The following is a 199,781-nucleotide window of genomic DNA, read 5'->3' on the forward strand; positions in this document are numbered from 1 at the left end:
CAGCGCGGCGCCGAGCAGGGCGACCTGGCAGCGAAGCGCGTCGAGGCACTGCAGGAAGAAATAAGAAAACGATGGAAGGAAATGCACGGCATGTACACGCTGGTAATTGAAACGGAGGGCGTGCAATGAAAATGCCGGTTTCCTTCAACAATCTGCGTCCGACGCGGCTCGCCGTTTTGCTCGGCGCTCTCGGGCTCGTCACGCTAGGCGTGCAGGCGCAAGAGAACGCGCAGCAGGACAAGAGCAAGGCGAACGAGAGCAACCTGCGCGGCAAGATGGTCGACCGCAGCAATCTCATTAACCTGCCGACGCCATCGAGCAGCGAGCAGGATTCGACCGTGGCGACACCATCTGCGGTGCAGGTCGTCAAGGATCGAGGCGCGGCCGCAGGCAATGCCTGCGCGCCTACGGTGTCGCGCGGTGGGCAGCCGTTTTCCATCAGCGTTGACGGGCAGCCGCTCGACATGGATAGCGCACTGCAGGAAGCCGACCGCCAGCGCTGCGTCGATGTGGCGCTGGAAAAGGCTGCCGTGCAGATCAAATATGATCCGCTCAAGGTGGCGCCGGCATTGAATGTGTGGACGGCCCCGGCCGTCGCCTTGCGCGGCAAGCCTGTCGAATTCGGCACCTATACCAACTATGCCTGGTGGCTGCGCAAGGGCGAGATACGAGTGTTTCTTAAGGGCCGCAGCACGCAGGAAACGCCGCTGGCGGTGTTGCCAATTGCGCCCGGTGCGAGCCTGCAATGGCAAGTGCCCGAAGGCGCACCGGAAGAGTTGATTTATGTCTTGCGAGTCTATGATGATCAGGACCGGTTCGACGAGACTGTGCCCAAGACCCTGCGCATACTCGACCGCGCCGAAGTCGCCACGATCAATGAACGCGCTTCGCAAGAAAAGCTTGTCGGCTGGGGCGGGAATGCGCTACACCTGAAAAACATTCCCACCTCCGGCGGCAGCGTCACTGTCAGCGGCGATAATATCAAGGCAGGGCAGGTCGTGACCGCGCTCGGCATGCCGGTGCCGGTGGATGCCAGGGGCAAATTCGCGTTGAGGCAAATTCTGCCGGCCGGCCCGCATATGGTGGAAGTGTCGGTCAAGGATGCGCAAGGCGTCGGCACGACATTCCGCCGCAGCCTGTCGATTGCGGATAGCGACTGGTTCTATGTCGCCGTCGCCGACCTGACTGCAGGACGCGACCGTACCGCCGGCCCGGCACGGCTCGTGACCGGCGACACCAATCACTATGACAACCGCACCTGGATCGATGGTCGCGGCGCGTTCTATTTGAAAGGCAAGATCAAGGGCGAATACCTGCTGACTGCCAGCGCCGACACGCGCGAGCAGCCGTTCCGCGATCTGTTCACCAACTTCCAGTCGAAAGATCCGAACTATCTCCTGCGCCGCATCGATCCCGACCAATACTATCCGGTCTATGGCGACGACAGTACCATCGCCGACGATGCGCCAACCCAGGGCAAGTTTTACGTGCGCCTGGAAAAAGGCGATTCGCACGTAATGTGGGGTAATTTCCTGACGGCCTGGACCGGCACCGAGCTGACGCAATACAGCCGTGGCCTGTACGGCGCCAATCTGCTGTGGAATTCCGATGGCAGCACGGCGCAAGGCGAAAAACGCAGCACGCTCAATCTGTTCGCGGCCGAGCCGGGCACCTTGCAGTCGCGCGCGGAATTTCGCGGCACTGGCGGTTCGCTCTACTACCTGCGCCAGCAAGACATCACGCAGGGATCGGAACGCGTCTGGGTGGAAGTGCGCGACAAGGATTCGGGCATGGTCCTGCAGCGCAATCTGCTGGGGCCGGCGCAGGATTACGACATCAATTACCTGCAAGGCCGCATCACGCTGCGCGCGCCCTTGCCGTCGACAGCCGACGGCAGCACCCTGGTGCAGACGTCCAGCCTCAACGGCAACCCGGTCTACCTGGTCGTGACTTATGAATACGTGCCGGGCCTGACGGCGATTGATGGCAACACGCTCGGTTTGCGTGCCAGCCATTGGCTCAACGACAGCGTGCGCGTCGGCGTGACTTCGTACCGCCAGGGAGAAAACGGCGCTGACCAGAATCTGCGCGGGCTCGACACGACCTTGCGCTACAAGCCCGGCACCTGGCTCAAGGCCGAAGTCGCGCGCTCCTCCGGCATCGGCAGCACGACCCTGATATCGTCCTCGGGCGGTTTCGACTACACCCAGCCCACCACGCCGACGGGCGCGGCCGCCGATGCGCGTCGCGTCGAAGCGGCGGTCGATCTGGCTGACCTGCACGAAGGCTTGAAGGGGCGCCTGTCTGCCTACTGGCAGGATCGCGAAGCCGGTTACTCGGGGCCGGGCCAGGTCACGGCGACTGGCGAAGCGGTAACGCAAACGGGCCTCGCTGCCGCCGTGCCGGTCAGCGACAATACCGAAGTCGCGGTCAAGGCCGATAAGGTCGATGCCACCAGCCAGCGAACCAACGCCGCTGAAGCGGCCGTGCGTGTCAAGGTGAATCCGGAATGGGGCGTGTCGGCAGGCGTGCGTCATGACAAGCGCAAGCAGTCGGCAGCGACAGCCGGGACAATCGTCACCGCCAGCCCGATCCTGAATCAGCTCGGCAGCCGCAGCGACGTGATCGTGCGCGTGGATTTCCGTCCGCTTGCCGAAGGCGAGAAAGCCAAGGCAGCAGCGCAGGCTGGCGCGCTGGTGCCTTCGCAGGCAGCCCAGGCAGTCAGCACCGCGACCGCCGCGACCGGGCCGGTATCGACTATGGCCGCCAGGCCTGCGACTTCCACGCCGGGCAGCGCGCCCGCCATGAACGATCCGACTGTAGCTGCCGGCATCGCCGCCGCGCGCGTGCCCGGCCTGCGCTACGAGCCCTGGGACCTTTACGGGTTCACCCAGCACACCCTGGAACGCAGCGGCACGCGCGCCAACAACGATCGCGCCGGTGTCGGCGGCAGTTGGCAGGTCACTGACAAATTGCGCCTCGGCGCCGAAGCATCCGGCGGCAGCGGTGGCGCGGGCGGACGCTTGTCGGGAGACTATCGCGTCAACGAGCGCAGCGACGTCTATCTTTCGTACACGATGGAGACTGAGAATCCTGACGTGAATTATGTCGGGAGACAAGGCACGCTTGCACTGGGCAGCCACTATCGCCTCACAGAGCGGGTCGGCCTGTTCGGTGAAACGCGCTGGTCCGATGGCGCCGGACCGCAAAGTCTGACGCACGCGTTTGGCGTCGATTTCGCCGCCAGCGAATTCTGGACCTCCGGGGTCAAGTTCGAAACCGGCACCTTGTCCGACCCCTTGACGGGCGACCTCAAGCGCAACGCCGTCGGCTTATCGGCGGCCTATAAATCCGAGCGCACGAAGTTTTCGACCGCGCTGGAATACCGTGTCGACCGCGGCACCAGTCTCGGCACGGTGACCGGCACTTGCAGCGTGCCGGCAACCGTCACGCCTTGCGTCGATTCGGCATCGAATGGCGAGCGCCGCAGCTGGCTGACCAAGAATGCGCTCGGCTATCAGTACGATCCGGCTTGGCGCCTGCTCGGCAAGCTCAACATCGCGCGCAGCGTTTCCAGCCAGGGCGCATTCTTCGATGGCGATTACACCGAATTCGTGTTGGGCACGGCCTACCGGCCGACCGACAACGACCGCTGGAATGCCTTGTTCAAGTACACCTACTTTTACAATCTGCCGTCCGTGGCGCAGATCGATGGCGCCACCGGCGCCATGCCCGACTATTCGCAAAAAAGCCATGTGTTCAATATCGACGTGATCCACGACCTGCGTCCGTGGGTGTCGGTCGGCGCCAAGTACGGCATTCGCGTCGGCAAACTCAGCCCGACCCGGACCAGAGGGGACTGGTTCTCAAGCCGTGCGGACCTCGTGGTATTGCGGGCGGATTTCCACTGGATCAGGGAATGGGATGCGGTGGTCGAGGCAAGGAGCTTGCGCGCGCGCGAGGCGGGTGACCGGCGTTCCGGTTTCCTGACGGGCTTGTATCGCCACGCAGGCGAGCATGCGAAGATCGGGGTCGGTTATAACTTCACGGATTTTTCCGATGATTTGACAGACCTGTCTTACCGCAGCCGCGGCTGGTTCATCAATGTGCTTGGGAAGTTCTAATTCAAAGGCAGGGTAATGTTGGTCCTGCAGGGCGGCGGGAATCTCCCGGTCTTTGCGCTTGCAAGCGCAAATCCGCTCCGGCAGCGGCGAGCAGTGCTCGCCGAAACCCTGCCTGCGCCCCGCGTCCCGCGGGTTCGCTTCTAGCAGGGATACCTACAAATTAAAAAAGCCACCCAACAAGCCGGGTGGCTTTTTTAATTTGGTGGAGACGGCGGGAATCGAACCCGCGTCCAGAAGCCCTCTACAGACAGTTCTACATACTTAGCGCTGTCATTTGATTTAACCCGGACGACGCGGACGCGCACGCTGCGGCCAGGCGAGTTACCTTAAATTTAACTTTCAGCCAAGTAACCCGACTCAAAGCGATTCCCTGTAAATGACCTCACTGCTGTTGCCAGCCCACCCCAGGGACGAGATGGTGTGAGGCTAACCGCAATTAAGCGGCTAATGCGTACGAGTTATCGTTAGCAGTTATTACTTTTCCGGTTGGATTTACGAGGTGACCAGTCCTCGGTATGCCCTGCGCTGCTTTGTAACCCCTGTCGAAACCAGGTCGTCCCCAATGCAGAAACTCTATTGTAGCGCAGAAGATGGGGACGTGCCGGACGGTTTCAAGTCGCAAAAAAACGCCGTTCAATTTTCATTGAACGGCGCTTCACATACTCGTTCGTTAGGCTTATTTGCGTTTTGCTTTGTGACTGCGCATAGCGCCAGCCATCAAACCCAGGCCTGCGAGAAACAGCAGATAGGTTTCCGGCTCGGGAACGCTGTTTCCGGGAGTGCTGGAAAGCGCTACGACGCGATTACCACCAGTCAAGCCGAAAGGATCGAGCACTTGTGAACCGACCGACCCGCATTCGTAGGAACAACCATTGGGGTCGTTCCAGTACGCGAAGCTAGAAAATATGTAGCTTACGGAGAAGATGTCGCCGTCAGCAAAAGTGCCTAGGTCGATGGTTCCCGTGTACGGGGCTAACTCATAAAAACATCTGGGGATATCGTTCTCGTCGCAGCTGGTTATTCCTGTTCCGATGTCAAACCCTGATTTTGTCAGATGGACTCCAGTGCCATTTTGCGAGAATATCTGGCTGGTATTCCATACCGAATTGCCGTTGACCAGAACGCTGGCGGAAAATCCAGCTTGATAGTCACGCGTGCTCAGATCTGCAGTCCAGCCTCCGAGTGTTAAATTGATTTCGGCGATGGCAATGTTGAAGCCATAGTTTTGGGAATCGCCAGTCGAATTGGAGAAGGTGTCGCTCCAAGTTGAAACGGCATCCACACGCCCGCCAGCCCGCAAACTGGTATTTGCTCCGATGACACCAGATATATCTGAGTCGGCGGTGGCTCTCATGTACGTTGTGTGGTGCAGATCATTGCCGTAATACGGGATCGGGGGTAGGTCCGAGGCGGTCAACGAAACAGAGTTGCTGTTGCTTGCCGTTACACTGGCCGGAACGAGCCAGCTGGTATTGGCTAGCCCGAGTGTGTCATAGGAGATTGACGCAGTGACGGTAGCGGCACTGGCAGGTAAGCCTGCAAGCGCAAGAGCTGTAAGGAAAACAGCCGATTTCAAACGTTGAGTTATCATGAATATGGCTTCAATTTTGTTGTCAAATTAAAAACTTTTATTGAACAGCAATCTTTATGCCATATTGAGTTATGTATATGATTTATATAAGAATATTATTATTGGAAGGGCGATTTGTTGCATGCATTGTAAATAAATTCGACATGTTTATTTCGAAATATTTCGAATAGGTACTTACGAAGATGAACTCGTGATGGTAAGGCCTAGGCTACAGGAAGAGGGGCGTGTGAAGCATTAGGAACTTGCGGCCTTAATGAAATTACGGATAGGAAAATAGCATGAGGTTTGCATTCTCAAGCATTCCAATGGTTTACGTATCCAGTGCTGGCAAAATATAAAAGCCACCTGGTAACCAGATGGCTTTCTCATTATCGATCCGGGAATAGAAGAATTGTCCATGACATGGACTGATCGAACAAAAGCAAGGATCTAATGAAAGCGCTTATTGCGGAAGGGCCAATTCCAGCAACTGACCCGGCTGAGCGATCAACACGTCCGCTTCCCAGCTTACCGGGTCGGTATTGCCGCAATACCCCCAGCCGGCGCCAATCGTCGCCATGCCGGCGGCGCGTCCAGCCTGGATATCGCGCAGATCGTCACCGACATACCAGCATGATTCGCATGCCACTCCTATCCGCAAAGCCGCTTCCAGCAAAGGTTGGGGATGCGGCTTGGCATGCGGCGTAGTGTCGCCGGAAATGACGCAGGCGGCATCTCCCAAACCGATCAATGGCACAAGGGCATCGGTGAACCGTGCCGGCTTGTTGGTGACGATTCCCCATTGCAGGCCAGCCTGCACAAGACCATTCAGCGTCTCGCGGATGCCATCGAACAGGCGGGTATGGATCGCGATCGCGGCCGCGTAATTGTCGAGGAACTCGGTCCGCATCGCCGCAAATTCCGGAGCCTCAGGACCGGTGCCGAAAGCCGCGCCGATCAGTCCGCGCGCACCGGCCGAAGCGACCGGACGCAACTGCTCATACGGCACTGGCGGCAAACCGCGAGCGCTGCGCATGAGGTTGACGGCGGCGGCCAGGTCTGGCGCGGTATCGGCGAGTGTGCCGTCGAGGTCGAACAAGACGGCGCGGGGAAGGCGCAAGCGCATGCGTACGGCTTTCTAAACTTTGTCAGGCGGGACGGGTGCAGGCCACCAGATAATTGACGCTGGTATCCTGATTCAGCGAATACGTTTGGGTGATCGGGTTGTATCCCATACCCTTGAGACTATCCAGATCCAGGCCAGCCTCGCGAATGAAGCGACCGAGTTCGGCGGGAGTCAGAAACTTGGCGTAATCATGCGTCCCTCGCGGCAGCAGTTTCAAAATATACTCCGCGCCAATCACTGCATACAGATAAGACTTGGGATTGCGGTTGATCGTCGAGAAAAACACGTGCCCGCCCGGTTTTACCAGCGTGGCGCAAGCCGTGACGATGGAGGCAGGATCGGGAACATGTTCCAGCATTTCCATGCACGTCACCACGTCGTACTGGCCTGGCTCCCGCGCAGCCAGCGCTTCGGCGGCAATCAATTCATAGCGTACCTGGACGCCCGATTCGAGACTGTGCAGATCGGCTACCTTGAGCGGCTTTTCCGACAAATCGATGCCGGTGACATTGGCGCCTTTCTTTGCCATCGATTCAGCCAGGATGCCGCCGCCGCAGCCGACATCGACAACCTTCTTGCCAGCCAAGGGCGCGCGCGCATTTATCCATTCCAGGCGCAGCGGATTGATTTCGTGAAGAGGACGGAATTCGGAGGTCGGATCCCACCAGCGGTGAGCGAGTTCGCCGAATTTTTGTAGTTCCAAGGGATCAGCATTCATATGCAAATGATAGCGGCAAAGGCGGATCGTCGCCATAACAAAAAACCCCGCCGAAGCGGGGTTTTTCAGACGGTGAACCGATATTACTTGGTGCGGGTACCGACAACTTCCAGTTCCACGCGACGGTTCGGCTGCTGGCAGCTGATCTGTGCGGAACGGTTGCCCTTGCAGTCGGTAACGACCGGAGCGGACTCGCCTTTGCCTTCGGTGTAGACGCGGTTTTCTTCCACGCCTTTTTCAACCAGATACTTCTTGACAGCTTCGGCACGCTTGACCGACAGCTTCTGGTTGTAGGCGTCGGAACCGATGGTGTCGGTGTGGCCGGTAGCAACGATCACTTCCAGTTGCATGCCGAACAATTTCAGGAACAGGTCGTCCAGTTTTTCTTTGCCTTCCGGACGCAGAGTAGCCTTGTTGAAGTCGAACAGGGTGTCAGCCGAGAAGGTGACTTTTTCCGAGGTCGGAGTCGGAGCAACCGGAGTAACCGGAGCAGCAGCTGGCTTGGCGGGCTCAGGTGCTTTGGCCAGAGGACCGTCGCAACCCGGCACGGAATCAGCCGGAGTCCAGTAAGCGGTACGCCAGCACAAGCCGGTCGAGTTACGGGCAACTACGCCGCGCGCATCTTGCACATATGCGCTCTTCGGGGTGTTAGCTTTGACGTCCGTGACTTGCGCAGTCGCAGAGAAAGCCATGACTGCCGAAGAAGCAGCGAAGACGATTTTTACAAACTTATTCATATTTCCCCTCTCGGATGAGATTTCTGCACAGTATCTGCGCAACAATTGACGAAATTAATGACTAACAAACCAATAATATCATGATGTCTACGTCCCTACCTGAAAAACGTTGGTACTACGGTAAGGACCTAACTGATGCTATTTTGCCACAGGCTTGACATTCAGACTAAATTGCCAAATCGTCCAGCGGCTTCTTTTCATCCATTGTTGCATTTATGCGACGTATTCCTTTAACAAAATTGTTGAATTGAAATGCCATTTTGGTAAAGGGATAGTTTCTTAAATCAACAACACATGCTAATCGAAGGCGCTAATTGTTGCTTTGGCCACATTAGAACGTCGAGATCAGTGTACCGATGGGGTAAAAATCGTTTTTTGTGTTTTTATAAGTTTTGTTGAGCTTGATGCAGTGCCTTTGGCTTTTCAGGATTTTTTATCATCCATCCTCCCTAACTGGCTCTTTTGTCGGATTCAGGCCGTGCCGAAGTCAAATGAAGTCTGGCAAGAGGTGTGCCATGTTAAAATCTAGTGTTTTTAACGGCCGCGCTATGTGTAAATGCGCATAGTCCAGCCTGATTCCGTTTTCAGCCTGTTTTCAGTCTTTACCCACTCGGTCAGCCAATGGATCAATTCGCAAAAGAAACTATTCCTATTTCCCTTGAAGAGGAGATGCGCAAGAGCTATCTCGATTATGCGATGAGCGTAATCGTGGGGCGCGCGCTGCCCGACGTGCGGGATGGCCTAAAGCCGGTGCATCGTCGCGTGCTGTATGCAATGCACGAGACGAACAATGTCTGGAACCGTCCGCACGTGAAATGCGCGCGCGTGGTCGGTGAAGTGATGGGTAAGTATCACCCGCACGGCGACCAGGCAATCTACGACACGCTGGTGCGCATGGCACAGCCGTTCTCGCTGCGCTACATGCTGGTCGATGGTCAGGGTAACTTCGGTTCGGTGGATGGCGACGGCGCCGCGGCTATGCGTTACACCGAGTGCCGTCTGGGCAAGATCGCCGGTGAGCTGCTGGCCGATATCGAGAAGGAAACCGTCGATTTCGTGCCGAACTACGACGGCAAAGAGAAGGAACCTTCCGTCCTGCCGACGCGCGTGCCCAATCTGCTGATCAACGGCTCGTCCGGTATCGCGGTGGGTATGGCGACTAATATTCCGCCGCATAACATCAGCGAAGTGATCAACGGCGCGCTGCACGTGCTGAAGAATCCGGATTGCACGGTCGATGAGCTGATTGAGATCATTCCGGCGCCGGACTTCCCGACTGCCGGTATTATCTATGGCGTTGCCGGCGTGCGCGATGGTTATCGTACCGGCCGCGGCCGCGTGGTGATGCGCGCCAAGACTCACTTTGAAGAGTATGGCAAGGATGGCCGCACCGCGATCATCGTTGACGAGATCCCGTATCAGGTCAACAAGAAGTCGCTGCTGGAGCGCATTGCCGAACTGGTGCGCGAGAAGAAGATCGAGGGCATTTCCGATATCCGCGACGAGTCCGACAAGTCGGGCATGCGCGTGGTGATCGAACTGAAGCGCGGCGAAGTGCCTGAAGTGGTGCTGAACAATCTGTACAAGTTGACCCAGTTGCAGGATACCTTCGGCATGAACATGGTGGCGCTGGTCGACGGCCAGCCCAAGCTGCTGAACCTGAAGCAGATGCTGGAATGCTTCCTGTCGCACCGCCGCGAAGTCGTCACGCGCCGCACCGTGTTCGAACTGCGCAAGGCGCGCGAACGCGGCCACGTGCTGGAAGGCCTGGCAGTGGCGCTGGCGAACATCGACGATTTCATCGCCATCATCAAGGCTGCACCGACGCCGCCGATCGCGAAAGCCGAACTGATGGCGCGCGCCTGGGATTCGTCGCTGGTGCGCGAGATGCTGTCTCGTACCGGCGAAGAGAACATCGGCGGCATCGATGCCTTCCGTCCTGAAAACCTGCCGAAGCATTACGGCATGCAGGCCGACGGCCTGTACAAGCTATCGGACGATCAGGCTCAGGAAATCCTCCAGATGCGTCTGCAGCGCCTGACCGGCCTGGAGCAGGACAAGATCGTCAACGAATACAAGGAAGTCATGGCGCAGATCGCCGATCTGCTGGACATCCTGGCCAAGCCGGCGCGCGTGGCCGCCATCATCGTTGACGAGTTGAACGCTGCCAAGAATGAATACGGAGATCCCAACAAGAATGGTCGCCGTTCGCAGATCGAGCTGAATACCTCCGACCTGGAAACCGAAGACCTGATCGCCCCCCAGGATATGGTGGTGACGCTGTCGCACGCCGGTTACATGAAATCGCAGCCGCTGTCCGAATACCGCGCGCAAAAGCGCGGTGGCCGTGGCAAGCAAGCGATGGCGACCAAGGAAGAAGATTGGGTCGAGCAGCTCTTCATCGGCAACACGCACGATTACATCCTGTGCTTCTCCAACCGTGGCCGCCTGTACTGGCTGAAGGTATGGGAAGTGCCGCAGGGCTCGCGCAATTCCCGCGGCAAGCCGATCGTCAACATGTTCCCGCTGCAGGACGGCGAGAAGATCACCGTGATCCTGCCGCTGTCGGGCGAGAATCGCAGCTTCCCGGAAGACCGTTATGTGTTCATGGGGACTTCCTTCGGCACGGTCAAGAAGACGCCGCTGAACGACTTCTCCAACCCGCGCAAGGCCGGCATCATCGCGGTCGACCTCGATGAGGGCGACTTCCTGGTCGGTGCGGCATTGACTGACGGTACCCATGACGTGATGCTGTTCTCCGACGCCGGCAAGGCCGTGCGCTTCGACGAGAACGATGTGCGTCCAATGGGCCGTACGGCGCGCGGCGTGCGCGGCATGAACCTGGAAGACGGCCAGCTGGTGATTGCGATGCTGGTTGCCGGCGGCGAGAACCAGTCGGTGCTGACCGCTACCGAAAACGGCTTCGGCAAGCGTACGCCGATCGGCGAATACACTCGCCATGGCCGCGGCACCAAGGGCATGATTGCCATCCAGACCTCCGAGCGTAACGGCCGGGTGGTCGCTGCGACGCTGGTAGAGGAAAAGGATGAAATCATGCTGATCACGACTGGCGGCGTGTTGATCCGTACCCGCGTGGCCGAAATCCGCGAAATGGGCCGTGCTACCCAGGGCGTGACGCTGATCGCAGTCGAGGATGGCACCAAGCTGTCGGGCCTGCAGCGTATCGCCGAGGCGGACGTCGAAGACGAAAACGGCGGCGAGAGTGGCAATGAAAATGGCGGCGGGAATGCGGGTGAAAGTGGCGCTGCGGAGGAAGCATGACCGTTTTTAACTTCTCCGCCGGGCCGGCGGTTTTGCCCAGGGAAGTGTTGGAACAAGCCGCCGCCGAAATGCTCGACTGGCACGGCAGCGGCATGTCCGTGATGGAGATGAGCCATCGCGGCAAGGAATTCATTTCCATCTACGAGCAAGCCGAACGCGACCTGCGCGAGTTGCTGGCGGTGCCGGCTAATTACAAGATCCTGTTCATGCAGGGCGGGGCGCTGGCGGAAAATGCCATCGTGCCGATGAATCTGGTCGGTCACAAGGCGCAGCCGGCAACAGTCGATTTCATCGATACCGGTTCCTGGTCGGCCAAGTCGATCAAGGAAGCGAAAAAGTACGCCAATGTGAATGTCGCCGCATCGGCGGCGCATACGAAGTACAACGCCATCCCCGAGCGCCACACCTGGCAGCTGTCGAAGGACGCTGCCTACGTGCACATCTGCAGCAACGAAACCATCGACGGCGTCGAATACCATTATGTGCCTGACGTGGCAGCCGATACCAATGGCGCGCCGCTGGTGGCAGACATGTCGTCGAACATCCTCTCGCGTGTCATTGATGTGTCGAAATACGGCGTCATCTACGCCGGCGCGCAAAAGAATATCGGCCCGGCCGGCGTCACCATTGTCATCGTGCGTGACGACCTGATTGGTCAGGCTTTGCCGGTTTGCCCTTCGGCTTTCGACTGGAAGCTGGTGGCGGACAATAATTCGATGTACAACACGCCGCCGACTTACGGCATCTATATCGCTGGTCTCGTGTTTCAGTGGTTGAAGCGTCAGGGTGGGGTGGCGGCGATCGAATTGCGCAATATCGCCAAGGCTGACCTGCTGTACGATTACCTCGATTCCAGCAGCCTGTATGTCAGCCGCATCGCCAGGGAATGCCGCTCGCGCATGAATGTGCCATTTTTCCTGCGTGACGAATCGCTCAATGATGCCTTTCTGGCCGGCGCCAAGGATCGTGGCCTGCTGCAACTGAAAGGCCACAAGTCGGTCGGCGGCATGCGCGCTTCCATCTATAACGCTATGCCGATCGAAGGCGTGCGCGCGCTGGTGGATTACCTCAAAGAATTCGAGAAACAGCACGCTTAATGGATAGCAAGCTCAAACCCCTGCGCGAACAGATCGATGCGATCGATGCGCAAATCCTCGACCTGCTGAGCAAGCGTGCGCGTCTTGCCCAGGAAGTCGGCCACGTTAAAGCGGAAACCAATGCGCCGGTATTTCGGCCCGAACGCGAAGCGCAGGTATTGCGTGGCGTCGCTGACCGCAATCCTGGCCCGCTGGCTGGTACTGATCTGCAGACGATCTTCCGCGAAATCATGTCGGCTTGCCGCGCGCTGGAAAAGCGCGTCAGCGTCGCTTATCTGGGGCCTGAAGGCACCTTCAGCGAGCAGGCCGTCTTCAAGCAGTTTGGCCACGCTGTCGAGGGCGAGCCCTGCGTCTCGATCGATGAAGTGTTCCGCGCCACCGAGGCCGGCACCGCAGATTTCGGCGTGGTGCCGATCGAAAACTCCTCCGAAGGCACGATCAACCGCACCCTTGACCTGCTGTTGCAGACTTCGCTGACCATCAGCGGGGAAATTTCGATTCCCGTGCATCACAGCCTGATGACCAAGAGCGGCAGCATGGAAGGCATTACCCGCATCTGCGCGCATTCGCAGGCGCTGGCGCAGTGCCAGGCCTGGCTGAATCAGCATTTCCCGAATATCGAACGGCAGCCGGTGGCCTCCAATGGCGAAGCGGCGCGCATGGCCAGTGAAGATGCATCGGTCGCCGCCATCGCCGGCGAGATCGCCGGTGAAAAATATGGCTTGCAGGTAGTGCATGCGAACATTCAGGACGATCCGCATAACCGCACGCGTTTTGCCGTAATCGGCAGACTGCAAACTTCCCCCTCGGGGCGCGACCAGACTTCGCTGGTGCTGTCGGTGCCGAATCAGCCGGGCGCGGTGTACCGCATGCTGGCGCCGTTGGCCGAGCATGGCGTATCGATGACACGCTTCGAATCGCGGCCGGCCCGCACCGGTGCTTGGGAATATTATTTCTTTGTCGATGTCGAGGGTCATGCGCACGATGAAAAGGTCGTCAGGGCGCTCGATGAATTGAAGCGTACCGCTGCCTTCTTCAAGGTGCTTGGTTCGTATCCGTTGGCGCTGTAGCCTTTTCCCTTACCGACCGTGTTGAAAAAAATTGCAATCTTTGGCGTGGGCCTGATCGGCGGTTCTTTCGCGCTCGCCCTGAAACGCGCCGGCGCCGTGGGCCAGGTGGTCGGTGTAAGCCGGACTGCCGCAACGCTGGAACGTGCGAAAGAGCTTGGCATCATCGATGTGGCGTCCACCTCGGTCGCCGAAGCGCTGGAAGGCGCCGATCTGGTGCTGGTGGCCGCGCCGGTGGCGCAGACGGGGAAAATCCTTGCTTCCATCGCGCCGCATCTGCGTCCCGGCACGGTCGTGACCGATGCCGGCAGCACCAAGTGCGACGTGGTCGCGGCGGCCCGCGAAGCATTGGGCGAGAAAATCAGCCAGTTCGTGCCCGGCCATCCGATTGCCGGCGCCGAGTTGAGCGGGCCGGATGCCGCGCTGGCGGATCTTTACGTCGGTAAGAAAGTGGTGCTGACCGCCTTGCCGGAAAATACCGAAGCAGATATCGAGTGCGTGGCCGGCGCCTGGCGTCAGTGCGGCGCGCTGATCCATCGCCTGAGCGCCGAACAGCACGATAGCGTGTTCGCCGCAGTCAGTCATTTGCCGCACTTGCTTGCCTTCGGTTTGGTGGATGACATCGCGCGCAAACCGCATGCCGACCTGCTGTTCCAGTACGCCGCCAGCGGCTTTCGCGATTTCACGCGCATTGCCGGCTCGTCGCCGGAAATGTGGCGCGATATCAGCCTGGCCAACCAGACGGCGCTGCTGCGCGAACTGGATGACTACATGGCGCAGCTGGAGCGCATGCGCGCGATGCTGGCTGCCGGAGATGGCGCCGCGCTGGAAACGGTGTATGCCAATGCACAACGTGCGCGTCATGCCTGGAGCAAGACTATTGAAACGGCGGAAAAGCCGGCACCACGCGGTGGAAACTGATTGTCATGAAACATTACCCTAATCATCTCGACCTCAATCCGGCCATGCATGCCAGCGGCAGCGTACGTCTGCCGGGCTCTAAAAGCATTTCCAATCGCACCTTGCTGCTGGCGGCGCTGTGCCAAGGCAGCACACGCATCTGCGACCTGCTGGCATCCGATGATACCCACGTGATGCTCATGGCCTTGCAAAAGCTGGGCGTGAAATGGGAGCAGGAGGGCGAAAGCCGCAATTATCTGGTGCACGGCGCCAGCGGCGCGTTTCCAAATCATGAGGCCGATCTCTTCATGGGCAATGCCGGCACGGCGATCCGTCCACTGACGGCAGCGCTGGCAGTCATGGGCGGCGACTACACGCTGCATGGCGTGCCGCGCATGCATGAGCGGCCAATCGGCGACCTTGTCGAAGCGCTGAATGCTGCCGGGACCCGGATCGAGTACACCGGCGAAGATGGCTATCCGCCGCTGCGCATCCGTCGCGGGCATATCCATGCCGACCGCATGCGTGTGCGCGGCAATGTGTCGAGCCAGTTCCTGACGGCCTTGCTGATGGCTGCGCCGTTGATGGCACGAACTCACGCGGTGACGATTGAAGTGGTCGGCGAACTGATCTCCAAGCCGTATATCGAAATTACCCTGAACCTGATGCGTCGTTTCGGCGTCGAGGTGCATCGCCAGGACTGGCAATCTTTTACGATTAAGCCGGGGCAGCATTACACCAGTCCTGGAACGATTCATGTCGAAGGGGATGCGTCTTCCGCCTCTTACTTTCTGGCTGCCGGCGCGATTGCCGGCGGGCCGGTGCGGGTGGAAGGTGTCGGCCGCGACAGTATTCAAGGCGATGTTCGCTTTGTCGAGGCGCTGGAACAGATGGGCGCATCGATTACCTTGGGTGACAACTGGATCGAGGCGCAAGGCGGCGCGACATTGCGTGCCATTGATGCCGATTTCAACCATATCCCGGACGCTGCCATGACGATCGCGGTGGCGGCACTGTTTGCCGACGGCACCAGCACCCTGCGCAACATCGGCAGCTGGCGCGTCAAGGAAACCGACCGCATTGCGGCCATGGCAACCGAATTGCGCAAACTTGGCGCAACCGTGGAAGAGGGCGCGGATTACCTGCGCATCACGCCGCCGGCCCAGCTTCAGCCTGCCGCCATTGATACCTACGACGACCACCGCATGGCGATGTGCTTCTCATTGGCATCGCTGGATGGGGCAGCACGGCGCGGTGTGAAAGTCCGCATCAACGACCCGAAATGCGTCGCCAAGACTTTCCCTGAATATTTTGATGCCTTTGGCCGGATTGCCCAGCATCGCCCGCTTTAACCCTTGCTTGTTGCGCCATGACGACTTCTCATATTCCTGTTATCACCATCGATGGCCCGACCGCATCCGGCAAGGGAACGGTATCCCATCTCGTTGCCGAGAAACTGGGCTTTCATTATCTCGACTCCGGCGCGTTGTACCGCTTGACGGCCTTGTCGGCGCTGCGCAAAGGCACGGATTTGCATGATGAGCATGCCCTTGCCAAACTGGCGCGCGACTTGCCGGTATCTTTCAAAGGCGAGCACATATTCCTGGGCGCGGATGATGTTTCGGCCGCCATCCGTGCCGAAGAAGTTGGCAATAGCGCATCGAAAATCGCTGCTTTGCCGGCTGTGCGACAAGCCTTGTATGGCTTGCAACTCGATTTCCGCAAGGCGCCTGGCCTGGTGGCGGATGGACGCGATATGGGGACGGTAATTTTCCCCAATGCTCCGCTAAAGGTGTTCCTAACAGCAAGTGTTGAGGCGCGTGCGGATCGGCGGTATAAGCAATTGATTGGCAAGGGTTTTTCTGCTAATATGGACGACCTTCTGAAGGATTTGAGAGAGCGCGATGAGCGCGACGCGAATCGCAAGATCGCGCCCTTGAAACCCGCTGAAGGGGCATATGTTCTGGATACCTCGAATATGACCGTTGATGAGGCGGTAGCACAGGTGCTTGGATGGTATGCAGCGTTGAAGAAACAGCACGTGGTCTGAAGAGAGCGCTGCTGTAGTAGTGGTGCCCGTGCAGGCGCAAGGCTTGTTCGGGAGTTGATTAACTTTTCCCGGTGTTCGTTGCATGTGTGACGGAATCGGCTAACCCTTAATTTTTATGTCTACTGTTGCTACCTCCCCAGAAACTTTCGGCGCTGACAGCTTTGCGGCCCTGTTTGAAGAGTCGTTGTCGCGCCAGGATATGCGTTCCGGCGAAGTCATCTCCGCCGAAGTCGTGCGTATCGACCACAATTTCGTGATCGTCAACGCCGGCCTGAAGTCCGAAGCTTTCATCCCGCTCGAAGAATTCAAGAACGACGCTGGCGAACTCGAAGTCAACGTCGGTGATTATGTTTCCGTCGCCATCGAATCCTTGGAAAATGGTTTCGGCGACACCATCCTCTCGCGCGATAAGGCCAAGCGCCTGGCATCGTGGCTCTCGCTGGAAAAAGCGATGGAGTCCGGCGAGATCGTTACCGGTACCGTCAACGGCAAGGTCAAGGGCGGCCTGACCGTTCTGACCAACGGCATCCGCGCCTTCCTGCCGGGTTCGCTGGTCGACACCCGTCCGGTCAAGGACACCACCCCGTACGAAGGCAAGACCCTGGAATTCAAGGTCATCAAGCTGGACCGCAAGCGCAACAACGTCGTGCTGTCGCGCCGTGCCGTGATCGAAGCCTCGATGGGCGAAGAGCGCGCCAAGCTGCTGGAAACCCTGAAAGAGGGCACCATCGTCAACGGTATCGTCAAGAACATCACCGACTACGGTGCGTTCGTTGACCTGGGCGGCATCGACGGCCTGCTGCACATCACCGACCTGGCATGGCGCCGCGTGCGTCATCCGTCGGAAGTGCTGACGGTTGGCCAGGAAATCACCGCCAAGGTTCTGAAGTTCGATCAAGAGAAGAACCGCGTTTCCCTGGGCGTCAAGCAACTGGGCGACGATCCTTGGACCGGTCTGTCGCGTCGCTATCCGCAAGGCACCCGCCTGTTCGGCAAGGTCACCAACCTGACCGACTACGGTGCGTTCGTGGAAGTCGAGCAAGGCATCGAAGGCCTGGTGCACGTCTCCGAAATGGACTGGACCAACAAGAACGTGGCGCCGAACAAGGTTGTCCAACTGGGCGACGAAGTCGAAGTCATGGTCCTGGAAATCGACGAAGAGCGTCGCCGTATCTCCCTGGGCATGAAGCAGTGCAAGCCGAATCCTTGGGACGATTTCGCCATGAACCACAAGAAGGGCGACAAGGTGAAGGGCGCGATCAAGTCGATCACCGACTTCGGCGTGTTCATCGGCCTGGCTGGCAACATCGACGGCCTGGTGCACCTGTCCGACCTGTCCTGGACCGAAGCCGGCGAGGAAGCTGTGCGCAAGTTCAAGAAGGGCGACGAGCTGGAAGCCGTCGTTCTGGCAATCGATGTCGAGCGCGAGCGCGTTTCCCTGGGCGTCAAGCAGCTGGAAGGCGACCCGTTCAACAACTATACTGCGTTGAACGACAAGGGCGCGATCGTTTCGGGTACCGTCAAATCGGTTGAGCCGAAAGGCGCCGTGATCGCACTGACCGATGAAGTCGAAGGCTATCTGCGTGCTTCCGAAATCTCCCGCGACCGCGTGGAAGATGCCGGTACGCACCTGAAAGTGGGCGACAAGGTCGAAGCGCTGGTCATCAACATCGACCGCAAGGCTCGCAGCATCCAGCTGTCGATCAAGGCCAAGGACAACGCCGAAACTCAGGAAGCCATGCAAAAGATGGCCGCTGATTCGAACGCAGCCTCCGGCACGACCAGCCTGGGCGCCCTGTTGAAGGCCAAGCTCGACAACAAGCAATAAGCGAGCAGTAAAGGCGACTGAACGATGACCAAGTCAGAGCTGATTGCCCGCCTGGCCGAGCGTTATCCGCAACTGGTAGCAAAGGATGCGGATTTCACGGTCAAGACCATCTTGGATGCGATGACCGACGCGCTTGCGGCTGGCCAGCGCATCGAGATTCGCGGGTTCGGCAGCTTTGCCTTGAACAGCAGGCCGCCGCGCATCGGCCGCAATCCCAAGTCCGGCGACAAGGTGATGGTGCCCGAAAAACGGGTGCCGCACTTCAAGCCGGGCAAGGAATTGCGTGAACGCGTCGATGCGATGGTCGGTCAGCCGATCAAGGATGACTAAAGTCCCAACTCGCAAGCGGAAAACGGCATCTTCGGATGCCGTTTTTTTTGCCTTGTTTCGCGTACAATTTCAGCTGTCTTTGAACGCAGAGCTTCTCGCAAGCGCATGCAGCATGAAAGGATTTCATCATGAAGCTGGTTTCCAAAATAATCTGGGTCATATTGTTTGTCATTGTCTTCGCCGTCGCGCTGAAGAACATGGACAGGGAAGCCAGTCTGGTGCTTTTCTCGGGCTATGAAGTCCATGGGCCATTGCCGCTGCTGCTGATGGGTTTTACCATGGGTGGTTTCGTGCTGGGCGTGCTGGCGATGACTCCGACATTCTTCCGTCAGCGCCGCAATCTGGCCAAGCAGGACAAGACCATCAGGAAAATGCAAAAGGAAAGCGAGATGCAGCATCTGGCAACCTTGCAGCCGCCATCGCCTGATTCCATTGTCGGCGCCTGAGCGCTGCGCCCAAGTCCCGGTCCTTATTACGCCATAACAAAATCAAACATACATGGAATTCCAAATCTGGTGGCTGCTGAGCATGCCGATATTTTTCGGGCTGGGATGGATTGCCGCGCGGGTCGATATCCGCCAATTGGTGTCGGAATCGCGCAGCCTGCCCAAGGCTTATTTCAAAGGCCTGAATTTCCTGCTCAACGATCAGCCCGACAAGGCCATCGATGCCTTCATCGAGATCGTCAAGCTGGATCCGGAAACCGCCGAGCTGCATTTTGCGCTGGGCAACCTGTTCCGCCGCCGCGGCGAAACCGAGCGTGCCATCCGCGTGCATCAAAATCTGTTGTCGCGACCTGATTTGCCGCGAGATCTGCAGGCGCAGGCGCAATACGAGCTCGGCCAGGATTACCTGAAGGCCGGCTTGCTCGACCGGGCCGAGGAAACCTTCAAGAGCCTGACCGATACGCAATATGGCGCCCAGGCGCGCCGCGCGGTGCTGGAGATTTATCAGCGCGAAAAGGAATGGCGCCGCGCCATCGAAGCCGCGCGCGACTTGCAGAATTCCGGCGCAGGCTCGCGCCAGACCGAAATCGCGCAATTCTATTGCGAGCTGGCGCAGGATGAGCTGGTGCATACCCATGCCGATGCGGCCCTGGCCTTGCTCGAACAGGCGCTGGCGACCGATCGCGGCAGCGTGCGTGCCGCCATGCTGACAGGCGATGCATACAAAGCTAAAGGCGATATCGAATCAGCCTTGATGGCCTGGCGCCGCGTCGAGCAGCAGAGCGTGCCCCACGTGGCGCTGGTGGCGCAGCGGCTGATGGATGGCTACCGCCAGGTCGGCCGCCCGCAGGAAGGCTTGAATCTGCTGAAGTCCTATCTGGCCCAGGCGCCGTCGATCGATCTGCTGGAAGTGGCGTTCAAGGCGGTGCTCGAACAGGAAGGCGAGGCCGCCGCCAACCAGTTGATCAGCGATGAATTGCGCCGTACGCCTACCTTGCTCGGGCTGGATAAATTGCTCGAGTCCCGTCTCATTGAGGTGGCGCCGGAAGCGCGCGGCGAGCTTACCCTAGTGAAAAATCTCGTGCATAACTACGCGCAAAAGCTGGCACGTTACCAATGCACGCATTGCGGTTTCAAGGCGCGTCAGTTCTATTGGCAATGTCCGGGATGCAGCCTGTGGGAAACCTATCCTCCGCGGCGCACGGAAGAGTTAAGCGTCATGAACTGAACATGCTGGCAAATGGCTGGCAATATTCCGACTCTTCTTTTTTGTCACAAGCCTCTTTCTTTCGCCTTGGCAATCTATGTTAACCGCGATCAAAACAATGTAAAAAATACAATTTTACTTCAGTGGTTGTTAATAAAATATTAATTGAGGCGGATCGAATTATTCCGTTCTCTGATGCCCATCTTTATTAACTACTGATCTGGAGTAATGTAAATGTTTAAGAAACTCGTGCTGTTGCTTGGTCTAGGGATTGCCAGCCTGTGCTTTGCTTTGACCCCGGTGGATGTCAACAAAGCTGATCAAGCTGCCCTGGATGGCGTCAAGGGAATCGGACCGGCAACCTCCAAGGCTATCCTTGATGAACGCAAGCGTACCGGTCCATTCAAGGACTGGAATGATTTCTCCGCGCGTGTAAAAGGCATCGGCGACAAGCGTGCAGCGAATCTGTCCAAGGCCGGCTTGACTGTGAATGGCCAGGCAAAGGCCAATGCCGGCGTCCCTGCAACGGCAGGCGGCAAGAATGATGCAAAAGTGGCGCAAGCCGAAGCCAAGGCTTCAGACAGCAAGCATGCCCATCCATCGGTTAAAAAGTAAACCACCGACGTTGTTGCGGCCGGAGCGCTTGTCCGGCATGACTGCAAAAATGCCCTTGAACATGAGTGTCTCAAGGGCATTTTTTTATCAGCTTGTCGGCATGGGTTTTGCACCAATACCTGACCCATTCTTGTCCGGTGCGTGCCAATTCAACTTTGCGGAGGACTGCAGCCGCCATGAGAATCGCCCAGGTTTCTCCCGTATTCGAACGCGTGCCTCCCAAGGCATATGGCGGTACCGAGCGGGTTATTTCTTACCTCACTGAAGAGCTGGTCAAGCAAGGCCATGAAGTTACCTTGTTTGCATCCGGCGACTCGATTACCGCAGCCCGCTTGATACCAGGCATTCCGAAAAGTGATCGCCTTGATCCACAAAAGCAGGAATGGATGATTTATCTCACTGTGATGCTCGATCGCTTGCGTGAAATGGCGCGAGAATTTGACATCATCCATTTCCATACGGATTATCTGCATCTTCCTTTGGCACAGGCCATGGCGGTGCCGCATGTTACTACCTTACATGGACGGCTCGATTTGCCGGAACTGGTGGCGCTATATCGCCATTTCAATGATGCGCCGCTGGTCTCGATTTCCAAGAGTCAACGTACGCCATTGCCGTGGGCGAACTGGCGCGGGACTGTCTATCATGGCTTGCCAAACGACCTATATGCATTCCATGCAAAGCCGGGTGAATATTTTGCATTCGTTGGAAGAATTTCTCCGGAAAAAAGAGTCGATCGCGCCATTGATATCGCGATCAAATCCGGCGTGCCCTTAAAAATTGCAGCAAAGATCGATCGCGCCGATCAAGCCTATTTCAAGGAATCCATCGAGAAGTTTTTCAAGCATCCATTGATTGAATATGTCGGTGAAATCGGCGAATCAGAAAAGCGACAGTTGCTGGGTGGTGCGCGCGCCTTGTTGTTTCCTATTGACTGGCCCGAACCATTCGGATTGGTCTTGATCGAATCTTTCGCGTGCGGCACTCCTGTCATTGCATACCGTCATGGATCGGTGCCAGAGATCATGGAAGACGGCGTCACCGGATTCATGGTCAACAATCAGGAGGAGGCCTTGCAGGCGGCACAAAAGATCGAAGATATCGATCGCGTGCGCTGCCGACAACTGTTCGAGGACCGCTTTGCGGTACGTCACATGGCGGAAAACTATCTGCAGGTGTACCGCGAGATTTGTGAAGGCGGCGACAAGATAAAGCTGGAGTAAGTCATGGTCAATAAAATCCAGCTCAATGAGCAATGGTATATCCTGGCTACCTCATCGCCAGCCGACGAGCGCAGGCGGGTGCTCAAGCATAACGATACCTTCGGTTTGTTCGATCGCTTCGGCGATATCCAGCCCATCGGCCTGGGAGAGGAGGGGATCTATCATGGCGATACCCGCTTCCTCTCTCATCACGAATTGCTGATCGAAGGCGTGCGGCCGATGTTTCTGAATTCATCGGTCAAGGATGACAGCAGCCTGCTGATCGTCGAATTGATGAATCCGGATATCAACCCGGACGGAAAAGGGCCGATCTCCAAGGGCTTGCTCCATATATTCAGAGCAAAACTCTTGTGGAACGGGGCTTGTTACGAGCACGTACGCGTCGTGAATTTCGGCATGGAGCCGGTGAAAGCCACCCTCGGCATGGAATTCGGCGCCGACTTTGCGGATATTTTCCAGGTGCGTGGCTACCAGCGCAGCAGCCACGGAAAGCTGCTGGAGCCGCAAACCGAAGGTAATGAACTATGTCTCGCCTACCTTGGGCTGGATAACATTCGCCGGCAGACGCGCGTCCGTTTCGAACCGCAGCCCGATAAGTTCTCAGGCAACCGGGCCGATTTCAAGTTGCAGTTGCCGCCGAAAGGCGAAGTGCATGTCTACGCCACGATCTATTGCGAGCAGGGCGAGAGCGAGGCGCAGATACAGGAGCAAATGCAGCAGAACGGCAAGGCCTCGGAAGCCGAAGCGTATCTGTGCGCCTATAACTGCGCCAGCGACTCGGTTGAAGTGTTTCGCAGCAGCCGATGCGGGGTGATCACCTCCAATGCCCTGGTCAACCAATGGATCGACCGCTCGGCATCCGACCTGGATATGCTGACTTCATCCATGCCGGAAGGATGCTATCCCTATGCGGGTGTGCCATGGTATTCGACGACCTTCGGCCGCGACGGCATCCTGACGGCGCGGCAATGCCTGTGGGCGGACCCCAAGCTGGCGAAGGGCGTGCTGGCATTTCTGGCCCATACGCAGGCGGACGAAACCGATCCGTCCCGCGATGCCGAGCCCGGCAAGATTTTGCACGAAGCGCGCAACGGCGAACTGGCCGCGCTCGATGAAGTGCCGTTCCGGCGCTATTACGGCACGGTGGATGCCACACCGCTTTTCGTGGGGCTGGCCGGCGCCTATTACGAGCGCACGGGCGACCTGGAATTCATCCGCAGCATCTGGCCTAATGTCTTGCGCGCGCTGGAGTGGATCGACCGTTACGGCGATGCAGACGGCGACGGCTTTGTCGAATATGCGCGCAAAACCGAAAAAGGCTTGCTGCAGCAAGGCTGGAAGGATTCGCACGATTCCATCTTCCACAGCGACGGCTCGTTTGCCCAGGCGCCGATTGCCCTGTGCGAAGTGCAGGGGTATGTCTACGAGGGGAAATTGCGTGCCGCCAAACTGGCGGAAGTCCTCGGTGAAAAGGAACTGGCGCTGGCCTTGCGCGAGGCGGCGCAACGACTCAAGCTGCGCTTCAATGAAGCATTCTGGTGCGAGGAAATCGGCATGTACGCCCTGGCGCTCGATGGCGACAAGCAGCAATGCAAAGTGGCGTCTTCCAATGCCGGCCATGCATTGTGGAGCGGCATCGCGACGCCGGAATATGCCGCCCGCGTGGCCTCTCGCTTGCTGGATGAGGATTTTTTCTGTGGCTGGGGCATTCGTACGATCGCCAGCGGCGAATCTCGCTACAACCCGATGGCCTATCACAACGGCTCGGTATGGCCGCACGATAATACGCTGATCGCCGAAGGCATGGCGCGTTACGGCATGACGGACAAGGCGCTGGAGGTGTTCTACGGTTTGTTCGATACCAGCCTGTTCGTCGATCAGCATCGCCTGCCCGAACTTTTTTGCGGCTTCGAGAAACGCCAAGGCGAAGGGCCTACGCTATATCCGGTTGCCTGTTCGCCGCAGGCATGGGCGGCCGGCAGCGTGTATTACCTGCTGCAGGCTTGCCTCGGGCTGTCGTTCGATCCGGATACGGCGGAAATCCGCTTCCGTCATCCGCGCCTGCCGCATTTCGTGGAGACAGTGGAAATCAATGGTTTGTGGGTCAAGGGCGCGACGCTCGACTTGCGCCTGCAGCGCTATCCCAACAATGTCGGCATCAACGTCGTCCGAAAAGAAGGCAATGCGGAAGTCGTGGTGGTGGCTTAGGCAAGCATTGAAATTTCCGGGAATATCCGGCGGTATGGATGCCGAACCGATCATCGCGGACTGCCATGGGACGGCGGTGGGATTGTGATGATTTCGGCAAACGAACGCGTCTGCCGTTAAAATAGCCGTTTCATCACGCACTTATCGAAGCCATTCATGCCCTACCAAACGATCGAAGACACCGTGGGCAATACCCCGCTGGTGCAACTGAACCGCGGCCTGGCAGAAGCCGCCAAGCGCCGCAACAACGTCATCCTGGCCAAGCTCGAAGGGAATAATCCGGCAGGGTCAGTCAAGGACCGGCCCGCCCTGTCGATGATCAAGCGGGCGGAAGAGCGCGGCCAGATCAAGCCGGGCGACACTCTCATCGAAGCCACCAGCGGCAATACCGGGATTGCCCTGGCAATGGCCGCTGCCATGCGTGGGTACAAGATGGTGCTGCTCATGCCGGAAAACCTCAGCGAAGAGCGGCGACAGAGCATGGCTGCTTATGGCGCCCAGATCATCCTGACGCCGCGCACCGGCGGCATGGAATACGCGCGCGACCTGGCCCAGCAAATGGAAAAGGAAGGCAAGGGGCAGATTCTCGACCAGTTCGCCAATCCGGATAACCCGCTGGCTCATTACGAAGGCACCGGCCCGGAAATCTGGCGCGATACCGCAGGCAAGGTAACGCATTTCGTCAGCGCCATGGGGACCACCGGTACCATCATGGGCGTATCGCGTTATCTGAAGGAACAGAATGCAGCGGTGCAGGTGATCGGCGCGCAGCCGGAAGAAGGTTCGCAGATTCCCGGCATTCGCAAGTGGCCGGAAGCCTATCTGCCGAAGATTTTCGACAAGTCGCTCGTGGATCAGGTGGAAAACGTTAGCCAGGCCGCAGCCGAAAAAATGGCGCGTCGCATGGCGGTGGAAGAAGGGATCTTCTGCGGAATCTCTTCCGGTGGCGCTTGCGAAGTGGCATTGCGCATTTCGGAAACGGTCGAGAACGCCACGATCGTCTTCATTGTGTGCGATCGTGGCGACCGCTACCTGTCGACCGGGGTGTTCCCGGCCTGACAAGCTAGCGATGGTGTGTTCTGCCTGGGATAACAGGCAGAACACAATTAACCAGCGTCGGTCTGGCCTGGTTCTTTCGGTTTGAATTGCTTGTCGCTGATGCGGAACTTGTCGCGGCGGTCGCCCATCAGGTCGCGCAATTCCTTGATGCTCAGATCGCTGACTTCATGCATGCGGATCAGCAGCGAGGCGCCTACCGGCAGTCGGCGATGGCGGATCTTGCTGATGACCGGCGGCGCGACTTCCAATGCGCGCGACAGGGCAGCATCGTTTTTCAGATGCAGCTTTTCAATCAGCGAATCCAGTAAATGGTTGGGATCATACGCCGGCTGGTCTGCCAGGCGGTTGCTGCTTGCGGAAGTGTCCAGTTCGGTAGTCATGGTATGGTCGTATCCAGATTGCGGTTATCGTAAAAAATATTCGAAAAATATTTGGTGCCAGCGTTCGAAACCAAAATTGTTTAAAAAAACATGGTGGCAAGATTCGAATTTGCAATGGTTGTTCGAAATAATTTCGCAACCTGATTCGTCAAGCCAACGTTTCGTAACTGCTCATTCTTTGTGCATTACAGAATTGCTATTGAAGCAGCAGCGCCTGAGTAATTTCGCCTACACAACGCATTATAGAGAGCGAGCCTGTTGATATATTGATAGTACGCAAGCACGCCATCGGCGCGATTTTGCATGGCTCATATAACGATAAGCAATGCAGCTTGCCGTTGTTGTGAATGATCCGTGGCGACTGATTTATTTTTTCTTCAGAAGCGCATGCCAGCCATCGAATCCAAGCTCGCGCACGGTCTCGATATTTTTTTCGAAAATCTCGGCAGCATCGGGAAATGCTGCCACGGCTTTATCGAGGCTCGCTTCGCGAATCAGATGCAGGGTGGGGTAGGGAGAACGATTGGTGTAGTTGTCGATGGCGCCGGGGGCAGCATCGGCAAACTGATAATCCGGATGAAAACTGGCGATCTGCACTTCACCTTCAAGTCCGAGCGTAGCAAGGATGCGGTCGGCGATATCGAGAAAGTCATTGAACTCCAGGAAGTCGTTCAATACGCCGGGATGAATCAGCAGGGTAGTATCGGTTTCTTCCGCCGGTGTGGATTGCAGCAACAGCAGCTCTTTCGCCAGTTCTTCAGCCAGCGCTTCTGTCGTATCGGCCTGGCTGGCGACGTAGCGGATCTGGCCCTTGACCTGAACAGCCTTGGCAAACGGGCAAAGGTTCAGACCGATAACAGCCTTGTCGACCCAGGCGCGCGTGGCGGCGATGACTTCTTCGGCATTGGGCATGGGGGAGGTCGACATGGGAGCGAGTGGTTGCAAGAAATGATTTCGTGGAGCAGCGATGGGCTTTGCTGCATAGGATGCGAGATTGTACCAAGCTTGCAGAATGAAGGATTTGTGTCGCCGGATTGGCGATATATCAATTGAATAGAAAGGATTGGCATGGCGCTCAAAGCCACCATTTTTAAAACCGATTTGCAGGTCGCGGATATGGACCGCGGCTATTACGGCAGTCATGCGCTGACCATCGCTCGCCATCCATCCGAAACGGATGAGCGCATGATGATACGCTTGCTGGCGTTTGCCTGCCATGCCGACCCTGCGCTGAGCTTCGGTAAAGGGCTGAGCAGCGACGATGAGCCTGATCTATGGCAAAAGGATTTAACCGGAGCAATCGACCTATGGATTGAAGTAGGGCAACCGGATGAAAGACGTTTGCTCAAGGCCAGCGCCAGGTCATCGAAAGTGGTGGTATACAGCTATGGTAATGCTGCTACGATATGGTGGAAAAATACCGCTGCAAAGCTCGAGCGTGTGCGTAACATAGTGGTATTCCATGTGCCATCGTCTAGCAGCCAGGCAATGGCGAAACTCGCGCAACGTACGATGCAATTACAGTGCACCATCCAGGATAACCAGATCTGGCTCACTGGCACGGAAGATGCTGTATCCGTTGAGGTTGCGATGTTGCGCGACGTTTCAATCTGATTTGCCTGTTTTGGGGACTTTATCCGGAAAAGAATTCCGGCAGGTGTGAAGCTTCGTTCGCCTGATGTGGCACTGCATTGATAATTTTGCCGAAGCAGGCAGGGTATGTCGGGGAGGAGAGGTTTTGCCACATCGTTTACAGCGTCGGCGTGAGCAAATCTTACGTCTGTTCAATGCCAGATATCTTCTTCCACCGGTAATCCTCATCCTGTGTTTGCTTGCAACTGTCATGCTGGCGCGCGAGGCGCAGCGGGTCGCGGATAATTATCTGCGCGAAGAATTCCAGTTTCGCTCGAGGGACATAGCAGACCGGATCGAAAAGAGGCTGAGTCTTTATCAGCAAGTCTTGAAAGGCACGATCGGATTATTTGCCGTGAACGGCGAAGTGTCCCGCGAAAGCTTTCGCACCTATATCAATGCATTGGGCCTGCTGGAAAATTATCCGGGAATCGAAGGCATCGGGTTTTCAGTCGTCGTGCCGCCATCGCAAAAGGATCGTCACGTTCAGCAAGTGCGTCGCTCGGGGTTTCCCGAGTACGACATCAAGCCGCCCGGCGAACGTGACATCTATACATCCATTCTTTATCTGGAACCGTTCGAGGGGCGTAATTTGCATGCCTTCGGATTCGACATGTATTCCGATGAGCGCCGCCGTGCCGCGATGGCGCAGGCTCGCGACAGCGGGCAGGCCGTCATGTCAAGGAAGGTCACGCTGGTGCAGGAAGTGGAGTCCGAGGTGCAACCCGGCTTTCTGATGTGTCTCCCTGTGTATAGGAAAGGCGCGCCGCATGATACTGTGGCAGAGCGCCGCGAAAACCTGGTTGGCTGGGTGTATGCGCCGTTTCGCATGCGGGACCTTATGCGCGGCATCGAAGGCACGCGCACCAGGGAGCTTGATCTGGAAATCTATGATGGCGACAAGACCGGGCCGGAGAACCTGCTGTATGACTCCAATAGAGGAGCGGAGCCGGTCGGGCACGATCCCCTGTTCAAGCATGTGTCGCGGCTGGAAATCGCCGGGCACCAATGGCTGATCGAAGTGTCGTCCCTGCCGCTGTATGAAACACAGCAAAGAGTCGACCGTGCCGGCCTGATTCTGCGCGGCGGCATCAGCATCAGCCTGCTGCTGGCCCTGCTGGTCTGGTTATTTCTCGATGACAGGGCAAGGACCCTGCAGGCCGCCGACCAGGCGATGCGGCTGGCGCTTTATGATGCGTTGACCGGGCTGCCCAATCGGAAACTTCTCAACGAGAGGCTGACACTGGCGCTGGTCAAGGCGCGGCGCGAGCACGGCATGGTGGCGCTGCTGTTTATCGACCTGGACAAGTTCAAGCCGGTCAATGACGAATACGGCCATGCAATTGGCGACTTGCTGCTCAAGGAAGTGGGCGTGCGCCTGCAGCACTGCATGCGCGCCTCCGACACCATGGCACGGGTCGGCGGCGATGAGTTCATTGCCCTGCTCGAAGATATCGATGGCAGTGAAGGGGCAGGCAAGGTGGCGCACAAGATTCTGCATGCGCTGACGCAGCCTTTCGATGTCTCGGGCCATCGGCTCGAGATCGCGGCAAGCATTGGCGTGGCCATTTACCCGGAAAATGGCGAAGACCAGACTACGCTGACGAAGAGCGCCGACATGGCGATGTACGATGCCAAGAACAGCGGGCGCTCCACGATACGTTTCGCTGCCAAACGAGGGGTGGCCTAAACCAGCGGCATTGCGCAGCGCTCCGCAGATGCGCGGATCTGCGGAGCGCTGCGCAATGCCGCCGGCGTGGCGATGTGGATGGTGTCTCGGCGCTGGAGTCAGGCAGCAGGAACCGCGGCAGTAGAGGTGCTCAGCGCCTCGATGCCGATGATTTTGATGGTTTCAGTCTGGCCGAACGGCAGTCGGACTTCCACCGTGCTGTTGATCTTCCTGCCGATGAGCGCCAAGCCGATGGGGGACAGTATGGAGATCTGCGCCAGCGTCTGATTGGCATCCTCCGGACTGACGATCACGACGGTGAACGTTTCTCCACTGCCGACCTTGCTGCAGGTGACTTCGGAAAAAAGACTGACATGGTCCGGCTTTGTCACCGTGGCCGGCAAGAGAATGGAACTGGAGATGAGATCTACCAGTTCTTCGCCGGCATTGAATTTCAATTCCCTTACGCGCAGCATTTGTTCGGCGAGGCGTCCCAGGATGGCGGCATCGTATTGAGTCAGGTAGCGTTCGAATTTCATGGCAAAGAGTCTCCCTGGCCATGACCTTGTGGAAGGTCGGCCTGCAATGTAACAAGGTAAAGGCGAATGCCGACGTGGCGTTCGCGATGCTAATTTGTCAGGAGGTGGCTCGGTGAGTGGGGCGCAGGGGCAGCTGGAAAGCCGCTCTGTGCACACTCGCCGAGCCTAAGAGAGGCAGGCGAGCGCCTTGGTAGAAATATGAACGCGGCGCGTCGTGATCACAAAACGCGCGCGCAAGCCTTTCCTGTTCGTCGCCGAACATGCGCAAGTCGAAAATGTGAATGGCTTGTTCACGATTGCTGGAAAGGCCGGTTGGAATAATGTTGCCAGTATAGAGAATTGCCGTTTCTGGTCAACCTGTCATCCTTCCGGAAAATGGAAGGAAATGTTCGGGAAGCTCGAAGACGGCAATACTCGACGACAGCAGTCTTACACGACGCCCTGGTCGATCATGGCATCGGCAACCTTGCGGAAGCCGGCGATGTTCGCGCCCAGCACCAGGTTGCCCGGCTGGCCGAATTCCTTGGCGGTTTCGCTGGCGCTCTGGTAGATGTTTTTCATGATGCGGTGCAGCTTGGCATCGACTTCCTCGAAGGTCCATTGCTGCATGCTGGCGTTCTGCGCCATTTCCAGCTGGCTGGTGGCCACGCCGCCAGCGTTGGCTGCCTTGCCCGGACCGTAGCAGATGCCCGCTTCGATGAACTTGTCCACGGCCGCTGCGGTCGAGGGCATGTTGGCGCCTTCGGAAACGACGAAACAGCCGTTCTTCAGCAGTTCGGCGGCGTCGGCTTCGTTGAGTTCGTTCTGCGTCGCGCTCGGGAAGGCGGCATCGCAAGGCACCGACCACACGGCGTTGCGGCCGGCGGGGTAATCCTTCACCGAGATGTACTTGGCATCTGGATGGTGCTTGACGTATTCCGACAGCGAGGCGAATTCGACTTCCTTGAGACGCTTGAGGGTTTCCAGATTGATGCCGGCAGCGTGATGGATCATGCCGCGCGAATCGCTGACCGTCACCGCCTTGGCGCCCACTTCCTGCAGCTTTTCGATGGTGTAGATGGCGACGTTGCCGGCGCCGGACACCGTGCAGACCTTGCCTTCGAGCGTCTCGCCGCGCGCGGCCAGCATGTTTTGCGCAAAATAGACCGAGCCGTAGCCGGTGGCTTCCTTGCGCGCCAGCGAACCGCCCCAGGGGATTTTCTTGCCGGTGAGGACGCCGTCATAGCTGGCGGTCAGGCGTTTGTACTGGCCGTACATGAAGCCGATTTCGCGCGCGCCCACGCCGATGTCGCCGGCCGGCACGTCGATGGTCGGGCCGATGTGGCGGTACAGTTCGTTCATGAACGACTGGCAGAAGCGCATGATTTCATTGTCCGACTTGCCCTTGGGGTCGAAGTCGCTGCCGCCCTTGGCGCCGCCGATGGCCAGGCCAGTCAGGGAATTCTTGAAGATCTGCTCGAAGCCGAGGAACTTGATAATGCCGGCGTAGACGCTGGGGTGAAAGCGGATGCCGCCCTTGTAGGGGCCAAGGGCCGAGTTGAACTGGATGCGGTAACCTTTGTTGACCTGGACCTGGCCCTTGTCGTCGATCCACGCGACGCGGAACATGATCTGGCGCTCGGGTTCGACGATGCGGTCGATGATGTTGTGCTTCTTGTATTTTGGATCCTGGTCGAGCAGGGGGCGCAGGGACATCAGCACTTCCTCGACAGCCTGGTAGTACTCGGTCTGGGCGGGCGAACTGCGTTTCAGTTTGGCGATGGTGTCGGCGACGTAAGGCAAAACTATTCTCCTGAAGTATGGATGAATGATGGCGAGGTCTCGTGGACCTGGCTGGACCAATCTGGGGAATTTGACAAGACAAGTGAGCCCTTATTTGGGGCACATTGAAATGAACAGATTTTGCGGAATTTTACGCCAAAATGACGAATTAATGCACCATCCTGGTGCGCACGATGTCGTGCTTTTATCCGTGTGCGGGTTTCAGCGCCAGGAGTCGGCGCCGCATGAACAGCAAAATCAGGCTGAATCTCGAGCGGACTGCGGAGGTTCGGCGAGCGGCGACTCGCTGGCCAGCATGGTCTTGCGGTAGATCCCCGCCTGCATGAGCAGGATGGTCGATACCGGTGAAGTCGTCACCATCAGGACCGCAATCAGGATTTCCTGCAAGACGATACGCTGGCCGTGCACGCCGGCGGCGATCAGGGATGCGACCAGCACGCAGGCGAGTCCCATGGAATTGCCGAGCGTGGGCGCGTGCATGCGCGAATGGAAGTCAGGCAGCCGTAGCAGGCCGGCGCAGCCGATCAGCGCGAGGATGCTGCCGGCGACCAGCAATACGGCGATCAGCAGCTCGGCCCAGAAGGGAAAGACGACAGTGGTCATGGTTCGATCACCTCGCCGCGCAAGAGGAATTTCGCCAGGGCGGCCGTGCCGACGAAGCCGAACAGTGCGATCAGCAGGGCAATGTCAAAGTACACGCGGGTGCCGTAGCGGATGCCGAGCGTCAGCATGATCAGCATGCCATTGACGTAAAGCGCGTCGAGCGCAAGCACGCGATCCTGCGCCGCCGGTCCCCGCAGCATGCGCAGTCCGGCGCAGCACATGGCCAGCGCGAAACCGAATAGGGCAATCGACGTTGCCCAGTAGAGCAAGGTATTCATTCGAAGATCTCCATCAGGGGGCGCTCGTAATGCAGCTTGATTGTGTCGATCCATTCCTGCTCGTCCTGCAGGTCCAGCACATGCAGCCTCAGCGTCGAGCCGTCCGGCGACAGGCCGGCCCATACGGTGCCCGGCGTGGCAGTGATGATGCAGGCCAGCGCGGCCAGGCCGTGCGGATCGCGCAGATCGAGCGGAATATCCATGAAGCCGGCATAGGAGCGGCGTTCTGTATTGCCCAGAATGACGCTGGCCACGGCGATATTGGAGCGCAGGATGTCTTTGAATACCGTGCGCATCAGCATCAGGATCGCCAGCGGGCGGCGCGCCCGGCCGCGCAGAGGGCGCATCGATGCTGTCAGCAGCGGCAAGCCGATGGCGAGCACGAGTCCCAGCAGGGCATGGCCTGCCGAGAATGAATCGTTCAGCAATAGCCACAGCGCCAACAGGATTGCCGCCAGGCGCGGCTCGGCGGCATGCTTCATGGCGCACCTCCCGTACCCGGCATGCCGGCGGAGGCCGATGGCAGCACGGCATGAATATACGTTTGCGGCGCATACAGCATCTCGCCGGTGGCTTGCAGGTAGCGGACCGCCGGGTCTGCCACCAGTGCCAGCAATACCGACAACAGCAGAAGCAGCGCCACCGGCCCGGCTTCGATGACCCGCAGGCGAGGCTTGCTGCGTTCCTGCGTGCCCCAGAACAGACGGCTTCCCATGCGGGCCAGCGCAATGATTCCAGCCAGTCCCGAGCCCAGCACGGCTACCAGCAGCACCCATGAGAGCACGGGTGGGGCTTTACCCGGCGTCATCTCAAGCGCGGCGGAAAGCATCCAGAACTTGGCGACAAATCCCGACAAAGGCGGCATGCCTGTCACCAGCAGGGCGCAGCAGGCAAAGCCGAATCCGAGGAACGCCATGGCAGCGGGAATGATGACGCCGACCACGTCGTCGGGCCTGTCGGAAAACACGGGGTCTTCCACGCCGAAGGATTCCATCGTGATGGCCAGCACGTTGGCGCCGTAGGATTGGCTGCGCTCGATCATTTCGCACAGCATGAAAAAGGCGCCCGTCGCCAACACCGAGCTGACAAGGTAATACAAGGTCGCCCCGGTCATGGTCGGACCGCCGATGCCGAAACCGGCGAGCAGCGTGCCGGCCGAAACGATGACGCAATACGAGACCAGGCGCTGCGGCTTTTGCTCGTTGAGCATGGCCATCGAGCCGAACAACAGGGTAGCCAGGCCAATCCAGAACAGCCACGGGCCATTGAATGGCGCCGGCCCGCCTGCAGCCGAAAACAGCATGGTCAGGCGCAGCAGCGCATACACGCCGACCTTGGTCATGATCGAAAATACTGCAGCCACGGGTGCGGCGGCGGAGCCATAGGCATTCGTCAGCCAGAAGTTGAGCGGCCAGGCGCCAGCCTTGAGCAGGAAGGCCACGCCGAGAATGGCGCATCCGGCGTTCAGCAGGGTGCGCTCGCCACCCGCCAGCGACGGCAGGCGCGCCGCCAGGTCAGCCATGTTGAGCGTGCCCGCGGAACCATAGATCAAGGCTGCACCGATCAGGAACACCAGTGAACCGGCCAGGTTGATGGCGATGTAATGAAGCCCGGCGCGCACGCGTGACGTGCCCGAACCGTGCAGCACCAGGCCGTAGGAGGCTGCCAGCAGCACTTCGAAGAAGACGAACAGGTTGAACAGGTCGCCGGTCAGGAAGGCGCCGTTCAGGCCCATGAGAAGGAACTGGAACAGCGGATGGAAATGCGCGCCCATGTGGTCCCAGCGCGCCAGCGAGTACACCAGCGAAGCCAGCGCCAGAATGGCGGACAGGCTCAGCATGACCGCAGAGAGCCGGTCGGCAACCAGCACGATGCCGAAGGGCGCCTTCCATGCGCCCAGCTCATAGACGGCAATGCCGTGCGGCCAGTATGCCGGCAAGGCGCCGTTGGCCATCGCCAGGAGCGCCAGGGCGCTCGCTACCTGCAGCAGTAGTGACAGAAGCGGCAGGACGATGCGCGTGCGGCGCCAGCTGTCCCGCACCAGCAGCATTAACGCACCGGTCAGGAGAGGCAGGATGATCGGCAGGATCGGCAATTGCAAGATCAGGGCATTCATTGATCCGGCTCCTCGCCATCGACATGGTCGGTGCCTGTCAGTCCGCGTGAACCCAGCAGCACGACCAGGAACAGTGCGGTCGTGGCAAAGCCGATCACGATGGCGGTCAGCACCAGCGCCTGCGGCACCGGGTCGGCATAACGCGCCGGATCAGCGCCCAATTGCGAATCGATGATCGGCGCCTTGCCGACCGCCAGCCGCCCCATGCCGAAAATGAACAGGTTGACGGCATAGCCAAGCAGGGAGAGGCCCATGATCAGCTGAAAGGTGCGTGGGCGCAGCAGCAGCCACACGCCGGAGCCGGCCAGGATGCCTACCGCCACGGCATAAATGATTTCCATTAGTGGTCCTCCGGGGTGGATTCGGCCGGGAGATTGGCGAAAGGCTGCATCGTCATGCCGGCCATTCGGGCGGCTGCCGGCAGCCGATGGCGACGGCGCAGGGACTGGTGCGCCAGCGCCACCAGGATCAGTGCGGCGGCGCCGATCACCAGCAGATAGACGCCAAGGTCGAACAGCAGTACCGTGGACAGATGCATTTCACCCAGAATCGGCAGCGTTCCATGCCAAGCCAGCGCCGACAGGAAGGGCCGGGTCGCCAGCCATGCCGACATGCCGGCGCCCGCCGAACACAACAATCCGCAGGCAATCCAGTAGTGCGGCCGCAAACGGGTACGTGACTCGGCCCAGATGGTGCCGCCGGCCAGGTATTGCAGGATCATGGCAGTTGCCATGATCAAGCCGCCGACAAAGCCGCCGCCAGGCAGGTTATGTCCGCGCAAAAGGTAGAACAGCGAAATCATCCCGGCAACCGGCAACAGCAGGCGCACCAGCAGTGCCGGCAGCATCATGGTGCCGGCGGGAAGCGGCGCCCGCGGGTCGGCTGCGCTGGCAACGGCGCCAGCCTCGCGCTGCTGGCGCGGCTTCGCCAGGCTTTCCTCCGCCGGGCGGAAGCGCCGCAGCAGCGCATAGACCGTCAATGCCACGATGCCCAGCACGGTGATCTCGCCCATGGTATCGAAGCCGCGGAAATCGACCAGGATGACATTGATGACGTTGTTGCCGCCGCCCAGCGGCAGCGAATTCTCGATGAAATAGGAAGAGATGCCGGCGCCGGGCTCCCTGCGCAGCACGGTAAAGGTCAGTGCGGCAAAACCCAGTCCGGCGCAACTGGCGAGGATCACGTCGCGCAAGCGGCGGCCGCGCGTGCGCAGGCTTGGGGCGATATCGGCGCTTTCCTCGATTTTGCGCCGTGGCAGCCAGCGCAAGCCCAGTAATATCAGCACGACCGTCACTACTTCGACTGCCAGCTGTGTCAGCGCCAGGTCGGGCGCGGAGAACCAGGCGAAGGTCAGCGTAGTGGCAAGTCCGGCGACCCCGGCCATGATCAGTGCCGCCAGGCGATGATATTTGGCTTGAATCGCCGTGCCGATGGCGCAAGCGCCGCCTACCAGCCAGACCAGGGCGAAGGCCGGATCGAGGGTGGTCAATGGCATGTTGGCTTCGGGGAGACCATGCTGTCGCAACGCCCATGCCGCCGAACCGGCGATGGCGGCCAGCAGCAGGGCAAGCTGGGTCTGCAGGCGGGCCGACGACAGCAGCGTGGTCAAACCTCTCGCGATATCGATGGCGCGTTGCACTGTCGATTCGTAGATGTGCTTGCCATCCAGGTGGTATCCGGGCACGACCGCCGCGGCCAGCCGGCGCAAGTGCAGGCGCAAACCGTAATAGATGACGATGCCGCCCGCCAGCGCCAGCACGCTCATGGCAAGTGGAAGATTGAAGCCGTGCCAGACTGCCAGGTCATGAGCCGGTGTATTAGCCCCGAGCACTGCCTTGGCTGCTGTATCCAGGAAAGGGCCGATGGTCTGCTGCGGGAAAATGCCGACCACCAGGCAAGCCAGCACCAGCAGTGCGCTGGGCAGCAGCATCCATGGCGGCGGTTCATGCGGCGCGCGCGGCAAGTCTGTCGCCGGCGGGCCGAAAAATACCTGCAGGATGAAGCGCAGCGAATAGGCGACGCTGAACATGGAGGCGACCACGGCGACGGCCGGCAAACCGATTTGCGTCAACCTGCTGCCGCTTACGAATACGGTTTCCGTAAAAAACATTTCCTTGGAAATGAAGCCGTTCAGCAGCGGCACGCCTGCCATCGCCGCCGCCGCCACCGTGGCGAGTGTGGCGGTAATCGGCATGGCATAGCGCAGCCCGGACAAGCGGCGTAGATCCCGTGTGCCGGTTTCATGATCGACGATGCCGGCCGCCATGAAGAGCGAAGCCTTGAAAGTGGCGTGGTTGGCGATATGGAAGATCGCCGCCAGCAGCCCCAGATTACTGTTCATGCCGAGCAGTAATGTGATCAGGCCGAGATGGCTGATGGTCGAGTAGGCCAGCACGCCTTTCATGTCTTTCTGGAACATCGCCGCATAGGCGCCCAGTACCAGCGAACCCAGGCCGGCGCCGCCGATCAGCCAGAACCAGGCTTCCGTGCCGGCGAGGACGGGCCACAGGCGCACCAGCAGGAACACGCCGGTCTTCACCATGGTGGCCGAATGCAGATAAGCCGACACCGGCGTGGGCGCCGCCATCGCGTGCGGCAGCCAGAAGTGGAATGGCGTCTGCGCGCTCTTGGTCAGCGTGCCCAGGCCCACCAGCAGCAGAATCGCCAGGTACCAGGGGTCGTTGCGCAGCATGTCGCCCGAGGCCAGCACGGCATCGAGGTCATAGCTGCCGACGACGCGGCCGATCAGCAGCACGCCGGCCAGCAGGCATAGTCCGCCCATGGCGGTGACAGTCAACGCCATGCGCGCGCCGCGGCGGGCGTCGACCCGGTGATGCCAGTAGCCGATCAGCAGGAAGGAAGCCAGGCTGGTCAATTCCCAGAACAGGACCATCTGCACGAGATTTCCCGATAGGACGACCCCGAGCATGGCGCCCATGAAGGACAGCAAAAACGAGAAAAAGCGCGGCACCGGGTCTTTGGGCGACATGTAATAGCGCGCATACAGCACCACGAGCGCGCCCATCGCGCTCACCAGCATGGCAAAGAGCCAGGCATAGCCATCCATGCGCAGGCTGAATTCGAGGCCAAGGGCCGGCGCCCATTTGAATGTGGCGCGGATGATCTCGCCGGAGGCGACGCGCGGATACAGGCTGGCGATGAGCACGCAGCAACCGAGCGCGAAGGCTCCTGCCACCCACGATTCGGGGTTGCGCTGACGGCGCGGCATCAGACCTGCTAGCACGCTGCCGACAAACGGCAGGGCGATGATCCAGACAAGCGGCATGAGTGGGGCAATCCTTTCCTTGAGACTACGGGCGTGTTGCCGAACTAATGGGGCATTGGGTATGGCAAGTGAGCGGCATATGCGGACATGCCTGGGGCCAGACTATCTTGCGCTATCCCTAAATGTTAACAGACCTTGAACAAATGCGGGGGAATTGATTGCCGTATGCCATAGCTGGAACGTGGGTGCAGCAGGCTTTTCCAGGATGGTAGTCTTGCTGATGCCGACCGCCGTGGATGCATGTTGTTCTTGCAGGGGGCGAAAGGCCGGTAGCGCCGCGATCCCGGTTGCGCGTAATCTTTTCGAACGTGCTGAGCAGGCTCAAGAGCAAGCAGCCGCGACTGGAGGTACAACATAGGCAGCCGGGCAGCCCTCGGTCTTGATTGTTCATGTTTTGGTTGGAAGTGTCGAAGATGCAGATTGCAGGAGGAATCACATGCACAGTAAAGAAAACAATGCAATGAAGATTCCCGCGTGGCATGCCATGGAAGCGGATGTGGTGGCCGCCCGGCTGGCTACCGATCCACATGCCGGCCTTGATGAAGAAGATGCAAGGCGTCGCCTCGAGCGCTACGGCCTCAACCGCTTGCCGCCATCGCGCCGGCGCCCCTGGTGGCTGCGAGTCTTGCTGCAATTTCATAACGTGCTGATTTACGTGATGCTTGCCGCAGCCTTGATTACCGCATCGCTGGGTCATGGGGTAGACACCGGCGTGCTGATCGCTGCCGTGCTGGTCAATGCCTGCATCGGTTTTGTCGAGGAAGGCAAAGCCGAACAGTCGCTTGATGCGATACGTAACATGTTAAGCCTCAGGGCCGCAGTGGTTCGCGGCGGGAAGCGTCTTGACCTTGCCTCCGAAGAGCTGGTGCCGGGCGACCTGGTCTTTCTGGCTTCCGGTGACAAGGTGCCAGCCGACATGCGTATTGTCGGCGGCAAGAATCCCCGCGTAAACGAAGCGGCGCTGACGGGCGAATCCAATGTCGTGGAAAAAACCGTGGCTCCCGTGGCGGAAAACGCGGTACTGGGCGATCGCACCTGCATGCTGTATTCGGGCACCTTGCTGGCTTCCGGTCAGGCCCTTGCGCTGGTGACGGCGACCGGCAGCCAGGCCGAGATTGGCCGCATCGGCACCATGCTGGGACAGGTGCATGGCATTAGCACGCCATTGTTGCGCCAGATGGGTAAGTTCAGCCGCTGGCTGGCGGCTGCCATCCTGCTCATGTCCGGGCTGACTTATCTGGTCGGGGTGTTTTGGCGCGGCCATGCTCCCTCAGACATGTTCATGATGGTCGTGGCGCTCGCTGCTTCAGCCATTCCGGAAGGCTTGCCTGCCATTATGACGATCACGCTCGCGCTGGGTGTCAGGAGAATGGCAGCGCACAATGCCATCATCCGCCAACTGCCCGCTGTCGAAGCGCTGGGTTCCGTTACCGTGGTTTGCACCGACAAGACCGGCACGCTGACCCGCAATGAGATGACCGTGCAGCGGTTAGTCACCGCGCAAAGAATATTCGAAGTCACCGGAGTGGGTTACGCTCCGGTCGGGGAGATCCGCGCGGTGGATGTGCCGGCAGTGGAGGAGGACAAGCCGCTCGTGCAGGAACTGGCGCGCGCGGCCCTGCTATGCAACGATGCCGAACTGCGGCAGCATGGCGGCGACTGGCTGCTGCAGGGAGATCCGACCGAAGGCGCGCTGCTGACGCTGGCGATGAAGGCCGGCCTGGATCCGGCGCGGGAAACCGGCATGTGGCCGCGCATGGACGTGATTCCCTTCGAGTCCGAGTATCGGCTGATGGCGACTTTGCACCATGGCAGTGCGGGGCATGGCCGCATTTACGTCAAGGGCGCGCCGGAGCGCATATTCGAGATGTGCGACCGGCAGGACGATGGCAGTGTTCTTGATGCCGATTACTGGCGGCGCGCGGCGGCAGATTGTGCCGCGCGCGGATTGCGGCTGCTGGCGCTGGCCGCCAGGGATGTCGACGTCGCGCAGCGCAAGGTGCAGTTTGCCGACCTGGAGGGCGGTTTCACTCTGCTGGCGCTGGTAGGGATCATCGACCCGCCGCGCGAAGAGGCGACGGCGGCAGTGGCTGACTGCGCCGGCGCCGGGATCCGCGTCAAGATGATTACCGGCGACCACGTCGACACGGCGCGGGCGATCGGCGCGCAGATGGGTATCGGGCGCAACCAGCCGGCGCTGACCGGCGCCGAAATCGAGCTCATGGACGATGCGCAATTGCGCAAGGTTGCTCCCCACATCGACGTGTTCGCCCGCGCCAGCCCCGAGCACAAATTGCGCCTGGTGCAGGCCTTGCAGGCCCAGGGCGATGTGGTGGCCATGACGGGCGATGGCGTCAACGATGCGCCGGCGCTCAAACGTGCCGATGTCGGCGTGGCGATGGGCTTGAAGGGCACTGAAGCTGCCAAGGAAGCGGCCGACATGGTGCTGGCGGACGATAATTTCGCCACCATCAGCAACGCCGTGCGCGAAGGGCGCGGCATCTACGACAATATCCAGAAGTTTGTTCTGTTCATGCTGCCAACCAATGGCGGCGAGGGGCTGGTGGTCGTGGCGGCCATCCTGTTCGAGCTGGTATTGCCGCTGACGCCGGTCCAGGTATTGTGGGTCAACATGGTAACGTCCGGTACGCTTGGGCTGGCGCTGGCCTTCGAGCGCCCGGAGGACGACGTCATGCGAAGGCATCCGCGCGATCCTGAAGCGCCCTTGCTGTCCTGGCTTTTTGTCTGGCGGGTAGTGATGGTTTCCATGCTGATGATGGCTGGCGCCCTCGGCCTGTTTTTGTGGGAATTGAATAGAGGCGCCGCGCTGGAAACCGCGCGCACCATGGCAGTGAGCGCCGTGGTTGCCGCGGAAATGTTTTACCTGGTCAGCAGCCGCTACATTTATCGTTCGGTGCTGTCACGGGAAGGGCTGTTCGGCAACCGCTACCTGCTGTATGCGCTGGCCGCATGCGCGCTCTTTCAGGGGGCTTACGTCTATTGGGCGCCGCTGCAGGGCGTATTCGATTCCACGCCGCTCCGTGCAGGCGAGTGGCTGCGCGTGCTGCTTGGCGGTTTTCTTCTTTTTATTTTCGCTGAACTGGAAAAGGCCGGGATCGCTTACTGGCGGCGCACACGGGGCGCGATTTTCACCTCGTATCAAGGTCCGCCTGCCAGCATGGCATGAAAATTTATGGCTGCTCAGCAGCTATGAGAACTTTAGCCAAACCAGGGTTCAAGGCATCCTGACCACGGCAACTGTTATCGCGCTGATGGTTGTTCGAGCAAGATGTTCATTGAACCCTGATTTTACTCACGGCACTCCAAGCATCCGGTTCTGTTTCATGAAATATGCGGCAATGATCGCCAATAAGAAAAATCCGGCGACCAGCATAAAACTTTCCGCATAAGCGCTGAACACGCCGCCGCTCACCCCTTCGTATGCTGCTTCCCGCCACGACACGAATGCCGCGGACACCGCCACGCCCATGACGCCGCCCAGTTGGCGAACGTAGCTGACCACCACCGATGATTGGCCGATCTGCTCCGGCTTGAGCGGCCTGAGCGTCGCGATGCTGAGCGCCGGGAGAATGAATCCCAGTCCGATGCGTCCGAGGATCGCTCCGCCGACAACTTCGGGATACGTGATGTGGGCGGCCACAATCGCAAAAAATGCAAACGATAGAAAGAACATCGTCAGTCCGGCGATCGTCACGAGCAAAGGTGAATGCCGGTCTGCCATGCGGCCAGCCAGCGGAATGGTGACGGCCAATACCAGCCCTGAAGGCAAGAGCGCCAGCCCCGCGGCGGTAGCGGAAAGGTGCATGGCATGCTGCAGGAATACCGGGATCAGGTAGGTGGAGGCATAGAGGCCGAAGCCGTAAGCGAACGTCACCAGGGTGCCCATGGTGAAAATTCGTTCGGCAAAGGGACTCAGGCTGATGATCGGGTGTTCCGTTCGCTTTGCGTGGAAAATGAAGCCGGTCAGCGTCAGTATGGCGACCGCAAACAGGATGAGAGTCCAGCTTGAAGTCAGTCCGCTGTGTTGAAGGCTGGCCACTGCTTCCACGATTGCCAGGGAAACGACTGTCAGCATGGCCAGGCCGATCCAGTCGAAACGACGATGCGTGTTTTCACGCGGCAGCGGCAACAGGTAGAAACCCATGACGGCGGCAGCCACGCAGGCGGGAAGATTCATCAGGAAGATCGCCGGCCAGCCGAAGCGGTCGAGCAGCATGCCGCCGAACGTCGGGGCCATGGCGGGCGCCAGGATGATGCCGAAGCCGAGTATGCCTGTGGCGCGTCCTTGCTCTTCCACCGGAAACAGGCGCATGACGGCAATCGTCGTCAGCGGCTGCAGCACGCCCGCCGTCGCGCCCTGCAGGATACGCAAGGCAACCACGAGCGTGAAATTGGTGGCAAATGCACCAGCCAGGCCGGAGGCCGCCAGCACGGCAATGGCGCCAAGAAACAGCTTGCGGGCGCCGAGATGGTCGAGCAGCCAGGAGGTCGGTAACATGCCGACCGTCATCGCCGCCATGAACCCGGTAATGGTCCACTGGACTTGCGTCTGACCGACGTTGAAGTGTTTCATCAGGGAAGGAACGGCGACGGTGAAGCTGGTCGAGGCAAGCAGGCTGGATACGGCGCCAAGGCCTAGCACCAGCAGCACCAGCCAGCGGTAGCGGTGCGCGCCATATCTCTGCGACAGGGCGTCAAATGACGACGCACGAGGAGAAAAATCCATGAAAAATGTTCTGGTGCCAAAGCTATAATATTAGCTCCTAAATGATTAGGCATCAAATGAAATCCCGAGCAAATGAACAGTTTGCCTTTTTGCTATCGCGCTGCTCCATCTTGTGGAGAACGCGCGTGGATGAGCGCTTGCGGCCCTGGGGCATGACCCATTCATCGTGGCGCATTTTGCGCGTGCTGACTGTTTCCGGCCAGCGTCATCATCAGACCAGCCTGGCAAAGGAAATCGGCGTGGAAACACCCACGCTGGTTGGCATTCTCGATCGAATGGAAAAAATGCAATGGGTCAGGCGGGAACCCGATCTTCATGATCGCCGCGTGAAAAATGTCGAGGTCACGGAGGAAGGCGTGGCGATCTGCCGGCAGCTGGAGGGCGAAGTCGAGGCGGTCCGCAAACAGATGCTTGTCCATCTTTCCAGGGAAGAGGTGCAGACCGGAATCGCGCTGCTCGACAAGATCCTGAGGAGCGGCGATCACGCAGACGGCTCGTAGGACGATCGATTTTTCTGGCCGACATGCTGAAGCCAGCCGAAAATCCTGCAAGAGAGGCGAAGAGAGTTGCTATATCGCCTGAATCAAAAGCTCGCGGCTTGAAATCGCTATCCTCTTTTTATTTCTCCCTGATTTGACTCCCTGGCTTTCTTCAAGGCCGACCGGGTATTTTTATTCACGAAAGGATGGGCTTGCATTTGCGGCTGCAGTCCATGGCGACAATGGCAAGTAACAAAGCGAAACGAAGTCTTTCCTGTCATTTTGCAGTTTTGTTTTTGTTGGGCGCCGACGCCGCACTGGCAATGGAAATGCCGGCTGGGATGGAGCAATGTGCTGCAATTCATGCCGACCAAGAGCGTTTGGCATGTTATGACCGGGTTGTCAGCGGCACCAGAGAGAAGCAGCAGGAACAGGCCAGCAGCGCGCTTCCACCTCAGCAAACGGCGGACGCCGCGCCAATGCAGCATGCGGCTACCAACGCCTCGCTGCTGACGCGCCATTGGGAACTGGATTCCGCGAATAAGCAGGGAATCTTTACATTCCGTCCGCATCGCGAAAATTACCTGATGGGGACGTACAATTCCACGCCCAACAGCGCGCCTTATCGCCCGTTTCGGCCACTTAATCCGGACGCGAAATTGTCCCATGGCGAATTGGCTTTCCAGCTTGGCTTCAAGATGAAAGTGCTGGAAAACCCTTCCAACATTCCGCTGGATGTATGGTTCGGCTACACGCAGCGCAGTTTCTGGCAGGCCGGAAACCGGGAAGCGTCCAGCCCTTTCAGGGAAACCAATTACCAGCCTGAGCTGATGGCAGTCATGCCGACGAATCTCAACCTTCTAGGCTTGCGGATGCGCTTTGTCAATCTCGGCGTCGACCACCAGTCAAACGGCCAGACATCGACGCTTTCACGCAGCTGGAACCGCGTGTACGCCCAGGCCGGATTCGAACGCGGCAACTTCACGCTGCTGGCGCGAGTCTGGAAGCGATTGCATGAAAGCGCCAATGATGACGATAACCCGGACATCATCAGGTACATGGGAAGAGGGGATGTGAAAGCCGCCTATCAATGGAATGGGCATGAATTTTCATTGCTAACCCGATACAACTTCCAGAGCGACAAGGGAGCGGCGCAACTTGGCTGGGCCTTTCCCCTTGTTTCCAACCTGAAGGGATACGTGCAGTATTTTACGGGGTATGGATACAGCCTGATCGACTATGATGCGTATCAGCGCGTGCTCGGGCTGGGCTTGCTGGTCGCTTTCTGATTAACGATGGCAGGTTGCCGGCGGCGTCTTTTCCACAATGACGTCAATGCACATCACCTCAATTGCCGCGTGCAGCCTTCACCGCGCGCCCCAGTTCCACCACCGACATGGCATAGAAGAAGCTGCGGTTATATTTTGTAATCGCGAAAAAATTGGCGGCGCCGAGCCAGTATTCGGTGGCCTCGGTACCGTTTTGCAAATCAACTAGGCCATACGGCAAGTGATTCGGCGCTTCGCCATTGGAGGCAATCCCGGCGGCACGCATGTCTTCCAGTGAGTACTTGGCTTCCAGGCTTTGGCCGATGAATGCTTCCCAGCGATTGTCGGGCACGCCATCGCTGTTACGGGTCGTGACGGTAGCCGGGAAAACAATCGGCTGGCCGCTTTGCCAGCCATGCTGCACCAGGAAGTTGGCAACGCTGCCGATGGCATCGACCGGTGAATTGCGCAAGTCGATCTTGCCGTCGCCATCGAAATCGACGGCGAAATTGCGGATGCTGCCCGGCATAAACTGAGGCAAGCCAATCGCGCCTGCATACGAACCCAGCAGTGTGAAAGGATCGACGCCAAGATCCCGCGCATACAGCAGCGTATGTTCCAGCTGGTCGCGGAAAAACTTCATGCGGGCATCGCGATTGGGCGTATCGGGATAATCAAAGCCCAGCGTGGTCAGCGTATCCAGCACGCGGAAATTGCCGGTATTACGGCCATAGATGGTTTCCACGCCAATGATGCCGACGATGATTTCAGCAGGCACGCCATAGGTCTGTTCGGCGCGTTCGAGCGCTTGCGCATGCTGGTTCCAGAAGTTCGCCCCGGCCTGGATGCGGATCGGCTCGATGAAGCGGCTGCGATAGGCGCGCCAGTTTTTCGGTTTTCCCGGTGGCGCCGGTTTGACCAGCTGAATGGCGCTTTCGACGTGCTTGGTTTCGCGGAAAAGCGTCTCCAGCGCCTTGCGGTCGAAGCCATGGCGCTCGACCATGGTGTCGATGAAAGCAGCCACTTCCTTCCATTGGCCAAAGTTGGCAAATTCGCCTGGCTGCGGTTCCTGCTGCAGGGAGACCTTGCGCAGCTTGGACTTGGCTGCAGACTGCTTGCTGACGACAGCATCGCGTGCCAGCACGGGCATGGTCAGGCTGACGGCGAGCGCAAGGAACAAAGGGCGCACGGCGCGCCGGGACAGCTTGGAAAATTTCATCGGCATTGCTTCAACAATAACTTCAGGCGGGCGAGATATGCAGTGGCAGAGAAGTCGCTAACCGTACCATATTGTGCATCCTCGTAACACATGAGGAAGCGCTCAGCCGCGATTTTTTTATCGTCGGAAAGCCCGGACCGGCTTTGCATGATGCGCTGGCGATACGTTCGTGGTCCTTCATGCAAGTCACGCGGCAAGCCCTTGCGCGCCATGGCTTGGCAAAAGCGCAAATAGATCGCCTGAATGGGATCGATTTTGCGGCGGTCGAGCAGCAGCGGCCATGCCAGCAGGGCCAGGACCGTGGCGCCGCCGCCCAGCAGCATGGCAAGAGTCCGCCAGTCTGGCGTGCTGAAGCCGAGCGATTGCAGCAGGCTCTTTTGCTTGTCGGGCGAATAATTCAACACCCACTGGTTCCAGCCATTGTTGATGGCATCCCAGTTGAAACGCAACGACGCCAGCCACGAGCGGGCAATCGGGTTCAGTTCAATGACGCCGGCCAGGTTCAGGCCACGCTGAGGCAAGGTGCGGGCGAGGTTGCGCTCGATGCGGTCTGGCGCCACAGCGGCAGTCGGATCCACGCGCAGCCAGCCGCGGCCTGCAATCCAGATTTCCGCCCAGGCATGGGCATCGGACTGGCGCACGGTCATGAAGCCGTCGATCGGATTGATTTCGCCGCCCTGGTATCCCGTCACGACACGCGCCGGCACGCCGGCAGCGCGCATGAGAATGACAAAGGCGCTGGAATAATGTTCGCAAAAACCGGCGCGGGTGCCAAAGAGGAACTCGTCCACGGCATGGCGCCCGAGCGGTGGCGGTTCCAGCGTATAGCTGAATTGCTGTTCGCGGAAATAGCGCAGCACGCTATTCGCCAGCTGCAAGTCATCGGCGCTGGTGCGCCGCAAGGCAGCGGCAAATTGCAGCGTCGCCGGGTTATAACCAGGCGGGAGCGCCAGCCATTGGTAAAGGGCGCTGCGCGGGACATCAGGCTGCAGCGCGAAATCGATATGTGAAATGGCGGTGTAGCGGATGCGGTCATGGATGGATTGCTCCGCCACCAGCTCGCCATTGGGCCGTACCACCGCCGGCAGTCCGGGCATAAGCGGCGCGGATTGCGGCAGTTCGAGCGCAAACAGCCAGCGCTTGCCGTGCGGCTCCAGTGTCACCTGATGGCGCAATGCCGGCCCCTGCACGCGCAGCGGGACCGATGTGGAAGCTGTCGGCAATTGTTCGATGCGGGAAGCTTGCCGGGTCCAGTTGCGGCCATCGTAATTGTCCAGCACGATGCCGCGCCAGTAAAGCTTCGACTGCGGCGGCGCCGGGTCCAGGAATTTGACGCGGAAAGCGACATCGCCGGACAAGGCGAGGTTGGCGATATTCCCCGGCGACATCGTATCGGACAAGCCGCTGCGGCCGCTTTGCGCATCGCTCGGCAAACCCCAGAGCGGCCCCTGGATGCGTGGGAACAGAAAGAACATCAATAACGTGAGCGGCGCGGCAAATCCGAGGATCTTCAAGGCCAGGCGCAGGCTTTGCAGCAATGGCGGTGTCGCACCCGTATATTGAAAGGAAAGCTGCGCGAGCAGAAGCGCCAGCGTGGAAAGCAGCGCCACCAGCGCCGCGCCCATGCCTTGCGAATAGAAGAATCCCGCCAGGATCAGGAAAAAGCCGAGAAACAGGACCACCAGCAGATCGCGCCGCGCATGCATTTCCAGCAGCTTGAACGCCAGCAGCAGCACTAGCGTGGCGACACCGGCTTCGCGACCGAGCAATGTCTTGAAGCTGACAAAGACGCCGATCAAGGTCATCAGGGCAAGGGGAAGCAGCACCCAGCGCGGCGGCAGGCGATGTCCCTGGAACGTGATCCAGGCGCGCCACAACAGCAGCGAGCCGGCAGTCAGCGCCGCCCATGGCGGCACCTCTGTCGCATGCGGCGCCAGCACCAGTGCGCAGGCGGCCAGCAGCAACAGGGTATCGCCCTTGTCGCGCGACAGGGGAGGGCGGGCTTGCCGGGCAAACGATGGGAACAAGGAAGAAAACAAGGCAGGTAACTTCATCGGGACTCCGCAATGCCGTACAAGGCCAGTTCCTGCAGACAGGCAGCTTGGTGTGCGGGGCCAAGCGATGCGTCACGGCTGACGGCGCCGATGCGGAAAGCATACGGCAAGCCGCGCGCTTCCGCTTCCAGTACCCAGCAAGTCATGCGGGATAGCCGCGTTTCCACGTCAAGTGATGTGGGCAGCAGCGCGAAATCCAGCGCCAGCTCGCTGGCGCCGCCTCCCTCGAAATGCTTGGCGACCAGCGCGCCGCCATGCTGGCTATCCATGCGCGCGATCTGCCGCCATGCCAGCTGGCGCAGCGAATCGCCGCTTTGATAGGCACGAATGCCGGCGAAATCGTCATGCCCTGCAGCGCCCGAACCATCGGCCTTGCCGCCTCCACCTGTCGGCAGCGGCGGCGCATCGGTTTCCGGACATGGATACACCAGCACCCGCAAGTCCGGTTGCCAATAGCTCCAGGCGCGCAGCAAGCCAAGCGGAAAGCGTGTTTCCAGCCGAACCCGCGGCGCCTGCAGCCAGCCGCGCCTGGCCGTGCCCAGTCCCAACGTTACGGTGCGCGTGATGCCGGCGGGAATATCGATTGCCTGCCGCACATCCGGCATGCCGGTATCGATGAATCCCAGCCAGATGGCATAGCGCTCGCGCTTGCTGCGGTTGCTGACATGGAGCTCGAACTGGGCTTCTTCGCCGGCATGCACTGGCCTGACGCGTCCGGGAGACAGATAGAGGTGCGCCAGGTTGCGGAAGGTGAGATGCATGTCCACCACGGCGCATGCCGCCAGCAGGAAGGTCAGGCCAAACCCGAGGCTCAGGTTGTAATTGATCGACGCGATGAACAGCACCACCAGCATGGCGCCGAATGCCATGCCCGCGCTGGTCGGCAGGATGAAGACGCGGCGCCGGTGCAGGTGGATTTCCCCTGCCTCTGGTGCGCCCAGGCGAAACAGCCAGCGTTCCAGGAGGCGGCGAAAGAATTGCCGCAGCGGGCGGTCTTTGGCGATGAATGAGGGCATCGGTGCCTGAGGCAACGGCTTAGACCGGCACCGATTGCATCAGCCGTGTCACCAGATCGCGGCTGGATAGCGTGGCGCTGCCCGCAGTCTTCAGCGGCCGCAGGCGATGAGCGGCAACCGGCACCAGGACTGCTTGCACATCTTCCGGGATCACGTGGTTGCGGCCTTCCAGGGCTGCCCAGGCGCGCGCAGCCTGCAACAGGGCCAGCGCCGCGCGCGGGCTCAATCCTTCCGCGAACATGCCATTCTGGCGCGAGGCCTGGGCCAGCGCCTGCACGTAATCGATCAATCCCGAAGAGGCATGGATTTTCCGCGCCTCCTGCTGCGCTTCTTCCAGTTCCGCCGGTTGCATCGCCGGCGCCAGCGACTTCAGCATGGCGCGCCGGTCTTCGCCCAGCAGTAATGCACGCTCGGCGGCCGTGTCGGGATAGCCGAGCGACAAACACATCAGGAAACGGTCCAGCTGCGACTCGGGCAACTGGAAGGTGCCGATCTGGTGCGTCGGGTTTTGCGTGGCGATCACGAAGAAGGGCGCCGGCAGGTTGCGCGTGACGCCATCGGCCGTGACCTGCCGCTCTTCCATGGCTTCCAGCAGGGCGGACTGGGTTTTCGGCGTGGCGCGGTTGATTTCATCGGCCAGCAATACCTGCGTGAAAATCGGCCCCGGGTGGAACAGGAAGGCATTCTTTTCTCGGTCGAAGATCGAAATGCCCGCCACATCCGCCGGCAGCAAGTCGCTGGTGAACTGGATGCGGTTGAACTTCAGCCCAAGTGAAATCGCCAGCGCGTGCGCCAGCGTAGTCTTGCCCACTCCCGGCACGTCTTCCAGCAGCAGGTGGCCGCCGGCCAGCAGGCAGACCAGCGCTTGCCGGACCTGCGTCTCTTTGCCGATGACAACCTGATTGACCTGTCTTGCAACCGCGTGAATTTTTTCGAACATGGAGCTTTCAGTTGAGAGAGAATGAGGGAGTCCGCCTCGGAAGGAACTTATTCTAGGGCAGCATTAACCAATAGCAAATATAAAAATGTGCAATGCAACACTAATAAATTAGCAAATAAGCGCATTAATGGGTAGACTTGCAAAAAATGACGCCAAAAAGGCGCGGCAAGAAACGCTGGCAGTGAAGCAGCGGGACAATGCGAGGATGACATATGAGAACCGGTTTTTTTACCCATGCCGATTGCAGCCGGCATGAAATGGGTGGGTGGCACCCGGAATGCCCGGAGCGCCTGCAGGCGATCCAGGATCAATTGATCGCCAGCCGGATCGATCCATTCCTCCAGCATCGCGAAGCCCCGCCCGCCAGCCTGGAAGACATCGGCCGGGTGCATACGCAGTCGGCGATTGCGCGCATACGCGACCATATACCTTCTCCCAGCGAACATTACTACAGCCTGGACGGCGATACCTTTCTCAATCCTTTCAGCTGGGATGCCGCGTTGCATGCCGCTGGCGCCGCAATTGCCGCCACCGATGCGGTAGTCAAGGGCGAGCTTGCCAATGCATTCTGTGCGGTGCGTCCGCCGGGGCACCATGCCACGCCGACGGAGTCGATGGGGTTTTGCCTCTTCAATAACGTCGCCATTGCCGCCCGTCGTGCGCTGGATGTGCATGGGCTGGAGCGCGTCGCCATCGTCGATTTCGATGTCCATCACGGTAACGGCACTGAAGCCGCATTCGTCGGCGAAGACCGTGTGCTGATGGTGAGCTTTTTTCAGCATCCTTTTTATCCGTACAGCGGCACCAGCGATATCGGCGCGCATGCCGTCAACGTGTCGGTGCCGGCCTACAGCGGCGGCGACCAGGTGCGCCAGCTGGTCACGCAAAACTGGCTGCCGGCGCTGCACGCGCACCGGCCGCAGATGATCTTCGTCTCTGCCGGTTTCGACGCGCACCGCGAAGATGACATGGGACAGCTCGGCCTGGTGGAAGCGGATTACGCCTGGCTGACGCAGCAGATCATGACGATCGCCGACCAGTATGCGCAAGGCCGCATCGTCAGCAGCCTGGAAGGCGGCTACAACCTGTCGGCGCTGGGACGAAGCGTGGCAGCCCATCTCAAGGTTTTGGCGGGACTGGATTGAAGGCACGGTACAGCGATTGCCGACATCAATAAATTCAATGCGAGGAGACACCCATGAATAAATTCGACATCGGCCTGGACAAGAATCCGGCCAACTACACGCCGCTCAGCCCGATTACCTTCATCGAGCGGGCAGCAGCCGTCTATCCGCAGCGGCTGGCAACCGTGCACGGCGCCATGCGCCTGACCTGGTCCGAGCAATACCGGCGCGTGCGCCAGTTGGCTTCGATGCTTGCCCGGAATGGAATCGGCAAGGGCGATACCGTGGCGGTCATGCTGCCCAACACGCCGCCGATGGTCGATGCGCATTTCGGCGTGCCGATGACCGGCGCCGTGCTCAATACGCTCAACACGCGTCTCGATGCCGAGAGTATCGCCTTCATGCTCAACCACGGCGAAGCCAAGGCCGTGATCGTCGACCGCGAATTTTCAGGCGTGATGCAGGCGGCGCTGGGGATGATCGGCCGCGACCTGCTGGTCATCGATGTCGACGATCCTGAATACACTGGTCCGGGCCAGCGCATCGGCAAGCTCGAATACAAACCCTTCATTGCCCAGGGCGATGCGGACTATCCCTGGCAGAATCCGGACGATGAATGGAATGCCATCGGCCTGAACTATACGTCGGGCACCACCGGCGACCCCAAGGGCGTGGTGGTGCACCATCGCGGCGCTTATCTCAACGCGGTGTCCAACATCATCACCTGGAGCATGCCGCGCCATCCGGTGTATTTGTGGACGCTGCCGCTGTTTCACTGCAATGGCTGGTGTTTCCCGTGGACGGTGGCGGCACAGGCCGGCGTCAACGTCTGCCTGCGCAAGGTCGAAGCCAAGGCAATCTGGGATGCCATCCGCGAACACAAGGTCACGCATTATTGCGGCGCGCCGATCGTGCATTCGCTGATCATCAATGCGCCGGCCGAGCTGCGCCAGGGCGTCGAACACAAGGTGTCCGCCATGGTGGCAGGCGCCGCACCGCCGGCGGCGATGATTCAGGGCATGGAGGAAATCGGCTTCGACCTGACGCACGTGTATGGCCTCACCGAAGTGTACGGCCCGGCGGCGGTGTGCGAAAAGCAGGAAGACTGGGCCAACAAGGATATCGGCGAACGGGCGCGACTGAACGCGCGCCAGGGCATCCGCTACGTGTTGCAGGATGCCGTCACCGTCCTCAACCCGGAGACCATGGAACAGGTGCCGGCCGATGGCGAAACCATCGGCGAGATCATGTTCCGCGGGAATATCACCATGAAGGGTTACCTGAAGAATGAAAAGACCACCCAGGCGGCGTTCGCCGGCGGCTGGTTCCATACCGGCGACCTCGGCGTGATCCACCCGGACGGCTACATCAAGATCAAGGACCGCAGCAAGGACATCATCATTTCCGGCGGCGAGAATATTTCCAGCGTCGAGGTCGAGGATGTGCTGTACCGTCATCCGGCCGTGCTGGTGGCGGCAGTGGTCGCCATGCCCAACGAGAAATGGGGCGAGACGCCTTGCGCTTTCGTCGAATTGAAGCCCGGCGCCCAGGTCACGGACCAGGAACTGGTTGCCCATTGCAAGGAGCACCTGGCCGGTTTCAAGGTGCCGCGCGCGGTGGTGTTCGATACCTTGCCCAAGACCGCCACTGGCAAGATCCAGAAATTCGAATTGCGCCAGCGTGCCGGGTCGGTGAAGGCGATCGACGTGTAACTTCGATATCTGGACGGGCGGCGGCTGGATGGCGAGGGTGCAGGGCAATGCATCGGCGTTCGCCTTGGCGTTCATGGGCATTCCGCCGCAAGCAGGTAGAATAGCGCCTCAGTTCATTTGCAAAGTTTCACATGTCCATACAATGGTTTCCCGGTCACATGAATTCGGCCCGCCGCCAGGCGGCCGAAACCATGGAAAAGACCGACATGGTGGTCGAGGTGCTCGACGCCCGGCTGCCGCAGGCCAGCTGCAATCCGATGATTGCGCAGTTGCGCGCGCAGCGCCAGCGTCCCTGCCTGAAAATCCTCAACAAGGCCGACCTGGCCGACCCCGCCGCGACGCAAGCCTGGCTGGATTTCTATAACGCGCAAAAGGATGTGCATGCGGTCGCGTTGAGCTGCAAGAAGCCGGCCGACGTGGCCAAGGTGCCCGGCTTATGCATCAAGGTCGCGCCGCATCGCGGCACGGCATTGAAGCCCCTGCGCGTCATGATCATGGGTATTCCCAACGTCGGCAAATCCACGCTGATGAATGCGCTGTTGAAGAAAAAGGTTGCCAAGGTCGGCGACGAGCCTGCCGTCACCAAGACGCAGCAGCGGCTGTACCTGGGTAATAACATCGTGCTGGTCGATACGCCTGGCATGCTGTGGCCGAAGATCGAGCATCCGACCGATGGCTTGATGCTGGCGGCCAGCCATGCGATCGGCAGCAATGCGCTGATCGAAGAGGAAGTCGCCGTCTTCCTGGCGGAAGTGCTGTTGCAGCGTTATCCGCAACTGCTGTCGGCGCGTTACGGTTTCTCGACCGAGGGCATGGATGGCGTTGGCGTTGTCGAAGGCGTGGCGAAGAAGCGCGCGTTTCGCCAAAAGGGCGGCGAACTGGATTTCGAAAAGGCGTCGCATACTTTCCTGCAGGATTACCGCAGCGGGGCGTTAGGCAGGATCAGCCTGGAAACGCCGGCAAGCCGCGCCGAGCTGCTGGCCAGTTATGCGCCGCCGCCTTCGCTGGGCCTGGCGCCTGAGTCGGAAGAAGAGGATGAAGAGTCCTGAGGTGGCGTGCTCTAAAGTCTATAGGCGCACGGCTTCAGACAGACATGCCATGCATTGACTACGGCTCATGAAACAGAAAAGCCTGCAAGGCGCAAACCTTGCAGGCTTTTTTATCGAGCAGGCAAGAGGATTGCGCCTCCTGCCGGGCCGAACAGCAATTACATCATGCCGCCCATGCCGCCCATGCCGCCCATACCGCCCATGCCTTCCATGCCGCCGCCAGCAGCCGGCTTGTCTTCCACCAGCTCGGAAACAGCGCAGTCGGTGGTCAGCATCAGGCCGGCGATCGAGGCCGCGTTCTGCAGAGCAGAGCGAGTCACCTTGGCCGGATCCAGCACGCCCATTTCCACCATGTCGCCGTAGGTGCCGTTGGCAGCGTTGTAACCGAAGTTACCGGTGCCTTCCAGAACCTTGTTGACGACGACGGAAGCTTCTTCACCGGCGTTGGTGACGATCATGCGCAGCGGCTCTTCGATAGCGCGCAGGACGATCTTGATGCCGGCTTCCTGGTCGGCGTTGTCGCCTTTCAGGTTTTGCACGTTGGCGCGGGCACGCAGCAGAGCTACGCCGCCGCCAGGAACGATGCCTTCTTCCACTGCAGCGCGGGTAGCGTGCAGGGCGTCTTCGACACGTGCCTTCTTCTCTTTCATTTCGACTTCGGTGGCAGCGCCAACCTTGATCACGGCAACACCGCCAGCCAGCTTGGCCACGCGCTCTTGCAGTTTTTCACGGTCGTAGTCGGAAGTGGCTTCTTCGATCTGCACGCGGATTTGCTTGACGCGGGCTTCGATCGCAGCAGCTTGACCAGCGCCGTCGATGACGGTGGTGTTTTCCTTGCCCACTTCAACGCGCTTGGCTTGGCCGAGGTCGTTCAGGGTGGCTTTTTCCAGGGTCAGGCCGACTTCTTCAGCGATCACTTGACCGCCGGTCAGGATAGCGATGTCTTCCAGCATGGCCTTGCGACGGTCGCCGAAGCCCGGAGCCTTGACAGCAACGGTCTTCAGGATACCGCGGATGTTGTTGACCACCAGGGTAGCCAGTGCTTCGCCTTCGATATCTTCAGCGATGATCAAGAGCGGACGGCCAGCCTTGGCGACTTGTTCCAGCACCGGCAACAGATCACGGATGTTCGAGATCTTCTTGTCGAACAGCAGGATGAACGGGTTTTCCAGGATCGCGGTCTGCTTTTCCGGATTGTTGATGAAGTACGGCGACAGGTAGCCGCGGTCGAATTGCATGCCTTCGACGATGTCGAGTTCATCGTTCAGCGACTTGCCGTCTTCCACGGTGATGACGCCTTCCTTGCCGACTTTTTCCATCGCTTCAGCGATACGCTCGCCGATCGAGTGATCGGAGTTGGCCGAGATCGAGCCGACCTGAGCGATTTCCTTGGAAGTGGTGCAGGGCTTGGCGATAGTCTTCAGTTGCTCGATGGTGGCGGTAACAGCCTTGTCGATACCGCGCTTCAGGTCCATCGGGTTCATGCCGGCGGCAACGTACTTCATGCCTTCGCGGACGATGGCTTGAGCCAGCACGGTTGCGGTGGTGGTACCGTCACCGGCGTTGTCCGAAGTCTTGGAAGCGACTTCCTTGACCATCTGCGCGCCCATGTTCATGAGCTTGTCTTTCAGTTCGATTTCCTTGGCAACGGAAACACCGTCCTTGGTGACGGTCGGGGCGCCGAAGGAGCGCTCCAGAACAACGTTGCGGCCTTTCGGACCCAGGGTGACTTTGACTGCGTTGGCGAGAATGTTCACGCCTTCGACCATCTTGGCACGGGCGGAATCGCCGAATACGACATCTTTAGCTGCCATGTTTGTTACTCCTTAACTCTAATAGGGGATTTTGTATGGGATCCGATGAAAATTACTTCTGGACGATCGCCATGATGTCTTCTTCGCGCATGACCAGCACTTCCTGGCCTTCGACCTTGACGGTCTGGCCAGAGTATTTGCCGAACAGAACGCGGTCGCCGACTTTCACATCCAGCGGACGGACCTTGCCGTCTTCCAGGATCTTGCCATTGCCGACGGCCAGCACTTCGCCTTGATCAGGCTTTTCTGCGGCGGCTTCAGGCAGGACGATGCCGGACGCAGTCTTGGTTTCCTGGTCCAGACGCTTGACGATGACGCGATCGTGCAAAGGACGAAGGTTCATACAAACTCCTTTAAATTCAGTTGGTTACGATGGTTTTTGCAGGTATGCCACAAGCGGCGAACGTCACGGCCTTACCTGCACAATGAAAAAGTTGGTAGGCCAAGGAAGCGTTGTTAGCACTCTCCCTTAACGAGTGCTAAGTATATGGGCGGGTAATCCTTTTTTCAAGTCAAGAAGTAGCGGTTTATGCATGCCGGGTTGGTAATTGCCTGTCGGATGTCGCTTAAGTCTGAACTTTATTCACTTAAGTCTGCACCCTTGAACGGGGCATCCTGATTTGTACGTAATATGGACGTACGACTGGCAATAGTCTTGCTCGTAAGAATTTACTTATCGCTAGCTAGTTGCTAGTTATATGCGTTGAAGAGCAAAAAAGACATTTTCAGCTCATCTTGCTTATCGCCGCTAATCCGTGGGGCGTTTTAAATCATCTGCAGGCCATAATGTGCCAAGGGCTTCGCCTGTGTCCAACAGGTGAAGCCCTAAGCTTAGGCCTTTGAAGTTAAGTTAATCACCAGGCAAGTTCAAGGATTTCATGAATGTCTGCCTCCGACGTAATCGGACGGGGATTACTCCGTACCATCATGTTCTGCATCGCACCTCTGGCGATGGCATCAAAATGTGAACGATCGACGCCAACGTCGCGCAAACGGGAAGGCTGGCCGAGCGCGGCAACGAGATCGGCGACTGCCTGTGCCGCGTCGCCATCGTCACGCCCCATCGCGCGAGCAACCAGGGCCTGTCGCTGTGCGTTATTCGCGCGGTTCCAGATCAGGACGCTCGGCAGCATCACGCATGAGCAATGTCCGTGCAGCACGTTGGCCACAGCGCCGAGCTGATGTCCAATGCCATGGCTTGCGCCCCATTCCACCCGGCCGAGACCCGTAGAGGCAAGCCACACTCCCAGTTGACTCTCCAGCCTGGCGTCAAGATTGTCGGGCGAAACATGATTGGTTTGCAGGGATTTCGATAGCATCGACAGGCCATGCAGACAGGTGCCGTCAGTGAATGGCTGGGGACTGCGCGAACAAATCGTCTCGACGGCGTGGTCGACGGCACGGATTCCAGTGGATAACCAGAGATCAGCAGGCGTATGCACAGTCACCGCTGCGTCCAGAATCACCACCTGCGCGCCGATGAATCTGCCATGGTAGAGATCCTTGACTTGACGCGTGTGGTCGGTCGCACCACCGAGACTGGAAAATTCCGCTCCTGATAGCGTGGTCGGCACAATGATCTGCCGTAGCGGGGGATCCTTAACTACAGGGACAATCCGCTTGCCATCCTCGCCGACCCTGATACGGACCCGGTCGAAGCCTTCGATACTGCGAATGTCTTCGGCCAACACCAGGAGCATTACCTTGACAGTGTCGATCGGGGTGCCGCCACCTATCGTCACGATCAGGTCCGGCTGCAGACGCCGCACTTCGGCAGCCAGGGCCAGCACCGATTCGCGCGGCACATGCTCGACACATTCGTCGAACAGGCCTACACATCGCTCGCCCAGTGCATCCCTGACTCTGGTTATGACGTCGGTCTTGCGGCTGAGCGTTTTGCTTGCAACGATCATCAGCCGTTTCTTTTCAAGCTTGCCTGCTGTTTCAAGCACGGCTTCATGCGCCGGCCGGCCGAAAATGACGCGATCCTGCGCCAAAAAATCATAAGTCCCGGATATGGTCATGCTTGCTCCTTTTTCTGATGAAGTTGGCGTCGCCCTATGGGTGGCGATCGAAGCCAACTTCATTTGTCTCCATTGTTCCCACAAAAGCAGCATTTTCTGTGGGTCTTTATTTGTGTTGACCTGGCTGATCAAACTTATGGTCCGTCAGATATTAAGGAGCTTAATCACCGGCCGTCAAGCAATTTATCTGAGTGAAAGGAAAATATACTGGCGGGTAAAAATAAATATATTTTCCGCGTTGATTTATGCTGCGACGAAACGTGTAGCTATCCACGTTGATGCACTAATAAAAAGGCGAGGCACATCCGGTTTATCTGTCTTTATGCTGCAATGCATGAATAATCAATAGCTTGCGATTGGTTGAAAAATGTCAAGAAGTCGCTTGACTATTCAAGATTTTCTCAAGTACTCTGCATTGAACAGTGAGTATTTTTATTAACTCATGAGTAGAAAATAGAATTGTGGATCCGCTTGGGAACCAGAATTGACTTGAAGGAGAGCACGGTGGCAGGCGTAATCAGTGAAGAAGAGCAATTGGAAATTTACCGGCGGATGTGTACCATCCGCGCCGTCGAGCTGAGACTCGGGCGGCTGTTCGCTGACGGCGAGGTGCCTGGATTTATCCATCTGAGCGTTGGGCAGGAAGCGGTGGCGACGGCGCTCGGCGTAGTGCTGCGCAAGGATGATACGGTCGCCTCGACCCATCGCGGTCATGGTCATGCGCTGGCCAAGGGCGTGGGCCTGAACGATTTCTTTCTGGAGTTGATGGCCAAGGAAGAGGGGATCTGCAAGGGACGTGGCGGTTCGATGCACGTCGCCGACCTGTCGATTGGCATGCTGGGCGCCAATGCGATTGTGGGCGCGAGCATCCCGATTGCATTGGGCAGCGCGCTGGCCCATCAGGTTCGCAAGACGGACGCCATTGCCGTCGCCTTCTTTGGCGATGGCGCCATGGCCGAAGGCGTGCTGCACGAGAGCATGAACATGGCGTCATTGTGGAAGCTGCCGCTGCTGTTCGTATGCGAAAACAATGGCTGGGCCGAATTCTCGCCGACTAGTAAGCAGTTTGTCGCGCCCCTGGACAAGCTGGCGTCGGCTTTCTCGATCCCGCACGTCAAGGTAGGCGGCAATGACGTCATGGATGTCATTGATGCGGCCCGTGCCGCCGTGGAGCGGATCCGCTCCGGCGCCGGACCGCAGGTCATCGAATGCATCACCCATCGCTGGCGCGGTCACTATGAGGGCGATCCGCAGAAGTACCGTTCCAGCGACGAACTGGCCGGACTTGGCGAGCATGATCCGCTGGTCCGTTACGAAGCCAGCCTGCTCAAGCAGGGCGTGGCCGCCAGCGCCGTCGAGACGATCCGGCAAGAAATCGAGGAACTGGTCGAACAGGCGGTTGCCAATGCGCGCAACGGCCGCAGCCCGGACTGGAACGCTGCAGTCGGCGATGTCTATACCAACATGGAGGCGAACTGAAATGGCCGAACTGAGATTTGCACACGCCATCAACCGTGCCCTGGCCGAATGCATGGAAGAAGATCCCTCTGTATTCGTGTTTGGCGAGGATGTGGCCGAGGCGGGCGGGCCGTTCGGTGTTACGAGGGGCTTGCATGCCCGCTTTGGCGAAGACCGTATTCGCGATACGCCGATTTCCGAGTCATCCATGGCCAATGCCGCCGTCGGCGCGGCGTTAAGCGGATTGAAGCCGGTCCTGGAAATCATGTTCATGGATTTCATGACCTTCGCGATGGATGCCCTGGTCAATCAGGCGGCTAAGGCGCGCTACATGTTTGGCGGGCAGGCTTCGGTGCCGATGGTGGTGCGTACGCCGCATGGCGGCGGCATCAGTGCCGGGCCTCAGCATTCGCAGTGTCTGGAAGCGTGGTTTGCGCATGTGCCAGGCCTGAAAGTGGTATGCCCGAGCAATCCGGCGGATGCGTATGGACTGATGAAGGCAGCCATCCACGATCCAGACCCGGTGGTGTTCGTCGAAAACAAGGCGCTTTATGCCATGAAGGGCGAGCTGGCGGATGACGCCGGCGCAATCCCGATCGGCAAGGCCAGGCTGGTACGGGCCGGCAAGGACGTCACCATCGTTACCTATGGTGCAACGGTCGCCAAGACCGAGCGCGCCGCCGCAACCCTGGCAGAGCAGGGACTCGACGTCGAAGTGCTGGATTTGCGCAGCATTCAGCCCTGGGACGAGGCTGCGGTGCTGGAGTCGCTATCTCGCACCCATCGCCTGCTGATCGTGCACGAAGCGGTCGAGGCGTTCGGGGTTGGCGCAGAAATCGCCGCCCGCATGGCCGACATCGGCTTTGACGAACTGGATGCGCCGATCATGCGCGTTGCCGCCCCCTTTGTCCCCGTGCCGTTTGCACCTAGCCTGGAGCGGCAGTACCAGCCCGGAGAAGAACACATCATCGCAGCAGTGCACAAGCTCTGCGCCTAAATAACAATGGAGACCCAATCATGACCGAACGTAGTCTTGTTCTAACCGAAGTGCGTGACAATATCGGCATTCTCACGATCAACCGGCCCGAAGTACATAACGCGCTGAGCACGCCGCTGCTGCTCGAACTCGAACAGGCCCTGCTGCAATTCGAACGCGATTCGCAAGTGCACGTGATCGTGGTGACCGGCGCCGGCGACAAGGCATTTGTGGCAGGCGGCGATCTGTCGGAGATGACGGCGCGCCAGGGCATTGCCCATTACGAGGAATTTGGTGAAGACATTCACCGGGTCATGCGCCGCTTTGAAGCCTGTGACAAGCCAACCATTGCTGCTGTCAATGGCTGGGCCCTGGGCGGCGGCACCGAGCTGCTGCTGTCGCTCGATATTCGCCTGCTGGCCGAGACGGCCCAGCTGGCCCTGCCGGAAATCGGCCTGGGATTGTTTCCCGGTGCCGGCGGTAGCCAGCGCATCATCCGCCAGATTGCGCCGTGCTTTGCCAAGGAATTGATGTTTGTCGGCGAGCGCATCAGCGCGCAGGAAGCGGTGCGCATGGGCTTGGCCAACCGCGTCGTGGCCAAGGAGCGACTGCTGGATGAGGCGCTGGAACTGGCGGGCAAGATTGCGCGCAAGTCGCCGTTGGTCCTGAAGCTGCTCAAGCGCACCTTGCGCGATGGCGCTGAAATGCCGCTGACCGCGGCGCTGGCACATGAGCAAGCCATGATCGGCCTGGTATTCGATACGGCTGATGCACACGAGGGGATGTCGGCATTCCTCGAAAAGCGCCAAGCCAAATTCAGCGGGCGTTGATGATGAGCGGCATGAATGATCTGCTGATGCCCAAGCTCGGTCTGACCATGACCGAAGGGCTGGTGGCCGAGTGGTGCGTGGCGCCTGGCGCCAGCGTCAAGCAAGGCGATGTCATCTTTGTGGTGGAAACCGAAAAGGTTGCCAACGAAATCACCGCCGACGCCGATGGCGTGATGGGCGAGATCCTGGTTCCCGTTGGGGAGACGGTGCCTGTCGGCGCCGTCGTGGCGCGCTGGACCGGCCCCGGCCAGCGCACGTCGTCGGAAACCGCCGCAGCGGCGCCTGCTGCAGAATCAAAGCCCGTGTCTCTGCCGCCGCAAGCGGTAGCGGCGCCAGCCACCTCTGGCGGACGGATTGTGGCGACGCCGCTGGCGCGCCGTCAGGCCGAGGAACTGGGCGTGGCCCTGCAAACCGTGCAGGGCAGCGGGCCGCATGGCCGTATCAAGGCCGCCGACGTGCGCGCCGCGGTGGCAAACAGAAAGGAAGCTGCGCCTGCGGCCTTGCCGGCGCAGCAAACGGCTATCGCGCCGGCCGCCGAGCGCGCACCTGCCAGCAGCCTGGTGCAGGCTATGGCGCGGCGCATGGTGGAGGCCAAGCAGAACACGCCGCATTTCTATCTGTCCGCCGAAGCGGAAGTGAGCGAATTGCTTGCCCTGCGCGCGCGTCTCAATGCTCAGCAAGGGCAGGTAAAGCTCACGCTCAATCACTTCATCGTTGCCGCAGTGGCGCGCGCCCTGGAAGCTTTGCCGCAACAGAACCGGATCTGGGACGGCGGCGACGTGGTGCAGTTCCGTACGATTGAAGTGGGCGTCGCCGTGTCGACCGAGCGCGGCCTGATGGCGCCGGTATTGCATGACCTGGGCGGCTGCAGCCTCGACGAGATCGCCCGGCGGGCCGACCAGCTGGTGCAGCGCGTGCGTGACGGCAAGGCGTCGCGTGAAGACATGCAGGGGGGCGCAATCACCGTCTCCAACGCCGGCATGTTCAATGTGAATTACATGACGCCGATCATCAACCCGCCGCAGTCGGCCATTCTCGGCGTCGGCAGCATCCGCGACGTGTTTCGTCCGGATGCAAATGGCGCGCCAGTGCTGAAGCGCGAGATGGGCCTGGTGCTGGCAGGCGACCACCGCCTGCACGACGGCACCAGCGGCCTGCAATTCCTCAATCGCGTCATCGGCTTCCTGCAAGACCCCTACCTCCTGCTGCGCAGCGGAACCGCTGTTAAATAAACCATACAGGCGAACACCATGGACTTTTCACTGAACGAAGAACAAAAGATGATGATCGAAACCGCCCGCAAGGTGGGTGAGGAATTCGGTCTCGAATATTGGGCAGAGCAGGATCGTAACAAGGCATTTCCCAAGGAATGCTGGCAAGCGATCTGCGAGGCCGGGCTGGTCGGTGCGGCGCTGCCGGAAGAATTTGGCGGCTCTGGGCTGGGCATGTTCGAGCTGGCATTGATCATCGAAGAACTTGCAGCCGGCGGCGGTGGCGCCACTTTGGGACAACTGTTCATGATCAATCCGATCTTCGGCGGGGTCTCGCTATCGAAGTTCGGCAATGCCGCCATGAAGGCGGAGCTGCTGCCACGCCTGGTGGCAGGTGACTTGAATTTCTGCATGGCGCTGACTGAGCCGGATGCCGGCACTAACAGCCTGGCGCTGAAGACCATGGCCACGGCCGATGGCGATGGCTGGCGCCTGAATGGCCAGAAAATCTGGATTACCGCGGTGGACTCTGCCGAAAAGATGCTGGTGATCGCACGTACCCAGAAGCCGGAGGAAGTGGCGCGGCCCATCCAGGGCATTTCCATGTTCATGATCGACGTCAAGCGGGCCGGATTGTCCTTCACGCCGATTGACAAGATGGGGACGCATACACTGAGCTCCTGCTCCGTGTTTTTCGATAATGTACGCATCGAGCCGCACGAGCTGATCGGGACGCTGCATAACGGCTTCAAGGAATTGCTGGACGTCCTTAACACTGAACGCATCGTGACGACTGCCGGCATGGTGGGTGCCGGCCGCCTTGCCACCCGGCTGGCGGTGGATTACGCCAAGGAGCGCAAGATATTCGGCAAGACGCCGATTGGCGCCTATCAGGGTTTGCAATTCCCGCTGGCGCAGTCGCACGCCGAGCTGGAATGCGCCCGCCTCATGAACCTGAAGGCCGCGACCCAATGCGATCTGGGCCAGCCCTATGGCACCGAAGCCAATATGGCCAAGCTGATCGGTTCCCAGGCCGCCCTCCATGCCATCGAGCGCAGCGCGCAGACCATGGGCGGCATGGGCTATTCAAAGGAATACCACGTCGAGCGCCTGTGGCGCGACGCCCGGCTGTTCAAGGTCGCGCCGATTTCCGAAGAGATGATCCTGAATTACATTGCCATCCATGACTTGGGATTGCCGAAGTCGTACTAAGGCATAGCCTGCAATATAAGAATACCGGGCGGGCCGGCAAGATCAAGGCCACGCTGGTAGAAGGAGACAAAAGATGCTCAACTTGAGCGCACTAATCAGGTACCACGCCATCGTGGCGCCACAGCGGCCGGCAGTTATTTATCAGGACAAGACCATTTCCTATGGCGAGTTCCATGACCGCATCCGCAAAACAGCGGCATTTCTTCAATCCAGGGGAATTGGTCCGGGCGACGTCGTCGGCATGTTCCTGAAAAATAGTCCGGCATTTCTCGATATCGCATTCGCCGCCAGCTATATGGGCGCGGTCTTCCTGCCGATTAATTACCGCCTGGCGCCGGCGGAAGCCGACTTCATCCTGAAAGATGCCAAGGCCAAGCTGCTGTTCGTGGACGAGGAATTCACGGCAATGCAGGCACTGGATATCGACAAGGTCGTGCTCGCTGCGCCGCATCAGGAAAACTTCAGCGGTCAGGCCGCTGCCGGCTTGCCGATCCCGGAGCCGGTGGTGCGTGGCCCCGAGGATCTGGTAAGGCTGATGTACACCTCGGGAACCACCTCGCGGCCCAAGGGGGTGATGCACACCTACGGCAATATCTCCTGGAAATCCATCGATCATATGACCGTTCTCGGGATCGGCCGGGAAGACCGCTTGCTCGTGGTGGGGCCTTTGTACCACGTGGGCGCATTCGATTTGCCCGGAATCGCAGTCCTGTGGGCAGGCGGGGTCCTGTGCGTGCATCGGGAATTCGATCCGGAGGCGGCGCTTGCGGCCATCGAGCGGCACCGGCTGACCTGTGGCTGGATGGCGCCGGTAATGTTGAGCCGCACTCTGGCAGTCGAGCGGCCGGAGCGCTTCGATCTTTCCTCGTTCCGCTGGTGCATCGGCGGCGGCGAGAAGACGCCGGAATCGCGCATCCGCGATTTCACCCGTGTGTTCAGCGCCGGCCGCTACATCGATGGCTTCGGCATGACCGAAACCTGCAGCGGCGATACGCTCATGGAAGCCGGATGGGAGCTGAAGAAAATCGGTTCCACCGGCCGCGCCATGCCGCACGTCGAAATCCGCATCACTGATGACGCGGGCAACAGCCTGCCGCCGAATGTCGACGGCGAGATCTGCATCCGTGGTCCGAAAGTCACCAAAGGCTACTGGAACGCCCCGGAAAAAACCGCCGAGAGCTTTTACGGTGATTGGCTGCGCACCGGTGACATCGGGCATCTGGACGAGGATGGCTTCCTGTTCCTGACCGATCGCGCCAAGGACATGATCCTCTCTGGTGCGGAGAATGTCGCGTCGTGCGAAGTCGAAAACGTGATCTATCAAATGCCCGAAGTCGCCGAGGCTGCCGTGATTGGCGCTCCCGATGAGAAGTGGGGCGAGCGCGTGGTCGCGGTCGTGGTGCTCAAGGACGGCGCGAAACTCACGTATGAAGCGCTTGCCGCCCACTGTCGTCAGCACCTGGCCGGTTTCAAGGTGCCAAAGGAGTTGATCCTGGCTGCTGAGCTGCCGCGCAATCCTTCCGGAAAAGTCCTCAAGCGGCGCTTGCGGGACGAGTACCAAAGCTTGAAAACGTAGTCTTGTAAAAAAATTCGCTGCACACAGCGCCACAGGAGACGATGAAAATGACGACGAACATGACTGGAATATTCGCCCGGTTTGTATCCGGGCTGACGATGGAGACGATCCCGGCGGAAGTAATCGAAAAGACCCGAGCCTGCATCCTCAACGGTTACGGGATCGCACTGGGATCGCATACGACCGCTTTCTTTCCGGTGGCGGCCCGCTCCGTGCTGATGCTCGATGGCGTACGTGAAAAGGGCGCCACGCTGCTGCGTGACGGGCGCAAGACGAGCGCAGCAGGCGCCGCGCTTGCCAACGCCGCGTTATTTCACGGCAGGGCGCAGGAGGATACCTGCGGCGTGGCGCATTTCGGCGCCATCCTGCTTCCTTTGCTGACCGCCCTGATCGAAAACGGCGAAGGTGAGGTTGCCGACTTCATTCCCGCCCTCGTGGCCGGCTACGAAGTGGGCGGCGCACTCGAGTCGGCCTATTCGCCGCAAACCACGGCCGCCGGATTGCGCGCTACTCCCCTTTACGGAACGATTGCCGCTGCCGCTGCGGTCGCCAGACTGTGGAAACTCGATGTTGATCAGACTGGCGCGGCCCTGGCCAATGCCGCTTCGTTTTCCGGCGGCATATTGCAGTCGTTCGGCGACGGCACGGATGAATGGCGCTACCAGGTCGGGATTGCCGGCCGCAATGGCTTGACTGCGGCAGCGCTGGCATTGCAAGGCTCGGTTTCGGCTGCAAATGCTTTCGAAGGCCGCGCCGGATTCGTCCGTGCGTTCGTGCGCACCGACTGCGATGTTGAACACTTCCAGGAAAAGCTCGGCCGCGAATGGTCTGTCATGAAAGTGACCTTCAAGCCCTATCCGGTCTGTGCCTTGAACCAGACGCCGGTGAATGCGGCATTGCGCCTGCGCGAAAGAATCCAGGCACCGCTGCAAAGCGTCAAGTCGGTAAAAATTTATCTCAACCCGACCGTGGTCGGTTATGCCGGGATGAATACACGCGGCCCATTCAAAAGCGTTTCAGGAACGCTCATGAGTATTCAGTATTGCGTCGCCACGACTCTGCTTAATGGTGTCCCGACAGTGGCGCAGATGAGCAAGTTCGATGACTCGGATATCAATGCATTCATGTCGCGGGTGACGCCGGTTGCGGATGCGTCGCTTGGCTTGCTGGCCTGCCGCATCGAGGTGGAAGTTGAGGGGCAAGCCGCGCCGCTCATCGAGGAATTCCAGGCTGACCATGCGACGTACAGCTATGACCGCGCCGGCGTTTCCCGACTCATCCGGCAAATTGGTGAAGAGACCGGCGTCGCTGCGCAGTCGTACGCGTGTCTTGAAAAGTTTGTTGAAGAATTGCCTCGCGCCGATTTGAACGATGTGCTGAATGCATTTCGGCCAATTCAGCGTCCGGTCGATGCTGTCGCAGGTCGCGCCATTGGGGCGCAGTAGTGTTGAATCGATGTAACTATAAACGAAGGAGACAAAATCATGAAATGGCGCATCAACTCTAAAATGGCAGTGCTGATGGCAGCGATGTCCGCTGCCTCGATGGTGGCATCCGTATCGTTTGCCGCCGATACCATCAAGATCGGCATGACTTCGGCGCTGACCGGTCCCTACAATGAATTTGGCGAAGGCAACCGTCGTGCCGTGGAACTCGCGGTCGAACAGTGGAATGCCAAGGGTGGAATCAACGGCAAGAAAATCGAGATTGCCTTGCTGCTCGATGACCAGCTCAATCCGGATCGGGCAGTGCAGAACATGCGCCGCATCCTGGACGACAAGAGCATCGTCGGCATCATCGGGCCGGCCGGCAGCGGCCCGACGCTGGCGGTGATCGACATGGTGCAGGCCGATGGCCGTCCCTACATGAACCCGATCGCCCAGACGCCGGTCATTACCTATCCTGGCGACGTTCCCGGCGCCAAGCCGCGTCCGAACGTGTTTTCTTTTGCCTTGCAAAACGATGTGGAATCGGTCGCGATGGGCGAATACCTGGCGAAGAACTTCAAGCGTATCGGCGTCATTCATGAAAGCACCGCCTATGGCGTGACCGGCATTGAATACCTGAGCAAGGCGATCGAGAAGAACGGCGGCAGCAAGCCGATTGCGGTCGATTCCTATAACCAGGGCGCCCAGGATATGACTGCGCAGGTGGCGCGATTGAGCCGTGCCAATGTCGACGTCATTGCCGCAATCGGTCTGGGCAAGGACCTTGCCGTGCTGCGCAGGACCATGGCCCGCCTGAATGTCAAGGCGCCGCTGGTGGCGGCAAATGGCGCGCTGGGACAACCCTATCAGGAAGGCGCGGGCGACCTCACCGTCGGCACGCTGGGGACCATGATCGGCGCCTATGCCAATCCGATGCGTGAGGCGACTGCGGAATTTGCCAAGACCTATAAAGCCAAGTACGGCACCGACCGCTGGTGGGGTAACGATCCGCAGAATCCCCAGCTGTTCATGGCGATTTCCGTTTCGAACGGCTATGACGCTGCCAATATCCTGTTCGAGGGCATCCGTCGTGCCAACTCGACCAACCCCAAGGATATTATTTCGAGCATCGAATCCATCAAGGGCTACCAGGGCGTCAACGCTGTCTACTCCTTCTCGAAGGATAAGCATCATGGCGTTGAAAGTGACGCCGTGCGCGTGTTCAAGTACGAGAAGGAAGGCAATGCCGTGAAACTGAAGCCGGTTGCCCGCTGAGCATGCGACAAGGCCGGCCGGCAAATGCCGGCCGGCTGACTTGAACATTGTGGAAGGTGCTGTATGGATTTTTTCATTCAAATGGTGGTTTCCGGCCTGAGCGTCGGGGCAGTCTATGCGCTGGTTGCCCTCGGGCTCAATCTGACATTCTGGACCACAAAGGTCCTGAACTTCGGCCAGGGCGCAGTCATGATGGCGGCGGCCATGGTCACTGCAATGCTGGTCTCCAGGGGCGTCAGCATACTGGTCGCCATCGGCGTATCGCTCGCGGTCGCGGCGCTGATCCTGTTTGTCGTCGAGCTCGTCGCAGTCAGCCCGATGCGAAAGCTCACCGGAAGCATGGGTTGGGTGGTGTCCACGCTGGGCGTCGGGATTTTTTTGCAAGGGCTCGCCAGCTGGCTGTTTGGCACCCAAGCAGTGGCCTTCCCGGATGTTCTGTTCAGTAGCGCAGATACGGTCGAGTTATTTGGAGCCTATATCTCCGTGCAGTACATCGCTGTTTTTGTCATCTGCGTGCTTATCGTCGGTTTGATGGAATTGTTTTTGCGCCGTTCGATCTGGGGCTTCGGCGTCATGGCGGTGGCGCATGACCGCGAACTGGCTTCGTTGCTGGGTATTCCGGTTCGCCGCGTCGTGATCGGGTCTTTCCTGGTCAGCGGTTTGCTCGCCGGGATCGCCGGCATTCTGGTCTCGCAAGTCTCGGGCACGGTTGACCCGAATTTCGGCATGCACCTGCTTATCCTGTCTTTCGTCGCTGCTGTCGTCGGCGGCATGGGCAGCGCCGCGGGGGCGCTGGTTGGCGGCCTTGCGCTGGGCATCATGGAAAAACTGGTCGGCGGCTACGTTACACCCGCTGCGGCCGAAATGGTGGCATTTGTTCTGCTGGTCGGCGCATTGACTATTCGTCCGCAGGGCCTGTTTGGTAAACGCGAAACGGTTAAGGTGTGATCTTCATGAAAAAACTGGTAGAACTGATCACGAATACGTGGGTGCTGGGCGCGCTCGCCATGGCATTTGCAATTGGCGCAAGTTTCGCCGATACCGGCACGGTGCAGATGTGGAGCTTCGTCCTGATCAATATCTTGCTGGCGCAAAGCATCAATCTGCTGACTGGTATTACGGGACAAATTTCACTGGGCCACGCAGGTTTCTTTGCCATTGGCGCGTATGTTTGCGCCGCGGTCTTGAAAACCTGGGGCATTCCTTTTCCTATAGTTTTCGTGGTGGCCATCGCGGCAACTGCGGCGGTAGGGTACGTTCTGGCAATCCCCGCCGGCAGGGTGCGTGAATTTTATCTCGCCATGATGTCCCTTGCATTCGGTCTCATTATCTATGAACTTGCGCGCGAATGGCGCGGCGTCACCGGCGGCATCATGGGGATGCGAGGCATTCCCTCGTCGCAGATTGGCACCCTTACCCTGTTCGGCTGGACCGTCGACACCGTGTGGTACTTCCGGATCATCCTGGTGGCGCTGCTGGGCGTGATGCTTGCCTTGCGCAATTTCGTCAAAAGCCATTTCGGCCGCGCCTTTTACGCTGTGCATGTCAGCGAGATCGCCGCGGGAACGCTGGGCATTTCGCAAAGCGCAACGAAACGTGCCGCCTATGCCATCAGTGGCGGCATCGCCGGCCTGGCCGGCGCGTTCTATGCGCCCCTGGTGGGCTACCTTACGCCGGAGAGCTTCGGCATGATGCGTTCCGTCGAGGTGCTCGTGATGTCGATCGTCGGCGGGCTCGGCTCTCTGACCGGGCAAGTCCTTGGCGCCGTCGTGTTCACCTATTTGCCGCAAAAGCTCCAGGCTTTCAATGACTATCAGTACATGGCTTACGGCCTGATCCTGGTGTTTGTCTTTACCTTGCTGCCAAAAGGCCTCGCGGGGCTTCTCAAAACCAGAACCCGCTACTGCAAGTTCGAGCAGTCGGATCTCGGGCAGGGGAGCGAAGTTGCAACACCATTGACTCGCCGCGATGTGCAAGGCAAAGCAGAACCGCTGATTCGGATCCAGGACGTGACCATGGAATTCGACGGCTTGCGCGCACTCAAGGGCGTATCGCTTGAGCTTCGCCGCGGCACGGTTACCGCTCTGGTCGGCCCGAATGGTTCCGGCAAGAGTACTTTGGTGAACGTCATCAGTGGTATCTACAAGCCTACCTCCGGGCATATCTGGTTCAATAACCAGGATATCGGCGGCTGGCCATCGTTCCGAGTGGCGCAGGCCGGCCTCACGCGGACCTTCCAGGACCCGCGCAACGTGCCAAGCTTCACCGTTCGCGAGAATATCCTGATGGGCGCCAATCGGCTGTATCAGCATGGCGCCGTCAGCGCAGCTGTCAACACGGGGGCGGCGCAAGCCGAAGAAATGCAGTTTTTGCGGCGGGTGAACGCCTTGCTGGAGATATCCGGCCTGGCAATGCATGCAGACGACATCATCGGTGACCTGCCGTATGGCATTCAGCGCCTTGCCGAAGTGGCACGCGCACTGGCGAGCGATCCCGAATTGCTCATGCTCGATGAACCGGCTGCAGGGCTTTCTGAACAGGAAGCCGAGCAGCTGATCAAGCTCATCCGCATGGCGCAGGATAACGGCGTGGCAGTCATGGTGATCGATCACCACATGGATTTCCTGGCGGGTCTGGTCAATGAAGTGGTCGTGTTCGAGGCCGGGGAAGAGATTTACCGAGGGGATATGGAAGGGATGCGCTCGAACAGCGCGGTAATCGAAGCCTATCTGGGCGCTGAGGAGGCCTGCCATGCTTGAGGTACGTAATTTGCAAGTTGCCTATGGGGCGATCGAGGCGGTGCGGGGCGTGTCGTTGACGGCGCGTCCCGGCCATATCACCGCGCTGATCGGCGCGAACGGCGCCGGGAAGTCTTCTCTGATGCGCGCCATTTCAGGCGTGACGCGGCCGCGCTCAGGGGAAATTCTGCTGGACGGCCGCGATATCACCCGCATTCCGCCGCACGAGCGTGCCCGCATGGGCATTGCGCATGCGATGGAGGGCCGCCGCATCCTGCATCAGCACACCGTGGACGAGAACCTGACCACAGCCTGGCACTTTCGCAAGCCCCAAGGCAGTTTCAAGGCGGCCCGCGATGCGGTATTCGCGCACTTCCCGATTCTGGCGGAACGCGCGAATGCCAAGGCGGGGACCCTGAGCGGCGGGCAGCAGCAAATGCTGATCCTGTCCATGGCGACCATGCATGCGCCGCGCCTGGTGATACTCGACGAGCCTTCGCTGGGACTGGCCCCGATTATCGTTACCCAGATATTCGAGTTCATCAAGGAGTATTGCAGCGCGGGTGAGCGGGCGATTTTGATCAGCGAGCAGATGGCAAACCTGGCCCTGAAAGTCGCTGACTACGGATATGTGCTCAAGCATGGCCAGCTGGCATTTAAGGGTGACAGTAAAACCTTGCAGGAAGGCGGACTTGCGGGCTTGTCGAGTGCCTATCTTGGCGGCTCCTGAATCAACCGAACCTGCGATAGAAGAAATTATTGAAAGTGATTATTCAATGAACCAGCGTGTGGATCTGAACGTCGACCTGGTCGTGATCGGCGGCGGGCCGGGCGGTTACACTGCCGCGTTTCGCGCCGCCGACCTGGGCATGTCCGTGGCCCTCGTGGAAAAACGCAATGTGCTTGGCGGGGTCTGCTTGAATGCCGGTTGCATACCGTCCAAGGCCTTGCTGCAGGCGGCCAAATTGCTCGATGAAGCGGCGGAATGGCATGAGCGCGGGATCGAGCTCGGTAAGCCGGCGATCAATCTTGATCGCTTAAGAGGCTGGAAGGATTCCGTGGTTTCCAGGCTCGCTGGCGGACTCTCAGGCCTGGCGAACAAGCGCGGCGTCAAGGTGATAAGCGGTGAGGGGGTATTTGCCGGCCCCAATGTACTGGAGGTTAGCGGTCAGGGCAGCGTGCGTTTCAATAAGGCCATCATAGCCGTGGGTTCCCGGCCTGTGCGGCTGCCGTTCTTGCCGGATCATCCTGGCATCATGGATTCGACATCCGCCCTGGCGCTCGAGGAAGTGCCAAAGCGCTTGCTGGTGCTGGGCGGCGGCGTGATCGGGCTGGAAATGGCTTCTATTTATGCCAGTCTGGGTGCGGAAGTCAGTGTGGTCGAATTGACTGAAGGGCTGTTGCCGGGATGTGACCGCGATCTCGTGCGGCCCCTGGAAAAGCGGCTTGGCTCGCGCCTCAAGGCAATCATGACTGGCACGCGAGTCAAGGCGGTAGAAACACTGAAAGAAGGTTTCAAGGTTGTTTTCGAAGGCGCCAAGGCGCCCGCACCGCAGGTCTACGATCGGATCCTGAGCGCCGCCGGACGCCGGCCGAACGGTGATGTCTTGCATGCTGAAAAGGCAGGCATCAATGTGGATGCCCAGGGTTTCATCAAGGTGGATAGTGCCCAGCGTACGAATGTGCCGCACATTTTTGCGATCGGTGACGTCGTCGGCAATCCCATGCTAGCCCATAAGGCTTCATATGAAGCCAAGATTGCTGCCGAGGTGGCATCGGGAATGCATGTCACCAATAGTGCAAAAGCCATTCCGTCCGTGGTTTATACCGATCCGGAGGTGGCATGGGTCGGCTTGAATGAAACGGCCGCCAAGCGCGACGGGATACCTTTTGAAAAAGCTACTTTCCCCTGGATGGCCAGCGGACGTTCGCTGACGATGGGCCGCGATGAGGGTGTCACCAAGATTCTGGTCGACCCGGTGACGCGGGCCCTGCTGGGAGTCGGCATTGTCGGTCCGCATGCAGGCGATCTGATTGCCGAGGCAACCCTGGCCATTGAGACAGGATGCGAACCCGGCGATGTAGGGCTGACGATTCATCCTCATCCATCCCTGTCCGAGACCTTTGCCTTTGCCGCCGAAGCATACGAGGGAACGTTGACAGAGTTGTATATCCCTAAAAAAGGATGATGTACTATTCGCAACTTGCGAATTGGCCGGCTTGGCCTGAGGAACACGATACGCAGCATGTAAGAGTTAAATTAGGAGAGAGGCGTGACTGCCTGGAAAAATTTAGTACCTAACCGGAAAGTATTGCATCAGCTAAAGCGCGAAGCGGTTCTGCGGCAAGCTGTCACTGCTTTCAGCAAGAATGGATTTCATGCCACGTCCCTGGACGACATCGCCAACAGTGTGGGCGTGACCAAGGCTGCGCTGTACCACTACTACCCAAATAAGCATGCTCTGCTATATGAGGCATTCAGTGAAGCGTTGCGTGTCGCTTTTGAGTGTCTTGATAAAGCGAAGCTGGCGGGCCGTAATGGCTTGGAACGTTTGCAGATGGCCCTTGAGGGGTATCTGAAGGTTTCATTGCACGAACTCAGTCGTTGCGTCATTCTGACTGAAGAGCATGCTCTGCTGCCGGAACATAAGGAAATTATTTTCCAGAAGCGGGATATGTACGAAGGTCAGCTGCGCGAGCTGGTGCGCGAAGGCATGCGTGACGGCAGTGTCATTCCATGTGATCCCAAGCTGGCAATCTTCACCATTTATGGCGCCATCAATTGGGTCCCTAAGTGGTTTCGCGAAGAAGGCGCATGGACCAATGAGCAACTGGCCTTTGCAATGGCGCAGTTGGTGTGTCGATCTATCGCTGCAAATCCTCTTCCAGCCTTGCCCACCGATGTATCTCAAATCAAGATGGAAGAATGAATCAGGAAAGCAGAACTGATTTTCTGACTATACATTACATGCTAAGTGAAATTATTAGATCAAGATTGGACAGGCACATGATTGTCTGCAGCTACGGCAAGAGGGACATGGAAGATATGGTCGAAGTCCTGGAGTGCTGCTGAACAAATTTTGATGCTGGAACGGATGTCTCTTATCCCTTCTCCTCTGGGGTGCTTTGCGGACCATCTAGATGGTCCGCCTTTTTATTCGCAATGTTTGCCGGCGTTTTGAATTTTGCCGGCAATAAGCGCTATATGTTCTCTTGCGATAAATGGTATTTGCATTGAGACATGAGCGTAAAAATATGATCTTTCGGAAACTGGCAGCGATGAATCTGACAAAGCAATACGGCCCGCGCGAGGCCATGGAATACGATGTGGTGATTGTCGGTGGCGGCCCGGCCGGCTTGTCCGCGGCGATCCGCCTGAAGCAGCTTGCCGAGCAAAAAGGCCAGGAGGTCTCGGTCTGCGTGCTCGAAAAAGGCAGCGAACTCGGCGCCCACATCCTCTCCGGCGCGGTCATGGACCCGATTGCCATCAACGAGCTCTTCCCCGACTGGAAAGAACGCGGCGCTCCGCTGAATACGCCGGTCTCGGAAGACCGCTTCCTCTTCCTCTCCGAAAAGAAAGCCATCAAAACGCCCAATTGGCTCTTGCCTGCGTGCTTCCAGAACCATGGCAATTATGTGATTTCGCTGGCCAACGTGGTGCGCTGGCTGGGCCAACAAGCCGAAGCCCTTGGTGTGGAAATCTTCCCTGGCTTTCCGGCTGCCGAAATCCTGTACCACGACGATGGCGCGGTCAAGGGTGTCGCCACCGGCAACATGGGCGTGGACCGCGAGGGCAATCCCACCGCCAACTTCCAACTCGGCATGGAATTGCATGCCAAATACACCTTCTTTGCCGAGGGGGCGCGCGGCCACCTGGGCAAGCAGCTCATGGCCAGGTACGACCTCAATGCCGGGCGGGACCCGCAAACCTATGGCATCGGCATCAAGGAATTGTGGGAAATCGATCCTGCCAAACACCAGCCAGGCCTGGTCATCCATACCGCCGGCTGGCCGCTGGACAACGATACCTATGGTGGCTCCTTCCTGTATCACCTGGAAAACAACCAGGTCGCCGTGGGCTATGTCGTCGGCCTGGCATACCAGAATCCCTATCTGTCACCCTTCGAGGAATTCCAGCGCTACAAGACCCACCCGGAAATCCGCACCTTCTTTGAAGGCGGCAAGCGCCTGTCCTATGGCGCCCGTGCTATTACCGCAGGCGGCCTGCAGTCGCTGCCCAAGCTGGTGTTCCCGGGTGGGGCGCTGATCGGTTGCGATGCGGGTTTCCTGAATGCGTCCCGCATCAAGGGCAGCCATGCCGCCATGAAAACCGGCATGCTGGCGGCGGAAGCGGCGTTTGCCGCGCTGACAGCGGGACGCCAACAGGATGAACTGGCAGCTTATCCGCAAGCTTTTGAACAGTCGTGGCTGCACGAAGAGCTGCACAAGGCACGCAACTTCAAGCCAGCGATGAGCAAGGGTCTGGTCACCGGCACGCTGATGGTAGGCATCGACCAGATTCTCTTTGGTGGCAAGGCACCGTGGACGCTGCACCATACCCATGCCGACCATGAATGCCTGAAGCCGGCTTCGGCATTCCAGCCGATTGCCTATCCAAAGCCGGATAACAAGCTGACCTTTGATCGCCTGTCGTCGGTGTTCATTTCCAACACTAACCATGCCGAAGATCAGCCGGTGCATTTGACGCTGAAGAATCCGGCCGTGCCGGTCGAGGTCAACCTGGCGACCTATGCCGGGCCGGAGCAGCGCTATTGCCCGGCCGGCGTGTATGAATTCGTCAAGACCGAAGAAGGCAAGGACCGTTTGCAGATCAATGCGCAGAACTGCGTGCATTGCAAGACCTGCGATATCAAGGACCCGACCCAGAATATCGTCTGGGTGACGCCGGAAGGCGGTGGCGGACCGAATTATCCGAATATGTGAGGACCGGTAGAAGCGAATTCGACATTACCCGCCACATGCCACGAAGCCTGACTGTATGAAGTCAGAGTGCCTACACATTCCCGCAATATGGATTTTCAGCAATGCTGAAGACAATGGAATTATTGAAATGACAAGCTTGCACCAGCTCCGGTCAGCCAGAGCAAATCATTCAGGATAAAGAAAGACGCGATCGTGCCGAGCACCAAGGCCACCACGTATTTTTCCATTCTTCATGAGGCCCGCATTTTTCATTTCCCGTTGATCTGTCTCACTCTGTAAGGCTTGAACTGCTTTAGTTTGACGATGGCAAAGCAATATCAGTGCATTCGTTATTTCTCTTGCCGCCGTAATGAGGAGAATCGTGATCCATTCCGGAATCCATTTTTTCATGCGTGAATCATTGCGGCGAGATGTATTCGTCTGCTTGCTACTAGTCTTCGCTGCAGCGGGCGGCTGCAGCAGAAAGAACGATTCCGCGCCGCAGGCGGGGCCGGTTGAAGTCACCGTTATGAAGGCCGAGACTGCGCCGATTACCTTGTACGAGGATTATGCGGCACAGACGGAAGCGGTCGAGGCCGTGGAAATCCGCTCGCGGGTCGGCGGCATTCTTGAGCGGCAGGCATTCAAGGATGGCTCGCTGGTAAAAAAAGGCGACTTGCTGTTCGTTATTGACCAGGAACCCTATCTCTCCGCGCTGACGCAGGCCAAGGCGAATCTGGCGCAGGCGCAGGCGGCGCATGTCAATTCCAGCCAGATTCTGAAGCGTTCGCGTCCCTTGTCGGAGGCGCGCGCCATCAGCCAGCAGGAACTGGAGACCGCTGCCGCCAGGGAGCGTGCCGACGCCGCCGCCATCGAGGCAGGCAAGGCGCAAGTGCAACAGGCGCAACTCAATCTGGGCTATACCACCATCCGCGCCCCTCGCTCCGGCCTGATCAGCCGCGCGCTGGTCAAGCCGGGCGGGCTGGTCAATGCCTCGACCACCCTGCTGACGACGCTGTATTCGGTGGACCCCATGTATGTCAGCTTCACGGTCGGCGAACAAAGGCTGGAAAGCCTGTTGCAGCAATACCGTTCAGGGAGCGACAAACAGGCGGCGCTGCCGATCCGTATCCGGTTGGCCGACGGCAGGGATTACGAACATGGCGGCAAGCTCGATTTCGTCGATGCCGCGGTCGACCCGCGCAATGGCACCCTGCCGGTGAGGCTCGTCGTGCCGAATCCGGATGGCACGTTGCGGGCAGGGCAATTCGTTCGTGCGATCCTGCCCAGGCCGGCCAATCCGAATGCCATCATGATCCCGCAGAAGGCCGTGCAGGAATTGCAGGGCAAGCATTCGGTGTTTATCGTCGGTCCGGATAACAAGGCTGTCTACCGCGACATCGAGACGAGCACGCGATCAGGCAATAACTGGGTCGTGGAGCAGGGCATCAAGCCGGGGGAACTGGTGGTGGTGGAAGGCCTCGCCAAGCTTAAGCCGGGCGTGCCGGTCAAGCCCGTCATGGCAAAAGATACGGCGGATGGCAATGGCAAGACGGCGCCTGCCGCCGGTAACGCCGGCGCGTCTGAGCCGACATCTACGACTGCGGGCAACACTGCCGGAAAACCTGCCGGCGATACCCGCTAGCCGGACAAGACGGCAGCCATACGCGGAAGGCAGATCAGCCCATGTTCAATTACTTCATCGACCGCCCGGTGTTATCGATGGTGATTTCGCTCATCATCACGCTGGCCGGGGCGCTGGCGGCATTCACGCTGCCGATCGCGCAGTATCCGCAGATCGTGCCGCCGCAGGTGCAGGTGAGCACCAGCTTCCCGGGCGCCAATGCCGACGTGGTGGCGCAATCGATCGCCGCGCCCATCGAGCAGCAGGTCAATGGCGCCAAGGGCATGATCTACATGGATTCGAAAAGCGCCAACGACGGGTCCTACACCCTGACCGTGACCTTTGATATAGGCACCAACCAGGACCTGGCGGCAGTCGAGGTGCAGAACCGCGTATCGATTGCCCAGAGCAGCCTGCCGGCAGACGTCATCCGCCAGGGCATCACGATCCGCAAGCAATCGACTGACTTTCTCGAAGTGCTGGCGCTGACCTCGCCGGACAAGCGCTTCGATACGACCTTTCTCAGCAACTATGCGCTGCTTAACCTGCAGGATACACTGGCACGCATTCCCGGCGTCGGCCAGGTGCGTATCTTCGGCGCCCGCGATTACAGCATGCGCATCTGGCTTAGTCCCGATCGCATGAACCGTCTCGGCGTGACTGCGGCCGACGTGCGGCGCGTGATCCAGGAACAGAACGTGGTGGCGCCGGCCGGCCGTATCGGCGTGCCGCCGGTTCCGGCGGGGCAGGAGATTCAGTATTCGGCCACGATACAGGGACGCCTGTCCGATCCTGAGCAGTACCGCAACATGATTGTCCGTGCCGCGCCGGACGGACAGATCGTCTATCTGAAGGATATCGCCAGGGTGGAGCTGGGTGGCGCCGATTACAGCATCAATGTGCAGGAAAACGGTATTCCGGGCGTATTCATCGGGATTTTTCTGCAGCCCGATGCCAATGCGCTCGATGTCGCCGATCAGGTCCAGCGCACCATGGATGAAGCAGCCAAGCGTTTCCCAGCCGGCATGGTGTATTCGATTCCTTACAGTACGACGCCGTTTGTTACCGAATCGCTCAAGGACGTGGTGAAGACGCTCGGCGAAGCATTCGTGCTGGTGCTGATCGTGGTCTTCCTGTTCCTGCAAACCTGGCGCGCCACCATCATTCCAATGCTGGCGGTGCCGGTGTCGCTGATCGGCACCTTTGCCGCCTTCTCTGCACTGGGATTTTCGATCAACACGCTGACCCTGTTCGGACTGGTGCTGGCGATCGGTATCGTTGTCGACGACGCCATCGTGGTGGTGGAGGCGGTGCAGCACCGGCTCGACACCGAACGTACGACACCGAAGGAAGCGGCAAAAGCTGCGCTGGCGGATGTGGGCGGACCGGTGATCGCGATTGCGCTGGTGCTGGCCGCGGTGTTCATCCCGGTGGCTTTCCTTGGAGGTCTGACCGGGCAACTTTACCGCCAGTTCGCCCTGACGCTTGCCGTATCGGTGATCCTGTCCGCCGTGGTGGCGCTGACGCTCACGCCGGCGTTATGCGCGCTGCTGCTGCGGCCTGCTGCCGAGGTGCGATCGCATGGGATTCTCGGTCGTTTCTTCGAGCGTTTCAATCATACTTTCGAAGCATTCTCGGACCGTTACAGCCACTCGGTCGTATCGCTGGCGCGCCATGCCGCGCTGGTTGCGCTGATCTTTGCCATATTGCTGGCGGCGCTGTATGGCTTGATCCGCAGCCGTCCCACCGGGCTCGTGCCGCCGGAAGACCAGGGATATGCCTTCGCCGTGTTGCAGTTGCCTGCCGCTGCTTCGCTCGAACGCACCAATAACGCAGTCAATCAGTTAAGCAGCATCGCGCGCGACACCGAAGGCGTGGCCGGCGTGGCGTCGCTTGCAGGCTTCAACCTGTTGACCGGCCTTGGCACGTCGTATAACTCCACCAGTTTCATTCGCTTCAAGCCCTGGGAAGAGCGAACCACTCCCGGCACGCGCGCCGAAGGTATCGTGGGTGGATTGACCGGGCGATTGAACGGGGAAATCCGCGAGGCGCGCGGACTGGTCCTGAATCCGCCGCCGATCCGCGGGCTTGGCACCACGGGCGGTTTCGATTTCATCCTGCAGGATCGCGCCGGCGGCGACCCGAGACAGTTCGGGCTGGTCCTGCAAAACCTGCTGGCCGAGGCGGCCAAGCGGCCTGAGCTGGGTTTCGTCTTTCCCAATTATGATCCCCGCGTGCCGCAGATCGAATACGAAGTGGACCGCGAAAAGGTGAAGACCTTCGGCCTGGCGCTGGACGACGTCTTCTTCACCATGCAAGCCATGATGGGAGGCTATTACATCAATGACTTCAATCGCTTCGGCCGCACCTTCCGCGTGCAGATGCAGGCCGAGTCGGTGGCTCGTGCCAATCCGGGCGATATCAGCAACTACTATGTGCGCAATGCGGCGGGCGACATGATCCCGCTGTCGACGGTATTGAAACCCAAGGAAATCAACGGGCCGGAATTCTACGAACGCTACAACCTCTACCGTGCCGCCACCATCACCGGCAGCGCGGCGCCCGGCTACAGTTCGGGCCAGGCCGCGCAAGCCATGCAGGAAGTGGCACGCACGCTGCCTGCAGGCTACGGCTATGAATGGACGGGCGCGACATACCAGGAGCAAAAGACTGCCGGCCAGACCGGCTACATCTTTGCATTGTCGCTGCTGTTCGTTTTCCTGGTGCTGGCGGCGTTGTACGAAAGCTGGGCCATGCCGGTGGCGATCCTCCTGGTGATCCCGTTCGGCGTGCTGGGCGCCTTCCTTGGCCTGACGCTGCGCGCGAGCGAAAACAATATCTATACCCAGATCGGCCTGATCATGCTGATCGGCCTGGCGGCGAAAAATGCCATCCTGATCGTCGAATTCGCCAAGCTGGCACGCGAGCGCGGCGTGCCCATTGTCGAAGCAGCGCGGCAAGGCGCGCGCCTGCGCTTGCGGCCGATCCTGATGACTTCCTTCGCCTTCATTCTCGGCACGGTGCCACTGGCGATCGCCACTGGCGCCGGCGCCGGCGCACGTCAGGCGATCGGCACGGCGGTCGTGTTCGGCATGCTGTTTGCCACCATGATCGGCATATTCGTGATTCCCGTGTTTTACGTGGTGTTGCAGCGGATCAGCGAGCGCAAGCGGCCCTTCAGGATGGAAGAGCCGGTGCGGAGGCATGTTGGCGATAAGCCGGCGGACGATGCCGAAGGGCCACATCGCAGCTGAGGAAGACTGCACGCTCGAAATACATGCTTGTGACGCGCCGATCTTCTACGAAGGCGCAAGGCAAGGCTTACTGGGTAGCGAGGCGCGGAACCTCTATTGGGATCATGCAATCATATTAATATTACCGGCAAAGTTGCCGGTGTTATCTTTCGTGAGGTAAGCCGTCATGCCGAGACCATACGTCTTGCTTTGGGGCCTGGGGATTGGCTTCATGCTGAGTCTGTCCGCCTGTGCCGACACCGCAAAACTGTCAGTACAGGATGGCACCGGACCCAATCCCGTGCTGCCGGAACCGAGGCACGAGCGCATCCCCACCGTGAATATCGCGCCGGCCAAGGGCTGGCCTGCGGATGGCAAGCCCGAGGCTGCGTCGGGAATGGCGGTCAGCCTCTTTGCGGACAAGCTGGATCATCCACGCTGGCTTTATGTCTTGCCCAACGGTGACGTATTGGTTGCCGAAACCAATGCGCCCCCCAAGCCGGAAGATAGCAAGGGAATCAAAGGCAAGGTCATGGGCATGGTCATGAAGCGTGCAGGTGCCGCCACACCCAGCGCCAACCGCATCACGCTGCTGCGCGATGCCAATGGCGACGGCATTGTCGATACGCGCACTACCTTCCTGGAAGGATTGAATTCGCCTTTTGGCATGGTACTGGTCGGGAAGGATTTTTACGTGGCGGATACCGATGCGGTCGTGCGGTTCGCATATCGGGAAGGTGCTACGAAGCTGGAAGGACCGGGCGTAAAGGTCGCGGATTTGCCGGCAGGTCCGATCAATCATCACTGGACAAAAAATATCGTCGCCAGTCGTGACGGCTCGAAGCTCTACGCCACTGTCGGCTCCAACAGCAATGTGGCGGAAAACGGCATCGAAAATGAAGCCAATCGCGCCGCCATTCTGGAAATCGATCCTGCCTCCGGCAAAACTCGGGTATTCGCCTCGGGCCTGCGCAATCCTAACGGCATGGGCTGGCAGCCGGAATCGGGCGTGCTGTGGACCGTGGTGAACGAACGCGACGAACTCGGCAGCGACCTGGTGCCTGACTACCTGACATCCGTGAAGGATGGCGGCTTTTACGGCTGGCCCTACAGTTACTACGGCAGGCATGTCGACGAGCGCGTCAAGCCGCAGCGGCCCGATCTGGTCGAGAAGGCGATCGTGCCCGATTATGCGCTCGGTCCCCATGTCGCAGCGCTTGGGCTGACGTTTTATGACGCCGGTCTCTTCCCGAAAAAATATCGTGGCGGCGCTTTTATCGGCCTGCATGGCTCATGGAACCGTAAACCGCATTCCGGCTACAAGGTGATTTTTGTTCCTTTTGCAAATGGCAAGCCCAGCGGCATGCCGGAAGATATCCTGACCGGTTTCGTGAATCGTAACGGCGATGCGCTTGGCCGGCCGGTCGGCGTGGCCGTTGACCGGGCAGGGGCGCTACTGGTGGCCGATGATGTCGGCAATGTCGTGTGGCGCGTCACACCGGCTACCGGAAAGACAGCGAATCATTAGAACAGGGATGGGGGAGGGCTTGCGGCAGACTGCACGGCAAGGACAGGCTCGTCCCGCATCGTTTCATCGTTTTACGCATGGAGATGAAGGGAATACGATATGCCGATAACAGATGTGAGCGGAGCTGAAACGCTTGTGGCGCAGCGGCCTCCGACGCCCGCACCGGAAGTGCCTAACGTTCCGGCTCCGCAACCGGAAATTCCCGAGCCTGTACAGCCAGAGCCGGAATTGCCGGAGCCGCCTCCTGATCCCGGCATTCCGCCGCCTGCACCAGGGCCGGAAATCACCCCCGACTCGTCTCCGACAATTGACTTGCCGGATTAAAGGCGAGGTAAAGGAACACGACAAGCATGCGGAGAGAGCAGCAATGCTGAGTTGCTGATGAAAGCAATATGTAGGGAATGGTGCCCGGGGTCGGAATCGAACCGACACTCCTTTCGGAACCGGATTTTGAGTCCGGCGCGTCTACCAATTTCACCACCCGGGCAGAGTCGCAAGCGCAATCATGAAAACTACGTTGCCATTGCATGCCGCAAGACTTGCGCGGCAAGACCGCCATTATCTCTGATTTGTACTTTCATAGCAACTAGGCGGCTGCATGAAATGCCAACTCAGCTAATGTGTTGCCAGAAATTCTTCAACTTCGGCGCGCGTCGGGATGCCGGCGCGGCCGCCTTGTCGGGTGCATTTCAGCGCCGCCACCGCGCTGGCGAAGCGCATGGCCTGCGCCACTTTTTGCCCTTCGCCTAGCGCCAGGGCATACGCACCATGAAAGACATCGCCGGCACCAGTGGTGTCCACGACCTTGACGGCAAATGCTGGCAAGTGGTGAAAGCCTTGCTCGTCCAGCCACAGCGTCCCCTTGCTGCCACACGTCACTGCGGCAACACGGCAACCCAGTTCGCGTACCTTGGCCAGCGCGTCACGGCGGCTTGCCTCGTGTTGCAGGCAATCCGGTCCGGCGAATGAACGCAGTCCCGGCTCCGAAAAGATGGCATGGTCAGTCCAGGGCAGCACGACCGCGAACGCCTCAGTATCAGCGGTTTCACCATCCAGTACGGTTGGAATTGCCGCCTTGCGGGCTGCCGAAAAGATAGCGGCGGCGCCTTCCACCCAGCGGATGTCGGCATGGATGGCAGCGGCTTCGGCTACCTGATCCAGGGGCAGCCAGGAAGGATCGTCGGGAATGCCGGTGCCACGATAATTGACGATCGTACGCTCGCCATCCTGCGATACGAGCACGGCGGAGATCGACGAACGCGCGCCAGGAAACAAGCGGAAATTCCTGATGTCGACGCCATACGCCGTCATTTCGCGCTGCATCGTCACACCGGCGGTATCGTCGCCCGCACGCCCCCAATAGGCGCAATCGGCTCCGAGCCGCGCAGCCGCGACCGCCGCATTGGCCGCCATGCCGCCGCCGACTTCAAGGTAATCGCTGGCGCGGTACTTGCCGCCGCCGGTCGGCAATTCCTCGACCGGCCACACCCGGTCCAGAGTCGTGATGCCCAGACAGATCACGCGTGTCTTCATGTATTGTTCCTCCGGCGAAGTCATGCCTGACTTGCCGCATGCCGCTTGCGCACCGTCTTTTGCACGCTGCGCAGGTACCACAGCAAAAATACCGCGGCCAGCAACACGCTGGCCGAATTGCCGATCCAAAAGCCTGCCGCGCCGTCAGGCACTCGCGGCGCCAGTCCCAGCATATCGAAGCCCAGCAGATAGCCGCCGCCCAGGCCGACGCCCCATAGCATGAGAGCGTAAATGACCGTCGGGATCAGCGTCACCTTGTAGCCGCGCAGGATGTAGGCCGCGCTCGCTTGCAGCGCATCGCAGAAATGATAAATGCCGACGAAAGCATACAGCGGCATCGCGGCGGCGATGACTACCGGGTCCGGCGTATAGGCTCGTATGATGAAAGGGCGGCCGAACCAGACTGCTATGGCGGCAGCTGCGGCAACGCCTGCTGCCACCAGGATGCCGATGTTGCCGACATGTTGCGCGCCTTTGACGTCCTTGGCGCCCAGCGCATGCGCAACCAGGGTGCTGGCAGCGCTGCCGATCGACAAGGGCAGCATGTACAGCACCGTCACGAAGTTGGCCGTGATCTGATGGCCGGCGACCGCGGTTTCACCGAGACGGGCAATGAACAAGGCCATGAAGGTAAAGGCCGACACTTCGATCAGGTAACTCAACCCCATCGGGATGCCGAGCTTGAGCAGCGCGACTTGCGCCCGCCATCGCGGCGCGGCCATGCCGGCGCCAAATAGCTTGAAACGCTGATAGAGCGGCGACCAGCGCAGGATGACCAGGCTGGCAGCCAGAGACAGCCACGACGTCACGGCCGTGGCCAGCGCGCAGCCCGGGCCGCCCATGGCTGGCAAGCCGAGGCCGCCGAAAATGAACCAGGCATTCAAGGGGATTTTCAGGGCCAATGCCGCCACCTGGATCAGCATGACAGCGCGCGGCCTGGCGATCGCGGTTGAGAATGAGCCAAAAATACGGAAGCCGAGCGCGGCCGGCAGCGCCAGCGCCTCCAGCTGAAGATAGGTAGTGGCCTTGGCATGCAATTCCGGCGGAGCTTGGGCAAGCGATAGCAGCGGGCCCGGAAAGAGTAGGATCAGGCAGCCGACCACGGTGAGAAACAAGGCGAGCCAGATTCCCTGGCGCACCTCGGCGCCGATTGCCTCGAAACGCCCGGCGCCATACAGCTGGCCGACGATGGGCGCGAGCGCATACAACACGCCATTGGCGCCGACGAAGACGCTGATATAGATCGATACGGCAATCGAGAGGGCGGCGAGGTCGGTTGCCGAGAAGCGCGACGTCATCGCCGTATCGATCACGCCGTTGGCAATCACCGCCAGCTGGCCGACAAGAATCGGCCAGGCCAGCGCGGCAATCTGCATTACGGGGCGTTGCGGCGCACTTCCATTCATCGCTGATCCGCTACCTTATCTGTTACGTCGATACAGGCGGAAACGCTCATTGCGGTCGGAGGCGCGATGGCCTTCCCATACCAGACGCCAGTCGTCGCCGTAGCGGCGGAACTGGGAATCGGCCTTGATGCGGCTGCTGCCGGACAGCAGCAGGTAGTCGCACTGCATGCCATCGATGCGCTGGAAAGGCACCTTGCTGAAATAGGCGAAAGAGGCGCGTTGCGCCGGCGTGATCGTGCTGCCCACGCAGCTTTGCGGCGGCAACTGCTCTGCCATTTCATGCGCGACTGGCGCATAGCTGCGCATGTAATTTCCCCAGGGGAGCCACAGGGTCATCAACAGCAGCCAGCACAGGATGACGCCACCCGAAGACAGCACGACGGCACGCCACAACACCGATGGCCGGCGTGAAATACGCCAGTGCACCAGCACGATCCAGCCAATGGACGCGGCGACCGCAATGAGCACCACGAACAGGTTGAATTCCGGTTTGAAGCCCGGCGCCAGCTTGAAAGCGTTTCTGGCAAGCCAGGCCGGCCAGCCCGTCTGCTTGGCAATCCAGCCCAGCCAGATGAACGCGGCGCACGTGGTCAGGATCATCACCGAGAACCAGTCGACCGCATTGATGGCGCCACGCTTCATGGTGGGCAAGCCGAATGCTGCCAGCATCGCCAGGGGAGGAAGCAATGGCAGCAGGATGCTCTCGTCCGAGCCCGTATGCATGATCGCCACAATCAATGACATTACACAGAACGTGAGGGGAAGGGCAATGTGGAGCGGCAGCGCGCCCCTGCGCCAGGCGTACACTGCCCAGGCGGCAAAAGGCCAGGCCGGCCAGCAAAACCAGATGCCGTTGGATGCAAGATATTTGAGCGCGGTCCAGTTCGGTAGCGCAAAGTGTTCGAGATTCCAGGCGGTCCAGCCAGGGATGGAGGATTGCTCCGCATCCAGCAGGTTTTGCGATGCAAGTGCCCAGGAAGCGCCCACGACCAGCGCCATCGGCAGGCTCAGCCCCACCAGGCGCAAGGCCGGCGCCTTCGTCCTGATTTGATCGAGAGCCAGCAGGCCAAGCCACAATGCCAGCGGCACAATCCAGCCGCGCGTCAGCACCAGCAAGCCAAGTGTCAGTCCCAGCAGCAGTGCCGCCCTGTTCGACGGTTTGTCGAAATAGCGCGCCGCCGAATAGAGTGCCACGCCGACCATCGAGACATGCAGCGCATTGGCGCTGGTAGAGTGACTGTGCACGAGCAAGCCAAGACAGCCCAGATAGATCAGCAGCGCGCCATCGGCCAGGGTGCGGCCGTAATCCTTCGGTTCGGGCTGGCCGCCAAAGGCCAGGCGCAAGGGCTGCGCTTCGGGGCGGCGGCCGAGCACATAGGTGCCATACCAGACAGCGATGGAGCCCAGCAGGAAAAAGATGATGGTCGCCAGCCGTGCCGCCAGCACGTCGCCCAACAGCCAGCCAAACAGTTTGATGCACAGTGCGCCGATCCAGTAGGCCAGCGGACCTTCCTGCGGCATCGACAAGCCGACAATATGCGGGGCCAGCCAATCCTGCCAGGTGCCATTGGCCATGGTCCACATGATGCCGAAGCCGGCCGCATCCTCTTGCTTCCAAGGGTCGCGTCCAATCAGGCCGGAAAGAATGTAAAGCAGGCATAGGAGCAGCAAGCCCCAGCGCGGCAGCGGATTGGTGGCGGAAGCGGGAAGGCGGACTGGCTTCATGGTGCGTGGTTGATTTGCTTTTTGTTATGCGGCACAGAATCATCGTATTGTGCCGTAAAGTGCAAGCTGACAGACAGGCCGGCACAAAAAAGAAAGGCAGCCGCAGCTGCCTTTCTTGGAGGAGAGACTGAATTAGCCTGCTGCCTGGGAGGTCTTGGAACCAACCGAACCGAACTTCTTGCGGAACTTGTCGACGCGACCGGCGGTATCGACGATCTTGTGCTTGCCGGTGTAGAAGGGGTGCGATTCAGCCGAGACTTCGATCTTCACCAGCGGATATTGCTTGCCTTCGAACTCGATGGTTTCCTTGGTCTGGATGGTCGAACGGGTGATGAATTTGAAGTCGCAGGAGAGGTCGTGGAAGACGACTTCACGGTAATCCGGATGGATGCCTTGTTTCATGGTTATTTCCTCAGTATGTTTGGTAGCCAATCACCACTTCGGCGGTCCTACTGCTTCTTGACCCGATTGACGATCACTTGCCAGTTGATAAAGCCCAAGATTATACAACAAAATCAGCGGGATACGCCTAATTGGCTATGCTAAACAAGCTGCGTTGCACCTGGTGCACGTTCAGTTTGATCAGCGATTACAAAATAAAAACAGGGCAGGAGTTCCTGGTTCCATGCCCTGTTTGCAGGCTGTATCAGCTTAGCTGCCACCGCGGCGCATCATCTCGAAGAATTCGGCATTGTTCTTGGTTGCCTTCATCTTGTCGAGAATGAATTCCATCGCCTCGATCTCGTCCATGCCGTGCAAGAGCTTGCGCAAAATCCAGATCTTTTGCAGCTGATCCGGCTTGATCAAGAGTTCCTCGCGGCGGGTGCCGGACTTGTTCAGGTTGATCGACGGGTACACGCGCTTCTCGGCCAGACGGCGTTCCAGGTGCACTTCCATGTTGCCGGTGCCCTTGAATTCTTCGTAAATCACGTCATCCATGCGGCTACCGGTTTCGATCAGGGCGGTGGCGATGATGGTCAGCGAACCGCCTTCCTCGACGTTACGCGCCGCACCGAAGAAACGCTTCGGGCGCTGCAGGGCGTTGGCATCCACACCGCCGGTCAGCACCTTGCCGGAAGCCGGGATCACGGTGTTGTAGGCGCGCGCCAGGCGGGTGATCGAGTCCAGCAGGATCACGACGTCCTTTTTCATTTCCACCAGACGCTTGGCCTTTTCCAGCACCATCTCGGCAACCTGCACGTGGCGCGTGGCCGGCTCGTCAAAGGTCGAGGCCACGACTTCGCCGCGCACCGAGCGCTGCATTTCCGTCACTTCTTCAGGGCGCTCATCGATCAGCAGGACGATCAGCGTGGTATCCGGGTGGTTGGTCGTAATGGCATGCGCGATATGCTGCAGCATCACGGTTTTACCAGACTTCGGCGATGCCACCAGCAAGCCGCGCTGGCCGCGGCCGATCGGCGCGATCATGTCGATGATGCGACCGGTGATGTTTTCCTCGCCGCGCATCTCGCGTTCGAGTTGCAGAACCCGGTTCGGGTGCAGCGGCGTGAGGTTTTCAAACAGGATCTTGTGCTTGGAGGCTTCGGGAGATTCGCCATTGACCTTGTCCACCTTCACCAGGGCGAAGTAGCGTTCGCCATCCTTCGGGGTGCGGACTTCGCCTTCGATCGAGTCGCCAGTGTGCAGGTTGAAGCGGCGGATCTGCGACGGCGAGATGTAGATGTCGTCGGTCGAGGCCATATAGCTCGCATCAGGCGAGCGCAGGAAGCCGAAGCCATCCGGCAGGACTTCCAGAACACCATCGCCGAAGATCTGTTCGCCGGATTTGGCGCGTTTCTTCAGAATGGCGAACATTAATTCTTGTTTGCGCAGGCGCGCAGCATTGTCGATTTCCAGGCCGATGGCCATATCGAGAAGTGCGGAGACGTGTAACGCCTTGAGTTCAGATAAATGCATAGTGTGTGTCCCGAGACGGGAAAAAGATGGGTGGGGGAGGGAACAGCGTGGTGTGAAAAGGATTATCAATTAAGTGGCGATGCGGGCGCATCGCCACCAACGGGTAACAGGATATCAGATATTGCTGTCGATGAAAGCGGTCAGCTGGCCCTTGGCCATGGCGCCGACTTTTTGAGCAGCCGGGGCACCGTTCTTGAACAGGATCAGCGTCGGGATGCCGCGGATGCCGAATTGGGCCGGCACAGCCTGGTTGGCGTCGACGTCCAGCTTGGCAATCTGGATCTTGTCGCCATATTCTTTGGCGACTTCTTCCAGGATCGGGGCAATCATCTTGCAAGGGCCGCACCATTCGGCCCAGAAATCGACCAGAACCGGCTTGTCGGACTTCAAAACGTCCGCTTCAAAGGAGGCATCGGAAATGTATTTGATGTTATCGCTCATGGTTTCCTCGGTATGAGGGCAAAAAGAATTATTGTGAGTCTGGCGCCGGCTTATACCGGGAAGTGCCTACTACGCAGCGGGATACAACGACGAAGGAGCCGTCTTGCATAGGCTCATGCTGCCTGGCTCATCCAGCAAGAGACAATGCTGCGGGGATTGGATAAATCATAACCGATTTTCATGAAATGTGTGCGCCCGGGGGAGTTTTTTAACATTGACATGCATAAAACGCTTGGCTGAAGACGAAAAACGCGAACTGGCTCAGTTTTTTATCAGGTAGGCGCAATCAGTCTCAATTCGCTACGCAAATTCGGTCTGAATCTCTACAGACTATCTGCTGACGCTTCTCTTGATACCGGCTTTGCTTCGCTGTACGGCGTCACCCCGTATGCTTCTTACGACAACAGAGCCGGTGGCATGTGAAGACATATCAAACAAGCGATTGACTTAAGGGCTTGAACGTAACGGCGAATGTTCTGCCTATTACAATAAGAACAATAGAACTGGGATGCGAACCAAGATATGGTCTTTCGCAACAAATTTCTGACAATCCGCTTTCGGTTGGCATTCATTATATTGATGGCGACCGTGCCGGCTGCTGCGCTATTTGTTTTCGAGAGCTGGCATAGCTACAAACAAGCCTATGCCGATGCCAGTAGAAATTTGCTTGAAATGGCGCAATTGGCCGCCAATAACGAGCGCAATGTCGTGCAGGGCGTCAATGAACTTCTGACGGCGATCGGCGAGGCGCCATTTATCCGTAACCGCGATGCCGCCAGTTGTAACAGCTATTTGGCACGAATTAACCGGCGTTACGAGCACTATCACCTTTTTACGGTTCTGGACGCCAACGGCAATATCATCTGTACCGGCAGCCGCCGTCATGCCGGAATGAGCATGAGCGACCGGCCATATTTCGACGAGGTGATGCAGGAAAAGAGATTCGTCGTTGCCGGCTACCTTGTCAATCGCTTGAGCAATACTCCGGGCGTGGCCTTCATGCTGCCTGTTTTGGATGGGGGCAGTCCGGGCGACAACCGTAACCTGATCGGCATTGTGGGGACTTCGGTCCAACTCGATGCATTCACTTCGCTGACGCGCGGCCTGGGCGTGCCGGCCGGTGCCAGAGTTGCGATCCTGGATCACCAGGGCATTGTGCTGGCGACCGAGTCCGGAAGGCAAGCGGAGATCGGCAAGCCGCTGCAGTCCGCCGAATTGCGCGCCAACCTTTTTGCCGGTAATGCGCAAGTGATGGAAGCGGCAGGCACGGATGGCGTCGAACGTCTGTATGCCATTGCTCCGGCGATTTATGAGGGGCGCACCGTTTTCTATGCCGTCATCGGCCTGGACAAGGCTAGCCTCGCTGCGCCGGCGCTCAAGTCATTGACCTTCAATCTGACGGCTTTGCTCCTGCTGGTTTTGCTGACGCTGCTCGGCACATGGATCGCCAGCGAAAACCTGCTGGTGCATCCGGTGAATCAGCTCATCGATACGGCGCAGCGCGTGGAAGAAGGGGATCTGGAAGCGCGCACTTATCTGTCGTACCGCGCAGGCGAACTGGGCGAACTCGCGCATCACTTCGATAACATGACGGCTGCGCTGGCTCGACGCGACAAGGAAACACGGGCCAGCAGCCAATATATCGAATTCCTTGCGCATCATGATGAGTTGACACGTTTGCCCAACCGGCGTTTCCTGCATATGCGCCTAGCGCAATATCTGCAGGAAATGCACGAGTCGAACCAGTTTCTGGCAGTGATTTTCATCGACCTCGACCGCTTTCGGATCATTAACGATTCGCTCGGGCACGCCGCCGGCGACCTGCTGCTGGCGGACGTGGGGCATCGGCTGAAAGAGTGTGTCGAAGCCAGGGACATGGTCGCGCACCTGGGTAGCGATGAATTCGTCTGTGTCCTGACGCAATTGAACTCGGTTAACCAGGCGGCGGCCATTGCGGCCAATATTCGCGAGCGACTGTGCCAAGAGTATTTGCTCGCTAACGAACGCATTACGCTGGGCGCCAGCCTGGGCATTTGCTTGTGTCCAATCGACTGCCAGGATGCGCCGACAGCGGTACGCTACGCCGAGGTGGCGATGCGCAGCGCCAAGGAGAGCGGCACCGGCTTGCAATTTTTTTCCCGCGAGATCAATGCCGGCGCAATCAGCCGTCTCACGCTAGAAAATGAATTGCGCCGGGCGATGCAGAATTCAGAGTTCACGCTGTATTACCAGCCGCAGATCGAACTGGCCAGCAATCGCGTGGTCGGCGCCGAGACGCTGATACGCTGGCAGCATCCGCAGAAAGGCTTGCTCTCTCCCATCAGTTTCATCGCCTTGGCGGAGGAGACGCGACTGATTCTGGAGATCGGCGCCTGGACGCTCAACACCGCCTGCATGCAAAGCCGCGCCTGGCAGGACGCTGGACTCGAGCCCATCCAGGTTGCGGTGAATGTCTCGGCGCATCAGTTCCGCCAGCCGGGATTTCCTGCCCTGGTTGCCAAGGCGCTGGCGCAAAGCAGTTTGCCTGCAAAAATGCTCGAACTGGAAGTGACGGAAAGTGTCTTGCTCAATGATGTCAACAAGAGCTTGGCGGTTTTGCGGGAAATGGGAATTTGCCTATCGATCGACGATTTCGGCACGGGCTATTCCAGCCTTAGCTATTTAAAGGATTTGCCCGTCGATAAAATCAAGATCGACCAATCCTTTATTCGCAATATCATGGAGATACCGGATAACCAGGCAATCACGCATGCCATCATCAGCCTTGCTAAAACCCTGGGTTTAAAAGTCCTGGCCGAAGGGGTGGATAGCGCACAGAGTTGCGAATTTTTGCGCAAGCATGGCTGCGACCAGATTCAGGGATATTACTTCGGCAAACCGATGCCACCGGAACAGTTTGCCTTGTTGCTGAAAAAAGGCTCCCAAGTCCTTGAATCTATTGACGAGAATTCCCTTGCCAAACTATAGTGGCGAGATGATTTCCGATTTCCAACAACTTACCGCAAAAGTCAGCGAACTGGCTGAATTAGCGCAATCATTGCGCCGAGAAAATGCCGAGTTGCGCCGGGCTGCAGTCGCCATGTCAGCGGAAAATGCCGAGCTGAATCGGCGAATGGAAGAGGCGCACCAGCGCGTGGCGGCCTTGCTCGCCAGTATTCCGGCGGAAGTAAATGCCGCGGCGGCACACGATGAGGAATCCGCATGACCCAGCTTGATGTCTCGATCATGGGCCAGCCCTACAAACTGGCGTGCAAGGAAGGCGAAGAGGAAGCATTGCTGCAGGCCGTGGCTTACCTCGATGAAAAAATGTGTGCGATTCGCGATGCCGGAAAAATCAAGGGCAACGACCGCATCGCCGTCATGGCGGCATTGGGAATCGCTGCGGAATTTCTCGCCACGCGCACTTCGGAGGGCCCGTTTGCCGGCCTGAGTCTGGCGGAAGTCAGACAGCAGATGACAGCGATGCATACGGTAATCGACCATGCTCTCGCACCCCAGGAAAATCTTTTTTAAGCGCGCGCAAAAACGTTTGACAAGCGGCTCAATTCAGGTAGACTTAAGTCTCCTGCCGTGTTCGCGATTGTCATATATTCCTTGAACCATTTATGTGCATAGGTCGCGGAAAATTGTTCGATGGGCGTGAGCGTCGCTAGTCCGATGAACCCGAAATTGAACTGACTGTGACCACCTTGAACCGTAAGGTTCGGGATGCCGGCAAAGCGGCACAGGCGGGTCTTTATTCCCAAGCGGTTGCATGTAAATGCAGCCGCTTTTTTATTGCGCGTTTTTTTGCTTCGCGGTGCGAGAACAATGCAATACTGGCTGATGAAATCCGAACCGGATGAGGTGAGCATCGACGATGCCCTTGCCGCTCCCGGGCAAACCGTTCCCTGGACCGGCGTGCGCAATTACCAGGCACGCAATTTCATGCGCGACGCCATGCGCGTCGGCGACGGCGTCCTGTTCTATCACTCCAGCTGCGCCGAGCCTGGCATTGCCGGATTGGCGGAAGTCGCCAGCACGCCGTATCCGGATCCCACGCAGTTCGACCCGGCCAGCAAATACCATGACCCCAAGGCGACGCAGGAACAGCCACGCTGGATGCTGGTGGATGTGCGTGCCGTGAAGAAGACGCCGCTGATTCCGTTATCCACGTTACGAGCCCAGGACGAGCTGGCCGATATGGTGATCCTGCAACGCGGCAGCAGGTTGTCCATCACGCCGGTAACGCCGGGGCAGTGGCGCTTCATTACTGAACAACTGATGCCACGGGATTAAGCACGCCGAGGCGGGTGTGGCTCGGAAAGAGGCCTGGCACCCGCGCGTGGTTAACGCAGGCTTTCCATTGTTTGTTACGCAGGCGGCGAGAGGCCGGTCATTTTTCCGCCTGCCTCGTCACCTCATTGAACTCAGCGGTCAGCCATCCTTGAATTGTTCGCGCAAGACGTTCTTCTGGACCTTGCCCATGGTGTTGCGCGGCAGGTCGTCGACGAAATGCACGCGCTTGGGCACCTTGAAGTTGGCGATTCTCGACTTGAGGTAGGCGATCACATCGGCCTCCTGCAATTTCGCGCCCGGCCTGAGCGCCACGACTGCCGTGACGGCTTCACCGAAGTCCGGATGCGGCACGCCGACCACTGCCGATTCGTTGACGCCATCGATCTCGTCGATGAAGGTTTCGATTTCTTTTGGATAGACATTGTAGCCGCCGGAAATGATCAAGTCCTTGGTGCGGCCGACGATGGAAAGGTAACCTCTGGCGTCGAACTTGCCGACGTCGCCGGTCTTGAAGAAGCCATCCCTGGTGAATTCTTCCGCGGTCTTTTCCGGCATGCGCCAATAGCCGTGGAAAACGTTCGGTCCCTTGACCTGGATATCGCCGATCTCGTCGACGGTGCAGGGGGCAAATTCATCGGATGGCGTGCTCTTGACTACGCGGATACTCACTCCCGGCAGCGGCAGGCCCACCGTGCCGCCGACGCGCGGGCCATCGTACGGGTTGGAAGCCTGCATGGTGGTTTCACTCATGCCGTAGCGTTCCAGGATGGTGTGGCCGGTGCGGCGTTCGAATTCGCGGAAGGTTTCCATCAGGAGCGGTGCCGAGCCGGAAATGAACAGGCGCATATTGGCGCATGTGTCGCGATTGAAGTAGGACTCTGCCAGCAGGCGCACATAATAGGTCGGCACGCCCATGAAGACGGTGGCGCGCTGCAAGTGATGCATGACTTCGGCAGCATCGAACTTGGGCAGGAATATCATCTTGCTGCCATTGAGCAGGGCGCCGTGCGAGGCGACGAACAAGCCGTGCACATGGAACAGCGGCAGCGCATGCAGCAGCACGTCGCCTTCCTGCCAGCACCAGTAATCGTGCAGCACCAGCGCATTGGACGAGAGATTGTCATGGCTGAGCATGGCGCCCTTGCTGCGGCCGGTGGTGCCGGATGTGTAGAGGATCGCCGCCATGTCGTCGGGCTTTTTCTGCACGGTCTCGAAAGTATCGGGAAAGTGGTTGGCGCGCTCCAGCAGGCTGCCCTGGCGGGTGTCGCTCAGCGTGAAGACATGTTTTGTGCCGGCCTGGAAGGCAATCTTCGAGACCCAGCCGAAATTGCCGGGCGAGCAAACCACGACGGCAGGTTCGGCATCGTCGATGAAGTATTCGATCTCGGCGGCGCGGTAGGCCGTATTCAAAGGCAGATAGACATAGCCGGCCTGCAGCGTCGCCAGGTACAGGATCAGCGCTTCGGGAGATTTTTCCACCTGCACGGCGATGCGGGCGTCCGCAGGCAGGTCAAGACTGGCCAGCAGGTTGGCCATCTTGGCGGTGGCGCGCTCGATGTCGCGCCAGGTGTAATACAGGCCATCGTGGGTTTCGATGGCGCAGGCCGATTTATCTTGCGGGAAGCGGGATTCGAACAGGGCGTAGAGGTTGGCGTTCTTCATTTGGCTGGAGTAAGCAATCTGCGGATAGTTATGTTTTTTTGCGTTTGGCCGGAACCGTTTGTGCCGGCTGCGCCGGTTGTGTCTGGCCGTTCGCTTCATTCATCGTATTCAGCGGCTCGGGCTTCGGCGCCGTCTGATACAGCGGCATGACCTTCGGCAGCAGCGCGTTGATGTCGTCGATGCGGGTCTCATGCGCCGGATGCGTCGAGAGGAATTGCGGCGGACTCTTGTCGCCGGATTCCGCCGCCATCTTTTTCCATAAGTTGACTGCCGCGGATGGATTGTATCCGGCGCGTGCCGCCAGTTCCAGTCCTACTGCATCGGCTTCGCTCTCGTTCTGCCTGGAGTTCGGCAGGGTGTAAAGATAATGGGCAAACTGGTTGGCCAGCGCGATCTGATTCTGGCTGTTGTCGGTAGCGGCCAGCGCTACGCCGGTGATGATGTTCTGCGCATAGGCTTGCGAGATGCGCTCGCGGCCGTGTTCGCGCAAGGCATGGGCAATTTCGTGGCCCATGACGACTGCAATTTCATCGTCGGTGAGGGCGAGTTTGCGGATGATGCCGGTGTAAAAGGTAATCTTGCCGCCGGGTGCGCAAGTGGCATTGATGGTCGGCGCGTCGATCAGGGTAAGCTGCCATTGCCAGCTGCGGGTATCCTCGCGAAAGATATCGACCTGCTGACGCAGGCGCTTGGCGATCTGATCCAGGCGCTCGTATTCGGCGCCGGATGTAATGAGCTTGCCTTCTTGCCTGGCTTTCTGGTTTTGCTGGGCATAGCTGACCAGTGCCATTTTCTCGACGGTGGTGGCAGGCACCATCAGGAATTGCTGCCGCGTGACGCCGACCGCACCCGGCTTAGTGCTGGACGCACACGCCAGCAGCAGGCAGGCCAGCGAAACCGCGCTTGCCCGTTTCAGATATGTTGTTATTCTCATGAGGTCTCCCTTATTGTTTCGCAGGCTGGCTGCGTTTTTTTGCGGGCTTTATTTGCCTGAAAATTTCGGCTTGGTCTTGTGCAAAAACGCTTGCACCCCTTCGCGATAATCCTGCGACGCCAGGCAGGCAAACGATTCGGCGTACTCCTGTTCGCTCAAGCCTGCCGTTTGTGAGGTCAGCCTGCGCACCAGTTTCTTGTTTTCCCGTGCCGCCAGCGGCGCGCCCTCGGCAATGCGCTGCGCGGTTTTCCACGCTTCCTGCTGCACATCGTCCGCGACACGGTGCAGGAGGCCTTTCTCTCGTGCTTCATCGGCAGGGAAAACGCGTCCCTCCAGCAGGATTTCCAGCGCCACGGCCTTGCCTACCAGTTGCAGCAGGTGCCGCAGTTCGTCCGGTGCCAGAGCAAAGCCGAGGCGGTTTGCCGGGATGCCGAAACGTGAGGAGGGCGAGGCGATGCGCAAGTCGCAGGCACAGGCGATTTCCAGCCCGCCGCCGACACACACGCCTTCGATGGCGGCGACGGTCGGATGGATGCAAGCGGCTATCGCGTCGAGCGCGCGCGCGACGATGGCGCGATGATAATGCATGCCTTGTTCCAGGCCGTCGCGCACTTGGGGAAATTCTTCAATGTCGGCGCCGGCCGCGAAATTGCCTTGGTCGCCACGCACGATCACGCAGCGCAGGTCGCCGTCTTGAGACAGCCGGGTGAAGACATCGGCAAGCGCATTCCACATGCCGAGGTCCAGCGCATTGAGCTTGCCTGGATTGGACAGCGTCACGGTAGTGATCGCGCCATCGGTCTCAAGCCGGATTTGCGACATGATCGTGCCTCGGAATTGCTCAGGAGCGCAAGGAAGCGGTCGTGCCCGGCGTATCCGAACGGCGGTAAGCGATCGCAAGCAGCACGATGCCCAATACGATCATTGGCAGCGACAACATCTGGCCAGCCGAAATGGTCAGCCCTGCGAAGCTGACTTCGTAATCCGGCATGCGGAAATATTCCGTGAAAAAGCGCGCGCAGCCATACAGCAGGGAAAACATGCCGGATACCGCCATGAACGGGCGGGGTTTGCGCGAGTACAGCCACAAGATGATGAACAGCAGCACGCCGTCCACCGCTGCCTGATACAGCGGCGAAGGGTGGCGCGGCAGGCTATCGACGTTGGGCCAGATCATGGCCCAGGGCAGGGACGGATCCGCCAGGCGGCCGGGCAGTTCGGCATTGATGAAGTTGCCGATGCGTCCGAAGGCGTAACCAAGCGGCACCATGGGCGCAATGAAATCCATGACTTCCATCAGCGGCCGGCCTGCCTTGCGGCTCCAGAACCACATGGCGACGAGCACGCCGAGAAAGCCGCCATGGAAGGACATGCCGCCCTTCCAGACTGCGATGATCTCGAGCGGATGGGAAAAGTAATAAGCCGGATGGTAGAACAGCACTTCGCCCAGCCGTCCTCCCAAGACCACGCCCAGCACGCCATAAAACAGCATGTCGTCGAGGTGTTCGTTCTTCCAGCCCGCGGCGGCAATATGGGCCTGGCGGATGCGCGCGCGTCCAAGGACGATGAACTGGATGAAGGCTGCCAGATACATCAGTCCATACCAGCGGATCGCGACCGGTCCGAGCGAAATGGCGACCGGATCGGGCATTGGATGTGTCAGCATTGTCTAAGCTTTCAAAGTGATTGCGGCAGCGTCTGCGCGCACGAGACTGCCGATGATAACGGGGCATTCATGTTTGGCAAGGATTGTGGCACAACTGTCGCGCCCGTTCCACCCTGAAACAGGGAAGTGCATGCAGGCGATATTTGTTTTTAATCGCATTATGCTAATGTCGTTGGCTTGGGCCGGCGCACGGCGGGCGTCGTGCAAAACCGATAATGTAAGTGCCGGTCTTCGGCAGGCTTGACCCGAAAAGCAAAAGGCCGGTAAAAACCGGCCTTGCAATAAAGCGCAGGGTTCGTTCGCCAGCGAGGTCTTAACGCTTTTTCGTGTCGAAAGCCCTTTTCACGCGTTCCTGGCGCTGCTTTTCCAGCTGCTCATGGGCCTTGCGCTTATCCAGGCCGAATATCCGCTCAAAAAATTCGAACCAGATAAAGGCAACAAGGAACAAGCCGATAATCCACCACCAGGACAGATTCTCGACAATCTCGACTTCAAAATATTTCATTGCAGCTAAGGCAACGATCAGAAAAATGATAGGCATATTCCGCTCCTTGGCAAAAAGGATAAGATGGAAGTTGTAATAGGTCAATAAATTGTCCGACATATCGTGCCATCGTGCGTTCTTTCTACAAAGAATGTATAGTTATTCGTGATTGGCATTACAATCTGTCGGTTATTCAAATGGAGAGAATCATGAAACGTATCGTCTTGCTGGGTTGTGCTGTGCTGGCGCTTGCTTCCAACGCTGCCCTGGCCAATGCTGACTTGGCGAAGGCAAAGAATTGCATGGCTTGCCATTCCGTGGCAAACAAGGTAATCGGCCCCGCCTTCAAGGATGTGGCGACCAAGTATGCCGGCCAGAAGGATGCCGAAGACAAGCTGGTCAAGAAAGTCATGAAGGGTGGCAGCGGCGTGTGGGGTACGGCGGTGATGCCGGCCAATCCGCAGGTCAGCGAAGCGGAAGCGCACACCCTGGTGAAATGGATCCTGTCGCAGAAATAAGCTGGCGAATCCGGCAAAATAAAAAAGCGCTCCATGTCGAGCGCTTTTTTTATGCGGCCCTGAACATTCAGGGCCTTCGTCGAGAACGATTTACTTCACGACCTCGAGCTTTTCCTTCTTGCCGCCCTTGTAGGTGAACAGGGTCAGGGCACCCTCTTTCAAGTCGCCCTTGGCATCGAATTCGATCTTGCCGCTGACGCCGTCATGCTTGATCTTCGCCAGCACAGGCAGATACTTGGCCGGTTCGGCCGAGCCGGCCTGCTGCATCGCGGCAGCCATGGTCATGGTGGCGTCATACACATACGGCGCGTACAGCTGCACATTCTGGTTGAATTTCTTCTTGTAGCGGTCGACGAAGGCATTCATCACTTTTTCCTGTTCGCCTGTCACGCCGCCAGCCTCGGCGCATATCACCTGACCCTCATTCAAACCGTCGCCGGCCAGCTTGGGCAGCGCATCGGTGCAGATGCCGTCGCCGCCCATCATCTTGGCGCTGATACCGAGCTGCTTCATCTGTCGCAGCATCGGAGCCGCCACGTTATCCATGCCGCCGAAGAAAATCACGTCCGGTTTTTTGGCCTTGATGGCGGTCAGGATCGCCAGGAAATCGGTGGCCTTGTCGGTGGTGTACTGTTGCGAAGCGATCTTGCCGCCGGCCGCCTTGACGGCCTTGGCGAACTCGGTGGCCACGCCTTCGCCGTAAGCGGTGCGGTCATCGATCACGGCGATGCTCTTGGCCTTGAGCGTATTGACGGCATAGCGTCCCAGCGCGCCGCCCAACTGTGCATCGTTGGCGACCACGCGGAAGGTGGTCTTGTAGCCTTGCTGCGTGTATTTCGGATTGGTCGCGGATGGCGAGATCTGCGGGATGCCGGCTTCGGCATAGATTTTCGATGCCGGGATGGTGGTGCCGGAATTCAGGTGACCGATGACGCCGTTGACCTTGGCATCGACCAGCTTTTGCGCCACTGCCGTGCCTTGCTTGGGATCGGCGGCGTCATCCTCGGCCAGTAGCTGGAATTTGACCTTCTTGCCGCCGATGGTGACGCCCTTGGCATTCAATTCCTCGACGGCCATGATGGCGCCGTTGGCATTGTCACGGCCAAAGTGAGCCTGGCCGCCGGACATCGGCGCCACATGGCCGATCTTGATCACGGTTTCCTGGGCGAGGGCGGGGCCGGCCAAAGCCAGCATGATTGCGGCGTACAACGGGGCCAATCCTGATTTGCATTGCATGGATAATCTCCTGGGCTTGAACGAGGAAAAAGGCTTACAGATTCCGACAGGCAAAAAGGTACAACATTCGGCAAGCTTCGCAAAGAAGTTTTGTGGCATTTTTAATATGCTCGCGCCACCAACCTCATGCCGGCGCTTCAGGAAGTCGGCGACGATATCCGTGCCAGTGATGCGGCGGGCCTGCGACGCGGCATGCCGGTAAAGTTAAAGTCCACGTCAGGCAGGCGACCGGAGACGATTTCCGCGATGGCCTTGCCCGAGCCGCAGCCCATGGTCCAGCCCAGCGTGCCGTGCCCGGCGTTGAGATACAGGTTGGCGTAGCGGGTCTTGCCGATGTAGGGCACGTTGGATGGCGTCAGCGGCCTTAATCCGGTCCAGTAAATAGGATTGTCGTAGTCGCAGGCATTGGGGAACAGTTCGCGCGTGCGCCGCGTGATGGCTTCGCAGCGCGTTGGGTTCAGCTCGCGCGTGTAGCCGTTCAGTTCGCAGGTGCCGGCCACGCGCAGGCGGTTGCCCAGGCGGGAGATAACCAGCTTATGGCCATCGTCGGTGAGTGATACGGTCGGCGCCGCATCCGGGTCGAGCACCTGATAGGTGGCCGAATAACCTTTGCCCGGATAGATCATGAGGTCGACGCCAAGCGGCTTGAGCAAGGGGACAGAAAAACTTCCCAGCGCCACGACAAAGGCATCGGCCTTCAGCACGCGGTGGCGGCCATGTCCATCGATGACTTCCACGCCCGACACGCGCGCCGCCGCGCCCGTGCCTTCGGTCAGCAGGCGGGTAATCGTGGTGTTGAACTGGAAATCGACGCCAGCCTGCGCTGCTTTGGCAGCCAGGCCGGAGGTGAATTTGTAGACGTCGCCCGATTCATCCGTCGCGGTGAAATCGCCGCCGACGATCTTGCTGCGGATGCCGGCCAGCGCCGGTTCGATTTTCACGACGGTGTCGGCGTCGATGGTTTCGCGCGGACAGCCCAGCTCGCGCATGAGTCTGGCGGCTGGCTGGGCTTCCTCAAATTCCTTTTGATCGGTATAGAAATGCAGGATGCCTTTGGAAAGGAAGTCGTAGTCGATGCCGGTTTCGGCGCGCACCGCTTGCAGGGTCTGGCGGCTGAATTCGGCGATGGCGACGATCTGGCGGATGTTCTCGCTGGTGCGCGCCGGCGTGCACTCGCGCAGGAAGTGCATGCCCCAGCGCCACTGCAGCCATTCGGGACGGAAGCGATAGAGCAGCGGCGCGTCTTCATGCCCCATCCACTTGAGCACCTTCATCGGCGCGGATGGATTGGCCCAGGGTTCGGCATGCGATACCGAAATCTGGCAACCGTTGGCGAAACTGGTTTCCTGCGCGGCGCCCGGCTGGCGTTCCAGCACCGTGACTTCATGCCCGGCTTTTTGCAGGAACCAGGCGGAAGCAGTGCCAATGATGCCGGAGCCGAGGACGATGACTTTCATGACAATCTCCGTTTCACGATGCTGAGATTGGTGAAAGAGAAAGAATTTGGACTTTGGCTTTTCAACTCAGCGTCGACAATGGTTAGCGACAGACGCATGTCCCATTCTCGCTTAAAAATCAAAGAATTTCCCGGTATTTTTATTTTTTACCGCTTTGCAGACGTGACACTTCCTGTGCCACGGCGCGCGCCACCATGTCCGTCAATGTCTCATGCAAACCGCGTTTGATTTCCAACGCCAGCGCATCGATTGCTGCATCGACGACTTCGGTGACGGAATTGCGCACCCGGTGGTCGAGCACGAAATCGATACGGCCAAGCACTTGCTTGGTGATCCGCAAGCGCAATTCATTTTCCAGGTCGCGCAATTCGCTATCGCTCCAGGCGCCGGACGACGGTGCCAATGGCGCCTCTATTTCGGGATCCACTGATTCTTGCGTGCGAATGGGCGCGGATGCCGCTGGCGATGCTGGGGCAACAGCTTCGGCGCGAGTCGCCGTTGTTTGAACGGGCTGGCTCATCGCCGGAGTAACAGGTGCCGTTCGTGCGTTGATGCCAGGATTCGGTGCCAATGCGGCCTGGCTGGGATTGGAGCCGGGACCGGAGATTGGACCGGGACTGGAACCGGATAAGGGCACGCCGACCCGCGGAATCGCAGTTGCGCCTGACTGGCCCGTGCTCGTTTCAGCTGGCGGCATCGCTGGTCTGGGTGGCTGTGGAATCTTTGCCGCCGGCGGGTTTGCCGCTGGAAGGCTCAGACTCGCCTGAGGCAGAGAAGCCGGCGTTGCGGCAGCGTCCGGCGATTGCGGGCCGATGACTTCGGTCAGGAGCGGAATGCCCGGGTCGGATGGAGGATTAGCCATGCTGTTTCGCGACGTGGTGATTCAATGAGTAACCCTGCCCCTTGTAAAAGCGATAGCGTTCGCGGCCTGCCTGGGAATCGGCTTCATTCGCGCCGACGATTTCGATCAGCCTTTCGAAGCGATCGAAATTTGCCGGCGGCGTATTGGACAGATTGATCAAGACCTGGTGGTGGGGCAGTTCAACGGTATCGTCGTCGGTCAGGATCACCGGAGTCTGCGACGCGAGGGCATCGCCGGCCTGCACATGGGGCAGGAAATCGGCCTGGGAAAAGGTCCACAGTGCAGCGTCCAGTGCCGCCAGGTCCTCTCGCGCAGCCCGCAATACGATCTTGCTATCGGCGGCACGGGCCTTGCGTACCAGGCGGCAAACGTAACTGAACTTGTCGGCGACGTTGCTATGGAAATCGATGTGCGTCATGAGGTTTAAAAACGGAATCCTGGCGGCGCATTGCCGGTTGCCGGCGGCAGGCTGGGAACGGCAGCCGCTGACGGCCCATTATTGGTGGCGGGTTTGCCGCTGTATTCGGCTTGCTGAACCTTGGCCTTGGGCGCTGCGGCTTCCGCTGCCGGTTGTTGCCAACCCTTGGGCAATTGGCTGGTTTTCGGATAACCGGCAGCGGTCAGCGCCGATCCCCAGGCGCTTTCCTCGAAACCGGCTTGCTTGTTGCGGCCGATGGTCAGCACAGGCAAGCTCGACTCGCCGGTCGCCTGCTTGAAGCGTGCGATATCCTCATTGGTGGTGACAGTCTTTTCCGAGAACGGTATGCCGCGCTGCTTCAAAAAAGCGCGCCCAGCATTGCAGGGATCGCACTTGTCGCCAGTGTAAAGCATGACCGGGTGGTTATTGACTGCCTGCGCCAGTTCGTAGGGAAGGCCGGCGGTGCTGGGCGCGCCGCTGGCGCCGATGTTTTTCTGTTCGACCTTGGCAGCGGTCTTGGGCGGCGGCGCATCGCTATAGGTGACCTTGCCGTCCGGCCCCACCCATTTGTACAACTGCGCCTGTGCCGCGCCTGCGGCGAGCAAAGCCAGGATGAATATTGATGCCTTGGTTTTCATGACACACTCCCCTTGATTCGCCAAGTATTCTCTTTATGAAGTCCCTTGCCTGGCGACGCGCTTTGTCATGCACATGCAAAGCGCATTGCACGTCTAGGCCGCCATGCCATTATGCCGCAGCAGCGCATCGATATTCGGCTCGCGGCCGCGGAAGGCCGTGAACGATTCCAGCGCCGGGCGCGAACCGCCCATCGCCAGTACTTCCTGCGAAAACTTCAGGCCGGCTTCGCTCGAGAGCACGCTGCCGGTCGCTTCGCTGGCTTCCTCGAACAGACTGTAGGCATCGGCGGACAGGACTTCTGCCCATTTGTAGCTATAGTAACCCGCGGAATAGCCGCCGGCAAAGATATGGCCGAAGGAGTGTTGGAAACGGTTGAATGCCGGTGGAATGACGACGGCGAAACGCTGCCGCACTTCATTCAGCACATCCTGCACGGTCTTGCCGCCGTTCGGGTCGTAGTCATAGTGCAGGTGCATGTCGAACAGAGAGAATTCCACCTGGCGCAGCATCTGCAGGCCGGACTGGAAATTCTTTGCGGCGATCATCTTGTCAAACAGTTCACGCGGCAGCGGCTTGCCAGTCTCGGCATGCGCCGTCATGTGCTGCAGCACGTCCCATTCCCAGCAAAAGTTCTCCATGAATTGCGAGGGCAATTCGACCGCATCCCACTCCACGCCAGCGATACCCGCCACGCTCAGGTCATCGACTTGGGTCAGCATGTGGTGCAGGCCGTGGCCGAATTCATGGAACAGGGTGATGACTTCGTCATGGGTGAAGAGGGCGGGGCGCTGCTTACCGTCGACGGTCACCGGCTCGCTGAAGTTACAAGTCAGGTAAGCCACCGGCGTCTGGATGCGGTCCTTCAGCTTGCGGCGACCGCGGGCATCGTCCATCCAGGCGCCGCCGCGCTTGCCGTGGCGGGCATACAGGTCCAGATAGAACTGGCCGACCAGCTCGCCATCGCGTTCGATGCGGAAGAATTTCACATCCTTGTGCCAGACCGGCGAAGAGTCCGGCTTGATTTGTACGGCAAACAGGTTTTGCACCACGCGGAACAGGCCTTCGATGACCTTCGGCTCGGGGAAGTATTCCTTCACTTCCTGTTCGGAGAAAGCGTAACGCTTTTCGCGCAACTTTTCCGAGGCATAGGCCATGTCCCAGGCTTCGAGCTGATCCAGGCCCAGCTCATCTTTGGCAAACTGGCGCAGTTCGGCCAGGTCTTTTTCCGCGAAGGGGCGGGCGCGTTTAGCTAAGTCTTCCAGGAAGCCGATTACATGGCTTGGTGACTCGGCCATTTTTGGCACCAGCGAGACTTCGGCGAAATTCTTGTAACCCAGTAGCGCGGCTTCTTCGTTACGAAGCTTGATCAGCTCGACGATATTCTGCGTGTTGTCCCACTCCGGCTTGGCGCCCAGTTCCGATGCCTTGGTGGCATTGGCGCGGTAAATGGTTTCGCGCAGCTTGCGGTTGTCGGCGTATTGCAGCAGCGGGAAGTAGGATGGGAAGTGCAGGGTGAATTTATAGCCGCTCTTGCCATCCTTTTCTGCGGCGGCGCGTGCGGCGTGCTTCACGTCATCCGGCAAGCCGGACAATTCTTCCTCGGTGTCGACGAAGAGGGCGTAGTCATTCGTAGCGTCGAGCACGTTTTCCGAAAACTTCGTGGCAATCGCGGCATGCTTTTCCTGGATTTCAGCGAAGCGCGGCTTCTTGTCTTCCGGCAGTTCGGCGCCGCCCAGGCGGAAATCGCGCACGGCGTTTTCAATGATCTTCCTGCGCGCAGGCGACAGGGAGGCAAAATCCGGACTGGATTGCAATGCCTTGTACTTTTCAAACAGCGCCAGGTTTTGGCCCAGCGAGGTCCAGAATTCCGTTACTTTTGGCTGGTTCTCATTGTAAGCGGCGCGCAATTCGGGCGTGTCGACCACCGCATTCAGATGTCCGACCACGCCCCAGGCGCGACCCAGTTTTTCGGTGGCGTTTTCCAGCGGTTCGACGAAGTTTTCCCAATTCACTTGCGCCATCGGTGCTTCCAGTTGCGCGACGACGGCACGGTTTTCATCGAGCAAGGCGTCGATGGCGGGCGTGACATGTTCCGGCTTGATCGCATCGAAACGCGGCAGGTCGGCAAAGTCGAGCAGAGGATTGGCAACGTTGGCGCTCATGGTTTTCGCTTTCAGGTTAGGTGGTTAGCTTCGTTCTGCCGATTCAATGGTATTGACCAGCAGCATGGCAATCGTCATCGGGCCCACGCCGCGCGGCACCGGCGAAATGTAGCCAGCGACTTCCTTGGCGTTGGCAAAATCTACATCGCCGCACAGCTTGCCGTTTTCATCCTGGTTGATGCCGACGTCGATGACGACGGCGCCCGGCTTGATCATGTCAGCCTTCAGGGTATTGCGGCGGCCTACGGCGGCGACGACCACATCGGCCTGGCGGGTGTGATAGCCCAGATCCGGTGTGCCGCTATGACAGATGGTGACGGTAGCGTTGGCTTGCAAGAGCAAAAGTGCCATCGGCTTGCCGACCGTGTTGCTGCGGCCGATCACAACGGCATGCTTGCCGCGCAAATCGATACCGGTGCTTTCGATCATCTTCATGCAGCCGTACGGCGTGCAGGGACGGAAACCCGGCAAGCCGGCCATCAGTTCGCCGGCTGACAGCACCGAATAGCCATCGACATCCTTGGCGGTGGAAATGGCTTCGATCACCTTGTGCGCGCTGATGTGCGGCGGCAGCGGCATCTGCACCAGGATGCCGTGGATGGTCGGGTCCTGGTTCAGGGCCTCGATGCGCTTCAACAGGTCGGCTTCGGAGAGGCTGGCGTCGTATTTTTCCAGCACGGAGCGGATGCCGGCTTCTTCGCATGCCTTGACCTTGTTTCTGACATACACGTGGCTGGCGGGGTCATCGCCCACCAGAATCACGGCGAGCCCCGGTTGCTTGCCTTTCGCGGTAAGTGCCGCTGCCCGTTGGGCAACTTCGGCGCGGATTTGTTGGGAAAGCTGGGAGCCGTCGATGATTTGTGCAGTCATGATGTGCTTAACAAGTAAATATAAAAATGGTCAAAGCGAGATTATAGAGCCTGGCTCGTCTGACAAGGCTGCAATGGAGGTCATGGCGGCAAGGAATTTGGAGTGTGTCGATGACTGGGTGTTCCAAATATCCAAATCCGCAATGCCTTAATTCTTTAGTAAATTCCGTAATGTGAAAACAAATCTCGCTATTTGAAAATGTGAAATACCGTGCTAAACTTTTTGCCAATTCGTTCGGCCTATTTCATAACACGCCGGTTTTCGTGCAGTACGCTGCTGCAACTGGCCATACAGGAGACAATCTATGTCAGCCCAACTCGACCAATTGATGGCCCAGGCAGCTAATGATCCGGACATCACGGAAACCCAGGAATGGCTGGACGCGCTGGAAGCAGTCATTGAAAACGAAGGGACTGAGCGCGCCCATTACCTGATGGAACGCATGGTCGATCTGGCGCGCCGCCGCGGCGCCCACATCCCGTTTTCCGCCAATACCGCTTACGTCAACACCATTCCCGCGCACCTCGGCGCCCATTCGCCGGGCAACTTGGAATATGAAGAGCGCTTGCGCTCGTGGATGCGCTGGAATGCCATGGCTATGGTGGTCAAGGCCAATCGTATCGATGGCGACCTTGGCGGCCATATTTCCAGTTTTGCATCGCTGGCCAACATGCTGGGCGCCGGCTTCAATCACTTCTGGCATGCGCCGACCGAAGAGCATGGCGGTGACCTGCTGTACCTGCAGGGCCATTCTTCTCCCGGCATCTACGCGCGTGCTTTCCTTGAAGGCCGCCTGACCGAGGAGCAATTGCTCAATTTCCGCCGCGAAGTCGACGGCAAGGGCCTGTCTTCGTATCCGCACCCCAAGCTGATGCCGGATTTCTGGCAATTCCCGACGGTGTCGATGGGCCTGGGCCCGATCATGGCAATCTACCAGGCGCGCTTCCTGAAGTACCTGCATGCGCGCGGCATTGCCGATACCGAGAAACGCAAGGTCTGGGTCTTCTGCGGCGACGGCGAGATGGACGAGCCGGAATCAATGGGCGCCATCGGCATGGCGGCACGCGAGCAGCTCGACAACCTGGTCATGGTGGTCAACTGCAACCTGCAGCGCCTGGACGGCCCGGTACGCGGCAATGGCAAGATCATTCAGGAACTGGAAGCCGATTTCCGCGGCGCCGGCTGGAATGTCATCAAGGTCATCTGGGGCGGCTATTGGGATGAACTGCTGGCGCGCGACAAGGATGGCATCCTGCAGCGCGTGATGATGGAAACCGTCGACGGCGAATACCAGAATTGCAAGGCCAATGACGGCGCCTACGTGCGCAAGCATTTCTTCGGCAAGCATCCCAAGCTCCTGGAAATGGTCGCTAACATGTCCGACGACGACGTCTGGCGTCTGAACCGCGGCGGCCACGATCCCCACAAGGTCTATGCCGCGTTCAAGGCAGCCAGCGAGCACAAGGGCCAGCCCACCGTGCTGCTGGTGAAAACCATCAAGGGTTTCGGCATGGGCAAGTCGGGAGAGGCGCGCAATACCGCGCACCAGACCAAGAAGCTCGATGACCAGGCGATCCGCGAGATGCGCGACCGCTTCAATATCCCGATCCCCGACGACAAGCTGCCGGAAATCCCGTTTTTCAAGCCGGCTGACGATGCGCCGGAAATCAAGTACCTGCACGAGCGGCGCAAGGCGCTGGGCGGCTACCTGCCGCAACGGCGCATGAAAGCGGACGAGAAATTGCCGGTGCCGGAACTGGCGGCCTTCAAGGCCGTGCTGGAGCCGACGGCGGAAGGTCGTGAGATCTCGACCACGCAAGCGTATGTCCGCATCATCACGACGCTGTTGCGCGATCCTAATCTCAGTCAACGCATCGTGCCGATTCTGGTCGACGAGTCGCGCACCTTCGGCATGGAAGGCTTGTTCCGCCAGATCGGCATCTTCAGCCAGCAAGGTCAGTTGTACGAACCGGTCGACCGCGACCAGGTGATGTACTACCGCGAAGACAAGGCGGGTCAGATCCTTCAGGAAGGCATCAACGAAGCGGGCGGCATGAGTTCATGGATCGCGGCGGCGACGTCGTACTCGACCAATAACCGCATCATGCTGCCGTTCTATACGTTCTACTCGATGTTCGGCTTGCAGCGCGTCGGCGACCTCGCCTGGGCAGCCGGCGACATGCGGGCACGCGGCTTCCTGATGGCTGGCACCGCCGGCCGCACCACCTTGAACGGCGAAGGCTTGCAGCACGAGGATGGCCATAGCCACGTGCTTGCCTCGACCATTCCGAACTGCCTGCCGTATGACCCGACTTTCGGTCACGAGCTGGCAGTGATCATTCATGACGGCCTGAAGCGCATGGTGGAAAAGCAGGAGGATGTGTTCTATTACATCACCATCATGAACGAGAATTATCCGCAGCCGGGGATGAAGGAAGGCCAGGAGGAAAACATTCTCAAGGGCTTGTACCTGCTGCAGGAAGGCGAGGCCGGCCTGAAGCACCGCGTGCAGCTGATGGGCTCGGGCACCATTCTGCGCGAATCGATCTTCGCCGCCGAACTGCTGAAGAACGACTGGGGCATCGCTGCCGATGTCTGGTCGGCGCCGTCGTTCACCCTGCTGGCGCGCGATGGCCAGGATGCCGAACGCTGGAACATGCTGCATCCGACCGAGCAGCCGCGCCTGTCTCATGTGACGCAGTCGCTGCAGGGCAGCAAGGGGCCGATCATCGCCACGACGGATTACATGCGCACTTTCGCCGAGCAGATCCGTGCCTTCATGCCGAAAGGCCGCAGCTACAAGGTGCTGGGCACGGATGGTTACGGCCGCTCCGACACCCGCGCCAAGTTGCGTGAGTTCTTCGAGGTCAACCGCTACTTCATTACCGTGGCGGCATTGAAGAGCCTGGCCGATGAAGGCGCGATCTCGGCATCGGTGGTGGCGCAGGCGATCGCCAAGTACGGCATCAACCCGGAAAAGCCGAATCCGGTTACTGTCTGAACACCCGACGCACCCATGAAAGGCGCCTTTCCCGTATCGGGCAAGGCCACTCACCAATAAGAAGTTCCTGCCTCTTCAAGAGGAGGGAACAACGGAGCGAAAACTATGAGCATGATGGAAATTAAGGTGCCGGACATCGGAGACTTCAAGGAAGTGGAAGTCATCGAACTGCTGGTCAAGCCGGGCGATACGGTGAAGGCGGACCAGTCGCTGGTCACGGTGGAGTCGGACAAGGCGAGCATGGAAATTCCGTCGAGTCATGCGGGTGTGGTGAAAGAGCTGAAGGTCAAGCTTGGGGACAAGATCTCGGAAGGCTCGGTCTTGCTGATGCTGGAAGCGCAAGAAGGGGCGGCTGCGCCTGCTGATTCTGCGCCAGCCGCATCTGGGGCTGCCCCGGCGGCAGCGCCTGCGCCACAAGCGTCCCCTGCGCCGCAGGCTGCCGCACCCACGCCGGCTCCAGCAACCGCACCTGCACCATTGCCTCCAGCCCAGCCGCAGCCGACCATGGCGTTTGCCGCGACGGCGACGGCAGCGGCCGTACCCGGACATAAGCCGCATGCTTCGCCATCCGTGCGCAAGTTTGCACGCGAACTCGGCGTCGACCTGACCCGCGTGACAGGTAGCGGGCCGAAGGGACGCATCCTGCAGCAGGATGTGCAGAGCTATGTGAAGTCGGTCGTTGCCGGCGGTGCAGCGGCTGCCACCGGGGCCACTGGCGGAGGCGGCGCCGGCCTGAACCTGTTGCCGTGGCCGTCACTGGATTTTTCCAAGTTCGGCGCCACCGAAGTGCAGCCGCTTTCACGCATCAAGAAAATCAGCGGCCCCAACCTGCACCGCAACTGGGTGATGATTCCACACGTCACGCAATTCGACGAGGCGGATATCACTGACCTGGAAGAATTCCGCAAGTCCAGCAATGCCGCGCTGGCCAAGTCCGGCGTGAAATTGACCATGCTGGCTTTCGTCATCAAGGCTTGCGTCGCCGCGCTCAAGCAATTCCCGAATTTTAATTCCTCGCTGGATGAGAAGGGCGAGAACCTCATCCTCAAGCAGTACTACCACATCGGCTTTGCCGCCGATACGCCGAATGGCCTGGTGGTGCCGGTCATCAAGGATGCGGATAAAAAGGGTATTTCGCAGATTGCCGAGGAAATGGGGGCACTGTCCGCGCAGGCTCGCGAAGGCAAGCTGAAGCCGGCCGATATGCAGGGCGCCAGCTTCACGATTTCCTCGCTGGGCGGCATCGGCGGCACGGCTTTCACGCCGATCATCAATGCGCCGGAAGTGGCGATCCTCGGCCTGTCACGCTCGGCCATCAAGCCGGTGTGGGATGGCAAGCAATTCGCGCCGCGCCTGATGCTGCCGCTATCGCTGTCGTATGACCACCGTGTCATCGATGGCGCGATGGCGGCGCGCTTTACCGTCTATCTGGCCGAGGTGCTGGCCGACATGCGCAAGACCTTGCTGTGATTTCCTGGAAAAGCTGAGGAGATCCCGCATGACTACTTGCGTCGTCGTCAAGAAAGACAACCAGGTGGCGATTGCCGCCGATTCGCTGGTGACCTTCGGAGACACCCGGTTGTCGAATGCCTATGAAGCCAACCGGAAGATTTTTCGCATCGGCGAATCCTACGTGTCGCTGGCCGGTACCGCCGCGCATTTTCCGGTGATGCGCAAGCTGCTGACCGAGATGGGCGAGGACTGCCGGCTGGGCAGCCGGGAGGAAGTATTCGAGACCTATTCGAAGGTGCACCAGATCCTGAAGGAAAACTACTTCCTGAACACCAAGGAAGACGAGGATGATCCTTATGAATCCTCGCAGATCACTTCGCTCATCGCCAACCCGTACGGCATCTTCGGCGTGTATTCCTATCGCGAAGTGTTCAGCTTCGATCGTTTCTGGGGGATCGGCAGCGGGCGTAATTTTGCCCTCGGCGCCATGTATGCCGTGTACGAGCAAGACCTGAGCGCGCGCGAGATCGCGACGATCGGCGTTCAGGCCGGCGTCGAATTCGACAAGAGTTCGGCGGCGCCTTTCCAGATTTACAGTCTCGAATTGAAACAGCGGTGACTTCGCCGAAGCGAATGGCAGCCATACCGTCCTCCTCCCAAGAAGAGAAGACAGAAACGGAGCAAAAATCATGAGCATGATGGAAATTAAGGTGCCGGACATCGGAGACTTCAAGGAAGTGGAAGTCATCGAACTGCTGGTCAAGCCGGGCGATACGGTGAAGGTGGACCAGTCGCTGGTCACGGTGGAGTCGGACAAGGCGAGCATGGAAATCCCGTCGAGCCATGCGGGTGTGGTGAAAGAGCTGAAGGTCAAGCTTGGGGACAAGATCTCGGAAGGCTCGGTCTTGCTGATGCTGGAAGCGCAGGAAGGGGCGGCTGCGCCTGCTGGTTCTGCGCCAGCCGCATCTGGGGCTGCCCCGGCGGCAGCGCCTGCGCCACAAGCGTCCCCTGCGCCGCAGGCTGCCGCACCCACGCCAGCAGCAACAAGCGCACCAGCTTCGTCTGCTCCAGCCGCTGCGCCTGCCGCCGCCACTTTCACAGGCAAGGCCGATATCGAATGCGACACCCTGGTGCTGGGCGCCGGTCCCGGCGGCTACACTGCCGCTTTCCGTGCCGCCGACCTGGGGCAGAAAGTCGTGCTGGTCGAGCGCTATGCCACTCTTGGCGGGGTGTGCCTGAATGTCGGCTGCATTCCCTCGAAAGCCCTGCTGCACGCGGCCAAGGTGATTACCGAAGCCGAGGAGATGTCGCATTTCGGCGTCAAGCTCGGCAAGGCGGAAATCGATATCGATGCCTTGCGCGGCTGGAAGGAAGGCGTCGTCAAGAAATTGACCGGCGGCTTGTCCGGCCTGGCCAGGGCGCGCAAGGTACAGGTAGTGCAAGGCAAGGGAAGCTTCTCGTCGCCAAACACACTCAGCGTCGAGACGCCGGAAGGCAGCAAGACCATTGCCTTCAACAATGCCATCATCGCCGCCGGATCGGCCGTGGCGAAAATTCCGGGATTCCCGTACGACGATCCGCGCCTGGTCGATTCCACCGGCGCGCTGGAATTGCGCCAGATCCCCAAGCGCATGCTGGTGATCGGCGGCGGCATCATCGGGCTGGAGATGGCATGCGTGTATGACGCCCTGGGCAGCCGTGTGACCGTGGTGGAATTTGCCGATGGCCTGATTCCGGCAGCTGACCGCGATATCGTCAAGCCGCTGCAAAAGCGCATCGAAAAACGCTATGAAGGCATTTACCTGAAAACCAAGGTAACCAAGCTCGAGGCGAAGCCGGACGGCTTGCTGGCCAGTTTCGAAGGAGAGAATGCGCCGAAAGAGCAGCAGCTGTACGACATGGTGCTGATGGCGGTGGGACGGCGTCCGAATGGCCGCGAGATCGGCGCCGACAAGGCAGGTGTCGTCGTCAACGAGCGCGGCTATATTCCGGTCGATCCGCAACAGCGCACCAACGTGCCGCACATCTTTGCCATCGGTGATATCTGCGGCGACCCGATGCTGGCGCACAAGGCGACCAATGAAGCCAAGGTGGCCGCTGAAGTCATTGCCGGGCACAAGGTGGCATTCGATGCGATGACGATTCCATCGGTAGCCTATACCGACCCGGAAATCGCCTGGATGGGATTGACCGAAACCGATGCCAAGGCCAAGGGCATTCCATACGAGAAAGCATCGTTCCCCTGGGCCGCGTCCGGCCGTGCGCTGGCCATGGGACGCGACGATGGCATGACCAAGCTGTTGTGGGATCCGGAAACGAAACGCATCATCGGCGCCGGCATCGTCGGCGTGAATGCCGGCGAACTGCTGGCGGAGACGGTGCTGGCGATGGAAATGGGCGCTGACCTCGAAGACCTGGCGCTGACCGTGCATGCCCATCCGACCTTATCGGAAACTCCCATGTTCGCCGCCGAGATGGGGCTCGGCAGTATCACCGACCTTTACATACCAAAGAAGTAACCCTCCCACTTCTTCATTCTTAATCTCCCTTTGCGCGGTCCCGGCATTAGCCCGGCCGCGCTTTTTTTTTGTGGTGACCTATGCGATCTGTTAATTGCCTCGAGCCGAGAAGAATGGCTGTTCGCGTATCTCGTCAATTCCATATGTGGTGTGCCGCCAGAAATTCAGTACCAGCAACTGGCGCACTTCGACAAGACTGTTCCGGCTGACGGAGCGGACATGCGCGCCATGCTGATGATGTAAGCCATTTTCTTGAACCTGATTTGCTTGAGCCAGTCATGTGCGGTGCCACATGTTAAGTGCGGCACTGTTTTTATTTCCTATCGCGGCAGCAGCAACCTGTACCCGTATGCAAAACGTTTTGTAATTTCTGCCGCCAGGTGATGCCTATTCTTTCGGAACGAAGCGCTGCAGCATGAAAATACAGGCGAAATGCGTCAATTGATTGCTGCACAGGTAATAATTTTTATCAAAATCCAGTTGTCACAAGCTGGTACATGGCTTGCATTCTTTTAGTGTCCATCCAACGAACCCGTATGCAGGTGCGGCGGGCATATTGTGAAAGGACGATTCATGTTTGCACATAACAAGCGTTTACAGTACACGGTACGGGTAAACGAACCTAATCCAGGGCTGGCGAATCTGATGCTGGAGCAATTCGGCGGGCCGCAAGGCGAGCTGGCTGCTGCCATGCGCTATTTCACCCAGGCGGTATCCGAGGATGATCCTGGCCGCAAGGATATGCTGTTCGACATCGCCACGGAAGAGCTGAGCCACCTGGAAGTCATTGGCCATATCGTGGCCATGCTGAACAAGGGGGCAAAAGGCCAGCTTGCGGAAGCGGTCGACCGCGAAGCTGATCTGTACCGCGCGATTCAGGGAGCCGGCAATGATAGTCACGTCACGCAAGTGCTCTATGGCGGCGGCTCGCCGCTGGTGAATTCGGCCGGTGTTCCCTGGACTGCTGCATACATCGATACCATCGGCGAGCCTACCGCCGACCTGCGTTCGAATATCGCTGCCGAAGCGCGCGCGAAAATCGTCTATGAGCGCCTGATCAGCCTGACCGATGATCCTGGCGTCAAGGAAGCGCTGGGCTTTTTGATGACGCGTGAAATCGCCCATCAGAAATCCTTTGAAAAAGCACTGTATGCCATCGAGCCGAGCTTCCCGCCGGGCAAACTGGCCGGCGATCCGAAATTCGCCAGCGTGTACTTCAACATGTCGCAAGGCGAGGGCGATCATCGCGGGTCCTGGAACCAGGGCGAGCAGTGGGAATACGTTGAAGACCGCGACCAGCAATGCGCAGTCGATGGCGGCGATGGCAATGCCAGCGTGAACCTGAGCGGCGATCAGATGTCGGTGGTGAAGCAGGCGGCAATGCGCACCGCATCCAACCCGCAGACCGACCCGACGACCGGCGCCGAACTCGGCGCAGCGGCGGATAGCCTGGCAATGCAGCGGCCGGGCCAGGAAAGCCAGCCCAGCGGCAAGCCGCTCCACTAACTTTACCGATCCGTCTGGTAAAGCAAGCACGCATTCCGCGCGAGGTCGTGCGGAATGCGTGTGCCTATCCACCATCTTTGAAAATGCTGCCAACGACGGCAGAGAAAGAAAAGCAATGCCGCCGCCCGCAGCCAGCAAGCCGCTCGACGCCGATCCGCCTCGGTTTCCCGCAAACTCCGGCGCCGATATGTACCGTAGCGTCCGGGTAGCGGAACATGGCCATTGGTTCCGGCGCCTGCTGGGCTTTCTCGGTCCGGGTTACCTGGTGGCGGTCGGCTACATGGATCCGGGCAACTGGGCAACCGACCTGGCTGGCGGTTCGGGCTTTGGCTACGGCTTGTTATGGATCGTCATGCTGTCCAACCTGATGGCGATCCTGCTGCAAATCCTTGCCGCCCGCCTGGGTATCGCCACCAGCATGGACCTGGCCCAGGCTTGCCGCGCGCACTATTCACCGCGTTCGGTGCGCATCCAGTGGCTGCTGTGCGAAATCGCGATATGCGCGTGCGACATGGCAGAAGTCATCGGCACGGCCATCGCCCTGAATCTCCTGTTTAATGTGCCGCTGGTATGGGGCGTGACGCTGACGGTAGCGGATGCCTTGCTGCTGCTGTGGTTGCAACAGCGCGGATTCCGCTACCTGGAAGCGATCGTGGTGAGCCTGCTGCTGGTGATCTTCGTTTGCATCGGCTTCAATCTCTTCCTGGCGCAACCGCAATGGCAGGAGGTCGCTGCCGGGTTCGTGCCCAATGCCCAGACTGTCACCGATCCCAAGATGCTGTATCTGGCGATCGGCATCATCGGTGCGACTGTCATGCCGCACAATTTATATCTGCATTCGTCTACCGTGCAGACGCGCCGCTATTCCCTGACGCCTGAAGGCAAGCGCGCGGCGATGAAATACGCCACCATCGACGTGGTGACGGCGCTGGTGTTTGCCTTCATGGTGAATGCCGCCATTCTCATCGTCGCTGCAGCCGTGTTCCACCGCAACGGCCATGAAGTGGCCGAAATCCAGGAGGCTTACCGCTTGCTAGCGCCGCTGCTTGGCGTGAGCGCAGCCAGCTTCCTGTTCGGACTGGCGCTGCTGGCATCCGGGCAGAGTTCGACGCTTACGGCGACCCTGGCCGGGCAAATCGTCATGGAAGGATATTTGAACCTGCGCCTGCCGTTATGGCTGCGGCGTCTCGTTACGCGCATGATCGCCGTGGTGCCGGCGCTCTTCGTTACCGGCCTGTACGGCGAAAGCGGCACGGCGCAATTGCTGATCTTCAGTCAGGTTGTGCTCAGCCTGCAATTGCCATTTGCCGTCATTCCGCTGGTACGGTTTACCAGTGATAAGGCAAAGATGGGGGAATTTGTCAGCCCGACCTGGGTGGTGCGGCTGGCGTGGCTGGTGGCGGGCATCATCGTCGCGCTCAACTGCGCGATGCTGCTTTCCCTGCTGCGCTGATCAGCAGGGAAAGCGTGCCGCGTAAGGCTTAAGCCTTGATGCGGGTGATGATCTCGGACAGCATCGTCAGCATCTGGTCGATCTCTTCCTTGCTGACGTTCAATGCCGACATGAAGCGCAGCAGGTTGGGACGCGGCGAATTCAGCAGCAAGCCGACCGGCCCCATTTCACGCGCCATATCCACGATCTTCGGACCGATCTCGCTGCCCAGGTCGAGCGCGCGCAGCAAGCCTTCGCCGCGTTCCGCGCCCAGGCCATGCTTGGCCGACAGATTCTGCAAGCCGGTGGAAAGATACGCGCCTTGTTCGCGCACCGATTCCATGAAGCCCGGCGCCAGCAATGCCCGGAGAACAGCAACGCCCACCGCCGTCATCAGCGGATTGCCATTGTAAGTGCCGCCCTGGTCGCCGGCTTCGAAGCAGGCGATTTCCTCGCGGCAGAGCAGGGCAGCCAAGGGCACGCCGCCACCGATGCCTTTACCCAAGGTCATGATATCCGGCTCGATATTGGAAAGCTGGTAGGCGAACAATTCGCCGGTGCGGCCCATGCCGGTCTGCACTTCATCGACGATGAGCAAAATGTTGTGGCGCTTGGTCAGCTCGCGCAGGCCTTGCATGAATTCACGCGTGGCCGGAATCACGCCGCCTTCGCCTTGCACCGGCTCCAGCATGACGCCGACGGTGTGCTCGTTGATGAGCCTTACCACGCTGTCCAGGTCGTTCAGGTCGGCTTTCGGAAAGCCCGGCACTTGCGGCGCATAGATGGTGTCCCAGCCCGCCTTGCCGCTGGCCGACATGGTGCCGAGGGTGCGGCCATGGAAGCTGTGCTTGAAGGTGATGATCTCAAAGCGGCTTTCGCCCTTGGGATTCTTATTGAGCTTGCCCCACTTGCGTGCCAGCTTGATCGCGCCCTCATTGGCTTCGGCGCCGCTGTTGGCGAAGAAGACACGGTCGAAGCAGGAATTCTTCGTCAACAGCGAAGCCAGTTCCACCATCGGCTCATTGTAGAAAGCCGGCGACGGGTTGATCAGTTTCTTCGACTGGGCCGCCAAGGCATCCTGGATGCATTGCGGCGAGTGGCCCAGGCAATTCACCGCCCAGCCTTGCAGGAAGTCAAGATATCGCTTGCCTTGATGATCCGTCAGCCACATGCCTTGTCCTTCGGTGAAGACAAGTTCCGGCCGGTTGGTCACATACATCAGGGCATCGATATCGTACTGGCTGAATTCCATTTGGGGTTCCTCGATTGGGCTTGGTGAAAATAAACAAGCAATTTTTCAATAATAAAAAAAGCCACAGGATGGTCCTGTGGCTTCAGCGATCGACAAACACTTACGCGCACGGCATCCCGGGTTGGGGCAGCGGAATACGGCGTCGCAGTAATTTGGCTTTGGCGTTCATAGTCCGAATATTATGCCGATTTGCGCGAAGCGTCAAAACTTGCCTGATTTATGCCTTGGCCAGGTCGGCTTCGGACGTGAAGGAGTCGGCATAGAACTCGTCTTCCGGCAAACCGCATTGGGCCGAAAAGTCGCGCTGCGCTGCCTCGATCATGAGCGGCGCGCCGCAGGCATAGACCTGGTGGCTGGACAGATCTGGCAAGTCCTGCATGACGGCCTGGTGGACGAAGCCGGCACGTCCCGTCCAGCCATCTTCCGGCTGGGCGTCGGACACCACAGGCACGTACTTGAAATTCGGCAGGGTGCGGGTCCATTCCTCGCACAGGGCATGCATGTACAAATCCTTCGGACGGCGGCCGCCCCAGTACAGCGTCATTGGCCGCGCGATCTTCTGGTGAGCGGCATGCTCGATGATCGCCTTGATTGGCGCAAAGCCGGTGCCGGAGGCCAGCAGCACGATGGGCTTGTCGGATTCCTCGCGCAGGAAGAAGGTGCCCAGCGGCCCTTCGAAGCGCAGGATGTCGCGCTCCTTCATCGCGCCGAACACGTGATCGGTAAACAAGCCGCCGGGCATGTGGCGGATATGCAGTGTGATGTGCTCGTCCAGATGCGGGGCGTTAGCCATGCTGTAGCTGCGGCGCTTGCCATCCTTGAGCAGGAATTCGATGTACTGGCCGGCGCGGTATTGCAGGCGTTCCGCAGCCGGCAATTGCAGCGCCACCAGCATGACATCGTCGGTGAGCTTTTCCAGCTTGGCCACGCGGCTGGGCAGCTTCTTGATCGGGTAGTCGCCGGCGCCGAGCACTTCGCGCGCTTCGATCACCAGGTCGGATTGCGGCGTGGCGCAGCAGAACAGCGACAGGCCTTGCTGTTCCTCGGCGACAGGCAATGTCTTTTCCTGATGCTTGCCATGGACGACGGCGCCTTCGAGCACCTTGCCCTTGCAGCTGCCGCAAGCGCCGTTCTTGCAGCCATATGGCAGGCCGACGCCGGCCCGGATGGCTGCTGCCAGAACGGTTTCGCCTTCGTCACAGGTAAATTGCCGACCGCTCGGCTGTACGGTTACTTGGAAAGTCATACAATCCTACAAATGAATAATAAAAAACCGGTCAATCAATCTGCACCGCTTGCCACACGCACTCAAGGACGCGCCTTCGGCAAGCCGCGCCTGCTCATCATCGGTTGCGGCGACGTGGGCATGCGCTTATTGCCCTTGGTGCGGCAGCGCTTCCGCGTCTTTGCCGTCACCAGCCAGGCAGCGCGTTGCGAGGAGTTGCGTGCCGCCGGAGCCGTGCCGCTGCTTGCCAATCTCGACGAGCCGCATACCTTGGCGCGTCTGGCGCGACTGGCGCACTGGATCGTGCACCTGGCGCCGCCGCCGGCTGAAGGCGAGAAAGATTGGCGAACCCGCAATCTAGCCGCCATTTTACCTGAGCATGCGAGACTGGTTTATATCAGCACCACTGGCGTCTATGGCGATTGTAAGGGAATATGGGTTGATGAGACCCGAGCGACGCATCCCAAAAACCTCCGCGCCAGGCGGCGAGTGGATGCCGAAACCACGCTGCGCAACTGGGCAGGCCGTTCCGGATCACGAGTGGCGATACTGCGTGCGCCGGGCATCTATGCCGATACCCGCTTGCCCGTCGAGCGCCTGAAAAAGGGCACGCCGGCGATTCAGGCGGAAGATGACGTCTACACCAATCACATCCACGCGGATGACCTGGCGAAGCTGGCAGCGCTGGCCCTGTTCAGAGGCAGGCCGGGCCGGATCTACCATGCCGTCGACGACACCGACTTGAAAATGGGAGATTACTTCGATGCGGTGGCGGATGCCTTAAAGCTGCCGCGGCCGCCGCGACTGGCGCGCGCCGAGCTGGAACAGGCGGTCGAGCCGGTGCTGTTGTCATTCATGTCAGAGTCGCGGCGCCTGCGCAACGACAGGATCAAGGCCGAGCTCGGCATGCGCCTGCGCTACCCGGATGTCGATTCGCTGTTGCGCCAGCTTCGTCATTCGGCCGACTGATCAGCCATTCAGCGTCGCCGTCACCTTCAGCACTTCATCGACAGTCGTCGCTCCTTCCACAATCTTCAGCGCCCCGGCAATCCGCAAGGGCTTCATGCCATCCTCGATGCTTTGCCGGCGCAGTTCGTGAATATCCGTCTGTTCCTGGATCATGCTCGAGAATGTCTGGCTCACCGTCAGCAATTCGTAAAGACCGGTACGGCCCTTGAAACCGGTCTGGCGGCATTCCGGGCAGCCGATGGGGCGGTACACGACTTGAGGTTTGGGCAGGTGCCATCCGTCCGTCAAGTTATTCCAGATGTCGTCCGACACGCTGCCATCGGGCGCCTTGCAATGCGGGCACAGGGTACGTACCAGGCGCTGCGCCATGATGCCGATCAGCGTCGCTTCCAGCAGGTAGTAGGGCACGCCGAGTTCCAGCAGGCGCATCACTGCCGCCGGCGCATCGTTGGTATGCAGTGTGGAGAGCACGAGATGGCCGGTCAGCGCAGCCTGGATCGCCATTTCCGCGGTTTCCAGGTCGCGGATTTCGCCGATCATGATGATGTCCGGATCCTGGCGCATCAGCGCTCGCACGCCATCGGCGAACGACAGGTCGATGCCATGCTGGACCTGCATCTGGTTGAAGGACGCTTCCACCATCTCGATCGGGTCTTCCACCGTGCAGACGTTCACCTCCGACGTCGCCATCGCCTTGAGCGTGGTGTAAAGCGTGGTGGTCTTGCCGGAGCCGGTCGGCCCGGTCACAAGGATGATGCCGTGCGGCCGCTTGGTCAGCGCATCCCAGCGCAACGCGTCGTCTGGCGGGAAGCCCAATTCCGGCAGCGTCTTGACCACCACCTCGGGGTCGAAGATACGCATCACCATTTTTTCGCCAAACGCCGTGGGCAGGGTGGAGAGGCGCAGTTCGATCTCCTGGCCGCCCGGCGTCTTGGTCTTGATGCGGCCATCGAGCGGCCGGCGTTTCTCGATCACGTCCATGCGCCCGAGCAGCTTGATGCGCGCAGTCATGGCAATCATCACGACGGCCGGCACCTGGTAAACCTGGTGCAGGATGCCGTCGATGCGGAAGCGGATCACGGCGAAATCGCGCTTTGGCTCCAGATGAATGTCGGAGGCGCGTTGGTCGAAGGCATACTGCCACAGCCAGTCGACGATATTGATGATGTGCTGGTCATTGGCGTCCATGTGCTTGTTGGCGGCGCCCATTTCGACCAGCTGTTCGAAATTGTTGCGCAGGGCGACGTCCTGTCCGGTGGACTTGTTGGCGCCCTTGATGGACTTGGCCAGCGTGAAAAACTGCGAAGTGTACTGCGCGATGTCGAGCGGATTGGCGATGACCAGTTTCACCTTGCGGCGCGTGACTTTTTCGATCTCGGCCTGCCATTCCGACATGGACGGCGTGGCGCTGGCGATGGTCAGTTCGGTCGGGCTCAGTTCCACCGGCAGAATATTGAAGCGCGTTGCATAGGTGGCCGACATGACATCGGCCACCTTGGTGAAATCGATCTTCAGCGGGTCGATGCGGAGGAATGGCAAATTCAATTTACCTGCCATCCATTCGCTCAGCAGATCTAGCGTCATCATCCGGTGCGGCGGCTTGGCCGACTTCAGCTTGATCTGCGCCAGCGCGGTCAGCACATGCGTGCCCGCCGGCGCATTGTTGAGGATGGCGAGCGCTTGGGTGTAGCGAGCCTTCGCATCGGCTTTATCGACGATGCCGTCTTCCAGCAGCCAGTTGAATATCTGTTTCAGGTCCAGAGGTTTATGCGCTTCTTTGATCATCTTGCCAGGCTTGTCGATTAACGGTGCTGAATGGTGCCGAACGGCGCTGCCGAGGCAGCCCTTCAGACGGCTAGCGTAACAGTTGCCCGGCGGCTTGGCAAAGCAAGCGCAAGCGGATGTCGTCAGCTTGCCGCAGCCCGCAAGCCATTGACCCAGGACTTGGCGGGCAACTTGGTGCTTTCCTTGATTTCCACCGCGCGCTCGTAAAGCCAGGCGAAGTCCAGCGCCGGCGCGCGCTTGAATGCCAGCGCGATCACATTCCCTTCATGGACTTCCGGCAGGCAGAGCACGGAGTCGAAGGCAAAACGCATGGCCTTGAGGTTCTTGGCGTAACTCGGATGGTCGCCAAACAGGTTGACCGTCATGATGCCGTCTTCGGCGAGGCTGGCGGCGCAGGCCTGGTAAAACTCCGGGGTATCCAGCACCGGGCCGCGCGCGGTGGCATCATACAAATCCACCTGCAGGGCATCGATGGTGCCGGCGACGCCAGGGTCGGTGATGTAATCCATGGCATCCATTTCAATCACCGACAGCCGCTCGTCATTCGGCGGCAGCTTGAACATCGACTCGCAGATGGCGATCACCGACGGATTGAGTTCGACCGCCGTGATCTGCGCGTCGGGGAACTGGCGGTAGCTGAATTTCGTCAGGGCGCCGGTGCCTAGCCCAAGCTGGACGATGTGCCGCGGCTGGTCGATGAAAAGCATCCAGGCCATCATTTGCTGGGCGTACTCCAGTTCGAGCCAGTCAGGCTTACGGATGCGCATGGCGCCTTGCACCCATTCCGTGCCGAAGTGGAGAAAGCGCACGCCATCCTGTTCCGAAAGCGTCACGGGGGCGAACTTGGGTTTGCGTGCGGCGGGCTTGGAGGAGCCTGCGGCCTTGCTGCCTGGCCCTTCCTTGCGGTTGGCCTGGGCTTCGATGGATTTACGTCGGATTAACATATCTGCAATGAGGATGAGTGCCACGCCGGGTTATGCCTGGCGACCGCGGCATTATAGCTGCGCACGGCAAGGCGGCGTGCCGAAATCTGCGGGCGATCCTCGCAAGGCACGCCGGATTGGCGGTACACTTGGGGGCAATCGGTTCCCATGCCCTTGTGGATTTGCCTATTTCGCCATGCCTGTTCAATTTCTGCGCCAGCTGACCGGCCGTAACCGTACGCGGCGCGCCAACCGCCAGCTCGGCATCGCGCTGGCCTTCGTCGCCGGCGCCGTCAATGCGGGCGGTTTCCTCGCCATCAAGCAGTACACCTCGCACATGACCGGGATCGTCTCCTCGGTTGCCGACAACCTGATTCTCGGGAACGGCTTGCTGGCATTGGCGGGATTGAGTGCGCTGCTGGCGTTCATGGCCGGAGCGGCAACGACAGCCATCATGATCAATTGGGCAAGACATCGGAAGATGCATAGCGAGTATGCACTGTCGCTGGCCCTGGAAGCGGCCTTGCTGCTGGCGTTCGGTCTGCTGGGCGCCAACCTGAAAGCACTGGTGGCAGTGTTCGTGCCGACTACGGTGCTGCTGCTGTGCTACATCATGGGGCTGCAAAATGCCGTCGTGACCAAGATATCGCGCGCCGAAATCCGCACCACGCACGTCACCGGGATCGTTACCGACCTGGGGATCGAGCTGGGCAAGCTCTTATACTGGAACCGGCATCACGATGAAAAATCCGACCAGTACGTGGCGGCCGATCGCGACCGGCTGTTTATACACGGCGCGATCCTGGGGATGTTTTTTGCCGGCGGCGTGGCGGGGGCCTACGGTTTCAAGGCGATCGGCTTTTCCGTCACCGTGCCGCTGGCGCTGTTGCTGCTGCTGTTTGCCATCATTCCCATCCTCGACGATATCTCGCTGATATCGTCGCTGTACCAGCGCCACCATCGCCGATGAAACGCCTCAGTGCAAATCCTTGAAGGTCGAGGAATCGTTCATCTGCGGCATCCGGTTGATGCGCGACCAATGGCCGCTCAGCATCAACTGCTCGAACTTTTCCGCCGGGACGGGCGGGCTGAACAGGAAGCCCTGCACGCTGGTGCAATCGCGCGCCTTGAGGTAGGCAAGCTGCTCGGCGGTTTCCACGCCTCCCGCCGAGACATGGATGCCCAGTTCGTGCGCCAGGCTGATGATGGCGGTGGCGATCGCGGAATCCTGGCGGCGATGCGGGAGATGCTGCACGAATGCCTTGTCGATCTTGAGGCCATCCACCTCGAATTCCTTCAGGTCGATCAGGGCCACCGTGCCGGTGCCGTAATTGTCGATGATGATATGCACACCTTCGTTGCGCAGCCTGACCAGCTGCTCCTTGATTTGCGGATGGGTGGCGAACAGCGATGCCGTGACCTCCAGTTCCAGGCATGAGGGGTCGAGGCCGGTTTCGCTCAACACCGGCAGGATGCTGCCGACGAATTCGGGATCGCTGAACTGGCGGGCCGAGCAGTTCAGTGAAATCCTCATGGGAGACATTCCTTTGTCCAGCCATTGTTTCGCTTGCCTGCAAGCCTGCCGTAGCGCCCATTCGCCGATCTTGACGATCAATCCGCTTTCTTCGGCAAGATCGAGAAATTCACCCGGCAGCACCATTTCCATTTCATCGGGCTGCCAGCGCAGCAAGGCTTCCACCGTGGTGATCTTCCAGCTCGTCAGATCGATCTGCGGCTGGTAATAGAGGGAGAACTTCTTCCTTTCCAGGGCTTCACGCAATGCCTGTTCGCGGTTCTTTTTCCAGTCCTTTTCCTCCGACAGCGCGACCGTATAGCACTTGAAGGTGCCTCGGCCGGCGCTCTTGGCCTGGTATAGCGCGAGGTCGGCATGCTTGACCAGATCGACGGCGTTTTTTGCATCGGTCGGGAAGGAACTGATGCCGATGCTGGTGCCGATGATGATCTCATTGCCTTCGAGCTGATAGGGTCGGGAGAGCTCATGGACGAGCTTTTTTGCCAAGGTCATGGCGGCGGCGGGCTGCGTGGCATTGGTCTGGATGACGATGAATTCGTCGCCGCCCAGCCGGGCGACCGTATCGGTTTCGCGCACCGTGGAAAGAATGCGCGTCGAGACTTCCTTCAGAAGCAGGTCGCCGACATGGTGGCCGAAAGTGTCGTTGACGTATTTGAAGCGGTCCAGGTCCATCATCAGCACCGCCAGCGGAATGTGCGTGCGTTCGGAGTGGGCGATGGCATGATGCAGCTGGTTGCTGAAATGGACGCGGTTGGCAAGGCCCGTCAGCATGTCGTGATTGGCCAGGAATTGCGTCTGTTCCTCGGCCAGCCTTGCCGCGGTCTGGTCGCGCATGACCTTGACGAAGCCGCGCAGGCTGCCGTCTTCGTTCCGCAAGGGCATCATCACGCCATTCGCCCAGAAGCGCGTGCCATCCTTGCGCATATGCCAGCGGACATCCTCGGCGCGGCCTGCCTTTTCGGCGGAGTGCATTTCTTGTCTGATTCTTCCTGTGTCGCGGTCTTCCGGCGTGAAAAAATCCTCCATCGAACGGCCGATCGCTTCCTGCGCCGGCATCCCTAATATTTGCTCTGCACCAGGATTCCAGCTGGTGATGGCGCCGTCCCGATCCATCACGACGATGGCGAAATCGATCGTGGTTTCAACCAGCAAGCGGTAATTTTCCTGCGATTCGCGCAAGGCCCTTTCCGTCCGCACGGTTTGCGTGATATCGGTGTGGGTTTGCAGGTAACGCCACGGAATGCCTTCCTTTAATTCGAGCGCCCATTGGCTGAGAACGATGATTTCCCGGTCATCCCGGGCGCGCTGCCTGACTTCGCCTTGCCAGCGCCGCTGTTCATGCACGATCGCCTTGATCTCGGCAAGCGGAATGGGATAACTGGTTTGTAGCAGCTCGTTGTAATTGCACCCGAGCGCCTCTTCACGGCTGATGCCGTACAAATTTTCGGCGCGGTGATTCCAGAACGTGATGATGTCATCCATGTCGCTGGTAATGATGGCATCGTGCGAAAGTTCCAGGAGACTGACGCGCTTGTGCAGCACATGCGCCTGCTGGCGCAATTCATTTTCCCTGCGGCGCAACTCCGAGATATCGTGGAGGACGACGATGCCGCCGATAGGATTGCCGTCGTCATCGGTAAGCGGGCGGGCATTGATGCTGACCCAGCCATCCTCACTAAGGTTTTCATGCCGCACAAGCGCATGGATTCCCTGCACGTGTTCACCGTGCAGGGCGCGCACCATGGGGCGTTGGCTATCCGTGAAAGGAACGTGCGTGTCGGGGTGCAGGAGTGAATACTGATGGTATGTCTGATCCGGCTTGGCATCAGTCGGCGGCAGATTCAGCAGACGCTGGGCCGCCGGATTGACCAGTATTAATTTCCCGCTCATGTCAGCGACGGCGACGGCATCCGGCATGCAATCGAGGATGGCGCGGGTGAGTCCTGCATGCTGGTTGAATCGCTGCTCCAGCGCTTTGCTGCGCGACAGATCACGCAATGAGGCGGAAAACAGGATATGGCCATCCTGCCGGATCGGCGTAATGGCAAGCTCGGCCGGGAATTCGCTGCCATCCTTGCGGCATGCCGGCACCTCCACGCGCCGGCCCGACATCTTCTGTTCGCCCGTATGGAGGTAGCGCTGCATTCCCTTTAGATGGGCGTCCCGATAGCGTTTCGGGATAATGGTGTCCGTCAAAGGCCTGCCAAGCACCTCATGGCGTTTCCAGCCAAAGAGGTGTTCAGCCTGCTGGCTCCATTCGAGGATAAGGCTATGCTCGTCGATCGCGACGAAGGCATCGAGCGCGTTATCCAGGATAAGGCGATACAGCTGAGAGTCCTGGGAGACTTCCGGGAGTAGATGCATGTATGCCGCGCATATCGTGGAAGAATACCGGTATGACATGCCATTGCATTGTTGGTTTCTTTAATGTCTTGAAACCGCACGTGTAGAGGAGAGGGTACATTTGGCTTGCAGGCAAGCTTGATTGACGGAATATTTGCGACATCCGGAAAAGAAAAGGCCCGGAAGCTATCCGAGCCTTGCAACGTCATAGCAAACCGCTGATTATTTTTCTGCCATGTCGAGCAGCATCTGGTTGAGCCGCTTGACGAAGCCTGCCGGGTCGGCGAGCGTGCCGCCTTCGGCCAGCATGGCCTGGTCGAACAGGATATGCGACCAGTCGTCGAAGCGCGCTTCCTCGTACTTCAGGCGCTGCACCAGCGGGTGATCCGGATTGATTTCGAGGATGGGCTTGGATTCCGGCGCCTTCTGGCCGGCCGCTTTCAGCATGCGCACCAGGTTACCCGACAGTTCGTTCTCATCCGCCACCAGGCATGCCGGCGAATCGGTCAAACGGAAAGTGACGCGCACATCCTTGGCTTGCTCGGTCAGCGTGGCCTTCATCTTCTCGACCAGGTCCTTGTACGAGGCTTCGGTTTCCTCGTGCTGCTTCTTCTCGGCGTCGTCTTCCAGCTTGCCGAGGTCGAGGTCGCCCTTGGCCACCGAGACCAGTTCCCTGCCATCGAAGTCCTGCAGGAAGGACAGCATCCATTCATCGACGCGATCGGTCAGCAGCAGCACCTCGACGCCTTTTTTCTTGAAGATTTCCAGGTGCGGGCTGTTTTTCGCAGCAGCATACGATTCGCCGGTGACGTAATAAATCTTGTCCTGGCCTTCCTTCATGCGCTTGATGTAATCGTCGAAGGAGACGTTCTGGACGTCGCTATCGTTATGAGTCGAGGCGAAGCGCAGCAGCTTGGCGATGCGCTCCTTGTTGGTGGCATCCTCGCCGATACCTTCCTTGAGCACCTGGCCGAACTCGGTCCAGAAGCTGGCGTATTTGTCCTTTTGCTCCTGTTCCTCGGACGTCGCCATTTCTTCCAGCATCGACAGCACGCGCTTGGTCGAGCCTTCGCGGATCACGCGCACGTCGCGCGACTCTTGCAGGATTTCGCGCGAGACGTTCAGCGGCAGGTCGCTTGAATCGATCACGCCTTTCACGAAGCGCAGGTAGACCGGCATGAGCTGCTCGGCATCGTCCATGATGAAGACGCGCTTCACGTACAGCTTGATGCCGCCGCGCTTGTTGCGGTCCCACAGGTCGAAGGGGGCATGCGCCGGGATGTACAGCAATTGAGTGTATTCGCTGCGGCCTTCGACACGGTTGTGGGTGTAGGCCAGCGGCGGTTGGAAGTCGTGCGAGATATGCTTGTAGAATTCCTCGTACTGTTCCTTGGTGATGTCGGTCTTGCTGCGTGCCCACAGCGCGCTGGCCTGGTTGACGGTTTCCAGCTCGTCCTTCAGCACGGTTGCCTTTTTCTCTTCATCCCATTCCTCTTTCTGCATCTGGATCGGCAGCGAGATATGGTCGGAATAGCGGCGGATGATGGATTTGAGCTTATACGACGACAGGAACTCGTCTTCGCCCTCGCGCAGGTGCAGGATGATGTCGGTGCCGCGGCTTGGCTTGTCGATGGCTTCCACGCTGAAGTCACCTTCGCCGGTGGATTCCCAGCGCACGCCTTGTGCCGCTGACAGGCCGGCGCGGCGCGATTCGACCGTGATGCGGTCGGCGACGATGAAGGCGGAGTAGAAGCCCACGCCGAACTGGCCGATCAGGGCGGCGTCCTTCTGCTGGTCGCCGGATAATTTCGAGAAAAATTCCTTGGTGCCCGACTTGGCGATGGTGCCCAGATGCTCGATCGCCTCATCGCGGCTCATGCCGATGCCATTGTCGGAAATCGTGATGGTACGCTTGTCTTTGTCGAAGACGACCTTGATTTTCAGGTCAGGGTCGCTTTCATACAGCGCGGCATTGTTGATGCCTTCGAAGCGCAGCTTGTCGGCAGCGTCCGAGGCGTTCGAGATAAGTTCTCGCAGGAAAATTTCTTTATTCGAGTACAGGGAATGGATCATCAGCTGCAAGAGCTGCTTGACCTCGGCTTGGAATCCCAGCGTTTGTTTTTCGGCTACGGCCATTTTTTCCTCAAAGCTCGGTTAAAGGTTGGTACATCGATTAAAAACGGGCAGGCTGCGGCGATTTGCCGGCACGGGCCTTTGCATCCCAAACCGGCAGCATATCAGGCACTTTCAAGTGCAAGCCATCCATGATTTTTGGGCAAAATGGGGATGGAACAGCCGATTTCAAGCCCCCGCCAGCGCCTGCTCGAAAAAGCGCCAGAATGCCGGATCCGACAGCGCGGCGACATTGAAGCGCATGCGCGAGGAGGGTAGCTGGTGCGGCGAAAACAGGCTCCCCGGCGCCAGCAGCCAGCCCTCGGCCATCGCCAGTTCGGTCAGCCTGTTGGCGTCGCGCCGGGTGTCGGTCCAGACGAACATGCCGACCGGTGCGCTGTCGGCGGTGTCGAGCCCGATCCGGTCGAGCTGGCGCAGGGTGCGGTCACGGGCACGCTCCAGCTTGCCGCGCAGGCGCTCGATATGCTTGCGGTAATGGCCTTCCGAAAGCACCTTGTAGACCACCCGCTCGCCGACTTCGCTGCAGGTCAGCGACGACAGGATTTTGCGGTCGGCCAGCGCGCGCGCCAGCTCCGTGGAGGCGGCGATGAAGCCGACGCGCAGGTTGGCCGCCAGGGTCTTGGAAAATCCGCCCAGGTAGATCACCCGCTGCAACTGGTCGAGCGCGGCGATCCGCGTGGCAGGCTGCACGGCGCTACCCGGATGCATGTCGCAGTAAATGTCATCCTCGACGATGTAAAAGCCGTATTGTTCGGCGATCTTCAGAATCTGGAATGCCTTGGGCGAGGAGAGCGAACCGGAGGTCGGATTGTGCAGCACCGAATTGGTCACGAACAGCTTGGGACGGTGCTGCGCCGCCAGTTCGGCGAGCTTGGTCACGTCCGGGCCATCCTGGGTGCGCGGGATGCCGATCACCCTGGCGCCCAGCATGGCGAACGAGCCGAACATCAGGAACCACGCCGGATCGTCGACGAATACCGTGTCGCCCGGCTGCAGGAAGTGGCGTGCCACCAGGTCGAGCGCCTGGGTTACTCCCGAGGTCGTGAGGATCTGTTCCGGTGTGGCCGAGATTTCCAGCTCGGCCAGCTTCAGTTGCAATTGCTGTCGCAGCGGCAGAAAGCCCTGCGGACCGCCGTACTGCAGCAGGGCATTCGGCGCTTGCCTGCTGATCGAGCGCAGCGCATTGGCAACCAGTTCGGCATCCAGCAATTCATTCGGCAGCAGGCCCGATCCGGGCATTTTCTGCGGCGGTAATTGCCGGAACATGTTCCGCGCCAGCCAGACCACGTCGATCTGGTTGCCGGCTGTTTCTTCCGGTTTGGATAGCGCTGCATTGATCAGCGGCGCGCGCTCGCGCACATAAAACCCCGAGCCGCGGCGCGATTCCAGGTGGCCGCTGGCGACCAGCCTGTCATAGGCTTCCACCACCGTAAAGCGCGAAACGCCATGCTGGTCGGCGAACTGCCGGATCGACGGCAGGCGCGTGCCGCTGCGCAGCAGGCGGTCATCGATCCGGCTTGCCAGCGCCTGGACGATCTGTTCCACCAGCCGCAGGCCGGATGCGCGTGAAAACAATGGAGCAGTGGGCTGCGCGGAAGAGTTTGCAAATGTAGGAATGGAAACTGTATTGGTCATGGTGCCGGCACAGTGTAAGAAATTATGTAATTAATTGTACCGGTACTGTATTGGTCATGTCGAATACGATGTGCGTTCATCAATACGCCGCTACGAACACATCATGGAATTGCTACTGCCAATGAGCCTGTTTGCCTTTGTCTCTTCGATCACGCCGGGACCCAACAACACCATGCTGGCATCCTCCGGCATCCTGTTCGGATTCCGCCGTACCGTGCCGCACCTGTTCGGAGTTTGCGCCGGATTCGGAACGATGCTGGCATTGTCCGCGGCGGGAATCGGCGGCGTGGTCGTGGCAGTGCCGGCGCTCGGCTTGCTGTTGAAGGCGGTGGGGTCGACCTATTTGCTTTATTTCGCATGGCGCCTGCGGCACATGACATTGCAGCAAACGGACGGTCAGCGCTTGCAGCCGATGTCGTTCTGGAATGCGGCGGGATTCCAGTTTGTTAATCCCAAGGCGTGGATGATGGCAGTCAGCGGCGCGTCGGCCTTCCTGCCGCAGCTTGGCAGCGGAAGCGATGGCATCGCGCTGATCTGCCTGGTGTTTTGCGTGGTGAACCTGGCATGCATCAGCGTCTGGGCTGCCGTCGGCGCGGCATTGCGCAGCTACCTGGTGCAGCCGGTCTGGCAAAAAACCTTTACCGCCGTGATGGTGATACTGACAATTTATGCGGCATTCTCGCTATGGTTATAACGGCCAAAGATATGCGGATGCCATGGTTAGGAGTAAAATCTTTGATTCAACTCATTGACCAATTTTGCTGGCCGACCGCAGCCGGCGTCCTATCCGGAGACGATCTTGTCTTATTACGAAAAACTCAAGTCCCTCAATATCGAATTGCCGGCTGTGGCAGCGCCTGTTGCGGCTTACGTTATGTACGCGCAAACCGGCAACACGGTTTACCTCTCTGGCCATATCGCCAAGAAGGATGGCAAACCATGGGTTGGTCAGCTGGGCAAGAACATCTCAACGGAAGAAGGAAAGCAGGCTGCGCGCGCGGTGGCGATCGATCTGATCGCGACCCTGCAGGCGGCCTGCGGCGGCGACCTCAATCGGATCAAGCGTATCGTCAAGGTCATGAGCCTGGTGAACTCCACGCCGGACTTCACCGAACAGCATCTCGTCACCAACGGCGCATCCGAACTTCTCGCCGAAGTCTTTGGCGAGGCCGGCAAGCATGCGCGCTCGGCATTCGGCGTGGCGCAGATTCCCTTGGGCGCCTGCGTTGAAATCGACCTGGTCGCCGAGCTTGCCTGAAGCAGGGTGGCATTGGCTCTTGCCGCAATTGGTCCGCCGAATTTAGTCCACCAAATTTAATCAGCCGAATTTAATTGGCATTAACAGGCGCGGTGCTACCGCGCCAACCCATACTTGAGAATTGCATGAATACCGATAAGCACGCGCCCATCCAGTGGCAATTTTCCCGCCGCGCGCAAAAGCTGGAAAGCTCCGCCATCCGTGAAATCCTGAAAGTCACGATGCGCCCGGAAATCATTTCCTTCGCCGGCGGCCTGCCATCGCCCGAGACCTTCCCGGTCGATCACATGCGTGCCGCCTACGAGAAAGTATTGTCGAAGCAGGGCAAGGTATCGCTGCAGTATGGCCCGTCGGATGGCTACGCGCCGTTGCGTGAATGGGTGGCCAGCACGCTGTCGACCGATGGCGCGTGCATCGTGCCGGAACAGGTGCTGATGGTGTCCGGTTCGCAGCAGGGCCTCGATTTGCTGGGCAAGGTGCTGATCGATGAAGGCAGCAAGGTACTGGTGGAGACGCCAAGCTATCTCGGCGCTCTGCAAGCCTTCTCCGTGTATGGCCCGCAATTCGAATCCGTGCCTACCGATGATGGCGGCCTGCTGCCGGAGTCATTGGACGCAATCGGCAAGGATGCCCGACTGTTGTACGCGCTGCCGAACTTCCAGAATCCGACCGGCCGCACGCTGTCTGTCGAGCGCCGCCACGCGCTGGTGGAATCCTGCGCGCGCCTGGGCGTGCCGCTGATCGAGGACGATCCTTACGGCGCCTTGTGCTACCGCGGTGATCCGCTGCCCAAGCTGCTGAACATGAACCCGGAAGGCGTTATCCATATGGGGTCCTTCTCCAAGGTGCTCACGCCCGGCATCCGCCTGGGCTACGTGGTCGCCCCGGAGCCGCTGGTACGCAAGCTCGAACAAGCCAAGCAGGCGACCGACCTGCACACCGCGCAGCTGACCCAGATGGTGGTGTACGAAGCGGTCAAGGATGGCTTCCTGAGCCAGCATATCCCGACCATCCGCAAATTGTATGCGGACCAGTGCCAGGTCATGCTGTCGGCGCTGGAGCAGTACTTCCCCGAGGGCGTGCGCTGGACCCGTCCGGAAGGTGGCATGTTCATCTGGGTGACGCTGCCGGAGCATATCGATAGCATGAAGCTGCTGGAAGAGGCGATCGAAGAGCTCGTGGCGTTCGTGCCGGGCGCGCCGTTCTATGCCAATGCCCCGCAGAAGAATACTTTGCGCCTGAGCTTCGTGACGGTGTCGCCGGAGAAGATTCGTGAAGGCGTGGCCAAGCTTGGCAAGCTGATCAAGGCGAAGCTGTAAACTTATCGGTGCAAGCTTTTCTGAGCCCCGGGACGCTCCGTTTGCATAAAAGAAGCCAGGCAGGGCATCCGACAGTGCAGCCGATTTGATAAGAAAATTTCAGCAGCGACGAGGAAAAGGGTGGGCTACCTTTTCCTCGTCGCTGCCTTGGCTTTATTCTTCGGTGTACTGGATAAATGATTCGTCTTCGACGGAGCGCCACGTATATGTCTGCGGCGGGCTGAAAAATAGGCGGTAGCATCCATGCAGCATGCTGAAGCCGATTGAATCGAACTGAAGGCATACCTTATCGGCATTCTTCAGTCGCCATACGCCGAAACCGTCTGTCGCGGCATGCATTCCCAAGTTAACAGAGCCGTTCATCGGCTGCGAAGAGGGACGCTTGGACGTCGTATTTTTTATCCTTAATCTGCCATTCAAACCGGTCGTTAGAGCGACGGTGAATACGCCCATGGTGGTGGAGGCAGTAGCAGAAACATTGCGTGCCTTATTAAAATGTTCCCGCAAGTCCTGGCCAAGCAAAAGTTTTTCTTCCGGTTTTTCAGCGGGCTTGCTTGCATTGACTGCCGCTATTGGAGAGGCAGGTTTTTCTGCCGCTTTGGCCAATGCCTGCTTACTGCGTTCCGGCAGTTCGCGCAGCATATTAATTGGGATCGCAAAATTTAAGTTTTGACTGTCGGCGCGGTACATGGACGTGACGCCGATGAGCTTACCATCGCTGTCGAACAACCCGCCACCGGACGAGCCAGGGGAGATCGGCGCGGTAGTCTGAATATAACGCAGCTTGCCGTCGGCGTCTTTTCTCAGCGCCGACACAAGGCCATCGGAAAGCGTCAGTTCTAGGCCACGGGGATTGCCCAGTGCATAGACTTTTTTGCCGACTCTGACCATGTCGCTATTGCCAATTTCAACTGGTTTTGCTCGGTAATTCTTTGCACGTATCTGGCAAAGATCGCGCTCCACGTCGATATGCACTAGTTCGGCGCCATAAGTGACATTATCCTGCTTGATCTCGATGCGATTGGCCTTGGCCAGCACGTGACAACTGGTAACGAGGTTTTCGTGTGCGATTAGGACAGCGCTGCCTGTGCCCATTGGAGCATCCTTGGCATCATAGACTTTTACAAGCATCACGCTTTCTTGCACACGCCGGAAAATTTCGTCCGGCTCCAACGCATGTGCTGCCGACATGCCAGCGCAGATTCCAGCGAACAAAAGAAACGAGGATCTTCCGTGATTATTGGGAAACATGGTTTTCATACATTACTGTTTTGCAGGTAAGAGGCTTTTGTAGTCGTCTAGCGTGGTCGGAGCTGTTGAATTAGGCAGTTCTCCGATTGTCATCGCATCCTTGCTTAGCACCAGGGCCTGTTTCAGCAAGTCGACGCGTGATGGAACCTTGGTGACGGTATTGCCTTCCGAATCGATATAGGGCTTCAAGGCTTCAAGAATGACTGGCGCCTTGTAGTACGAAACCGAGTCTGGAATCGGTTCTTTCAGGAAGCGTACAAAAGCCGAAGCCGAATATGTTGTTATTCTCCCGCCGTAAGAGGGAATATAGTAGTATCCGCCTCCGCCCTTTGCGTTCACAAAGACAGGCTCCTCGCCCGAACCCATCGTTGCGGGCTGCAAACTTGCGCTTGCTCCGCTGAGCTTGTCGTTGCTGTTAGAGGCGGCTTTGTCCGAAATTAGGACAAAAGCATTGTATCCCTTAGATTTCGTGAGCTCGGCACAGCGATATATCCAGTAATACCAGACCTTGTCACCGCTGGTGTTACCGTTGCCAGAAAATTTAACTTGGTATGTGTCGTCGCTGATTCGTGTCTCCGAAAAGCCACCAGTCATCCCTAGTGGCTGATACGAAGTTGCGCATCCAACTAAAAAGAGAACTGTAGCAAACGCCAATAATCCAAGGCCCTTTTTCATTGTTATTAATTCGATGTTTTAGTTGTTTATTATATTTTTTGATACTAACAAAAATTTTCTCAAAAGTGTCTTACTTGCATCGCACTATGCACGGTAATGATGCAAAAACGGGACGGAAGCCAACAAAGCTTCCGTCCCGTTTGCATAAGCAGCCCATCTCAGGGCCTTCAATCTACTGCGGGTTTTCTATTTCACCGCCACTAAACTGCTAGCCTTGATCTTGGTGCCTTCCAGCGCCTTGCCCTTGCGCGCGCGCTTGCCGATATGGTCTCCCAGGGCCGATGCTGACAGCTGCAGTTCCTGCGGCTTGCCGCCACGACCGGCACCGATCACCACGACGCCGCGCTGGCTGATCGGTTCAGCTGCAATCAGCTTCTCGTTCTTTTCCAGTTCCATCAGGATTACGCCGCGGCCGCCGCCGTGCTGGGTCTTGATTTCATCCAGGCCGAATACCAGCAGGCGGCCTTTCTCCGACAGGCAGGCGATGGCACTGGCTTTCTCCGGCAATGGGCGCGGCGCCAACGGCAGGTCGCCCTCGTCCAGCGTGATGAACGCCTTGCCGCCGCGCGTGCGGCTGACCATATCGCCCACCTTGGCCGTGAAGCCATAGGCCGCGGTGGAAGACAGCAGCAGCATGGTCTCGGCTTCACCGGCGAAGTAATGCATCAGGTGAGTTCCGCTTGCCACTTCAACCAAGGTCGTGATGGGCACGCCATCGCCGCGCGCACCGGGCAGGGCGGATACCGGCACAGAATAGATGCGGCCATTGGAGCCAAATGCCAATAAATTATCCACCGTGCGGCACTCGAACGTGGCATACAGGCTGTCGCCCGCCTTGAAGGTGAACTGGCCGGCATCGTGGCCATAGCCATTGCGCGAACGGATCCAGCCCTTTTGCGAAATGATGACGGTGACCGGTTCGTCGACGATCTTCTGTTCGATCACGGCGCGCTCGGCTTCCTCGATCAGGGTGCGGCGGGCGTCGCCGTACTGCTTGGCGTCAGCTTCGATTTCCTTGATGATCAGTTTCTTCATCGACGCCGGATTATCCAGCAAATCCTGTAGCGTGGTCTTCTCGTTGCGCAGTTCCTTCAATTCCTGCTGGATCTTGATCGCTTCCAGGCGCGCCAACTGGCGCAGGCGGATTTCCAGGATATCTTCGGCCTGGCGGTCGGACAGTTTGAATGCCGCAATCAACGCCGGTTTCGGTTCGTCGGACTCGCGGATGATCTTGATGACCTTGTCGATATTCAGCAGCACCGCTTCGCGGCCTTCGAGGATATGGATGCGGTCATCGACCTTTTGCAAACGGAATTGCGTACGGCGCGTGACGGTGGCGAAGCGGAAGCTGATCCATTCGCTGATGATATCCGCCAGATTTTTCTGGCGCGGACGGCCATCGCCGCCGATCATCACCAGGTTGGCCGGCGCGCTGGTTTCCAGCGAAGTCTGCGCCAGCAGCATGTTGATGAATTCATCCTGGTCCTGGTTCTTCGATTTCGGTTCGAATACCAGGCGCACCGGCGCATCGCGGCCGGATTCGTCGCGCACGGCGTCGAGTACCGACAGCACGGACTGCTTCAGCGACAGTTGCTCCGGCAGCAGCGATTTCTTGCCGACCTTGACCTTGGGATTGGTGATTTCCTCGATTTCTTCCAGCACGCGCTGCGCCGATGTGCCCGGCGGAAGCTCAGTCACCACGACCTGCCACTGACCGCGCGCCAGGTCTTCGATCTTCCAGCGGGCGCGCACTTTCAGCGAACCGCGGCCATTTTCATAGATTTCAGCGATCTGTGCCGCCGGCGTGATGATCTGCCCGCCGCCCGGAAAGTCCGGCCCCGGCACGAATTCCATCAGCTCGCGGCTGGTCAGCTTGGGGTTGCGGATCAGGGCAACCGCAGCCTTGGCGACTTCCTGCAGGTTGTGCGGCGGGATCTCGGTCGCCATGCCGACGGCAATGCCCGAAGCGCCATTGAGCAAGACCATCGGCAGACGTGCCGGCAGTTGTTTCGGTTCTTGCGTCGAGCCATCGTAGTTGGGCTGGAAATCCACCGTGCCCATGTCGATTTCATCGAGCAGCAACTTGGAAATCGGCGTCAGGCGCGCTTCGGTGTAGCGCATCGCCGCCGCACCGTCGCCGTCGCGCGAGCCGAAGTTGCCCTGGCCATCGATCAGCGGATAACGCAGCGAGAAATCCTGCGCCATGCGTACCATGGCGTCATACACCGACTGGTCGCCGTGCGGGTGCAGCTTGCCCAGCACGTCGCCGACCACGGCAGCGGACTTGCGCGGCTTGGCAGTGGAATTCAGGCCGAGTTCATGCATCGCATAGAGAATGCGGCGCTGCACCGGCTTCTGGCCGTCGGTCACGTCCGGCAGGGCGCGGCCCTTGACCACGGAAATGGCGTAATCGAGATAGGCTTGTTCGGCAAAGCTGGCCAGCGTCAGGGCTTCGCCATCGTCAGGCTGGCTGTCTTCAAACAGGTTGGCTTGTTCGGTCATCGTGCTTGCTTAGGTTATTCGTATATCGTCTTATTGGCGGCCGCCGGCAGGGCAGCGCGGCCGGGAATGGTCATGCGGATGCGTCGGCTGCCTTGTGGGCTCGACAGCGTTGCCACGGCGGTTGGCTCGGTGGCGGCATGGTAGAAGCGGTAGAACTGTGCCACCAGCTTCACGTAATTGCGTGTTTCAGGGTAGGGCGGAACCGTGTTGCGGTATTTTTGCACCGCCCCTTCGCCGGCATTGTACGAAGCGATCACCAGCTCCGGCTTCCCGGGAAACATTTTCATCAAGTCGTGCAAGTAGCGCGCGCTCAGGCGGATATTGGTCTTTGGCTCGGCCAGCTTCTGCTGGAGCGATTTTTTTGCGCTGGCCTGCAAGCCATAACGCTCCGCCGTTTCCGGCATTACCTGCATCAAGCCGATCGCCCCCTTGGGCGACACCGCGGCAGGATTGAAGCCGGATTCCGCAGCCATGATGGCTTTCAGCAGGGCAGGTGGCAGACCGTATTCGTGCGCAGCCTGATGCAATAGCGGCTCGAACTTCTTCAGGTTGGGATGCTCGCCCAGGTAGCGCGAGAAGGCGGGCGAAATCGGCTTATGTTCACCTGAGGGTGCCGAGAGATCGAGCTGCGTGGTTTCGAATACGGCATCGCCGCGTGAAAACAGCTGATAACGTCCATCCAGCTTTTCCGTCGCAAAATGCGCGGTGCCATCCGCATCGACATAGCCATAGATGTCGGCGTGCGCAATGGCACCCGTCAGCGACAGGATTGCAGCCAGAAGAGATGTTCGCAGCTTGCGCATTGGATCAGATCGGCGTCAGATATCGGCTTCCGCTTCGTTGCCGTGCTCTTCCAGCCACGCGCGTCGCGCCGCTGCTTCGCCTTTACCCATCAGCATATTGAAGCGGGCTTGCGACAATTCCTGGCCGAAGTTGCCCAGCGAAACAGGCAGCAGGCGGCGCGTATCCGGATTCATGGTGGTTTCCCACAATTGTTCCGCATTCATTTCGCCCAGACCCTTGAAGCGGGCGATGCTCCAGCTGCCTTCCTTCAATCCATCCTTGCGCAGCTTGTCTTCGATGGCCGTCAGTTCGGCATCGTCGAGCGCGTACAGTTTTTGCGCCGGCTTCTTGCCGCGAGCGGGGGCATCCACGCGATACAGCGGCGGACGCGCCACGCAGATATGGCCACGCGCGATCAGCTGCGGGAAGTGCTTGAAGAACAGGGTGAGCAACAGCACCTGGATGTGCGAGCCATCGACGTCCGCATCGGAAAGGATGCAGATGCGGCCATAGCGCAAGCCGGACAAGTCCGGCGTATCGTTGGGACCATGCGGATCGACACCGATCGCCACGGCGATATCATGGATCTCATTATTGGCGAACAGGCGATCGCGCTCGGTCTCCCAGGAATTGAGCACCTTGCCGCGCAACGGCAGAATGGCCTGAAATTCCTTGTCGCGACCCATCTTGGCCGAACCGCCGGCGGAATCGCCCTCGACCAGGAAGAGTTCGTTGCGAGTGATATCGTCCGATTCGCAATCGGTCAGCTTGCCCGGTAAGACGGCCACGCCGGAAGATTTTTTCTTTTCGACTTTTTGCGCGGAACGCAGGCGCGACTGCGCCTGCTTGATGACGAGTTCGGACAGCTTCTTGCCGTAATCGACATGCTGGTTCAGCCACAGTTCCAGTGCGGTGCGGGTATAGCCCGACACCAGGCGCACGGCATCGCGCGAGTTCAGGCGTTCCTTGGTCTGGCCTTGGAATTGCGGGTCCAGCACCTTGGCCGACAGAACGAACGATGCGCGCGCGAACACATCTTCCGGCAAGAGCTTCACGCCCTTGGGCAGCAGCGAGTGCATTTCGACAAAGCTCTTGACCGCGCCAAACAAGCCTTCGCGCAAGCCCGACTCATGCGTGCCGCCAGCGGAAGTGGGGATCAGGTTGACGTAGGATTCGCGGACGATATTGCCTTCTTCGGTCCAGGCCACCACCCAGGATGCGCCTTCACCCTCGGCAAAGCCTTCGGCATCGGCGGTGGCGAACTGCTCGCCTTCGAACAGCGGGATCACTGTCTCGCCGCTGCCGGATTGCGCCAGCGTTTCGACCAGATAACCGCGCAAGCCCTGGTCGTATTGCCAGGTTTGCGTGTCGCCATTCTTGGCGTTGACCAGCGTGACCTTCACGCCAGGAAGCAGCACTGCCTTGGAACGCAGCAAGCGCTGCAATTCGCCCATCGGGATTGTCCCCGAATCGAAATATTTGGCGTCGGGCCAGGCCGTGACCTTGGTGCCCGATTTTTTCTCATCCCTGGCCAGCGGACGCGACTTCAGTTTTTCGATGACGTCGCCGTCGGCAAAGACGATATCGTGCGCCTTGCCTTCGCGCCAGACCGTGATTTCCAGGCGCTTGGACAGCGCATTGGTGACCGACACGCCGACGCCATGCAAGCCGCCGGAGAAGGAATACGCGCCCCCCGAGCCCTTGTCGAACTTGCCGCCGGCATGCAGGCGGGTGAAAACGATCTCCACGGTCGGCACTTTTTCTTCCGGGTGCAGGCCGACGGGAATGCCGCGGCCGTCATCCTCGACGCTGACGCTGCCGTCAGTGTTCAAGGTGACAAGGATATTCTTGGCGAAGCCGCCCAATGCCTCGTCGGACGCATTGTCGATGACTTCCTGGATGATGTGCAGCGGGTTTTCCGTGCGGGTATACATGCCCGGGCGCTGCTTGACTGGTTCGAGCCCCTTAAGGACCCGGATCGACGATTCGCTGTAATCGGATGAAGTTTTTTTCGTAGCCATGCAGATCAGAATTGCGCAAATGAGTCGTGCGAATTTTCGTACAATTTATACTGTTTATATATACAGTATAAATTGTACAGCCAACAGATTACCTGTTTCCAGCGATTTATGCATGCCTTAATTCAATTGCTATTGCAGGTTAAGTCTTGCTATTTGCTTAACATGCGCATGCCGCGGTCCAGGCCATCCAGGGTGATCGGGAACATCTTGCCCTGCATGATCTTATTAATAATGGCGATCGATTGACGGTATTGCCACAAGCCTTCCGGCTCGGGATTCAGCCAGATAAATTTCGGAAAAGCCTGCGTGAAGCGCTGCAGCCATTCGGCGCCCGGTTCTTCATTGTTGTACTCCACCGAGCCCCATGGCTGCAAGACTTCATAGGGACTCATGGTGGCGTCGCCAACGAAGATGAGCTTGGTATCCGGCGTGTACTTGCGCAGCACGTCCCAGGTCAGGAAGCGCTCGGCATGCCGGCGGCGATTGCTCTTCCACAGGTAATCGTAGACGCAATTGTGGAAGTAAAAGAACTCCATGTTCTTGAATTCCGAACTGGCGGCGGAAAACAATTCCTCGGTGCGGGCGATATGGTCATCCATGCTACCGCCCACATCGAGTAGCATCAGCACCTTGACGTTGTTGCGGCGCTCCGGCTGCATCTTGATATCCAGGTAACCGGCATTGTTGGCCGTGGCACGGATGGTGTCGTCCAGCGCCAGTTCTTCCTGCGAGCCTTCGCGGGCGAAACGGCGCAGCCGGCGTAGCGCCACCTTGATGTTGCGCGTGCCGAGTTCGCGCTCGCTGTCGTAATCCTTGAAACTGCGCGCTTCCCATACCTTGACCGCGCTGCGATGGCGCGATTCGCCGCCGATGCGGATACCTTCCGGGTTGGTGCCGCCGTGGCCGAAGGGCGAGGTGCCGCCGGTGCCGATCCACTTGTCGCCGCACTCATGGCGCTCTTTCTGTTCTTCCAGCAGTTCGCGCAGGCGGTCCATCAGCTTGTCGTAGCCGAATTTTTCCAGCCGGGCGATATCTTCCGGCGTCAGTTCGCGCTTCATGCGCTGCACCAGCCATTCCAGCGGGATCTGGCTTTGCACGTCAAATACCGTGTCGACCCCCTTGAAGTACAAGCCGAATGCCTGGTCGAACTTGTCGTAGAGCGTTTCATCCTTGACCAGGGTGGTGCGCGCCAGATAATAGAAATCATCCAGCGAAGGCGAGATCACGCCTTTTTGCAAGGCTTCCAGCAGGATCAGGTATTCCTTGATCGAGACCGGGATTTTTGCGTCTTTGAGCGTGAAAAAGAATTCAATCAGCACGGCTTGCCTCGCGCACGGCGCTTGCGCCGACTAGCGGTTAGTTAGCGGTCATTTAGCGATTATTGCGCGCCATGAACAGCAGGCGCTCGAACAGATGGACATCCTGCTCGTTTTTCAAAAGTGCCCCGTGCAGCGGCGGCACCACCAGTTTTTCATCCTGGCTGCGCAGGGCTTCGGCGGGAATGTCTTCCGCCAGCAAGAGCTTGAGCCAATCCAGGAATTCGGAAGTCGACGGTTTTTTCTTCAGTCCGGGCACTTCGCGCACTTCGTAAAAGGTATGCAGGGCCTGTGCCAGCAAATCCTTTTTCAGCTTGGGGAAATGGACATCGACGATATCCTGCATCGTCTCCTTGTCCGGAAACTTAATGTAATGGAAGAAGCAGCGGCGCAGGAACGCATCCGGCAATTCCTTTTCATTGTTCGAAGTGATGATCACCAGCGGCCGGTGCTTCGCCACGACCATCTCGCGCGTCTCGTACACATAGAATTCCATGCGGTCGAGTTCGCGCAGCAAGTCGTTGGGGAATTCGATATCCGCCTTGTCGATCTCGTCGATCAGCAACACAACGGGCTGCGGCGACGTAAAGGCTTGCCACAACACGCCCTTGACGATGTAGTTGTGAATGTCCTTGACGCGCTCATCACCCAGTTGCGAATCGCGCAGGCGCGACACCGCATCGTATTCATACAAGCCTTGCTGCGCCTTGGTAGTCGATTTGATATGCCATTGCAAAAGCGGCATGTCCAGCGCCGCCGCCACTTCCTCGGCCAGCATGGTCTTGCCGGTGCCCGGCTCACCCTTGATCAGGAGCGGGCGCTGCAGTGTCAAGGCGGCATTCACCGCCAGCTTTAAATCTTCGGTCGCCACATAATTTTGGGAACCTTCGAAGCGTGTTACTTGTCGCATAAACCAGTTTCTTAAAAGAAAGCCTGTCATCAAGCCGAAAATTAAGAGGCGTCTAATTGAGTTCGGCAAAATTCAAGTATAAGCGAGATCCGAAATTGCAGAACCTTTATAAATGTATAAGCAGTATCGAAGGAGACTTTGCATGAGAATGTTTTTCCTGCGCATGTGGGTGATGTGTCGTCGCCTGTGCGGAGGCCCGCAGCACGACCGCGACCGCCATATGCAATGCGAGCGGCAGATCGAGTCATTACTAAGCCAGGCCAATCCGTTTGCGACCTGGAACGAGCGGGCGAACTGGATGATCGACGTTGCCGCCTGACTGCGTCACGTGCCTGCCATTGGCATGCCGGGATCCGTGGCCGGCAGCGATTCGCGCCGGCAGCGCCTCTTGCTGATGCTCGACTGGCTCGATTCCCATCGCGACGTGCGCCGCCTGGTGCAGACAACCTTGCAGAAAACTTTGCGCGAAGCCGCCGGCCCCGAACTCTTCAGCACGACAGGATTGCCGCGCGAACCAGCCTTTTTCAGCGAACTGGGCGAGCGCATCACCAAGTTCATCCTGCCGCGGCCGCCTGCGCAGCATGATCTTTCTGCGCTGTTTGCCGCTATCTTTCCCGATCCGGCGGATGCCGATTGGCTGCTGGAGCTCGACCATGTCACGCTCGGCAGGCTGGCAAAGCTTTGCACCGACGAAGGCATCGTCCATGCTTACATCAAGCAGATCGATGAAGCGCTAACTTATCTGGCGGCGATGATCGTCGCCGCCGGGGTGAGCCCGGCCTTCCGCCAGCGCCTGGACCCGAATGTTTCCCTGCAGGCAACGCCTTTCATGGCGCTGCGCCGTGAACTGGAGAAATTCTGTTTCATCCGGCACCACGATGCCGCCGCCCTGCGCAGCGTGAAAATGCTGGTCGCCGTCTGCCAGGCGCAGACCGACCGCATCTATGCCGATCTGGATGAGCATGGCGTGTCGATCGGGCTGGTGTACAACGTCGAGCGCATGCGGGCTCAGCTGGTGCGCGTGGGGCGACTGATCGATTTGCGCACGGCCACGCTGCTGACGCCGCAAGGAGCAGGACAGGTGCAGGCGCTATTGGCCGATCTGATCCGCGCCCAGCATGCGCGCGGCTCGGTGCCGGCGCTGGTGCGCCGCAGCTTTTCCCTGTTGGCGCGCAAGATGGTCGAACGGAATGCCAGCCAAGGCGAGCCTTATCTGGTTCGTAACCGGCGCGAATACCGTGCGATGCTGAAAGCGGGCAGCGTGGGCGGCATTGGCGCCGCCATCATTGTGCTGGCCAAGCATGCCGCGACCGGCGGGCAAATTCGATTTTCCGAAGGCTTGGCGGCAACGCTGGTGTATGGCATCGGCTTCATGCTCATCACCGCGCTGGGCGGCGTGCTGGCGGCCAGACAGCCTGCCGTCACCGCGCCGGCACTGGCGGCGCGCATGGGCGAACTGGACTCGCACAAAGGATTGCGCCGCCTGTTGAAAGAGATCGGGTGGCTCTTGCGCTCGCAGGCTGCCGCGGTATTCGGCAATCTCCTGACCGTCGTTCCGGCCATGGCCTTGCTGACAGGTGTTGTGCTGTTGTTCAAGGGTTCGGGACCGTTCACGACGGCCGAAGCGCAGGCCCGCCTGGAGTCGCTGTCCTTGTTCGGCATGTCGCCGTTCTATGCCATGCTGACCGGCGTATTGCTGTGGCTGTCCAGCACAGCGGCCGGCCTGGCCGATAACTGGTTTGCGCTGCGCCAGTTGCGCGCTGCCATCGCGTACCACCGCCGCCTGGTGCATGCGCTTGGCGCTGCGCGGTCCGAGCGGCTGGCCCGGTGGATCGAGCGCCATGTCCCAGGCGTGGCTGGCAGCCTTTCCCTTGCAATCCTGTTAGGGATGGGGCCGGTCGTCATGCAGTTTTTCGGCCTGGGAATCGACGTGCGCCATGTGACGTTTGCCGCCAGCAGTGTGGCCGCGGCTGCAGGCAGCCTGGGCTGGAGCAGCCTGGCTTCATCCGAATTCTGGCTGGCCATCCTCGGCCTGGCCGCCATCGGCTTGCTGAATGTCGGCGTGGCTTTCGGCTGCGCGCTGTCGCTGGCCCTGTACGCGCGCGAAGTGCCGGAACGGCCCCGTCATCTGGCCTTGCGCACGGTGATACGGCGTTTTGCCAGATCGCCAGGCATGTTTCTGTTGCCATCGACTTGGGATGATGATGTCGATCCCGTAGCACCTTCGAGGGCGGGCGGTGTGGTTGCTCCGGAAGAGCCGCCGCGCAAACGCACGGGTAACGGGTTTTGAGCCGTTTTGCGAAGTCGACGGTGCTGCTTGCTCAATGGCATGGACTGCCGCAGGGAGTTCGGGTAGAATCGAGCAGTTTTAGTGTCGACATGGCAATATCTGGAGACGATCGGCACTTGTAGGCTTCGCTTAACTTATCACCTGATAATCATGAAAAAAATTTTTGCATTGCTCGCGCTTGCGGGCGTAGCCAATCTTTCCGTCGCGGCGGAAGTGGTCGGCAATGCCGCTAATGCAAGGGCCAAGGTTGAGATGTGTATCGGCTGCCACGGCATCCCGGGTTACAAGGCCACCTTCCCCGAAGTCTACCAAGTGCCCAAGCTGGGCGGCCAGTCGGCAAAATACATTGAAAGCGCGCTGAAGGCCTATCAAAAGGGGGAGCGCAAGCACCCGACCATGCAAGGTATCGCCGCCAGCCTGACTGAGCAGGATATCGCCGATGTCGCGGCATATTATTCTCAGCAAAAATAAGGGGAGCCCGATGAAAAACCTGTTCAAAACCGCAATCCTGGCGCTCGCCTCCGCATTGGCTGTGAGCGCCCATGCCGCGGGCGATATCGAGGCTGGCAAGGCTGCTGCGCAGAAGTACAACTGCTTCACATGCCACGGCCAGGATTACAACTCGCCGATCGATCCTTCCTATCCGAAGCTCGCTGGCCAGCACCAGGATTACCTGAAGCATGCGCTGATCGCTTATCAGCGTGGCGGCAATGCGCCAAACGGTCGTGGCAATGCGATCATGGGCGGTCAGGCCAAGCAGCTGAGCAAGCAGGATGTCGAAAACATTGCGGCTTATCTGGCCAGCCTGCAAGGCACGCTCGTGTTGCGTAAATAAGCGGATTCACTCCAGTGAAAAAGCCACGGATTCCGTGGCTTTTTTGTTTGGTGCGGATCGTGCTGGTGTCTTCAGCGGCTGCGTCGCTTCACGCATTCGATATAAGCTGCGCCATCGGGCGGCAAACCGCTGCGCTGCGAATTCCAGATCATCTCGCCCAGGCATTCCATGATCTGATGGTGCGCTTCATGCTCGGATTGCAGCTTGTGTGCCAGAGCCTGGAATGCCGCGCGAATGCCCGGCGGCTGGTCGATCGAGATCTGCTCGGCGATCGACAGGTGCATCGAGAGATGAAGAAACGGGTTGGCCTGGCCGCGCTCGACCGAATAATCTGCCGCCAGCGCGGCTTCGATTTCTTCCAGGTCGCCCGAGTATTCCGGATGCTGCATGATCCAGTCGCGCGCGATCGCTTCCAGCGGCGTCAGGATTTCATTGTTGCGCTGCTTGCGGTAAGCCTCGCAGAAAAAGCGCCGGACATCGTGTTGAGACGGATTGAACATGTTCAGATTCCTTTTTCCGGCAGCGGCGTCTTGTCCGGATATTCGCACAAGTCGGCGATGATGCAGTTCCAGCACATCGGCTTGCGCGCCACGCAGATATAGCGGCCATGCAGGATCAGCCAGTGGTGGGCGTCGTGGATGAACTCCTGCGGCACATTCTTCATCAGCTCGCGCTCGACGATATCGACATTCTTCCCTGGCGCGACACCGGTGCGATTGGAAACCCGGAAGATATGCGTATCGACAGCCATGACGGCTTCGCCGAAGGCGGTATTCAGCACCACGTTGGCAGTCTTGCGGCCGACGCCAGGCAGGGCTTGCAAGGCTTCGCGGGTACGTGGCACCTGGCCGCCATGCTGCTCGAGCAGGATGCGGCACGTCTCGATGACGTACTTGGCCTTGTTGCGGTACAGGTTGATGGTGTTGATATACGACATCAGGCCTTCCACCCCCAGCGCATAAATCGCTTTGGGCGTATTGGCAATCGGGAAGAGCACGCGCGTCGCCCGGTTCACCGAGGCATCCGTCGCCTGCGCCGAGAGAATCACCGCAATCAGCAATTCAAACGGTGTAGTGTAAGCCAGTTCGGTAGTGGGATGCGGATTAGCGGCACGCAGCCTTTCAAAGATCAATCGGCGCTTTTCGTCATTCATTGTGCTTGCCTCCGGCAGTCACGGCTGCCGCCATTTGTTCCTTTTTCAGCCGGGCGCGTTCGATCGCCGCCTGCACGATGGCTTTCTTGCGTGCCTGTTCGGCTTGCTGTTCGGGGCTGGTCACGGCTTCTGCTTCCAGCGCCTGCAACTTGGCCGCAGCCTTGGCAGCCAGACGCGCATCGTTTTCTTCCTTCTCGCGGCGCAGGCGCATGGTACGGAAGTCGTGGCGGCGGCGCGCATCGTCGGCCTGTTGCTGCGACCAGGCATCCCAGCCGGTACGATCGCGGGTAACGTTCACCATGCTGATGCAATCGACGGGGCAGGGCGCCACGCACAGGTCACAACCCGTGCAAAGGTCCGGCACGACGGTATGCATCTGCTTGGCCGCGCCGACGATGGCATCCACCGGGCAGGCCTGGATGCAGAGCGTGCAGCCGATGCAAAGGTTTTCATCGATGACTGCCACCGGGCGCGGCCGTTCCAGGCCATTGGCGGGATTCAGCGGGATGACAGGTTTTCCCAGCAGCGCGGCAAGACGGCCAACGCCTTCGGCGCCGCCGGGCGGACACTGGTTATAGGAAGCCTCGCCGCTGGCAATCGCTTCGGCATAAGGCCTGCATGCCGGATAGCCGCATTTTGTGCACTGAGTTTGCGGCAACAAGTCTTCGATTTGATCGACAAGCTGGACTGACACGGCGTTATTTTTCGATAAAACCAGCATTATCCGCGATGTTGAGGGGTTTCGCACAGGCGGCATACGGTTTGGCACATGTCGCTATTGCAGCCGCGATAAAAGTAAAAAAGGCCGTCCCGATACGGAACGGCCTTTTGCATGGCGCAGGAATCGATCAGGAATGCTTCTTGATGAATTCGCCAACCATCGGGCAAATGATTTCGCGCCAGCGACGGCCCGAGAAAATGCCGTAGTGGCCGCACTTCGGCGCCACATAATCCTGGCGCATATTCTTCGGGATGCCGCTGCACAGGTCGTGTGCGGCCTGCGTCTGGCCCGGACCGGAAATATCGTCCAGCTCGCCTTCGATGGTGAACAGCGCCACGTTCTTGATATCTTGCGGACGCACCAGCTTGCCGCCGATTTCCCAAGTGCCCTTAGGCAGTTGGAATTCCTGGAAGACGATCTTGATGGTTTCCAGATAATACTCGGCCGGCATGTCGAGCACGGCATTGTACTCATCGTAGAACTTGCGATGCGCTTCGGCAGAGTCGTTGTCGCCTTCGCGCAGGTGCATGTAGAAGTCCCAGTGGCTCTGCGCATGGCGGCTCGGGTTCATGGCGACGAAGCCGGCGTGCTGCAGGAAGCCCGGATAGACCTTGCGGCCATGGCCCGGATAATTGGGCGGCACGGCATAGATCACGGTATTCTCGAACCAGGAATAGGGCTTGTTGGTTGCGAGGTCGTTGACTTGCGTCGGCGACTTGCGCGGATCGATCGGGCCGCCCATCAGCGTCATGGACTTCGGCAGCATCGGATCGTTTTCGCTGGCCATCAGCGAGACGGCAGCCAGCACCGGCACGGTCGGCTGGCACACGGCCATCACGTGCACGTCCGGTCCCAGATGGCGAATGAAGTCCTGCACATAGTACACGTAATCATGCAGATGGAACGGGCCTTCGGAATACGGCACCATGCGCGCATCGAGCCAGTCGGAGACGTAGACGTCGTGGTTTTCCAGCATGCTGCGCACGGTATCGCGCAAGAGCGTGGCATGGTGGCCTGACAGCGGCGCGACGATCAATACTTTGGAATGCTTGAGTTTCGCGGTTTCGGCGTCGCTCAAATCTTTTTTGAAATGAATCAGGTTACAGAATGGCTTCTCAACAGCCGTTCGTTCAAGGATGCCGACTTCCTTGCCATTGACGGTAACTTTGTCAATGCCGAATTCGGGCTTTTCATAATGTTTGCCCAGGCGATACATCAACTCGTAACCGGCTGCGATGCGTTGCGCGAAGGGCGCATGAGCAAGTGGGGAAACCGGATTGGTAAACAGCTTGGCGGAGGCTTCTGCCCACTGAATCAAAGGATTAATGAAGCTGCGGTTTAATTCGTGAAATTGGTAGAGCATAGTCGCCTCATTGGAAAGTTCCTTGCAATAAATTTCTACTTTTATTGTTGCGACGCATCATAAACTATTTTGCTTCAGCGTGTAGGAAAAATCTTAACGCGCTTCAACAAAATTTACAAAGTAAGAAAAGTCTGCAAGCTAAAATTTTTCTCTTGAGTAATCTCAAACTGCGTATTGGTGCTCAGCAACATACCATAAAATGTCGGTCCGGATCAGACATTTGCCATGTATTTTCTTCAATCGCATGTCGTTTTCTTCCAACTAAATAAGGCTTATTACCAATAAAATCAATGGCTTATTGCTATTCCGTTAATTCCTGCAATGTCATGCTCAACTACGCTGTCAGACATACTGCCGTAAAATTGTTATCAAGATTTAATTAAATTGACACAGAGGAATATACTTACCCTAAGGAAGTAATTTCCACTCCTAATCTGGAGAGTGGCATCTTTATTCCTTCTATGTTTTTATCTTTCATGTAGCAGTGCAGCATAAGTCGTGCCATCTGCATAAAAGCAATGACATAAAGAAAAAGCCCCTGGCTTGAACGGCCAGGGGCTTTTTGGTGACGACTCGAAATAGTTAGTCGAACACTGGAGTTTCCACGCCCAAAATCTTGTGCAGCTTGGGAGACGTGGTGGTGTATTGCATATGAATCTTCTTTTCCGGGAAGATATATGGCGCGGCACCGAATGCAGCCAGCGCTGCTTCATGGAAGCCGGACAGGATCAGTTTCTTCTTGCCAGGATAGGTGTTGATGTCGCCCACCGCGAAAATGCCCGGAACATTGGTCTCGAACTTCTCGGTATCCACTACCTTCAGCTGCTTGCGCTCGATATCCAGACCCCATTCGGCGATCGGGCCGAGTTTCGGCGACAGACCGAAGAACACCAGCAAATAGTCCAGCGGCAGGCGGCGGGTCACGCCATCCGCACCGGTTACCTTGATTTCGGAGAGTTGCTCATCCTTGGATTCGTAGCCGGTGACTTGGCCAACCAGGAATTGCATCTCGAACTCTTCGCACAATTCCTTCATCTTGGCGACCGAAGCCGGTGCGGCGCGGAATTCCTCGCGACGATGCAGCAGGATGACGGATTCAGCCTTGCCGACGAAGTTCAGGGCCCAGTCCAGAGCTGAGTCGCCACCGCCGCAGATCACCAGGTTCTTGCCGTGGAAGCGGCTCGGATCCTTGACGCGATAGAAAAGCTGCTTACTTTCGAATTGCTCGATGCCGTCCACCTTCATGGTGCGCGGCTGGAAGGAGCCGACGCCGGCGGCGATGAAGATCGTCTTGGTGATGAAGCGGGTGCCAAGCGAGGTTTCGACGTTGAAGCGGCCATCTTCGCGCTTTTCGACGACGGTGACTTCCTGGTTCAGGTGGAAGGTCGGCTCGAACGGCTCGATCTGCTTCAAGAGGTTGTCGGTCAATTCCTGGCCGGTGCAGACAGGCACGGCAGGAATGTCGTAAATCGGCTTGTCCGGATACAGTTCCACGCACTGGCCGCCGACGACCGGCAGCGAATCGATCACGTGCGCCTTAATTTCCAGCAGGCCCAGTTCAAATACCTGGAACAGGCCGACCGGGCCGGCGCCGATAATCACGGCATCGGTTTCGATCGGCGCATTGGCGGAGTTGGTATTGGTGGCGAGGTTCGAGGCTTCGAGGCCGGCGCTGGTTTCCATACGACTGTCAAATTCCTGTTACATTAAAAAGATAAAAAAGCCGGTAATCGAATACAAGCGCCGGCTTCGGGATGGCATGCAAGACCTGCGACTGCGACGCTCGGGATGCGCACAGGCGTCATGCCCGTGCGATCAATGCATCAGCGTGCAAGGAATTGCAGCTTGTCCTTGACATCCTTCCATTCTTCCGCTTCGGGCAGCGGATCCTTGGTCTTGGTAATGGAAGGCCAGCTACGTGCCAGTTCGACATTGAGCTTGATGAATTGCTGCTGGTCGGCCGGAACGTCTTCTTCAGCATAAATGGCATTGACCGGGCATTCTGCTACGCATACTGCGCAATCGATGCATTCGTCGGGGTCGATGGCCAGGAAATTCGGGCCTTCGCGGAAGCAGTCCACCGGACATACATCGACGCAGTCGGTATAGCGACAACGGATGCAGGATTCGGTCACAACGTGGGTCATAACAGTCCTATCTACTATTTACGAAATGGGGAGATAAAATCAGCTGAAGGCGGACGCTGTTTGAAGATAAACAGTAATGTTCCGGCAATCATTTGCAAAGCCTTGTATTTTAAGGCATTTTATATCTTCCCACAAACAGCAGTTATACAGAATACGCATAAGCAAATTCGCAAATTGCTGGTGCGGCAAATTGACGGGCAAGCCGGCAGGGTCTGAAAAAGTTTTTAAATTCTGTTTAACGGCTTGCAAACAGCAATAACTTTGCGTAAGTTGTTGCTGCTATATTCTTTCGCCAAACCCCATGAAACCTGCAATTCTAGTCGCGCGTGCCATCTTTCCGGAAGTGGTGACGCGCCTTTCTTCTCATTTCGATATCGAAGCCAATCAGGATGACCAGGCCTGGCCTGCCGACGAATTTGGCCGGCGCCTGCAAGGCAAGCAGGGCTTGTTCTGCAGTGCCAACGAGCGCATATCGGCGGACTTGATCGTTGCATGCCCGCAGCTGAAAGTGATCGCCAACATGGCAGTGGGCTTTAACAATATCGATGTCGACGCCGCTACCCGGGCCGGGATCATGGTCACCAACACGCCGGACGTGCTCAACGAGACTACGGCCGATTTTGCCTGGGCGCTGCTGATGGCGGCTGCCCGTCGAGTCGGTGAGTCCGAACGCTGGCTGCGTGCCGGCCAATGGGAGCGCTGGCGCTACGATACGTTTCTCGGTGCGGACCTGCATGGCGCGACGCTGGGCATTCTCGGCATGGGACGCATCGGCCAGGCGATTGCGCGGCGCTCGCGCGGTTTCGACATGCAGGTGCTTTACCATAACCGCACGCGCCTGCCAGTCGATCTGGAGGCGGGCGCCAATGGCGCGCAGTACGTGGAAAAGGATGAGCTCCTGCGTCGTGCCGACCACCTCGTGCTGGTGCTGCCATATTCCGCCGCCACCCATCATGCCATCGGCGCTGCCGAGCTGGCGCTGATGAAGCCGACTGCCGTGCTGGTGAATATCGCGCGCGGCGGCATTGTCGATGATGTCTCACTGATTGCCGCATTGCGCGAACGGCGCATTGCCGCTGCCGGCCTTGATGTGTTTGAAAACGAGCCGGCATTCAATCCGGATTTTCTTACTCTCGATAATGCGGTCTTGACTCCGCATATCGGCAGTGCTTCCGTGCCGACGCGGCTTGCCATGGCGGCATGCGCTGCCGATAACCTGATCGCCGGGCTGTCGGGGCAAAGGCCGCCGAATTTGCTGAATCCGCAAGTCTTGTCGCTGCCATGACGGTACGTATTCAAAAATAAAAAAGCTGCGCAGAATATGCGCAGCTTTTTGAGCAAAGGGCAGCGAGGATTATTGGGCCTGCAATTATTGCGCCTTCAATTCCTCGACGAGATCAATGTACTGTTGCATGGCAGCTTCCTGCGCCGTGCCTTTCAGCGCATCCCACGCATCCCACTTCGCGCGGGCGACGAAATCGGTCATGCCTGGACGCTCGCCGGCGGCATCGCCGCTGCTGGCCTGTTTGTACAAGGCATACAGCTTCAGCAAAGTGAGGTTGTCCGGTCGCTCGGGCAGATTCTTCGATTCGGCGACCGCTTGTTCAAACTGATCTTGCAGGCTCATCTTGCTTACACTCCCAGCAGTTCAACTTCGAAGATCAATGTAGCATTCGGCGGGATCACGCCGCCGGCGCCGCGCGCGCCATACCCAAGCGAAGCGGGAATGATCAGCTTGCGTACGCCGCCGACCTTCATGCCTTGCACGCCCTGGTCCCAGCCCTTGATGACGTGACCCGCGCCCAACGGAAACTGGAAAGGATCGTTGCGGTCCTTGCTGGAGTCAAATTTGCTGCCGGCGCTGCCATCCGGGTTTTGCAGCCAGCCAGTGTAGTGCACGGTGACATAGGCGCCTTCGGTTGCTTCCGCGCCATTGCCGACGGAGATGTCTTCGTATTGCAGTCCGGTGGACGTCATGATGGTGGACATGGTTTTCCTTGAAAGTTGAATTGCAAAGCAGGGTGGTAGACTGATGGGATTGTAACGAAGAATAGGGAAATGATGGAAATCGTATGGGGGCCTGCAGCATGATCCGGCCGGTATTGCGTTCCTTTTTTATGGCTCTGCGCTCGCAATTGCATGTGCGCATGCTGTTGCTTACCATTGCACCTTTCCTGCTGTCGATCACTATCTGGGGCGTAGTGCTGTTCTTTACCTTGCAGCCGATGATCGACTGGCTGCATGCGTATTTTGCCGGGTATGGCTTGTTCCGCGAAGTCGGCAACTGGCTCAACGCCTTCGATACCGGCTTTGCCAGTTATGTCGTCGTGCCACTCATCGCGATGTGGATTCTATTGCCGCTGATGATACTGACGGCGCTGTTCTTCATCGCCTTGTTTGCCATGCCGGCGATCGTCCGGCATGTGGCTACTCGCCACTATCCGCAGCTGGAGCAGCGCCAGGGCGGCAGTATCTGGGGCAGCATGTGGCTGTCGTTTTACACGTTCATCCTGTTCGCGGTGCTATGGATCGCCACCTTGCCCTTGCTGTTTCTTCCGCCACTGGGCGTGATCGTGCAGGCGCTGCTATGGGGATGGCTCACATATAAAGTGCTGGCGTACGATGCGCTGTCCGAACATGCCGACCGCGAAGAATTGCGCGAGCTGCAAAGGCGACATCGCTGGCCGCTGCTATTGATCGGCACGATCACGGGCGCCCTCGGTGCGGCGCCCATGTTGCTGTGGCTGGGTGGTATCGTGGGCGCAGCCTTGTCGCTGGTGCTGTTTCCCTTGTTTGCAGCCGTGTCGATCTGGCTGTACGTGCTGGTATTCGTCTTCACAGGCCTGTGGTTTACGCACTTCTGCCTGGCGACGCTGGCCGAGATGCGAGAAGGGCTTGCGAAATCGCCGGCGACGACAGTGCAATTCAAGGATATTAACTAACTCGGAATTGGACAGAACATATGGCGTTCGGACTTATCATCATCGGCGATGAAATCCTTTCAGGCAGGCGCGTCGATCAGCACTTTGCCAAAGTGGTGCAATTGCTTGGCGAGCGCGGCTTGCTGCTGAGTTGGGCCGAATATCTCGGCGACGATCCGGAGCGCATCACTGCTACGCTGCGCCGCACGCTTGCCAGCGGGGACGTGGTTTTTTCTTGCGGAGGCATCGGCGCCACGCCGGATGATCGTACCCGCCAGTGCGCGGCGGCAGCCTTGGGCGTGCCTTTGGTCTTGCATCCCCAGGCAAAGCAACTAATCCAGGAGCGGATCACCGACATGGCGCGCGAAGCTGGCAAAACAGCGGAGTTGGATGCGCCGGAAAATCTTCAGCGCTTGAAAATGGGAGAGTTCCCCGAAGGGGCGCAACTTATTCCGAACCCCTACAACAAGATTCCCGGATTTTCCATCCAGGGACCAAAAATGGGCGCGCATTATTTTGTCCCGGGTTTTCCGGTGATGGCGTGGCCGATGATCGAATGGGCGCTGGATACGTATTACACCTCGCTATTTCACAAAGCCGCGCACGTGGAATACGCCTTACTGGCTTTCGGTGCAATGGAATCGGCGCTGACGCCTCTCATGGAAGAGATCGAAACACGTTATCCATCGGTGAAGGTATTCAGCCTGCCAAGCGTGGCCACGGCCGAGAGCAGGGCGTTTATCGAGCTGGGGGTAAAAGGAGAACCGGAGCAGGCGGCGTCAGCGTTCAGCTTTCTGCAGGCCGAACTGGACAGGATGAACGTGGAATATCGACAAACCTGAAATGACAATCTGATTCTGCAGGAGAAGACCTAAAAAACTTCGGGCCTGGCGGACAATGCATTCATGCTTGCATTATCCGCCAGGCCCGTTGCGTTTCTCAGCCTTTGCCTTGCGGGCGGCTGACGCCGCCGTCACGAGGCCTGAAAATTACTTCTTGGCTTTGGCAGTCTTGTTGGCAGCCTGGGAGAACTGTGCCACGGCGCTGCTCAGGTTGGTTTCCATCGTTTCGACGGCTTGCTTGGTGGTGTTGGCCAGTTGCTCATAGCTGGCGTTGGCGGTGCCGAAAGCCGACTTGACCAGGGCGATCACGTTTTCGGAACCGGCCGGTGCATTTTTGCTGGCTTCTTCGATCAGGGCCAGAACCTTGCGGTTGGCTTCAGCAACTTGCTCTTCAGCAGCCTTGGTGAATTCAGCTTGGGCGCTGGAAGCGATGCTGGCAACGTGACGGCCGTATGCCAGTGCTTTTTCAGCGTTCGGCTGGGCTTGAGCAGCGATCAGGGTCGACAGTTCTTGCGGATCCTTAGCAGCCAGCAATTGCTTGGCGGCAGAGTTCGAATCTTCCAGCGAAGACTTGACAGCGGTCAGGTTCAGGTCGACCAGTTTTTCCACGCTTTCGAATGCCTTGTTGGTCAGCGAGGTGATCAGGGCGATTTGCGCTTCGAAATTGGCTTTGGTGGCAGCGGTGAATTGTTCTTGATTGGGGAACATTGGGGACATGATAATTCCTTTAATAAATTAGTCAGAGTTTGGAGGCGACATGTATTGTGCGCCGCAACAAGACCTATTCTAAACCCAAATATCAAGGTGTCAAGAACTTTTTATTGCGCTGCACAATAAATTGTTTCAAAAAACAAACACAATGATCTTAGATATTTGATAATTATTGTCAGGAAATCAACAGTTTCATGACTTAAATCAACTGCACCGAGTGTGTAAAAGACAAATGCAGTCTTGCCTTTGAGGATTTAATTAAACAGGAACGAGCGCCAGAGCGAATGATCTGCAAGCAAGAATTCTTGCTATCTAGAATATTGTTTAATGATTGGGCCTAAATCCTTCATTCTCTTGCAGATTTTCATTATTTTGCTAGACTGCAATCTATTAAGCATTTGCAAGTCATGGGGGAGGCGGCTTTATGAAAAAGTCTGCGCTGGGTGCATTATTTTTAACGCTATGTATCGGCACGATTACGGCAGAGGCTGCGACACGAGCCAGCGCAGGCTCCGCGTCGCGTTCGGCCGCTAAGAAGACCATCGTTAAAAAGACCGCAGCACCGCCACCCCGGAAACGCAAAGTCGTTGCCGCCAAAGAGAAAACCACGCGCACCACAGTCGTTAGCCAGAACTCCAGGGAAAAAATCGTCAAGCAGGTCAGCGTCGTCAACGGCAAGCGCAAGGTCAGCTATGAGCAGGTGACGGCGCGCCGTGTCATGCCTTCGGTAGCGCCCGTACTTACGGCGGGCGATCTGGCGGGATTAAACCGGACGCATGACCCGCTGGAACTGAAGTCGAATGTGGCGCTGGTGGTCGATGAATCCTCTTCTGAAGTGCTGTTTGAAAAAAATCCGGATATCGCACTGCCGATTGCTTCCATTACCAAGCTGATGACCGGCCTGGTCGTGGTGGAATCGAACCAGAATATGGAAGAAGTGCTGGAAGTGACGACGGATGATATCGATCGCCTGAAGAATAGCGCTTCACGCCTGGCCATCGGCACGCGCCTGTCTCGGGCGAATCTCTTGCATCTGGCTTTGATGAGTTCGGAAAACCGTGCCGCGTCAGCGCTTGGCCGTAACTATCCTGGTGGCTTGCCTGCCTTTGTGGCTGCCATGAATGCCAAGGCCAGAGTGCTGGGCATGCGCGATACGCATTTTGTTGATTCCAACGGTTTATCCAGCGGTAATGTCGCCAGCGCGCGTGACTTGGCGAAGCTCGTGGTAGCGGCACAAAAGCACCCGATTCTGGGGCAGTATTCGACCGCGCCGGATTCGGTGGTCGCATCGAACGGCAGGTCGCTGCAATATCGCAACACCAATCACCTGGTGAACAATCCCAACTGGGAAATCGGTTTGCAGAAAACCGGCTATATCGCTGAGGCGGGACGTTGCCTGGTCATGCAGACGTATATCAGGGGACGCTCGATCGTGATGGTATTTCTCGATTCGAAGGGAAAGGAATCGCGCCTGGGCGACGCAGCTCGCATCCGCAGGTGGATCGAGGCAGTCAAGTTCAATGCCGTTACTACTTCTGTCGCGGCAGGCGGTAACGGCTGAGCCCCGTGCTAAGTCGATAGCGGGAGCTCGTAAGCATCGTCAGGATGCACCGCCCTGCGGCACATAACCCAGCACGGCGGAAATCTGCGATGCCGTGCCGATCAGATCTTCCAGCCATTCTTCCTGCAGGCGATCAGCCGGCGCAGAGATCGACAGGCCAGCGACGAGTCGCCCGGAATCGTCCCGGATGCCGGCGGCCATGCAGCGCACGCCGAGTTCCAGTTCTTCATTATCCCGCGCATAGCCGAGTGCGCGCACCATGCTCAGCTCGCGTTCCAGCTTGGTCAAGTCGGTAATCGAATTCTTGTTGTGGCCGGCAAGCCCGGTACGGGTTGCATAGGCGCGTACAGCCTTGGGATCGTCCAGCGACAGAAAAAGCTTTCCGGTGGATGTCAGGTGCAAAGGCGCCCGGCCGCCGATAGCCCGTACCACTTGCATACCGGAACGCTCCGAGAAGGAACGATCGACATAGACGATCTCGTCACCCTGGCGTACCGACAGGTTGATGGTTTGATGCGTCTTCCGGTGCAGGTTGCGCATGAATTCGAGTGCCGCTTCACGCACATTGATGCGGCTCTTGACGATGTTGCCCAGCTCTAGCAGCCTCATGCCCAGACGATAGGAGCCCGGATCGGAGCGATCGACGAAACGCTTCAGCACCAGGTCATTGAGGATGCGGTGCGCAGTAGAGGGATGTAGACCAGTCGTTGCCGCCAAGTCTTTCAGACTGACTGGATCCGGCTGTTCTGCCAAGGCATCCAGCAGCGCTACCATGCGCTCGATCACCTGGATCGAGGTTTTGTCCGTATCACTTGTGGAATCGGGTTTCATAACGTGAAAATGTAAGGCGATGTTTGTTTATACCACAATGTGAAAAAATCAAAAAGACCCGTAGGAAATTTTGTGTCATATACGCTGCTACAATCCGAGTCTTTTACCGGCCAAGGCGGTGATGCATGTCCAACCAAGATTCCTCATTCAGCGAATTCAAAAGCAAGAGCGGTTTGAAACGGATTTCGTCCGCACTGTGTTATTCGCTAGCCGGATTGAAAACTGCCTGGACGCATGAGCATGCGTTTCGCCAGGAACTGATGGTTGCCATTCCCGGTTTCATCGTTGCCCTGCTTGTGCCGGTAAGCCCGGTGGAAAAACTGCTGTTGATTGGCGTGCTGGTCCTGGTGTTGATTACCGAGCTGATCAATTCTTCCATTGAGGCGATCGTCGATCGTGTGTCACTGGAACGCCATCCTTTGTCGAAGAATGCCAAGGATCTGGGCAGTGCGGCAGTCTTGCTCGCCGTTCTTCTCGCCATGGCTACATGGGCGGTGATTCTGCTGCCGCTGCTTATTGGCCGCATCTAAATACAGGATATCGTACCTGCTGTTCCAGTTACGCCGGATGGCGACTGTAATCTGGCAGCACATCCGTACTGCGTTTGCGCATGTCATATAAATATGCGAAATGCTTCGTTGTCTGTGCTTTTGTTCTTCCCTACCATCGGTGCATACAGCACTCAAAAGGGATGGAACAACAATGTACAAGACAATCAAAAAAATCACCGTAGTATTGCTGGCTTCCGCACTTGGTTTCGCAAGTGCGGCGAAGGCCGAGCCACTGAAAGAAATCAAACTCGACTACGCTTATTATTCGCCGCAGAGCCTGGTCATCAAACGCAATGGCTGGCTGGAACAGGAATTCAAGGCACAAGGCGTGAAGATCAGCTGGGTGTTTTCACGTGGCAGCAATAATTCTCTGGAATTCCTGAATAGCGGTGCATCCAACTTTGCGCTTACCTCTGGCATTTCTGCGCTGGTAGCGCGTACCAACGGTCAGCCGGTCAAAGCCGTCTACAGTTTTCAATGGTCTGAGCCTAGCGCGCTCGTCGTGACTGCGAATTCGCCGATTCGCGCTGTGGCTGACATCAAGGGAAGGAAAGTTGCCGCCACCAAGGGCACCGATCCTTATTTCTTCCTGCTGCGCACTTTTGATGCAAATAGCCTGAAGCCATCCGATGTCGAGATCGTCCATCTGCAGCATCCCGAAGGGCGTACGGCGCTAGAGCAGGGGCGCGTCGATGTCTGGGCCGGCTTGGATCCGCATATGGCTGCGGCACAGAATGGCGGCGCGCGCTTCGTGTATCGCAATCCGGCATTTGGCCTGGGGGCGTTTCTCAATACCAGCGAATCGTTTTTGAGCGAGCAGCCGCAGGCCGTGCGTGCGGTGCTGAAGGCATACGAGCGGGCACGCCGCTGGATTGTCGCCAATCCGAAGCAGGCTGCCGAACTGGTGGCCGAGGAAACCAAGCTGCCGGTGGAGGTGATCGCTTTGCAAATGGGGCGCTACAGCTTTGACCGCCCCGTGCCGGGTGCAGCGCATATCGAGGCAATTAAGCCGGTGATTCCATTGCTGCGTCAGGACGGTATCCTGCGCCGCAATGCCGATGTGGATGGCCCGCTGAATACCCTGATCGACGCGCGCATTGCAGCCGACGTCGTCGCGGAGAAGTAATCATGTCCGGGCAAGCCATCATCCTGGGGGCGGAGGGCGCCAAAGCAGCCGATCTCAGCAGCACGTCGAGGGTACGCACATTTGCTATTTCATTGCGCTCTCAACCGCTGGCCTGGCTGCGTGGGCTCGCGCTGCCGGCGGTTGTGCTGGCGGGCCTGGAAGCCTCTGTGCGCCTTGGCTGGGTGCCGGCTCACTTGATGCCAGCCCCGAGCGACCTGTTCTATACCTTGCTTGAACTCGCTGATGGTCCTTTGTGGCGCCATATCGCTGCGAGCGCCAAGCGCGTATTTGCCGGATTCGGGATTGGCGCCATGCTGGCCATCGTGTTTGGCGCGCTGGTCGGTTTGAGCAAGGTGGCGGAAGACTATATCGAGCCGAGCTTTCAGGCCCTGCGTGCCGTGCCTGGCCTGGCATGGGTGCCGCTGCTGCTGATATGGCTGGGGATCGATGAGACTTCCAAGATTACCTTGATTGCGATCGGCGCATTCTTTCCGGTCTACCTGAACCTTGTTGCGGGAATCCGCAATGTGGATCGCAAACTGGTCGAGGTCGGCAGCATGTATGGCTTATCCCAATTGGCGCTGGTCCGCCGCATTTTCATCCCGGCCGCCAAGCCTTATCTGTTTACCGGCTTGCGCAGCGGCTTGTCGATGGCATGGCTGTGCGTGGTGGCGGCGGAACTTCTGGCCGCGACCCAGGGTATCGGTTACCTGTTGACCGACGGGCGCGAGGTGTCCCGGCCGGACCTGGTGCTGGTGGCGATCATTGTGCTGGCAGCCATGGGCAAGCTCACCGACAGCGTCTTGAAATACTGGGAAGCGCGCAGTCTGCAATGGCGGGATGTATTTGCAGGAGCCGCATAGTGAGTAAGCTCCTCAATATTCGCGTCGCGCAAAAAACCTTCGGCGCAACCGTGGTGCTGGAAGACGTGGAGCTGGCACTGGCCGAGCAGGAAATCGTGGCCTTGCTCGGCCCCAGTGGTTGCGGCAAGAGTACATTGCTGCGGATCGCGGCGGGTCTGGACCTGGACTACGCGGGCAATGTCGAGTACGCGACCGAGCTGACGGCGCGCCGCAATTCCGGCGTGGCATACGTGTTCCAGGAACCGCGCCTGATGCCATGGCTGACGGTGGCGCAAAACATTGGCTTCGCCGATGGCAAACAAGCTGACCAGAAATGGATTTCGCAATTGCTGGAAGAAGTGGGGCTGGGCGGCTGGGAGTCGGCCTTGCCGAAACAGCTCTCCGGCGGCATGGCGCAGCGGGTGGCGATTGCCCGAGGCTTGTACTCGCGTCCGCGCGTCTTGCTGCTGGATGAACCCTTCAGCGCAGTCGATGCATTTACCCGAATGAAGCTGCAGGATTTGCTGTTGAGCCTGGCGCGCGAGCACGGGATTTCCTTGCTGCTCGTGACGCATGACATCGATGAATCGTTGTATCTGGCCGACCGCGTGCTGGTCATGGGTAGCCGCCCCGGGAATGTGCGCAAGTCGATTCATGTGCCGCTGCCGCAACCACGCAACCGTGCCGACGAATGGCTGGTTTCATTGAAAGCCGAGGCGCTGGCCGAACTGCACGAGTCGCATGCAATTTGAGAACGACAGATAGGATGGCAAGATGGGCAACTTACCCAATTTGAGCGAATTGCAGCAACAAGCTGCCGGCTCTGAGCATGGCAAACCGCATCACCTTTTTCATCGTGACTTTGGCGCGCTGACGGAGGCGGTGGAGCGAACGGCTTCGGTACTGGCGTTGACCGCGCCCGAACGCGACCGGCAAGGCGGCACTGCCTGGGCCGAACGGCAAGCCTTGCGTGATAGCGGCTTGCTGACGCTTGCGGTGCCTGCCGCATTCGGCGGTCCGGAAGCTTCCTGGCCATTTATTTACCGCGTCATTCGCCGTTTTGCCGAAGTCGACAGTTCGCTTGCCCACCTGTTTGCCTTTCAACACCTGCAAGTGGCCAGCATCATCCTGTTTGCCAACCCCGTGCAGAAAGCGCGTTATCTGGGCGGGACCGTGTCCGAAGGCTGGTTCTGGGGGAATGGCACCAATAGCCTGGGCAATCAGGTGCGGCTGGTCTGGCGCGAGGAGGGCGGCTATTACGAATTGAGCGGCACCAAGACATTTTGTTCGGGAGCGACTGGCTCGGACATGCTGAATGTGACGGCGCCGCATCCGGAGCGTCCGGATGAGCGCGTATTCTTTGCCATCCCAACCAAGCGCGCCGGCATTCATGTTCTGGACGACTGGGACAATCTGGGGCAACGTCAAACCGACAGCGGTTCAGTGATTTTCGATAACGTGCGGGTCGAGCGCGACGAGGTGCTGGGGCCGCCGGGCACTGCCGGCACGCCGAGGGCGACGCTGCGCACCCTGGTGTCGCAGGTCATCCTGACGGAAATCTATATCGGCAATGCTCAGGGGGCGCTGCAGAATGCCTGGAAATATACGCACGAGCACGCAAAGCCATGGATGACTTCCGGCGTTGCCAGGGCAATCGATGATCCGTTCGTCCATCAACATTACGGCGACTTGTGGATTGCGCTGCGTAGCGCAATCGCCTTGACGGAAGCCGCGGAAGGCCAGTTGCAGCAAGCCTGGGAGCGTGGCGACGCCTTGACTGCGGATGAGCGTGGAAGGCTGGCTGTGACGATTTACGAGGCAAAGCTTGTCGCTGCCCGCGCCGCGCTCGAAGTGACTTCGAAGATTTTCGAGGTGATGGGCGCGCGCGCTACCGCAGCGAAGTATGGATTCGACCGCTTCTGGCGCAACGTACGGGTGCATACCTTGCACGACTCGCTCGACTACAAGCTGAAGGATGTGGGGAGCTGGGTGCTGACGGGAACGGTGCCGGCGCCTTCCATCTATTCCTGAGTGGCGCCTCGTTATTTGAACTTATTCTAGATAAAGGGCATGCCGCAAGATGCATGCCTCTCGCGGCAAAACTAAAATGCCATGTCCCATGCGCCATGCGGTTGTGCCTGGCGTTACTCCTCGCTGTCGTTATGCAAAACGATTTCGCCCGCTTCCTGTAATCGCACCCGCTCCTCGAACTGCCACTGCCGATAGAACATAGACTTCACCGGCACGAGGGTTCTGGGATGCGGAAGCGCAATCCAGGCTCGTTCCTCTTGATTGCGATTGACGCGTTTGTGAAATTGCGGCTCGAAGCTGACTGCCATTGTCTTTCCGTCCTTGATAAAGCTTGGCGTGATGCGCTTGCGATGATATACAAAAGAATGATCATCGGATGAGTTACAAGCTTAGGTCGCGATCGGGCAAGTCAAAACGAATATTTTTGAATATTTATATACTGTCAGCCTTCAGACAGAAATTCACCGCGCCGCGAATCGTCGGGCAATGAAGGAAAGCCATGTGCAGGATGCAGTCAAGACTAAAGAATATTGTCGCGCTGGCAGGTTTGCTCCTGTCGCTCGGCGCCGGCCTGCCTGCGCACGCTGCGGCATTACGAATTGGCCTGGCTGCAGACGTGTCCACGCTCGATCCGCATTATCTGAATATCGCCCCGAATATTGCGCTGGCCTCGCATATGTTCGATACGCTGGTCGCGGTTAATCCAGATGGTCAACTGGTGCCCGGACTGGCGGTGTCGTGGCGTGCCGTGGATGCGACGACGTGGGAATTCAGGTTGCGGTCAGGCGTGAAGTTCCACGACGGTACCGAGCTGACAGCCGAGGATGTGCTGTTTTCGCTGGACCGCCCGGCCACCCTGGTCAGTAGTCCGGGGCCATTTACGAGCTATACCAAGCAGATCGTAGCCAAGGAGGCTCCCGATCCGCACACCATTATCCTCAAGACGGCAAGGCCGTACGGGCCGCTGCCGCTGGACCTGAGTTCGATTTTCATCGTTTCGAAGAAAGCGGCGTTGCATGCGAAAACCGCCGATTTCAATAGCGGGAAAGCGGCGATCGGTAGCGGACCATTCAAGCTGGTGCAATTTCTGCGTGGGGACCGCATCGAACTGGCGCGCAATGAGTTTTATTGGGGCGAAAAGCCGGCCTGGGACAAGGTCAGCCTGCGCATTCTTACCAGTAATGCGCCGCGCCTGGCGGCCTTGCTGGCAGGGGATGTCGATGCCATCGAAGGCGTACCGGCCGCGCATATCGAACGGATCAAGGCCGACCCGAATTTGCACCTGGAGCAGAAAGTCTCCTGGCGCACCCTGTTCTGGCATCTGGACCAGTCCGACCGGCCATCGCCATTCATCACCGATAAAGCTGGCAAGCCATTGCCGCGCAATCCCTTGCGCGATATCCGGGTCAGGCAAGCGATTTCCAGGGCGATCGATCGGCAGGCCCTGGTCAGCCGTACCATGGAGGGTCTGGCGCTGCCGGCTTCGAATCTGGTGGCGCCGGGAATATTTGGTCACAATCCAGATCTGCCGGTTGAGAAATACGACCCTGAAGGCGCAAAAAAATTGCTGACGCAAGCGGGCTACCCGGATGGCTTTGCGCTAATGCTGCATGGTCCTAACAATCGCTATATCAACGACGCAGCAGTGGTGCAAACGGTAGCCCAGTTTCTCAATCGGGTCGGCATCGCGACGCGCGTGCAAACATTGCCGCTTTCGGTTTATTTCGGCAAGGCGCGCAATGGCGAGTTCAGCGCTGCGCTGCTCGGATGGGGGTCGCTGGCCGGTGACTTTGCGCTGCGCACCGTGGTTGGTACGTCCAATCCGCAAACTGGGTGGGGAAGCTGGAATTGGGGGAAATACAGTAATCCTGCCGTCGATGATCTTGTGCGTCATGCCTTGTCATCGGTGGAGCCGGCGCAGCGCGAAGAGTTTGCCCGCGACGCCGCAGGAATTGCCTTGGGCGAGTATGCGGTGGTGCCGCTGCACCATCAGTATGCAACCTGGGCAATGCGCAAGGGATTGAAGTACACTGCGCGGACCGATGAGTTTACCTTTGCCCACCTTTTTCATCCTCAGTAGTATGGCGCCTGCTTTGAATGCCCAGGCTTGCACTCGAGTCGCGGAGCGATAAGCCATGATCGCTTTCGTGCTTCGTCGCCTGATGCAAAGCCTTATCGTCCTGCTGGCGATGTCCCTGCTTGTCTTTGCCGGTGTGCATGCGATCGGCAATCCGGTGGATGTGCTGATCAGCCCCGATGCCAGCCAGGCAGAGCGGGCGCAGATCATTGCTGCATTCGGCCTCGATCAGCCATTGTGGCACCAGTACATCCTGTTCCTCAAAAATGCTGCGCAAGGCGATATGGGCACATCGTATGTTTACTCCACGCCGGCATTCGGCCTGATCCTTGAGCGCTTGCCTGCCACGATGGAATTGGCGGTGGCGGCAATCCTGATCGCCATCGTTTTCGGCATTCCGCTTGGACTATGGGCTGGACTGAAACTGGATAGCGTTATCGGCAAAGCGATCATGGCGGCATCCATCCTCGGCATATCGCTGCCCACGTTCTGGGTAGGACTGATGCTGATCATGTTTTTTGCAGTACAGCTGGGCTGGCTGCCGGCCGGTGGAAGAGGGCCGACAACTTTGATATTCGGCGTGCCGGTCAGTTTTCTGAGCCTTGAAGGCTTGCGCCACCTGATGTTGCCGGCCTTGAACCTGGCGCTCGCTAATGTCGCGTTGATCACTCGCCTTGCCCGTGCCGGGACGCTGGACGCGATGCAGCAGGAATATGTGAAGTTCGCGCGTGCCAAGGGTTTGTCTTCCGCTCGTATCGTCGGCGTGCATGTGCTGAAGAATATTCTCATCCCGATCGTGACAGTGCTGGCGCTGCAGTTCGGGGCAATCATCGCGTTTTCCATCGTGACGGAGACCGTGTTCGCCTGGCCTGGTATGGGCAAGCTGATCATCGATTCGATCCGCGTGCTGGACCGGCCTGTAATTGTCGCCTACATGATTCTGGTGGCGACGCTATTCGTGCTGATTAACCTGGCGGCAGACCTGGTGTATTCCCTGCTGGACCCTAGAGTGCGTCTGGCTGGAGGAACGGCACAATGACTGCCATGACACAGCCTCAGCGCGAATCGGCAGCATGGCAGCGTGTTGTACGGATTTATTTCTCCAGCCGTACCGCGACAGCCGGCGCGCTGCTCCTTGCAGCCATTCTCCTGGCTGCGCTGCTTGCGCCGCTGATCTCGCCGCAAAACCCGTATGACCTTTCAAGGCTTAACCTGCTGGATGCGCGCCTGGCGCCGGGGGCCGTGTCGACGGATGGCAGCCTGACTTTCCTGCTGGGTGCGGACGCGCAAGGGCGCGACATGCTGTCGGCGATCCTGTACGGGATGCGTATCTCGGTCACGGTGGGTGTCGTCAGCACACTGATTGCGCTGAGCATCGGACTGATCGTCGGGCTTTGGGCAGGCTACCGTGGTGGCCGCATCGATGCCATCCTCATGCGACTGGTGGATATTCAATTGTCCTTCCCGTCGATCATGATTGCCCTGGTGCTGCTGGCGTTGAGCGGACCGGGACTTGGCAAGATCATTTTCGCGCTGGCTGCGGCGCAGTGGGCGTATTACGCCAGGACCGCGCGCAGCACGGCACTGGTCGAACGCCGCAAGGAATATATCGAGGCGGCGACATCACTGGGTTTATCGGATGCGCGCATCCTGTTTCGCCATTTGCTGCCGAACTGTCTGCCGCCCCTGATCGTGGTGGCTGCACTGCAGGTGGCATCGGCAATTTCGCTGGAAGCGACCTTGTCGTTCCTTGGTCTCGGTTTGCCGGTGACGGAGCCGTCGCTTGGACTGCTGATCTCCAATGGTTTTGAGTATATGTTGTCCGGTAAATACTGGATCAGTTTGTATCCGGGCATCGCCTTGTTGCTGATGGTGGCGGCGATCACGCTGGTAGCGGACCGCCTGCGGGATGTGCTGAATCCGCGCCTGGAAGTGAGGATGCCATGACTGGCCCGAACACTTTGCCGACCCTCGCCGTCAAAGGCTTGACGACGGAAATCCCGAGCGGAGGTGCGGTTCTCAGGCCGGTGGACGATGTGTCGTTTGAGATCCATCCAGGCCAGATCATGGGACTGGTTGGCGAATCGGGCTCAGGCAAATCCATGACTGCCTTTTCCATCTTGAGGATGCTGGATGCGCCGGGACGTATCAGCGCGGGCAGTATCCAATTCCAGGGAAAAGACTTGCGTGCTCTGGACGAGCATGGCATGCGCGATTTGCGCGGCAACCGCATCGCCATGATCTTTCAGGACCCGGCCACCAGCCTGAACCCGGTGCTGCGCATCGATACGCAGATGATCGAAGCCATCACCGCACACCGCCGCATCGGCAAGCGTGCCGCGCGCGACCTGGCACGAGAGGCTCTCGCCAAAGTTGGCATTACGTCCCCCGATGAACGGCTGCTCGCCTATCCGCATCAGTTTTCCGGTGGCATGCGGCAGCGGGTTGCCATTGCCATCGCCATGCTTAACAAGCCGGACCTGATTATTTGCGACGAGCCGACCACCGCGCTGGATGTCACGATCCAGGCACAGATCCTGGCGCAGATGCAGGCGCTATGCCGCGAGGCTGGCACGGCCTTGATCTGGATTACGCACGATCTTGCCGTGGTCGCCGGTTTTGCCGATACGGTGGCAGTGATGTATGCCGGCCGCATCGTGGAAATCGGCACGGTCGAACGTGTGCTGCAGCAGCCGCGCCATCCTTATACGCATGGCTTGATCGCTTCGGCGCCATCGCGCAATCCGCGTGGTCAGCCGTTGCCGCAAATTCGCGGCATGGTGCCGCCCTTGTCGGCACTGCCGGATGGCTGCGCCTTTCGCGACCGCTGTGCGCGTGCCACGTCGGTTTGTCACAGTGTGCCGGCTCTCGAACACATGGATGGACGGCTGGTGCGTTGCTTCCACCCGGTGATGGAGGAGGGCGCATGAGCCAGCATCCAAATCCTATCCTCGAATTCGACGATGTCAGCAAGACGTTTTCCCAGCCTGTCGATTTCGCCGGGCGCATTGCGCGGGTAATGACGCGCAATGCCAGTAAGCCCGTTGTCAATGCAGTTGACCGCGTCTCGCTATCGGTCAGTCATGGTGAAGTAGTGGGGCTGGTAGGCGAGTCGGGAAGTGGCAAGTCTACCCTGGGGCGCATTGCGGTGGGCTTGTTGCAGCCTTCGCGCGGCACGGTGCACTGGCAGGGAAAACCTCTGGAACAATTGGATAACGAAGCTAGTCGCCGTAAGCAGCTTGCCGCACAAATGGTTTTCCAGGATCCGTATGCCTCGCTCAATCCAAGGATGAGGGTCGTCGACATCGTGGGTGAAGCGCCGGTTGCGCATGGCTTGGTACAAAAAAAGGATAAGGAAACGTACGTTGCCGATCTTTTGCAAAAGGTCGGGCTGGATGCAGCCATGCTGCAGCGTTTTCCTCACCAGTTTTCCGGCGGCCAGCGGGCTCGCATCGGCATCGCCCGCGCCATTGCCGTGCAGCCGCAATTCCTGGTGTGCGACGAGCCTGTGGCTGCGCTCGATGTATCGGTACAAGCCCAGGTAATCAATCTGTTCATGCAATTGCGTGCCGAACTGGGGTTGAGCTATCTATTCATCAGCCACGACCTGGGCGTGGTCAGGCATATGGCTGACCGGGTCGCCGTGATGTATCTGGGGCGCATCGTGGAAATCGCGCCAACGGAAGAACTTTTCCTGCGGGCGAATCATCCGTATACCGTGATGCTGCTGGCTTCCATGCCGGTCCTGGATGTCGGGCAAAGGCGCGCGATTCCGATTGCTGGGGAGGGGACGTCGATGGAAACAATACACTCAGGTTGTCGTTTTCATTCACGCTGCCCGCATGCCGTGCCGCGTTGCCAGGTTGACGAACCGAAGTTACGGGAAGTGGCGCCCGGACATTGGTCTGCCTGTCATCTGAACCGTCAAGACGATTAATTTTCTAGTACGTTATTAATCGAGATAACCGGATAAAAAAACGCCACCATTGCTGGTGGCGTGTGAATTCCAATCGGATGATTTGGAGGAGACGCTTTCAATATAGTGCAGCGGGAGCAGTATGTAATCGAATTTGATTGCATAAGCATATACCGCACGGTGTATTCGCAAAACCGATATCAATCTGCAAAAACATTCGTTTGATCGCTTCAAGTCCTTGCCTAGAATGCAATCCGTTTTCACCTCGAACTCGGATCCAGTATGTCCATTCCAGCATTCAAGTCCGCGCGCCGTGCGTTCATTTCATCGTTGATAGGGTTGCCCTTGCTGGTGAGTATGCCTGCATATGCACAGAAAGCATCGGACACTGTGCGCATTGGCTACCAAAAATCATCGACCTTACTTACGATTATCAAGGCGCGCGGCTCGCTTGATCAATTGCTGGCGCCGCATGGTCTGAAAGTGAGCTGGCACGAATTCAGCAGCGGCTTGCCATTGCTCGAAGCACTGAATGTCGGTGGCGTCGATCTGAGTGCCGATGTCGCCGATACCGTCCCGGTCTTTGCCCAGGCGGCAGGCGCGAAGTTGGCGTATGTCGCGCAGGAAGCGCCATCGCCTTCGGCTCAGGCCATCGTGGTGCGAGCGGACTCGCCGATCAAGTCCGTGGCCGATCTCAAGGGTAAAAAAGTGGCGGTGACCAAGGCAGCCGGTAGCCATTACTTGCTCATTGCCTTGCTGGAAAAGGCAGGATTGAAATTCAAGGATATTCAACCGGCTTATCTCGCGCCGGCTGATGGCCGCGCCGCCTTCGAGCGCGGCAGCGTCGATGCCTGGGTCGCATGGGATCCGTTCCTTGCTGGCGTGCAGCGCCAATCCCCGGTGCGTATCCTGGCCGACGGCACCAATGTGGCCGATTACCAGCGCTATTACCTGGCTGCGGCACCCTTTGCGGAATCTCGCCCGGAAATCGTCAAAATCGTGTTCGACGAGTTGCAGAAGACCGGGCGATGGGTAAAACAGAATCCCAGGGAAGCGGCGGCCTTGCTGGCACCGGTCTGGGGACTCGATGCCTCCACCATCGAGCTGGCCAACGGGCGCAGAAGCTATGAAGTGCGAACTGTCGTGGCAGACGCCTTGCGTGAGCAGCAAAGTATCGCGGATGCATTTTTTGCCGAAGGCTTGCTGCCTAAACGCGTGAACACACTCGACGTGCCGATCTGGAAACCGGCCAAGTAAATTTTGCAGCCCATAAATCAATCACATGGATTACGTTGATCTGATCACGACAATCGGGGCAATCGCTGTAGTGATTGTCGCCTTGCTGTATCCATTGAATCAGTCGGATAAAGGCGATGAACATGACCGTGATGAGAGCGCTGAAAGTTGAGTCAATTGCCGGTACGACCATGGCGCCTCATGGCAGTCCGGTCTTCCTTGCAGTCGCTTAGCGCAGTCAAATGCAAAGACGTCAGCTTTCGATAAGGCTTCACTGTTGATCTGGTTTATATGAGTAAAACGAATAAGGAATGGCAAAAGTATTCGTTCTTTTTTTAATGCCAGACCTTTAATCTTGAATCTCCCGCAACTCAATTGCCGTATAGGATAAAAATATGCTGTTGAAAAAATTACTCCAGGTTGGTATCGCTCTCGCGCTCACCGTGCCGGCTGTGCACGCTGCCGAAGTCTCCTTGCTGAATGTGTCCTATGACCCGACCCGCGAGCTGTACCAGGATTTCAATGTCGCCTTCACCAAGTATTGGAAAGCCAAAACCGGTGATGACGTCAAGATCAGGCAATCGCATGGCGGCTCCGGCAAGCAGGCCCGTTCCGTGATCGACGGCATCCAGGCCGACGTTGTGACGCTGGCCTTGGCTTATGACATCGACGCGATTGCCGAAAAAGGCTTTATTGCCAAAGACTGGCAAAAGCGCCTGCAGCACAATAGCGCGCCTTACACCTCGACCATCGTCTTCCTGGTCCGCAAGGGCAATCCAAAAGGCATCAAGGATTGGAGTGACTTGATCAAACCGGGCGTGTCCGTGATCACGCCAAATCCGAAAACTTCCGGCGGCGCCCGCTGGAACTACCTCGCAGCCTGGGCCTATGCACTGAAGCAGCCGGGCGGGACTGACGCCAGCGCCAAGGAATTCGTCGGCAAGCTGTTCAAGAATGTGCCGGTGCTGGATTCCGGTGCGCGCGGTTCGACCACGACGTTCGTGGAACGCGGTATCGGCGACGTATTGCTGGCCTGGGAAAATGAAGCCATCCTGGCCATCAAGGAACTGGGTCCGGACAAGTTCGACATTATCGCGCCGCCCCAAAGCATCCTGGCCGAGCCGCCGGTAGCCACCGTCGACAAAAATGTCGATAAGCGCGGTACCCGTCAGGTCGCTGAAGCATACCTGCAATACCTGTATTCCGACGAGGGCCAGGAGGTCGCTGCGAAAAATTACTACCGGCCGATTTCGGAAAAGATCGCCAAGAAGTATGCAGCGCAATTCCCGAAAGTGAAGCTGTTCACCATCGATGAAGTCTTCGGCGGCTGGACCAAGGCGCAAGCTGCGCACTTTTCAGACGGCGGCAGCTTCGATCAAATCTACCAGCCGGGCAAGAAGTAATCGAGGGCCTTGGGGCATATCCGGGAGAAGAAATGAGCATATTGTTGATTGCGGGTAGCCCCTCGGCACCATCGCGTTCCAGCCGGTTGTTGCAATACGCCGCAGAGCAGCTGGCCCTGCGTGGCCAGCGCACCACTACCCTGGAGGTGCGGACTTTGCCAGCCCAGGCACTGGTCCACGCGGAATTCGGCAATGCCGGACTCAAAGCAGCACAGGCTTTAGTAGCAGAAGCCGATGCAGTCATCATCGGCACGCCGGTGTACAAGGCGGCATACAGCGGCCTGTTGAAATCTTTTCTGGATATCCTGCCGCAGGATGGACTGGCAGGAAAACTGGTCTTGCCGCTGGCAACCGGCGGCAGCCAGTCTCACATGCTGGCTCTGGACTATGCCTTGCGCCCGGTGCTGAGCTCGCTCTCCGCGCGACACGTTTTACCGAGTATCTATGCCACCGATGCGCAAGTCATCTGGTCGGAAGAAAACGGCTTGTCCATTGACCCGGCCATCCTCGCCCGCCTGACGACAGGTATCGACAGCCTCACGGCAAGTTTGCTGGCCCTGCAGGAAGCGGCCGTCACGGAATACGAGCCAGTTCATTTCTCGCAAGTCCGATGTAGCGTTTGATAGTACAGCTGCACAGTATTTTCTCGTTCTAACCCAGCCCTCGATCGCGAATGCCATGCCGGGATTTCACCCGGCAGAGGGAGGGCTTTTTCAAAAAATCACAAACAAGGGGAATTCGCATGACTATCTCGCATACAAAACGCGATGCCAAGCGCCGCACACTTGGCCTGATGTTCGCGGCGGCAGCAGGCGCGCTGGCATTCTCGCTGCCAGGCGGCGCCATCGCGCAGGAAAAGAGCGTGCTGCGCATCGGTTATCAAAAATACGGCACCTTGACCATCCTCAAAGCACGCGGCACGCTGGACAAGCGCCTGGCGGCACAAGGCATCGAGGTGCAGTGGCGTGAATTCCCCGCCGGGCCGCAATTGCTCGAAGGTCTGAATGTCGGCAGCGTCGATTTCGGCACGGTCGGCGAAGCGCCGCCCATCTTTGCACAGGCCGCCAATGCCAACCTGGTGTATGTCGCCAACGAGCCGCCGGCGCCTGCTGGCGAGGCGATCGTCTTGCCGAAAGATTCGCCGATCAAGTCGGTCGCCGAGCTGAAGGGCAAGAAGATCGCGCTGAACAAGGGCTCGAATGTTCACTACCTGCTGGTCAAGGCACTGGAAAAGGCCGGCGTCGCTTACTCGGATATCCAGACCATCTATCTGCCGCCGGCCGATGCGCGTGCCGCCTTCGAGCGCGGCAGTGTCGATGCCTGGGTGATCTGGGATCCATTCCTCGCCGCCGCGGAAAAACAGATTGGCGCGCGCGTTCTGGTCGACGGCAAGGGCTTGGTCAGCAATCACCAGTTCTACCTGGCGTCGCGTCCCTATGCGGAAAAGAACCCGGAAATAGTCAAGATCATCATCGACGAGTTAGCCAAGGCCGATGAGTGGGGCGCGAAAAACCTCAAGGAAGTCACCGCCATCCTGGCTCCGCAACTCGGTCTGGAACCGCCAGTGGTCGAACTTGCCGCTTCGCGTTTTTCCTATGGCATCAAGCCGATCAGCGAAGCCGTGCTGGCCGAACAGCAAAAGATTGCTGACGTATTTACCAATCTGAAGTTGATCCCGAAAAAACTCAACATCAAGGATGCTGTCCTGCCGGGCAAGCTGTAAGGAATAGTCATGAGTCTGAATGTTTTCTGGTTTTTACCAACACACGGCGATAGCCGTTATCTGGGCACCACCAAGGGCGCGCGCGAGGTGAGCTACGATTATCTGCGCCAGGTGGCTGTTGCAGCGGATACGCAAGGTTACGACGGCGTGCTGATCCCGACCGGACGTTCTTGCGAGGATCCCTGGGTCGTCGCGTCCAGCCTGATTGGCGCCACCAAGAACCTGAAGTTTCTGGTGGCGATTCGCCCGGGCCTATCCACGCCGGGCCTGGCCGTGCGCACCGCTGCGACCTTCGATCGCCTCTCCGGCGGCCGCTTGCTGGTGAATGTCGTGACCGGCGGCGACCAGGGCGAGCTCGAAGCCGACGGCTTGTTTGCCGATCATGCCGAGCGCTATGAAATTTCCTCCGAATTCCTGCGCATCTGGCGGTCCACGCTGGCTGGCGAGGGCGGCGACAAGGGCTTCGATTATGACGGCAAGCATATCAAGGTAAAAGGGTCCAAGCTCATGTACCCGGCTGTGCAAAAGCCGTATCCGCCGCTGTATTTCGGCGGCTCTTCCGAAGCCGCGCACGACCTGGCGGCGGAACAGGTTGACGTCTACCTGACCTGGGGCGAGCCGCCGGCAGCGGTGGCCGAAAAGATCGCCGATATCCGGGCACGCGCCGCCAAGCATGGCCGTACCGTGCGTTTCGGTATCCGTCTGCATGTGATCGTTCGCGAGACCAACGAGGCTGCCTGGAAGGCCGCGGATGAGTTAATTGCGCACCTGGATGACGATGTCATTGCCAAGGCTCAGGCAGCATTTGCCAAGATGGATTCGGTTGGACAGCGGCGCATGGCTGCTCTGCATGGCGGACGACGCGACAAGCTGGAAGTGTCGCCCAATCTGTGGGCCGGCGTGGGCCTGGTGCGCGGCGGCGCAGGAACCGCGCTCGTGGGAGATCCGCAGACAGTGGCTGCGCGCATGCAGGAATATACCGATCTCGGCATCGAGACCTTCATCTTGTCAGGCTATCCGCATCTGGAAGAGTCCTATCGCTTCGCCGAGCTGGTTTTCCCCTTGATCGGCAAAGGCAAGTCGGGGCAATTCTCCGGTTCGCTGACAGGCCCGTTCGGCGAAATGGTCGCTATCGACATCCTGCCCAAGGTATCGGCAAGTTAAGGAGATTTTCATGTCCGCTACTTCGACAGCAACGGTAATTCCTGCAACGGTGGCGCCTGGCGCAGTCAAGCCAGTGTCGTCGACGAATGGTGTGCTCGCCAGGCTGGCGCCATGGGTGGTGCCGGCCGCCCTGGTCCTGGTGTGGGAGATCGCCGCGCGCACCGGCTGGCTGTCTTCGCGCGTGCTGCCGGAACCATGGGCAGTGGTCAAGGCATTCTGGGAGTTGACGATTTCCGGAGAGTTGTGGACGCATGTCAAGGTCAGCCTGTGGCGCGCGCTTGGCAGCTTTGCCGTCGGCGGCGGTCTGGGATTGCTGCTTGGCCTTTTGACCGGCACCTTCAGGATTGCGGAAACCTTGCTCGATACCACGCTGCAAATGATCCGCAATATCCCGGCGCTAGCCCTGATTCCACTGGTGATCCTGTGGTTCGGGATCGATGAAGCGGCCAAGCTGTTCCTGGTATCCATCGGTGTGTTTTTTCCGGTTTATCTGAATACCTTTCACGGCATTCGATCGGTGGACAAGGGCTTGATCGAAATGGCGAAAAGCTACGGCTTGTCAGGCTGGCCGCTATATCGCGACGTGATTTTGCCGGGCGCCTTGCCATCGATCCTGGTCGGCGTGCGCTTTTCGCTGGGACTGGTTTGGGTGCTGCTGATCGTGGCGGAAACCATTTCAGCAGTGTCGGGCATCGGTTACATGACGATGAATGCACGCGAATTCCTGCAAACCGATGTCGTCCTGGTCGGCATTCTGCTGTATGCCTTGCTTGGCAAACTCGCCGATGCATTGTCGCGCGGACTGGAACGCTTCTGGCTGCGCTGGCATCCGGGCTACCGCTAATCGAATACGGAGCAATCATGCAAATCAATCCGGTTGAACAGGCAAGAATTCATGACGTGACTGCCATCCCGGCAGAGAAGTCGAGCCGTCGTGGCATCCGCATCGAGATCGAAGATTTGTCCAAATCGTTCGCTGGCCGCAAGGTGCTGCATAACCTGAACCTTGAAATCGAAGCGGGTGAGTTCGTTGCAATCGTGGGACGCAGTGGCTGCGGCAAGAGCACGCTGTTGCGCCTGGTTGCCGGGCTGGAGAGTGCTGACAGCGGACGCATCGCTTACGAGTCGGGAAATGAAAAGCCTGAGACGCGCATCATGTTCCAGGATTCGCGCCTGCTGCCCTGGAAGCGCGTGCTGACCAATGTTGCACTGGGGCTGGACAATGGCAGACAAGCTGCCAGATACGCTCTGCGCCAGGTCGGCCTCGAAGATCGTGCCGATGAATGGCCTGCGGTGTTGTCCGGCGGCCAGCGTCAACGGGTGGCGCTGGCACGGGCACTGGTGCACGAGCCGCAATTGTTGCTGCTCGATGAACCCCTGGGTGCGCTGGATGCCCTGACTCGCATCGAGATGCAGCAGTTGATCGAAAACTTGTGGCAACAACGCGGCTTCACTGCGCTGCTGGTTACCCACGATGTGCAAGAGGCGATTGCGCTGGCCGACCGCGTGCTGCTGATCGAAGACGGCCGCATCACGCTGGATGAGCGCATCGCGCTGCCGCGTCCGCGTGCACGCGGCAATGTCCAGTTTGCCCAACTGGAGGAATACATCCTGGCGCGCGTGCTGCAGCATCCTGCTTCGCGTCCGGACGCGCAACTTGGCGATGTGTCGCTGCAGCGCACCGTCAACCAGGTTGCATGGGCAATTTAATCATTCAGCTAAAAATTCTTATTCATACCTTCACCGTTTTTCATTATTCATTTCAGGAGAAATCATGAGCATTCAAGCCATCAACGTACGTAACCAGTTCCGCGGCAAGATCAAGGCCATCATCGATGGTCCGGTCGTTTCCGAAATCGACGTCGAAACTCCTGCTGGCATCGTCACTTCCGTCATTACGACTCGTTCGGTCAAGGACCTCGGCCTGCAGATCGGTTCGGAAGTCGTGGCGCTGGTCAAGGCGACCGAGGTATCGATCGCCAAGATCTGACAAAGCTCGCGCAGTCACTCAGCCGCAACGGAGGCCCCATGTCATTTCCCGTACTGGAAGATTATCTCGGTCGCCTGCGCCGGTCGACCGGCATGCCATCCAGTGTCTGGATCGATTCCGAAGGGCGGGCGCAGGGGCGCTACTTCAATTGCACCCTGACGTCCGCCTTTCAACCGATTCGCCAACTGGGCACGGATCGCGTCGCAGGCTTCGAGGCTTTTGCCCGCAGCTATTCGGAACAGGGAAGCGGGCTGGCGATATGGAAGCTGCTCGACCATGTGGCCAATGATGATGAATCGGTTGAGCTGGACCGCTTGTGCCGCATGCTGCATGCGATTAATTTCTATCGGCAGGCGGGCACTGACACGGCAGATCTTTTCTTAAGCGTGCATGATCGTTTGCTGGCTGCGGTAAGCGGCAACCACGGAGTGGCATTTCGCCGCATCCTTGCCGGACTCGGCTTGCCGATTTCGCACATTGTTTTGCAACTGCCGCCGATCACGCCGAATCAGGGATGGTTGCTGAACTACGTGGCCAACAACTATCAGCTGAACGGGTTTCGCATCGCCATCAATGCCGCCCATGCCAAAGAAGCTTTGCATCTGTTGACCCAGGTGCATCCTGCAGCGGTCAAGATCGATGCACGGGAAATAAGCGACTTGGCGGCAGTGCGGGAATTGCTGGATGCGGCTTGTGCGCGAGACATCCAGGTGATATTCAAGCGCGTGGAAAGTCAGGCAGTCTTGAACAGTTTGCAAGAACTATCCAGTGAAACCGGTAGAAAAATACTTGTGCAAGGCTACCACCTCGATTCACCCGCACCGACATTACATTCACATGAAGAAATACAAGTTGGAGATGCCATAAATTAACATTTAAGATGCGTGACTTTCGCACAACAAGATAGGTCTGGATTTTTTGACTTGCTACAAATCTAGTAAAGAAATAGTTAAGTCGCCATAAAGGTTCATATCAATTTGTTACATCTTTAATCAAAATTCAGCCTATTAAATTCAGGAATGTTGTATTTCCGCAGCTCAACTGTCGATTTGTAATGTTCCTGTCATCTGAGATGCGTAACATCTTGGTATCGCTAATAAGCGAGTAATTAAAGCAGTTTTCCGATGAGAGAAAAGAGTGCGTGAATGCACATGCACGACAGACGATGCGGGCCTTTTGGGCTGCTTTCGAATTTTTTGCGGGAAATTGTTAACACGGTTTTATTGACAACTCTGGGAGTAATAAATGAAGAAGTCCCTCCTTGCACTGGCAGTTTTGGGTGCATTTGCAACCATCGCTCAGGCACAAACCAATGTACAGATTGGTGGCCGTGTTCAGGCTGACGTTAAGAACTATAAAGTTGGCAATGTGAATACAAACCCGGCAGCGGGTGGCACGGCAGGTCGCGTTGCAAAGAACGAACTGCGTGTAGACGACGATGAAACTTCCCGCTTTTGGCTCAGTGGCACTGAAGATCTGGGCGGGGGTTTGAAGGCTTTGTTTTATGTGGAAAACCGTTTCAATACCGATCAGCGTCAGTCGACCGGTGGTGCTACTGGTGCAGGCTTAGCTGATGGCAATACTTATTTGGGTCTGTCCGGTGCTTGGGGCCAAGTGACTGCTGGTAAACACACCTTCATGGAAGATCAAGGCAATGCTGTACAGTATGGCATCAAAGGCGGACAGGCTTTGCCTAACGGCCTGCTGGGTAGCAAGGCTATCCTGAACTATGTGGATGCTGCCGGTACCGCTAACCGTCTTACCATTAGCAATACCCGTGTTGCCAACTCTGTTCATTACATTTCACCGAACTTCAGCGGCTTCAAGGCCACCTTCGGGTACTCGACAAATCCCGACGGTAACGAAGGTACGATCAACGGCGCCACCAACTACAGCAAAGGCCAAGGCTACTTTTTGGCCGGTAACTACAGCAATGGCCCGATTTATCTGAATGCCGCCTACTGGAATCACACTATCGAAGGCAAGCCTGCTACCGGCGACGAAAAAGCACTTCGTTTGTCAGGTTCGTATGCATTCCCGTTCGGCCTGAAGGTTGGTGCTCAGTGGGACCGCTCTTCGGTTGAAGGTGTCGGTGTAGGCGGCCGTGACGCCGAGCGTAATGCATGGCAAATCCCGGTCAGCTATCAAGTCGGTGCGCATACTGTTCTTGCCCACTTCACCAAGGCAGGTGACATCAAGGGTGAAGCAAATTCGGGCGCCAAAATGTGGTCCGTCGGTTATGACTATGCGTTGTCCAAGCGTACCAATGTCGGTATTTTCTACGGCAAGTTGGATAATGATTCCAATGCCCGTTACCAAATGGAAGGCGCTGGCGATTCTCGCAATGGCTCCGCCTTGCTGGCTGGCGAATCAGCCTCGCTCATCGCATTGGCTGTGAAGCACGTCTTCTAAGTCAGCTTACCGGTTATCGATGATTTTTAATTTCCGGTAAAAAACGGGCGCTTCGGCGCCCGTTTTTTATTCCGCCTTTATAAATGATGCTACGGTCTGAGTCATCTCAATTCTCATTAGCATTGCCAATCCCTCCCTCCATATGCATTTTTATTCTATAAACATGCAGAAATATTCGTTCTTTTTATAACTTTTGAGTGCAATTATTGCTGCCTGATAGTCGTAAATGTAATAAGGGGCGGTAATGCAGGCAGTAAATATTTCTCATACATACCCGGCCAAGGGTGTTCCAAGAGTGATGCCGGGATTCCATTTATCCCTGGGATTCACCCTCTTTTACTTGGGCTTGATTGTCCTGATTCCTTTGTCGGCAATCTTCCTGAAGACTTTTACCTTAACTTGGGAAGCATTCTGGCATGCGATTTCGTCCGACCGGGTGGTGGCTTCCTACCAGCTGACCTTTGGCGGTTCCTTGCTGGCGGCTTCGATCAACGTGGTATTTGGCGGCATCGTCGCTTGGGTGCTGGTGCGCTATCGCTTCCCGGGAAAGAAAATCATCGATGCACTGGTGGATTTGCCGTTTGCCCTGCCGACGGCGGTTGCCGGCATCGCGCTGACCGCGCTCTACACACCCAATGGCTGGATCGGCCAGTATCTTGAACCGCTCGGCATCAAGGTCGCCTTCACGCCGCTGGGTGTCTATATCGCCTTGACCTTCATCGGTTTGCCATTCGTCGTGCGTACCGTGCAGCCAGTGCTGGAAGAAGCCGAACGCGAACTCGAAGAAGCCGCCGCGAGCCTCGGCGCGAGCCGCTGGCAAACTTTCATCAAGGTGATTTTCCCCGGCATTACTCCCGCCTTGCTTACAGGCTTTGCGCTGGCATTCGCGCGCGCCACCGGCGAATACGGCTCGGTCATTTTCATCGCCGGCAATATGCCGATGGTGTCCGAGATTACGCCGCTATTCATCATCACCAAGCTTGAACAGTACGACTATGCCGGCGCTACCGCGATTGCCGTGGTGATGTTGCTGGTGTCGTTCGGCCTGCTGTTGACAATCAATTTGCTGCAAGCCTGGACCCGCAAACGCGGCCAGTCGAATAAGGAATAAGGAAGTCATGTCCGCTACCGCTACATTACCGCTCGGGAATCAGGGACGCATCGAGCCTGCCTACGTGCCGGCTGCAACCCAGGAGCCGCTCTGGGTGCGCATTACGCTGATCGTCGTCGCGCTGGCATTTCTGTCGCTATTCCTGTTCATTCCTCTCATCGCCGTTTTTGCCGAGGCGTTCAAGAAGGGATGGGATGCCTACGTCGCCGCCATCATCGAGCCCGATGCCTGGGCCGCGATCAAGCTGACCTTATTGACTGCGGCGATCGCCGTGCCGCTGAACCTGGTGTTTGGCGTGGCTGCCGCCTGGACGATTGCCAAGTTCGAATTCCGTGGCAAGAACGTGTTACTGACTTTGATCGATCTGCCGTTTTCCGTGTCGCCGGTGATTTCCGGCCTGATCTATGTGCTTCTCTTCGGCGCGCAAGGCTGGCTCGGCCCCTGGCTGCAGGAGCATGACATCAAGATCATCTTTGCCGTGCCGGGCATTATTCTGGCCACCATCTTCGTGACCTTTCCATTCGTGGCGCGCGAACTGATTCCGCTCATGCAGGCACAGGGCACGGAAGAAGAAGAAGCCGCGCTGGTACTCGGCGCATCCGGCTGGAAAACGTTCTGGCACGTGACGCTTCCCAATATTAAATGGGGCCTGTTGTACGGCGTCATCCTGTGTAATGCCCGCGCAATGGGCGAATTCGGTGCCGTGTCCGTCGTATCCGGCCACATCCGAGGTGAAACCAACACCATTCCGCTGCAGGTCGAGATTCTCTACAACGAGTATGCATTTTCGGCTGCCTTTGCCGTGGCATCGCTGCTGGCCTTCCTGGCGCTGGTGACCCTGGCATTGAAAAGCTTCATCGAATGGCGGTTGCGAGACGAAACAAACCGGCCGGAGCTGGAACAGTAGGGAACACGGTCAAGTCGGGCAGGGCATTCTTGTCCGGATCAGATGGAATCAACGAAGTGAGTAAAGATCATGGCAATCGAAGTCAAACATATCAATAAGCGTTTTGGCAATTTCGTCGCGCTGGATAACGTGTCCCTGGATTTTCCGGCTGGGCAGTTGACCGCGCTGCTGGGGCCGTCCGGTTGCGGCAAGACCACGCTGTTGCGCATCATTGCCGGACTCGAGCAGCCGGATCTTGGCCAGGTGATCCTCGACGGTGAAGATGCCTCGGCGCGCCACGTGCGTGAACGCCAGGTCGGCTTCGTGTTCCAGCACTATGCATTGTTCAAGCATATGACCGTGTTCGAAAATATCGCGTTCGGCCTGCGCGTCAAGCCGCGCCGCGAGCGTCCTTCCGAACAGGAGATTCGCAAAAAGGTGCTCCGCCTGCTGGAACTGGTGCAGCTCGACTGGCTGGCCGACCGTTATCCGCCGCAACTCTCCGGCGGTCAGCGCCAGCGTATCGCCCTGGCGCGCGCCTTGGCAGTTGAGCCGCGCGTGCTGCTGCTGGACGAGCCGTTCGGCGCGCTCGATGCCAAGGTGCGCAAGGAACTGCGCCGCTGGCTGCGTCGCCTGCATGACGAACTGCACGTCACCAGCATCTTCGTCACCCATGACCAGGAAGAGGCGCTCGAGGTCGCGGATCAGGTGGTCCTGATGAACAAAGGAAAGGTGGAGCAGATCGGTGCACCTGCCGAGGTCTACAACCACCCGGCATCGCCTTTCGTCTATGGATTCCTCGGCAACGTCAACCTGTTCCATGGCCGCTTGCATGAAGGCGTGCTGGATGCCGGCGGCGTGGCGCTCGATGCGCCGGATCATGCCGCCATACGCGATGCGCAGGGTGTCGGTTTCGTGCGGCCGCATGAGCTGGAGGTCGAACGCTTCAGCCCCGAAGCTGAAGGCATTGCCGTACGCCTGAAGCGCGCACATGCCATTGGCCCGCTGGCGCAGCTTGAACTCGAGCGCAATGATAACCTTGGCATGATCGAAGCCGTCATCTCCAGCGATCGCTTTGCCTCACTGCAGTTGCAGGAAGGCGACGCGCTCGTGGTAAGGCCGAAGCGCTTGCGTGTCTTCGTGGATCAACCTCTCAACGAGGAGGCGGTATGAATTTCCAGCAATTGCGCTCGGTGCGAGAAGCGGCGCGCCATGGCTACAACCTGACGGAAGTGGCCAATGTATTGTTCACTTCCCAGCCAGGCGTGAGCCGCCAGATCCGCGAACTGGAAGAAGAGCTGGGCGTCGATATCTTCGAGCGCAATGGCAAGCGATTGACCGGACTGACCGAGCCGGGCAAGGGCATTCTCGATATCATCGAGCGCCTTCTGCTGGAAGCGGAAAACCTGCGGCAGGCCGGTCTTGAATATTCAGGCAAGACCAGCGGCACGCTGACCGTTGCCGCCACCCATACCCAGGCGCGCTATGCCTTGCCCAAAGTTGTGCAGGCATTTCGTACCTCGTTTCCGGAAGTGCGTATCGCCCTGCAGCAGAGTTCTCCTGAACATATCGCGCAATGGGTCATTTCCGGCAAGGCGGACGTGGGCATTGCCACCGAAGGTCTGAGCCAGTTCGAGGAGTTGGTGTCTTTCCCTTGCTATAACTGGAACCACGTGGTCGTCGTGCCGGAAGGGCACCCGCTGCTGCAGGAAAACAGCATCAGCCTGCAGGCGCTGGCTGCCTGGCCGCTGATCACCTATGACGTGGGCTTTACCGGTCGCGGCCATATCGACGAGGCTTTCCGCAAAGCCGAGATCACGCCGGACATCGTTTTAACGGCGATGGATTCCGATGTGATCCAGCAGTATGTCGCGCTGGGACTGGGTGTCGGGATCGTCGCATCGATGGCGGTCGAGCAGGGCTCCCATAACGGCTTGCGTCATATCGCAGTCGACCACCTGTTCGCCGCCAACGTCACGCGCCTGGCCGTGCGGCGCGGAGCGTACCTGCGGTCCTATACGTACGATTTCATCCAGCAGTTCGCCCCGCAATTAACGCGCAAGGAAATCCAGACGGCGCTACTGGGCAGCGGCGAGTAGGGAGTAAAGGCTGAGCCCGTGCGATTTGCCGGGTGCGATTGCTGCAGCCCAGGCAAATGTTAGCCGCGCACGCCGCGAAGAGCCGAAGCGCATTCCCGCACCAGCGCCGGGCCGCGATAGATCAGACCGGAATACAGCTGAACTAGGGATGCGCCGGCAGCGATCTTGGCACGTGCGCCAGCCGCGTCAAGGATGCCGCCGACACCGATGATCGGCAGGGCATCGCCCAGTTCGGCTTTCAAGCCGCGAATGACGGCGTTGGACAATTCAAATACCGGCGCACCTGACAAGCCGCCAGTTTCCTGCGCATGCGGCAAGCCTTGTACAGCGTCGCGCGTAATCGTCGTGTTGGTGGCGATGACCGCATCGATCTTGTGTCGCAATAATGCTGCAGCGATTTCTTTCGTTTGTTCTGAATCGATGTCAGGCGCGATCTTCAGCGCCACCGGCACATAGCGCTTGTGCTGGTCCGCCAGCCGTAGCTGCGCCGTCTTCAGTTGCGACAGAAGGGAATCCAGTTCCGAAGCGCCCTGCAACTGGCGCAGGTTCTTGGTATTCGGGGATGAAATATTGACGGTGACATAGCTGGCGTAGGGATAAACCTTTTCCAGGCAATGCAGGTAGTCTTCCACCGCGCGTTCGATCGGCGTATCGGCATTCTTGCCAATGTTTAAGCCGATCACGCCTTCGCGGTTCCGGTAAAAGCGGGAGGCCTGCACATTGGCGACGAACGCATCGACGCCGCCATTATTAAAGCCCATGCGGTTGATGATGGCGTTGGCTTCCGTTAGGCGGAACATGCGGGGCTTGGGATTGCCCGGCTGCGGGCGCGGCGTCACGGTGCCGATTTCGATGAAGCCAAATCCGAGCGATGCCAGCGCATCGATATACGCGCCATCCTTGTCCAGGCCGGCGGCCAGCCCGACCGGGTTGGCAAAGTTCAAGCCCATCAACGTGCGCTCATCACGTGCTGGCTTCGGCATCAACCGTGTGAGGCCTAGTGCATCGGCTTTCTTCAGCGAATTGAGGGTCAGATGGTGGGCCGATTCGGCATCCATTGAAAACAGACAAGGGCGGGCAAGCGAGTACAGGAGTTTGTCGGACACAGGCAATCCAGCGAAAAATGATTCGTCCCGCTCAGGATGGCGGAACGCAAAGTCCGCTATTTTAACGCGCCGGCGTGCCCTTATCCATGTGACACATTACTACGGGCTCTTAGTGTCCTGCTGCTTGTCCAGTGTCACAAGTTTTCCCAATGCCCCATGCGCAGCGCCTGCAGCGGACGGAAATTGATCTTGTACGCCATTTTACGGCTTTCATGGATCCAGTAGCCGAGATAGACGTAATGCATGCCGAGGCGGCGCGTTTGCTCGATCTGCCACAGGATGTTGTAGGTGCCGTAACTGGCACCTTTCACGTCCGGATCGTAAAAGGTATAGACGGACGATAAGCCGTCATCCAGCACGTCGATGATGCTGACCATGCGCAGCGTGCCGTCCGGCTCGCGGAATTCCACCAGGCGCGTATTGACCTTGCTTTGCAAAAGAAACTGCGCGTACTGGTCGCGACTGTCCTGGTCCATGCCGCCGCCGGCGTGCCGCACCGACTGGTAGCGCAGGTACAGTTCGTAATGGTCATGCATGTACGTCAGGTTGGTGATCTGCGCAATCAGGTCGCTATGCCGCCGCCAGGCGCGCTGCTGGCTGCGATTCGGCACGAAATCCAGCGCCTGCACGCGCACCGGCGTACAAGCCTGGCAGCCATCGCAGTACGGCCGGTAAGTAAATATGCCGCTGCGGCGGAAGCCGTTCTGCACCAGCCCGGAATAGACATCCGCATTGATGAGGTGGGATGGCGTGGCCACCTGCGAGCGCGCCTGCCGGTGCTCCAGATAGCTGCACGGGTAGGGGGCAGTCGCGTAGAACTGCAGGGTGGAAAACGGAAGATCCTTCAGGTGCGTCATGGGCTCGTTGTCACCAGTTGATTGACCGCATTAGTCTCAATAATTTAACCGATTGTGTGCCTGCTTTCATACTGGATTCAAAATAAAGAAATTGGTTTCCAACATGCGATACCCGGCTGTTCGCTCGCATGACGAACATGCGTCAGAAAGCTGCTGCGCGGGATCGGCATGGCTCCCAGTGATGCCAGGTGACGCGTCTCTTGTTGACAATCAATCATCGTCACGCCGTTTTCTTTCAAAAAATGCACGAGGTAAGCCAAGGCGATCTTGGAGGCATCGCTTACCCGCGCAAACATGGATTCGCCATAAAACATGCGCCCGATGCACATGCCGTAGGCACCGCCTACCAGTTTGCCATTGCGCCAGGTTTCCACACTGTGCGCATAACCCTCGCGATGCAGGGCGCCGTACGCTGCGATGATGTCTTCGGAAATCCATGTGCCCGGTCCGTCGACACGCGGTGCCGCACACGCACGCATGACTTCTTCAAACGCAAAGTCGAAGCGGATTTCCCAGTCGCCGCTGCTTGTACGGTTGCGTTCGACTTTCTTCAGCGTTTTTTTCAAGCTGTCGGAAACATGGAAGTGCTCGGTCATCAACACCATGCGCGGGTCCGTGCTCCACCAGAGAATCGGTTGGCCTTCGGAGTACCAGGGGAAAATTCCCTGTCGATATGCGCTTAATAGACGTTGTGGCGACAGGTCCGCGCCTGCGGCCAATAGTCCTGCCGCGCCATCTTCTTCCGTTAATGCCAGGGAAACATCCGGAAAAGGGGAGTCGATCTCTAACCACTGAATCATTGCCATGCTCTAGTTTGCACCAAAAAATTGCACAAGTGCGGTGCGCAGCCCGTTTGATGCCGGATTGAATAAAAAAATTCCCATTAAAAACAATGGCATAGCGATTCGCACCAAAATGGAATAAGAATTGCTTTATAGAAGCCCATTTTCGTGATTTTGCACATTTATTGGGAGCGCTTCACATGGATGGGATGAAAACAGGTACCGATGCCTTATTTATATTGCTCGGAGCCATCATGATTCTAGCAATGCACGCCGGCTTCGCTTTTCTTGAACTTGGCACGGTCCGCAAGAAAAACCAAGTCAACGCCCTGGTTAAAATCTTAGTCGATTTTGCCATTTCCACGGTGGCGTATTTTTTCGTCGGTTACAGCATTGCCTACGGCATCAACTTCTTCTCCAGCGCCGAAGTGCTTGCGCAAAGAAACGGCTATGAACTGGTGAAATTCTTTTTCCTCCTTACCTTTGCCGCGGCGATTCCCGCCATTATTTCCGGTGGTATTGCCGAGCGCGCCAGGTTTTATCCGCAGTTGACTGCGACCGCTGTGCTCGTGGGACTTGTTTATCCATTTTTTGAAGGGATCGCCTGGAATCACCATTTTGGTGTGCAAGCCTGGCTCAAAAGTGCGTTTTCAGCGGAATTTCACGATTTTGCCGGTTCCGTCGTGGTGCATGCGGTAGGCGGATGGATTGCGCTGCCGGCAGTGATACTGCTGGGCGCACGGCGTGGCCGCTATGCCAAGGATGGCGGCATTACCGCTCATCCTCCTTCCAGTATTCCCTTTCTTGCGCTCGGCGCCTGGATACTGACTGTCGGCTGGTTCGGGTTCAACGTCATGAGCGCGCAAACCGTTGGCGCGATGAACGGCCTGGTTGCCTTGAATTCGTTGATGGCAATGATCGGCGGCACCCTGATGGCATTGGCGATGGGGCGGAACGACCCCGGTTTCGTCTATAACGGGCCGCTGGCTGGCCTGGTCGCCATCTGCGCAGGCTCCGATCTCATGCATCCGCTGGGCGCGCTGGTGACCGGTGCAGTGGCGGGCGCCATTTTCGTTTATCTGTTCACGCTTACGCAAAACAAGTGGAAGATCGATGATGTGCTCGGTGTCTGGCCGCTGCATGGCTTGTGCGGTGCCTGGGGCGGGCTGGCTGCAGGGATTTTCGGGCTGCAGGCTCTAGGTGGCCGCGGTGGCGTGGCGTTTGCCTCGCAATTGATCGGCACGCTGATGGGCATCGCCATCGCGCTTGCCGGCGGCGTAATCGTCTATGGCGCAATCAAGATGCTGGTGGGATTGCGCCTGGATCCTGAACAGGAATTCAATGGGGCGGACCTGTCGATTCACAAGATCGGCGCCACCCCGGAACGGGAGCTCAACGGCTGATCGGTTTGGCGATGTCCTGGGTGTGGAAGCCGAAAGGCATTCCTTCCCGGGCCTTGCTCAGATCGGCAAAGAAGAATTTCAATGTCTGCGCAACCGTGGAGAAAGCCAGGTCTTCCCAAGGAATTTCGGCTTCCGTGAACAGCCTCACATCAAGGCTTTCAGTGCCGGCGGCAAAATCCAGGTCCAGCAGGCGGGCGCGATAATACATGTGCACCTGGTGAACGTGCGGGACATTCAGAAGCGAAAACAGCGGCTGCAACGCAATGCGTGCACCGGCTTCCTCTTCCGTCTCGCGGATTGCCGCTTCCGCCGTGGTTTCCTCGTTTTCCATGAAGCCGGCTGGCAGGGTCCAGTAGCCATAGCGCGGTTCAATGGCGCGCTTGCACAGCAAGATGCGGGTCGTGCCGTTTTCTTCCCATACAGGTATGGAGCCAATCACCATCTTGGGATTTTGATAGTGAATCGTGCCGCATTGCTGGCAGACATAGCGCGGACGATTATCGTCCGGCGGAACCATCAGCGCGACCGGATGCGCGCATTCTGAACAAAATTTCATACAGAGTGAAAAAAGCGTCTAAAGAATGGATCTGCTAGAGCTGGCAATGAGTGGAGCGCATTTGTTATCAAGTGTACCACCTGTGCTCAAGCGCATCGCCAGATATCTTTATTTGCAATGTGCGTGGATTCGTTGTATAGTTACGAACTCAGACGCGGGGTGGAGCAGTCTGGCAGCTCGTCGGGCTCATAACCCGAAGGTCGTAGGTTCAAATCCTGCCCCCGCAACCAAAGTCTTGAAGCTTCCCGCCCAATCATTACCTCCTCACGGGCGCCGGAACGCAGTATCTCCAGGTTCTCTAGCAAACGACATCCAGGCACCGGTCGTTTAAAAACTCTGCAAACTAAATAAAAACTTGCCGTGCAAGAGCCGTACATGATTACAGCTGAGGCCAAGAAAGTCCTCGAAACCGCATTGCTGTGCGCGCATGAGCCATTGTCGATCAACGATCTGAAAAAGTTATATCTCGCCCATGCGGATGCCGAAGAAGAAATCGGTGCCGACGCAATCAGGCAAATGCTTGGGGAACTGCAGGGGGATTGGGCCGACAAAGGTATTGAGCTGGTTTGCCTTTCGACGGGCTGGCGATTTCAAAGTCGCCCCGAGATGAAGGTCTATCTTGACCGACTGAATCCGGAGAAGCCGCCGAAGTATTCGCGTGCGACCATGGAAACCCTCGCGATCATTGCTTACCGTCAGCCGGTAACGCGTGGCGATATCGAGGAAATCCGCGGCGTGACCGTGAATTCGCAAACCATCAAGATGCTGGAAGATCGCGGCTGGATCGAATCCATCGGCCATCGCGACGTGCCAGGACGTCCCTCGCTCTTTGCTACGACCAAGCAGTTTCTTGATGATCTGGGCTTGACCTCGCTGGATCAGTTGCCGCCTCTGCAGCAAGTCGCCGCCGGGGAACTGCAAGAGGGAAGCTTGCTCGAAATCCAAGCGCTGGAAGCAAGCTTGCAAGAGAATCTGAATCAAGCGACTGCCGAATCGCCTCAATCCTCAGAGCAGGATGGCGTGGCGCACGTTCACGATGAGGTCGGAATCGAGGCTGAAGTGCCCAGGGCTGCCGAAGCAGTAGAAACCAATGAGGCTGCCGATGTCGCCGAGATGGCGGCAGCTCCCGATATTGAAGAGGCGCCAGCAAGGGAAGAGCCCGCAGCTGTGGCCGACCCAACACTTCCCGGTGATGCGGCGCCGCCTGTTGCGACGACACCTGCCGGGAATGACCAGGATAACCAAGAAACAAACGATGAATCTGCCCAACCCTGATGATGCAATGGTGGCATCCGCCGCTCCTTCTACCGTGGATACGCCGGCCCCGATTGCCGAACAGCCGGACTCGCAGGCATCCGAATCGCGCCAGGACGCGACAGGTGGCAAGCCCGTCAAGCGCGGTTTGCGCGGCCCGCGCAACATGCGGCGCAATCGTGCCGCCCAGCGCGCTGCCGCGGCCGCGGAAGCGGGTTCTGCGGAAGCAGTCGCGCCAGTGACGGAATCCTCTGAATCGTCGGTGGCGTCCGCCGAAGCGCAAGCGCCGCGGCGCGGCCCCAGAGAGCCTCGCGACAATCGTCAAAAGAGCGGTAAGGCCGGCGCCAAGCCGGGGGCGGTGAAAGGGCAAGGACAAGGTCGCGGCAAGCCGCAGGCTGGTGCCAAAACGGGCGGCAACGACGCCGACGACGTCTTTTCATTCGTAACGTCCGATGCCTTCGATCAGACAATGTCCGATACGGAATCCGGGGGGAGACGCGGTCCTGCGAAAAGCAGTGCGCGCCGCGACCTGACCGCGGATGACGATGCGCCCAAGCTGCACAAGGTGCTGGCCGATGCCGGCCTTGGCTCGCGGCGCGACATGGAAGAAATGATTATCGCCGGACGGGTTTCGGTCAATGGCGAGCCGGCGCACATCGGTCAGCGCATTCTGCCGACCGACCAGGTGCGCATCAACGGCAAGCTGATTCAGCGTAAAGTCAGCAAGCGTCCGCCACGCGTGCTCGTCTATCACAAGCCGGCTGGCGAAATCGTCAGCCACAGCGACCCTGATGGGCGCCCCTCCGTATTTGACCGTTTGCCGACCATGAAGACTGGTAAGTGGCTCGCGGTTGGTCGCCTGGACTTCAATACCGAAGGCCTGCTGCTGTTTACCACTTCCGGTGATCTCGCCAACCGCCTGATGCATCCGCGCTATGGCATCGACCGCGAATACGCCGTGCGCACACTGGGCGAACTGGAAGAAGGGATGCGCCAGAAGCTTTTGGCTGGTGTCGAACTTGAAGATGGCGTTGCACAATTTTCCCGCATCGCCGATGGCGGCGGCGAAGGCATCAATAAGTGGTATCGCGTAACCATCGGTGAAGGGCGCAACCGCGAAGTGCGCCGCATGTTCGAGTCGGTCGGCTTGACTGTCTCGCGCCTGATTCGTACCCGCTATGGCATGCTGACTTTGCCGCGCGGTCTCAAGCGTGGACGCTGGGAAGAGATGGATGAAAATGCCGTGCGCGACCTGATGCATATGACCGGGCTTGAAAAGGGCGCCGGCCAGAGTGGCGCTGCCAAGGGACGCAATCCTCGCCAGGCGCAAGGGCAAGCCGATGGCGGAAAGGGGCAGCACCGCAGTCAGGGAGCTGGTCAGGGGCGCCAGCAAGGTCAGGCGCGCAGCCGTCAGCCGGATCCCTTGCAAACAGCGCTGGGTTTTGCTGGCATGGACCAGCAGCCGCGCCGCCGCAGCGGTGGCGCAGGCGGCCAGGGACGCGGTCGCAGTCAGGGGCAAGGGGCTTACGGCTATGGTGCCGGAGTCGGCGTCATGCAAGGCCCCGGCGTACGTCGGCGGTCGCGGGGCTAGGGCGGCATCAAGTGCGCAAACTTATTTGTGCACAATGGGCCCGGATAAAGTTGATTTTAAGAAAATAAATTTAACGGGCCGCCGACTGGCTTCTGCATCCACGCATTGCAGGCAAATCTCCATTCGTTTATAATTCTGTGTTTACAGAAGTAGGTGCGCAAGTTCTTCCGGGCTGAATGCCAGCGGAGCTTGAATCATAAAAAAGATGGGCGGCAGGCCCATTTTTTTTTGCTCGATCCGCTTGCGGGTTGTGCGTCCGGGCGGCGCGCCAGCAAATCGGAGAAGCTCGTGCAATTGCAGCAATTGATCGAAACAAGCCTTGACGGTATGGGTTACGAACTGGTCGATGTGGAACAGGCCGGACGTGGCTTATTGCGCGTATATATCGACCTCGCACAGCCGGGTGAAGATGGGTGGCGCAACATTACGGTCGAGGACTGCGAGAAGGTCAGTCATCAGCTGACGCACGTATTCACCGTCGAAAATGTAAATTATGAACGGCTGGAAGTGTCCTCGCCCGGTCTCGATCGCCCGCTGAAAAAAGTGGCAGACTATGCCCGTTTCGCCGGCCAGGAGGCCTTGGTGAAACTGCGCATGCCGATGGCGTCGGCCGCTAACCGGAAGAATTTTCAGGGCATCCTGCTGGCGCCGGAAGGCGACCAGTTAAAACTCGAATTTGAAACAAACGATGGCCCGGCGGTGCTGGAGTTTACGCTCGCTGATGTGGATAAGGCACGCTTGGTGCCGCAGGTGAATTTTAGGAGTCGCAAAGCATGAGTCGCGAAATTTTATTGCTGGTCGATGCGCTGGCACACGAAAAAAATGTCGATAAGGAAGTCGTGTTCGGTGCACTTGAGCATGCATTGGCACAGGCTACCAAGAAACGTTACGAAGGTGACGTCGATATCCGTGTGTCCATCGATCGCGACAATGGAGAATTCGAGACTTATCGTCGCTGGCACGTCGTGCCGGACGAAGCGGGCCTGCAATTGCCTGATCAGGAAATCCTGCACTTCGAAGCCAAGGAACAGATTCCTGACATCGACGTGGACGACTATATCGAGGAACCGGTGGAGTCGGTCGATTTCGGCCGCCGCTTTGCCCAGGATACCAAGCAGGTCGTGTTGCAGCGCATCCGCGATGCCGAGCGCGAACAGATTCTGCAGGACTTCCTGGCCCGTGGCGACTCGCTCGTGACCGGCACCATCAAGCGCATGGAGCGCGGTGATGCCATCGTCGAATCCGGCAAGATCGAAGCACGCCTGCCGCGCGACCAGATGATCCCGAAGGAAAACCTGCGTATCGGCGACCGCGTGCGTGCCTATATTCAGCGCATCGACCGCAATGCCCGTGGTCCGCAGGTGATCCTGTCGCGCACCGCGCCGGAATTCATCATGAAGCTGTTCGAACTGGAAGTGCCGGAAATCGAACAAGGCTTATTGGAGATTAAATCGGCTGCCCGTGACCCGGGTGTGCGCGCCAAGATTGCTGTCTTCACGAACGACAAGCGCATTGATCCGATCGGCACCTGCGTCGGCATGCGCGGCTCGCGCGTGCAGGCTGTGACCGGCGAGCTTGGCGGCGAGCGCGTCGATATCGTGCTGTGGTCGGACGACCCGGCGCAATTCGTGATCGGTGCCCTGGCGCCGGCCAATGTTACGTCTATCATGGTAGATGAAGACAAGCACGCCATGGACGTGGTCGTGGACGAGGAAAACCTGGCGATCGCAATCGGTCGCGGCGGCCAGAACGTGCGCCTGGCGTCCGAACTGACCGGCTGGCAGATCAACATCATGACCGCCGAGGAATCCGCCGATAAGGCAGCCGCCGAAACCGCGGCGATCCGCTCGCTGTTCATGGAAAAGCTGGACGTCGATCAGGAGGTGGCCGATATCCTGGTGCAGGAAGGCTTTTCGACGCTGGAGGAAATTGCGTACGTGCCGATCCAGGAAATGCTGGATATCGAAGCCTTCGACGAGGAAACAGTCAACGAGCTGCGCAACCGCGCACGTGACGCCCTGGTGACCGAGGCGATCGCTTCGGAAGAGGGCATGGAAGGCATGGAAGATGCCTTGATCAACCTCGATGGCATGGACCGCGCCACGGCCGGCAAGCTGGGCCTGGCCGGGGTCAAGACCCTGGAAGCTTTTGGCGGTCTGGCCTACGATGAATTCGGCGCGATCCTGGCATTGCCTGCCGACCGTGCCCGGCAATTGATTGACAATGAATTTGCAGATGTGACCGATGACGAAATGAGGCTCATCGACGCGAAATACGATGAGCATGCCAAGGCGCTGCAAGCCAAGGCATGGAACCTGGCGGAAGCAAAGTGATGCGCAGGTTTTGTCATACATCGAGCCACATAGAAAAGAGGACTGAATGGCGAGTAACAATGTAGCCCAATTTGCCACCGAACTGAAAATGCCGGCGGATTTGCTGCTGACGCAGTTGCGTGCGGCCGGTGTTGAGAAAAGTTCGGCGTCCGATACGCTGTCCAAGGAAGACAAGGATAAGCTCCTTGGCCACCTGCGTCGCGCCCATGGCGCGTCTGCCGATGGCGAGAAAAAGAAGATCACCTTGACGCGCAAGGAAACCACTGAAATCAAGCAGGCTGATGCCACCGGCAAGTCGCGCACGATTCAAGTCGAGGTGCGCAAGAAGCGCACGTTCGTTCAACGTGAAGAGCCGGTTGCACCTCCAGCAGCGGCAGCACCTGCGGCTCCCGTGATCGACGAAGCAGAGAAGGAACGTCGCGCGGAAGAGGCGCGCCGCCAGGCCGAGCTGATCGCCCGTCAGGAAGCGGAACTGCGCGAAAAGCAGGAGCGCCTGGCCAAGCTTGAAGCCGAGAAGGCCGAGCAGGAGCGCGCGCTGAAGCTGCAGCAGGAACAGGACGCCAAGCGTGCTGCGGAAGAGCAGGCCGCTGCCGCTGCCTCAGCTGCAAAGCAAACGGCCGGCGAGAAGAAAGTCGATACGGCTGAAGAGAGCCGCCTAAAAGCTGAGCAGGAAGCCCGCAAGGCTCAGGAAGCCAAGGAAGCTGCCGAACGTGCAGCCGCTGCCGAGCGCGCGCGCAAGGCTGTCGCTGATGAAGTGGCGCAGATCCGCGCCATGATGAATGCGCCGCGCAAGGTCATCAAGGCACCGGAACCGGCCAAGCCTGCTGAAACCACCCTGCATAAGCCGGCGGAAAAGAAAGCCGTCGAGAAGAAGGATGACAAGAAGCCGGCCGTCGGCGACAAGAAGTCCATCAAGTCGGCCAATGTGTCGTCGACCTGGCAGGACGATGCCGCCAAGCGTCGCGGAGCCGGCATGAAGACTCGTGGCGCGACGACAGGTGGACGCGATGGCTGGCGTGCCGGTCCGAAGGGCCGCCGTCATGCTCACGACGAGGACCGCGAGAGCAACTTCCAGGTGCCGACCGAAGCTGTGGTCAAGGACGTGTACGTCCCGGAAACGATTACCGTTGCCGAGCTGGCGCACAAGATGGCAGTCAAGGCATCCGAGGTCATCAAGCACCTGATGAAGCTGGGCCAGATGGTTACCATCAACCAGGTGCTGGACCAGGAAACCGCCATGATCCTGGTGGAGGAAATGGGCCACAAGGCGCATGCCGCCAAGCTGGACGATCCGGAAGCGCTGCTCACCGAAGGCACCGAACAGACCGATGCCGAAATGCTGCCGCGTGCGCCGGTGGTCACCGTCATGGGCCACGTCGACCACGGTAAAACTTCGCTGCTGGACTATATTCGCCGTGCCAAGGTTGCCGCGGGCGAGGCTGGTGGCATTACGCAGCATATTGGTGCCTATCACGTGGAAACCCCGCGCGGCATGATCACCTTCCTGGATACGCCGGGTCACGAAGCGTTTACCGCCATGCGTGCGCGTGGCGCTCAGGCGACCGATATCGTCATCCTGGTGGTGGCCGCCGACGACGGCGTCATGCCACAGACTAAGGAAGCGATCGCTCATGCGAAAGCCGCCGGTGTGCCGTTGGTGGTGGCGATCAATAAGATCGACAAGCCGGGTGCCAATCCGGATCGCGTGACGCAGGAATTGATTGCCGAAGGCGTCGTGCCGGAAGCCTATGGTGGTGATTCGCCTTTCATCAATGTGTCGGCCAAGAGCGGCCAGGGCATCGACGAATTGTTGGAAAACGTCTTGCTGCAGGCGGAAGTGCTGGAACTGAAAGCTCCGGTCGATGCGCCGGCCAAGGGCCTGGTGGTGGAAGCCAAGCTGGACAAAGGTCGTGGCCCTGTTGCCACGATCCTGGTTCAATCCGGTACGCTGCGCCGTGGCGACGTCGTGCTGGCGGGCTCCTCCTATGGCCGCGTGCGCGCCATGATCGATGAGAATGGCAAGAATATCGCTGAAGCAGGTCCATCGATTCCGGTGGAAATCCAGGGCTTGACCGAAGTGCCGGCCGCCGGCGAGGAAACCATGGTGATGGCTGATGAGCGCAAGGCGCGCGAAATCGCCTTGTTCCGCCAAGGTAAGTTCCGTGACGTTAAGCTGGCCAAGCAGCAGGCCGCCAAGCTGGAAAACATGTTCGAGCAGATGGCCGAAGGCGAAGTCAAGAATCTGCCATTGATCATCAAGACCGACGTGCAGGGTTCGCAGGAAGCGCTGGTGCAATCGTTGCAGAAGCTCTCCACCAACGAAGTGCGCGTGCAGGTTGTGCACGCGGGCGTCGGCGGCATCAGCGAAAACGACGTCAACCTGGCGACGGCTTCGAAGGCGGTCATCATCGGCTTCAACACCCGCGCCGATGCATCGGCACGCAAGCTGGCCGAGACCAATGGCGTCGATATTCGCTACTACAACATCATCTACGACGCTGTGGATGAAGTGAAAGCGGCGTTGTCGGGGATGCTGGCGCCGGAGAAGCGCGAACAGGCCCTGGGCCTGGTGGAAATCCGTCAGGTCATCATGGTCAGCAAGGTCGGCGCGATCGCCGGTTGCTACGTGCTCGAAGGCTTGGTCAAGCGTGGTTCCTCGGTCCGCCTGCTGCGCAACAATGTCGTAACCTGGACTGGAGAGATCGATTCGCTAAAGCGCTTCAAGGATGACGTCAAGGAAGTCAAGGCCGGCTTTGAATGCGGCTTGACCCTGAAGAACTACAACGACATCCAGGAAGGCGACCAGCTCGAAGTGTTCGAGGTGCAGGAAGTCGCACGTACGCTGTAAGACGCAGCGCGTCTTTAGCAAGCAGCCAGGGCGGGCACGCCGTGCCCAACCTGGCTTTATTCATTTCAGGCCCAGTAAGGGCGGAGCAAGACCATGGCCAAACACAGCAAAACCATCCCCGGCCGCAGTCAGCGCGTGGCAGACCAGATCCAGCGCGACCTGGCCGAAATCATTGCCTATGAATTGAAAGACCCGCGCGTGGCGATGATCACCATCACCGAAGTGCAGGTGACGCCCGATTATGCGCATGCCAAGGTGTTTTTTACGACGTTGCCGGATGATCCGACCAGTGTGCAGAACACATTACAAGGCTTGCGCAAGGCGTCCGGCTTCATTCGTGGCCAGCTTGGGCGACGCCTGACTATCCATACCACGCCGGACGTGCACTTCGTGCATGATACGTCGACGTCACGCGGCCTGGAATTGTCGCGGCTGATCGACGAAGCCAACAAGACCCGTGCCGCGGATGCAGACGAAGCCTGAAAAGAAGCAGCGCTTGCTGATTGATGGCGTGCTGTTGTTAGATAAGCCGGTGGGGCTGTCGAGTAACGATGCGCTGATCAAGGCTAAGCGCCTGCTGAATGCCAAAAAGGCCGGACATACGGGGACGCTCGATCCGTTTGCGACAGGCTTGTTGCCGTTGTGCTTTGGCGAGGCGACCAAGTTTTCGCAGGATTTGCTGGATGCGGACAAGACTTACGAGACTGTTGTGCATCTGGGCGTGCGGACTTCGACTGGCGATACGGAAGGCGAGCTGCTGGAACAGCGCGAGGTTGACGTTACGCTGGATGAGATAGAAGCGGTGCTGGAACGGTTTCGTGGCGAGATCGACCAGGTGCCGCCGATGCATTCTGCTTTAAAGCGTGATGGTAAGCCTTTGTATGAGTATGCGCGGCAGGGGATTACGTTGGAGCGGCAGGCGCGGCGGGTGACGATTCATGCGCTGGAGTTGCTGGGGTATGAGGCGCCGTATTTACGCTTGCGAGTCACTTGTAGCAAGGGGACGTATATTCGCGTGTTGGGCGAGGATATCGGTGCTGCGCTGGGGTGCGGGGCGCATTTGCAGACGTTGCGGCGTACGCAAGTCGGGAATCTGACGTTGGATGGATGTGTCACGTTAGATCAGCTAACAGAAGCCGATGACGTTCAGCGGGAACGGATGCTTGCACCAGTAGATGCCTTGCTTTCTTCATTTCCGGCGGTTTCGTTACCAGAGGAATTGGCTAAGCGGTTCTTACATGGCCAGCGGTTGGCACTGGGAAGGGAGAGTGTTGAACTACCTGACTTGCAGAGTAGGGTACGGGTTTATGCGCTTGAGAGCGGGAGACTGCTGGGGACGGCGATGTTGCAGGCTTATGGAGTGTTAGCGCCAGAAAGATTGGTAGCAGGCCGCGGCGGATGAAAGACATATTACGCGTAGCGGCAGACAATAATGATTTTTGTGCATGATCGCTTTAGTCGTTTTTTCTGTCACTTGAATACTATTGTCACAGCTAATGCAATCTTGACCTGAGGGCGTCTGCACTAACGGGATGTCGCTGGGCCCGCTTAGCACTTTTTGAAAAATTGGCCCTCCATCACTGTCAAATTTCCATGACGCTGCTTGTCTGCCATCAGTAACAAACAATTTCTCTTCAGTAAGAACTACAGTCATTCCTTTTGACTTTTCGTGAGATTTTTTGTAATCCATGGACAGATCCCTAGGGTGAAACCGATCAAACGTCCGGCCGCCATCTGTAGAGTATAAAATCATTAAACTACAGAGCTTTCTGCAAGACCCTGAGCGCGGGGCAGGTGTATAAGGAAATGCGATTGGCTTATCGGTGGAAGCGGTATGATGGAATTTCCCTGCATAGCCGCCGAGAGCAAAATTGGTGATTTCTGTCCGTATATTTTGCTTAGTGTCGTTATAAAAGACCTGACCGTTTCTTATGCATGACTCATATTTTTCAAAGGTGAAAAACCGGTTTTCATCAATGGCATAGACTCGCTGCGGTGGCGTCGGATAGTCCTTGGGGACGTGTTGCTCTCCCGGCATGGCGCCGACGCTTGTGGCGATCAAGGCTCCAGGAAGCTGGCAGCCTGCGAGTAAAGAAAGAACTGCTACATTGATGCAATGAAAATATTTTTTCATGCTGCGTCAGAGCAATATTACTCGGCTTCTTTCTTTGCCCGGATACTATTATTGCAGGTGATGTGATCCTGACCTGAGGGTGTAGGGACTATCGGAATGCCGCTAGGGCCGCTTTGTACTCGGCGAAAATCAGGCTCCCTAGCACTTTCGAACTTCCATGAGGAGGTTTGAATGCCATCTGTGACAAATAGTTCTTTTTCTGCAACAGTCACAGCCATTGCTTTAGTTTCCTCATGAGCTTTTCTGTATGTGCCTGAAAGACTCCAAGGATGAAAGTTTTTAAATGTCCTGCCGCCATCAGTGGAGTAATAAATCATTAGACTACAACTTTTTCTACAAGTACCTTCATTAGGCGCGGGCGCTTTAGGGAAAACAATCAATTTATCAGTGGACGATGCATGGTGAAATTTTCCTGCATACCCGCCTAAGGCGAAATCAGTAATTTCTGTTCGTATATTTTGCTTAGTGTCATTATAAAAAACCCGGCCATTTCCGATACACGATTCATATTTTTCAAAGGTGAAAAACCGGTTTTCATCAATGGAATAGACACGCTGCGGTGGCGTCGGATAGTCCTTGGGGACGTGTTGCTCTCCCGGCATGGCGCCAATGCTTGTCGCGATCATGGTGCCAGGAATTTGGCAGCCTAAGAGGAAAAAGAGAGTTATCGCTGTCGTTGCAAAGATAATTTGGCTCTTCATATTTTATTTGTATCTAAATTGACCGTTCATTTGTTCATCTATTTCATCCTGCACAGTGTCGCGGTCAATGCTTGCCGGCATGGGCGGAATATCTAATGTTCCATGGAGATAATACTGATCCTTTCCTGAAAGCCAGTCCGCATCTTTCTGTAATTCTTTCCAAAACTTCATGTCCTTTGAGCTTTCACAAAATCCGATGGGGACGTCGTATGCGACCACACGTTTCATAAAGGCTTCATGTTTCGGTAAGGTGCTGTGGTCGGTCGGCTCAGGTTTGTATTTGCGGATTCGTTTATCCATTTCATCTTGATTTTCCAGTCGTCGATTTTTGGGACCACCAGAGATGCTGCCATCCGACGACACGCTATATGGCTCGTTTTCGTCTACCCATTCCTCGCGTTGATAGATGGCGTGAAAATATTTGAAATCATCGTCTTGATCCCAGTCGTCTGCTTTTGCTTTACTGTCATCAAAGCTGCTTAATTCTTCCGCACGTATAGGCTGAGGAACTTTTTCTGCATTTACTAAAACGGTTTTTTCAGGATGCGGCGTAGGCCAAAGGTTAGCGACTTTAAAGATGGCGCGATTCCCATCCCAGAAAGTTTTACCTTTTCCTTCTTGCGATTTGGAGCTGACCATATCGGGCAATGTGCCAAAGGGTTTCAGACCGGGAGTATCGCCACAAAGCGTATTCCGAGCCAACATACGTTGTTTAAGTATGTTCCCATGCTTTTGCACAATATTTGTAAATACGCCTTGCCAACCGATGCTTTGAAGCGCAGAACTACCCATAACGCGGTCATGCGGGTTGAAATAGACATAAACACGGCCGTGGTTGTCACGCTCCGGTATTGTTTCGGTATCAGTGCTAATGCTGATTTTGGGCGTCCATGGCTGCTTATCCGGAGTAGATCCGGCACGTAACTCATCCAAGTCAGCCTCTTGAAGCATCCGTTTGTCTTGATCAATCCGTTTAAGTAAATTGACAAAGGTGTTTTCCCTGGCGCGATTCGTTGGGCGGTCATTCCCCGATGTCATAGTGTCAGTTACCTTATCTTCCAACGCATAAGGTGAGTTCATCAGAATGACTGCATCTGGTGCCCGGGTTTTGCATAACAATGAAGCAGCCATGGCAATCATGGTGCCTTGGCTATGGCTCATTACGGTGACCGTGTCCTTAGGATAAGTGCTACGGATTTTATCAATCAGCTTGGCCAATCGATTGGCAGCGTGAGCATAATATTCCCGAGAGGGCGCATCTTGTAATTGCCTGTCCCATTCAGGGTTAATGCTTTGCACATCAACAGGCATAGGGCCCGCCCATGCCCGACGCTTGAAACCGGACTTGCTCCATACTTGTGGCAAATGATTGGTGCCGTTCTGGAAAGGGCCGCCACCCCAGTATTGAGGTTTTTTCCATTGCCCTTCGTGCTCCTTGATCCAAACAGACTTGCCAGATCTATCCCGCAATGGAATCAGATATTTTTTTTCTTCGTCTTCAGAGGCTCGATATCCCCAGTAAAAACGGATAACAGGAGAACGACCAAAAGATTCAACCTGATGCTTCAGTTCTTCTTCATCAGTGTAGTATCTATTAGGAGAGAGATCATCGCGACCTAGTCGATGATTCAGTCCGGCTAGCAAGCTTGCCTCTGCATCCTTGTACCACTCCCCCTCAGAGTTCACGCCATGCACAAAAATAATGATGCCAGGCAGATCCGGCGGAATTTTCGCCTCTGCCCGAACCGCATTACTCTCCGGAGTGACCATTGACTCCCAATAAGCTTCACCCTTCTTGTCGTGTTTAAGTTCAACGATGCGTGTTGCGTCAGCCATAGTTAACTCTTGTTTTTAGGTTTGAGCTGTAATTTGATTTTGTCAATCGAGCTGCTTTTTGCTAGCTGTGTCTCACCCTGTTCATTGGTAATGCCTTCAATAACTTGATTGTTTGGTAGGGTAATCTTGTACGGTTGGTTCTTGATCGGCTTACCTGTCAACTCATCGGTAATGACGAATTTTTCATCAAACTGAGTCTTGGACCAGGCTGGCATATCGCGACTTAAACTCGTCGGCCCCGTAAAGCTCTTGCTAGCCGCCTTGATCGAAATCTTCCCCGGACAGGCAAAGGTAATATTTCCGCCCTCAATCTTCAGGCTTGCCCCACCTTCGGTACATAACTCAATACTCTTGGCCGCCGCGAAATCGACATGGCCATTCGCCGCGATCAGTCGCATCAGCTCCTTCGCCGCCAAGGTGATCTGGTCGCTCTGCGCCTGGACATCTACATCGCCTTGTCCCGCATACAGCTTGATCCCAGTGTTGCCATCCCCAGCGCCCACGGCGCCGGCCAGCATGCCGATCGCCTGGCCGCTATGCACGCTCAGCGATTCGTCAACGGCCACATGCATGTCGCGTCCGGTTGCAAAATGCGCGGTTTCACCCGCCGCCACATGCAACCCGTCTGCCGCGGTCATGCCTAGCCCTGCCTGTACTGCCACGCTGACCAGCGGGGCAGTACTGTGCGGTACTTTCTCGCCTGTGCCATCCTCACTGCCATCGATGCTATTCACTTGGCCCGAGGCTTTTTTCAGCATCGCTGCCAACGGCGGCAATTTTTCATCCAGATTGCTTTGGTTCGATGCGTCATTCAAGGTCTGATTGCCCTTCGCCGCCACCATCTGCACGGTCTGGTGCGTCTGTGCCGCCTGGTTGAACGTGTCGGCAAACCCCTGTGCCTGCTTGAGCAAGGCAATACCAGCGGCATTATCGCCAGCTGGTTCTGGCTGTCCACCCGGCGCTACGCCGTAATACGTGGAGAGCAGCAGTCCTTTGCCAGCTCGAAGCGCGCCCCAGGCATCGGTGCGCAGTTCCCACCCGGTACCACGGAAGCTGCCGCGGTAGTTATCCGCCTGATGGATCAGATGGCCGAGATTTAGCTGTGTGGATGCCGTGTCGGTGGCTAACTGCGTGCGCAGCCGCCCGGTAGTGTCATC

173 protein-coding genes, 2 tRNA genes and 2 other RNA genes (1 of these 177 only partly in view) are annotated in these 199,781 nt (G+C 58.5%); 101 read left to right on the forward strand and 76 right to left on the reverse strand.

The features are described from left to right. Positions 1 to 129, forward strand: partial view of an SdrD B-like domain-containing protein gene (locus tag EDC30_RS10815; RefSeq protein ID WP_132258857.1) — the 3' end only. Its footprint begins 8,130 nt before the window's first position; only the last 129 of its 8,259 coding nucleotides appear in the window; its start codon lies beyond the left edge, outside the window; its stop codon occupies positions 127 to 129. After that, positions 126 to 4,124: an OmpA family protein gene (locus EDC30_RS10820; protein WP_132258858.1), complete on the forward strand. Its 3,999-nt coding sequence runs from the start codon at positions 126 to 128 to the stop codon at positions 4,122 to 4,124. Before EDC30_RS10815 ends, EDC30_RS10820 begins: the two co-directional genes overlap by 4 nt. Positions 4,125 to 4,324: 200 nt before the next feature. On the opposite strand, the gene ssrA is transcribed toward EDC30_RS10820, so the two are convergent. The 5 genes from ssrA to ompA form a co-directional block, all read right to left on the reverse strand. After that, positions 4,325 to 4,685, reverse strand: a transfer-messenger RNA (tmRNA) gene (ssrA, locus tag EDC30_RS10825). Positions 4,686 to 4,800: 115 nt separating this feature from the next. Then, positions 4,801 to 5,715 (reverse strand): PEP-CTERM sorting domain-containing protein, encoded by a 915-nt coding sequence (locus tag EDC30_RS10830; RefSeq protein ID WP_132258859.1) that lies wholly within the window; start codon positions 5,713 to 5,715, stop codon positions 4,801 to 4,803. 442 nt (positions 5,716 to 6,157) lie between these two features. Continuing rightward, positions 6,158 to 6,820 (reverse strand): phosphoglycolate phosphatase, encoded by a 663-nt coding sequence (gene gph, locus EDC30_RS10835; RefSeq protein ID WP_132258860.1) that lies wholly within the window; start codon positions 6,818 to 6,820, stop codon positions 6,158 to 6,160. Between the two features lie 22 nt (positions 6,821 to 6,842). Beyond that, positions 6,843 to 7,538 (reverse strand): bifunctional 2-polyprenyl-6-hydroxyphenol methylase/3-demethylubiquinol 3-O-methyltransferase UbiG, encoded by a 696-nt coding sequence (gene ubiG, locus EDC30_RS10840; protein ID WP_132258861.1) that lies wholly within the window; start codon positions 7,536 to 7,538, stop codon positions 6,843 to 6,845. Between the two features lie 83 nt (positions 7,539 to 7,621). Then, positions 7,622 to 8,275: an outer membrane protein OmpA gene (ompA, locus tag EDC30_RS10845; RefSeq protein ID WP_132258862.1), complete on the reverse strand. Its 654-nt coding sequence runs from the start codon at positions 8,273 to 8,275 to the stop codon at positions 7,622 to 7,624. 621 nt (positions 8,276 to 8,896) lie between these two features. Here ompA and gyrA point away from each other — a divergent pair. From gyrA to cysM, 14 genes are all read left to right on the forward strand, one after another. After that, positions 8,897 to 11,557: a DNA gyrase subunit A gene (gene gyrA, locus EDC30_RS10850; protein WP_243656731.1), complete on the forward strand. Its 2,661-nt coding sequence runs from the start codon at positions 8,897 to 8,899 to the stop codon at positions 11,555 to 11,557. Beyond that, positions 11,554 to 12,654 (forward strand): 3-phosphoserine/phosphohydroxythreonine transaminase, encoded by a 1,101-nt coding sequence (serC, locus tag EDC30_RS10855; protein WP_132258863.1) that lies wholly within the window; start codon positions 11,554 to 11,556, stop codon positions 12,652 to 12,654. Before gyrA ends, serC begins: the two co-directional genes overlap by 4 nt. Then, positions 12,654 to 13,724 carry a prephenate dehydratase gene (pheA, locus tag EDC30_RS10860; RefSeq protein ID WP_132258864.1) on the forward strand — a complete coding sequence of 357 codons (1,071 nt, stop codon included), beginning with the start codon at positions 12,654 to 12,656 and terminating at the stop codon, positions 13,722 to 13,724. The genes serC and pheA overlap by 1 nt, the downstream gene beginning before the upstream one ends. Before the next feature lie 21 nt (positions 13,725 to 13,745). Next, the gene (locus EDC30_RS10865; protein WP_132259018.1) at positions 13,746 to 14,642 is read left to right on the forward strand and encodes a prephenate dehydrogenase; all 897 of its coding nucleotides are present in this window, start codon (positions 13,746 to 13,748) and stop codon (positions 14,640 to 14,642) included. 5 nt (positions 14,643 to 14,647) lie between these two features. Next, on the forward strand, positions 14,648 to 15,973 hold the full coding sequence (gene aroA / locus EDC30_RS10870; protein WP_132258865.1) for a 3-phosphoshikimate 1-carboxyvinyltransferase: 1,326 nt from the start codon (positions 14,648 to 14,650) through the stop codon (positions 15,971 to 15,973). A 17-nt stretch (positions 15,974 to 15,990) separates the two neighbouring features. Further along, positions 15,991 to 16,671 carry a (d)CMP kinase gene (cmk, locus tag EDC30_RS10875; RefSeq protein ID WP_132258866.1) on the forward strand — a complete coding sequence of 227 codons (681 nt, stop codon included), beginning with the start codon at positions 15,991 to 15,993 and terminating at the stop codon, positions 16,669 to 16,671. A gap of 115 nt (positions 16,672 to 16,786) precedes the next feature. Continuing rightward, positions 16,787 to 18,499 (forward strand): 30S ribosomal protein S1, encoded by a 1,713-nt coding sequence (gene rpsA / locus EDC30_RS10880; protein ID WP_132258867.1) that lies wholly within the window; start codon positions 16,787 to 16,789, stop codon positions 18,497 to 18,499. Between the two features lie 24 nt (positions 18,500 to 18,523). After that, the gene (locus EDC30_RS10885; RefSeq protein ID WP_132258868.1) at positions 18,524 to 18,829 is read left to right on the forward strand and encodes an integration host factor subunit beta; all 306 of its coding nucleotides are present in this window, start codon (positions 18,524 to 18,526) and stop codon (positions 18,827 to 18,829) included. A 128-nt stretch (positions 18,830 to 18,957) separates the two neighbouring features. Further along, positions 18,958 to 19,275: a LapA family protein gene (locus tag EDC30_RS10890; protein WP_132258869.1), complete on the forward strand. Its 318-nt coding sequence runs from the start codon at positions 18,958 to 18,960 to the stop codon at positions 19,273 to 19,275. A 52-nt stretch (positions 19,276 to 19,327) separates the two neighbouring features. Beyond that, a complete protein-coding gene (gene lapB / locus EDC30_RS10895; protein ID WP_132258870.1) occupies positions 19,328 to 20,503 on the forward strand; it encodes a lipopolysaccharide assembly protein LapB in 1,176 nt (391 codons plus the stop codon). A 213-nt stretch (positions 20,504 to 20,716) separates the two neighbouring features. Next, entirely contained in the window at positions 20,717 to 21,097 is a 381-nt protein-coding gene (locus EDC30_RS10900; protein ID WP_132258871.1) for a ComEA family DNA-binding protein, read from the forward strand. Between the two features lie 176 nt (positions 21,098 to 21,273). Next, positions 21,274 to 22,320, forward strand: a complete 1,047-nt coding sequence (locus EDC30_RS10905; protein WP_132258872.1) for a glycosyltransferase family 4 protein — start codon at positions 21,274 to 21,276, stop codon at positions 22,318 to 22,320. Between the two features lie 3 nt (positions 22,321 to 22,323). Next, a complete protein-coding gene (locus EDC30_RS10910; RefSeq protein WP_132258873.1) occupies positions 22,324 to 24,528 on the forward strand; it encodes an amylo-alpha-1,6-glucosidase in 2,205 nt (734 codons plus the stop codon). A 156-nt stretch (positions 24,529 to 24,684) separates the two neighbouring features. Further along, positions 24,685 to 25,587 carry a cysteine synthase CysM gene (gene cysM / locus EDC30_RS10915; RefSeq protein WP_132258874.1) on the forward strand — a complete coding sequence of 301 codons (903 nt, stop codon included), beginning with the start codon at positions 24,685 to 24,687 and terminating at the stop codon, positions 25,585 to 25,587. 47 nt (positions 25,588 to 25,634) lie between these two features. On the opposite strand, the gene EDC30_RS10920 is transcribed toward cysM, so the two are convergent. Both EDC30_RS10920 and EDC30_RS10925 read right to left on the reverse strand, forming a co-directional pair. Next, positions 25,635 to 25,967, reverse strand: a complete 333-nt coding sequence (locus EDC30_RS10920) for a hypothetical protein (protein ID WP_132258875.1) — start codon at positions 25,965 to 25,967, stop codon at positions 25,635 to 25,637. A 366-nt stretch (positions 25,968 to 26,333) separates the two neighbouring features. Continuing rightward, the gene (locus tag EDC30_RS10925; RefSeq protein WP_132258876.1) at positions 26,334 to 26,894 is read right to left on the reverse strand and encodes a DUF1415 domain-containing protein; all 561 of its coding nucleotides are present in this window, start codon (positions 26,892 to 26,894) and stop codon (positions 26,334 to 26,336) included. Positions 26,895 to 27,035: 141 nt separating this feature from the next. On the opposite strand from EDC30_RS10925, the gene EDC30_RS10930 reads away from it, so the two are divergent. Beyond that, positions 27,036 to 27,581 (forward strand): YaeQ family protein, encoded by a 546-nt coding sequence (locus EDC30_RS10930; RefSeq protein WP_132258877.1) that lies wholly within the window; start codon positions 27,036 to 27,038, stop codon positions 27,579 to 27,581. Between the two features lie 229 nt (positions 27,582 to 27,810). Then, positions 27,811 to 29,289: a CHASE domain-containing protein gene (locus EDC30_RS10935; protein ID WP_243656732.1), complete on the forward strand. Its 1,479-nt coding sequence runs from the start codon at positions 27,811 to 27,813 to the stop codon at positions 29,287 to 29,289. Positions 29,290 to 29,387: 98 nt separating this feature from the next. On the opposite strand, the gene EDC30_RS10940 is transcribed toward EDC30_RS10935, so the two are convergent. The 8 genes from EDC30_RS10940 to EDC30_RS10975 form a co-directional block, all read right to left on the reverse strand. Continuing rightward, the gene (locus tag EDC30_RS10940; protein ID WP_132258879.1) at positions 29,388 to 29,807 is read right to left on the reverse strand and encodes a GreA/GreB family elongation factor; all 420 of its coding nucleotides are present in this window, start codon (positions 29,805 to 29,807) and stop codon (positions 29,388 to 29,390) included. A 429-nt stretch (positions 29,808 to 30,236) separates the two neighbouring features. Further along, positions 30,237 to 31,589 carry an NADP-specific glutamate dehydrogenase gene (gene gdhA, locus EDC30_RS10945; RefSeq protein ID WP_132258880.1) on the reverse strand — a complete coding sequence of 451 codons (1,353 nt, stop codon included), beginning with the start codon at positions 31,587 to 31,589 and terminating at the stop codon, positions 30,237 to 30,239. Between the two features lie 237 nt (positions 31,590 to 31,826). Next, positions 31,827 to 32,192, reverse strand: a complete 366-nt coding sequence (gene mnhG / locus EDC30_RS10950) for a monovalent cation/H(+) antiporter subunit G (RefSeq protein ID WP_132258881.1) — start codon at positions 32,190 to 32,192, stop codon at positions 31,827 to 31,829. Beyond that, the gene (locus EDC30_RS10955; RefSeq protein ID WP_132258882.1) at positions 32,189 to 32,470 is read right to left on the reverse strand and encodes a K+/H+ antiporter subunit F; all 282 of its coding nucleotides are present in this window, start codon (positions 32,468 to 32,470) and stop codon (positions 32,189 to 32,191) included. The genes mnhG and EDC30_RS10955 overlap by 4 nt, the downstream gene beginning before the upstream one ends. Further along, positions 32,467 to 32,952: a Na+/H+ antiporter subunit E gene (locus tag EDC30_RS10960; RefSeq protein WP_132258883.1), complete on the reverse strand. Its 486-nt coding sequence runs from the start codon at positions 32,950 to 32,952 to the stop codon at positions 32,467 to 32,469. The genes EDC30_RS10955 and EDC30_RS10960 overlap by 4 nt, the downstream gene beginning before the upstream one ends. Then, complete coding sequence (locus EDC30_RS10965) at positions 32,949 to 34,586, reverse strand: monovalent cation/H+ antiporter subunit D (protein WP_132258884.1); 1,638 nt, start codon at positions 34,584 to 34,586, stop codon at positions 32,949 to 32,951. Before EDC30_RS10965 ends, EDC30_RS10960 begins: the two co-directional genes overlap by 4 nt. Continuing rightward, positions 34,583 to 34,927 carry a Na+/H+ antiporter subunit C gene (locus tag EDC30_RS10970; RefSeq protein ID WP_132258885.1) on the reverse strand — a complete coding sequence of 115 codons (345 nt, stop codon included), beginning with the start codon at positions 34,925 to 34,927 and terminating at the stop codon, positions 34,583 to 34,585. Before EDC30_RS10970 ends, EDC30_RS10965 begins: the two co-directional genes overlap by 4 nt. Further along, positions 34,927 to 37,872, reverse strand: a complete 2,946-nt coding sequence (locus tag EDC30_RS10975) for a monovalent cation/H+ antiporter subunit A (protein ID WP_132258886.1) — start codon at positions 37,870 to 37,872, stop codon at positions 34,927 to 34,929. Before EDC30_RS10975 ends, EDC30_RS10970 begins: the two co-directional genes overlap by 1 nt. A 436-nt stretch (positions 37,873 to 38,308) precedes the next feature. Between EDC30_RS10975 and EDC30_RS10980 the strand changes: the two genes are divergently transcribed. Next, entirely contained in the window at positions 38,309 to 41,059 is a 2,751-nt protein-coding gene (locus EDC30_RS10980) for a cation-transporting P-type ATPase (RefSeq protein WP_207907260.1), read from the forward strand. 126 nt (positions 41,060 to 41,185) lie between these two features. Here the strand turns inward: EDC30_RS10980 and EDC30_RS10985 are convergent, their stop codons facing one another. Continuing rightward, a complete protein-coding gene (locus EDC30_RS10985; RefSeq protein ID WP_132258887.1) occupies positions 41,186 to 42,619 on the reverse strand; it encodes a DHA2 family efflux MFS transporter permease subunit in 1,434 nt (477 codons plus the stop codon). A gap of 56 nt (positions 42,620 to 42,675) precedes the next feature. Here EDC30_RS10985 and EDC30_RS10990 point away from each other — a divergent pair, with 56 nt between their 5' ends. Together EDC30_RS10990 and EDC30_RS10995 are read left to right on the forward strand one after the other, a co-directional pair. Continuing rightward, a complete protein-coding gene (locus EDC30_RS10990; RefSeq protein WP_165973792.1) occupies positions 42,676 to 43,119 on the forward strand; it encodes a MarR family winged helix-turn-helix transcriptional regulator in 444 nt (147 codons plus the stop codon). Positions 43,120 to 43,394: 275 nt separating this feature from the next. Further along, positions 43,395 to 44,387 (forward strand): phospholipase A, encoded by a 993-nt coding sequence (locus EDC30_RS10995; protein ID WP_243656733.1) that lies wholly within the window; start codon positions 43,395 to 43,397, stop codon positions 44,385 to 44,387. Positions 44,388 to 44,445: 58 nt separating this feature from the next. Here the strand turns inward: EDC30_RS10995 and mltB are convergent, their stop codons facing one another. From mltB to EDC30_RS11015, 4 genes are read right to left on the reverse strand one after another with little or no spacing between them, the layout of a single operon-like run. Continuing rightward, on the reverse strand, positions 44,446 to 45,591 hold the full coding sequence (gene mltB / locus EDC30_RS11000; protein ID WP_424446913.1) for a lytic murein transglycosylase B: 1,146 nt from the start codon (positions 45,589 to 45,591) through the stop codon (positions 44,446 to 44,448). Beyond that, complete coding sequence (locus EDC30_RS11005; protein ID WP_132258891.1) at positions 45,582 to 47,639, reverse strand: transglutaminase TgpA family protein; 2,058 nt, start codon at positions 47,637 to 47,639, stop codon at positions 45,582 to 45,584. Before EDC30_RS11005 ends, mltB begins: the two co-directional genes overlap by 10 nt. Then, positions 47,636 to 48,655, reverse strand: a complete 1,020-nt coding sequence (locus tag EDC30_RS11010; protein ID WP_132258892.1) for a DUF58 domain-containing protein — start codon at positions 48,653 to 48,655, stop codon at positions 47,636 to 47,638. The genes EDC30_RS11005 and EDC30_RS11010 overlap by 4 nt, the downstream gene beginning before the upstream one ends. Before the next feature lie 19 nt (positions 48,656 to 48,674). After that, a complete protein-coding gene (locus tag EDC30_RS11015; protein ID WP_132258893.1) occupies positions 48,675 to 49,595 on the reverse strand; it encodes an AAA family ATPase in 921 nt (306 codons plus the stop codon). Between the two features lie 212 nt (positions 49,596 to 49,807). Between EDC30_RS11015 and EDC30_RS11020 the strand changes: the two genes are divergently transcribed. The 3 genes from EDC30_RS11020 (at position 49,808) to ylqF (ending at position 53,480) form a co-directional block, all read left to right on the forward strand. Then, positions 49,808 to 50,740: a histone deacetylase family protein gene (locus tag EDC30_RS11020; RefSeq protein WP_132258894.1), complete on the forward strand. Its 933-nt coding sequence runs from the start codon at positions 49,808 to 49,810 to the stop codon at positions 50,738 to 50,740. Positions 50,741 to 50,793: 53 nt separating this feature from the next. Then, a complete protein-coding gene (locus EDC30_RS11025) occupies positions 50,794 to 52,431 on the forward strand; it encodes an acyl-CoA synthetase (protein WP_132258895.1) in 1,638 nt (545 codons plus the stop codon). A gap of 131 nt (positions 52,432 to 52,562) precedes the next feature. Further along, positions 52,563 to 53,480, forward strand: coding sequence for a ribosome biogenesis GTPase YlqF (gene ylqF / locus EDC30_RS11030; protein ID WP_132258896.1), 918 nt, complete (start codon positions 52,563 to 52,565; stop codon positions 53,478 to 53,480). 158 nt (positions 53,481 to 53,638) lie between these two features. On the opposite strand, the gene groL is transcribed toward ylqF, so the two are convergent. The 3 genes from groL to EDC30_RS11045 all read right to left on the reverse strand — a co-directional run bounded on the left by groL (position 53,639) and on the right by EDC30_RS11045 (position 57,318). Next, the gene (gene groL, locus EDC30_RS11035) at positions 53,639 to 55,294 is read right to left on the reverse strand and encodes a chaperonin GroEL (protein ID WP_132258897.1); all 1,656 of its coding nucleotides are present in this window, start codon (positions 55,292 to 55,294) and stop codon (positions 53,639 to 53,641) included. Between the two features lie 52 nt (positions 55,295 to 55,346). Then, on the reverse strand, positions 55,347 to 55,637 hold the full coding sequence (gene groES, locus EDC30_RS11040) for a co-chaperone GroES (RefSeq protein ID WP_132258898.1): 291 nt from the start codon (positions 55,635 to 55,637) through the stop codon (positions 55,347 to 55,349). A gap of 511 nt (positions 55,638 to 56,148) precedes the next feature. Next, positions 56,149 to 57,318: an iron-containing alcohol dehydrogenase gene (locus tag EDC30_RS11045; protein WP_132258899.1), complete on the reverse strand. Its 1,170-nt coding sequence runs from the start codon at positions 57,316 to 57,318 to the stop codon at positions 56,149 to 56,151. On the opposite strand from EDC30_RS11045, the gene EDC30_RS11050 reads away from it, so the two are divergent. From EDC30_RS11050 to EDC30_RS11120, 15 genes are all read left to right on the forward strand, one after another. After that, positions 57,317 to 57,667, forward strand: a complete 351-nt coding sequence (locus tag EDC30_RS11050; RefSeq protein ID WP_132258900.1) for a hypothetical protein — start codon at positions 57,317 to 57,319, stop codon at positions 57,665 to 57,667. The two genes, EDC30_RS11045 and EDC30_RS11050, sit on opposite strands and share 2 nt — an antisense overlap. A gap of 203 nt (positions 57,668 to 57,870) precedes the next feature. Continuing rightward, on the forward strand, positions 57,871 to 58,797 hold the full coding sequence (locus EDC30_RS11055) for a thiamine pyrophosphate-dependent dehydrogenase E1 component subunit alpha (protein WP_132259020.1): 927 nt from the start codon (positions 57,871 to 57,873) through the stop codon (positions 58,795 to 58,797). A 1-nt stretch (position 58,798) separates the two neighbouring features. Beyond that, positions 58,799 to 59,773, forward strand: a complete 975-nt coding sequence (locus EDC30_RS11060) for an alpha-ketoacid dehydrogenase subunit beta (RefSeq protein ID WP_132258901.1) — start codon at positions 58,799 to 58,801, stop codon at positions 59,771 to 59,773. Between the two features lie 20 nt (positions 59,774 to 59,793). Then, positions 59,794 to 60,582: an enoyl-CoA hydratase/isomerase family protein gene (locus EDC30_RS11065; RefSeq protein WP_132258902.1), complete on the forward strand. Its 789-nt coding sequence runs from the start codon at positions 59,794 to 59,796 to the stop codon at positions 60,580 to 60,582. 2 nt (positions 60,583 to 60,584) lie between these two features. Then, a complete protein-coding gene (locus EDC30_RS11070; protein ID WP_132258903.1) occupies positions 60,585 to 61,814 on the forward strand; it encodes a dihydrolipoamide acetyltransferase family protein in 1,230 nt (409 codons plus the stop codon). Between the two features lie 18 nt (positions 61,815 to 61,832). Then, complete coding sequence (locus EDC30_RS11075; protein WP_132258904.1) at positions 61,833 to 63,005, forward strand: acyl-CoA dehydrogenase family protein; 1,173 nt, start codon at positions 61,833 to 61,835, stop codon at positions 63,003 to 63,005. A 73-nt stretch (positions 63,006 to 63,078) separates the two neighbouring features. Next, complete coding sequence (locus EDC30_RS11080) at positions 63,079 to 64,581, forward strand: long-chain-fatty-acid--CoA ligase (RefSeq protein WP_132258905.1); 1,503 nt, start codon at positions 63,079 to 63,081, stop codon at positions 64,579 to 64,581. Between the two features lie 59 nt (positions 64,582 to 64,640). Further along, positions 64,641 to 66,026, forward strand: coding sequence for an MmgE/PrpD family protein (locus EDC30_RS11085; RefSeq protein ID WP_243656734.1), 1,386 nt, complete (start codon positions 64,641 to 64,643; stop codon positions 66,024 to 66,026). 63 nt (positions 66,027 to 66,089) lie between these two features. Next, positions 66,090 to 67,283, forward strand: a complete 1,194-nt coding sequence (locus EDC30_RS11090; protein WP_132259021.1) for an ABC transporter substrate-binding protein — start codon at positions 66,090 to 66,092, stop codon at positions 67,281 to 67,283. Between the two features lie 63 nt (positions 67,284 to 67,346). Next, complete coding sequence (locus tag EDC30_RS11095) at positions 67,347 to 68,231, forward strand: branched-chain amino acid ABC transporter permease (protein WP_132258907.1); 885 nt, start codon at positions 67,347 to 67,349, stop codon at positions 68,229 to 68,231. A gap of 5 nt (positions 68,232 to 68,236) precedes the next feature. Further along, entirely contained in the window at positions 68,237 to 70,042 is a 1,806-nt protein-coding gene (locus EDC30_RS11100; protein WP_132258908.1) for a branched-chain amino acid ABC transporter ATP-binding protein/permease, read from the forward strand. Next, a complete protein-coding gene (locus tag EDC30_RS11105) occupies positions 70,035 to 70,751 on the forward strand; it encodes an ABC transporter ATP-binding protein (RefSeq protein WP_132258909.1) in 717 nt (238 codons plus the stop codon). The genes EDC30_RS11100 and EDC30_RS11105 overlap by 8 nt, the downstream gene beginning before the upstream one ends. A gap of 46 nt (positions 70,752 to 70,797) precedes the next feature. Beyond that, entirely contained in the window at positions 70,798 to 72,210 is a 1,413-nt protein-coding gene (gene lpdA, locus EDC30_RS11110; RefSeq protein ID WP_132258910.1) for a dihydrolipoyl dehydrogenase, read from the forward strand. Positions 72,211 to 72,294: 84 nt separating this feature from the next. Further along, the gene (locus tag EDC30_RS11115) at positions 72,295 to 72,951 is read left to right on the forward strand and encodes a TetR/AcrR family transcriptional regulator (protein WP_132258911.1); all 657 of its coding nucleotides are present in this window, start codon (positions 72,295 to 72,297) and stop codon (positions 72,949 to 72,951) included. Between the two features lie 349 nt (positions 72,952 to 73,300). Continuing rightward, positions 73,301 to 74,965 (forward strand): electron transfer flavoprotein-ubiquinone oxidoreductase, encoded by a 1,665-nt coding sequence (locus EDC30_RS11120; RefSeq protein WP_243656736.1) that lies wholly within the window; start codon positions 73,301 to 73,303, stop codon positions 74,963 to 74,965. 165 nt (positions 74,966 to 75,130) lie between these two features. Here EDC30_RS11120 and EDC30_RS19485 read toward each other — a convergent pair whose 3' ends face one another. After that, positions 75,131 to 75,355: a hypothetical protein gene (locus tag EDC30_RS19485; RefSeq protein ID WP_165973793.1), complete on the reverse strand. Its 225-nt coding sequence runs from the start codon at positions 75,353 to 75,355 to the stop codon at positions 75,131 to 75,133. Here EDC30_RS19485 and EDC30_RS11125 point away from each other — a divergent pair. The 4 genes from EDC30_RS11125 (at position 75,354) to EDC30_RS11140 (ending at position 81,653) form a co-directional block, all read left to right on the forward strand. Further along, positions 75,354 to 76,589 (forward strand): efflux RND transporter periplasmic adaptor subunit, encoded by a 1,236-nt coding sequence (locus tag EDC30_RS11125; RefSeq protein WP_165973794.1) that lies wholly within the window; start codon positions 75,354 to 75,356, stop codon positions 76,587 to 76,589. The two genes, EDC30_RS19485 and EDC30_RS11125, sit on opposite strands and share 2 nt — an antisense overlap. A gap of 41 nt (positions 76,590 to 76,630) precedes the next feature. Beyond that, positions 76,631 to 79,822, forward strand: coding sequence for an efflux RND transporter permease subunit (locus EDC30_RS11130; RefSeq protein WP_132258914.1), 3,192 nt, complete (start codon positions 76,631 to 76,633; stop codon positions 79,820 to 79,822). Positions 79,823 to 79,988: 166 nt separating this feature from the next. Then, entirely contained in the window at positions 79,989 to 81,329 is a 1,341-nt protein-coding gene (locus EDC30_RS11135; protein WP_132258915.1) for a PQQ-dependent sugar dehydrogenase, read from the forward strand. Positions 81,330 to 81,428: 99 nt separating this feature from the next. Next, positions 81,429 to 81,653 carry a hypothetical protein gene (locus tag EDC30_RS11140; protein WP_132258916.1) on the forward strand — a complete coding sequence of 75 codons (225 nt, stop codon included), beginning with the start codon at positions 81,429 to 81,431 and terminating at the stop codon, positions 81,651 to 81,653. 78 nt (positions 81,654 to 81,731) lie between these two features. On the opposite strand, the gene EDC30_RS11145 is transcribed toward EDC30_RS11140, so the two are convergent. The 7 genes from EDC30_RS11145 to trxA form a co-directional block, all read right to left on the reverse strand. Beyond that, positions 81,732 to 81,816, reverse strand: a tRNA-Leu gene (locus tag EDC30_RS11145). A 128-nt stretch (positions 81,817 to 81,944) separates the two neighbouring features. Next, positions 81,945 to 82,862 (reverse strand): sugar kinase, encoded by a 918-nt coding sequence (locus EDC30_RS11150; protein WP_243656737.1) that lies wholly within the window; start codon positions 82,860 to 82,862, stop codon positions 81,945 to 81,947. Positions 82,863 to 82,882: 20 nt separating this feature from the next. After that, positions 82,883 to 84,268: an MATE family efflux transporter gene (locus EDC30_RS11155; RefSeq protein ID WP_132258918.1), complete on the reverse strand. Its 1,386-nt coding sequence runs from the start codon at positions 84,266 to 84,268 to the stop codon at positions 82,883 to 82,885. A gap of 15 nt (positions 84,269 to 84,283) precedes the next feature. Beyond that, positions 84,284 to 85,993 carry an ArnT family glycosyltransferase gene (locus EDC30_RS11160; RefSeq protein WP_132258919.1) on the reverse strand — a complete coding sequence of 570 codons (1,710 nt, stop codon included), beginning with the start codon at positions 85,991 to 85,993 and terminating at the stop codon, positions 84,284 to 84,286. A gap of 132 nt (positions 85,994 to 86,125) precedes the next feature. Then, complete coding sequence (locus EDC30_RS11165; protein WP_132258920.1) at positions 86,126 to 86,395, reverse strand: type B 50S ribosomal protein L31; 270 nt, start codon at positions 86,393 to 86,395, stop codon at positions 86,126 to 86,128. A gap of 249 nt (positions 86,396 to 86,644) precedes the next feature. Then, positions 86,645 to 87,910 (reverse strand): transcription termination factor Rho, encoded by a 1,266-nt coding sequence (gene rho / locus EDC30_RS11170; RefSeq protein ID WP_132258921.1) that lies wholly within the window; start codon positions 87,908 to 87,910, stop codon positions 86,645 to 86,647. A 114-nt stretch (positions 87,911 to 88,024) separates the two neighbouring features. Beyond that, positions 88,025 to 88,351, reverse strand: a complete 327-nt coding sequence (gene trxA, locus EDC30_RS11175; RefSeq protein WP_132258922.1) for a thioredoxin TrxA — start codon at positions 88,349 to 88,351, stop codon at positions 88,025 to 88,027. A gap of 561 nt (positions 88,352 to 88,912) precedes the next feature. On the opposite strand from trxA, the gene EDC30_RS11180 reads away from it, so the two are divergent. The 5 genes from EDC30_RS11180 (at position 88,913) to EDC30_RS11200 (ending at position 92,629) form a co-directional block, all read left to right on the forward strand. Then, positions 88,913 to 91,318 carry a bifunctional diguanylate cyclase/phosphodiesterase gene (locus EDC30_RS11180; RefSeq protein WP_165973795.1) on the forward strand — a complete coding sequence of 802 codons (2,406 nt, stop codon included), beginning with the start codon at positions 88,913 to 88,915 and terminating at the stop codon, positions 91,316 to 91,318. Further along, the gene (locus EDC30_RS11185; protein ID WP_341539867.1) at positions 91,305 to 91,556 is read left to right on the forward strand and encodes an MreC domain-containing protein; all 252 of its coding nucleotides are present in this window, start codon (positions 91,305 to 91,307) and stop codon (positions 91,554 to 91,556) included. Before EDC30_RS11180 ends, EDC30_RS11185 begins: the two co-directional genes overlap by 14 nt. Then, positions 91,553 to 91,864: a cell division protein ZapA gene (locus EDC30_RS11190; RefSeq protein WP_132258924.1), complete on the forward strand. Its 312-nt coding sequence runs from the start codon at positions 91,553 to 91,555 to the stop codon at positions 91,862 to 91,864. The genes EDC30_RS11185 and EDC30_RS11190 overlap by 4 nt, the downstream gene beginning before the upstream one ends. A gap of 46 nt (positions 91,865 to 91,910) precedes the next feature. Next, positions 91,911 to 92,090: non-coding RNA, 6S RNA (ssrS, locus tag EDC30_RS11195), on the forward strand. A gap of 71 nt (positions 92,091 to 92,161) precedes the next feature. After that, positions 92,162 to 92,629, forward strand: coding sequence for an EVE domain-containing protein (locus EDC30_RS11200; protein WP_132258925.1), 468 nt, complete (start codon positions 92,162 to 92,164; stop codon positions 92,627 to 92,629). Positions 92,630 to 92,767: 138 nt separating this feature from the next. Here the strand turns inward: EDC30_RS11200 and EDC30_RS11205 are convergent, their stop codons facing one another. The 5 genes from EDC30_RS11205 to EDC30_RS11225 form a co-directional block, all read right to left on the reverse strand. Beyond that, on the reverse strand, positions 92,768 to 94,291 hold the full coding sequence (locus EDC30_RS11205; protein ID WP_132258926.1) for a malonate--CoA ligase: 1,524 nt from the start codon (positions 94,289 to 94,291) through the stop codon (positions 92,768 to 92,770). Positions 94,292 to 94,319: 28 nt separating this feature from the next. Continuing rightward, positions 94,320 to 95,225 (reverse strand): M48 family metallopeptidase, encoded by a 906-nt coding sequence (locus tag EDC30_RS11210; protein WP_132258927.1) that lies wholly within the window; start codon positions 95,223 to 95,225, stop codon positions 94,320 to 94,322. 48 nt (positions 95,226 to 95,273) lie between these two features. Then, complete coding sequence (locus EDC30_RS11215; protein WP_132258928.1) at positions 95,274 to 96,047, reverse strand: enoyl-CoA hydratase/isomerase family protein; 774 nt, start codon at positions 96,045 to 96,047, stop codon at positions 95,274 to 95,276. Positions 96,048 to 96,066: 19 nt separating this feature from the next. Next, positions 96,067 to 96,891 carry a prolipoprotein diacylglyceryl transferase gene (gene lgt, locus EDC30_RS11220; protein ID WP_132258929.1) on the reverse strand — a complete coding sequence of 275 codons (825 nt, stop codon included), beginning with the start codon at positions 96,889 to 96,891 and terminating at the stop codon, positions 96,067 to 96,069. A gap of 313 nt (positions 96,892 to 97,204) precedes the next feature. Next, positions 97,205 to 97,432 carry a TIGR04438 family Trp-rich protein gene (locus EDC30_RS11225; protein WP_132258930.1) on the reverse strand — a complete coding sequence of 76 codons (228 nt, stop codon included), beginning with the start codon at positions 97,430 to 97,432 and terminating at the stop codon, positions 97,205 to 97,207. A 152-nt stretch (positions 97,433 to 97,584) separates the two neighbouring features. Between EDC30_RS11225 and EDC30_RS11230 the strand changes: the two genes are divergently transcribed. Then, complete coding sequence (locus EDC30_RS11230) at positions 97,585 to 97,893, forward strand: c-type cytochrome (protein WP_132258931.1); 309 nt, start codon at positions 97,585 to 97,587, stop codon at positions 97,891 to 97,893. Positions 97,894 to 97,983: 90 nt separating this feature from the next. Here EDC30_RS11230 and EDC30_RS11235 read toward each other — a convergent pair whose 3' ends face one another. The 7 genes from EDC30_RS11235 to folD all read right to left on the reverse strand — a co-directional run bounded on the left by EDC30_RS11235 (position 97,984) and on the right by folD (position 105,537). Then, positions 97,984 to 99,129 (reverse strand): branched-chain amino acid ABC transporter substrate-binding protein, encoded by a 1,146-nt coding sequence (locus EDC30_RS11235; RefSeq protein ID WP_132258932.1) that lies wholly within the window; start codon positions 99,127 to 99,129, stop codon positions 97,984 to 97,986. A gap of 137 nt (positions 99,130 to 99,266) precedes the next feature. Then, entirely contained in the window at positions 99,267 to 100,586 is a 1,320-nt protein-coding gene (locus EDC30_RS11240; protein ID WP_132258933.1) for a D-amino acid dehydrogenase, read from the reverse strand. Between the two features lie 139 nt (positions 100,587 to 100,725). Beyond that, positions 100,726 to 101,448: a hypothetical protein gene (locus EDC30_RS11245; protein WP_132258934.1), complete on the reverse strand. Its 723-nt coding sequence runs from the start codon at positions 101,446 to 101,448 to the stop codon at positions 100,726 to 100,728. Continuing rightward, positions 101,441 to 101,866, reverse strand: coding sequence for a DNA polymerase III subunit chi (locus EDC30_RS11250; RefSeq protein WP_132258935.1), 426 nt, complete (start codon positions 101,864 to 101,866; stop codon positions 101,441 to 101,443). Before EDC30_RS11250 ends, EDC30_RS11245 begins: the two co-directional genes overlap by 8 nt. Before the next feature lie 5 nt (positions 101,867 to 101,871). Then, complete coding sequence (locus tag EDC30_RS11255; protein WP_243656738.1) at positions 101,872 to 102,504, reverse strand: glutaredoxin family protein; 633 nt, start codon at positions 102,502 to 102,504, stop codon at positions 101,872 to 101,874. A 93-nt stretch (positions 102,505 to 102,597) separates the two neighbouring features. Further along, positions 102,598 to 104,667 (reverse strand): M3 family metallopeptidase, encoded by a 2,070-nt coding sequence (locus EDC30_RS11260; RefSeq protein WP_132258936.1) that lies wholly within the window; start codon positions 104,665 to 104,667, stop codon positions 102,598 to 102,600. A 24-nt stretch (positions 104,668 to 104,691) separates the two neighbouring features. After that, positions 104,692 to 105,537: a bifunctional methylenetetrahydrofolate dehydrogenase/methenyltetrahydrofolate cyclohydrolase FolD gene (gene folD, locus EDC30_RS11265; protein WP_132258937.1), complete on the reverse strand. Its 846-nt coding sequence runs from the start codon at positions 105,535 to 105,537 to the stop codon at positions 104,692 to 104,694. Between the two features lie 304 nt (positions 105,538 to 105,841). Here folD and aceE point away from each other — a divergent pair, with 304 nt between their 5' ends. From aceE to EDC30_RS11300, 6 genes are all read left to right on the forward strand, one after another. Next, on the forward strand, positions 105,842 to 108,538 hold the full coding sequence (gene aceE / locus EDC30_RS11270) for a pyruvate dehydrogenase (acetyl-transferring), homodimeric type (protein WP_132258938.1): 2,697 nt from the start codon (positions 105,842 to 105,844) through the stop codon (positions 108,536 to 108,538). 105 nt (positions 108,539 to 108,643) lie between these two features. Continuing rightward, positions 108,644 to 110,008, forward strand: coding sequence for a dihydrolipoyllysine-residue acetyltransferase (gene aceF / locus EDC30_RS11275; protein WP_132258939.1), 1,365 nt, complete (start codon positions 108,644 to 108,646; stop codon positions 110,006 to 110,008). A 28-nt stretch (positions 110,009 to 110,036) separates the two neighbouring features. After that, entirely contained in the window at positions 110,037 to 110,609 is a 573-nt protein-coding gene (locus tag EDC30_RS11280) for an Ntn hydrolase family protein (RefSeq protein ID WP_132258940.1), read from the forward strand. Between the two features lie 70 nt (positions 110,610 to 110,679). Continuing rightward, positions 110,680 to 112,509, forward strand: coding sequence for a dihydrolipoyl dehydrogenase (lpdA, locus tag EDC30_RS11285; RefSeq protein ID WP_132258941.1), 1,830 nt, complete (start codon positions 110,680 to 110,682; stop codon positions 112,507 to 112,509). 573 nt (positions 112,510 to 113,082) lie between these two features. Then, entirely contained in the window at positions 113,083 to 114,015 is a 933-nt protein-coding gene (locus EDC30_RS11295; RefSeq protein WP_132258943.1) for a manganese catalase family protein, read from the forward strand. 115 nt (positions 114,016 to 114,130) lie between these two features. Beyond that, complete coding sequence (locus EDC30_RS11300; protein WP_243656739.1) at positions 114,131 to 115,468, forward strand: Nramp family divalent metal transporter; 1,338 nt, start codon at positions 114,131 to 114,133, stop codon at positions 115,466 to 115,468. A gap of 28 nt (positions 115,469 to 115,496) precedes the next feature. Here the strand turns inward: EDC30_RS11300 and EDC30_RS11305 are convergent, their stop codons facing one another. Together EDC30_RS11305 and EDC30_RS11310 are read right to left on the reverse strand one after the other, a co-directional pair. Further along, positions 115,497 to 116,699, reverse strand: coding sequence for an acetylornithine transaminase (locus tag EDC30_RS11305; protein ID WP_132258944.1), 1,203 nt, complete (start codon positions 116,697 to 116,699; stop codon positions 115,497 to 115,499). A 217-nt stretch (positions 116,700 to 116,916) separates the two neighbouring features. Then, positions 116,917 to 117,945, reverse strand: coding sequence for a CDP-6-deoxy-delta-3,4-glucoseen reductase (locus EDC30_RS11310; protein ID WP_132258945.1), 1,029 nt, complete (start codon positions 117,943 to 117,945; stop codon positions 116,917 to 116,919). Positions 117,946 to 117,957: 12 nt separating this feature from the next. Here EDC30_RS11310 and EDC30_RS11315 point away from each other — a divergent pair, with 12 nt between their 5' ends. Next, on the forward strand, positions 117,958 to 118,893 hold the full coding sequence (locus EDC30_RS11315; protein ID WP_132258946.1) for an SDR family oxidoreductase: 936 nt from the start codon (positions 117,958 to 117,960) through the stop codon (positions 118,891 to 118,893). On the opposite strand, the gene tfpB is transcribed toward EDC30_RS11315, so the two are convergent. Both tfpB and EDC30_RS11325 read right to left on the reverse strand, forming a co-directional pair. Continuing rightward, positions 118,894 to 120,678, reverse strand: coding sequence for a type IV pilus assembly ATPase TfpB (gene tfpB / locus EDC30_RS11320; protein ID WP_132258947.1), 1,785 nt, complete (start codon positions 120,676 to 120,678; stop codon positions 118,894 to 118,896). A gap of 122 nt (positions 120,679 to 120,800) precedes the next feature. Further along, complete coding sequence (locus EDC30_RS11325; RefSeq protein WP_132258948.1) at positions 120,801 to 121,622, reverse strand: spermine/spermidine synthase domain-containing protein; 822 nt, start codon at positions 121,620 to 121,622, stop codon at positions 120,801 to 120,803. Between the two features lie 175 nt (positions 121,623 to 121,797). Here EDC30_RS11325 and EDC30_RS11330 point away from each other — a divergent pair, with 175 nt between their 5' ends. Beyond that, a complete protein-coding gene (locus EDC30_RS11330) occupies positions 121,798 to 122,571 on the forward strand; it encodes a YoaK family protein (protein ID WP_132258949.1) in 774 nt (257 codons plus the stop codon). A 6-nt stretch (positions 122,572 to 122,577) separates the two neighbouring features. Here the strand turns inward: EDC30_RS11330 and EDC30_RS11335 are convergent, their stop codons facing one another. From EDC30_RS11335 to EDC30_RS11345, 3 genes are all read right to left on the reverse strand, one after another. Next, the gene (locus tag EDC30_RS11335) at positions 122,578 to 125,499 is read right to left on the reverse strand and encodes a PAS domain S-box protein (protein ID WP_165973796.1); all 2,922 of its coding nucleotides are present in this window, start codon (positions 125,497 to 125,499) and stop codon (positions 122,578 to 122,580) included. A 201-nt stretch (positions 125,500 to 125,700) separates the two neighbouring features. Further along, on the reverse strand, positions 125,701 to 127,614 hold the full coding sequence (gene htpG, locus EDC30_RS11340) for a molecular chaperone HtpG (protein ID WP_132258951.1): 1,914 nt from the start codon (positions 127,612 to 127,614) through the stop codon (positions 125,701 to 125,703). Positions 127,615 to 127,779: 165 nt separating this feature from the next. After that, positions 127,780 to 129,246 (reverse strand): aminotransferase-like domain-containing protein, encoded by a 1,467-nt coding sequence (locus EDC30_RS11345; RefSeq protein WP_132258952.1) that lies wholly within the window; start codon positions 129,244 to 129,246, stop codon positions 127,780 to 127,782. Positions 129,247 to 129,349: 103 nt separating this feature from the next. Here EDC30_RS11345 and EDC30_RS11350 point away from each other — a divergent pair, with 103 nt between their 5' ends. The 3 genes from EDC30_RS11350 (at position 129,350) to EDC30_RS11360 (ending at position 131,823) form a co-directional block, all read left to right on the forward strand. Beyond that, entirely contained in the window at positions 129,350 to 129,940 is a 591-nt protein-coding gene (locus EDC30_RS11350; protein ID WP_207907262.1) for a LysE family translocator, read from the forward strand. A 105-nt stretch (positions 129,941 to 130,045) separates the two neighbouring features. Next, entirely contained in the window at positions 130,046 to 130,504 is a 459-nt protein-coding gene (locus EDC30_RS11355) for a RidA family protein (RefSeq protein WP_132258953.1), read from the forward strand. Positions 130,505 to 130,629: 125 nt separating this feature from the next. Continuing rightward, positions 130,630 to 131,823 carry an aminotransferase-like domain-containing protein gene (locus tag EDC30_RS11360; protein ID WP_132258954.1) on the forward strand — a complete coding sequence of 398 codons (1,194 nt, stop codon included), beginning with the start codon at positions 130,630 to 130,632 and terminating at the stop codon, positions 131,821 to 131,823. Between the two features lie 153 nt (positions 131,824 to 131,976). On the opposite strand, the gene EDC30_RS11365 is transcribed toward EDC30_RS11360, so the two are convergent. The 7 genes from EDC30_RS11365 to EDC30_RS11395 form a co-directional block, all read right to left on the reverse strand. Then, positions 131,977 to 133,083 (reverse strand): S1C family serine protease, encoded by a 1,107-nt coding sequence (locus tag EDC30_RS11365; protein ID WP_132258955.1) that lies wholly within the window; start codon positions 133,081 to 133,083, stop codon positions 131,977 to 131,979. Positions 133,084 to 133,086: 3 nt separating this feature from the next. Then, positions 133,087 to 133,749, reverse strand: coding sequence for a CC0125/CC1285 family lipoprotein (locus EDC30_RS11370; RefSeq protein ID WP_132258956.1), 663 nt, complete (start codon positions 133,747 to 133,749; stop codon positions 133,087 to 133,089). A gap of 186 nt (positions 133,750 to 133,935) precedes the next feature. Further along, complete coding sequence (gene parC, locus EDC30_RS11375; RefSeq protein ID WP_132258957.1) at positions 133,936 to 136,251, reverse strand: DNA topoisomerase IV subunit A; 2,316 nt, start codon at positions 136,249 to 136,251, stop codon at positions 133,936 to 133,938. Positions 136,252 to 136,265: 14 nt separating this feature from the next. Further along, the gene (locus EDC30_RS11380; RefSeq protein ID WP_132258958.1) at positions 136,266 to 137,054 is read right to left on the reverse strand and encodes a lytic transglycosylase domain-containing protein; all 789 of its coding nucleotides are present in this window, start codon (positions 137,052 to 137,054) and stop codon (positions 136,266 to 136,268) included. Positions 137,055 to 137,069: 15 nt separating this feature from the next. Next, positions 137,070 to 139,055, reverse strand: coding sequence for a DNA topoisomerase IV subunit B (locus EDC30_RS11385; protein ID WP_132258959.1), 1,986 nt, complete (start codon positions 139,053 to 139,055; stop codon positions 137,070 to 137,072). 149 nt (positions 139,056 to 139,204) lie between these two features. Beyond that, entirely contained in the window at positions 139,205 to 140,374 is a 1,170-nt protein-coding gene (locus EDC30_RS11390) for a vWA domain-containing protein (RefSeq protein WP_132258960.1), read from the reverse strand. Between the two features lie 52 nt (positions 140,375 to 140,426). Continuing rightward, positions 140,427 to 141,281 carry an AAA family ATPase gene (locus EDC30_RS11395; protein WP_132258961.1) on the reverse strand — a complete coding sequence of 285 codons (855 nt, stop codon included), beginning with the start codon at positions 141,279 to 141,281 and terminating at the stop codon, positions 140,427 to 140,429. 142 nt (positions 141,282 to 141,423) lie between these two features. On the opposite strand from EDC30_RS11395, the gene EDC30_RS19490 reads away from it, so the two are divergent. The 4 genes from EDC30_RS19490 (at position 141,424) to EDC30_RS11410 (ending at position 144,406) form a co-directional block, all read left to right on the forward strand. Next, complete coding sequence (locus EDC30_RS19490; protein ID WP_165973797.1) at positions 141,424 to 141,600, forward strand: hypothetical protein; 177 nt, start codon at positions 141,424 to 141,426, stop codon at positions 141,598 to 141,600. A gap of 24 nt (positions 141,601 to 141,624) precedes the next feature. Then, the gene (locus EDC30_RS11400; protein WP_132258962.1) at positions 141,625 to 143,571 is read left to right on the forward strand and encodes a preprotein translocase subunit TatB; all 1,947 of its coding nucleotides are present in this window, start codon (positions 141,625 to 141,627) and stop codon (positions 143,569 to 143,571) included. 150 nt (positions 143,572 to 143,721) lie between these two features. Then, positions 143,722 to 144,042: a c-type cytochrome gene (locus tag EDC30_RS11405; protein ID WP_132258963.1), complete on the forward strand. Its 321-nt coding sequence runs from the start codon at positions 143,722 to 143,724 to the stop codon at positions 144,040 to 144,042. Positions 144,043 to 144,052: 10 nt separating this feature from the next. Then, positions 144,053 to 144,406 (forward strand): c-type cytochrome, encoded by a 354-nt coding sequence (locus tag EDC30_RS11410; RefSeq protein ID WP_132258964.1) that lies wholly within the window; start codon positions 144,053 to 144,055, stop codon positions 144,404 to 144,406. Between the two features lie 71 nt (positions 144,407 to 144,477). On the opposite strand, the gene EDC30_RS11415 is transcribed toward EDC30_RS11410, so the two are convergent. The 6 genes from EDC30_RS11415 to fdxA form a co-directional block, all read right to left on the reverse strand. Then, the gene (locus EDC30_RS11415) at positions 144,478 to 144,906 is read right to left on the reverse strand and encodes a DUF1841 family protein (protein WP_132258965.1); all 429 of its coding nucleotides are present in this window, start codon (positions 144,904 to 144,906) and stop codon (positions 144,478 to 144,480) included. A 2-nt stretch (positions 144,907 to 144,908) separates the two neighbouring features. Next, a complete protein-coding gene (gene nth / locus EDC30_RS11420) occupies positions 144,909 to 145,559 on the reverse strand; it encodes an endonuclease III (protein WP_132258966.1) in 651 nt (216 codons plus the stop codon). Then, positions 145,552 to 146,253, reverse strand: coding sequence for an electron transport complex subunit RsxB (gene rsxB, locus EDC30_RS11425; protein WP_424446914.1), 702 nt, complete (start codon positions 146,251 to 146,253; stop codon positions 145,552 to 145,554). Before rsxB ends, nth begins: the two co-directional genes overlap by 8 nt. Before the next feature lie 154 nt (positions 146,254 to 146,407). Further along, on the reverse strand, positions 146,408 to 147,643 hold the full coding sequence (locus EDC30_RS11430) for a polyhydroxyalkanoate depolymerase (protein ID WP_132258968.1): 1,236 nt from the start codon (positions 147,641 to 147,643) through the stop codon (positions 146,408 to 146,410). A 582-nt stretch (positions 147,644 to 148,225) separates the two neighbouring features. Further along, entirely contained in the window at positions 148,226 to 149,326 is a 1,101-nt protein-coding gene (locus EDC30_RS11435; protein WP_243656740.1) for an NAD(P)/FAD-dependent oxidoreductase, read from the reverse strand. 140 nt (positions 149,327 to 149,466) lie between these two features. Further along, positions 149,467 to 149,790 carry a ferredoxin FdxA gene (gene fdxA / locus EDC30_RS11440; protein ID WP_132258969.1) on the reverse strand — a complete coding sequence of 108 codons (324 nt, stop codon included), beginning with the start codon at positions 149,788 to 149,790 and terminating at the stop codon, positions 149,467 to 149,469. A 301-nt stretch (positions 149,791 to 150,091) separates the two neighbouring features. On the opposite strand from fdxA, the gene EDC30_RS11445 reads away from it, so the two are divergent. Next, complete coding sequence (locus EDC30_RS11445) at positions 150,092 to 151,075, forward strand: 2-hydroxyacid dehydrogenase (RefSeq protein ID WP_132258970.1); 984 nt, start codon at positions 150,092 to 150,094, stop codon at positions 151,073 to 151,075. An 84-nt stretch (positions 151,076 to 151,159) separates the two neighbouring features. Here EDC30_RS11445 and EDC30_RS11450 read toward each other — a convergent pair whose 3' ends face one another. Together EDC30_RS11450 and EDC30_RS11455 are read right to left on the reverse strand one after the other, a co-directional pair. Beyond that, positions 151,160 to 151,417: an acyl-CoA-binding protein gene (locus EDC30_RS11450; protein WP_132258971.1), complete on the reverse strand. Its 258-nt coding sequence runs from the start codon at positions 151,415 to 151,417 to the stop codon at positions 151,160 to 151,162. A 5-nt stretch (positions 151,418 to 151,422) separates the two neighbouring features. Next, positions 151,423 to 151,779 (reverse strand): FKBP-type peptidyl-prolyl cis-trans isomerase, encoded by a 357-nt coding sequence (locus EDC30_RS11455; RefSeq protein WP_132258972.1) that lies wholly within the window; start codon positions 151,777 to 151,779, stop codon positions 151,423 to 151,425. An 83-nt stretch (positions 151,780 to 151,862) separates the two neighbouring features. On the opposite strand from EDC30_RS11455, the gene EDC30_RS11460 reads away from it, so the two are divergent. Together EDC30_RS11460 and EDC30_RS11465 are read left to right on the forward strand one after the other, a co-directional pair. After that, positions 151,863 to 152,732, forward strand: coding sequence for an EI24 domain-containing protein (locus tag EDC30_RS11460; RefSeq protein WP_243656741.1), 870 nt, complete (start codon positions 151,863 to 151,865; stop codon positions 152,730 to 152,732). Between the two features lie 20 nt (positions 152,733 to 152,752). Continuing rightward, on the forward strand, positions 152,753 to 153,553 hold the full coding sequence (locus EDC30_RS11465) for a competence/damage-inducible protein A (protein WP_132258973.1): 801 nt from the start codon (positions 152,753 to 152,755) through the stop codon (positions 153,551 to 153,553). 147 nt (positions 153,554 to 153,700) lie between these two features. Here EDC30_RS11465 and phaP read toward each other — a convergent pair whose 3' ends face one another. Continuing rightward, positions 153,701 to 154,261, reverse strand: a complete 561-nt coding sequence (gene phaP / locus EDC30_RS11470; RefSeq protein ID WP_132259028.1) for a TIGR01841 family phasin — start codon at positions 154,259 to 154,261, stop codon at positions 153,701 to 153,703. A 427-nt stretch (positions 154,262 to 154,688) separates the two neighbouring features. On the opposite strand from phaP, the gene pbpG reads away from it, so the two are divergent. After that, positions 154,689 to 155,825, forward strand: coding sequence for a D-alanyl-D-alanine endopeptidase (pbpG, locus tag EDC30_RS11475; RefSeq protein ID WP_132258974.1), 1,137 nt, complete (start codon positions 154,689 to 154,691; stop codon positions 155,823 to 155,825). 39 nt (positions 155,826 to 155,864) lie between these two features. Here pbpG and EDC30_RS11480 read toward each other — a convergent pair whose 3' ends face one another. After that, a complete protein-coding gene (locus EDC30_RS11480) occupies positions 155,865 to 156,656 on the reverse strand; it encodes an IclR family transcriptional regulator (protein ID WP_132258975.1) in 792 nt (263 codons plus the stop codon). Positions 156,657 to 156,781: 125 nt separating this feature from the next. On the opposite strand from EDC30_RS11480, the gene EDC30_RS11485 reads away from it, so the two are divergent. The 5 genes from EDC30_RS11485 to EDC30_RS11505 all read left to right on the forward strand — a co-directional run bounded on the left by EDC30_RS11485 (position 156,782) and on the right by EDC30_RS11505 (position 161,206). Continuing rightward, the gene (locus tag EDC30_RS11485; RefSeq protein WP_132258976.1) at positions 156,782 to 157,186 is read left to right on the forward strand and encodes a diacylglycerol kinase; all 405 of its coding nucleotides are present in this window, start codon (positions 156,782 to 156,784) and stop codon (positions 157,184 to 157,186) included. Positions 157,187 to 157,358: 172 nt separating this feature from the next. Continuing rightward, positions 157,359 to 158,333: an aliphatic sulfonate ABC transporter substrate-binding protein gene (locus EDC30_RS11490; RefSeq protein WP_132258977.1), complete on the forward strand. Its 975-nt coding sequence runs from the start codon at positions 157,359 to 157,361 to the stop codon at positions 158,331 to 158,333. A 2-nt stretch (positions 158,334 to 158,335) separates the two neighbouring features. Further along, complete coding sequence (locus tag EDC30_RS11495) at positions 158,336 to 159,196, forward strand: ABC transporter permease (RefSeq protein WP_132258978.1); 861 nt, start codon at positions 158,336 to 158,338, stop codon at positions 159,194 to 159,196. After that, entirely contained in the window at positions 159,196 to 159,927 is a 732-nt protein-coding gene (locus EDC30_RS11500; protein WP_207907263.1) for an ABC transporter ATP-binding protein, read from the forward strand. Before EDC30_RS11495 ends, EDC30_RS11500 begins: the two co-directional genes overlap by 1 nt. Before the next feature lie 22 nt (positions 159,928 to 159,949). Further along, a complete protein-coding gene (locus EDC30_RS11505) occupies positions 159,950 to 161,206 on the forward strand; it encodes an acyl-CoA dehydrogenase family protein (RefSeq protein WP_132258980.1) in 1,257 nt (418 codons plus the stop codon). A gap of 113 nt (positions 161,207 to 161,319) precedes the next feature. On the opposite strand, the gene EDC30_RS11510 is transcribed toward EDC30_RS11505, so the two are convergent. After that, positions 161,320 to 161,514, reverse strand: coding sequence for a hypothetical protein (locus tag EDC30_RS11510; protein WP_132258981.1), 195 nt, complete (start codon positions 161,512 to 161,514; stop codon positions 161,320 to 161,322). A gap of 200 nt (positions 161,515 to 161,714) precedes the next feature. Between EDC30_RS11510 and EDC30_RS11515 the strand changes: the two genes are divergently transcribed. From EDC30_RS11515 to EDC30_RS11605, 19 genes are all read left to right on the forward strand, one after another. Continuing rightward, positions 161,715 to 163,286 carry an ABC transporter substrate-binding protein gene (locus EDC30_RS11515; RefSeq protein ID WP_132258982.1) on the forward strand — a complete coding sequence of 524 codons (1,572 nt, stop codon included), beginning with the start codon at positions 161,715 to 161,717 and terminating at the stop codon, positions 163,284 to 163,286. A 55-nt stretch (positions 163,287 to 163,341) separates the two neighbouring features. After that, complete coding sequence (locus EDC30_RS11520; protein ID WP_132258983.1) at positions 163,342 to 164,322, forward strand: ABC transporter permease; 981 nt, start codon at positions 163,342 to 163,344, stop codon at positions 164,320 to 164,322. After that, on the forward strand, positions 164,319 to 165,230 hold the full coding sequence (locus EDC30_RS11525) for an ABC transporter permease (RefSeq protein ID WP_132258984.1): 912 nt from the start codon (positions 164,319 to 164,321) through the stop codon (positions 165,228 to 165,230). The genes EDC30_RS11520 and EDC30_RS11525 overlap by 4 nt, the downstream gene beginning before the upstream one ends. Further along, on the forward strand, positions 165,227 to 166,213 hold the full coding sequence (locus EDC30_RS11530; protein WP_132258985.1) for an ABC transporter ATP-binding protein: 987 nt from the start codon (positions 165,227 to 165,229) through the stop codon (positions 166,211 to 166,213). The genes EDC30_RS11525 and EDC30_RS11530 overlap by 4 nt, the downstream gene beginning before the upstream one ends. Further along, positions 166,210 to 167,220 (forward strand): ABC transporter ATP-binding protein, encoded by a 1,011-nt coding sequence (locus EDC30_RS11535; protein WP_132258986.1) that lies wholly within the window; start codon positions 166,210 to 166,212, stop codon positions 167,218 to 167,220. Before EDC30_RS11530 ends, EDC30_RS11535 begins: the two co-directional genes overlap by 4 nt. A gap of 261 nt (positions 167,221 to 167,481) precedes the next feature. Next, positions 167,482 to 168,456, forward strand: a complete 975-nt coding sequence (locus tag EDC30_RS11540; protein ID WP_132258987.1) for an aliphatic sulfonate ABC transporter substrate-binding protein — start codon at positions 167,482 to 167,484, stop codon at positions 168,454 to 168,456. A gap of 374 nt (positions 168,457 to 168,830) precedes the next feature. Beyond that, the gene (locus tag EDC30_RS11545; RefSeq protein ID WP_132258988.1) at positions 168,831 to 169,838 is read left to right on the forward strand and encodes a sulfate ABC transporter substrate-binding protein; all 1,008 of its coding nucleotides are present in this window, start codon (positions 168,831 to 168,833) and stop codon (positions 169,836 to 169,838) included. A gap of 32 nt (positions 169,839 to 169,870) precedes the next feature. Next, entirely contained in the window at positions 169,871 to 170,461 is a 591-nt protein-coding gene (gene ssuE / locus EDC30_RS11550) for an NADPH-dependent FMN reductase (protein WP_132258989.1), read from the forward strand. 119 nt (positions 170,462 to 170,580) lie between these two features. Further along, a complete protein-coding gene (locus tag EDC30_RS11555) occupies positions 170,581 to 171,561 on the forward strand; it encodes a sulfonate ABC transporter substrate-binding protein (protein ID WP_132258990.1) in 981 nt (326 codons plus the stop codon). A 9-nt stretch (positions 171,562 to 171,570) separates the two neighbouring features. Beyond that, complete coding sequence (gene ssuD, locus EDC30_RS11560; protein WP_132258991.1) at positions 171,571 to 172,725, forward strand: FMNH2-dependent alkanesulfonate monooxygenase; 1,155 nt, start codon at positions 171,571 to 171,573, stop codon at positions 172,723 to 172,725. A gap of 10 nt (positions 172,726 to 172,735) precedes the next feature. Next, the gene (gene ssuC / locus EDC30_RS11565; RefSeq protein WP_132258992.1) at positions 172,736 to 173,569 is read left to right on the forward strand and encodes an aliphatic sulfonate ABC transporter permease SsuC; all 834 of its coding nucleotides are present in this window, start codon (positions 172,736 to 172,738) and stop codon (positions 173,567 to 173,569) included. 17 nt (positions 173,570 to 173,586) lie between these two features. Beyond that, positions 173,587 to 174,435, forward strand: coding sequence for an ATP-binding cassette domain-containing protein (locus EDC30_RS11570; protein ID WP_132258993.1), 849 nt, complete (start codon positions 173,587 to 173,589; stop codon positions 174,433 to 174,435). Positions 174,436 to 174,499: 64 nt separating this feature from the next. Then, entirely contained in the window at positions 174,500 to 174,715 is a 216-nt protein-coding gene (locus EDC30_RS11575; RefSeq protein WP_132258994.1) for a TOBE domain-containing protein, read from the forward strand. Positions 174,716 to 174,753: 38 nt separating this feature from the next. Beyond that, on the forward strand, positions 174,754 to 175,587 hold the full coding sequence (locus tag EDC30_RS11580; protein WP_132258995.1) for an EAL domain-containing protein: 834 nt from the start codon (positions 174,754 to 174,756) through the stop codon (positions 175,585 to 175,587). 373 nt (positions 175,588 to 175,960) lie between these two features. Then, entirely contained in the window at positions 175,961 to 177,127 is a 1,167-nt protein-coding gene (locus tag EDC30_RS11585; protein WP_132258996.1) for a porin, read from the forward strand. A 244-nt stretch (positions 177,128 to 177,371) separates the two neighbouring features. Next, positions 177,372 to 178,238 carry a sulfate ABC transporter permease subunit CysT gene (cysT, locus tag EDC30_RS11590; RefSeq protein WP_132258997.1) on the forward strand — a complete coding sequence of 289 codons (867 nt, stop codon included), beginning with the start codon at positions 177,372 to 177,374 and terminating at the stop codon, positions 178,236 to 178,238. A 7-nt stretch (positions 178,239 to 178,245) separates the two neighbouring features. Continuing rightward, positions 178,246 to 179,145, forward strand: a complete 900-nt coding sequence (gene cysW / locus EDC30_RS11595; protein WP_132258998.1) for a sulfate ABC transporter permease subunit CysW — start codon at positions 178,246 to 178,248, stop codon at positions 179,143 to 179,145. Between the two features lie 69 nt (positions 179,146 to 179,214). Beyond that, complete coding sequence (locus EDC30_RS11600) at positions 179,215 to 180,297, forward strand: sulfate/molybdate ABC transporter ATP-binding protein (RefSeq protein ID WP_132258999.1); 1,083 nt, start codon at positions 179,215 to 179,217, stop codon at positions 180,295 to 180,297. Beyond that, positions 180,294 to 181,223 (forward strand): CysB family HTH-type transcriptional regulator, encoded by a 930-nt coding sequence (locus EDC30_RS11605; RefSeq protein WP_132259000.1) that lies wholly within the window; start codon positions 180,294 to 180,296, stop codon positions 181,221 to 181,223. The genes EDC30_RS11600 and EDC30_RS11605 overlap by 4 nt, the downstream gene beginning before the upstream one ends. Before the next feature lie 59 nt (positions 181,224 to 181,282). Here the strand turns inward: EDC30_RS11605 and EDC30_RS11610 are convergent, their stop codons facing one another. The 3 genes from EDC30_RS11610 to aat form a co-directional block, all read right to left on the reverse strand. Next, positions 181,283 to 182,329: a quinone-dependent dihydroorotate dehydrogenase gene (locus EDC30_RS11610; RefSeq protein WP_132259001.1), complete on the reverse strand. Its 1,047-nt coding sequence runs from the start codon at positions 182,327 to 182,329 to the stop codon at positions 181,283 to 181,285. 134 nt (positions 182,330 to 182,463) lie between these two features. Further along, entirely contained in the window at positions 182,464 to 183,186 is a 723-nt protein-coding gene (locus EDC30_RS11615) for an arginyltransferase (RefSeq protein WP_132259002.1), read from the reverse strand. A gap of 77 nt (positions 183,187 to 183,263) precedes the next feature. Beyond that, positions 183,264 to 183,986 (reverse strand): leucyl/phenylalanyl-tRNA--protein transferase, encoded by a 723-nt coding sequence (aat, locus tag EDC30_RS11620; protein ID WP_132259003.1) that lies wholly within the window; start codon positions 183,984 to 183,986, stop codon positions 183,264 to 183,266. A gap of 182 nt (positions 183,987 to 184,168) precedes the next feature. Here aat and EDC30_RS11625 point away from each other — a divergent pair, with 182 nt between their 5' ends. Next, positions 184,169 to 185,371, forward strand: a complete 1,203-nt coding sequence (locus tag EDC30_RS11625) for an ammonium transporter (RefSeq protein ID WP_132259004.1) — start codon at positions 184,169 to 184,171, stop codon at positions 185,369 to 185,371. On the opposite strand, the gene EDC30_RS11630 is transcribed toward EDC30_RS11625, so the two are convergent. Next, entirely contained in the window at positions 185,361 to 185,927 is a 567-nt protein-coding gene (locus tag EDC30_RS11630) for an NUDIX hydrolase (protein WP_132259005.1), read from the reverse strand. The genes EDC30_RS11625 and EDC30_RS11630 overlap by 11 nt on opposite strands. 153 nt (positions 185,928 to 186,080) lie before the next feature. Here EDC30_RS11630 and EDC30_RS11635 point away from each other — a divergent pair. The 8 genes from EDC30_RS11635 to truB all read left to right on the forward strand — a co-directional run bounded on the left by EDC30_RS11635 (position 186,081) and on the right by truB (position 195,355). Then, positions 186,081 to 186,157, forward strand: a tRNA-Met gene (locus tag EDC30_RS11635). A gap of 145 nt (positions 186,158 to 186,302) precedes the next feature. Continuing rightward, on the forward strand, positions 186,303 to 187,202 hold the full coding sequence (gene scpB / locus EDC30_RS11640; protein ID WP_132259006.1) for an SMC-Scp complex subunit ScpB: 900 nt from the start codon (positions 186,303 to 186,305) through the stop codon (positions 187,200 to 187,202). Then, positions 187,183 to 188,772, forward strand: a complete 1,590-nt coding sequence (gene rluB, locus EDC30_RS11645) for a 23S rRNA pseudouridine(2605) synthase RluB (protein ID WP_132259007.1) — start codon at positions 187,183 to 187,185, stop codon at positions 188,770 to 188,772. The genes scpB and rluB overlap by 20 nt, the downstream gene beginning before the upstream one ends. Before the next feature lie 288 nt (positions 188,773 to 189,060). Next, positions 189,061 to 189,549, forward strand: coding sequence for a ribosome maturation factor RimP (gene rimP, locus EDC30_RS11650; RefSeq protein ID WP_132259029.1), 489 nt, complete (start codon positions 189,061 to 189,063; stop codon positions 189,547 to 189,549). Next, complete coding sequence (gene nusA / locus EDC30_RS11655) at positions 189,546 to 191,105, forward strand: transcription termination factor NusA (protein WP_132259008.1); 1,560 nt, start codon at positions 189,546 to 189,548, stop codon at positions 191,103 to 191,105. Before rimP ends, nusA begins: the two co-directional genes overlap by 4 nt. Positions 191,106 to 191,151: 46 nt before the next feature. Beyond that, positions 191,152 to 193,953, forward strand: coding sequence for a translation initiation factor IF-2 (infB, locus tag EDC30_RS11660; protein WP_132259009.1), 2,802 nt, complete (start codon positions 191,152 to 191,154; stop codon positions 193,951 to 193,953). A 93-nt stretch (positions 193,954 to 194,046) separates the two neighbouring features. Further along, the gene (rbfA, locus tag EDC30_RS11665; protein ID WP_132259010.1) at positions 194,047 to 194,436 is read left to right on the forward strand and encodes a 30S ribosome-binding factor RbfA; all 390 of its coding nucleotides are present in this window, start codon (positions 194,047 to 194,049) and stop codon (positions 194,434 to 194,436) included. Beyond that, complete coding sequence (gene truB / locus EDC30_RS11670; RefSeq protein ID WP_132259011.1) at positions 194,420 to 195,355, forward strand: tRNA pseudouridine(55) synthase TruB; 936 nt, start codon at positions 194,420 to 194,422, stop codon at positions 195,353 to 195,355. The genes rbfA and truB overlap by 17 nt, the downstream gene beginning before the upstream one ends. On the opposite strand, the gene EDC30_RS11675 is transcribed toward truB, so the two are convergent. The 4 genes from EDC30_RS11675 to EDC30_RS11690 all read right to left on the reverse strand — a co-directional run. Then, a complete protein-coding gene (locus EDC30_RS11675; protein WP_132259012.1) occupies positions 195,317 to 196,087 on the reverse strand; it encodes a T6SS immunity protein Tli3 family protein in 771 nt (256 codons plus the stop codon). The genes truB and EDC30_RS11675 overlap by 39 nt on opposite strands. A gap of 17 nt (positions 196,088 to 196,104) precedes the next feature. Continuing rightward, positions 196,105 to 196,788, reverse strand: coding sequence for a T6SS immunity protein Tli3 family protein (locus EDC30_RS11680; protein ID WP_132259013.1), 684 nt, complete (start codon positions 196,786 to 196,788; stop codon positions 196,105 to 196,107). 3 nt (positions 196,789 to 196,791) lie between these two features. Then, the gene (locus EDC30_RS11685; protein WP_132259014.1) at positions 196,792 to 198,624 is read right to left on the reverse strand and encodes a T6SS effector phospholipase Tle3 domain-containing protein; all 1,833 of its coding nucleotides are present in this window, start codon (positions 198,622 to 198,624) and stop codon (positions 196,792 to 196,794) included. 2 nt (positions 198,625 to 198,626) lie between these two features. After that, the coding region (locus EDC30_RS11690) for a DUF2345 domain-containing protein (RefSeq protein WP_132259015.1) at positions 198,627 to 199,781 on the reverse strand (1,155 nt) is incomplete at its 5' end.

This window comes from Paucimonas lemoignei (assembly GCF_004342585.1).
In the GTDB taxonomy this organism is placed as follows: domain Bacteria; phylum Pseudomonadota; class Gammaproteobacteria; order Burkholderiales; family Burkholderiaceae_D; genus Paucimonas; species Paucimonas lemoignei.

Bases quoted from the DNA above. Each gene is read 5' to 3' on its own strand.
- EDC30_RS10820 (WP_132258858.1), top strand. From the start codon at position 126: ATGAAAATGCCGGTTTCCTTCAACAATCTGCGTCCGACGCGGCTCGCC.
- EDC30_RS10830 (WP_132258859.1), bottom strand. From the start codon at position 5,715: ATGATAACTCAACGTTTGAAATCGGCTGTTTTCCTTACAGCTCTTGCG.
- gph (WP_132258860.1), bottom strand. From the start codon at position 6,820: ATGCGCTTGCGCCTTCCCCGCGCCGTCTTGTTCGACCTCGACGGCACA.
- ubiG (WP_132258861.1), bottom strand. From the start codon at position 7,538: ATGAATGCTGATCCCTTGGAACTACAAAAATTCGGCGAACTCGCTCAC.
- ompA (WP_132258862.1), bottom strand. From the start codon at position 8,275: ATGAATAAGTTTGTAAAAATCGTCTTCGCTGCTTCTTCGGCAGTCATG.
- gyrA (WP_243656731.1), top strand. From the start codon at position 8,897: ATGGATCAATTCGCAAAAGAAACTATTCCTATTTCCCTTGAAGAGGAG.
- serC (WP_132258863.1), top strand. From the start codon at position 11,554: ATGACCGTTTTTAACTTCTCCGCCGGGCCGGCGGTTTTGCCCAGGGAA.
- pheA (WP_132258864.1), top strand. From the start codon at position 12,654: ATGGATAGCAAGCTCAAACCCCTGCGCGAACAGATCGATGCGATCGAT.
- aroA (WP_132258865.1), top strand. From the start codon at position 14,648: ATGAAACATTACCCTAATCATCTCGACCTCAATCCGGCCATGCATGCC.
- cmk (WP_132258866.1), top strand. From the start codon at position 15,991: ATGACGACTTCTCATATTCCTGTTATCACCATCGATGGCCCGACCGCA.
- rpsA (WP_132258867.1), top strand. From the start codon at position 16,787: ATGTCTACTGTTGCTACCTCCCCAGAAACTTTCGGCGCTGACAGCTTT.
- EDC30_RS10885 (WP_132258868.1), top strand. From the start codon at position 18,524: ATGACCAAGTCAGAGCTGATTGCCCGCCTGGCCGAGCGTTATCCGCAA.
- EDC30_RS10890 (WP_132258869.1), top strand. From the start codon at position 18,958: ATGAAGCTGGTTTCCAAAATAATCTGGGTCATATTGTTTGTCATTGTC.
- lapB (WP_132258870.1), top strand. From the start codon at position 19,328: ATGGAATTCCAAATCTGGTGGCTGCTGAGCATGCCGATATTTTTCGGG.
- EDC30_RS10900 (WP_132258871.1), top strand. From the start codon at position 20,717: ATGTTTAAGAAACTCGTGCTGTTGCTTGGTCTAGGGATTGCCAGCCTG.
- EDC30_RS10905 (WP_132258872.1), top strand. From the start codon at position 21,274: ATGAGAATCGCCCAGGTTTCTCCCGTATTCGAACGCGTGCCTCCCAAG.
- EDC30_RS10910 (WP_132258873.1), top strand. From the start codon at position 22,324: ATGGTCAATAAAATCCAGCTCAATGAGCAATGGTATATCCTGGCTACC.
- cysM (WP_132258874.1), top strand. From the start codon at position 24,685: ATGCCCTACCAAACGATCGAAGACACCGTGGGCAATACCCCGCTGGTG.
- EDC30_RS10920 (WP_132258875.1), bottom strand. From the start codon at position 25,967: ATGACTACCGAACTGGACACTTCCGCAAGCAGCAACCGCCTGGCAGAC.
- EDC30_RS10925 (WP_132258876.1), bottom strand. From the start codon at position 26,894: ATGTCGACCTCCCCCATGCCCAATGCCGAAGAAGTCATCGCCGCCACG.
- EDC30_RS10930 (WP_132258877.1), top strand. From the start codon at position 27,036: ATGGCGCTCAAAGCCACCATTTTTAAAACCGATTTGCAGGTCGCGGAT.
- EDC30_RS10935 (WP_243656732.1), top strand. From the start codon at position 27,811: ATGCTGGCGCGCGAGGCGCAGCGGGTCGCGGATAATTATCTGCGCGAA.
- EDC30_RS10940 (WP_132258879.1), bottom strand. From the start codon at position 29,807: ATGAAATTCGAACGCTACCTGACTCAATACGATGCCGCCATCCTGGGA.
- mnhG (WP_132258881.1), bottom strand. From the start codon at position 32,192: ATGACCACTGTCGTCTTTCCCTTCTGGGCCGAGCTGCTGATCGCCGTA.
- EDC30_RS10955 (WP_132258882.1), bottom strand. From the start codon at position 32,470: ATGAATACCTTGCTCTACTGGGCAACGTCGATTGCCCTATTCGGTTTC.
- EDC30_RS10960 (WP_132258883.1), bottom strand. From the start codon at position 32,952: ATGAAGCATGCCGCCGAGCCGCGCCTGGCGGCAATCCTGTTGGCGCTG.
- EDC30_RS10965 (WP_132258884.1), bottom strand. From the start codon at position 34,586: ATGAATGCCCTGATCTTGCAATTGCCGATCCTGCCGATCATCCTGCCT.
- EDC30_RS10970 (WP_132258885.1), bottom strand. From the start codon at position 34,927: ATGGAAATCATTTATGCCGTGGCGGTAGGCATCCTGGCCGGCTCCGGC.
- EDC30_RS10975 (WP_132258886.1), bottom strand. From the start codon at position 37,872: ATGCCGCTTGTCTGGATCATCGCCCTGCCGTTTGTCGGCAGCGTGCTA.
- EDC30_RS10980 (WP_207907260.1), top strand. From the start codon at position 38,309: ATGCACAGTAAAGAAAACAATGCAATGAAGATTCCCGCGTGGCATGCC.
- EDC30_RS10985 (WP_132258887.1), bottom strand. From the start codon at position 42,619: ATGGATTTTTCTCCTCGTGCGTCGTCATTTGACGCCCTGTCGCAGAGA.
- EDC30_RS10990 (WP_165973792.1), top strand. From the start codon at position 42,676: ATGAAATCCCGAGCAAATGAACAGTTTGCCTTTTTGCTATCGCGCTGC.
- mltB (WP_424446913.1), bottom strand. From the start codon at position 45,591: ATGCCGATGAAATTTTCCAAGCTGTCCCGGCGCGCCGTGCGCCCTTTG.
- EDC30_RS11005 (WP_132258891.1), bottom strand. From the start codon at position 47,639: ATGAAGTTACCTGCCTTGTTTTCTTCCTTGTTCCCATCGTTTGCCCGG.
- EDC30_RS11010 (WP_132258892.1), bottom strand. From the start codon at position 48,655: ATGCCCTCATTCATCGCCAAAGACCGCCCGCTGCGGCAATTCTTTCGC.
- EDC30_RS11015 (WP_132258893.1), bottom strand. From the start codon at position 49,595: ATGTTCGAAAAAATTCACGCGGTTGCAAGACAGGTCAATCAGGTTGTC.
- EDC30_RS11020 (WP_132258894.1), top strand. From the start codon at position 49,808: ATGAGAACCGGTTTTTTTACCCATGCCGATTGCAGCCGGCATGAAATG.
- EDC30_RS11025 (WP_132258895.1), top strand. From the start codon at position 50,794: ATGAATAAATTCGACATCGGCCTGGACAAGAATCCGGCCAACTACACG.
- ylqF (WP_132258896.1), top strand. From the start codon at position 52,563: ATGTCCATACAATGGTTTCCCGGTCACATGAATTCGGCCCGCCGCCAG.
- groL (WP_132258897.1), bottom strand. From the start codon at position 55,294: ATGGCAGCTAAAGATGTCGTATTCGGCGATTCCGCCCGTGCCAAGATG.
- groES (WP_132258898.1), bottom strand. From the start codon at position 55,637: ATGAACCTTCGTCCTTTGCACGATCGCGTCATCGTCAAGCGTCTGGAC.
- EDC30_RS11050 (WP_132258900.1), top strand. From the start codon at position 57,317: ATGCTTGCTCCTTTTTCTGATGAAGTTGGCGTCGCCCTATGGGTGGCG.
- EDC30_RS11045 (WP_132258899.1), bottom strand. From the start codon at position 57,318: ATGACCATATCCGGGACTTATGATTTTTTGGCGCAGGATCGCGTCATT.
- EDC30_RS11055 (WP_132259020.1), top strand. From the start codon at position 57,871: ATGTGTACCATCCGCGCCGTCGAGCTGAGACTCGGGCGGCTGTTCGCT.
- EDC30_RS11060 (WP_132258901.1), top strand. From the start codon at position 58,799: ATGGCCGAACTGAGATTTGCACACGCCATCAACCGTGCCCTGGCCGAA.
- EDC30_RS11065 (WP_132258902.1), top strand. From the start codon at position 59,794: ATGACCGAACGTAGTCTTGTTCTAACCGAAGTGCGTGACAATATCGGC.
- EDC30_RS11070 (WP_132258903.1), top strand. From the start codon at position 60,585: ATGAGCGGCATGAATGATCTGCTGATGCCCAAGCTCGGTCTGACCATG.
- EDC30_RS11075 (WP_132258904.1), top strand. From the start codon at position 61,833: ATGGACTTTTCACTGAACGAAGAACAAAAGATGATGATCGAAACCGCC.
- EDC30_RS11080 (WP_132258905.1), top strand. From the start codon at position 63,079: ATGCTCAACTTGAGCGCACTAATCAGGTACCACGCCATCGTGGCGCCA.
- EDC30_RS11085 (WP_243656734.1), top strand. From the start codon at position 64,641: ATGACTGGAATATTCGCCCGGTTTGTATCCGGGCTGACGATGGAGACG.
- EDC30_RS11090 (WP_132259021.1), top strand. From the start codon at position 66,090: ATGGCAGTGCTGATGGCAGCGATGTCCGCTGCCTCGATGGTGGCATCC.
- EDC30_RS11095 (WP_132258907.1), top strand. From the start codon at position 67,347: ATGGATTTTTTCATTCAAATGGTGGTTTCCGGCCTGAGCGTCGGGGCA.
- EDC30_RS11100 (WP_132258908.1), top strand. From the start codon at position 68,237: ATGAAAAAACTGGTAGAACTGATCACGAATACGTGGGTGCTGGGCGCG.
- EDC30_RS11105 (WP_132258909.1), top strand. From the start codon at position 70,035: ATGCTTGAGGTACGTAATTTGCAAGTTGCCTATGGGGCGATCGAGGCG.
- lpdA (WP_132258910.1), top strand. From the start codon at position 70,798: ATGAACCAGCGTGTGGATCTGAACGTCGACCTGGTCGTGATCGGCGGC.
- EDC30_RS11120 (WP_243656736.1), top strand. From the start codon at position 73,301: ATGAATCTGACAAAGCAATACGGCCCGCGCGAGGCCATGGAATACGAT.
- EDC30_RS11125 (WP_165973794.1), top strand. From the start codon at position 75,354: ATGCGTGAATCATTGCGGCGAGATGTATTCGTCTGCTTGCTACTAGTC.
- EDC30_RS19485 (WP_165973793.1), bottom strand. From the start codon at position 75,355: ATGAAAAAATGGATTCCGGAATGGATCACGATTCTCCTCATTACGGCG.
- EDC30_RS11130 (WP_132258914.1), top strand. From the start codon at position 76,631: ATGTTCAATTACTTCATCGACCGCCCGGTGTTATCGATGGTGATTTCG.
- EDC30_RS11135 (WP_132258915.1), top strand. From the start codon at position 79,989: ATGCCGAGACCATACGTCTTGCTTTGGGGCCTGGGGATTGGCTTCATG.
- EDC30_RS11140 (WP_132258916.1), top strand. From the start codon at position 81,429: ATGCCGATAACAGATGTGAGCGGAGCTGAAACGCTTGTGGCGCAGCGG.
- EDC30_RS11150 (WP_243656737.1), bottom strand. From the start codon at position 82,862: ATGAAGACACGCGTGATCTGTCTGGGCATCACGACTCTGGACCGGGTG.
- EDC30_RS11155 (WP_132258918.1), bottom strand. From the start codon at position 84,268: ATGAATGGAAGTGCGCCGCAACGCCCCGTAATGCAGATTGCCGCGCTG.
- EDC30_RS11160 (WP_132258919.1), bottom strand. From the start codon at position 85,993: ATGAAGCCAGTCCGCCTTCCCGCTTCCGCCACCAATCCGCTGCCGCGC.
- EDC30_RS11165 (WP_132258920.1), bottom strand. From the start codon at position 86,395: ATGAAACAAGGCATCCATCCGGATTACCGTGAAGTCGTCTTCCACGAC.
- rho (WP_132258921.1), bottom strand. From the start codon at position 87,910: ATGCATTTATCTGAACTCAAGGCGTTACACGTCTCCGCACTTCTCGAT.
- trxA (WP_132258922.1), bottom strand. From the start codon at position 88,351: ATGAGCGATAACATCAAATACATTTCCGATGCCTCCTTTGAAGCGGAC.
- EDC30_RS11190 (WP_132258924.1), top strand. From the start codon at position 91,553: ATGACCCAGCTTGATGTCTCGATCATGGGCCAGCCCTACAAACTGGCG.
- EDC30_RS11200 (WP_132258925.1), top strand. From the start codon at position 92,162: ATGCAATACTGGCTGATGAAATCCGAACCGGATGAGGTGAGCATCGAC.
- EDC30_RS11205 (WP_132258926.1), bottom strand. From the start codon at position 94,291: ATGAAGAACGCCAACCTCTACGCCCTGTTCGAATCCCGCTTCCCGCAA.
- EDC30_RS11210 (WP_132258927.1), bottom strand. From the start codon at position 95,225: ATGAGAATAACAACATATCTGAAACGGGCAAGCGCGGTTTCGCTGGCC.
- EDC30_RS11215 (WP_132258928.1), bottom strand. From the start codon at position 96,047: ATGTCGCAAATCCGGCTTGAGACCGATGGCGCGATCACTACCGTGACG.
- lgt (WP_132258929.1), bottom strand. From the start codon at position 96,891: ATGCTGACACATCCAATGCCCGATCCGGTCGCCATTTCGCTCGGACCG.
- EDC30_RS11225 (WP_132258930.1), bottom strand. From the start codon at position 97,432: ATGCCTATCATTTTTCTGATCGTTGCCTTAGCTGCAATGAAATATTTT.
- EDC30_RS11230 (WP_132258931.1), top strand. From the start codon at position 97,585: ATGAAACGTATCGTCTTGCTGGGTTGTGCTGTGCTGGCGCTTGCTTCC.
- EDC30_RS11235 (WP_132258932.1), bottom strand. From the start codon at position 99,129: ATGCAATGCAAATCAGGATTGGCCCCGTTGTACGCCGCAATCATGCTG.
- EDC30_RS11240 (WP_132258933.1), bottom strand. From the start codon at position 100,586: ATGAAAGTCATCGTCCTCGGCTCCGGCATCATTGGCACTGCTTCCGCC.
- EDC30_RS11245 (WP_132258934.1), bottom strand. From the start codon at position 101,448: ATGGCTAATCCTCCATCCGACCCGGGCATTCCGCTCCTGACCGAAGTC.
- EDC30_RS11250 (WP_132258935.1), bottom strand. From the start codon at position 101,866: ATGACGCACATCGATTTCCATAGCAACGTCGCCGACAAGTTCAGTTAC.
- EDC30_RS11255 (WP_243656738.1), bottom strand. From the start codon at position 102,504: ATGAAAACCAAGGCATCAATATTCATCCTGGCTTTGCTCGCCGCAGGC.
- EDC30_RS11260 (WP_132258936.1), bottom strand. From the start codon at position 104,667: ATGAGCGCCAACGTTGCCAATCCTCTGCTCGACTTTGCCGACCTGCCG.
- folD (WP_132258937.1), bottom strand. From the start codon at position 105,537: ATGACTGCACAAATCATCGACGGCTCCCAGCTTTCCCAACAAATCCGC.
- aceE (WP_132258938.1), top strand. From the start codon at position 105,842: ATGTCAGCCCAACTCGACCAATTGATGGCCCAGGCAGCTAATGATCCG.
- aceF (WP_132258939.1), top strand. From the start codon at position 108,644: ATGAGCATGATGGAAATTAAGGTGCCGGACATCGGAGACTTCAAGGAA.
- EDC30_RS11280 (WP_132258940.1), top strand. From the start codon at position 110,037: ATGACTACTTGCGTCGTCGTCAAGAAAGACAACCAGGTGGCGATTGCC.
- lpdA (WP_132258941.1), top strand. From the start codon at position 110,680: ATGAGCATGATGGAAATTAAGGTGCCGGACATCGGAGACTTCAAGGAA.
- EDC30_RS11295 (WP_132258943.1), top strand. From the start codon at position 113,083: ATGTTTGCACATAACAAGCGTTTACAGTACACGGTACGGGTAAACGAA.
- EDC30_RS11300 (WP_243656739.1), top strand. From the start codon at position 114,131: ATGCCGCCGCCCGCAGCCAGCAAGCCGCTCGACGCCGATCCGCCTCGG.
- EDC30_RS11305 (WP_132258944.1), bottom strand. From the start codon at position 116,699: ATGGAATTCAGCCAGTACGATATCGATGCCCTGATGTATGTGACCAAC.
- EDC30_RS11310 (WP_132258945.1), bottom strand. From the start codon at position 117,945: ATGACTTTCCAAGTAACCGTACAGCCGAGCGGTCGGCAATTTACCTGT.
- EDC30_RS11315 (WP_132258946.1), top strand. From the start codon at position 117,958: ATGAATAATAAAAAACCGGTCAATCAATCTGCACCGCTTGCCACACGC.
- tfpB (WP_132258947.1), bottom strand. From the start codon at position 120,678: ATGATCAAAGAAGCGCATAAACCTCTGGACCTGAAACAGATATTCAAC.
- EDC30_RS11325 (WP_132258948.1), bottom strand. From the start codon at position 121,622: ATGTTAATCCGACGTAAATCCATCGAAGCCCAGGCCAACCGCAAGGAA.
- EDC30_RS11330 (WP_132258949.1), top strand. From the start codon at position 121,798: ATGCCTGTTCAATTTCTGCGCCAGCTGACCGGCCGTAACCGTACGCGG.
- EDC30_RS11335 (WP_165973796.1), bottom strand. From the start codon at position 125,499: ATGCATCTACTCCCGGAAGTCTCCCAGGACTCTCAGCTGTATCGCCTT.
- htpG (WP_132258951.1), bottom strand. From the start codon at position 127,614: ATGGCCGTAGCCGAAAAACAAACGCTGGGATTCCAAGCCGAGGTCAAG.
- EDC30_RS11345 (WP_132258952.1), bottom strand. From the start codon at position 129,246: ATGACCAATACAGTTTCCATTCCTACATTTGCAAACTCTTCCGCGCAG.
- EDC30_RS11350 (WP_207907262.1), top strand. From the start codon at position 129,350: ATGGAATTGCTACTGCCAATGAGCCTGTTTGCCTTTGTCTCTTCGATC.
- EDC30_RS11360 (WP_132258954.1), top strand. From the start codon at position 130,630: ATGAATACCGATAAGCACGCGCCCATCCAGTGGCAATTTTCCCGCCGC.
- EDC30_RS11365 (WP_132258955.1), bottom strand. From the start codon at position 133,083: ATGAAAACCATGTTTCCCAATAATCACGGAAGATCCTCGTTTCTTTTG.
- EDC30_RS11370 (WP_132258956.1), bottom strand. From the start codon at position 133,749: ATGAAAAAGGGCCTTGGATTATTGGCGTTTGCTACAGTTCTCTTTTTA.
- parC (WP_132258957.1), bottom strand. From the start codon at position 136,251: ATGACCGAACAAGCCAACCTGTTTGAAGACAGCCAGCCTGACGATGGC.
- EDC30_RS11380 (WP_132258958.1), bottom strand. From the start codon at position 137,054: ATGCGCAAGCTGCGAACATCTCTTCTGGCTGCAATCCTGTCGCTGACG.
- EDC30_RS11385 (WP_132258959.1), bottom strand. From the start codon at position 139,055: ATGGCTACGAAAAAAACTTCATCCGATTACAGCGAATCGTCGATCCGG.
- EDC30_RS11395 (WP_132258961.1), bottom strand. From the start codon at position 141,281: ATGCGACAAGTAACACGCTTCGAAGGTTCCCAAAATTATGTGGCGACC.
- EDC30_RS19490 (WP_165973797.1), top strand. From the start codon at position 141,424: ATGAGAATGTTTTTCCTGCGCATGTGGGTGATGTGTCGTCGCCTGTGC.
- EDC30_RS11400 (WP_132258962.1), top strand. From the start codon at position 141,625: ATGCCGGGATCCGTGGCCGGCAGCGATTCGCGCCGGCAGCGCCTCTTG.
- EDC30_RS11405 (WP_132258963.1), top strand. From the start codon at position 143,722: ATGAAAAAAATTTTTGCATTGCTCGCGCTTGCGGGCGTAGCCAATCTT.
- EDC30_RS11410 (WP_132258964.1), top strand. From the start codon at position 144,053: ATGAAAAACCTGTTCAAAACCGCAATCCTGGCGCTCGCCTCCGCATTG.
- EDC30_RS11415 (WP_132258965.1), bottom strand. From the start codon at position 144,906: ATGTTCAATCCGTCTCAACACGATGTCCGGCGCTTTTTCTGCGAGGCT.
- nth (WP_132258966.1), bottom strand. From the start codon at position 145,559: ATGAATGACGAAAAGCGCCGATTGATCTTTGAAAGGCTGCGTGCCGCT.
- EDC30_RS11430 (WP_132258968.1), bottom strand. From the start codon at position 147,643: ATGCTCTACCAATTTCACGAATTAAACCGCAGCTTCATTAATCCTTTG.
- EDC30_RS11435 (WP_243656740.1), bottom strand. From the start codon at position 149,326: ATGGAAACCAGCGCCGGCCTCGAAGCCTCGAACCTCGCCACCAATACC.
- fdxA (WP_132258969.1), bottom strand. From the start codon at position 149,790: ATGACCCACGTTGTGACCGAATCCTGCATCCGTTGTCGCTATACCGAC.
- EDC30_RS11445 (WP_132258970.1), top strand. From the start codon at position 150,092: ATGAAACCTGCAATTCTAGTCGCGCGTGCCATCTTTCCGGAAGTGGTG.
- EDC30_RS11450 (WP_132258971.1), bottom strand. From the start codon at position 151,417: ATGAGCCTGCAAGATCAGTTTGAACAAGCGGTCGCCGAATCGAAGAAT.
- EDC30_RS11455 (WP_132258972.1), bottom strand. From the start codon at position 151,779: ATGTCCACCATCATGACGTCCACCGGACTGCAATACGAAGACATCTCC.
- EDC30_RS11460 (WP_243656741.1), top strand. From the start codon at position 151,863: ATGGGGGCCTGCAGCATGATCCGGCCGGTATTGCGTTCCTTTTTTATG.
- EDC30_RS11465 (WP_132258973.1), top strand. From the start codon at position 152,753: ATGGCGTTCGGACTTATCATCATCGGCGATGAAATCCTTTCAGGCAGG.
- phaP (WP_132259028.1), bottom strand. From the start codon at position 154,261: ATGTTCCCCAATCAAGAACAATTCACCGCTGCCACCAAAGCCAATTTC.
- pbpG (WP_132258974.1), top strand. From the start codon at position 154,689: ATGAAAAAGTCTGCGCTGGGTGCATTATTTTTAACGCTATGTATCGGC.
- EDC30_RS11480 (WP_132258975.1), bottom strand. From the start codon at position 156,656: ATGAAACCCGATTCCACAAGTGATACGGACAAAACCTCGATCCAGGTG.
- EDC30_RS11485 (WP_132258976.1), top strand. From the start codon at position 156,782: ATGTCCAACCAAGATTCCTCATTCAGCGAATTCAAAAGCAAGAGCGGT.
- EDC30_RS11490 (WP_132258977.1), top strand. From the start codon at position 157,359: ATGTACAAGACAATCAAAAAAATCACCGTAGTATTGCTGGCTTCCGCA.
- EDC30_RS11495 (WP_132258978.1), top strand. From the start codon at position 158,336: ATGTCCGGGCAAGCCATCATCCTGGGGGCGGAGGGCGCCAAAGCAGCC.
- EDC30_RS11505 (WP_132258980.1), top strand. From the start codon at position 159,950: ATGGGCAACTTACCCAATTTGAGCGAATTGCAGCAACAAGCTGCCGGC.
- EDC30_RS11510 (WP_132258981.1), bottom strand. From the start codon at position 161,514: ATGGCAGTCAGCTTCGAGCCGCAATTTCACAAACGCGTCAATCGCAAT.
- EDC30_RS11515 (WP_132258982.1), top strand. From the start codon at position 161,715: ATGCAGTCAAGACTAAAGAATATTGTCGCGCTGGCAGGTTTGCTCCTG.
- EDC30_RS11520 (WP_132258983.1), top strand. From the start codon at position 163,342: ATGATCGCTTTCGTGCTTCGTCGCCTGATGCAAAGCCTTATCGTCCTG.
- EDC30_RS11525 (WP_132258984.1), top strand. From the start codon at position 164,319: ATGACTGCCATGACACAGCCTCAGCGCGAATCGGCAGCATGGCAGCGT.
- EDC30_RS11530 (WP_132258985.1), top strand. From the start codon at position 165,227: ATGACTGGCCCGAACACTTTGCCGACCCTCGCCGTCAAAGGCTTGACG.
- EDC30_RS11535 (WP_132258986.1), top strand. From the start codon at position 166,210: ATGAGCCAGCATCCAAATCCTATCCTCGAATTCGACGATGTCAGCAAG.
- EDC30_RS11540 (WP_132258987.1), top strand. From the start codon at position 167,482: ATGTCCATTCCAGCATTCAAGTCCGCGCGCCGTGCGTTCATTTCATCG.
- EDC30_RS11545 (WP_132258988.1), top strand. From the start codon at position 168,831: ATGCTGTTGAAAAAATTACTCCAGGTTGGTATCGCTCTCGCGCTCACC.
- ssuE (WP_132258989.1), top strand. From the start codon at position 169,871: ATGAGCATATTGTTGATTGCGGGTAGCCCCTCGGCACCATCGCGTTCC.
- EDC30_RS11555 (WP_132258990.1), top strand. From the start codon at position 170,581: ATGACTATCTCGCATACAAAACGCGATGCCAAGCGCCGCACACTTGGC.
- ssuD (WP_132258991.1), top strand. From the start codon at position 171,571: ATGAGTCTGAATGTTTTCTGGTTTTTACCAACACACGGCGATAGCCGT.
- ssuC (WP_132258992.1), top strand. From the start codon at position 172,736: ATGTCCGCTACTTCGACAGCAACGGTAATTCCTGCAACGGTGGCGCCT.
- EDC30_RS11570 (WP_132258993.1), top strand. From the start codon at position 173,587: ATGCAAATCAATCCGGTTGAACAGGCAAGAATTCATGACGTGACTGCC.
- EDC30_RS11575 (WP_132258994.1), top strand. From the start codon at position 174,500: ATGAGCATTCAAGCCATCAACGTACGTAACCAGTTCCGCGGCAAGATC.
- EDC30_RS11580 (WP_132258995.1), top strand. From the start codon at position 174,754: ATGTCATTTCCCGTACTGGAAGATTATCTCGGTCGCCTGCGCCGGTCG.
- EDC30_RS11585 (WP_132258996.1), top strand. From the start codon at position 175,961: ATGAAGAAGTCCCTCCTTGCACTGGCAGTTTTGGGTGCATTTGCAACC.
- cysT (WP_132258997.1), top strand. From the start codon at position 177,372: ATGCAGGCAGTAAATATTTCTCATACATACCCGGCCAAGGGTGTTCCA.
- cysW (WP_132258998.1), top strand. From the start codon at position 178,246: ATGTCCGCTACCGCTACATTACCGCTCGGGAATCAGGGACGCATCGAG.
- EDC30_RS11600 (WP_132258999.1), top strand. From the start codon at position 179,215: ATGGCAATCGAAGTCAAACATATCAATAAGCGTTTTGGCAATTTCGTC.
- EDC30_RS11605 (WP_132259000.1), top strand. From the start codon at position 180,294: ATGAATTTCCAGCAATTGCGCTCGGTGCGAGAAGCGGCGCGCCATGGC.
- EDC30_RS11615 (WP_132259002.1), bottom strand. From the start codon at position 183,186: ATGACGCACCTGAAGGATCTTCCGTTTTCCACCCTGCAGTTCTACGCG.
- aat (WP_132259003.1), bottom strand. From the start codon at position 183,986: ATGATTCAGTGGTTAGAGATCGACTCCCCTTTTCCGGATGTTTCCCTG.
- EDC30_RS11625 (WP_132259004.1), top strand. From the start codon at position 184,169: ATGGATGGGATGAAAACAGGTACCGATGCCTTATTTATATTGCTCGGA.
- EDC30_RS11630 (WP_132259005.1), bottom strand. From the start codon at position 185,927: ATGAAATTTTGTTCAGAATGCGCGCATCCGGTCGCGCTGATGGTTCCG.
- scpB (WP_132259006.1), top strand. From the start codon at position 186,303: ATGATTACAGCTGAGGCCAAGAAAGTCCTCGAAACCGCATTGCTGTGC.
- rluB (WP_132259007.1), top strand. From the start codon at position 187,183: ATGAATCTGCCCAACCCTGATGATGCAATGGTGGCATCCGCCGCTCCT.
- nusA (WP_132259008.1), top strand. From the start codon at position 189,546: ATGAGTCGCGAAATTTTATTGCTGGTCGATGCGCTGGCACACGAAAAA.
- infB (WP_132259009.1), top strand. From the start codon at position 191,152: ATGGCGAGTAACAATGTAGCCCAATTTGCCACCGAACTGAAAATGCCG.
- rbfA (WP_132259010.1), top strand. From the start codon at position 194,047: ATGGCCAAACACAGCAAAACCATCCCCGGCCGCAGTCAGCGCGTGGCA.
- truB (WP_132259011.1), top strand. From the start codon at position 194,420: ATGCAGACGAAGCCTGAAAAGAAGCAGCGCTTGCTGATTGATGGCGTG.
- EDC30_RS11675 (WP_132259012.1), bottom strand. From the start codon at position 196,087: ATGAAAAAATATTTTCATTGCATCAATGTAGCAGTTCTTTCTTTACTC.
- EDC30_RS11680 (WP_132259013.1), bottom strand. From the start codon at position 196,788: ATGAAGAGCCAAATTATCTTTGCAACGACAGCGATAACTCTCTTTTTC.
- EDC30_RS11685 (WP_132259014.1), bottom strand. From the start codon at position 198,624: ATGGCTGACGCAACACGCATCGTTGAACTTAAACACGACAAGAAGGGT.